The organism is Alkalihalobacillus phoenicis (genome assembly GCF_047302405.1).
In the GTDB taxonomy this organism is placed as follows: Bacteria; Bacillota; Bacilli; order Bacillales; family Bacillaceae_D; genus Alkalihalobacillus.
The window spans coordinates 2249186-2479871 of sequence record NZ_CP154853.1 but is presented as its reverse complement, the minus strand read 5'-3'; the positions used below and the strand labels follow the sequence as shown (position 1 = coordinate 2479871).

At 36.9% G+C, this 230686-nt stretch carries 238 protein-coding genes, 1 other RNA gene, 7 pseudogenes, 2 riboswitches and 2 other annotated features (1 of these 250 only partly in view); of the genes and pseudogenes, 199 read left to right on the top strand and 47 right to left on the bottom strand.

Translation table 11 applies throughout. The features are described 5' to 3' along the window. Together AA0017_RS11915 and AA0017_RS11910 are read right to left on the bottom strand one after the other, a co-directional pair. On the bottom strand, nucleotides 1-505 hold the 5' portion of the coding sequence (locus tag AA0017_RS11915; protein ID WP_413374590.1) for an HTH-type transcriptional regulator Hpr. 95 nt of this gene lie to the left of the window's left edge; only the first 505 of its 600 coding nucleotides appear in the window; it begins with the start codon at nucleotides 503-505; its stop codon lies beyond the left edge, outside the window. Nucleotides 506-693: 188 nt separating this feature from the next. After that, entirely contained in the window at nucleotides 694-1041 is a 348-nt protein-coding gene (locus AA0017_RS11910; protein ID WP_413374588.1) for a YtxH domain-containing protein, read from the bottom strand. Nucleotides 1042-1118: 77 nt separating this feature from the next. On the opposite strand from AA0017_RS11910, the gene AA0017_RS11905 reads away from it, so the two are divergent. Beyond that, nucleotides 1119-1316, top strand: a complete 198-nt coding sequence (locus tag AA0017_RS11905) for a hypothetical protein (RefSeq protein ID WP_413374586.1) — start codon at nucleotides 1119-1121, stop codon at nucleotides 1314-1316. Between the two features lie 11 nt (nucleotides 1317-1327). On the opposite strand, the gene serC is transcribed toward AA0017_RS11905, so the two are convergent. Next, nucleotides 1328-2413 carry a 3-phosphoserine/phosphohydroxythreonine transaminase gene (gene serC / locus AA0017_RS11900; RefSeq protein WP_413374584.1) on the bottom strand — a complete coding sequence of 362 codons (1086 nt, stop codon included), beginning with the start codon at nucleotides 2411-2413 and terminating at the stop codon, nucleotides 1328-1330. Between the two features lie 244 nt (nucleotides 2414-2657). Between serC and AA0017_RS11895 the strand changes: the two genes are divergently transcribed. Then, entirely contained in the window at nucleotides 2658-3119 is a 462-nt protein-coding gene (locus AA0017_RS11895) for a GNAT family N-acetyltransferase (protein WP_413374582.1), read from the top strand. 405 nt (nucleotides 3120-3524) lie between these two features. Here AA0017_RS11895 and AA0017_RS11890 read toward each other — a convergent pair whose 3' ends face one another. Further along, complete coding sequence (locus AA0017_RS11890; protein ID WP_413374580.1) at nucleotides 3525-3959, bottom strand: HIT family protein; 435 nt, start codon at nucleotides 3957-3959, stop codon at nucleotides 3525-3527. 478 nt (nucleotides 3960-4437) lie between these two features. Here AA0017_RS11890 and AA0017_RS11885 point away from each other — a divergent pair, with 478 nt between their 5' ends. From AA0017_RS11885 to AA0017_RS11875, 3 genes are read left to right on the top strand one after another with little or no spacing between them, the layout of a single operon-like run. After that, a complete protein-coding gene (locus AA0017_RS11885; protein ID WP_413374578.1) occupies nucleotides 4438-5181 on the top strand; it encodes an ABC transporter ATP-binding protein in 744 nt (247 codons plus the stop codon). After that, nucleotides 5178-6398 carry an ABC transporter permease gene (locus tag AA0017_RS11880; protein ID WP_413374576.1) on the top strand — a complete coding sequence of 407 codons (1221 nt, stop codon included), beginning with the start codon at nucleotides 5178-5180 and terminating at the stop codon, nucleotides 6396-6398. Before AA0017_RS11885 ends, AA0017_RS11880 begins: the two co-directional genes overlap by 4 nt. A 30-nt stretch (nucleotides 6399-6428) precedes the next feature. After that, entirely contained in the window at nucleotides 6429-7163 is a 735-nt protein-coding gene (locus tag AA0017_RS11875; RefSeq protein WP_413374575.1) for an EcsC family protein, read from the top strand. A 261-nt stretch (nucleotides 7164-7424) separates the two neighbouring features. Here AA0017_RS11875 and AA0017_RS11870 read toward each other — a convergent pair whose 3' ends face one another. Then, the gene (locus AA0017_RS11870) at nucleotides 7425-8138 is read right to left on the bottom strand and encodes a cytochrome c biogenesis CcdA family protein (protein ID WP_413374571.1); all 714 of its coding nucleotides are present in this window, start codon (nucleotides 8136-8138) and stop codon (nucleotides 7425-7427) included. A gap of 299 nt (nucleotides 8139-8437) precedes the next feature. Between AA0017_RS11870 and AA0017_RS11865 the strand changes: the two genes are divergently transcribed. From AA0017_RS11865 to tnpA, 15 genes are all read left to right on the top strand, one after another. Next, the gene (locus tag AA0017_RS11865) at nucleotides 8438-8839 is read left to right on the top strand and encodes a LiaF transmembrane domain-containing protein (RefSeq protein WP_413374569.1); all 402 of its coding nucleotides are present in this window, start codon (nucleotides 8438-8440) and stop codon (nucleotides 8837-8839) included. 19 nt (nucleotides 8840-8858) lie between these two features. After that, nucleotides 8859-9500, top strand: a complete 642-nt coding sequence (locus AA0017_RS11860) for a PspA/IM30 family protein (protein WP_413374567.1) — start codon at nucleotides 8859-8861, stop codon at nucleotides 9498-9500. A gap of 74 nt (nucleotides 9501-9574) precedes the next feature. Further along, nucleotides 9575-10432 carry a DUF4097 domain-containing protein gene (locus AA0017_RS11855; RefSeq protein ID WP_413374565.1) on the top strand — a complete coding sequence of 286 codons (858 nt, stop codon included), beginning with the start codon at nucleotides 9575-9577 and terminating at the stop codon, nucleotides 10430-10432. 35 nt (nucleotides 10433-10467) lie between these two features. Beyond that, on the top strand, nucleotides 10468-11430 hold the full coding sequence (gene liaF / locus AA0017_RS11850; protein WP_413374563.1) for a cell wall-active antibiotics response protein LiaF: 963 nt from the start codon (nucleotides 10468-10470) through the stop codon (nucleotides 11428-11430). Beyond that, nucleotides 11427-12482 (top strand): histidine kinase, encoded by a 1056-nt coding sequence (locus AA0017_RS11845; RefSeq protein WP_413374561.1) that lies wholly within the window; start codon nucleotides 11427-11429, stop codon nucleotides 12480-12482. The genes liaF and AA0017_RS11845 overlap by 4 nt, the downstream gene beginning before the upstream one ends. Further along, nucleotides 12479-13111, top strand: a complete 633-nt coding sequence (locus AA0017_RS11840; RefSeq protein WP_413374559.1) for a response regulator — start codon at nucleotides 12479-12481, stop codon at nucleotides 13109-13111. The genes AA0017_RS11845 and AA0017_RS11840 overlap by 4 nt, the downstream gene beginning before the upstream one ends. Before the next feature lie 328 nt (nucleotides 13112-13439). Continuing rightward, the gene (locus AA0017_RS11835) at nucleotides 13440-15587 is read left to right on the top strand and encodes a transglycosylase domain-containing protein (protein WP_413374558.1); all 2148 of its coding nucleotides are present in this window, start codon (nucleotides 13440-13442) and stop codon (nucleotides 15585-15587) included. A gap of 621 nt (nucleotides 15588-16208) precedes the next feature. Beyond that, nucleotides 16209-17243 (top strand): uroporphyrinogen decarboxylase, encoded by a 1035-nt coding sequence (hemE, locus tag AA0017_RS11830; protein WP_413374556.1) that lies wholly within the window; start codon nucleotides 16209-16211, stop codon nucleotides 17241-17243. Nucleotides 17244-17286: 43 nt separating this feature from the next. Then, nucleotides 17287-18216 (top strand): ferrochelatase, encoded by a 930-nt coding sequence (hemH, locus tag AA0017_RS11825; protein WP_413374554.1) that lies wholly within the window; start codon nucleotides 17287-17289, stop codon nucleotides 18214-18216. After that, nucleotides 18216-19640, top strand: coding sequence for a protoporphyrinogen oxidase (gene hemY, locus AA0017_RS11820; protein ID WP_413374552.1), 1425 nt, complete (start codon nucleotides 18216-18218; stop codon nucleotides 19638-19640). Before hemH ends, hemY begins: the two co-directional genes overlap by 1 nt. A gap of 207 nt (nucleotides 19641-19847) precedes the next feature. Then, nucleotides 19848-20390 carry a Spo0B domain-containing protein gene (locus AA0017_RS11815; protein WP_413374550.1) on the top strand — a complete coding sequence of 181 codons (543 nt, stop codon included), beginning with the start codon at nucleotides 19848-19850 and terminating at the stop codon, nucleotides 20388-20390. A gap of 10 nt (nucleotides 20391-20400) precedes the next feature. Beyond that, nucleotides 20401-21681: a GTPase ObgE gene (gene obgE, locus AA0017_RS11810; protein WP_413374549.1), complete on the top strand. Its 1281-nt coding sequence runs from the start codon at nucleotides 20401-20403 to the stop codon at nucleotides 21679-21681. 437 nt (nucleotides 21682-22118) lie between these two features. Next, nucleotides 22119-22568: an ACT domain-containing protein gene (locus AA0017_RS11805; protein ID WP_413374547.1), complete on the top strand. Its 450-nt coding sequence runs from the start codon at nucleotides 22119-22121 to the stop codon at nucleotides 22566-22568. Between the two features lie 17 nt (nucleotides 22569-22585). After that, a complete protein-coding gene (gene pheA / locus AA0017_RS11800) occupies nucleotides 22586-23476 on the top strand; it encodes a prephenate dehydratase (protein ID WP_413374545.1) in 891 nt (296 codons plus the stop codon). Between the two features lie 151 nt (nucleotides 23477-23627). Further along, on the top strand, nucleotides 23628-24119 hold the full coding sequence (tnpA, locus tag AA0017_RS11795; protein ID WP_413374543.1) for an IS200/IS605 family transposase: 492 nt from the start codon (nucleotides 23628-23630) through the stop codon (nucleotides 24117-24119). Between the two features lie 198 nt (nucleotides 24120-24317). On the opposite strand, the gene AA0017_RS11790 is transcribed toward tnpA, so the two are convergent. Next, entirely contained in the window at nucleotides 24318-24860 is a 543-nt protein-coding gene (locus AA0017_RS11790; RefSeq protein ID WP_413374541.1) for a transcription repressor NadR, read from the bottom strand. After that, nucleotides 24847-25989, bottom strand: a complete 1143-nt coding sequence (locus AA0017_RS11785; RefSeq protein ID WP_413374539.1) for an IscS subfamily cysteine desulfurase — start codon at nucleotides 25987-25989, stop codon at nucleotides 24847-24849. Before AA0017_RS11785 ends, AA0017_RS11790 begins: the two co-directional genes overlap by 14 nt. A 115-nt stretch (nucleotides 25990-26104) precedes the next feature. Here AA0017_RS11785 and nadB point away from each other — a divergent pair, with 115 nt between their 5' ends. The 12 genes and pseudogenes from nadB (at nucleotide 26105) to yajC (ending at nucleotide 38182) form a co-directional block, all read left to right on the top strand. Further along, a complete protein-coding gene (nadB, locus tag AA0017_RS11780) occupies nucleotides 26105-27658 on the top strand; it encodes an L-aspartate oxidase (protein ID WP_413374537.1) in 1554 nt (517 codons plus the stop codon). Nucleotides 27659-27670: 12 nt separating this feature from the next. After that, nucleotides 27671-28513, top strand: coding sequence for a carboxylating nicotinate-nucleotide diphosphorylase (nadC, locus tag AA0017_RS11775; protein WP_413374535.1), 843 nt, complete (start codon nucleotides 27671-27673; stop codon nucleotides 28511-28513). Next, nucleotides 28510-29619 (top strand): quinolinate synthase NadA, encoded by a 1110-nt coding sequence (gene nadA / locus AA0017_RS11770; RefSeq protein ID WP_413374533.1) that lies wholly within the window; start codon nucleotides 28510-28512, stop codon nucleotides 29617-29619. Before nadC ends, nadA begins: the two co-directional genes overlap by 4 nt. Nucleotides 29620-30094: 475 nt before the next feature. Continuing rightward, nucleotides 30095-31504, top strand: a complete 1410-nt coding sequence (gene safA / locus AA0017_RS11765) for a SafA/ExsA family spore coat assembly protein (RefSeq protein WP_413374531.1) — start codon at nucleotides 30095-30097, stop codon at nucleotides 31502-31504. A 245-nt stretch (nucleotides 31505-31749) separates the two neighbouring features. Next, entirely contained in the window at nucleotides 31750-32673 is a 924-nt protein-coding gene (locus AA0017_RS11760; protein ID WP_413374529.1) for a YhcN/YlaJ family sporulation lipoprotein, read from the top strand. Nucleotides 32674-32795: 122 nt separating this feature from the next. Further along, a complete protein-coding gene (locus AA0017_RS11755; protein WP_413374527.1) occupies nucleotides 32796-33353 on the top strand; it encodes a BofC C-terminal domain-containing protein in 558 nt (185 codons plus the stop codon). A 200-nt stretch (nucleotides 33354-33553) separates the two neighbouring features. Further along, nucleotides 33554-34169: pseudogene (gene ruvA, locus AA0017_RS11750) on the top strand (Holliday junction branch migration protein RuvA). A 16-nt stretch (nucleotides 34170-34185) separates the two neighbouring features. Beyond that, nucleotides 34186-35187 (top strand): Holliday junction branch migration DNA helicase RuvB, encoded by a 1002-nt coding sequence (gene ruvB, locus AA0017_RS11745; protein ID WP_413374525.1) that lies wholly within the window; start codon nucleotides 34186-34188, stop codon nucleotides 35185-35187. After that, the gene (locus AA0017_RS11740) at nucleotides 35184-35402 is read left to right on the top strand and encodes a DUF2905 domain-containing protein (RefSeq protein ID WP_413374523.1); all 219 of its coding nucleotides are present in this window, start codon (nucleotides 35184-35186) and stop codon (nucleotides 35400-35402) included. The genes ruvB and AA0017_RS11740 overlap by 4 nt, the downstream gene beginning before the upstream one ends. Before the next feature lie 80 nt (nucleotides 35403-35482). Further along, nucleotides 35483-36517: a tRNA preQ1(34) S-adenosylmethionine ribosyltransferase-isomerase QueA gene (gene queA / locus AA0017_RS11735; RefSeq protein WP_413382314.1), complete on the top strand. Its 1035-nt coding sequence runs from the start codon at nucleotides 35483-35485 to the stop codon at nucleotides 36515-36517. A 213-nt stretch (nucleotides 36518-36730) separates the two neighbouring features. Further along, nucleotides 36731-37870, top strand: a complete 1140-nt coding sequence (tgt, locus tag AA0017_RS11730) for a tRNA guanosine(34) transglycosylase Tgt (RefSeq protein ID WP_413382311.1) — start codon at nucleotides 36731-36733, stop codon at nucleotides 37868-37870. Between the two features lie 48 nt (nucleotides 37871-37918). Further along, nucleotides 37919-38182, top strand: a complete 264-nt coding sequence (gene yajC / locus AA0017_RS11725; RefSeq protein WP_413382308.1) for a preprotein translocase subunit YajC — start codon at nucleotides 37919-37921, stop codon at nucleotides 38180-38182. 93 nt (nucleotides 38183-38275) lie between these two features. Here the strand turns inward: yajC and AA0017_RS11720 are convergent, their stop codons facing one another. Beyond that, the gene (locus AA0017_RS11720; protein WP_413382305.1) at nucleotides 38276-38659 is read right to left on the bottom strand and encodes a TIGR04086 family membrane protein; all 384 of its coding nucleotides are present in this window, start codon (nucleotides 38657-38659) and stop codon (nucleotides 38276-38278) included. A 180-nt stretch (nucleotides 38660-38839) separates the two neighbouring features. Between AA0017_RS11720 and AA0017_RS11715 the strand changes: the two genes are divergently transcribed. After that, nucleotides 38840-39502, top strand: a complete 663-nt coding sequence (locus tag AA0017_RS11715) for a DUF421 domain-containing protein (protein WP_413382302.1) — start codon at nucleotides 38840-38842, stop codon at nucleotides 39500-39502. 120 nt (nucleotides 39503-39622) lie between these two features. Here AA0017_RS11715 and spoVB read toward each other — a convergent pair. Continuing rightward, nucleotides 39623-41187: pseudogene (gene spoVB, locus AA0017_RS11710) on the bottom strand (stage V sporulation protein B). A gap of 132 nt (nucleotides 41188-41319) precedes the next feature. Here spoVB and AA0017_RS11705 point away from each other — a divergent pair. The 14 genes from AA0017_RS11705 (at nucleotide 41320) to AA0017_RS11640 (ending at nucleotide 58757) form a co-directional block, all read left to right on the top strand. Next, the gene (locus AA0017_RS11705) at nucleotides 41320-41604 is read left to right on the top strand and encodes a post-transcriptional regulator (RefSeq protein ID WP_413382298.1); all 285 of its coding nucleotides are present in this window, start codon (nucleotides 41320-41322) and stop codon (nucleotides 41602-41604) included. Between the two features lie 259 nt (nucleotides 41605-41863). Further along, nucleotides 41864-43168, top strand: coding sequence for a protein translocase subunit SecD (secD, locus tag AA0017_RS11700; RefSeq protein ID WP_413382295.1), 1305 nt, complete (start codon nucleotides 41864-41866; stop codon nucleotides 43166-43168). Then, nucleotides 43158-44102 carry a protein translocase subunit SecF gene (secF, locus tag AA0017_RS11695; protein WP_413382292.1) on the top strand — a complete coding sequence of 315 codons (945 nt, stop codon included), beginning with the start codon at nucleotides 43158-43160 and terminating at the stop codon, nucleotides 44100-44102. The genes secD and secF overlap by 11 nt, the downstream gene beginning before the upstream one ends. A gap of 255 nt (nucleotides 44103-44357) precedes the next feature. After that, nucleotides 44358-44669 (top strand): LapA family protein, encoded by a 312-nt coding sequence (locus tag AA0017_RS11690; protein ID WP_413382290.1) that lies wholly within the window; start codon nucleotides 44358-44360, stop codon nucleotides 44667-44669. Nucleotides 44670-44737: 68 nt separating this feature from the next. Continuing rightward, nucleotides 44738-45028, top strand: coding sequence for a single-stranded DNA-binding protein (locus AA0017_RS11685; protein ID WP_413382287.1), 291 nt, complete (start codon nucleotides 44738-44740; stop codon nucleotides 45026-45028). Nucleotides 45029-45729: 701 nt separating this feature from the next. Beyond that, nucleotides 45730-47622, top strand: a complete 1893-nt coding sequence (gene ltrA / locus AA0017_RS11680; RefSeq protein WP_413382284.1) for a group II intron reverse transcriptase/maturase — start codon at nucleotides 45730-45732, stop codon at nucleotides 47620-47622. A 112-nt stretch (nucleotides 47623-47734) separates the two neighbouring features. Further along, the gene (recJ, locus tag AA0017_RS11675) at nucleotides 47735-49870 is read left to right on the top strand and encodes a single-stranded-DNA-specific exonuclease RecJ (RefSeq protein ID WP_413382282.1); all 2136 of its coding nucleotides are present in this window, start codon (nucleotides 47735-47737) and stop codon (nucleotides 49868-49870) included. 2 nt (nucleotides 49871-49872) lie between these two features. Continuing rightward, nucleotides 49873-50391, top strand: a complete 519-nt coding sequence (locus AA0017_RS11670; protein WP_413382279.1) for an adenine phosphoribosyltransferase — start codon at nucleotides 49873-49875, stop codon at nucleotides 50389-50391. Nucleotides 50392-50763: 372 nt separating this feature from the next. Then, the gene (locus AA0017_RS11665) at nucleotides 50764-52950 is read left to right on the top strand and encodes a RelA/SpoT family protein (protein WP_413382276.1); all 2187 of its coding nucleotides are present in this window, start codon (nucleotides 50764-50766) and stop codon (nucleotides 52948-52950) included. A gap of 23 nt (nucleotides 52951-52973) precedes the next feature. Next, a complete protein-coding gene (gene dtd / locus AA0017_RS11660) occupies nucleotides 52974-53420 on the top strand; it encodes a D-aminoacyl-tRNA deacylase (protein WP_413382273.1) in 447 nt (148 codons plus the stop codon). A gap of 236 nt (nucleotides 53421-53656) precedes the next feature. Further along, complete coding sequence (locus tag AA0017_RS11655) at nucleotides 53657-53833, top strand: hypothetical protein (protein WP_413382270.1); 177 nt, start codon at nucleotides 53657-53659, stop codon at nucleotides 53831-53833. 56 nt (nucleotides 53834-53889) lie between these two features. After that, nucleotides 53890-54124: a binding site (T-box leader), on the top strand. 77 nt (nucleotides 54125-54201) lie between these two features. Beyond that, nucleotides 54202-55482 (top strand): histidine--tRNA ligase, encoded by a 1281-nt coding sequence (hisS, locus tag AA0017_RS11650; protein WP_413382267.1) that lies wholly within the window; start codon nucleotides 54202-54204, stop codon nucleotides 55480-55482. A gap of 2 nt (nucleotides 55483-55484) precedes the next feature. Next, a complete protein-coding gene (gene aspS, locus AA0017_RS11645; protein WP_413382264.1) occupies nucleotides 55485-57266 on the top strand; it encodes an aspartate--tRNA ligase in 1782 nt (593 codons plus the stop codon). 67 nt (nucleotides 57267-57333) lie between these two features. Continuing rightward, nucleotides 57334-57449: riboswitch (SAM riboswitch) on the top strand. Nucleotides 57450-57527: 78 nt separating this feature from the next. Further along, nucleotides 57528-58757, top strand: coding sequence for a homoserine dehydrogenase (locus tag AA0017_RS11640; protein ID WP_413382261.1), 1230 nt, complete (start codon nucleotides 57528-57530; stop codon nucleotides 58755-58757). On the opposite strand, the gene AA0017_RS11635 is transcribed toward AA0017_RS11640, so the two are convergent. Continuing rightward, on the bottom strand, nucleotides 58728-59030 hold the full coding sequence (locus AA0017_RS11635; RefSeq protein WP_413382259.1) for a hypothetical protein: 303 nt from the start codon (nucleotides 59028-59030) through the stop codon (nucleotides 58728-58730). The genes AA0017_RS11640 and AA0017_RS11635 overlap by 30 nt on opposite strands. Before the next feature lie 165 nt (nucleotides 59031-59195). On the opposite strand from AA0017_RS11635, the gene ssrS reads away from it, so the two are divergent. Then, a non-coding RNA gene (gene ssrS / locus AA0017_RS11630) (6S RNA) lies at nucleotides 59196-59376 on the top strand. Between the two features lie 232 nt (nucleotides 59377-59608). Here ssrS and AA0017_RS11625 read toward each other — a convergent pair. Continuing rightward, nucleotides 59609-60568, bottom strand: coding sequence for an MBL fold metallo-hydrolase (locus AA0017_RS11625; protein ID WP_413382256.1), 960 nt, complete (start codon nucleotides 60566-60568; stop codon nucleotides 59609-59611). A 283-nt stretch (nucleotides 60569-60851) separates the two neighbouring features. On the opposite strand from AA0017_RS11625, the gene AA0017_RS11620 reads away from it, so the two are divergent. The 9 genes from AA0017_RS11620 (at nucleotide 60852) to AA0017_RS11580 (ending at nucleotide 70663) form a co-directional block, all read left to right on the top strand. Next, complete coding sequence (locus AA0017_RS11620) at nucleotides 60852-62087, top strand: ABC transporter substrate-binding protein (RefSeq protein WP_413382252.1); 1236 nt, start codon at nucleotides 60852-60854, stop codon at nucleotides 62085-62087. A gap of 84 nt (nucleotides 62088-62171) precedes the next feature. Beyond that, the gene (locus AA0017_RS11615) at nucleotides 62172-63038 is read left to right on the top strand and encodes a branched-chain amino acid ABC transporter permease (protein WP_413382249.1); all 867 of its coding nucleotides are present in this window, start codon (nucleotides 62172-62174) and stop codon (nucleotides 63036-63038) included. Then, on the top strand, nucleotides 63039-64010 hold the full coding sequence (locus tag AA0017_RS11610) for a branched-chain amino acid ABC transporter permease (protein ID WP_413382246.1): 972 nt from the start codon (nucleotides 63039-63041) through the stop codon (nucleotides 64008-64010). A gap of 60 nt (nucleotides 64011-64070) precedes the next feature. After that, on the top strand, nucleotides 64071-64841 hold the full coding sequence (locus AA0017_RS11605) for an ABC transporter ATP-binding protein (RefSeq protein WP_413382243.1): 771 nt from the start codon (nucleotides 64071-64073) through the stop codon (nucleotides 64839-64841). Then, nucleotides 64835-65527: an ABC transporter ATP-binding protein gene (locus tag AA0017_RS11600; RefSeq protein ID WP_413382240.1), complete on the top strand. Its 693-nt coding sequence runs from the start codon at nucleotides 64835-64837 to the stop codon at nucleotides 65525-65527. The genes AA0017_RS11605 and AA0017_RS11600 overlap by 7 nt, the downstream gene beginning before the upstream one ends. A 386-nt stretch (nucleotides 65528-65913) precedes the next feature. Continuing rightward, entirely contained in the window at nucleotides 65914-66675 is a 762-nt protein-coding gene (locus AA0017_RS11595) for a ThiF family adenylyltransferase (protein WP_413382237.1), read from the top strand. Between the two features lie 1106 nt (nucleotides 66676-67781). Then, nucleotides 67782-68498: a (Fe-S)-binding protein gene (locus AA0017_RS11590; RefSeq protein ID WP_413382234.1), complete on the top strand. Its 717-nt coding sequence runs from the start codon at nucleotides 67782-67784 to the stop codon at nucleotides 68496-68498. 18 nt (nucleotides 68499-68516) lie between these two features. After that, complete coding sequence (locus AA0017_RS11585) at nucleotides 68517-69947, top strand: LutB/LldF family L-lactate oxidation iron-sulfur protein (protein ID WP_413382231.1); 1431 nt, start codon at nucleotides 68517-68519, stop codon at nucleotides 69945-69947. Continuing rightward, nucleotides 69944-70663: a LutC/YkgG family protein gene (locus tag AA0017_RS11580; RefSeq protein ID WP_413382228.1), complete on the top strand. Its 720-nt coding sequence runs from the start codon at nucleotides 69944-69946 to the stop codon at nucleotides 70661-70663. The genes AA0017_RS11585 and AA0017_RS11580 overlap by 4 nt, the downstream gene beginning before the upstream one ends. A gap of 285 nt (nucleotides 70664-70948) precedes the next feature. On the opposite strand, the gene AA0017_RS11575 is transcribed toward AA0017_RS11580, so the two are convergent. Continuing rightward, nucleotides 70949-71584: an RsfA family transcriptional regulator gene (locus AA0017_RS11575; RefSeq protein ID WP_413382225.1), complete on the bottom strand. Its 636-nt coding sequence runs from the start codon at nucleotides 71582-71584 to the stop codon at nucleotides 70949-70951. 341 nt (nucleotides 71585-71925) lie between these two features. On the opposite strand from AA0017_RS11575, the gene AA0017_RS11570 reads away from it, so the two are divergent. Then, a complete protein-coding gene (locus tag AA0017_RS11570) occupies nucleotides 71926-74076 on the top strand; it encodes an ATP-binding protein (protein ID WP_413382222.1) in 2151 nt (716 codons plus the stop codon). A gap of 229 nt (nucleotides 74077-74305) precedes the next feature. Here AA0017_RS11570 and AA0017_RS11565 read toward each other — a convergent pair whose 3' ends face one another. Next, nucleotides 74306-75601: a replication-associated recombination protein A gene (locus AA0017_RS11565; RefSeq protein WP_413382219.1), complete on the bottom strand. Its 1296-nt coding sequence runs from the start codon at nucleotides 75599-75601 to the stop codon at nucleotides 74306-74308. A gap of 347 nt (nucleotides 75602-75948) precedes the next feature. On the opposite strand from AA0017_RS11565, the gene cymR reads away from it, so the two are divergent. The 23 genes from cymR (at nucleotide 75949) to AA0017_RS11450 (ending at nucleotide 99151) form a co-directional block, all read left to right on the top strand. Further along, nucleotides 75949-76368, top strand: coding sequence for a cysteine metabolism transcriptional regulator CymR (cymR, locus tag AA0017_RS11560; RefSeq protein ID WP_413382215.1), 420 nt, complete (start codon nucleotides 75949-75951; stop codon nucleotides 76366-76368). Between the two features lie 142 nt (nucleotides 76369-76510). Then, on the top strand, nucleotides 76511-77671 hold the full coding sequence (locus tag AA0017_RS11555) for a cysteine desulfurase family protein (RefSeq protein ID WP_413382212.1): 1161 nt from the start codon (nucleotides 76511-76513) through the stop codon (nucleotides 77669-77671). A 49-nt stretch (nucleotides 77672-77720) separates the two neighbouring features. After that, nucleotides 77721-78839, top strand: coding sequence for a tRNA 2-thiouridine(34) synthase MnmA (mnmA, locus tag AA0017_RS11550; RefSeq protein WP_413382570.1), 1119 nt, complete (start codon nucleotides 77721-77723; stop codon nucleotides 78837-78839). Nucleotides 78840-78929: 90 nt separating this feature from the next. Beyond that, nucleotides 78930-79592 (top strand): tetratricopeptide repeat protein, encoded by a 663-nt coding sequence (locus AA0017_RS11545; protein ID WP_413382209.1) that lies wholly within the window; start codon nucleotides 78930-78932, stop codon nucleotides 79590-79592. 7 nt (nucleotides 79593-79599) lie between these two features. Continuing rightward, complete coding sequence (locus AA0017_RS11540) at nucleotides 79600-81915, top strand: ATP-dependent RecD-like DNA helicase (RefSeq protein ID WP_413382206.1); 2316 nt, start codon at nucleotides 79600-79602, stop codon at nucleotides 81913-81915. 50 nt (nucleotides 81916-81965) lie between these two features. Next, complete coding sequence (locus tag AA0017_RS11535; protein ID WP_413382203.1) at nucleotides 81966-82439, top strand: PRC-barrel domain-containing protein; 474 nt, start codon at nucleotides 81966-81968, stop codon at nucleotides 82437-82439. Between the two features lie 15 nt (nucleotides 82440-82454). Further along, entirely contained in the window at nucleotides 82455-82643 is a 189-nt protein-coding gene (locus AA0017_RS11530; RefSeq protein WP_003321481.1) for a hypothetical protein, read from the top strand. A gap of 60 nt (nucleotides 82644-82703) precedes the next feature. Beyond that, on the top strand, nucleotides 82704-82892 hold the full coding sequence (locus tag AA0017_RS11525; RefSeq protein ID WP_413382200.1) for a DUF3918 family protein: 189 nt from the start codon (nucleotides 82704-82706) through the stop codon (nucleotides 82890-82892). A gap of 549 nt (nucleotides 82893-83441) precedes the next feature. Next, on the top strand, nucleotides 83442-84506 hold the full coding sequence (locus tag AA0017_RS11520) for an AI-2E family transporter (protein WP_413382197.1): 1065 nt from the start codon (nucleotides 83442-83444) through the stop codon (nucleotides 84504-84506). Between the two features lie 45 nt (nucleotides 84507-84551). Further along, nucleotides 84552-84759 (top strand) — a binding site (T-box leader). Nucleotides 84760-84858: 99 nt separating this feature from the next. Beyond that, the gene (gene alaS / locus AA0017_RS11515) at nucleotides 84859-87498 is read left to right on the top strand and encodes an alanine--tRNA ligase (RefSeq protein ID WP_413382194.1); all 2640 of its coding nucleotides are present in this window, start codon (nucleotides 84859-84861) and stop codon (nucleotides 87496-87498) included. 92 nt (nucleotides 87499-87590) lie between these two features. Continuing rightward, entirely contained in the window at nucleotides 87591-87863 is a 273-nt protein-coding gene (locus AA0017_RS11510; RefSeq protein ID WP_003321485.1) for an IreB family regulatory phosphoprotein, read from the top strand. Then, nucleotides 87860-88276, top strand: a complete 417-nt coding sequence (gene ruvX / locus AA0017_RS11505) for a Holliday junction resolvase RuvX (RefSeq protein ID WP_413382190.1) — start codon at nucleotides 87860-87862, stop codon at nucleotides 88274-88276. The genes AA0017_RS11510 and ruvX overlap by 4 nt, the downstream gene beginning before the upstream one ends. A gap of 15 nt (nucleotides 88277-88291) precedes the next feature. Next, nucleotides 88292-88579 (top strand): DUF1292 domain-containing protein, encoded by a 288-nt coding sequence (locus AA0017_RS11500; RefSeq protein WP_003321487.1) that lies wholly within the window; start codon nucleotides 88292-88294, stop codon nucleotides 88577-88579. Nucleotides 88580-89119: 540 nt separating this feature from the next. Next, nucleotides 89120-90289, top strand: a complete 1170-nt coding sequence (gene mltG, locus AA0017_RS11495; protein WP_413382186.1) for an endolytic transglycosylase MltG — start codon at nucleotides 89120-89122, stop codon at nucleotides 90287-90289. Nucleotides 90290-90376: 87 nt separating this feature from the next. Then, entirely contained in the window at nucleotides 90377-91015 is a 639-nt protein-coding gene (locus tag AA0017_RS11490; protein WP_413382183.1) for an O-methyltransferase, read from the top strand. Between the two features lie 74 nt (nucleotides 91016-91089). Further along, the gene (locus AA0017_RS11485) at nucleotides 91090-91968 is read left to right on the top strand and encodes a peptidase U32 family protein (RefSeq protein ID WP_413382567.1); all 879 of its coding nucleotides are present in this window, start codon (nucleotides 91090-91092) and stop codon (nucleotides 91966-91968) included. A gap of 12 nt (nucleotides 91969-91980) precedes the next feature. Beyond that, nucleotides 91981-93246 (top strand): peptidase U32 family protein, encoded by a 1266-nt coding sequence (locus AA0017_RS11480; protein WP_413382181.1) that lies wholly within the window; start codon nucleotides 91981-91983, stop codon nucleotides 93244-93246. Next, entirely contained in the window at nucleotides 93243-93878 is a 636-nt protein-coding gene (udk, locus tag AA0017_RS11475) for a uridine kinase (protein WP_413382178.1), read from the top strand. Before AA0017_RS11480 ends, udk begins: the two co-directional genes overlap by 4 nt. A 249-nt stretch (nucleotides 93879-94127) precedes the next feature. Continuing rightward, nucleotides 94128-94604: a transcription elongation factor GreA gene (gene greA, locus AA0017_RS11470; protein WP_003321494.1), complete on the top strand. Its 477-nt coding sequence runs from the start codon at nucleotides 94128-94130 to the stop codon at nucleotides 94602-94604. A 271-nt stretch (nucleotides 94605-94875) separates the two neighbouring features. Then, nucleotides 94876-95493, top strand: coding sequence for a YrrS family protein (locus AA0017_RS11465; protein ID WP_413382175.1), 618 nt, complete (start codon nucleotides 94876-94878; stop codon nucleotides 95491-95493). Nucleotides 95494-96350: 857 nt separating this feature from the next. Continuing rightward, nucleotides 96351-97040 carry a 5'-methylthioadenosine/S-adenosylhomocysteine nucleosidase gene (mtnN, locus tag AA0017_RS11460; protein WP_413382172.1) on the top strand — a complete coding sequence of 230 codons (690 nt, stop codon included), beginning with the start codon at nucleotides 96351-96353 and terminating at the stop codon, nucleotides 97038-97040. 93 nt (nucleotides 97041-97133) lie between these two features. Next, the gene (locus AA0017_RS11455; protein ID WP_413382169.1) at nucleotides 97134-97367 is read left to right on the top strand and encodes a YrhC family protein; all 234 of its coding nucleotides are present in this window, start codon (nucleotides 97134-97136) and stop codon (nucleotides 97365-97367) included. 284 nt (nucleotides 97368-97651) lie between these two features. After that, a complete protein-coding gene (locus AA0017_RS11450; RefSeq protein ID WP_413382166.1) occupies nucleotides 97652-99151 on the top strand; it encodes an MDR family MFS transporter in 1500 nt (499 codons plus the stop codon). A gap of 649 nt (nucleotides 99152-99800) precedes the next feature. Here AA0017_RS11450 and AA0017_RS11445 read toward each other — a convergent pair. Continuing rightward, a complete protein-coding gene (locus tag AA0017_RS11445; protein WP_413382164.1) occupies nucleotides 99801-100424 on the bottom strand; it encodes an NUDIX hydrolase in 624 nt (207 codons plus the stop codon). Nucleotides 100425-100744: 320 nt separating this feature from the next. Between AA0017_RS11445 and AA0017_RS11440 the strand changes: the two genes are divergently transcribed. From AA0017_RS11440 to nagE, 3 genes are all read left to right on the top strand, one after another. Beyond that, nucleotides 100745-101251, top strand: coding sequence for a PTS glucose transporter subunit IIA (locus AA0017_RS11440; RefSeq protein WP_413382161.1), 507 nt, complete (start codon nucleotides 100745-100747; stop codon nucleotides 101249-101251). Nucleotides 101252-101309: 58 nt separating this feature from the next. Further along, nucleotides 101310-102146, top strand: coding sequence for a PRD domain-containing protein (locus AA0017_RS11435; RefSeq protein ID WP_413382158.1), 837 nt, complete (start codon nucleotides 101310-101312; stop codon nucleotides 102144-102146). A 195-nt stretch (nucleotides 102147-102341) separates the two neighbouring features. Continuing rightward, a complete protein-coding gene (nagE, locus tag AA0017_RS11430) occupies nucleotides 102342-103802 on the top strand; it encodes an N-acetylglucosamine-specific PTS transporter subunit IIBC (RefSeq protein WP_413382155.1) in 1461 nt (486 codons plus the stop codon). Nucleotides 103803-104121: 319 nt separating this feature from the next. On the opposite strand, the gene AA0017_RS11425 is transcribed toward nagE, so the two are convergent. Further along, nucleotides 104122-105111, bottom strand: coding sequence for a lipoate--protein ligase (locus AA0017_RS11425; RefSeq protein WP_413382564.1), 990 nt, complete (start codon nucleotides 105109-105111; stop codon nucleotides 104122-104124). A 278-nt stretch (nucleotides 105112-105389) separates the two neighbouring features. On the opposite strand from AA0017_RS11425, the gene AA0017_RS11420 reads away from it, so the two are divergent. Next, a complete protein-coding gene (locus AA0017_RS11420; RefSeq protein ID WP_413382152.1) occupies nucleotides 105390-106562 on the top strand; it encodes a M20 family metallopeptidase in 1173 nt (390 codons plus the stop codon). Between the two features lie 236 nt (nucleotides 106563-106798). Here the strand turns inward: AA0017_RS11420 and AA0017_RS11415 are convergent, their stop codons facing one another. After that, nucleotides 106799-107218 carry a DUF2500 domain-containing protein gene (locus AA0017_RS11415; RefSeq protein ID WP_413382149.1) on the bottom strand — a complete coding sequence of 140 codons (420 nt, stop codon included), beginning with the start codon at nucleotides 107216-107218 and terminating at the stop codon, nucleotides 106799-106801. 284 nt (nucleotides 107219-107502) lie between these two features. On the opposite strand from AA0017_RS11415, the gene AA0017_RS11410 reads away from it, so the two are divergent. The 3 genes from AA0017_RS11410 to AA0017_RS11400 all read left to right on the top strand — a co-directional run bounded on the left by AA0017_RS11410 (nucleotide 107503) and on the right by AA0017_RS11400 (nucleotide 109208). Next, nucleotides 107503-108063: a TetR family transcriptional regulator gene (locus AA0017_RS11410; RefSeq protein ID WP_413382147.1), complete on the top strand. Its 561-nt coding sequence runs from the start codon at nucleotides 107503-107505 to the stop codon at nucleotides 108061-108063. A gap of 477 nt (nucleotides 108064-108540) precedes the next feature. Next, nucleotides 108541-108891 carry a DMT family transporter gene (locus tag AA0017_RS11405; protein ID WP_413382144.1) on the top strand — a complete coding sequence of 117 codons (351 nt, stop codon included), beginning with the start codon at nucleotides 108541-108543 and terminating at the stop codon, nucleotides 108889-108891. Nucleotides 108892-108893: 2 nt separating this feature from the next. Next, on the top strand, nucleotides 108894-109208 hold the full coding sequence (locus AA0017_RS11400; RefSeq protein ID WP_413382141.1) for a DMT family transporter: 315 nt from the start codon (nucleotides 108894-108896) through the stop codon (nucleotides 109206-109208). A 103-nt stretch (nucleotides 109209-109311) separates the two neighbouring features. On the opposite strand, the gene gdhA is transcribed toward AA0017_RS11400, so the two are convergent. Then, nucleotides 109312-110694: an NADP-specific glutamate dehydrogenase gene (gene gdhA, locus AA0017_RS11395; RefSeq protein ID WP_413382138.1), complete on the bottom strand. Its 1383-nt coding sequence runs from the start codon at nucleotides 110692-110694 to the stop codon at nucleotides 109312-109314. Nucleotides 110695-110877: 183 nt separating this feature from the next. Between gdhA and AA0017_RS11390 the strand changes: the two genes are divergently transcribed. The 6 genes from AA0017_RS11390 to AA0017_RS11365 all read left to right on the top strand — a co-directional run bounded on the left by AA0017_RS11390 (nucleotide 110878) and on the right by AA0017_RS11365 (nucleotide 116406). After that, nucleotides 110878-111774: a LysR family transcriptional regulator gene (locus AA0017_RS11390; RefSeq protein WP_413382135.1), complete on the top strand. Its 897-nt coding sequence runs from the start codon at nucleotides 110878-110880 to the stop codon at nucleotides 111772-111774. Between the two features lie 479 nt (nucleotides 111775-112253). Next, nucleotides 112254-112409, top strand: coding sequence for a hypothetical protein (locus tag AA0017_RS11385; RefSeq protein WP_413382132.1), 156 nt, complete (start codon nucleotides 112254-112256; stop codon nucleotides 112407-112409). A 122-nt stretch (nucleotides 112410-112531) separates the two neighbouring features. Further along, nucleotides 112532-113254, top strand: a complete 723-nt coding sequence (gene sigK / locus AA0017_RS11380; protein ID WP_413382129.1) for an RNA polymerase sporulation sigma factor SigK — start codon at nucleotides 112532-112534, stop codon at nucleotides 113252-113254. Between the two features lie 195 nt (nucleotides 113255-113449). Further along, nucleotides 113450-114388: an alpha/beta hydrolase family protein gene (locus AA0017_RS11375; protein WP_413382126.1), complete on the top strand. Its 939-nt coding sequence runs from the start codon at nucleotides 113450-113452 to the stop codon at nucleotides 114386-114388. Between the two features lie 197 nt (nucleotides 114389-114585). Then, nucleotides 114586-115185, top strand: coding sequence for a VanZ family protein (locus AA0017_RS11370; protein WP_413382123.1), 600 nt, complete (start codon nucleotides 114586-114588; stop codon nucleotides 115183-115185). A gap of 348 nt (nucleotides 115186-115533) precedes the next feature. Then, complete coding sequence (locus tag AA0017_RS11365) at nucleotides 115534-116406, top strand: cation diffusion facilitator family transporter (RefSeq protein WP_413382120.1); 873 nt, start codon at nucleotides 115534-115536, stop codon at nucleotides 116404-116406. Nucleotides 116407-116462: 56 nt separating this feature from the next. Here the strand turns inward: AA0017_RS11365 and AA0017_RS11360 are convergent, their stop codons facing one another. From AA0017_RS11360 to AA0017_RS11350, 3 genes are all read right to left on the bottom strand, one after another. Then, nucleotides 116463-117737 carry an ATP-binding protein gene (locus AA0017_RS11360; protein ID WP_413382117.1) on the bottom strand — a complete coding sequence of 425 codons (1275 nt, stop codon included), beginning with the start codon at nucleotides 117735-117737 and terminating at the stop codon, nucleotides 116463-116465. A gap of 102 nt (nucleotides 117738-117839) precedes the next feature. Then, on the bottom strand, nucleotides 117840-119174 hold the full coding sequence (locus tag AA0017_RS11355; RefSeq protein ID WP_413382114.1) for a hemolysin family protein: 1335 nt from the start codon (nucleotides 119172-119174) through the stop codon (nucleotides 117840-117842). Between the two features lie 100 nt (nucleotides 119175-119274). Then, nucleotides 119275-119619: a MerR family transcriptional regulator gene (locus AA0017_RS11350; protein WP_413382111.1), complete on the bottom strand. Its 345-nt coding sequence runs from the start codon at nucleotides 119617-119619 to the stop codon at nucleotides 119275-119277. A gap of 307 nt (nucleotides 119620-119926) precedes the next feature. Here AA0017_RS11350 and AA0017_RS11345 point away from each other — a divergent pair, with 307 nt between their 5' ends. The 3 genes from AA0017_RS11345 to AA0017_RS11335 are packed head-to-tail and all read left to right on the top strand — an operon-like array spanning nucleotide 119927 to nucleotide 122634. Continuing rightward, nucleotides 119927-120511, top strand: coding sequence for an RNA polymerase sigma factor (locus AA0017_RS11345; protein ID WP_413382108.1), 585 nt, complete (start codon nucleotides 119927-119929; stop codon nucleotides 120509-120511). Beyond that, on the top strand, nucleotides 120468-120794 hold the full coding sequence (locus AA0017_RS11340; RefSeq protein WP_413382105.1) for a hypothetical protein: 327 nt from the start codon (nucleotides 120468-120470) through the stop codon (nucleotides 120792-120794). Before AA0017_RS11345 ends, AA0017_RS11340 begins: the two co-directional genes overlap by 44 nt. After that, a complete protein-coding gene (locus AA0017_RS11335; RefSeq protein WP_413382102.1) occupies nucleotides 120784-122634 on the top strand; it encodes a hypothetical protein in 1851 nt (616 codons plus the stop codon). The genes AA0017_RS11340 and AA0017_RS11335 overlap by 11 nt, the downstream gene beginning before the upstream one ends. Nucleotides 122635-122782: 148 nt before the next feature. On the opposite strand, the gene AA0017_RS11330 is transcribed toward AA0017_RS11335, so the two are convergent. Next, nucleotides 122783-124174 (bottom strand): MATE family efflux transporter, encoded by a 1392-nt coding sequence (locus tag AA0017_RS11330; protein ID WP_413382099.1) that lies wholly within the window; start codon nucleotides 124172-124174, stop codon nucleotides 122783-122785. A gap of 16 nt (nucleotides 124175-124190) precedes the next feature. Further along, nucleotides 124191-124778, bottom strand: coding sequence for a TetR/AcrR family transcriptional regulator (locus tag AA0017_RS11325; RefSeq protein WP_413382096.1), 588 nt, complete (start codon nucleotides 124776-124778; stop codon nucleotides 124191-124193). 200 nt (nucleotides 124779-124978) lie between these two features. On the opposite strand from AA0017_RS11325, the gene AA0017_RS11320 reads away from it, so the two are divergent. The 3 genes from AA0017_RS11320 to AA0017_RS11310 all read left to right on the top strand — a co-directional run bounded on the left by AA0017_RS11320 (nucleotide 124979) and on the right by AA0017_RS11310 (nucleotide 129050). Next, a complete protein-coding gene (locus AA0017_RS11320) occupies nucleotides 124979-125371 on the top strand; it encodes an ArsR/SmtB family transcription factor (protein WP_413382092.1) in 393 nt (130 codons plus the stop codon). Beyond that, nucleotides 125372-127705: a heavy metal translocating P-type ATPase gene (locus AA0017_RS11315; RefSeq protein ID WP_413382089.1), complete on the top strand. Its 2334-nt coding sequence runs from the start codon at nucleotides 125372-125374 to the stop codon at nucleotides 127703-127705. It begins immediately after the preceding gene. 343 nt (nucleotides 127706-128048) lie between these two features. Beyond that, nucleotides 128049-129050, top strand: a complete 1002-nt coding sequence (locus tag AA0017_RS11310; RefSeq protein ID WP_413382086.1) for a phosphotransferase family protein — start codon at nucleotides 128049-128051, stop codon at nucleotides 129048-129050. A 301-nt stretch (nucleotides 129051-129351) separates the two neighbouring features. Here the strand turns inward: AA0017_RS11310 and yunB are convergent, their stop codons facing one another. Both yunB and AA0017_RS11300 read right to left on the bottom strand, forming a co-directional pair. Beyond that, nucleotides 129352-130167 carry a sporulation protein YunB gene (gene yunB, locus AA0017_RS11305; RefSeq protein ID WP_413382083.1) on the bottom strand — a complete coding sequence of 272 codons (816 nt, stop codon included), beginning with the start codon at nucleotides 130165-130167 and terminating at the stop codon, nucleotides 129352-129354. A gap of 180 nt (nucleotides 130168-130347) precedes the next feature. Further along, complete coding sequence (locus tag AA0017_RS11300; RefSeq protein WP_413382080.1) at nucleotides 130348-131325, bottom strand: Rieske 2Fe-2S domain-containing protein; 978 nt, start codon at nucleotides 131323-131325, stop codon at nucleotides 130348-130350. Nucleotides 131326-131539: 214 nt separating this feature from the next. On the opposite strand from AA0017_RS11300, the gene AA0017_RS11295 reads away from it, so the two are divergent. The 12 genes from AA0017_RS11295 to AA0017_RS11240 all read left to right on the top strand — a co-directional run bounded on the left by AA0017_RS11295 (nucleotide 131540) and on the right by AA0017_RS11240 (nucleotide 140380). Further along, a complete protein-coding gene (locus tag AA0017_RS11295; RefSeq protein ID WP_413382077.1) occupies nucleotides 131540-131869 on the top strand; it encodes a PadR family transcriptional regulator in 330 nt (109 codons plus the stop codon). Further along, nucleotides 131866-132504, top strand: coding sequence for a hypothetical protein (locus tag AA0017_RS11290; protein ID WP_413382074.1), 639 nt, complete (start codon nucleotides 131866-131868; stop codon nucleotides 132502-132504). The genes AA0017_RS11295 and AA0017_RS11290 overlap by 4 nt, the downstream gene beginning before the upstream one ends. Nucleotides 132505-132569: 65 nt before the next feature. After that, a complete protein-coding gene (locus AA0017_RS11285) occupies nucleotides 132570-133124 on the top strand; it encodes a hypothetical protein (protein WP_413382071.1) in 555 nt (184 codons plus the stop codon). 21 nt (nucleotides 133125-133145) lie between these two features. Then, the gene (locus AA0017_RS11280; RefSeq protein WP_413382068.1) at nucleotides 133146-133685 is read left to right on the top strand and encodes a hypothetical protein; all 540 of its coding nucleotides are present in this window, start codon (nucleotides 133146-133148) and stop codon (nucleotides 133683-133685) included. Nucleotides 133686-133778: 93 nt separating this feature from the next. Continuing rightward, nucleotides 133779-134699, top strand: a complete 921-nt coding sequence (locus AA0017_RS11275) for a ketopantoate reductase family protein (RefSeq protein ID WP_413382065.1) — start codon at nucleotides 133779-133781, stop codon at nucleotides 134697-134699. A gap of 2 nt (nucleotides 134700-134701) precedes the next feature. Then, entirely contained in the window at nucleotides 134702-135376 is a 675-nt protein-coding gene (locus AA0017_RS11270; RefSeq protein ID WP_413382062.1) for a hypothetical protein, read from the top strand. A gap of 84 nt (nucleotides 135377-135460) precedes the next feature. Continuing rightward, complete coding sequence (locus tag AA0017_RS11265; RefSeq protein ID WP_413382060.1) at nucleotides 135461-135688, top strand: hypothetical protein; 228 nt, start codon at nucleotides 135461-135463, stop codon at nucleotides 135686-135688. Nucleotides 135689-135929: 241 nt separating this feature from the next. Continuing rightward, complete coding sequence (locus tag AA0017_RS11260; protein WP_413382058.1) at nucleotides 135930-136763, top strand: STAS domain-containing protein; 834 nt, start codon at nucleotides 135930-135932, stop codon at nucleotides 136761-136763. 180 nt (nucleotides 136764-136943) lie between these two features. Next, the gene (locus AA0017_RS11255) at nucleotides 136944-137858 is read left to right on the top strand and encodes a phosphotransferase enzyme family protein (RefSeq protein ID WP_413382055.1); all 915 of its coding nucleotides are present in this window, start codon (nucleotides 136944-136946) and stop codon (nucleotides 137856-137858) included. A gap of 5 nt (nucleotides 137859-137863) precedes the next feature. Beyond that, a complete protein-coding gene (locus AA0017_RS11250) occupies nucleotides 137864-138283 on the top strand; it encodes a hypothetical protein (protein ID WP_413382052.1) in 420 nt (139 codons plus the stop codon). Nucleotides 138284-138489: 206 nt separating this feature from the next. Beyond that, complete coding sequence (locus AA0017_RS11245; RefSeq protein ID WP_413382561.1) at nucleotides 138490-139671, top strand: RtcB family protein; 1182 nt, start codon at nucleotides 138490-138492, stop codon at nucleotides 139669-139671. A 313-nt stretch (nucleotides 139672-139984) separates the two neighbouring features. After that, a complete protein-coding gene (locus AA0017_RS11240; protein WP_413382049.1) occupies nucleotides 139985-140380 on the top strand; it encodes an NUDIX hydrolase in 396 nt (131 codons plus the stop codon). Between the two features lie 157 nt (nucleotides 140381-140537). Here AA0017_RS11240 and AA0017_RS11235 read toward each other — a convergent pair whose 3' ends face one another. Beyond that, nucleotides 140538-141011 (bottom strand): effector binding domain-containing protein, encoded by a 474-nt coding sequence (locus AA0017_RS11235; RefSeq protein WP_413382046.1) that lies wholly within the window; start codon nucleotides 141009-141011, stop codon nucleotides 140538-140540. 175 nt (nucleotides 141012-141186) lie between these two features. Between AA0017_RS11235 and AA0017_RS11230 the strand changes: the two genes are divergently transcribed. From AA0017_RS11230 to AA0017_RS11220, 3 genes are read left to right on the top strand one after another with little or no spacing between them, the layout of a single operon-like run. Beyond that, nucleotides 141187-141939 (top strand): DUF2087 domain-containing protein, encoded by a 753-nt coding sequence (locus AA0017_RS11230; RefSeq protein ID WP_413382043.1) that lies wholly within the window; start codon nucleotides 141187-141189, stop codon nucleotides 141937-141939. 25 nt (nucleotides 141940-141964) lie between these two features. Then, nucleotides 141965-142288: a phosphoribosyl-ATP pyrophosphohydrolase gene (locus tag AA0017_RS11225; protein WP_413382040.1), complete on the top strand. Its 324-nt coding sequence runs from the start codon at nucleotides 141965-141967 to the stop codon at nucleotides 142286-142288. Nucleotides 142289-142311: 23 nt separating this feature from the next. Further along, complete coding sequence (locus AA0017_RS11220; protein ID WP_413382038.1) at nucleotides 142312-142473, top strand: hypothetical protein; 162 nt, start codon at nucleotides 142312-142314, stop codon at nucleotides 142471-142473. A gap of 131 nt (nucleotides 142474-142604) precedes the next feature. Here AA0017_RS11220 and AA0017_RS11215 read toward each other — a convergent pair whose 3' ends face one another. Next, the gene (locus AA0017_RS11215; RefSeq protein WP_413382035.1) at nucleotides 142605-143306 is read right to left on the bottom strand and encodes a lysophospholipid acyltransferase family protein; all 702 of its coding nucleotides are present in this window, start codon (nucleotides 143304-143306) and stop codon (nucleotides 142605-142607) included. A gap of 205 nt (nucleotides 143307-143511) precedes the next feature. Between AA0017_RS11215 and AA0017_RS11210 the strand changes: the two genes are divergently transcribed. From AA0017_RS11210 to AA0017_RS11165, 10 genes are all read left to right on the top strand, one after another. Continuing rightward, entirely contained in the window at nucleotides 143512-144036 is a 525-nt protein-coding gene (locus AA0017_RS11210) for a hypothetical protein (RefSeq protein WP_413382032.1), read from the top strand. A 33-nt stretch (nucleotides 144037-144069) separates the two neighbouring features. Next, nucleotides 144070-144570: a GNAT family N-acetyltransferase gene (locus AA0017_RS11205; RefSeq protein ID WP_413382029.1), complete on the top strand. Its 501-nt coding sequence runs from the start codon at nucleotides 144070-144072 to the stop codon at nucleotides 144568-144570. A 139-nt stretch (nucleotides 144571-144709) separates the two neighbouring features. Beyond that, on the top strand, nucleotides 144710-145237 hold the full coding sequence (locus AA0017_RS11200) for an NUDIX domain-containing protein (RefSeq protein ID WP_413382026.1): 528 nt from the start codon (nucleotides 144710-144712) through the stop codon (nucleotides 145235-145237). Nucleotides 145238-145397: 160 nt separating this feature from the next. Next, nucleotides 145398-145676 carry a GNAT family N-acetyltransferase gene (locus AA0017_RS11195; RefSeq protein ID WP_413382023.1) on the top strand — a complete coding sequence of 93 codons (279 nt, stop codon included), beginning with the start codon at nucleotides 145398-145400 and terminating at the stop codon, nucleotides 145674-145676. Between the two features lie 436 nt (nucleotides 145677-146112). Further along, the gene (locus tag AA0017_RS11190) at nucleotides 146113-146652 is read left to right on the top strand and encodes a GNAT family N-acetyltransferase (protein WP_413382018.1); all 540 of its coding nucleotides are present in this window, start codon (nucleotides 146113-146115) and stop codon (nucleotides 146650-146652) included. Between the two features lie 14 nt (nucleotides 146653-146666). Beyond that, nucleotides 146667-147338 carry a hypothetical protein gene (locus AA0017_RS11185; protein ID WP_413382015.1) on the top strand — a complete coding sequence of 224 codons (672 nt, stop codon included), beginning with the start codon at nucleotides 146667-146669 and terminating at the stop codon, nucleotides 147336-147338. A gap of 153 nt (nucleotides 147339-147491) precedes the next feature. Then, complete coding sequence (locus AA0017_RS11180; protein WP_413382012.1) at nucleotides 147492-148523, top strand: serine hydrolase domain-containing protein; 1032 nt, start codon at nucleotides 147492-147494, stop codon at nucleotides 148521-148523. A gap of 37 nt (nucleotides 148524-148560) precedes the next feature. Continuing rightward, nucleotides 148561-148779 carry a DUF6366 family protein gene (locus AA0017_RS11175; RefSeq protein WP_413382009.1) on the top strand — a complete coding sequence of 73 codons (219 nt, stop codon included), beginning with the start codon at nucleotides 148561-148563 and terminating at the stop codon, nucleotides 148777-148779. Nucleotide 148780: 1 nt separating this feature from the next. After that, nucleotides 148781-149752, top strand: a complete 972-nt coding sequence (locus AA0017_RS11170) for a phosphotransferase enzyme family protein (RefSeq protein WP_413382006.1) — start codon at nucleotides 148781-148783, stop codon at nucleotides 149750-149752. A gap of 60 nt (nucleotides 149753-149812) precedes the next feature. Then, nucleotides 149813-150001 carry a hypothetical protein gene (locus tag AA0017_RS11165; protein ID WP_413382003.1) on the top strand — a complete coding sequence of 63 codons (189 nt, stop codon included), beginning with the start codon at nucleotides 149813-149815 and terminating at the stop codon, nucleotides 149999-150001. A 24-nt stretch (nucleotides 150002-150025) separates the two neighbouring features. On the opposite strand, the gene AA0017_RS11160 is transcribed toward AA0017_RS11165, so the two are convergent. After that, nucleotides 150026-150553 (bottom strand): GNAT family N-acetyltransferase, encoded by a 528-nt coding sequence (locus AA0017_RS11160; protein WP_413382000.1) that lies wholly within the window; start codon nucleotides 150551-150553, stop codon nucleotides 150026-150028. Nucleotides 150554-151180: 627 nt separating this feature from the next. Between AA0017_RS11160 and AA0017_RS11155 the strand changes: the two genes are divergently transcribed. Next, complete coding sequence (locus AA0017_RS11155; RefSeq protein ID WP_413381998.1) at nucleotides 151181-152092, top strand: SDR family oxidoreductase; 912 nt, start codon at nucleotides 151181-151183, stop codon at nucleotides 152090-152092. Nucleotides 152093-152579: 487 nt separating this feature from the next. Here the strand turns inward: AA0017_RS11155 and AA0017_RS11150 are convergent, their stop codons facing one another. Beyond that, on the bottom strand, nucleotides 152580-153035 hold the full coding sequence (locus AA0017_RS11150; RefSeq protein ID WP_413381996.1) for an HIT family protein: 456 nt from the start codon (nucleotides 153033-153035) through the stop codon (nucleotides 152580-152582). A 171-nt stretch (nucleotides 153036-153206) separates the two neighbouring features. On the opposite strand from AA0017_RS11150, the gene AA0017_RS11145 reads away from it, so the two are divergent. After that, entirely contained in the window at nucleotides 153207-153752 is a 546-nt protein-coding gene (locus tag AA0017_RS11145; protein ID WP_413381994.1) for a DUF402 domain-containing protein, read from the top strand. A 73-nt stretch (nucleotides 153753-153825) separates the two neighbouring features. On the opposite strand, the gene AA0017_RS11140 is transcribed toward AA0017_RS11145, so the two are convergent. Next, nucleotides 153826-154332, bottom strand: a complete 507-nt coding sequence (locus tag AA0017_RS11140; RefSeq protein ID WP_413381991.1) for a hypothetical protein — start codon at nucleotides 154330-154332, stop codon at nucleotides 153826-153828. 840 nt (nucleotides 154333-155172) lie between these two features. On the opposite strand from AA0017_RS11140, the gene AA0017_RS11135 reads away from it, so the two are divergent. The 7 genes from AA0017_RS11135 to AA0017_RS11105 all read left to right on the top strand — a co-directional run bounded on the left by AA0017_RS11135 (nucleotide 155173) and on the right by AA0017_RS11105 (nucleotide 160820). Then, nucleotides 155173-155829 (top strand): hypothetical protein, encoded by a 657-nt coding sequence (locus tag AA0017_RS11135; protein WP_413381989.1) that lies wholly within the window; start codon nucleotides 155173-155175, stop codon nucleotides 155827-155829. 11 nt (nucleotides 155830-155840) lie between these two features. Next, on the top strand, nucleotides 155841-156488 hold the full coding sequence (locus AA0017_RS11130; RefSeq protein ID WP_413381986.1) for an OmpA family protein: 648 nt from the start codon (nucleotides 155841-155843) through the stop codon (nucleotides 156486-156488). Between the two features lie 437 nt (nucleotides 156489-156925). Beyond that, a complete protein-coding gene (locus AA0017_RS11125) occupies nucleotides 156926-157789 on the top strand; it encodes a GNAT family N-acetyltransferase (protein WP_413381983.1) in 864 nt (287 codons plus the stop codon). A gap of 58 nt (nucleotides 157790-157847) precedes the next feature. Continuing rightward, a complete protein-coding gene (locus AA0017_RS11120) occupies nucleotides 157848-158930 on the top strand; it encodes a hypothetical protein (protein ID WP_413381980.1) in 1083 nt (360 codons plus the stop codon). After that, nucleotides 158917-159651, top strand: a complete 735-nt coding sequence (locus AA0017_RS11115) for a class I SAM-dependent methyltransferase (protein ID WP_413381977.1) — start codon at nucleotides 158917-158919, stop codon at nucleotides 159649-159651. Before AA0017_RS11120 ends, AA0017_RS11115 begins: the two co-directional genes overlap by 14 nt. A gap of 54 nt (nucleotides 159652-159705) precedes the next feature. Then, nucleotides 159706-160263 carry a shikimate kinase gene (locus AA0017_RS11110; protein WP_413381974.1) on the top strand — a complete coding sequence of 186 codons (558 nt, stop codon included), beginning with the start codon at nucleotides 159706-159708 and terminating at the stop codon, nucleotides 160261-160263. Between the two features lie 29 nt (nucleotides 160264-160292). Continuing rightward, nucleotides 160293-160820 carry a GNAT family N-acetyltransferase gene (locus tag AA0017_RS11105; RefSeq protein ID WP_413381972.1) on the top strand — a complete coding sequence of 176 codons (528 nt, stop codon included), beginning with the start codon at nucleotides 160293-160295 and terminating at the stop codon, nucleotides 160818-160820. A gap of 55 nt (nucleotides 160821-160875) precedes the next feature. On the opposite strand, the gene AA0017_RS11100 is transcribed toward AA0017_RS11105, so the two are convergent. Next, the gene (locus AA0017_RS11100; RefSeq protein ID WP_413382558.1) at nucleotides 160876-161640 is read right to left on the bottom strand and encodes a class I SAM-dependent methyltransferase; all 765 of its coding nucleotides are present in this window, start codon (nucleotides 161638-161640) and stop codon (nucleotides 160876-160878) included. Between the two features lie 180 nt (nucleotides 161641-161820). Between AA0017_RS11100 and ddlA the strand changes: the two genes are divergently transcribed. The 7 genes and pseudogenes from ddlA (at nucleotide 161821) to mgtE (ending at nucleotide 167768) form a co-directional block, all read left to right on the top strand. Beyond that, nucleotides 161821-162933 carry a D-alanine--D-alanine ligase gene (ddlA, locus tag AA0017_RS11095; RefSeq protein ID WP_413381969.1) on the top strand — a complete coding sequence of 371 codons (1113 nt, stop codon included), beginning with the start codon at nucleotides 161821-161823 and terminating at the stop codon, nucleotides 162931-162933. Between the two features lie 62 nt (nucleotides 162934-162995). Beyond that, nucleotides 162996-163559, top strand: a complete 564-nt coding sequence (locus AA0017_RS11090; RefSeq protein WP_413381966.1) for a GNAT family N-acetyltransferase — start codon at nucleotides 162996-162998, stop codon at nucleotides 163557-163559. After that, the gene (locus AA0017_RS11085) at nucleotides 163556-164017 is read left to right on the top strand and encodes an N-acetyltransferase family protein (protein ID WP_413381963.1); all 462 of its coding nucleotides are present in this window, start codon (nucleotides 163556-163558) and stop codon (nucleotides 164015-164017) included. The genes AA0017_RS11090 and AA0017_RS11085 overlap by 4 nt, the downstream gene beginning before the upstream one ends. 165 nt (nucleotides 164018-164182) lie before the next feature. Then, nucleotides 164183-164344, top strand: a pseudogene (locus AA0017_RS11080) (NB-ARC domain-containing protein); the annotation flags it as partial. Between the two features lie 203 nt (nucleotides 164345-164547). After that, complete coding sequence (locus tag AA0017_RS11075) at nucleotides 164548-165384, top strand: AraC family transcriptional regulator (RefSeq protein WP_413381960.1); 837 nt, start codon at nucleotides 164548-164550, stop codon at nucleotides 165382-165384. Nucleotides 165385-165694: 310 nt separating this feature from the next. Next, nucleotides 165695-165898 carry a zinc ribbon domain-containing protein gene (locus AA0017_RS11070; RefSeq protein WP_413381957.1) on the top strand — a complete coding sequence of 68 codons (204 nt, stop codon included), beginning with the start codon at nucleotides 165695-165697 and terminating at the stop codon, nucleotides 165896-165898. 130 nt (nucleotides 165899-166028) lie between these two features. Next, nucleotides 166029-166198, top strand: a riboswitch (M-box (ykoK) riboswitch). A 214-nt stretch (nucleotides 166199-166412) separates the two neighbouring features. Further along, entirely contained in the window at nucleotides 166413-167768 is a 1356-nt protein-coding gene (mgtE, locus tag AA0017_RS11065; protein WP_413381954.1) for a magnesium transporter, read from the top strand. Between the two features lie 163 nt (nucleotides 167769-167931). On the opposite strand, the gene AA0017_RS11060 is transcribed toward mgtE, so the two are convergent. Further along, a complete protein-coding gene (locus tag AA0017_RS11060) occupies nucleotides 167932-168501 on the bottom strand; it encodes a GNAT family N-acetyltransferase (RefSeq protein ID WP_413381951.1) in 570 nt (189 codons plus the stop codon). A gap of 283 nt (nucleotides 168502-168784) precedes the next feature. On the opposite strand from AA0017_RS11060, the gene AA0017_RS11055 reads away from it, so the two are divergent. The 4 genes from AA0017_RS11055 to AA0017_RS11040 all read left to right on the top strand — a co-directional run bounded on the left by AA0017_RS11055 (nucleotide 168785) and on the right by AA0017_RS11040 (nucleotide 173668). Beyond that, the gene (locus tag AA0017_RS11055) at nucleotides 168785-169843 is read left to right on the top strand and encodes an ABC transporter ATP-binding protein (RefSeq protein WP_413381948.1); all 1059 of its coding nucleotides are present in this window, start codon (nucleotides 168785-168787) and stop codon (nucleotides 169841-169843) included. Nucleotides 169844-170031: 188 nt separating this feature from the next. Next, entirely contained in the window at nucleotides 170032-171132 is a 1101-nt protein-coding gene (locus AA0017_RS11050) for an extracellular solute-binding protein (RefSeq protein ID WP_413381945.1), read from the top strand. 31 nt (nucleotides 171133-171163) lie between these two features. Continuing rightward, nucleotides 171164-172843 carry an ABC transporter permease gene (locus AA0017_RS11045; protein WP_413381942.1) on the top strand — a complete coding sequence of 560 codons (1680 nt, stop codon included), beginning with the start codon at nucleotides 171164-171166 and terminating at the stop codon, nucleotides 172841-172843. Between the two features lie 63 nt (nucleotides 172844-172906). Then, a complete protein-coding gene (locus AA0017_RS11040) occupies nucleotides 172907-173668 on the top strand; it encodes an alpha/beta fold hydrolase (RefSeq protein WP_413381939.1) in 762 nt (253 codons plus the stop codon). On the opposite strand, the pseudogene AA0017_RS11035 reads toward AA0017_RS11040, so the two are convergent. Then, nucleotides 173651-173828: pseudogene (locus AA0017_RS11035) on the bottom strand (AsnC family transcriptional regulator); the annotation flags it as partial. The gene AA0017_RS11040 and the pseudogene AA0017_RS11035 sit on opposite strands and share 18 nt — an antisense overlap. A 456-nt stretch (nucleotides 173829-174284) precedes the next feature. Here AA0017_RS11035 and AA0017_RS11030 point away from each other — a divergent pair. The 3 genes from AA0017_RS11030 to AA0017_RS11020 all read left to right on the top strand — a co-directional run bounded on the left by AA0017_RS11030 (nucleotide 174285) and on the right by AA0017_RS11020 (nucleotide 176733). Continuing rightward, nucleotides 174285-175157 (top strand): SDR family oxidoreductase, encoded by an 873-nt coding sequence (locus AA0017_RS11030; RefSeq protein ID WP_413381936.1) that lies wholly within the window; start codon nucleotides 174285-174287, stop codon nucleotides 175155-175157. 369 nt (nucleotides 175158-175526) lie between these two features. Continuing rightward, nucleotides 175527-176156 (top strand): TetR/AcrR family transcriptional regulator, encoded by a 630-nt coding sequence (locus AA0017_RS11025; RefSeq protein ID WP_413381933.1) that lies wholly within the window; start codon nucleotides 175527-175529, stop codon nucleotides 176154-176156. Further along, nucleotides 176134-176733: a GNAT family N-acetyltransferase gene (locus tag AA0017_RS11020; protein ID WP_413381930.1), complete on the top strand. Its 600-nt coding sequence runs from the start codon at nucleotides 176134-176136 to the stop codon at nucleotides 176731-176733. The genes AA0017_RS11025 and AA0017_RS11020 overlap by 23 nt, the downstream gene beginning before the upstream one ends. Nucleotides 176734-176824: 91 nt before the next feature. On the opposite strand, the gene AA0017_RS11015 is transcribed toward AA0017_RS11020, so the two are convergent. Then, the gene (locus AA0017_RS11015; protein ID WP_413381927.1) at nucleotides 176825-177007 is read right to left on the bottom strand and encodes a DUF4083 family protein; all 183 of its coding nucleotides are present in this window, start codon (nucleotides 177005-177007) and stop codon (nucleotides 176825-176827) included. A 170-nt stretch (nucleotides 177008-177177) separates the two neighbouring features. Between AA0017_RS11015 and AA0017_RS11010 the strand changes: the two genes are divergently transcribed. Beyond that, nucleotides 177178-177654 carry a DUF2975 domain-containing protein gene (locus tag AA0017_RS11010; protein WP_413381924.1) on the top strand — a complete coding sequence of 159 codons (477 nt, stop codon included), beginning with the start codon at nucleotides 177178-177180 and terminating at the stop codon, nucleotides 177652-177654. A 10-nt stretch (nucleotides 177655-177664) separates the two neighbouring features. Continuing rightward, nucleotides 177665-177880, top strand: coding sequence for a helix-turn-helix domain-containing protein (locus tag AA0017_RS11005; RefSeq protein ID WP_413381921.1), 216 nt, complete (start codon nucleotides 177665-177667; stop codon nucleotides 177878-177880). A gap of 88 nt (nucleotides 177881-177968) precedes the next feature. Here AA0017_RS11005 and AA0017_RS11000 read toward each other — a convergent pair whose 3' ends face one another. Beyond that, nucleotides 177969-178499 carry a GrpB family protein gene (locus tag AA0017_RS11000; RefSeq protein ID WP_413381918.1) on the bottom strand — a complete coding sequence of 177 codons (531 nt, stop codon included), beginning with the start codon at nucleotides 178497-178499 and terminating at the stop codon, nucleotides 177969-177971. Nucleotides 178500-178786: 287 nt separating this feature from the next. Here AA0017_RS11000 and AA0017_RS10995 point away from each other — a divergent pair, with 287 nt between their 5' ends. Together AA0017_RS10995 and AA0017_RS10990 are read left to right on the top strand one after the other, a co-directional pair. Then, nucleotides 178787-179356 (top strand): hypothetical protein, encoded by a 570-nt coding sequence (locus AA0017_RS10995; RefSeq protein WP_413381916.1) that lies wholly within the window; start codon nucleotides 178787-178789, stop codon nucleotides 179354-179356. A gap of 196 nt (nucleotides 179357-179552) precedes the next feature. Next, entirely contained in the window at nucleotides 179553-180260 is a 708-nt protein-coding gene (locus tag AA0017_RS10990) for a DNA alkylation repair protein (RefSeq protein ID WP_413381913.1), read from the top strand. 21 nt (nucleotides 180261-180281) lie between these two features. Here AA0017_RS10990 and AA0017_RS10985 read toward each other — a convergent pair whose 3' ends face one another. Next, complete coding sequence (locus AA0017_RS10985) at nucleotides 180282-180878, bottom strand: class I SAM-dependent DNA methyltransferase (RefSeq protein WP_413381910.1); 597 nt, start codon at nucleotides 180876-180878, stop codon at nucleotides 180282-180284. Between the two features lie 270 nt (nucleotides 180879-181148). On the opposite strand from AA0017_RS10985, the gene AA0017_RS10980 reads away from it, so the two are divergent. From AA0017_RS10980 to AA0017_RS10955, 6 genes and pseudogenes are all read left to right on the top strand, one after another. Continuing rightward, on the top strand, nucleotides 181149-181544 hold the full coding sequence (locus AA0017_RS10980) for a sugar O-acetyltransferase (protein WP_413381907.1): 396 nt from the start codon (nucleotides 181149-181151) through the stop codon (nucleotides 181542-181544). Nucleotides 181545-181719: 175 nt separating this feature from the next. Then, on the top strand, nucleotides 181720-182829 hold the full coding sequence (locus AA0017_RS10975) for a hypothetical protein (RefSeq protein WP_413381904.1): 1110 nt from the start codon (nucleotides 181720-181722) through the stop codon (nucleotides 182827-182829). Nucleotides 182830-182926: 97 nt separating this feature from the next. Beyond that, a pseudogene (locus tag AA0017_RS10970) lies at nucleotides 182927-183088 on the top strand (lipid II flippase family protein); the annotation flags it as partial. Nucleotides 183089-183131: 43 nt separating this feature from the next. After that, nucleotides 183132-183941 (top strand): DUF368 domain-containing protein, encoded by an 810-nt coding sequence (locus AA0017_RS10965; RefSeq protein WP_413381901.1) that lies wholly within the window; start codon nucleotides 183132-183134, stop codon nucleotides 183939-183941. A gap of 281 nt (nucleotides 183942-184222) precedes the next feature. After that, on the top strand, nucleotides 184223-184570 hold the full coding sequence (locus tag AA0017_RS10960; RefSeq protein WP_413381898.1) for a DUF4440 domain-containing protein: 348 nt from the start codon (nucleotides 184223-184225) through the stop codon (nucleotides 184568-184570). Between the two features lie 48 nt (nucleotides 184571-184618). Beyond that, complete coding sequence (locus tag AA0017_RS10955) at nucleotides 184619-184807, top strand: hypothetical protein (RefSeq protein WP_413381896.1); 189 nt, start codon at nucleotides 184619-184621, stop codon at nucleotides 184805-184807. A 261-nt stretch (nucleotides 184808-185068) separates the two neighbouring features. On the opposite strand, the gene AA0017_RS10950 is transcribed toward AA0017_RS10955, so the two are convergent. Further along, nucleotides 185069-186451, bottom strand: a complete 1383-nt coding sequence (locus tag AA0017_RS10950) for a PLP-dependent aminotransferase family protein (RefSeq protein ID WP_413381893.1) — start codon at nucleotides 186449-186451, stop codon at nucleotides 185069-185071. A 115-nt stretch (nucleotides 186452-186566) separates the two neighbouring features. Between AA0017_RS10950 and AA0017_RS10945 the strand changes: the two genes are divergently transcribed. The 3 genes from AA0017_RS10945 to AA0017_RS10935 all read left to right on the top strand — a co-directional run bounded on the left by AA0017_RS10945 (nucleotide 186567) and on the right by AA0017_RS10935 (nucleotide 188515). After that, the gene (locus tag AA0017_RS10945) at nucleotides 186567-187190 is read left to right on the top strand and encodes a LysE/ArgO family amino acid transporter (RefSeq protein ID WP_413381890.1); all 624 of its coding nucleotides are present in this window, start codon (nucleotides 186567-186569) and stop codon (nucleotides 187188-187190) included. A gap of 233 nt (nucleotides 187191-187423) precedes the next feature. Next, on the top strand, nucleotides 187424-188041 hold the full coding sequence (locus AA0017_RS10940) for a GNAT family N-acetyltransferase (RefSeq protein ID WP_413381887.1): 618 nt from the start codon (nucleotides 187424-187426) through the stop codon (nucleotides 188039-188041). Nucleotides 188042-188071: 30 nt separating this feature from the next. Next, entirely contained in the window at nucleotides 188072-188515 is a 444-nt protein-coding gene (locus AA0017_RS10935) for an N-acetyltransferase family protein (protein ID WP_413381884.1), read from the top strand. Between the two features lie 327 nt (nucleotides 188516-188842). On the opposite strand, the gene AA0017_RS10930 is transcribed toward AA0017_RS10935, so the two are convergent. Next, complete coding sequence (locus tag AA0017_RS10930; protein WP_413381881.1) at nucleotides 188843-189439, bottom strand: hypothetical protein; 597 nt, start codon at nucleotides 189437-189439, stop codon at nucleotides 188843-188845. Between the two features lie 782 nt (nucleotides 189440-190221). On the opposite strand from AA0017_RS10930, the pseudogene AA0017_RS10925 reads away from it, so the two are divergent. Both AA0017_RS10925 and AA0017_RS10920 read left to right on the top strand, forming a co-directional pair. Beyond that, nucleotides 190222-190581, top strand: a pseudogene (locus AA0017_RS10925) (insertion element protein); the annotation flags it as partial. An 83-nt stretch (nucleotides 190582-190664) separates the two neighbouring features. Further along, nucleotides 190665-191195 carry a hypothetical protein gene (locus AA0017_RS10920; RefSeq protein WP_413381878.1) on the top strand — a complete coding sequence of 177 codons (531 nt, stop codon included), beginning with the start codon at nucleotides 190665-190667 and terminating at the stop codon, nucleotides 191193-191195. Nucleotides 191196-191570: 375 nt separating this feature from the next. Here the strand turns inward: AA0017_RS10920 and rsgA are convergent, their stop codons facing one another. Beyond that, complete coding sequence (gene rsgA / locus AA0017_RS10915) at nucleotides 191571-192623, bottom strand: ribosome small subunit-dependent GTPase A (RefSeq protein WP_413381875.1); 1053 nt, start codon at nucleotides 192621-192623, stop codon at nucleotides 191571-191573. A 387-nt stretch (nucleotides 192624-193010) separates the two neighbouring features. Here rsgA and AA0017_RS10910 point away from each other — a divergent pair, with 387 nt between their 5' ends. The 10 genes from AA0017_RS10910 to AA0017_RS10865 all read left to right on the top strand — a co-directional run bounded on the left by AA0017_RS10910 (nucleotide 193011) and on the right by AA0017_RS10865 (nucleotide 203090). Further along, nucleotides 193011-194012: a glycosyltransferase gene (locus tag AA0017_RS10910; protein WP_413381872.1), complete on the top strand. Its 1002-nt coding sequence runs from the start codon at nucleotides 193011-193013 to the stop codon at nucleotides 194010-194012. Between the two features lie 620 nt (nucleotides 194013-194632). After that, nucleotides 194633-195352: a metallophosphoesterase family protein gene (locus AA0017_RS10905; protein ID WP_413381869.1), complete on the top strand. Its 720-nt coding sequence runs from the start codon at nucleotides 194633-194635 to the stop codon at nucleotides 195350-195352. 32 nt (nucleotides 195353-195384) lie between these two features. Further along, nucleotides 195385-195951 carry a GNAT family N-acetyltransferase gene (locus tag AA0017_RS10900; protein WP_413381866.1) on the top strand — a complete coding sequence of 189 codons (567 nt, stop codon included), beginning with the start codon at nucleotides 195385-195387 and terminating at the stop codon, nucleotides 195949-195951. An 8-nt stretch (nucleotides 195952-195959) separates the two neighbouring features. After that, nucleotides 195960-196361 (top strand): VOC family protein, encoded by a 402-nt coding sequence (locus AA0017_RS10895; RefSeq protein ID WP_413381863.1) that lies wholly within the window; start codon nucleotides 195960-195962, stop codon nucleotides 196359-196361. Nucleotides 196362-196749: 388 nt separating this feature from the next. Continuing rightward, entirely contained in the window at nucleotides 196750-198186 is a 1437-nt protein-coding gene (locus AA0017_RS10890; RefSeq protein ID WP_413381860.1) for a serine hydrolase, read from the top strand. 275 nt (nucleotides 198187-198461) lie between these two features. Beyond that, nucleotides 198462-199013 carry a GNAT family N-acetyltransferase gene (locus tag AA0017_RS10885; RefSeq protein ID WP_413381857.1) on the top strand — a complete coding sequence of 184 codons (552 nt, stop codon included), beginning with the start codon at nucleotides 198462-198464 and terminating at the stop codon, nucleotides 199011-199013. A gap of 76 nt (nucleotides 199014-199089) precedes the next feature. Next, complete coding sequence (locus AA0017_RS10880; protein ID WP_413381854.1) at nucleotides 199090-199422, top strand: hypothetical protein; 333 nt, start codon at nucleotides 199090-199092, stop codon at nucleotides 199420-199422. Nucleotides 199423-199632: 210 nt separating this feature from the next. Further along, nucleotides 199633-200961, top strand: a complete 1329-nt coding sequence (locus AA0017_RS10875; protein WP_413381852.1) for a spore germination protein — start codon at nucleotides 199633-199635, stop codon at nucleotides 200959-200961. After that, nucleotides 200954-202033: a GerAB/ArcD/ProY family transporter gene (locus AA0017_RS10870; protein ID WP_413381849.1), complete on the top strand. Its 1080-nt coding sequence runs from the start codon at nucleotides 200954-200956 to the stop codon at nucleotides 202031-202033. The genes AA0017_RS10875 and AA0017_RS10870 overlap by 8 nt, the downstream gene beginning before the upstream one ends. Then, nucleotides 202026-203090, top strand: a complete 1065-nt coding sequence (locus AA0017_RS10865; protein ID WP_413381846.1) for a Ger(x)C family spore germination protein — start codon at nucleotides 202026-202028, stop codon at nucleotides 203088-203090. The genes AA0017_RS10870 and AA0017_RS10865 overlap by 8 nt, the downstream gene beginning before the upstream one ends. A 98-nt stretch (nucleotides 203091-203188) precedes the next feature. Here AA0017_RS10865 and AA0017_RS10860 read toward each other — a convergent pair whose 3' ends face one another. The 4 genes from AA0017_RS10860 to AA0017_RS10845 all read right to left on the bottom strand — a co-directional run bounded on the left by AA0017_RS10860 (nucleotide 203189) and on the right by AA0017_RS10845 (nucleotide 207169). Continuing rightward, a complete protein-coding gene (locus AA0017_RS10860; RefSeq protein ID WP_413381843.1) occupies nucleotides 203189-204532 on the bottom strand; it encodes a TrkH family potassium uptake protein in 1344 nt (447 codons plus the stop codon). After that, nucleotides 204516-205181: a potassium channel family protein gene (locus tag AA0017_RS10855; RefSeq protein WP_413381840.1), complete on the bottom strand. Its 666-nt coding sequence runs from the start codon at nucleotides 205179-205181 to the stop codon at nucleotides 204516-204518. The genes AA0017_RS10860 and AA0017_RS10855 overlap by 17 nt, the downstream gene beginning before the upstream one ends. A gap of 351 nt (nucleotides 205182-205532) precedes the next feature. Then, a complete protein-coding gene (locus tag AA0017_RS10850) occupies nucleotides 205533-206204 on the bottom strand; it encodes an aminoglycoside 6-adenylyltransferase (RefSeq protein ID WP_413381837.1) in 672 nt (223 codons plus the stop codon). A gap of 41 nt (nucleotides 206205-206245) precedes the next feature. Further along, entirely contained in the window at nucleotides 206246-207169 is a 924-nt protein-coding gene (locus AA0017_RS10845; protein WP_413381834.1) for a TPR end-of-group domain-containing protein, read from the bottom strand. Between the two features lie 142 nt (nucleotides 207170-207311). Here AA0017_RS10845 and AA0017_RS10840 point away from each other — a divergent pair, with 142 nt between their 5' ends. The 3 genes from AA0017_RS10840 to AA0017_RS10830 all read left to right on the top strand — a co-directional run bounded on the left by AA0017_RS10840 (nucleotide 207312) and on the right by AA0017_RS10830 (nucleotide 209781). Beyond that, a complete protein-coding gene (locus AA0017_RS10840) occupies nucleotides 207312-207788 on the top strand; it encodes a DinB family protein (protein ID WP_413381831.1) in 477 nt (158 codons plus the stop codon). A 115-nt stretch (nucleotides 207789-207903) separates the two neighbouring features. Next, nucleotides 207904-209481 (top strand): tetratricopeptide repeat protein, encoded by a 1578-nt coding sequence (locus AA0017_RS10835; RefSeq protein WP_413381828.1) that lies wholly within the window; start codon nucleotides 207904-207906, stop codon nucleotides 209479-209481. A gap of 6 nt (nucleotides 209482-209487) precedes the next feature. Continuing rightward, entirely contained in the window at nucleotides 209488-209781 is a 294-nt protein-coding gene (locus AA0017_RS10830) for a hypothetical protein (protein ID WP_413381825.1), read from the top strand. 73 nt (nucleotides 209782-209854) lie between these two features. Here the strand turns inward: AA0017_RS10830 and AA0017_RS10825 are convergent. Next, a pseudogene (locus AA0017_RS10825) lies at nucleotides 209855-210055 on the bottom strand (SdpI family protein); the annotation flags it as partial. Nucleotides 210056-210503: 448 nt separating this feature from the next. Here AA0017_RS10825 and gntK point away from each other — a divergent pair. The 3 genes from gntK (at nucleotide 210504) to AA0017_RS10810 (ending at nucleotide 213919) form a co-directional block, all read left to right on the top strand. Beyond that, on the top strand, nucleotides 210504-212039 hold the full coding sequence (gene gntK / locus AA0017_RS10820) for a gluconokinase (protein ID WP_413382555.1): 1536 nt from the start codon (nucleotides 210504-210506) through the stop codon (nucleotides 212037-212039). Between the two features lie 24 nt (nucleotides 212040-212063). Continuing rightward, the gene (locus AA0017_RS10815) at nucleotides 212064-213413 is read left to right on the top strand and encodes a gluconate:H+ symporter (protein ID WP_413381822.1); all 1350 of its coding nucleotides are present in this window, start codon (nucleotides 212064-212066) and stop codon (nucleotides 213411-213413) included. A 230-nt stretch (nucleotides 213414-213643) separates the two neighbouring features. Then, nucleotides 213644-213919, top strand: coding sequence for a hypothetical protein (locus AA0017_RS10810; protein WP_413381819.1), 276 nt, complete (start codon nucleotides 213644-213646; stop codon nucleotides 213917-213919). Between the two features lie 129 nt (nucleotides 213920-214048). Here the strand turns inward: AA0017_RS10810 and AA0017_RS10805 are convergent, their stop codons facing one another. Further along, nucleotides 214049-214789: a hypothetical protein gene (locus AA0017_RS10805; RefSeq protein WP_413381816.1), complete on the bottom strand. Its 741-nt coding sequence runs from the start codon at nucleotides 214787-214789 to the stop codon at nucleotides 214049-214051. 525 nt (nucleotides 214790-215314) lie between these two features. On the opposite strand from AA0017_RS10805, the gene AA0017_RS10800 reads away from it, so the two are divergent. The 7 genes from AA0017_RS10800 to AA0017_RS10770 all read left to right on the top strand — a co-directional run bounded on the left by AA0017_RS10800 (nucleotide 215315) and on the right by AA0017_RS10770 (nucleotide 219118). Continuing rightward, a complete protein-coding gene (locus AA0017_RS10800) occupies nucleotides 215315-215482 on the top strand; it encodes a PspC domain-containing protein (protein ID WP_413381813.1) in 168 nt (55 codons plus the stop codon). 43 nt (nucleotides 215483-215525) lie between these two features. Beyond that, nucleotides 215526-216563, top strand: a complete 1038-nt coding sequence (locus AA0017_RS10795; RefSeq protein WP_413381810.1) for an HD domain-containing protein — start codon at nucleotides 215526-215528, stop codon at nucleotides 216561-216563. Between the two features lie 104 nt (nucleotides 216564-216667). After that, nucleotides 216668-216955 (top strand): hypothetical protein, encoded by a 288-nt coding sequence (locus tag AA0017_RS10790; RefSeq protein ID WP_413381807.1) that lies wholly within the window; start codon nucleotides 216668-216670, stop codon nucleotides 216953-216955. 37 nt (nucleotides 216956-216992) lie between these two features. Continuing rightward, on the top strand, nucleotides 216993-217862 hold the full coding sequence (locus AA0017_RS10785; protein ID WP_413381804.1) for a serine/threonine protein kinase: 870 nt from the start codon (nucleotides 216993-216995) through the stop codon (nucleotides 217860-217862). Next, complete coding sequence (locus AA0017_RS10780) at nucleotides 217855-218310, top strand: GNAT family N-acetyltransferase (protein ID WP_413381802.1); 456 nt, start codon at nucleotides 217855-217857, stop codon at nucleotides 218308-218310. The genes AA0017_RS10785 and AA0017_RS10780 overlap by 8 nt, the downstream gene beginning before the upstream one ends. Nucleotides 218311-218320: 10 nt before the next feature. Next, complete coding sequence (locus AA0017_RS10775; RefSeq protein WP_413381799.1) at nucleotides 218321-218779, top strand: NUDIX domain-containing protein; 459 nt, start codon at nucleotides 218321-218323, stop codon at nucleotides 218777-218779. Further along, a complete protein-coding gene (locus tag AA0017_RS10770; RefSeq protein WP_413381796.1) occupies nucleotides 218780-219118 on the top strand; it encodes a VOC family protein in 339 nt (112 codons plus the stop codon). Between the two features lie 3 nt (nucleotides 219119-219121). Here AA0017_RS10770 and AA0017_RS10765 read toward each other — a convergent pair whose 3' ends face one another. Continuing rightward, the gene (locus AA0017_RS10765) at nucleotides 219122-219328 is read right to left on the bottom strand and encodes a DUF4017 family protein (RefSeq protein WP_413381793.1); all 207 of its coding nucleotides are present in this window, start codon (nucleotides 219326-219328) and stop codon (nucleotides 219122-219124) included. A gap of 173 nt (nucleotides 219329-219501) precedes the next feature. Between AA0017_RS10765 and AA0017_RS10760 the strand changes: the two genes are divergently transcribed. The 4 genes from AA0017_RS10760 (at nucleotide 219502) to AA0017_RS10745 (ending at nucleotide 222317) form a co-directional block, all read left to right on the top strand. Then, nucleotides 219502-220293 carry a MerR family transcriptional regulator gene (locus AA0017_RS10760; protein ID WP_413381790.1) on the top strand — a complete coding sequence of 264 codons (792 nt, stop codon included), beginning with the start codon at nucleotides 219502-219504 and terminating at the stop codon, nucleotides 220291-220293. A gap of 185 nt (nucleotides 220294-220478) precedes the next feature. Next, entirely contained in the window at nucleotides 220479-221021 is a 543-nt protein-coding gene (locus AA0017_RS10755; protein WP_413381787.1) for a histidine phosphatase family protein, read from the top strand. Between the two features lie 96 nt (nucleotides 221022-221117). After that, a complete protein-coding gene (locus tag AA0017_RS10750; RefSeq protein ID WP_413381784.1) occupies nucleotides 221118-221621 on the top strand; it encodes a hypothetical protein in 504 nt (167 codons plus the stop codon). A gap of 81 nt (nucleotides 221622-221702) precedes the next feature. Next, on the top strand, nucleotides 221703-222317 hold the full coding sequence (locus AA0017_RS10745; RefSeq protein WP_413381781.1) for an NUDIX hydrolase: 615 nt from the start codon (nucleotides 221703-221705) through the stop codon (nucleotides 222315-222317). A gap of 32 nt (nucleotides 222318-222349) precedes the next feature. Here the strand turns inward: AA0017_RS10745 and AA0017_RS10740 are convergent, their stop codons facing one another. Then, on the bottom strand, nucleotides 222350-223228 hold the full coding sequence (locus tag AA0017_RS10740) for a LysR family transcriptional regulator (protein WP_413381778.1): 879 nt from the start codon (nucleotides 223226-223228) through the stop codon (nucleotides 222350-222352). 122 nt (nucleotides 223229-223350) lie between these two features. Here AA0017_RS10740 and AA0017_RS10735 point away from each other — a divergent pair, with 122 nt between their 5' ends. The 5 genes from AA0017_RS10735 to AA0017_RS10715 all read left to right on the top strand — a co-directional run bounded on the left by AA0017_RS10735 (nucleotide 223351) and on the right by AA0017_RS10715 (nucleotide 226482). Beyond that, nucleotides 223351-224439 carry a citrate synthase/methylcitrate synthase gene (locus AA0017_RS10735; RefSeq protein WP_413381775.1) on the top strand — a complete coding sequence of 363 codons (1089 nt, stop codon included), beginning with the start codon at nucleotides 223351-223353 and terminating at the stop codon, nucleotides 224437-224439. Between the two features lie 212 nt (nucleotides 224440-224651). Next, nucleotides 224652-225116: an N-acetyltransferase family protein gene (locus tag AA0017_RS10730; RefSeq protein WP_413381772.1), complete on the top strand. Its 465-nt coding sequence runs from the start codon at nucleotides 224652-224654 to the stop codon at nucleotides 225114-225116. 243 nt (nucleotides 225117-225359) lie between these two features. After that, nucleotides 225360-225677, top strand: a complete 318-nt coding sequence (locus AA0017_RS10725; RefSeq protein WP_413381769.1) for a hypothetical protein — start codon at nucleotides 225360-225362, stop codon at nucleotides 225675-225677. Nucleotides 225678-225925: 248 nt separating this feature from the next. Continuing rightward, on the top strand, nucleotides 225926-226285 hold the full coding sequence (locus AA0017_RS10720; protein WP_413381766.1) for a hypothetical protein: 360 nt from the start codon (nucleotides 225926-225928) through the stop codon (nucleotides 226283-226285). Nucleotides 226286-226287: 2 nt separating this feature from the next. Further along, a complete protein-coding gene (locus tag AA0017_RS10715; RefSeq protein WP_413381763.1) occupies nucleotides 226288-226482 on the top strand; it encodes a YwbE family protein in 195 nt (64 codons plus the stop codon). A gap of 91 nt (nucleotides 226483-226573) precedes the next feature. On the opposite strand, the gene AA0017_RS10710 is transcribed toward AA0017_RS10715, so the two are convergent. Beyond that, nucleotides 226574-226876: a YobA family protein gene (locus AA0017_RS10710; RefSeq protein WP_413381760.1), complete on the bottom strand. Its 303-nt coding sequence runs from the start codon at nucleotides 226874-226876 to the stop codon at nucleotides 226574-226576. Between the two features lie 234 nt (nucleotides 226877-227110). Here AA0017_RS10710 and AA0017_RS10705 point away from each other — a divergent pair, with 234 nt between their 5' ends. From AA0017_RS10705 to AA0017_RS10690, 4 genes are all read left to right on the top strand, one after another. Continuing rightward, nucleotides 227111-229012, top strand: coding sequence for a DUF2339 domain-containing protein (locus tag AA0017_RS10705; protein WP_413381758.1), 1902 nt, complete (start codon nucleotides 227111-227113; stop codon nucleotides 229010-229012). A 183-nt stretch (nucleotides 229013-229195) separates the two neighbouring features. Continuing rightward, the gene (locus tag AA0017_RS10700; protein WP_413381755.1) at nucleotides 229196-229987 is read left to right on the top strand and encodes a DUF817 domain-containing protein; all 792 of its coding nucleotides are present in this window, start codon (nucleotides 229196-229198) and stop codon (nucleotides 229985-229987) included. Further along, a complete protein-coding gene (locus tag AA0017_RS10695; RefSeq protein ID WP_413381752.1) occupies nucleotides 229980-230117 on the top strand; it encodes a hypothetical protein in 138 nt (45 codons plus the stop codon). The genes AA0017_RS10700 and AA0017_RS10695 overlap by 8 nt, the downstream gene beginning before the upstream one ends. A gap of 227 nt (nucleotides 230118-230344) precedes the next feature. Beyond that, complete coding sequence (locus AA0017_RS10690; protein WP_413381749.1) at nucleotides 230345-230479, top strand: hypothetical protein; 135 nt, start codon at nucleotides 230345-230347, stop codon at nucleotides 230477-230479. Nucleotides 230480-230686: the final 207 nt, after the last annotated feature.

The window sequence follows — 230686 nt, the reverse complement described above, 5'->3', positions numbered from 1 at the left end:
TCATTAATGATTGTTCAAATGTATCAACAAAGTCAGAACCATAAATATGACGGACGATACTTATAATTTCTGAGAATTCAGGGAACTTACCGTATAGCTCTTTAATCGGTAGTGCCCCCTCCAAGATACTATACGTATTTAACTGATAGGATTCCATCGTTTTTAGAAATAAACTTCTTCCTTCATCCGTTAAACATACGTATGTATTACGCTTATCTGTATCCCTTTTTGAAAAGGTTAAGTAGCCTTTTGCTTCTAATTTTTTTGAAAAGTTAAAGGCAGTCGATACATGCATAACACCAAACTTGGCAATGTCAGAAATAGCAGCCCCATCTAATTGATAAGCAATCCATAAGATGTGATGCTCGTTAATATTTAAATCAAATGGTTTTATCCATTTTTGCCAATCTTTCTCAACTGATTTCCATAATGCTTTGCTTAATTGTGCTACTTTATGACTGAAAATAACAGACTGTAACAACGAATTGGATTCATGTTGCTCCATATTGCTCCTCCTATCCCAAAAAAGGTTCATTTTCTTTTTTCTCTCTACTAAAAAAATTATAGCTGAATATCTTCCTTCTTATTATGACAAGAAATGAAGAAAAAAGAAAGACCAAAACAAGCCTTTAAACAAACTTTTTTGAAAATTTAAATAGTTATTTTTTCTCAATTATATAAAAATATGTTATATTAAGAGCGATCCTTTAATTGATCAAGGTTGTTCTTAAAATTTTTTAGGTCTGATTTTAATTGTGAAACGTGAGGACTCACTTCATTTTTCCATTGCCAAGCAGATTCCATTAAGTCGCTACTGAGGTCTTTTACAGAATCTTGAGTGAGAGAAGTTGTTTCTTTTAACTGGTCAACGAGTTGTTTACTATCTTCTTTAAAATTAAGGACAACCTTTTTTGAATCATTCGCTTTGCCTTTAATCGACTGGCGAAGCTCTTTGCCAGAGGTTGGAGTGGACAGTAAGCTAAAGGCGGCAGCGATACTTACTCCGGTAAAAAAGCCAACAACATACCATTTTGCTTTCATAGATTATCACCTTTCCTTTTTTGTGTGGAATCATTATTTATCATTATCGATCATACACATGATCAAGGAGGGATTATATGGATGCACTTATTTTATTAACACTCTCGATTTTTTTACTTACTTTATATAGTAGTGTGTATATCGGTATTCAAATAAAGAAAAAAGGAGACAAGGTTGAGTGCTTAAAATGGACTCGTTCTATATATCTTATGTCCGGAATTACAATTATTGCGGCAATCTTAACCATCTGGCTGATTATTTTTACTTACTTCTAAATAGAAGCTAATTATGCGTTTTCTTTAAATTGAATCATCAAATCTCGTAAGGCGATACAGGCATCTAATGGTACAGCATTATAAATGGAAGCACGACAACCTCCAACTGAACGGTGCCCGTTAAGGCCGACAAAACCTTGTTCCTTTGCTTTGGCTAAGAATTGTTGACTTAATTCTTCATTTCGTAAGTTAAATGTAACGTTCATTAGTGAGCGACTTCCTTTTTCCGCGTGACCAACATAAAAGCCATTGCTTTCATCAATCGTATCGTAAATAATTTTGGCTTTTTCTTCATTTCGTTTTGCGATTGCTTCTGCACCACCTAAATCCTTTATCCAATCTAATACATTTCGAAGCATATAGATTGCAAAAGTAGGAGGGGTATTATAAAGGGAATCCGACTTTATATGGGTTGCGTATTGTAGCATAGTCGGAACTTGTTCCACTTTCGTTTTGAGTAAATCCTTTTGAATAATAACAACTGTAACACCTGAAGGTCCAAGGTTTTTTTGTGCCCCAGCATAAATCATTCCAAATTGGTTGACTTCAAGTGGGCGAGATAAGATATCACTTGACATATCAGCAATAAGTGGAGCGTGATGTATCTCTGGAAAATTCTGATATTGTGTACCGTAAATGGTGTTATTTGAAGTAACGTGAACATAGGCATCATTTTCGTTCAATTGGAGTTCAGAAAAGTCTGGGATGTTCTGATAATTATTTTCTTTTGTAGAGGCAGCTACGTTTGTTTCTCCAAAAAGCTTTGCCTCTTTTAAAGCTTTTTCTGACCAAGAACCGGTTAGCACATAGTTTCCAATTGTTCCTTTTGTTAAAAGATTCATTGGTAACATTGTGAATTGTAAGCTAGCCCCGCCTTGTAAGAATAATATTTGATAATCATTTGGGATTTGCAGGAGCTCACGTAATAAATTCTGAGCTTGTTCATGAACTTCCTCATAGGTTTGACTACGATGACTTAATTCCATCACAGACATTTGAGTATTGTTAAAATTAAGCAATTCTCTCTGGGCTCTTTCTAAGGCTGGTTTAGGTAATGCAGAAGGACCTGCATTAAAGTTAAAAATTTGTTTAGCCATACTCTCCACTCCTTTAATTCATAAAAATTGTTAGAATAGTCCGCTATACCTATCATTCTCTCTCTATTTTGGTAAAGCGTTATATTGCTAAATAACGAATAATACGAATATCGTAACATAATTAAGTAGAAAAGGATCAGCTTTTTTAGTATTTTCTGACTCCTTTTTTATTTCTTTCTTGTACATAAAGGAGGATGAAGTAAGAAAAAACTCGTAATACAAAGTTAAGAGAGGGGATACAGTGATGGAAATAATAAAGGTTCAAAAGGAGCATCCATTATTTAAACAAGCTGTTGAAGCTTTTTGGAATATTTGGGGAGAAGAAAAAAATTATCCTTTTTATTTCGACTGTATGGAGAATGCTTCAAATGCAAAAGATGATATTCCAAGTTTTTATATCGCCCTTGATACAGATAAAATTATCGGAACTTTTGCTGTAATTCGTAACGATTTAAATAGTAGACAAGATTTATTCCCTTGGCTTGCCTGTTTATATGTCGATGAAGCTTATCGAGGAAAACGACTTGGGTACACTATGTTAGAGCATGCTGTAAAAGTAGCTACTGAACTTGGCCATGAGGCACTATATTTAACTTCAGATTTAGTAGGTTATTATGAAAAGGACGGTTGGGAGGAAATTGGTTTAGCTTATGGAGTGAGCGGCGGCTCCATTAAAGTGTATCGAAAATGGACAAGTCTGAAGTAAGAGAGTGGCATTGTTAGTTAGGTTTAGACTTAAACATTTATAATCTTAAGAAGAACATTAGAAGTCAAAGCTAATGGTGAATGAAAAGGACCTTTGAGGGTTCAGCCCCTTTTGAATGTATGTTGTTCCCAGGGTGGGGGCACGCCACAGGACAAAGAGCATGATTTTCGGGAGCGGTGAACATTGCTCCATGTCCACCTAGCTAATCTCACTCAAAAATAATCAAAGCCGATGTATTTTACAGCGAGTAAAATACATCCACTTCTTCTATTTAAGTGCTTTTGGGACAGAGCCTTTTATTAAAACTACATTCAATAATGATTTCTACTTTCAAATAAGCTAATCGGATACTAGAACATACTGCAAATAGACTAGAATTTGAGTGTATGTTGTTATTAAGTATAATTATTCTTTCACATAAGCCGCAATTGCTTCAGCCATTTTCTTTAAATCGTCACCGCTATATTCGGAGCCATGCTCTTTCCAAACGGCCCCAAAGCCATCGCCTTTTCCGTACCTGGGGAGTAGGTGCATATGATAATGAAAGACCGTCTGTCCAGCTTCTTCACCATTATTATTGACTAAATTTAAGCCGGCAGGTTCAAATGTATCTTTTATTGCTTGAGCAATCTTTGGAACAACTGTAAATAAGCGACTCGCGACATCTGGGGTCAATTCATAAATATCTTTTTGATGGTTTTTTGGAATCACTAATGTGTGGCCTTTTGTCACTTGGCTAATGTCCATAAATGCCAGAACGTGCTCATCTTCATAAACGGTAGCAGAAGGAATATCCTTTTGAATGATTTTGCAAAAAATACAGTTAGGGTCGTGTGACATAATTTGAATCCTTCCTTTCATCTATTGGATATATTTTCTCCACTATAAACGAGTTCTTGAACCGTTTGCAAGCATCGTCCATATAATTGAGAATGGAGACTACTTAAAAATCTGAACGTTAGCATGTGGGCTTTCTCATTTAGCATACTCCACTCGCTGCAGGGTCTCCCGTTTTTTACTAGTCCCGCAGGAGTCTTCGGGCATTCGGCTCGCTCCGCTTTGGTCAAAGAAAAAAGAGCTTCAGCCATAATTGATCATCTAATGAATCACTTAATTGTTTAAGGTTCTTCCCTGTTAAAGGTATGAATGAGACTTTTTCAGTGACCTCCTCCATGTAGTTGGAGACTCTTTTTATTATGATAAGACGTAAATTAATTGGATAAAAAATGAAGAAATGCTAAACTGAGAATATTAAATCAATCAAGCAGTTAACGATTACTAAAAAATACATGAGCTCAAGAAAAGTAGGGGGTACATGATGACAGAAGTACTTAAAATCAATCAACTAACAGGAGGGTATCACCCTAAAAGACCAATCTTACATAATGTTGATTTTTCTGTGAATGCTGGTGAGATCGTAGCATTAATCGGATTAAACGGGGCTGGAAAAAGTACAACGATTAAACATATTTTAGGACTACTTGATGCAACGAGTGGTAGCATTACGATTAATGGTCAGACGTTCCAAAACGATCAAAATACATATCGTCAATCTTATGCCTATATTCCGGAAACACCAATTTTATATGATGAGTTAACCCTTTGGGAACATTTAGAGTTAACTTCACTTGCATATGGAATTGAGACAAGTGTTTTTAAAGAAAGAGCGGAGCAGTTATTAAAAGAATTTAAAATGGTCAAAATGAAAAAATGGTTCCCTAGTCATTTTTCTAAAGGGATGCGACAAAAGGTGATGATTATGAGTGCTTTTCTAACACAGCCGCCTGTTTATATTGTCGATGAGCCGATTGTTGGACTTGATCCTGTTGGGATTCAATCGTTTTTAGATTTAATTTCGGATGTAAAAAATCAAGGAGCCGCCGTTTTGATGTCTACCCATATTTTAGCGACAGCGGAGCGATATTGTGACCGTTTTGTCATTTTACATCATGGAAAAGTTGTGTTGTACGGAACGCTTGCTGAAATGAGGCAAACGTTAAAGATGCCAAATGCAACCTTAGATGAAATTTATCTTGAAATGACAAAGGATGAACTGGCATGAAAGATGGGATGAGCCTTTGGAAAGAGCGAGTCGGAAACTATTGGAATGAGGCCATGCGATATTTGCGTTTAATCGCAAATAGTGGCTTTCTTTTTACCATCTATATTCTGATCTTAATTGGGAGCTCTTATTATAGTCAATTATTAGAGCGGTTGCCTGAGAATTTCCCAACAGTATGGGTTTTTACAATTATTTTTGCTCTAATGTTAACACGAAATAAAGTAAGAACTTTTCTCAAACACCCAGATGTCGTTTTTTTATTGCCATATGAATCACAGTTAAATCGTTATTTTAAAGCGTCCATCATTTATTCTTTTGTGTGGCATGTTTTTTATTTATTTGTTGTAATGGTCATCTTAGCTCCGTTATTTCAACTAAGATTAGCGGATGAAGCTGGTTCGTTTTTCACTGTAATTCTCTTATTAATTATCGTAAAAGCATGGAATATTCGCGTGAGTTGGGCAGAACAAAGATTGCAGTCAGAAAGTGAACGCATAAGCCATATGATTTTACGCTTATTTATTAATTTAGTTTTTGCCTATCTCGTCTTTACGGGGGCGGAACTTTTATATCTAGGCGGATTATTTGTATTAATGCTCGTACTTTTATTCTTTTATTATGTGGGGCTAGAAAAGAAGCTCGTATTAAAATGGGAGCATCTAATTGATGTTGATGAACGAATGGTTATGACCTTTTACCGAATTGCCAATGCTTTTGCTGATGTCCCGCAACTAAGAGGTAAAGTTCGTGAAAGGAAGTATTTACGTTTTGCGGTCGATTTTTTAGTTGGACGTAAAAAAACAGTGTACACGTATTTATTTGCCCGTTCCTTTATTCGAGCAAATGATTATTTAGGAATTTATGTGCGGCTCGTGGTCATTGCGGCGATGTTCTTATATGGTTTTCAGATTAATTGGTTACAAGCTGTTCTATTATTGCTCTTTATGCATATGGTGATGATGCAGTTATCAACTTTATGGTTTCATTACGATACAAATATGTGGGTTGATTTATATCCAATCAATGAAGATGTAAAGAAAGAGGCCTTAACCCAAGTGAGTTTTCGGTTAATGTTATCGATGACTTTTATTCTCTTTCTTGTTTTATTGGTATCGTCGCCTTTTCAAGTATCGTTCCTGTTACTGTTGATTGGGAGTGTATTTAGTTATATGGCAAGCCACCATATTATTCATCGAAGAAAAAGAAGAAAGGCTTAAAATCTTCTTGTTAGAAAGGGGAATCGACTCATGGTATATGAACAAGTTGCATGGGAGGAGTTAACCCGTTGGAAAAGAAAGTTGAGAAAAAACCAATCAATGACAAGTCGTTTTACGAAAAAATGGCAAAATAAATTCAATGGAATGGTTCCAGAAAAGTTCCATACGGTCGTGACGACAAGTATTAAAAATATGGTTCAAGCGACGATTTATGGTACAGAAGTTACATCCAAACATAAACCACTACAAGCACTAACTTTAAAAGAACAAGAGGAGCAAGCTAGGGCTTTAATTGAAAAGTATAAAAAAACAGCGGCTTTAGAGGGGGCGGGAACTGGATTTGGTGGTATTTTGCTCGGTATGGCTGATTTCCCTCTATTATTAAGCATTAAAATGAAGTTTTTACATGATATGGCGTCCGTGTATGGTTTTGATGTTCGTGATTATCGAGAGCGACTGTTTCTGTTATTGATCTTTCAATTAACTTTTTCGAGTGATGATAAAAAGCAAATGATGTTAACTAGGTTAGAAAACTGGGAGATAGAGCGGCTGGAATTGCCTGCTGAAGATGAATATGTTTCCCACATTGATTGGAAGGAATTCCAGCTTTCTTATCGCGACTATATTGATATCCCTAAGATGCTTCAATTGATTCCAGGCTTTGGAGCGATTGTTGGAGCTACCGTTAATTATCATTTTCTTGACCTCTTAGGAGAAACCGCGATGAATGGTTACCGGATGCGTGTGTTGAAGGAATTGAACTGAAATTGTATGGGGAATAATGCAGATTAAGGCTCGGATACGATTGTATTCGAGCCTTGCTTTTTTATTGAGACATGTGCTATGTGGGAGGAACTAATGCGACATGAAATGTGGAAAAGGGGAGAGGATTGCGTCGTAAGTGGGCAGATGCGACATGAAATGTGAAAAAAGAGAGAGGAACGGGTCGTAAGTGGTCGGATGCGACATGAAATGTGAAAAAAAGCTATCGCTAATGTCTGTAAAGGACGTTAGCGATAGCTTTTTTTAGATATTAAAAGGAGTGAATTGTGCTAAAAAGGCAGAGATTTGAGCGAATTGTCCTGATACGAGTAAAAGGCCAAGGGCGACCATGATTCCTCCACTGATTTTTTGGATCCTTGGCAACCATTTATTAAATTTACGTAGCTTATCAATCGATTTTGAATAGATGAGACCAACGAGTAAAAATGGTAAGCCAAGTCCCATCGAATAAATGAATAAAAAGAACATTGCTTGACCGATTTCGGCCATGGATGCCATATACAAAATCGCGGATAAAATTAACCCAATACAAGGGGTCCAGGCAGCGGCAAATAAAAATCCTAACATCAAGGAGCCGGCAAAACTTGAGCTTTTTTTTGGCTTTTTTTGAATTCGTTTTTCACTTAACAGCATCTGTAAGGAAATAACACCAATCATCTGTAAACCAAAAATGATAATAATAATGCCACCGATTCGTTCAAATAACAGCCGATATTCTAAAAAGAGAGTTCCAATAAATGTTGAGGAAGCTCCTAATAGTAAAAAGATAATTGTAAAACCACCAATAAATCCAAGGCTTCGTATAAGAATAAGCTTTGTTGAAGCATTAATTTTATTGTCACTAATCGAAGCTCCTGTTAATTGAGCTAAATAAGCGGGGATTAGTGGAAAAATACAAGGTGAAAAGAATGAGGCAAGACCAGCTAAAAAGGCCAAACCAATCGTTACTTCAGCCATAAAAAGAACCTCCCTTAATGATTACATCGTTACAATTAGTAAAAACAACTAGATATTATATTCGTTAAATCAATATGTACGGACTTTAGGAAATAGACATGTTATCTCAAGCGCCTCCTACATTATAAAGGAAAACAAGACAAAACAAAAAAAGAAAAGACCAACATTCACGAAAAGGACACATAAGGCTGAGAAAAAGATCAGCCTTAAGGCGGAGAAGAAACCATTCTTCAGCTCGGCTTCAAAGTATAGAAAGTTGATTAGAATAAAAGTAAGTTAAAACAAAGGAGGGGAGACAGTTGAATAAAGTTGTAAAAATAATCGGTGGTGCATTTCTAATTTTTATTGGGATTACGATGATATTAAGTTTAATGGGTATTCACTTAGGAGGACTATTTGGTCTTATTGTTGGAGCAGGTCTTCTGTATTGGGGCTACTCTAGATGGCAAGAACGTGGTGAGTGGAGCTTCGGAACGATAATCATTATTGCTTTAGGTACACTTATTTTATTTGGTGGACTTGGTGGGATTATTAGTTTACTTATCGGAATTTTATTGCTATATGGAGGTTATCGTATGATTACTTCTAAAGGTAAAAATCGAAAAGTAATAGAAGAAGATGTTGATTTTGATGATTCTTATCGAGCGAAAAGAAAGTATGATTCGTTTGATGATGAGTTTGACCGACTAATGAATAAATAAAAAAACGGAGGGGTTTTAAATGGCATTTGCACGTATTCGTAGATTTCTTTCAGCTTCAATTCATGAGGGGTTAGATAAAGTGGAGGATCCAATTGTGATGGTGAAACAATTTATGCGTGAAATGAAAGAAGAAATAGTTAAAATGGAGCAAGCGATTGATAAACAAGAAAGATTACAGTTCACTTTAAATCGTGATAAGGAAACGGCGGAAGCGATTGTTCAAAAAAGGTCTCAACAAGCAAAAGCTGCTGTGGATGTTGGAGAAGAGGAGCTAGCCAAAAAAGCATTATTAAGCAAAAAAGAAGCGTATGAGCAAGCGATTCGTTATGAGCAATTGATTTCAAAAAGCGAAGAGCATATGATGGAATTGAAACAAAATATTGAACAACTGCAAAAGAAGTATATTCAATTACGCGATAAAAAAATGGAGCTTACTTTAAGAGTGCAAGCGGCTAAAGCCAATGAAGAGTTAAAACGTTCCATTCAGCGTCATTCCATTCGCCGTGTGGATGAAGGGTTTGAAAAGATAGAAGATCAGATGTTAGAAATGGAATGGAAGCATAAAACGCCGAGCACACGGTCGTTTGAAAATGAACAAATGATTTATGATGCTGAGATTGAACAAGAATTAAAGCAATTAAAAGAACAAAAGCAAGCTTAATTGATGATTATGAAGGAGGCGAGTTGAAAAAGCTCGCCACCTTTTTCTTCTAGAAAAATAGGAGGGGGAGAGTTGTGAAAAAAATAGTCGGATTTTTTATGATCTTAATTGGGATTTCTTTAATATTAGGAGTATTTGGTCAATCTATATTTACTCGTACGGCTGCGAATGACCGCGTCGATTTGTCCATTTCTAATTTTCAATCCATTAAAATTAAAACTACGGCGATTGATTGGGAAGTGAGAACTTCAACAAATGAGCAGTTGACAGTTGAACTCATTAACCCTAAAAAAAATCAACATCTTGAAGTGAATGAAGGGAGCAGTCAATTAGAAATCGTCTCAAAAGAAAGAGGGGGAATTAACTTTTTTAATTTTTCTGGCGGAGAAACAAAGTTAATTGTATATGTGCCTGAAAAAGTGAAAGCGAGCCTCGATTTTATTACGGTTTCTGGGGATATTTATATTGCTGATCATTTGACAATGGATTCGTTATACTTGAAAACTGTGTCAGGAGATATTGATGTCACTCAGACGATTGAAGCAACTGATGTAAAAGTTGAGACGGTCTCAGGTGAAATTGAATTAGCGTATGTGGAGAGTGAACAACTAGAATTTAAAACAACTTCAGGCGACGTAGAGCTCGATCAAGTGACAGGTGAGATTTTGGGTAAAACGGTTTCTGGAGATGTCTCTTTGAATTATAATGATGAAAATAAAGCGATCGATATACGTACGACTTCAGGAGATGTGGGGCTAATCGTTTCAAATCCGAATATGGATTTTCAATTACAAACAACATCAGGTACATTAGAAGTTCAACATGAGATGCGACAAGAAGGCTCAACGAGAAGAGAATTATCTGGTATGATTGGAAATGGAGATTATTCTGTTCAAATAGCGACAACATCCGGTGATATAAAAATTCATTAAAAGGGATTATTTCAACTTAGAAGGGAGGCGGAGGTATGTCAAAGAAATTTTTATTTGGTTTAGTCATTATTATTATAGGGGCCAACCTATTATTAAATGCCTTTTTTTCACAGGCAGGCTCTTTAATAGCTCCGCTGATCTTCATTGTGATTGGTTACTATTTTTATCAACGTGGTAGAAGGGTTCTTAGTACAATCTTTTTTATCATGAGTGCCATTATGATTTTTGATCAGTTTTTTGGTTTGAATTTTATTGCTTTACTATTTGCTGGTATTTTTCTATTTTATGGAATGAAGTTAATGAAGGGGAACTCATATGAAGAGCAATCTAATTCAAGAAAAAGAAGAAAAAAACGCCAGCTACAAGTAGAACAAAAACGAAAAAGGCGCGTAGCGGAAGAAGAGTTCACATCAAGTAAAATGGATGATGAGGATGATAAGTGGGATTATCGTCATGGCTACGACATAGAGGATGAGTTACAGGATAATAAGGACAATCAACAAATAGGTGACCGTGATGTTTATACATCTTCGAGTTACAATGACCCGCGAATGGCCGCTCGTTCATTTGATAGAAGTAATGGTTCATCTGAAAAGACTAGAACGACTTATTCAGCCGGGAACTATGCACCCATTATTAAACGAAATATTCTAGGGGACATTCATTATAACCGTGAGCAGTTTGAATTAAAGGATATGACGATTTGGAATGGCATTGGAGATATTCGTGTTGACCTTTCTAGAGCGATTATTCCTGAAGGAGAGCATATTATTATTATTCAAGCTGTGATTGGCCAAGTAGATTTATATGTCCCAGAAGACTTAAAAGTAACAATTCAAGCTTATTCTTTTATTGGCGATGTATCGATTTTTCACGAAAAACATAGTGGGCTTAATCAGCAAATTCATATTGCGCCATCGGACTATAAACAATCGCCCAGAAGAATTAAACTAATCTTAAATACCCTTGTCGGAGAAGTGAGGGTGAGATCGATATGAAAAAAAAGCTAGCGAGACTTAGATGGCAATTTATTCGTTATAGTGCTCTATTAAGCTTTTTGACGATGATTCTCACCCTTATTTTAATTACATATGAAGAACAACGTGGATTACTGGTCATTTTTGAACGCAAATTAGTAGAAGTCCCATTAATTATTTGGTTTGTTTTTTTATTTATTGCCATAGGTGGAATTGGTGGTTTTATTCAATCGGATTCAATGAAACGTCGCATTGATGTCTTATTAGACGGAGCTGTTCGATATGCGCGAGGTTCTTTTGGGCATCGAATGGATGTTAGTGGTGATGATGAAATATCGGAGTTAACCGATCAAATGAATGATATGGCCTCACATATTGAAGAACAAGTTGCTTCTTTACAGCGATTATCATCAGAAAGAGCAGCTTTACAAGAAACGATTAAAAAAACGGCTGTTACAGAAGAACGGCAGAGGTTAGCAAGAGATTTGCATGATGCAGTCAGTCAGCAATTATTTGCGATTTCCATGATGATGGCCGCTATAAAGCAAGGCACAAGTGAACAGCCTGATGCATTAAAAAAACAAGTTGAACTTGTAGAGTCAATGGCAAATGCCGCTCAAGCAGAAATGAGAGCGTTACTTCTTCATTTAAGACCCGCTCACCTAGAAGGCAAGGAGCTTAAAGATGCTGTCGAGCAACTTTTTATTGAATTAGAACAAAAGCAGAAAATTAAAGTGGAGAGCGAAATTCAAGTTGAAGGGAAAATTCCAAAAGGGATTGAAGAGCAGCTATTTCGCTTAACACAAGAAGCGTTATCGAATATTTTAAGGCATGCAAAAGCTTCTAAAATTGAGTTTCATTTGCGAAAAATACGCCAAGAGTTAAAAGTGAAAATTATAGATGATGGCATTGGCTTTAATTTTGCTGAAGTACAGCAGGGCTCCTATGGACTTCAAACGATGAAGGAAAGAATGAATGAAATTGGAGGTACGCTGCAAATTATTTCGATACCTAATAAAGGAACACAAATAGAAGCAAAAATACCGATCGCTTGGAAGGAGGAAAGAGAATGATACGCGTTTTGTTAGTAGATGATCATGAAATGGTAAGAATGGGTTTAAGTGCCTTTTTGTCGACCCAAGCGGATATGGAAATCGTCGGGGAAGGTAAAAATGGTGAAGAGGGAGTAGCGAAAGCAATCGAGTTTAAGCCGGATGTTATTTTAATGGATTTGGTCATGGATAAAATGGATGGAATAGAAGCAACGGCCGCTATTACAAAACAGTTGCCTGAAATAAAAATCATTGTATTAACAAGTTTTATTGATGATGAAAAGGTTTACCCTGTCATAGAAGCTGGTGCCTTCAGTTATTTATTAAAAACATCAAGTGCTCCAGAAATTGCAACTGCGATTCGAGCAGCGGCTAAAGGAGAGGCAATTGTCGAAGCGAAAGTGACGAATAAAATGATGCAACGAATGCGAGGGGCAAAGGAAGAAAAGCTTCATGAACAATTAACCCCAAGAGAACTTGAAGTGTTACTGCTAATTGGTGACGGAAAGTCGAATCAAGAAATTGGGGAGGCGTTATTTATCGGAATAAAAACCGTCAAAACCCATGTCAGTCATATTCTCGATAAACTTCAGCTGGACGATCGAACACAAATAGCCATTTACGCTCATCGCCAAGGATTAGCAAAGTGACTAGTATGCCCAATAAGTTCAATAAAAAACAGGAATAAAAGTTAGACTGAAATAAGGGAAGTAGAGAAAACGAAAATGAAATTAGAAAAAGCAGAATGGCTTTCTGTTGAAGGCTATTCTGCTTTTTGGCGTGAAATGAGCTAGCGCAATAGCGCCTTTAAGGAAGGGGAAGAAGGCAAATAAGATATAAGCAAGCGGAGGAAAGCCAGCGTGGTTCAGATTTAGTTAGTGAGGATTTTGTCGTTTTTTGCCAAAGAAAGCTGAAACTTTTTGATAGAATTAACGTATATACATATACTAGAAAGAGCTAGTAGTAGGAGGGATGTTGATGAAAAAGAAAATAATCCTGACCGGATCCTTATTAGTTACTATATTTCTTTTTGGCTTTTTGGGCTATTTAACGATTCTTTTATTTGGAGACTATACGATAGATGAGCAAAAATTAGTTTTTAATCAGGCGAGCTCGATTGTTGATCAATCAGGCGATACAGTTAGTAAGCTCTATGTTGAAAACCGAGAGAGTATCTCAATCAATGAAATTCCAGAACATGTCCAAAACGCATTTGTTGCGGTTGAGGATGTTCGTTTTTATGATCATCACGGCTTTGATATAAGGGCAATAGGACGAGCTCTTTATCGAGATATTTTAGCAGGTTCTAAAGCTGAGGGGGGCAGTACAATTACTCAGCAGCTTGTTAAAAATGTTTATTTAACAAATGAAAAGTCATGGCTTAGAAAAACAAAAGAAGTTTTAATTGCTATTAACCTTGAACGAAAATATAGCAAAAAAGAAATTTTAGCACTGTATTTAAATAGTATTTATTTTGGCCATGGTACTTATGGAATTCAAACAGCTGCCAATTACTATTTTAATAAAGATGTGACGGAATTGTCATTGGAAGAAGGGGCGTTGTTAGCCTCTATTCCAAAAGCACCTTATCATTATTCACCGATTATAGATCTCGAGAGAAGTGAACAAAGAAGGAATCTAGTTTTGAATTTGATGGAAAGACATGATTTTATTACGGCAGAGGATGCGGTTCGACATCAAGGGAAGTTAGTCGAATTAGATGTACAAGAGAACGAAGAACAACAAGCTTTTTATACGTATATGGATATGGTTTTAGAGGAAGCCAATGAATTATATGGGCTTTCGAATGAGGAGATTTTAACGGGTGGTTATACGATTGTGACTCCTATTGATAGTCAATTACAAAAGGATTCTTTATCAATCATTCAAGATTCAACAAATTATCCAGAGGGTAACGAAGATGCTGAAAGTGCGTTTGTTTTAATGGATAGCGAAACCGGTGGTGTACTTGCTGTTCATGGTGGAAAGGAATATGTTCGATTAGGACTAAACCGGGTTCATGTAAAAAGGCAGCCTGGCTCTGCCTTTAAACCACTCGCGGTTTATGCTCCGGCCCTTGAAAAAAATGATTATAATCCATATACCGTTTTAAATGATGTTGAACAACAATTTGAAGGCGGATATACCCCGCGTAATGCTGGCGGGGTATATCGAGGGGAAATTACGATGTATGAAGCTTTAACTCATTCAAGCAATGTCTCAGCCGTATGGCTATTGAATGAAATGGGTATTACTCATTCATTAGACTACTTACAAGCGTTTGGAATGAAAGTTGATGAACGTCAATTAGGTTTAGCTTTAGGAGGGTTAGATGAAGGAGTAACACCGTTGGAGTTAGCGAAGGCTTATCGTGCGTTCGCAGCAGATGGAAAAGTGATTGATCCTTATTTTATTCAAGAAATATACGATCCATATGGACAAAAAATAGCCGAGCATAAACCAAAGGAAAAGCAAGTTATTTCTTCACAAACCGCTTGGAATATGACGAGAATGCTTGAATCGGTTGTGGAAAAAGGGACAGGAACAGCCGGATATTCCAAACATACTTTAGCTGGAAAAACGGGAACGACCTCATTTGAGTCTGTTCCTGGAGCTGTAAGAGATGCTTGGTTTGTTGGTTATAATCAAGAAGTGGTTGGAGCGATCTGGATGGGATATGACCGAACGACCGAAGACCAGCATTTAACAGGGGGCAGTTCTTATCCAACGCAAATGTTTAAAGAAATTATGAATCAAGTTCCGACTCATTATCAGCAAGTTTCGTGGAGAGTTCCGAATGAAGTGGACGATTTATTGCCTCCTGTTCAACTTCCGGAGATTCATGATTTAGTGGCGGTACAATCTTTTGGTGGGGAAGGGTTAATTAGTGTAGCATTAAGTTGGAGTGCTTCAAGTGATAAACGAATTCATTATGACGTATATGAAGTCAATGGTGAGGAAAGAAAACATTTAGCGACAGTCGTTGGGGGAGATTATTTCCATCAGCCTAAGTTAAATATTTTCTCAACAAGTTATTTTGAAGTTGTACCATACAATTCACTTACACACCAAGAAGGGGAAGCATCGAATCTAGCGACCTCAAAGTTTCAGTTTGGTTTTCATTAAATGAAGAATGATTTATAGACTGAAGAAAAAGTTCACTCAACATAAATTTTGAGTGGACTTTTTTTAGACGAATCAAAAGTTTGGAGTAAAACCACATGTGCCTAGATTATAATAATATCGTTTTTATTAGTGATTTTTGGTTAAAATAGTAGAGGTTCTATTAACGGTAAAATAAAAAAATTTCTTCATCGAGAGGATAGAGAATGTTTGATCATTTCTAGCTGTTTTAATAAATCATTACAGTTGTGTTAAAAAGAATGAGAGCATTGAGAAAGTTCGTTTCGGTTCTTTCTAATATAAATTGATTAGGTTGTAAAGAAGCATTATGATGGAAGAGTTGTGATAAATTCTTATAGGAGGGCTTATTATCGTCGACTGTAAGGTTATTTGTTAAATCATTTCACATTCTATCAAAAGTTTGGTATTATATAATAATTATTATCAAATAAGAATGATTAAAAACGGAACAATTTATGACAGATTGTGAAAACACTATACAAGGGTGCTTGAGAACTTTATAGTTATACATGTTGATAAATTTACGTGGAAGTGCGGTTCGTAAACAGAGTGTTTATACAAAAATACATATTGATGTAATTGACTAAGGGAAGGTGTTTGGTTTTGGAAAAAAAGTTTAATGATTCATTTTTAAAAGCATGTTTAGGTGAAGAGCATGACCGTGTTCCAGTTTGGTATATGAGACAAGCAGGGCGTTCACAGCCTGAGTACCGAAAAATTAAAGAAACGCATTCATTATTTGAAATTACGCATGACCCGGAGCTTTGCGCATACGTGACAAAATTACCAGTTGATCAATACGATAATGATGCAGCTATTCTTTATAAGGACATTATGACTCCACTACCAGCGATTGGTGTCGATGTTGAAATTAAATCAGGTATCGGTCCAGTGATTGATAATCCGATTCAGTCAAAAGCGGATGTCGAGAAATTAGGAAAAATTACACCAGAGCAAGATGTTCCTTATGTGTTGGAGACGATTAAATTGCTTCGTCAGCAATTATCGGTCCCACTTATTAGTTTTGCAGGAGCACCGTTTACGCTCGCGAGTTATATGCTTGAAGGTGGTCCTTCTAAAAACTACAACAAGGTGAAAGCTTTTATGTATGGACAACCAGAAGCTTGGTTCTTATTAATGGATAAGTTAGCGGATACAACAATTACTTATGTGAAATCGCAAATTAAAGCAGGTGCCCAAGCGATTCAAATTTTTGATTCGTGGGTTGGAACATTGAATTTAACTGACTATAGAAAATATGTGAAACCCGTTATGAACCGTATTTTCTCTGAATTACGTGGAGAAGGGGTTCCACTTATCATGTTTGGTGTTGGCGCAAGTCATTTAGCGAATGAGTGGAATGAGCTTCCTCTGGATGTTGTTGGTCTTGATTGGAGACTATCAATCGATGAGGCTCGAGCGCGAGGAATTCAAAAGACGGTTCAAGGAAATCTTGATCCAGCGATTTTATTATCAGACTGGTCAGTGATTGAAGCGAAAACAAAAGAGATTTTAGATCAAGGGATGAAGTCTCCAAACTTCATTTTTAATCTTGGGCATGGAGTAACTCCTGATGTAAATCCAGATACATTAAGAAAGTTAACAGCATTTGTGCATGATTATTCTCAAAATAAATAGTCGATATTGAATGTATAGTTCGTTAAGGAGATGAATGGTCGTAATGAAGAAAAAAACAGGATTGCTTGTAATGGCTTATGGAACCCCTCGCACTAAGGAGGAAATTGAACCATATTATACGCATATTCGTCATGGTCGTAAACCTTCTGAAGAAGCACTTCAAGATTTAACGGAGCGTTATGAAGCGATTGGTGGAACAAGCCCGCTTGCGAAAATTACAGAGGAGCAAGCGTATAGTTTAGAAAGGCATTTAAATGAACTTTATGACGATAGAGAGTTTAAAGCGTATTTAGGTTTAAAGCATATTGCTCCTTTTATTGAGGATGCTGTTGCAAGCATGAAAGAGGATGGAGTTGAGGAAGCAGTTAGTATCGTTCTTGCCCCCCATTTCTCTACTTTTAGCGTCAAATCTTACAATGGTCGAGCAAAAGAAGAATCAGAAAAAATCGGTGGTCCAGTCATTCATAGTGTGGAAAGCTGGTATCAAGAGCCCAAATTCATTCAGTATTGGGCTCAGCAAGTAAAAGAAACAATGGAGAAGGTTTCTAACAAAGAGAATACTTGTGTAATTTTCTCTGCTCATAGTTTACCAGAAAAAATAAAAGAGCTTGGTGATCCGTACCCTGAGCAACTTGAAGAAACAGCAGATTTAATCGCAAAAGAAGCTGGAATTAAGACGTATGAAATTGGTTGGCAAAGTGAAGGGAATACACCCGATCCATGGCTTGGACCAGATGTTCAAGATTTAACGCGTGAGCTTTATGAAAAACATCGCTACACGTCCATGGTTTATTGTCCAGTCGGTTTTGTGGCGGACCATTTAGAAGTTCTTTATGACAATGACTACGAATGTAAAGTTGTCACTGATGAGTTAGGAATTGATTATTATCGTCCTGAAATGCCGAATGACAAACCTGAATTTATCGATTGTTTAGCGACCGTTATTCAAAAGAAGTTAGCGGAGACAAAATAATGGACAAAGCAAAGAAGAGAAAAGTCGCAATTGTTGGTGGCGGTCTAACAGGGCTTGCTGCAGCCCATAAGTTACAACTAGAAATAAATCACAATCAAGTACCTATTGAATATCAACTGTTTGAAGCTTCAAATCGATTCGGTGGTAAAATTAAAACGATGAACCAAAATGGTTTTGTCATTGAAGCAGGACCGGATTCTTATTTAGCAAGAAAAAAAAGCATGACACGTTTAGCTGAACAAGTTGGGTTATCCGAACAGTTAATAAACAATGAAACCGGTCAAGCATTTATTCTGAAAGGAAAAAGTCTTGAACCGATACCAAAAGGAGCTATTATGGGGATACCAACGCAGTTTTCCCCATTTGCTCAAACGAATTTATTAAGTCCGCTTGGGAAATTGAGAGTGTTAGCTGATTATTTTCTTCCCAAAACAACAGCAGAAGATGAAGATGTTTCGGCAGGTTACTTTTTTCGAAAACGCCTTGGAGATGAGGCGGTTGATTATTTAATCGAGCCTTTGTTATCAGGGATTTATGCAGGTGATATGAACAAGCTTAGTTTAAAAGCCACTTTCCCTCAATTTCAACAATTAGAGAAAAGTCATCGCAGTTTAATTAAAGGCACCGTAAATAATCAAAAAAAAGCACAACTAAATCAATCAGAGCAACCGCAAAAGCAAAAGGGCCAATTTTTAACGTTTCGTGATGGCCTTGAATCTTTTGTAACAGCGATTGTTGAGCAGTTCCCACAAGAAAATCTCCATTTAGAAAAAGCGATAAAAAAAATTATGAAGGTAGATAGTGGTTATGAATTGTGCTTTGTGAATGGAGAGGTCCAACATTTTGATGATGTTATTTTGACGACACCTCCACATGCTACAGGTGATCTGTTAACTTCTTATTCTGAGTTTCAATATTTACGGAAGATGGAGCTTTCCACAACGGCGACGATAGCGATAGCATATCGTGAAGATGATGTCCAAAATCCTTTTGATGGAACAGGTTTTGTTGTTTCAAGAAACAGTGATGTGACGATTACAGCGTGTACATGGACAGATAAAAAGTGGCCACATACAACCCCTGAAGGTTATACATTATTGCGTTGTTATGTTGGTCGTGCGGGTGATTCAGCGATTGTAGAAAAAACAGATGAAGAAATTCTACAAACCGTATTAGATGATTTGGATTTAGTCATGGATATATCCGCGGAACCACTCTTTTTTGTCGTCACACGATGGAGAGAAGCGATGCCGCAATATTTAGTTGGTCATCCTTACAAAATAGCCAAATTGAAAGAAGACTTAGAGAGCAAGTATCCAGGTCTTTATATTGTTGGTGCTGCTATTGATGGAGTTGGGCTACCTGATTGTATTGATCAAGGGGAAGCAGCCGTTGATTCTATTTTAGCAAAAGTGGCAAAATAAATAGAGTTTAGCATAGGGGTAGGTAAATCAAGCAAATGATTTCCTATCCTTGATTTGTCGTGAATAAAGAATTTGGCTCGATTTGCTTTTAAAACGATGAACTTGCTTCATGAATTGAATGAAGTTCCCCTTTCCTGCCTCTTTTTATGTTATGATTAGGGCTGGTGTGGTAGATTTAAGTTAAAAATTGGTGAGGGGTTCTTTTGGATGACGAATGATATGAATTTACTTGAAGCTCTTCGTCATAAACGTCATGATTGGCTAAATATCGTGCAATTAATTAAGATGAACTTAGCCTTAGGAAGGTATGAACGGATTGAAGAGTTGATTCATACAACTGTACAGCAATGTGTAAATGAGTCCAAGCTGTCTAATTTAGGAATCTCCAAATTAGCAGAGGATTTAATCACATATAATTGGAAAAATGAACATCATAATCGGATGCAACTTGAGATAAATGTAGCGGGTTCAGAACGTGATTTACATCCGTATGAACCAATACTAGATAAAGTGATTAAAAAGGTCATTTTTACTTTTGCCGAACAGAGTGAATGGGTTAGTGAAAATCAATTGTTACTAACGATTGTATTAAATGAAAATGAATGTGAACTACTTTTTCTATATGAGGGTACTCTAAATATAAAAAAAGCGGACCTTTTCGTATTGCTCGAATCAATCCAGCCTAAAATAGAAGTAGTGGAATGGCAGAAGGATACTTGTTTGTTAAAGGCAAGTGTGCGATTAAATTGAGGTGAAGTGAATGTTTGTAGATAAAGTAAAAGTTTTTGTAAAAGGCGGAGACGGCGGTAATGGAATGGTCGCTTATCGTCGGGAAAAATATGTTCCAGATGGCGGACCTGCTGGTGGCGACGGTGGTCGTGGAGCGAGCGTTGTGTTTGAAGTAGAAGAAGGTTTAAGAACGTTAATGGATTTCCGTTATAACCGTCATTTTAAAGCTCCAAGAGGGGAACACGGACGTTCAAAAAGTCAACATGGAAAAAATGCTCCAGATATGATTGTTAAAGTTCCACCAGGTACGACGGTGGTTGATGAACAAACAGGACAAGTTATCGCCGATTTAACCGAGCATGGTCAAAAAGCTGCGATTGCTAAAGGTGGACGAGGTGGACGTGGAAATACTCGTTTTGCGACTCCAGCTAATCCAGCTCCTGAAATTGCTGAAAATGGTGAGCCTGGCGTTGAACGAGAAGTCGTCTTAGAGTTAAAAGTATTAGCAGATGTCGGATTGGTTGGCTTCCCAAGTGTTGGAAAGTCCACTTTATTGTCTGTTGTTTCAGCAGCAAAGCCTAAAATTGCCGAGTATCACTTCACGACGATTACTCCGAATTTAGGGGTGGTAGAAACGGAAGATAGCCGTAGTTTTGTTATGGCTGATCTACCTGGATTAATTGAAGGAGCTCACCAAGGAATTGGACTGGGTCATCAATTTTTACGACATATTGAGCGGACACGAGTGATCGTTCATGTAATTGATATGTCTGGGTTAGAAGGACGCGACCCTTATGACGACTATATAAAAATTAACGATGAGTTAAAACAGTACAATATGCGCTTATTAGAGCGTCCGCAGCTCGTTGTCGCCAATAAAATGGATATGCCTGATTCAAAAGAGAACTTAGAGATTTTTAAGGAAAAGTTAACGGATGATGTTCCGATTTTCCCGATATCAGCTTTTACGAAACAAGGTGTCCGTGAGTTATTACTGGCTGTTGCTGATAAAATTGAACAAACACCAGAATTTCCATTACATGAGGAAACGGAAGAAGCTCGTGTCGTTTATAAACATGAGAAAAAAGAAGTTTCCTTTATTGTATCTAGAGGTGATGATGGAGTTTATGAATTGTCAGGGGCAGAGTTAGAACGACTTTTCAAGATGACCGATTTTACCCATGACGAATCAATTAAACGTTTTGCAAGACAATTACGTGGTATGGGTGTTGACCAAGAGTTAAGAGATCGTGGAGCAAAAGATGGCGATCTTGTTCGTATCATGAAATTTGAATTTGAATTTATTGAGTAGGAAAAGAAAATAAAACCACTGAAAGGACGGAACCCTTTTCAGTGGTTTTTGTCATGGAATTTTGGGATAAGGGTAGGAAAAAAAGGGGGATTGGTAATGAAAATGGAGAGTTATTGAAATTAGGGTACCAATAAGCAATTATAAGTAAAGAAACTACTGAGTTGACCAGATTAAGGTGTAAATCAAAAATCACCTTAAAAAGGCTACTGCAAGCTTTTCTGGAGAGTAATAAAAAATCATCTCAACTTAAATCTTTAGCTATTTTTGTTGTGAAACTCCATTATAAAAAGACAATTGTCTGCTCTAATTAGACATTTTTTGTTGAAATGGTTGTCAAAAGGTTTCGTCAATTTTATAATAGGGAGACCATACGATTTTGTAGCCGGTAAAATAGAAATGATATTAAGATAATTGGGGAGTAGAGTGAGGGGAAAAGCATGTCGCAACCACAAAAACAATTTTATCTTGTTCGTGAAGATATATTAACAGATGCTATGCAAAAAACACTTGAAGTGAAATCGTTATTAGAATCGGGTAAAATGAAAAAAATAAATGAAGCTGTTCATCGTGTAGGACTTAGTAGGAGTGCTTTTTATAAATACAAGGATGGAATATTTCCATTCCATACGATGATGAAGGAAAAAATTATTACGTTGTCCTTGAATTTAGTCGACCGCTCTGGTACACTTTCACAATTATTAACGTTAATTGCGAATTCAGGTGCCAATATTTTAACCATTAATCAGTCGATTCCATTACAAGGAAGAGCACATATTACGTTATCAATTAATACGTCCTCAATGAAGATTGATTTAAATGAATTAAAAGCAAAAATCGAGGATTTAGAAGCCGTAGAGAAAGTAGAGCTAGTTGGATCAGGCTCTTAAAAGGAGAGGGAGTACCATTGACTAAAGTAGCTTATTTAGGACCTAAAGGAACATTTACAGAAATAGCAGCTAGGGCTGTTTTCCCACAATCTTCTCATATACCATACCAAACGATACCTACGTGTATGGATGCTGTTTTTGAAGGGGAGGCCGACCTTGCTGTTGTCCCAATTGAAAACGCGATTGAAGGGTCGGTTAATTTAACATTGGATTATTTAATTCATAAAAAAAGGCTACCGATTATTGGCAGTATTACAGTACCTGTTGCTCAACATTTATTAAGAAGTAAGTGGCAAAAGGAAAATGGAAAGACAGAGCCTAAAAAAGTCATTTCACATCCCCATGCGATTGCTCAATGTCATGACTATTTGCAGCTACGCTATCCGCAAATTGAATTTGAGTACATGAATTCGACTGCTACAGCAGCTAAGTGGATTTCTGAGCACCCGGAGGAAAATGTTTTAGGCATTGCTAACGATTTAGCAGCTGCGGAATATAATTTAGACATCGTAGAACATAATATTCATGATTTTGATAACAATCGTACGCGTTTTTTAGTGCTTGCGAAAGAGAATCAAGTTTATCAAGTGCAAGGTCCATTTAAATTGGGAGATAAAACAACACTAATGGTTACGTTGCCTTCTGATTTTTCAGGGGCATTGCATCAAGTGCTATCTGCTTTTGCTTGGAGGCGACTCAATTTATCAAAAATAGAATCACGACCAACTAAAACAGGGCTCGGCAACTATTTCTTTATTATTGATGTTGATCAATTAGTTGATGATGTGTTAATTCCAGGAGTGGTTGCGGAGTTAGAAACGCTCGGTTGTGGAGTTGAGATATTAGGAAGTTACGAAAGTTTTTCTTTAACAGAAGTAAAGGAAGGGATATCCCACGAGGTCACATGATGACCTTGTGGTTTTTTTTGTGGAAATGAAAACCCTAGGCTCGGCCTAGGGTTCCAAAAAGCTTAGAGCGAGGTATTAAAAAAACTCCCCCGAGGTGCTAAAATATATTTTGGTTCGCCAACCAGAATATCAAGCATACGGAGGAGTTTTCATGTCAAAAGACACTAACAGTTTAGCACACACAAAGTGGAATTGTAAGTATCATATTGTGTTTGCACCCAAATATAGGAGGCAAGCTATTTATGGGAGACTAAAAAAAGATATAGGTGAAATTTTAAGAACCTTGTGTGAACGAAAGGGTGTAGAGATTATAGAGGCAACAGCCTGCGTAGACCATATACATATGTTGGTTAGTATTCCGCCTAAAATAAGTGTGTCTTCATTTGTGGGCTATTTGAAAGGGAAGAGCAGTTTAATGATTTTTGATCGACATGCCAACCTAAAATATCGATATGGAAATCGTAAATTTTGGTGTACCGGTTTCTATGTAGATACGGTAGGGAGAAATAAGAAAGTGATACAAGAATACATCAAAAATCAAATACAAGATGATATAGTGGCCGAACAATTGAGTCTTTTAGAATATGTCGACCCATTTACAGGTGAAGAACTAAAAAAGAAGAAGAAATCATACAAAAAGTAGGCCTTTGAGGTCTGGCCAGTAAAAGGAGTACACATGGCGAACCGTTCAGTAGCCCTTTAGGGTTTGGTCAGTAACAAAGGCTTTCAGCCGTAGAGCAAACCACCCGTTATCACGGGTGGTTTTGATTCGTTAGGGGAAGAGGCCGGGGACAAAGGCCATTTTCCGGCGCTCAACTACTAGCTGTCAATCTTTTCTTGTTTACAATTTTTCATTAAGTAAAAAGCCTTGTTGTTCAAGAGCTTGTACGGCTTTATCAATGGCTTCTACTGATGGGGCTTCAATTGTATGGAGGTGCACGCCATTCGTTAGTTTTGATAAGAGTGGAGCATTTGTGTCGGATACATGTTGGCAAAAGTCTTTGACATCTTGGCGATTTGAAAGCCTTAAGTAAGCGGTTATTTCGCCATAAATGGGATGTTCAATGATGACATCTTTTACACTGACCCCATGGTCGACAATGAGATTAAGCTCCTCCATAGTCTGTTCTGGTGTATGAAAGCAAGCGATTATTCGGCTATGAAGCTGTGGCATTAGGTTTTGGTGATAAACATACCCTTGAGCCGTCGCGATAATTGGATGATTTTTTGCTTTTAAAATCGAGATGTCTTGTACAATTACTTGCCGACTCACATTCGTTTTTTTTGATAAGTCCGTACCCGTTAATGGCCCATTTGCTGATTGTAACCATTGTAAAATCATTTTTCTTCTTGCTTCACCAAGCAGTTTTTTATGTGTTTCCATTAGATTCCTCCTTAAATTTGATTGAGATATTGAGTAGAACTTCTAGTAAATAATCGACATCTTCTTTTGATGTATATTTTCCAAAAGTAATTCGAACATATTCATGAGCATCGGAGGACGAACGACCGATCGCAAGCAGTGAGGCAGGTGGTTCGGTTAATCCAGCACGACAAGCAGAACCTGTTGAAATAGCTAGCCCTTTTCGTTTGCACTCAAGCATAAGAAGTTGTCCTTCGACGCCTTTTCTTCTTAAGCCAATATGAAAAGGAAGCCGCTCTGTTGGATGTCCTTCAAGGATAAAGGTAGGGTCCTCTTTTAATCCTTTTAGAAAATGCTGGCGTAACTGCTCTAATCTGTTCGCTTCACCTGTTTGACGAGTGAATGTTTCTTCTGCCGCTACAGAAAAGGCGACGATTGCTGGTACATCAACCGTCCCAGCTCGGAAACCAGCTTCATGTGTGGTTCCTTTTAAAAAGGGTTTCCACTGAATCTTAGGATGAATAATCGCAGCTCCTAATCCTTTTGGTCCATACACTTTATGAGCCGAAATAGAAAAAGCATCTATCACATCAATTGGTATATCCATTTTTCCGAACGTTTGTACACAGTCACTAAATAAAAGTATATCATGTTTTTTCAAGAGTTCATGGATCTTAACTAGATCTTGAACCGTTCCTAATTCTCCACTCGCATGGGCAAATGTAGCGAGGATAGTTTCTGGTTGAATCGCATTTATTAAATCTTCTACAATGATACGTCCTGTTGTATCGACCTCAACAAAGGTAATGGAAAATCCTTTGTTTTCTAAATAATGTAATGCTTGTTTAACGGAATGGTGTTCTGTTTGAATGGCTAAAATGTGTTTACCCTTATTTTGTTTCGCCTGTGCTAAACCAGTTATTGTTAAAAAGTTTGCCTCACTTCCTGAACCTGTATAGTAAAGAGAATGAGCTGGTACGGTTAGTAAGTCGGCCAGCGATTTTCTTGCAACGGTTAAAATATCAAGAGCTTCTTCCCCCCCTAAATGTAAGCTGTTGCTATTTCCGAAAAACTGTCGAGCCATTTCTCCGTAAGCTTCAATGGCTCTTTCAGACATTGGTGTTGTCGCACTATAATCCAAATAAATCATCTCATCACCTGCCAAATATCATTCTATGAAATAAATAAAAAAAATCTTGTCACTAAGTCTATTTTATGTAAAGATAGGTGACAAGACAACTGTAATGTTATTGGGAGGATAAAAAATGACTATGGCTAGAGCAGGTGTCATTATAATTGGAAGTGGGATAGCTGGATTAATGGCTGCACATTTATTAGCTGATGATTTTAATGTGATTGTTCTCACAAAGTCAAAACTAACAACTTCAAATTCAAAGTTAGCACAAGGTGGCATTGCAGCTGCCCTACATCCGAATGACAATTGGAAAAAGCATTTTGAAGATACATTACGAGCTGGTTACGGTCATCATCTTGAACACAATGTTGAACTGATGGTGAAAAGAGCTCCTGAGCTTATCGCATATATGGCGAATTTAGGTGTACCATTTGATCGAACAAAAACACAGGAGTTTAAGCTTGGAATGGAAGGGGCTCATCAAGAACGGAGAATTGTGCATGCGTATGGGGACCAAACGGGTAAAGCTTTTGTCATGACCCTTTTAGAAAAAATAAAAGGTCGTGTTGAGGTGATGGAAAAAACAGAAGCTCTTAGTCTTGTGAAAGAAAACGGTCAAGTCATTGGGGTACAAACGGATAAATGTTTATTAAAAGCCGATTTCACGATAATTGCGACAGGTGGTATTGGACAATTGTATACGTATACCTCAAATGCAAGGACAACAACTGGAGATGGTATGGCCCTCGCTTATCGGGCTGGTGCTATGTTAAGTGATTTAGAGTTTATTCAATTTCATCCTACTTTGCTGCTCCATGAAGAAGAGGTCGTTGGTTTGGCTAGTGAAGCTTTACGTGGAGAAGGAGCAACACTTGTAGACGAAAATGGGGTTGCGATCATGAGTGATCACCCTAATAAGGATTTGGCACCAAGAGATGTAGTAAGTCGGAAAATCTATGATTATCAAGCTGCCGGTAAGAAAGTCTTTTTAGATATCTCTTCTATTGAACAATTTTCCGAGCGTTTTCCACAAGTATTTCAAATTTGTCAAAGGGCTGGGATTAAGTTGGATACGTCATTATTGGAAGTGGCACCAGGGGCCCATTTTATTAGCGGTGGAATTAACACAAATGAGCATGGAGAAACTTCGCTGCCGGCGCTATATGCTCTTGGGGAAGTAGCTTGTACAGGTGTTCATGGAGCAAACCGTTTGGCAAGTAACTCATTATTAGAAGGCTTAGTTTTTGCTGAACGTGCGGTTTTAGATATTCGGAAAAAAGCGAAGTCGCTTCACTTTAAAGGATTACAATTTTTATTAGAAACAGATTTAGCTCAAAAGGAAGAGTCGGTGAAGTTGCCTAGTCTAGAGAACTTGAGAATGATGATGACTCAATTTGCTGGAATTAAAAGAACAGAAGCGGGTTTAAAAAAAGTGATTGATTGGCTACGACCTTATCAGCCGTGGTTAGAACAAAAGTCAGCTTTTGCCCCAAAACAAATGGAAGAAGCCAATCAACTATTGATCGCCTTATTGATTTGTCAGTCTGCTTTAGAAAGAACGGAATCTAGAGGTGGACATTATCGTTTAGATTATCCAAAAGAGCAAGAGGAATGGTTAAAGACGACATTAGAAGTAAAAATTAATCAACCTATCCAAAAAAAGAAGCAGTTTATTTCACTTTAAGGGGGAGCAGAGATGAATCTTGTGAAACTGAAACAATTATTAATTGAATTTTTGAATGAAGATTTAGGGGACGGAGATGTGACAAGTCAAGCATTGCCGCAGTCTTTAATTAAAACAGCATATATTACGGCTAAACAAGATGGTGTCTTTGCCGGAAGAGATATAGTAAAAGTCGGGTATCAACTTCTGAGTAATGAGATCGAAGTCAAATTATTCGTGCAAGATGGAGACCTTGTTAAAAAAGGAAAAGTGATTGCTGAAATGACTGGTCCTGTTGACCTTTTATTAGCAGGGGAACGAGTCTTTTTAAATTTAATGCAACGAATGTCTGGTATTGCTACGTTAGCAAATAAAGCAATTGAGCAACTTGATGATTCGACGATTCGCTTGTGTGATACTCGAAAAACGACACCAGGGCTGAGAATGTTAGAAAAATATGCCGTAAGATGTGGTGGGGCATTTAATCACCGTCGTGGATTAGATCATGCGGTCCTTTTAAAAGAAAATCACATTGCAGCTTATGGGGGAATTATAGCGGCCGTTCGTGAAGTGAAAGCAAAATTAGGTCATATGACCAAAATTGAAGTGGAGATCACGAATCAAAATGAATTATTCGAAGCGATTGAAGCGAAAGTCGATGTAATTATGTTTGATAATTATACTCCAGAGCAAATTGCCAAACAAAGGAAGTATGTACCAGAAGGCATTGTTACAGAAGCTTCTGGCGGGATTGATTTACAAACGTTACCAGCGTTCAGTGGTTGTGGTGTCGACTATATTTCATTAGGGTTTTTAACCCATTCAGTTCAAGCGATGGACTTAAGTATGTTATTAAAAGGAGATGTCAAAAAATGAGTGTTTTAGAACAAATCGCCCAAGTAAAACGAATACCTGAAAAGTACAACTTGATGACTGTAGCAGAAAAAGAAGCGAGAATTTGGACAATCAAGGAAAAGCTTGGGGAAAAGCTATTTATTCCTGGTCATCACTATCAACGAGACGAGGTCATTCAATTTGCGGATGTCACTGGGGATTCCCTTCAACTAGCTCAGCTAGCAGCTGAGAATAAAAAAGCAGAATTTATCGTTTTTTGTGGCGTTCATTTTATGGCTGAAACAGCTGATATGCTAACAGAAGATAACCAGCAAGTCCTTTTGCCGGATTTAAAAGCAGGGTGTTCGATGGCTGATATGGCTAATATTAACCAAACAGAAAAGGCGTGGAGCCAATTAAAACAACTGTTCGGAGAAACGATGCTCCCTCTCACATACGTTAACAGTACAGCTGCAATTAAAGCCTTTTGTGGGAAATATGGTGGTGCGACAGTGACGTCGTCGAATGCGAAAAAAATGGTGCAGTGGGCTTTTACGCAAAAGGAACGATTACTCTTTTTACCTGATCAACATCTCGGCCGAAATACTGCCTATGACTTAGGAATCCCCCTTGAGCAAATGGTCGTCTGGGACCCGATTCAAGAGCAATTAGTAAATGAGTTTAATACACCGCTTGAAGAAGTGAAGGTGATTTTATGGAAAGGTCATTGTTCTGTCCATGAAAAATTTACAACCACCCATATCGAGCAGTTAAGAAAAAATGAGCCAGAAACAAAAGTGATCGTTCACCCAGAATGTACACATGAAGTTGTTCGTCAAGCTGATTTAAATGGCTCGACTCATTATATTATTGAGACAATTAAAAACGCAGAAAAAGGTACTTCTTGGGCAATAGGGACGGAAATGAATTTAGTACAACGTTTAGCTAAAACCTATTCGGATTTATCGATTGTCTCCTTAAACCCAACAATGTGTGCCTGTTTAACAATGAATCGGATCGACTTAGACCATTTATTATGGTCACTAGAAGATTTAATGGAAGGAAAATTACGTCATCCAATTACGGTCGATAAAGAAATTACCAAAGATGCTTGTTTAGCGCTACAAAGAATGCTCGAACGCCCATAAAGTTTGGGCGTTTTTTGTTTTATAAAAGGGAAACTACATAAAGTATTGTGTGCAATTTGCTTATTGCTAAAGAACAGAGCTTCAAATGACTACTTGTATTTTTATAAACCTCCTATTTTCTTCAAGGACATTGAAAATTCTCATACTCAACCTTGATGAAAAAGAATCTTGGGCAATCCATAATATCAAACATTTTTTCATGAACCAAAACGGAGCCAGCGGAGTAGGCTAACTAATGTAACCATATTTAACGAGTAGAAAGTTTTTCAGTGGTCTCATATCCTCTCCCTGTGTTTTTTCTTTTTACTTCATCTTAAATTGATAACTTGTACATAGGTCTAAAACGATTTTAAAAAACATACATTTGGCAGTGAGTAGGGTCAAGACTCTAGACGAACGGTTATAAATTGGGCAAAAATACAGTGTCAAGTTGCCTAGCGTCTCATACAATGTAATGAATGTAAGAGGAGGGAGCATGATCGTGAAAATTCATATTGTCCAAAAAGGAGAGTCTCTTTGGAAAATCGCCCAAAAGCATGGAGTGAACTTTGAAGAATTAAAGGCGGTTAATACACAAATTAGTAATCCAGATGTATTAATGCCTGGGATGAAAATTAAAATACCTACAGGAAGTGTTCCTGTAAAAAAAGAATCACCGATTGTAGCACCACAGCAAGTAGTTAAAGAGCAACCAATTGCTAAAAAGGAACAACCAGTTGCACCAATACAGCCAATGCCACAGCCACAACCGCAGCCGATTTCAAAAGATATTACAAAAAATTATGAAACAAATATGAATGTTTTTTTATATAATCCACAGCCGAAAAAAGTCATCCATAAACCAAAGGAACAACCAGTTGTTCAGCCGAAAAAAGAGCTACCGATTAAAGAAAAACCAGTAAAAGAAATGCCGTTGCCTAAACCACCAATGCCGCAGCCAAAACCTATGCCAGAAGTAAAACCACAAGTAGAAATGCCTGTACAAGAGGTTGAGTATTGTGAGCCACCTGTCCAGCAACCTTGCCCACCTATGCATATGACACCAATCAGTCCAGTTATGCCAGGATGTGCAAACTGTGGATTCCCAATAAAACCAGCAATGTTTCCGCAAGGTCATCATGCACATCATGGCCACCAAGTCCAGCATCATCATGAATTTGGAATGGCTCCACAAACATTCCAACCGATGGAGACGGACTGTGTAGAGGGACAGATGCCAACACCGTATCAACCTGCCCAAACTTTACCTGCGTACGGTCACCATTATGTTCAACCAGACCATGGACCACAGCCAATGCCAGAGCAACATGGTGGGATGATGCCGATGCCAGGCCAACATGATGGGATGATGCCAATGCCAGGTCAACATGATGGGATGGGGCCGATGCCAGATCAACATGGTGGAATGATGCCAATGCCAGGTCAACATGGTGGAATGATGCCAATGCCAGGTCAACATGGTGGAATGATGCCAATGCCAGGTCAACATGGTGGGATGATGCCGATGCCAGAGCAACATGGTGGGATGATGCCAATGGCAGGCCAACATGGTGGGATGATGCCAATGGCAGGCCAACATGGTGGGATGATGCCGATGCCAGGCCAACATGGTGGGATGATGCCAATGGCAGGCCAACATGGTGGGATGATGCCAATGGCAGGCCAACATGGTGGGGTGATGCCGATGCCAGGTCAACATGGTGGAATGCCGATGTTAAGTCAAAATGGAGGGTTTCCATTCCCAGGCCAAGAAGGAGGATTTCAAGCTCCAGGACAAAGTGGGCAAATGTTCCATAGCGTTGAAGGACAATTTATGGGGCGAAACCATTCAGAACCTAAAAGACAAATGAATCATTATAACGAACAAGATGATTATGAAGATTAATAAAAAGGTAAAAAAAGACGCCTCAAAAAGTCACTGGACTTTTTGAGGCGTCTTTTTGCGGAAGTAAGGTGATTGGTAATGAAAATTGAAGATACGCGTAATTACGGTTCGAATCTGTTGGGAAAAGAACACTTTTGATTAAAATCTTTCTAATTCAAGGGAATAATCGGTATGTCGCTCAAGATGTAACAGACTAAAAACAATACGAAAAAGCCACCATAATAAGCGAAAGGGGGCTTTCAAATATGAAGAAAATTGCTTTAACCGTTGCATCTACATTAATGTTAGCAAGTAGCTTAGTGGCTTGTAATCAAACGGATCAAGCAGGGACAATGAGAAATCATTCTGTTACAGGGGTTGAAATGAGTGGTACGAGACACCAAGTTAATAACTATGGTGCTGAGGGACCCGTAACAGATATGTTTACGAATAATCGTCATAACCGTTCGGAGCGTAGTTACAATTTTCAAAATAACGGTTATTATGGGGCTTCAGAATTTGGTTCAAGTAAAGCACCAACGAATCGTGTCGGTACTTATGGACCAAGGTCATTTGGTGCTAGCCCATTTGGGATGGAAAATAATCAAATTGGTCACCATGATAGACGAAGTGGTTTTTGGAATCAAGGGGTAACAGGTAATGACCGTGCACGTATGGTTGATGAAAACGGTGTCTTAAAAAGACGCCTAACTGACCGTAATTTTGGAGTTCAATCTAGGTCTAGACATCATGGCGGCGTAAATGTGGAAAATTTCCGTGGGAATCAATCCATTGGACGTTCTCATACGATGAATCGTGCTGGATTCCAAGCGGCGAATTATCATAGTAATTACGATGGTCAAACAGCATCAAAAATTGCTAAACATGTTGAAGCGATTGATGGTGTTGATGATGCTCATGTCATTGTACATGAAAATAAAATTGTTGTCGCTGTAGATGCAGATGGTAATGCAGGTGGTCTTGAATCTAAAATCAAACAAACAGTTCAAGGTCTTTCAAATGATAAAGATGTCCACATTGTGTCTGATAAAGAAATGTATGGCAGAGTAGAAACTATGGATAATCAACTTCGTTCAGGGGCTGCCTTTGAAGAAATAGGAGCTACTTTTGAAGATATGATTCGTGATCTTGGACGAGCTGTCCAAAGACCTTTTGAACGCTCGCGTTAAGCTAACGACCTTCGCTTTAATTGAAATAAAATGAATGAAAGGAACCATTTATGGGAACGATGAACCCATAAGTGGTTCTTTTTATATTTATAATTTAGTGAAATCAGGTTAGGTGAAGCATAATGAAGGTAATGAAATATTTAACCACAAAAAAAGAATATCCGATCATCTTATTCCTGATCGTTATCATGGTGAGCACGATCTTTTATTTACAAGGAGAAGCAGAAGATCCTGTAAAAAAGTTAGAGACAGAAAATATTGGAGCGTTTGCACCACTTACAATGAATATCAAATTAGAACGTATTTATTTAGATGGTGGAAAAAGTGAAGAAACAATTGAGGAAACGATTTGGTCTGTAGAAGATTTTTGGGCACATTATGATGAATGGGAGCTTATTAATCAAAATCAAGAACAGATTATATTTCGGATGGAAATGGATGATATTTCACCTATTGTTAAAATTAATGGTTATTTTGGACTTTCAGAAAATGGTTTTTTACAAATGTTTGAAGGAAAACCAGAGGAGGAACAAATCATTCAATCCTTTTTTCAAATTGATACCGAAAAATTAGAAACGTATCAACAGCATGAACTAAAAGAGGGCATTCGTATTGAAAATAAAGAACAATATAGACAAATTTTAGATGTGTTTAAAAACCTCGAAAAAGCGGATGTATAACTGAATTTTATTCCATAACAGGGCCTCAGAAAGTCAATTATGATTTTTTGGGGTTGTTTGTTTTTGATGGAATCAAAATGAAGGCCATATTGATTTCTAAAAAAGATTCCACTTTCTCTCCTTGCTTAATTGCTATGACGTCACAGCCTGAGTGTGATAAAATAGAAATAAATGTTCGTACTTGAGGAGAGTTTATTTACGTGATTGAATATGTAACCGGAAAATTAGTGGCAGTAGAAACGCAATACTTAGTCGTCGATCATCATGGTTTAGGGTATCAATTATTTTGCCCAAATCCATATGTGTTTGAAAAGGAAATGGATAATGAAGTGAAGGTTTTTACGTATCAATATGTAAAAGAGGATTTAATTCGTTTATACGGATTTCAGTCGATACAAGAACGGAATTTATTTGAGAAACTTTTGAATGTCTCTGGGATTGGCCCAAAGGGGGCATTAGCGATTTTAGCGTCAGGGCAACCGGAACATGTTGTCGATGCGATTGAAGGGGAAGATGAAGCGTTTTTAGTTAAATTCCCAGGTGTTGGAAAAAAGACGGCGAGACAAATGATTCTTAGATTTGAAAGGCAAGCTTGAGGAGTTTACCGTTTCTTTACTACAACCGAGCACTTTGGGCGAAAATAAGCCCGTGAAAGTGAGAAAAGACAATGAGGCATTGGAGGAAGCATTTGAAGCATTAAGAGCTCTTGGATATGTTGAAAAGGAACTTAAGAAAGTGCGGCCATTGTTAGAGAAAGAACAATTAGCAACAGATGCTTACATAAGAAAAGCATTACAATTGATGTTGAAAGTGTAAACGGGAGGTGGATAGGATGGAAGAGCGTATGGTCTCAGCCGAACAGCAGCATGAGGAAATGTCCGTCGAGCAATCGATACGTCCACTTAGCTTATTAGATTATATTGGTCAGGAAGATGTTAAAAAGAACTTAGAGGTTTTTATTGAGGCAGCCAAAATGCGGGAAGAAAGCCTTGACCATGTTTTATTGTATGGACCACCAGGACTTGGAAAAACGACTTTGTCCGCTATTATTGCCAATGAAATGAATGTACAAATGAGAACAACCTCAGGTCCTGCAATTGAAAGGCCAGGAGATTTGGCTGCGATTTTGACTGCGCTTGAACCGGGGGATGTTCTTTTTATTGATGAGATTCACCGCTTGAATCGGATGGTTGAAGAAGTGCTTTATCCGGCGATGGAGGATTTTTGTTTAGATATAGTGATCGGCAAAGGTCCGACTGCTAGATCTGTTCGCCTTGATTTACCCCCTTTTACATTAGTTGGAGCAACGACTAGAGCAGGGATGCTCTCTGCTCCGCTCCGTGATCGTTTTGGAGTGATGGCGAGACTAGAATTTTATAACATTGATGAATTAGCCCTTATTGTCAAAAGAACGGCACAAGTCTTTCAGGTTGAGTTAGAGCATGAAGCGGCTTTGGAGATTGCCAGTCGTTCTCGTGGGACGCCTCGAATTGCTAACCGCCTTTTACGGCGAGTTCGTGACTTTGCTCAAGTAAAGGGTGATGGTTCAGTAACGTATGATATGGCGGTTCATGCTTTGGAGAAATTACAAGTGGATCAGTTAGGTCTTGATCATATTGATCATAAATTATTGTTTGGAATGATTGAAAAATTTAAAGGTGGGCCTGTAGGGTTAGAGACGATTGCTTCAACAATTGGAGAGGAAGCTGAGACGATTGAGGATGTGTATGAGCCATATTTATTACAAATTGGCTTTATTCAGAGGACACCAAGGGGAAGAGTGGTAACGCCAATGTGCTACCAACATTTCCAACTGGAGGCGCCCCAAAAATGAGTACTTTTCCAAAAATCATCATTACAATAGGTGTGATTTTAATAACGATAGGGATGCTTTGGCAGTTAATTGGTCGCTTTATTCCGATCGGTAAATTGCCCGGAGATATTTTTATAAAAGGGGAAAATACGACCTTTTATTTTCCGGTTGTCACTTGTTTAATCATAAGTGTTATTCTCTCGCTTATTTTCATGTTAATTGGTCGTTTTCGATAATACCTTGATTATTTCTTAAAGATTCGATAAAATTATCAAGATGTGCAATTTGGAACGGAATAGAAAAGGTGACAACAAAAATGGAAGTTGAAGAGTTTGATTTTGAATTACCTGAACAATTAATCGCACAGACGCCGCTAAAAGATAGAACGGCGTCTCGTTTGCTTGCCTTAAATAAATCAACAGGTGAGATAAAGGATGAGCATTTTCCTGATATTCTTAACTATCTAAAAGAGGGAGATTGTCTCGTTTTAAATGATACAAGGGTGTTGCCAGCTAGACTGTATGGAGTGAAAGCCGATACAGGGGCCAAGATTGAAGTGCTTTTATTAAAACAAATTAACGGAGATAAGTGGGAAACGCTTGTTAAACCTGCTAAAAGAGTTAAAGAAGGCACTGAAATCATTTTTGGTGAAGGGTTATTAAAAGCAAAGTGTACAAAAGAATTAGAGCATGGTGGACGTGAAATTGAGCTAGTGTATGATGGTATCCTTCATGAAGTATTAGATAGCTTAGGTGAAATGCCCTTACCTCCTTATATTAAAGAACAGCTTGATGATAAAGAACGTTATCAGACAGTTTTTGCGAAAAATCGTGGTTCCGCCGCTGCTCCGACAGCAGGACTTCATTTTACAGAGGAATTGCTGGAGAAGGTTAGAGAAAAAGGCGTTCATATTGCGATGGTGACACTTCATGTTGGTTTAGGAACGTTTCGGCCTGTAAGTGTCGACAAAATTGAAGAGCATGAGATGCACGCCGAATTTTATCAAATGAGTGGGGAAACAGCTCAACTTTTACAAAAAGTGAAAAAAAATGGCTCTCGTATTATCGCAGTAGGGACAACATCTGCTCGTACTTTAGAAACGATTATGAAAGAACACGGACAATTTTGTGAAACGTCAGGTTGGACATCGATTTTTATATATCCCGGTTTTGAATTTAAAGGGTTAGATGCCCTTTTGACGAATTTTCATTTACCTAAGTCAACACTCGTTATGCTTGTAAGTGCATTAGCAGGCAAAGAGCATGTCATGAACGCCTACCGTCATGCTGTAAGCGAACAATATCGCTTTTTTAGCTTTGGAGATGCGATGTTTATTAGTGATTGGAAATAATTTGTACGTTTTTGGAATTAACTAATAGAGCTACGCCCGTTAGACGCTCGAGAAAAATCGCCCATCTGAATGAAGACAAAAAGCGTCTTCATCATACCCACAGGATGTGGGTACAAGGCGTTGCGACAGGATGGCGCGAATTTAGCGTTGATCCTTAGTATTTCTCGCTTCTGAGCAAACGGACTTCGCTTTTTATTCAAGGAGGAACGATAGATGGCAGCTGTCACTTATGAACTTATAAAAACATGTAAACAATCAGGGGCTCGTCTTGGTAAAGTCCATACACCTCATGGTACAATAGAAACACCGATTTTTATGCCGGTTGGAACACTTGCAACCGTTAAAACGATGAGTCCAGAAGACTTATATGATATGAATGCTCAAATTATTTTAAGCAATACGTATCATCTTTGGTTAAGACCAGGGCATAAAATCATTGAAGAAGCGGGTGGTCTGCACCAGTTTATGAATTGGAAACGCCCTATTTTGACCGATTCAGGTGGATTCCAAGTATTTAGTTTAAGCGATTTGAGAAAGATTGAAGAAGAAGGTGTTCATTTCCGTAACCACCTAAGCGGCGAGAAGCTTTTCTTAAGCCCTGAAGAAGCGATGAATATTCAAAATTCTCTTGGATCTGATATTATGATGGCTTTTGATGAATGTCCGCCATATCCAGCTGATTATGATTATATGAAACAGTCGGTTGAGCGTACAAGCCGTTGGGCAGAGCGGTGTTTAACTGCTCATAAAAGACCTGAAGACCAAGGACTATTTGGTATTATACAAGGGGGCGAATATGAAGAGCTTCGTAGACAAAGTGCCGCTGATCTTATCTCTTTAGATTTTCCTGGTTATGCCATTGGGGGATTATCTGTTGGGGAACCAAAAGATGTCATGAATCGTGTACTTGAATTTACAACGCCTTTGATGCCAGCAAATAAGCCTAGATATTTAATGGGAGTAGGTTCTCCTGATTCCTTAATAGATGGTTCGATTCGTGGGATTGATATGTTTGATTGTGTTTTGCCAACTCGAATTGCTCGTAATGGTACATGTATGACAAGTGAAGGTCGCTTAGTCGTTCGTAATGCAAAATATGCTCGCGATTTTAGACCATTAGATGAAAATTGTGATTGTCATGTTTGTCAAAACTATTCAAGAGCATACATCCGTCACTTAGTAAAATGTGAGGAAACTTTTGGATTTAGATTGACGTCTTACCATAACTTATATTTCTTATTAAATCTAATGGAACAAGTAAAACAAGCTATTCGTGAGGATCGCTTACTGGACTTTAGAGAAGAATTTTTCGAACAATATGGTTTTAATAAACCGAATGCGAAAAATTTCTAATCATATATAAAAAAGATATGTTTACTAATGAAAGGGGGGAAATTAAAAATGGAAATGATTGTTTCTTTATTACCATTAATCTTAATGTTTGTGATTTTTTACTTCTTACTTATTCGTCCACAACAGAAAAAACAAAAGGCAATTCGCGAAATGCACACTGCTTTAAAGCGTGGCGATAAAATCATTACAATTGGTGGATTACACGGCACGATCGATGCAGTTGATGAGGAAGTAATGGTTATTCTTGTAAATGATAACCGCAAACTAACTTTTGATAAATCAGCCGTACGTGAAGTGGTAAACCCAGATTGATTAAAATAAGGAAGCTGACTTGGAGGTCTTTAATGACCATAAGTCAGCTTTTTTGTTGAATGTTTCGTTATGAATCGTAATCAATCTGAACGATTAGGAATTCCCGCCAAAGAGATTAACCCCGACCATCCCACCAAGAGCTCCAATTAATAAATAGCCACCATGATACATATATTGTTCGGTAGTAAACGCTTGATCATACCCTAAAAATTGCACAAGGAATGTGATAAGAGTAAATAAAATAGCGGTTACAGCCCCGATCATTAATCCTTTTGATTTCGATTTAGCTCCTGCAACTAGACCACCGATAAGGATCGTTAAAAAGGCAATAATTTTGATGAGCCAATCGAGAGAGTGTTCTGTTAAATTGGTTAAAGATAAAACGGTAGCTGCGATTAAACTAAAAACAACGGCAACGGAAAAAATCGTTAATAACCCCATGACAACTGCAGGAAAAAAATTTCGATAAGATTCCAATATCTTTCCTCCTCTCCAATAACTTGTCTTAATAAAGCTTATTCAGGCTTGTTTAAAAAAATGATGTAAATTAATTTTTATTTACCAAAAGCTACAAGGAACGAAAAGGTGGAAAGCGGACAACCTAATTAATAAAACGGAGTGGCGGTCTTGTAGCTAATGAAGGAAGGGGAAAACACAATGGATATTTCAGCGATAATTTTTAGAACGATTCTCGTTTATTTTATTATCTTGCTTGTTTTACGTTTTATGGGCAAGCGAGAAATTGGACAATTATCTGTTCTCGATTTTGTCGTCTCGATTATGATTGCTGAACTTGCCGTTATCTCAATAGATGATGAACAATCATCGATGCTACATTCCATTATCCCATTACTCGTATTAGTAATGATTCAAATCCTTTTTGCTTACTTGTCCTTAAAAAGTGAACGATTCCGAAAGCTAATTGATGGAAAGCCAACGGTCCTAATTAATGCTGGTAAAATAGATGAACATGAAATGAGAAAGCAACGATATAACTTTGATGACTTGCTCATTCAGTTAAGACAAAATAAAGTAAGTAAATTATCAGATGTTGAATTTGCTATACTCGAACCTTCCGGAAAGTTGTCGGTCATTGAAAAGGATAAAAAGAAATCGAAGTCACAGAAAAAACCACAATTGCCTCTACCGATTATTTTGGACGGTAAAATCCAAGAGGACCACTTAGAAGAGATTGGTAAAACTTCGTTATGGGTCAGACAGCAGATGCGAAAATTAGGTTACCGCGATATTAAAAAAATCTCTTACTGCTCCATTAAGGATGACCAAACCTTTTTTATTGATTTGAAGGATGAGAAATAGAAATAAATGAGAGGAAAGGCTATTTATTTGGCCTGGTGTGGTGTGTAAAAGGTGAAGAGGGAACGCCGTCTACATATAGATAAAATAAGTGGCACGGAATTCCCTTTATTTACAATGTTTTTACCGGATAAATTTACTCAATAAGGTTCCGAACACTGGCAGGCGGGCGATTTCATGTTTATGAACGAGCTTTAACATAAAGATGAGGATAAAATAAAATGCGGTCGTTAAACATATCGCTAACATCGTATCAATTAGCATGGATTCCGTAAATGTTATATATTTTGCACAAAAAACGCCAAATCCTGCTGTTGACCCGACTAATAAAATGACTTTAGCAACGAGTCGAACTTCAAGTGTAAATCCGATCGTTTTGACAACTGTAGCGAAGTGAAGCAATGTAACTAAAATAAAACCAATGACAACTGCTAATGTGGCTCCCATAATTCCTAGCTCTGGCCTAGAGGCGAGGGCAAATATAGCGGTCGTTTTTATAATGGCACCGAACAGACTATTCATCATGGCGGCTTTTGCTAGATCGAGGGCTTGTAGTGTCGCTTGAAGGGGGCCTTGCAAATATAAGAAAATACTAAAGGGAGCCATGAGTTTAATGTACATCGCCACATTTGGTGCATTATACATCAGTGTGACAACTTGTTCGGCAAAAATGTATAAAACGACACAAGATATTCCTCCCGACAATAGGGCGAGCCTTAAGGCTTGGGTAAGTCGATGATGTATTAATTGGTACTGTTTTTCGGCAGCGGCTTCACTAATAGCAGGTACAAGAGAAACGGATAAAGAAGCTGTAATAAAAGTGGGGAGCATTAAAAGCGGAATCGCAAAGCCCGCCAGTTCACCATATTGTTTTGTTGCCATGACCGTTGCTACACCTGCGAGTGCTAAACTTTGAGCAACGACAATCGGTTCAAAAAATAAGGAAACCGAACCTATCAAACGACTTCCTGTAGTTGGAAGGGCAATCCTCATTAAATCAGAAAATGTTTTCCTCCCCCCTTGGCATAGGTGAAAAACTGTTGCCTTACCTTGAATGATTTTCTACGTTTAAAAATAAATACCATATAAAGTAATGAAATGAATTCTCCTGCAACTACAGAAATCATTGCTCCTGCTGCTGCGTACTCAACTCCTAATGGTAAAAAAGCAGTGGTTGTAATCGCGACGAGCGTAATTCGAACGACTTGTTCAATGACTTGGGAAATCGCGGTTGGTTTCATATTTTGTTTGCCTTGAAAGTAGCCGCGAATGATCGCTGAAATGGCTACAATCGGTACAATTGGCGTAATAGCAATTAATGGGTAGTAGGCACGTTCATCGGTTAAAAGGTTTGCTGCAACAAATGGAGCTAGGACAATCATTAACGTTGTAAAAATGACTGTTAAACCTAAAGTGGTGCTTAATGAAACGACTAAAACACGTTTTACACGAACGTGGTCTTTTTTGGCTTCCGCCTCTGCTACTAACTTGGAAATCGCAACAGGGAGGCCGAGTTGGGTTAGGGTCATGACAAGCAATAACGTCGGGATCGCCATCATATATAATCCAACACCTTCAGAACCCATAATTCTCGCCACAACAATTCGATTGATGAAACCGAGAATTTTTGTAATGAAGCTCGCAATGATTAAAATAAATGCTCCTTTTAAGAAGGTTTGCTTGGACATAATAACCCTACTTTCTAAAAAAAGTGATGGAAATTTCACGTTATTATATATATGCTTAGTAGTGAGGCAAGCATGACAAGCTTTTGTCTAAAAGGAACTATCATTTAAAAAGAGTAGTGGGTAGGTGAGCATATGGAGGAGAAGCAGCAGTTTGAAGTTTGGCGTGATGCTGTAGAACCGGCTATACAAAGCAAGGTTGATGAATTTCATTTTTTAGGATATGAGCGAGCAACCAAAGAAGAAATTTGGGATTGTTTAATGTATCAGCTTAGAAAATCGAAGGAATATATTCATATGAACCAATTTGTTAATCATCTTCTTTTGTTAAAACCTCATGTTTATATGAATTGGCTGACAATCCATGCTTATAAAGAGCCTACTGATTGGTTTGTGGAATATGAGAAGGAAGAGATTTAATTTTTTAATGTTCATTCTGGTGATGGAGCATATGAACAGATGAAAACCAAGTTGTCATAACGCTTGGTTTTTTACACGATAGGTAGGGAGCAATTGGAAGTCCCAATTATAAGGGCAACTATGTCTCTGCCGTCGCCTTTTCAAGGCTCGTCAATCGACGAGTTTTCTTTATCTATGTTTTGTGTGGTATTATTGTAGAAAAGTGTATCAGAAGAATTTGGAAGTTTGTTTTTTTGATAAAGGGAGGTACAAGAGAGAGATGGTCAAAAAGGGTCGAATAGTCGCTTTTTTCCTTATACTTGCTGCGATAGCTGTGTTAATTAGTACAACAGTTATGGACATCACTAAGGATGTAAAGCTCGGACTAGACCTTCAAGGTGGTTTCGAGATTTTATATGAAGTGGAACCAGCTAATGAAGGAGATGTTATTAATCACGAAGCGTTAACGGCGACCGTTGCCGCACTAAATCAACGAATAAATGTTATTGGTGTATCAGAGCCTAATATTCAAATAGAAGGCGATAACCGTATTAGGGTGCAATTAGCAGGAGTTGAGAATCAGCAACAAGCAAGGGAAATGCTCTCAACGGAAGCGGTTTTAACAATCCGAGATGTGGACGATAATATTTTATTGGACGGAGCCGATTTAGCACAAAATGGAGCAAGTCCAGGGTTTCATCCAAATACCGGACGTCCTATTGTTTCGATTACATTAAGAGATGCTAATCAATTTGGGGATATTACTAATGAATTAAGAGCGAAAGGATATCCAAATAATTTATTAGTTATGTGGTTAGACTTTGAGGAAGGCGATTCGTACTATGAAGAAGCGATGAAAGAAGAGCCTAAATTTCTTTCTGCGGCAACTGTAACACAAGAATTACGAACAACCGATGTGATGATTGAAAGTTCCACTTTTACTCTAGACGAAGCGACCAATCTAGCGGAACTATTAAACGCGGGTTCTTTACCGGTTAGTTTAACAGAGATTTATTCGAACTCTGTTGGGGCTTCACTTGGGGAACAAGCGATGGAAAAAACGATTTACGCTGGATTTATTGGGGTAGCGTTAATTTTAATTTATATGATTGTGTATTATCGTTTTATGGGTGTGATTGCTGCCATTACTTTGACAGCTTACATTTATCTTGTTTTATTAGTATTTAATTTAATGAATGCAGTCCTGACGTTACCAGGGATTGCCGCGTTAATACTTGGTGTTGGTATGGCTGTTGATGCGAACATTCTTACATATGAGCGAATTAAAGAAGAAATCCGTTCTGGAAAATCGATTATGTCCGCTTACAAAGCAGGTAGTAAACGTGCTTTTATAACGATTTTAGATGCGAACTTAACGACTTTATTAGCAGCAGGTGTGATGTTTGTCTATGGGACAAGCTCGGTACAAGGTTTTGCGGTTATGTTAATTGTTGGTATTTTAGTCAGTTTTGTTACCGCTGTTTATGGGGCAAGGTTAATGTTAGGTTTATGGGTTAATAGTAAAGCCCTTAATAAGAAGTACTGGCTATTTGGAGTAAAGGAGGATCAGATCGATGAACTTTAATACACAGAATCTGAATATTGATTTTGTTAAGCATCGGAATAAGTTCTTCCTTTTCTCAGGAATTTTATCCTTATTAGGTGTAATTCTATTATTTACAGCTGGATTTAACTTAGGAATTGATTTTCAAAGTGGTTCGCGAGTGGAAGTCTTAAGTCAAGAGTCACTTACAGCGGAGGAAATTAGCGAAGAATTTGCTAGCATTGATGAAAGTTTAATCCCGGATGATATTGTTTTAGCTGGGGACAACAACGAGATTGCGAATGCAAGGTTTACCGTTGAATTGCCAAATGATCAGATTGCTCAAATTCAAAACCATTTTTCTGAATTGTACGGAGCGGAACCGAATGTTAGTACTGTTTCACCGATGGTTGGGCAAGAGTTAGCCCGAAATGCGGTGATTTCCGTTATTCTTGCAGCTGTTGGAATTACGATTTATGTAGCTATTCGTTTTGAATTCCTCTTTGGGGTTGCGGCCATTGTAGGGTTAATACATGATGCTTTATTTGTGTTAATGGTGTTTAGCTTGTTTCAAATTGAGATTAACATTCCGTTTATTGCCGCGATTTTGACTGTTGTCGGTTATTCGATTAATGATACGATTGTTACGTTTGATCGAATTCGAGAAAATGTGAAGTATGCGAAGCGGGTCAAAGGGTTTGATGATCTTTCAGATATCGTTAACAAAAGTATTCTTCAAACATTAGCCCGTTCGATTAACACGGCTTTAACGGTTGCATTTGCGGCTGTGGCGATTATGATTTTTGGTGGAGAAGCGATTCGTTCCTTCGCTTTTGCCCTTGTGATTGGGTTAATTGCTGGGACGTATTCTTCAATGTTCTTAGCGGCGCAGCTTTGGGTTGTTTGGAAAACCAAATCGTTAAAAAATAAGAAAAACAAACCGAAAAGAAAAGAAGAACTAGAGCCAACTCCATAATTAAATGAGAGAGACTATCTCAAAAGCCGATGATATTTTACTCGTAAAATGCATCGGTTTTTTCTGTTTTTGAATGAGAATAGCTTGGGGGATATGGGCGATGTTAACCGCTCCCGAAAATGATGCTCTGAGTCCTGTGGGTAAATAGGAACAAAGCTAAGAGTTTAATTCCCAGCTTTTCAGGGAAAGTGTAATAGGAAACAATCAAAATGGTTATAAGAAATATGTAAAACTAATGGTAAAGAAGGTGAACAAATGAAAGGTCAATGGGGAATTATTGTTGGGCTCGTAGTAGCACTTATTATTTCGATTTTTGCAGTTATTAATGTAGAGGCTGTTCGTGTTAATTATTTATTTGGAGAAGCATATTGGCCGTTAGTTCTTATCATTTTAGGCTCGGTTTTAATGGGAGCGGTAATTGTTGGAGCATTGGGCATGGTGAAAATCTATCGGCTCCAAGCAGAAATTAAACGATTGAAACAACAAAAATTAGCAAGTGAGTCCGAAGAAACAAAAAAGAGTGATTCGCAAATAAAACGAGAATTCGAAAGTATAGAAGACAAATAAGTTTTATATCTTCGTTGTCACCCTTTGACCTCTCCTGTATAATAGGTAGGTCGAGGGGTGTTTTTTATATGTTAAATCCAAAGGCAAGATGGAAAATAGAAGAGCAAAAAGAAGAGGTCGTTCGGCAATTAATCCAGGAGCTCGAAATCGCTCCTTTAGTTGCTAAACTTTTAATTAATCGTGGGTTAACGACCCCAGAGGTTGCCTCTACCTTTTTAAATAAAAATCAAATCAAATATCATGATCCGTTTTCTTTAGATGGGATGGATGTAGTAGTTGAAAGAATCCAACAAGCAATCGAAAAAAAAGAAAAGATTCTCATTTTTGGTGATTATGATGCGGGTGCGACACGTTTCTAACTGAAAAGGTTAGGCACTAGGGAGTCGCTTAATATCCCTAGGAGAACTGATTTCTTGATAGGTGGAATGATGGAGTAACGCCCTGAAACGCCTACTCTGATACTCCGACATGCTTTTTCTAAGGTTAAATAGAAAGGTATGAAGCTCGGTGAAGTCGGCAGAGAGATACCGTAAGTCAGAGAATAATTGACACGAAAGCTGTCCAGAGGTGGATGGTGTATCCCATATGCCGGGAGTCCAGAAAATATCTATGGTTAGAATGTATTGCGAAATACTGACGAATCTCCGAATGTACGGGACTAGACGTAGATGTTGTAGAAATGCAACAGGTGGCAATGCCATCGTATGTGTGGATGAGTAAGAATCTGCAGTTATGAAAATCCATAGCTTGTTACAGGCAAGCTCAAGCATACAGGACCATAGGAGAAACCTAAGGATATATGTAAGGATAGAGAAATTGGAACGTGGAAAACATGGGGTGTGGAGGTATTAACCTACCAAAGAAGCAGTTTGGTATATAAAGGGTTTGTGACCTACTAAAACCGATTTACTCATGTGAGAGTGGAGCCATTGTACCTGTGAAACCATAATAATAAGTGGTGGAGGAATAGGCTCTAGTCGGTAACTTCAAAGACTTATAAATGCATAACAGACACAGATTCGATTATGACTAAGAGAATCACCGCTTGAGAAAGGGGTTGATGTCTGTGGCAAATTCACAAATTGCAAAACATGTGAAAAGGTCTAAATTACGCAATGCAGAGTACTACAGTATGCAAAGTACTTTCGACATGCTGTACGAGCAAAGCAAATCAGAAAGTAAATTTACTAACCTGATAAGTATTATTAGCTCAGACGAGAACATTAAATTAGCCTATCGTAACATCAAGAAGAACACTGGTAGTAAAACTGCTGGAGTTGATGGACGAACCATTGAGCATGTAGCCAAACTTAGTGAGCAACAGTTTATCGAGTATGTTAAGAACAAATTAAGAGATTATCATCCAAAAGCTGTACGACGAGTAGAAATACCAAAACCCAATGGTAAAACTAGACCTTTAGGAATACCAGCTATTTGGGATAGAATAGTCCAACAATGTATATTACAAGTACTTGATCCCATTGTAGAAGCTAAATTTTCAAATAACAGTTACGGATTCAGACCTAATCGCTCAGTTGAGAATGCGATGGCACAAAGCTATAAATTAATGCAACAAGCAAAAATGAATTTCGTAATTGATATTGATATTAAAGGTTTCTTTGACAATGTGAGTCACGGAAAGTTACTAAAGCAAATGTGGACATTAGGTATCAGAGACAAAAATTTACTGTCAATTGTGTCAAAAATGTTGAAAGCCAAAATCAAGCTACCAAATGGACAAATCATTGAAAATAACAAGGGTACTCCTCAAGGAGGAATACTCTCTCCCTTACTGTCAAACATCGTGTTAAATGAATTAGATAAGTGGGTAGAGAGCCAATGGGAGAATAATCCTGTATACAATGATTTTATCTACGCAAGGAAGGATAGAAAGGGAAGCATCGAAAAAGGATACAAATACAGAAAACTGAGGAACAAAACAAAGTTAAAAGAATGCTACATCGTGAGATATGCAGATGATTTTAAGGTTTTCTGTAGCAATCCCAATCATGCTAAAAGACTATACCTTGCAGTTAAAAAGTGGCTGAAAGATCGGCTCGAACTTGACATAAGTGAAGAGAAATCTCAAGTAGTAAATTTAAAAATGGATTACTCTGAATTTCTCGGCATCAAAATGAAGTTAATCCCTAAAAGAAACAAGTGGATTGTCAAGAGTCATATATGCGATAAAGCATTACAAAGAACGAAAGACAACCTCAAAGCAATTATCAATGATATTCGATATGATAAGGGAATTAACGATCAGCAGAGAAAAGTCTCGCTCTACAACTCAACAGTTATTGGGCTTCATCAATATTTCCGTATTGCCACCTTAGTCGCAGAAGACATGGGGGATATTGCATATGAGATTAACGCTTGTATGAAAGATCACCGTATGAAAAGGCGAATTAAGAAAACTGGGCATATTAGTTCAGACTTTATTAGAAAGGAATACGGGAAAAGTAAACAAATGAGGTTTATATCAAGAGATCCACTATTACCTATTGGGTATATCAGACATAAAAACCCAATGATGAAACGAAAGATTGTCAATGCCTACACTAAGGAAGGGCGAAAAGAAATTCATCGTAACCTTTCAAAAATAAACATAGCGATATTGAGATATATTATGGAGCATCCTGTGAGAGATCGCAGTGTAGAGTACAATGATAATCGAGTTGCATTATATAGTGGACAAGGTGGAAAATGTAGCGTAACAGGTGAGTTACTTCAACCTTTATCGATACATTGCCATCACAAAGTTCCGAGGACTAAAGGCGGAACTGATGAATATAAAAATCTTTGTTTGGTGGATAAAGGCGTTCATATCCTTATCCATGCTAAGGATGAAAGCACAATCTCTAATTATAAACATCTCATAACAAACACTAGGGTTTTGGATAAACTCAATAAGCTAAGAAAAAAACTTGAGCTGGTAGACTTAGTGATGTAAAAGGACAAACATGTGATAAAATGTGAATTCTGTAAAGTTATGTAGATTAACAAAGTTTTGAAGTTAGTCGATGGAACGCCGTATGAGGTGAAAATCTCACGTACGGTGTGAAGTGGGGGAAAAACTGGAGATTATATCAAAGGTTTACCTATCACTATATGGTGTAAGCAGTACTGCTGTAATGGTTTATACGTTACAAATGCTGGGAGCCAAGTTTGACTATTATATTCCTAATCGTTTTACAGAAGGTTATGGACCGAATGAACCGGCTTTAAGACAAGCGAAAGAAGCCGGATTTCAGCTTGTCGTGACTGTTGATACGGGGATTTCAGCTGTTCATGAAGCAGAAGTGGCAAAAGAAATCGGTTTAGATTTTATTGTGACTGATCACCATGAAGCTCCACCACAATTGCCGGATGCCTATGCAATTATTAATCCGAAAAAGCCAGGATGTCCTTACCCTTTTAAAGGACTTGCTGGAGTAGGTGTCGCTTTTAAAGTGGCCCAGGCTTTATTAGGGAGAGTCCCAAAAGAGTTATTGGATATTGTTGTCATCGGGACGATCGCCGATTTAGTTCCTTTAGTAGACGAAAATCGACTACTAGCAATGGAAGGGTTAAGTGCCCTACAATCTAGTTCAAAACCAGGCTTGATTGCGATAAAAAAAGTGGCAGGAATTGAAAAAGAGACATTAGAAGCGGATCATGTCGGTTTTGCGATCGGACCAAGAATGAATGCAGCCGGTCGTTTAGGCTCAGCAAATCCAGCCGTTGATTTACTTATTACGGATAAAAGTGATGAAGCGAAAATGTTAGCAGAAGAAATTGATGGGCTAAATAAGGAACGACAACACATCGTTTCAACGATCGCAAAAGAAGCGATTGAAATGGTTGAAAATGACTTTCCACCAGAAGATAATGCGGTGCTAATTATCGCAAAAGAAGGCTGGAATCCTGGAGTTATTGGAATTGTCGCTTCAAGATTAGTTGAGAAGTTTTATCGACCGACGATAGTGCTGAGTATCGATGAGGAAAAAGGAATTGCTAAAGGTTCAGCCCGAAGTATTGAAGGTTTTGATATGTTTGCGGAATTATCAAAAAGTCGGGATATTTTACCTCATTTTGGCGGTCACCCAATGGCGGCTGGATTGACGATTTCTCTTGAACACTTACCTGAATTAAGGGACCGTTTACAAGTGCAAGCAAAAGAAAGTCTTGCAGAAGAAGATTTTATTCCCGTAAAACGAGTTGATTTAGTTGCTGGTGTCGATGAGATTTCTTTAGATATTATTAAACAAATGAAACAACTTGCACCATTTGGGGTGAGTAATCCAACCCCCAAAATTATGTTACAGCAAGCAAACATTGGGGAAATGAAAAAAATCGGTAGTGAAGCCAATCATTTAAAGATTCAGTTTAAACAAAACGGCTCATCATTAGATGGAATCGGTTTTCATTTTGGTTATGTATATGAGCAAATGTCTGTACAAGACCGTGTTTCAGCAGTTGGTACACTGTCCATTAATGAATGGAATGGACATATTAAACCTCAACTTATGATTGAAGACATCGCCGTGAATGATTGGCAATTATTTGATTGGCGCAGTGTACAGAAGATCCGTTTGAAAGACAAGCTCAAGCTGATTTCTTTACCGACTCAGTATATGATTGCACTCAATGATGAGACGAAGGTAAAATTAAAACTAGAGAATGAACAAATATGGACTCGTGAACAGCTTAGTCAAATCGATTCCTTTGAAAATGCAGCGGTTGTTTTATTAGATTTACCGGCCAGTGAACAAGAAATCAGGCAGCTTTTTGCAGATAAAGGAAGGCCAAGTCAAATCTTCTGTTTATTTTATCAGGAAGAGGACTCGTTTTTTTCCGCTAGTCCAAATCGTGAAACTTTTAAATGGTTCTATGCTTTTTTACGAAAACAAAAGAAGTTTAATTTAAATGAGCAAGGGATGAAGCTGGTTTCATATAAAGGTTGGTCAAAAGAATCAGTCAAATTTATGGTCGAAGTATTTGTTGAATTAAACTTTATTCGCCAAGAAAATGGTTGGTTAATCATCGAGGAGAATCCAGATAAAAAAAACTTAACCGATTCAGTCGCCTTCCAGAGAAAAGAACAACAACGAACGCTGGAAAATGACTTTGTCTATTCTTCATTTGAACATTTAAAGCAATGGTTTACGACAATTTTTGAACAAAATACGACTGAAAGTACAATCAAGGAGACGGTATAAAAATGGATTTTAAACAGCATTTAACAACTGTAGAAGATTACCCAAAAGAAGGAATTAGCTTTATCGATATTACGACACTTATGCAAAACGGTGAAGTATATCGTGCAGCAATCAATGAAATGGCAAACTATGCAAAGGATAAAGAAGCTGACATTATCATTGGCCCAGAAGCTCGTGGTTTCGTTGTCGGATGTCCAATCGCTTATTCTTTAGAAAAAGGATTTGTGCCCGTCCGTAAAAAAGGAAAGTTACCGCGAGAGGTTATTTCTGTAGATTATGGTCTTGAATATGGCAAAGACTCATTAACGATCCACCGCGATGCGATCCAAAAAGGACAACGTGTTTTAATCGCTGATGACTTATTAGCAACAGGTGGAACAATCGAAGCAACAATTAAAATGGTGGAAGAACTAGGCGGAATCGTTGTCGGCATTGCCTTTCTAGTGGAATTAGGATATTTAGACGGCCGCGAGCGTTTAAATGGCTACGATCTCTTCTCATTAACAACATACGATAAATAAAAACAAAACACCAAGTAAGAACAGTCGTTAGGGTTTCATTAACTCTTTACGGCTGTTTTTTTGATATGGGCGAAGAAACGATGACCGTTGTCATTTGGTAGGGTATGTTGTGAAAAAAACGAGGAAAGCCGTCAAAAATCGTTTGGTCGGTAATGATGTAAAAAAAGAGAAAGGAACACCACCAAACGCACCTCACCATAATCTTATTTCTATTTTCTTCCTAAAGATATCCTTGATTTTTCCACAATGTCCATATTTGTTCTACTTTTTATATCATTTTTGATTGAATCCGACAAAATTCTTTTCTTTCTCTTTACATAGCTGTTAAACTTAAAGATAATAGAAGAAATATTGAATCAAACAGGTGATTCCATGACAATAGATCAAGTGTTAGAAAAAGCGAGTCAATATCTCGGGGAGAAGGACGTCGCTTTTTTACAAAAGGCTTATCTCTATGCAGAAAAAGCCCATTCCGGACAATATCGAAAATCGGGTGAACCATATATTTTACACCCCATACAAGTTGCCGGTATTATTATTGAGTTACAGCTTGACCCGAACACGGTTGCCGCTGCCTTTCTTCATGATGTCGTTGAAGATACAGATGTCAAGATTGAGGATATTGAAGAAGCGTTTAATGGACAAGTTGCGATGCTTGTTGATGGTGTTACAAAGCTGAAAAAGTTTAAATATAAGTCAAAGGAAGAACAGCAGGCAGAAAATCATCGCAAAATGTTGATCGCGATGGCAAAAGATATTCGTGTCATTATGATTAAATTAGCCGACCGATTGCATAATATGAGAACGCTCAAGTATATGCCGCCTGAGAAGCAAAGAGTGACTTCCAATGAAACATTAGAAATCTTTGCCCCACTTGCTCATCGTCTCGGGATTTCGACGATTAAATGGGAGCTAGAGGATACGGCTTTACGTTATTTAGATCCGCAGCAATATTATCGAATCGTTAATTTGATGAAGAAAAAACGGGCTGAGCGCGAGGAATATTTATCGGATGTAATGGAACGAATCGGCGGGGATTTGAAAGATGTTTATATTGATGCAGAGATGTCTGGGCGTCCAAAGCATATTTATAGCATCTATCGTAAAATGATTTTACAAAATAAGCAGTTTAATGAAATTTATGATTTGCTTGCGGTTAGGATTATCGTCAAAAATATTAAGGATTGTTATGCAGTATTAGGAGTGATCCATACATTATGGAAGCCGATGCCTGGTCGTTTCAAAGACTATATCGCTATGCCAAAAGCGAATATGTACCAGTCTTTACACACAACGGTCGTTGGACCGCATGGTGATCCGTTAGAAGTACAAATCCGAACAGATGAAATGCACCGCGTGGCGGAATTTGGGGTTGCTGCTCACTGGGCTTATAAAGAGGGAAAAGCGGTTGATCCTAAGTCAGATACGTTTGAAGATAAGCTTAGTTGGTTCCGTGATGTGATTGAGTCTCAAAACGATACAAATGATGCACAAGAATTTATGGAATCCTTAAAAATGGACCTTTTTTCTGATATGGTCTTTGTTTTTACACCAAAAGGTGATGTGATTGAGCTACCGCGGGGATCAGTGCCTTTAGATTTTGCTTATCGAATTCATAGTGAAATAGGGAATCGATGTATCGGGGCCAAGGTGAATGGCAAAATGGTTACGTTGGATCATGAGTTGAAAACGGGTGATATTGTCGATGTGATGACATCCAAACATTCCTATGGGCCAAGCCAGGATTGGATTAAAATTGCCCAATCCTCTCATGCTAGAAATAAGATTAAACAATGGTTCAAAAAAGAACGTCGGGAAGATAATATTATTAAAGGAAAAGAGACGATTGAGCGAGAAATTAAAGCTCTTGAGTTTGAACCAAAAGAAGTATTAACTCATGATAATGTTTTAGAAGTGGCAAATAAATTCAGCTTTGCGGGAGAAGAAGATATGTTTGCGGCGGTTGGTTATGGTGGCATTAGTGCGAAACAAATCGTCAATCGATTAACCGAAAAATTACGTAAGCAGTTGGATCAAGAAAATGAAGAGCAATCATTAGCGGAAGCTCTATCTGAAGTGCCTTCATTTACTCCTAAAAAGAAAATGAATTCGGGTGTTCGTGTCAAAGGTGTCGATAATTTATTAATTCGTTTATCACGCTGCTGTAACCCGGTCCCTGGTGATGAAATTGTAGGATATATTACGAAGGGACGAGGGGTATCGATTCATAGAGCCGATTGTTCAAATATGCAAAGCGATGACCTTGAATCCAGACTCCTACCGGTTGAATGGGAAGGGAATGTCAGTCAATCAAAGTCGTATAATGTTGATATCGAAATTACAGGCTTTGACCGTAATGGCATGTTAAATGAAGTCCTTCACGCAGTTACAGAATCAAGAACTTCCATTCATGCGGTTTCAGGTCGCTCGGATCATAGAAATAAAGTGGCGACGATTCATATGACGATATTAATTCGTAATGTTGATCATTTACAGAAGGTCGTTGATAAAATAAAGCAGATTAAAGATATTTATTCAGTCCGTAGAATCATGCATTAATGGGTAGTAGGGGTGTTGGAAAAGTGAAAGTCGTCTTACAACGTGTGAAGGAATCATCTGTAACTGTCAATGGTGAAATTGTAGGTCAAATTGGGAAAGGTTATATGCTTTTAGTTGGTATAACTCATGAGGATACTGAAGCTGATTTAGACTATTTAGTAGAAAAGATTATCCATCTTCGTATTTTTGAAGATGAGGCCGGCAAAATGAATGAATCACTCCTCCAAGTCGGTGGCGATATCTTATCGATTTCACAATTTACGCTTTATGGCGATACGAGAAAAGGGAGAAGACCGAACTTTATGTCAGCTGCTAAACCAGATATCGCGGAAGAGTTGTATGATCAATTTAATGAAAAACTTCGTCAAAAAGGTTTGAAGGTTGAAACAGGGATTTTTGGAGAAATGATGGATGTTGCGCTTGTAAATGATGGGCCGGTCACATTAATATTAGAAAGTCCAACGACTTAAAAATAGAACGGAACGTCGCCTAATTATACGGTGACGCTCTTTTTTATCCATTGTTATAAAAGAGGAAGTACAATGATAAGTGACCAAGGAACCAATTTAGGGAATGAATAATGTGTGTCTTGACCTAATGCCATAATTTTTTATGACTAATCTGTAAGTTTTCTTTTTGAGAAATGTGTGAAAGTATGCATTTTTGGAGATGCTATGGAAAACGTTTAAAAAGGAGACGATTTCATATGCGTGCAAGTCAAAACCATCAAATGCATCTACAACAGGCACAACCGATTTTTCATGTCGATTATCATAACTTTATTGAGAAGGAAGCTTTACAGACGAATTTTGAATTAGCACATGAATTTGGGGTTTCCTTAAGGGAAATAAAAATTTTAAAACAGAAGCTAATGAGAAATTAAACTATTGACATCGTCCCGATTCATTCGTATGATAGAAATCAATATTATGAATATTAACCATTCCATTGAAGAGGAATAGTAATCAAGATCCCGAATTTAAAAGAGAGGAGAGGTCGTGGCTGAGAGCCCTCCAAATTTGCCTTGATGAATGAACACCTTGGAGGAGTTTTTCTGAAACGATTTTTTTTCTTAGTAGGGGAAGACGTAAGTAGGCGTTAACTACTTGAAAGAGGAAGCGAGTTTTAGCTTCAATTAGGGTGGCACCACGGGAATTCAACTCTCGTCCCTGATGATTTAAGATCATCAGGGACGGGAGTTTTTTATTTTTTTAAAACAAAAGAGAAGCAAGCAATGTAGGAGGAAATGAGATGAATATTCAAATTCCACGCGGAACACAGGACATTTTGCCAGGCGATATTGAAATTTGGCAACATATCGAGGAAACGGCAAAAAAAGTGTGTGAACGTTATAATTATCAAGAAATTAGAACACCAATCTTTGAACATACGGAATTATTCCAAAGAGGTGTAGGGGATACGACAGACATCGTCCAAAAAGAAATGTATACGTTCACGGATCGGGGAGAGCGTAATTTGACTCTACGACCTGAGGGAACTGCTGGAGTTGTTCGTTCATTTGTAGAAAATAAATTATACGGTCAAGCAAATCAACCAACAAAATTATATTATACAGGCCCCATGTTTCGTTATGAACGACCGCAAGCAGGTCGGATGCGTCAATTTGTTCAATTTGGGGTTGAGGCTTTAGGGAGTGCTGACCCAGCGATTGATGCAGAGGTTTTAAGCTTGGTGATGAGAATTTATAAAGAACTTGGTGTTTCGAATTTAAAGCTTGTGGTGAATAGTCTAGGGGATTCAGAGAGTCGTACAGCGCACCGTCAAGCATTAATCGATCATTTTAAACCGAGCATTTCTGAATTTTGCTCAGATTGCCAAGGTCGATTAGAGAAAAATCCATTGAGAATTTTAGATTGTAAAAAGGATGCGGCTAACCCGTTGATGGATTCAGCCCCGTCGATTTTAGATTATTTAAATGAAGAATCAAGTCAATATTTTGAACAAGTCAAAAGCTATTTAGATGCGATTGAACTTCCTTATGAAGTCGATCCAACGTTAGTACGTGGTCTTGATTACTATAACCATACGGCTTTTGAATTAATGGCTGAAGGTGAAGGATTTGGAGCGATTACGACCCTTTGTGGAGGTGGACGCTATAATGGGCTTGTAGAAAGCTTAGGTGGCCCGTCTACACCAGGAATTGGCTTTGCCTTTAGTATCGAGCGTTTAATTATGGCATTAAAAGGCCAAAACAAAGTACCAGAAGTAGCCCAAAAGCTTGATTGTTATCTTGTCACATTAGGTGATAAGGCAAAGCTAAAATCAGTTGAACTGTTAGAACAATTACGAGCTGCTGGTATTAAAGTGGATAAGGATTATTTAGATAAAAAGATGAAGGCACAATTTAAAGCGGCTGACCGTTTGCAAGCAGCTTTCACCGCTGTACTTGGGGATGATGAATTAGCTAATAACATCATTAATGTGAAAAATATGGAAACCGGCGCTCAAGAACAAGTAGAATTAGACAAACTAACTTTATATATAGAGAAACATATTCAGGGAGGAAAATAGAGATGACTGTACGCACACATAGTGGCACTATTGATGAAACAAAAGTAGGAGAGAAGGTTTTACTTAGAGGCTGGGTTCAAAAACGTCGTGACTTAGGGCAGGTAGTTTTCCTTGATATTCGCGATTGTTCTGGACTCGTTCAAGTTGTATTCAGTCAAGAAATTAACAGTGAGGCACTTGCGATTGCTGAACGTGCTCGTAATGAATATGTACTTGAAGTGGAAGGAACTGTTGTTGCGAGAAATGAAAATACGATTAATGAAAAGATTGCAACAGGCAAAATTGAAGTGCATGCACAAAGTGTTCAAATTTTAAATGCATCAAAATCACTACCATTTCAAATTGAAGCAAACACAGACGCTTCTGAGGACATCCGTTTAAAATATCGTTACCTTGACCTACGTCGTCCAGACATGCAAGAAACATTTAAACTACGTCACCAAACGACAAAATTGATTCGTAACTTTTTAGATGAACAAACATTTATGGAAATCGAAACACCGATGCTGACTAAAAGCACACCTGAAGGAGCTCGTGACTATTTAGTTCCTAGTCGTGTTCATCCTGGTGAGTTTTACGCATTGCCACAATCACCGCAAATTTTTAAACAGCTATTAATGGTGTCCGGTTTTGAGCGTTATTATCAAATTGTTCGCTGTTTCCGTGACGAGGATTTACGTGCAGACCGTCAGCCAGAATTTACACAAATTGATATTGAAACTTCATTTATGGATAAAGAAGAATTGCTAGCGATAACAGAAACAATGATGGCGAAAGTCATGAAAGAAGTGAAAGGTTTGGACGTGACGTTACCATTCCCTCGTTTAACGTATGACGATGCAATGAATCGTTATGGATTAGATAAACCAGACACGCGCTTTGGGATGGAGTTAATTGATTTAACAGAAGCATTAAAGGACACGGAATTTAAAGTGTTTAAATCTGCTTTAACAACTGGTGGAACGGTTAAAGGACTTAATCTTGAAGGTGGAGCGGATAAGTTTTCGCGTAAAGAAATTGATGCTTTAACGGACTTTGTTAAACAATATGGAGCAAAAGGTCTTGCTTGGTTAAAAGTAGAAGAAGAAGGATTAAAAGGACCAATTGCTAAATTCTTTACGGATGAACAGACTTCAGCATTAATGGAAACGATGAATGCGAAAGTCGGCGATTTATTATTTTTTGGGGCAGATAAAAAACAAGTTGTGTTCGATAGTTTAGGTGCACTTCGTTTAAAATTTGGTAAGCAGTTTAACTTAATTGATGAATCAAAATACAACTTCCTATGGGTAGTCGACTTCCCACTTGTTGAATTTGATGAAGATGCGAAACGTTTTGTTGCACTTCACCATCCGTTCACAAGCCCGAAAAAAGAAGACATGGAATTGCTTGCGACAGACCCAGCAAATGTCCGTGCCGATGCTTATGATTTAGTATTGAATGGTTATGAGTTAGGTGGAGGTTCACAACGTATTTATCAACGTGATGTCCAAGAAAAAATGTTTAATGCTCTTGGGTTTACACCAGAAGGGGCAAAAGAAGAGTTCGGATTCTTATTAGAAGCGTTTGAATATGGAACACCTCCACATGGTGGAATTGCTCTTGGGTTAGACCGATTTGTTATGCTGCTTGCAGGGCGTCATAATTTACGTGATACGATTGCCTTCCCGAAAACAGCTAGTGCAAGTGACTTATTAACAAATGCTCCAAGTCATGTAAGTCTTGAGCAGTTACTTGATCTAAATTTATCTGTGATTGCGAAAAAAACGGAAAAGGTACTTTAGGGAAAAATTGGATTGACAAACTAAATTCTTTTCCTTTATAATCGTAATAACTTTAAAACGACAATTAAACTTATCTAGAGTGGCGGAGGGGACTGACCCGAAGAAGCCCGGCAACCTATTTGCGTGCCAAGCAAATAAAGGTGCTACATTCAGCAGGATGCTAGTCATTCTGAAAGATAAGAAAAGGCCAAAAAAACCTTTCCTTATTGGAAAGGTTTTTTTACTTATTAAGCGAGTATTTGTGAGAGAGGGGCCAGGAAGATGAAAATAGGGTTAATTGGTTTTGGCACAGTAGGAAAAGGAGTTGCAGACCGAATTGAGGCGACAAGAGAACAACTACAAGCAAAATTTGGTCAGGAGATTACAATCGAAGGAATTTTGATTAAAAATAGAAATCAGTACGTAGAGAATGAACATGCCACAGTGATAACAAATGATTGGACTGAATTTTGCCAAAAATGTGATTATGACATTATTTTTGAAGCGATTGGTGGACTTGAACCGGCCTTCTCCTATACGGAATATTTTTTAGAAAAAGGGACACCTGTGATTACCGCGAATAAACAACTTGTAGCTGAATACGGGGAACTTTTAGAAGATATTGCGACACGAAATCAGACTTATTACGGTTATGAAGCCGCTGTTGCAGGAGGAATTCCAATTATTAATGTGATAAAAGGATTACTAACAACGACACTTGTCACAAAAGTGAGTGGAATCTTGAACGGGACAACGAATTATATTTTGACAGAAATGAAAGAAAAAGGCTTGTCCTTTGCAGAGGCACTAAAGGCGGCTCAAGAGCTTGGTTACGCTGAAAGTGACCCGACCGATGATATAGAAGGGTATGATGCTTCATATAAAATTCGAATTTTAGCAAAATGTTGTTTCGGGTTTTGGATCAACCGTGAGAATGTGACAAGAAGAGGAATGGATGAGATGAAAGATTGGCAAATAGAATTAGCGGAACGGCTTGGTTTAACATTAAAAATAGTCGGGGAAGCAACGTTGTTTTCGGGTGAAATAAAGGCCGAAGTAGCTCCTGTTTTTTTTACAGAAGAAGAGGCGTTTTCAAAAATTTCTGGGGTGACTAACGCAGTTAAAGTACAAGGGCCAACAATTGGGGAATTAACCTTTACTGGACCAGGTGCTGGAAAGGAAGCCACGGCAAATAGCATGATTGAGGATTTTCTTTTTCATACCGATTTTCGAGGACATAGAAGCGGCTGGAATGGCTCTCCTGTATTAGAGGTTAGAGAAGATAGTACATCACTTGTTTTTAATTCTAATCCGACTGACCTTCAAATCGAGGAGTTACTCCATCCAGAAGCTAAAATTATTTACAGAGAAAAAAGTCCAGATGGAGAGACAGTTATCGTGACAGGGCAACCTGAATTCAAACATGAGTCGGTTCAGGTGATCAAAATAGAAGGCTCACTTGATAATATTCATATGAATCGCTCACTCGAACTCAGCCGTCTCACTTCTTAATTTTTTAAATACATCAATAAATAAATGAGGTTCTGAACGAATATGGAAGGTCCGTACACCTTGTGTTGTGTGTAAATATAAATAACCGATCGCCTTCTCTTCTTTTAATCGGTAGGAAATATCTAAAATCGATTTAATCGGAAATCGTTCATTTTTTGCGATAATGGAGTCCTTATTTATCAGGAGATCAAAGGAGGTTTCAACGATTTTTTTTTCGATTAAACCAATCTCTTGTTTAATTTGAATACATCGTTGCTTGGCTAGTGGTTCCATCTCTTCATTCACTTCCTTAGAATTAAAATAGGTTGAATCTTCCTTGTTTTGCTAATAATACTGTACCATAGCAAAAGCAAGTGTTCCAAATAGGATAATAGTTTGAATATTAAAAAAATCATTGAATGAATGGAGCTTGCGCTGTATAATAAGCATTAAGAAACAGAAATCCTGTGATGTTCGTTATCTTTAAACGTTTTGAGCCAACGTTTTTTGATCGGGAGCATATATGTTGCTTTTTGGATTACAAGCCTAAACGATTAGGACTTAAGAAGAAAAGCACAGGGCACCCACCTGCTGGAGCAGGTTCAAAGCTTTAGTTGAATACGGCATACACGGGATTTCTGTCCTACATAATGATGATAGAGATATAAGCTATCTTTTTTGGGAGGAATAGTACCAAAATGGGATAGTTTTTTTGTTTGCGGATTGTTGGGCAAGTCTTGAAAGTCTCGAAATATGAACAAGCACAAGAAGTTACATAGCTTCATGTGCTTTTTTAATTGGTGAAAAATGGAGCTGGAATTATTCGCTGGCATTTTTATGTCTCTTTTGGACGAGCTATTAATTTTTGTGCCTTATCCATTTTGAATAAAATAGTTCCAAACACCATTTTGTTTCTTTTTAACGACTTGATCGTTATTCTCTAAATAATCTAAGTGCCCAATGATTTCAGACATTACGAGTGAAAACTGGGAGGAGTAGCGGTGCTCATACATCTCTAAGGCAAGGGCATTTCCGGTGTTCACTCCTACTTTTATATATTCTAATAATCTATTTGCTTTTTGGTCGATTCCAGTGATACGTTGCCTAATAAGGTCATGCGGGTTCGTAATTATTGAGCCATGACCAGAGTAAACCTTTTTTAAAGGCAACTGCAAACATTTTTCTAAAGAATGTTTATGCTCGACAAGCGTCAGTATCTTCTCTCCGTCTAAATTAGGCTCAACAATCGCATTACTCGATATATGCTCAATTAATAAATCTCCTCCAAATAATACTTCCTCATCCCTTTTATAAAAAGCGACTTGATCCGGAGAGTGTCCAGGAAAATCAATAACTTCAAACCCTTCATATTGATCTGGCATCCGAGTTAAATCTGCTTGAATGGCATTTGCTTGGTTTTTGACAAGGGACTCTTTTAAATAGCTCACTTGGTTTTCTCCAGCTAAACCACAACCCATTTCTTGATAAAGTTCTTTAAAGAATTGAATACGGCGTTGCAAAAAACGAGGCTCTCTTTTTAATCTTGGAAAAGCTTCAGGATGAACATAAATAGGAATGGCATTCGTTTTAGCAATATAATTAACCAACCCAACATGATCGATATGGTGATGGGTTAAAAGAATAGCTGTTAGATCGTTCAATGAAAAGCCATACTGATGTAAATTCTTTTCAAAATGTTCAACAAAACTGGGAGCATTAAAGCCTGCATCAATAAGTAAGAGTGAACGTTCTGTTTTCACAAGGTAGAAATTAATCGATTTTAAATTGGATGGATGTTTTATTTCAATTGGAAAAATTTGATATTTTTTCATTGTACCTCCTTTTTTTTAGCGGGTAATTCATTATGTAATAAACACGAAAATTTATTATTCGTAATGATTCAAAATAGGAAAAATACAGAAAATACTTATCTTTTATAGTAAAGGACAACTTAATAAAAATCAATTTAAGAAATAAATGTTTTATTTTTGCAACGAAAGTTTAAAAAAGCTATTGAAATTCAGAATGTTTAGATATATTATAAAATTCAGATACAGAACTTTAATCAAGACTTGATTTTTGAAAGCGTATTCATGAAAAGGGAGGATTTTAATAATGAAAAAGTCACCGATTTTATTTGTCACAATGTTTCTTTTGGTATTCTTTCTAATGGCCTGTGGTAATAGTGCAATTCAAAGTACTGGTTCTTCGAATGAACAGCCAAGTAATAATGGTTCAAATGAAGAAACGGATGAGCAAGAAGTTGTTAAGATTGGAAGTATTTTACCTTTCTCGGGTGTCTACGCTTCGCTTGGAAAGGATTTATCTGATGGAATGAAACTGTATTTTGATGAAGTAGATTGGGAAGCTGCGGGTGTGAAGATTGAAATGATTGAGGAGGACACGGAAGCAGATCCTCAAGTAGCTTTAAGAAGGCTACGAAAATTAATGGATCAAGATCAGATTGATATATTGACAGGTGCGGTTAGTACAGCAGTCGCTTATGCGGTCCGTGATGAAGTAGATTCAAATCAGTTACCATATTTGGCTTCTCATGCGGGGGGGAATGATTTAACAAGAGCTCAAAGAAGTGATTATATTTGGCGCTCTTCGTTTTCCTCATGGCAAATAGGTCATTCAATGGGGGCATGGGCTTACGAGAATATTGGTGAAAAGATTTATATGGCTGCTGCGGATTATGCATTTGGGCGCGAAGTATCGGCTGCATTTAAAGAGGCTTATGAAGCGGCCGGGGGTGAAATCGTTGGTGAAGTGTATCCGCCACTAGGGAATAATGATTATGCCTCTTATTTAACAACGATTGGTTCAGCGGAAGCAGATGGAGTTTATGGATTTTTTGCAGGAAGTGATGCGGTGCGATTTGTTCAACAATATGAACAATACGGTTTAAAGGAACGTTTTCCTTTAATTGGTTCAGGTTGGCTTGTTGCTGAAGATTTACGAGAGTCGATTGGAATGGCAGCTGAAGGGGCTTTTGTCTCTACTTTTTGGGACTACAATTTAGAAACAGCAGAAAACCAAGAGTTTGTGACAGCTTATGAAGAAGCTTATGACCGTCGACCAACCATTGAATCATTAGAAGGCTATGATGCAGCAAGGATCATTGTTGAAGCTATAACGGCTCTTGATGGTGATGTAAAAGATCCAGACAAAATCGTTGAGGCAATTTCAGAAGTTGAATTTGTTAGCCCACGAGGACCAATCAAGTTTGATCAGGACACTCATCACATTATTCAAAACCTTTATATTACGGAAACAGTAGTCGAGGGCGACAGAACAGAAAATAAAATATTGGAAACCGTGGAGTCTGTCCAAGATCCGGGGGAATAAGTGTTCAAAATGGTAGTATCGGTGGGGGCGAGTCTTGCCCCCAGCTAGTAAATGCTTGATCAATAGATAGAGAGGGGTATTGATGTGGATATTATCGGAGCACAGTTAGTGAATGGATTATCATACGGACTGTTGTTATTTATTATTACTTGTGGACTTTCCTTGGTTTTTGGAATATTAGGGGTTTTGAATTTAGCACATGGATCCTTGTATATGTTTGGTGCTTATATCGCTTATTCCTTAACCGCAACCTTTTCGCAAAGTTTTTGGTTGGCACTCATTATCGCCCCTCTAATTGTTGCTTTAATTGCATTGGTCGTGGAACGAGTTTTACTGCGCCCAACGTATCAACTCGGTCACCTGTCTCAAGTATTGCTTACGTTTGGTTTAGCGTATGTTTTCCATGATATCGCCTCTATTATATGGGGATCGAATGTCTTAACGATTGTTGTACCGGAAGTTTTTTCTGGTTCAATCTCGTTGTTTAATCAGGTTTTTCCAGTTTATCGTTTAGTCGTTATTCTTGTCGGAATATTAATCGCTGCTATTTTATGGTATATCCAGAGCCGAACAAGGTGGGGAGCGATTATCCGTGCTGGCTTAAGTGATAAGGATATGGTTGGGGCATTAGGTGTCAATATTAAGCTAGTATTTACGGTTGTCTTTGTGATTGGAGGACTGTTAGCAGGTTTTGGCGGTGTTGTAGCAGCCCCCATTTTAGGCATTTATCCTAGTATGGAGTTCCAAACACTTATTTTAGCTTTAGTTGTGTTAGTTATTGGTGGGCTTGGTTCAATTGCGGGTACACTTGTAGCAAGTATACTTGTCGGCATTGTTGAAACTTTTAGCCGGTTTTTATTCCCTGAACTTAGTATGTTTCTCATTTTTGGCTTAATGGCGGTTGTTTTAGTCGTCAAACCAAATGGATTATTAGGAAAGAAGGTGGCCTAAATGAAAACATTCGTTTCCTTTGTGGCTGTTCTTGTTTTATTAGGTTTAGCGCCGTTTGTTTTATCGTTGTTTCATATTAATCTTCTTTCAGAAATTTTAATTTTAGCCATTTTTGCTTTAAGTTTAAACATCCTCGTAGGTTATACGGGTCTCGTTTCTTTAGGTCATGCTGCTTTTTTTGGAGTTGGAGCATATACGGCAGCATTAACCGCACAAAACCTATCGAGTAATTTATTTGTAACCATTGGTTTAGCTATTATTTGTTCTCTTATTGTCGCAGCCGTTATCGGAATCTTTTGTATGAAAGTAAGTGGATTTTATTTTCTAATGCTGACGCTCGCTTTTTCGCAAATGATTTATTCGTTTGTTTATCAATCGACGACGTTAACAGGTGGTTCAAATGGATTAGCAGGCATTCCGAGGGCAAGTATTGGCGATTTTCAATTTGGGAATCCGGTTCTCATTTTCTATCTCATTCTCGCAGTCTTTATGCTCGCTTATTTTGGTTTACGCCTGTTTGTTCAATCGCCATTTGGCCAAGTGTTGATTGGTATACGTGAAAATGAAACTCGAGTCAAATCAATGGGCTATAATACTAGCTTATATAAATACTTTGCGTTTATTATTGCTGGTGCAATCGGTGGTTTAGCCGGCTCATTATATACATTTTTTAACGGATTTATAGCTCCGAGCGATGTGTATTGGACGATGTCAGGTGCTGTTCTCATTATGGTTTTAATAGGGGGATCAGGTACAATGCTTGGACCTGTTCTTGGTGCCGCTTTGATTGTGACGATGGAAACGGTTATTAGTTCATACACAAATTCATGGATGTTAATAATCGGGGCAACCTTTATCATTTTTGTTATTTTCTTTCCAAAAGGATTAGTAGGTATTGGTCAATCTATTTATCATTTGTTTATGAAAAATAAAGGGCAGAGTAAGTCAGATAATAAATCAGAAGCCGCTTAACATTTTTAAACGAAATTGGCGGATAGACAAATGCATGAGCGATAAGGAAGGGTGTTTCTGATGAAAAAAAGAGCGACATTAACAGTAGATGGTGTCGGAAAAAGCTTCGGTGGTCTTCATATTTTAAAGGATATTTCTTTAGAGGTTTATAAAGGAGAACGGATTGGGATTATTGGTCCGAATGGTGCAGGAAAAACAACTTTTTTTAATTTACTTACAGGTGATTTGCCACCGAGTAAGGGAGAAATCTATCATAATGAAAAAAAGATTACGAAGTTGCCTAACTATAAGCGAACACGTCAAGGCATGGTCCGAACTTTTCAAAAGAATAATCTCTTAAATGAACTCTCTGTTTTAGATAATTTATTATTAACATTACAGCGCAAATTAGGCTATGGTTATGTTTGGTATAAAATGAGAAATGAAAAAAAGTACAAAGCTATCTATGAAGAAGCCCATCAGTTATTAGAAAAGTGGGGACTTAAACACCGGACGAATGCAATTGTTAAAAATTTGTCTTACGGGGAACAAAGGCAAATCGAAATTTTGCTAGGGGTCGCCCTAGAGCCCCAAATCTTATTATTGGATGAACCGACGGCTGGGATGTCGCAATCAGAAACGGATTATATTGTTGACTTATTATATAAGTTACCAAAGGATTTAACTTTATTAATTATTGAACATGATTTGGACGTTGTTTTTGGGATTGCTGATCGGATGGTCGTTTTATATGATGGGGGTGTTTTAGTTGAAGGAAGCCCGGAAATGGTTCGAAATGACCCGAAAGTGAATCAAATCTATATTGGGAGTGAGGAGGAGCAAATATGTTAGAAGTGAAAGACTTGCATACGTATTACGGGGAAAGTCATATTTTGCACGGAGTATCCTTACAAGTGAAAGAGAGTTCTGTTTCGATTCTTTTGGGGAGAAATGGAATGGGAAAAACGACAACGATTCACTCCATTATCGGATTAGTTCCACCTAAATACGGGCAGGTCACTTTAAATGGTGAGGAGTTGCAAGCAAAACCGAGCTATCAAATTTCTAAAACGGGAGTTGGACTCGTTCCCCAAGGCAGAAGAATTTTTCCGAATTTAACTGTAAAGGAAAACTTGTTGACGACCCACAGGCCAGTTAAAGATGGGTGGACAATCAATAAAATATTTGAGCTGTTTCCAAGGTTAAAAGAACGGGAAACGTCAATGGGCGGCAACTTGAGCGGTGGCGAACAACAGATGCTTTCGATTGGGAGAGCTCTGTTAACTAATCCAAAAGTACTGTTGCTCGATGAACCATCTGAAGGCCTTTCACCGATTATGGTGAAGGAAGTTGTAAATATTATTAAACAATTGAAAATGAGAGGGTTATCGATGCTTTTAGTCGAACAAAATGTCTCGATGGCGTTAGAACTCGCAGATCATGTCTATGTTTTAAATAAAGGGAAAGTCGTCTTCGATGGTACAGCCGAAGAATTTAGCCCAACAATCAGACATGAGCTCTTGTCATTGAGCTCATAGTAAGAGAGGGACACGTTATATCGGCTTCCGCCCACGAAATCGCCAATGCTTTCCACGCGTGAGCTTGAGCCTCGCAGCATTCTGTATCTATTGTCTGCTAGTCAAACTGAATATGAAAACGGAGAATGGTAAAGAGATATGAGGATGTGCCTGATTACGGTGCGGATAACCGGTGATAGGTAATGAAATCTGAGAATTGCTATAATTACGGTGCGAATAACCGACGATTAGTCATTAAACTTAAATGCCGGTTTCACTTTTATTCTAAGTCCCCTATCCAAATCCTACAGCCTTGATTTGCCAGTAGCTTTAGACTTTTTTAAAGGGCTGTGATATAGTCAAAAACGTAATCATTTTTTGTTGATTTGGAAGGGGTAAATATTGAAATGCTACATCAATTTTCACGTAATGAATTAGCGATTGGTCATGATGGCCTTGATAAATTGAAAAATAGTACCGTTGCCGTTTTAGGAATTGGTGGGGTTGGTTCGTTTTCTGCAGAGGCGCTTGCTCGTTCTGGTGTCGGTCGCCTTGTTTTAGTTGATAAGGATGATGTTGATATTACAAACGTGAACCGTCAAATTCATGCGTTGCTTTCAACAGTAGGTCGCCAAAAGGTTGAACTTATGAAAGAAAGAATTGCGGACATTAATCCAGATTGTGAAGTGATTGCCCTTAAAATGTTTTATACAGAAGAAACATATGAGCAATTCTTTTCTTATGGAATCGATTATGTCATCGATGCAAGTGATACGATCTCCTATAAAATTCACTTAATTAAAGAATGTTTGTCTCGTAAAATTCCGATTATCTCTAGTATGGGAGCCGCTAACAAAATGGACCCAACTCGCTTGCGTGTAACGGATATTTCGAAAACAAGCTATGATCCAATTGCGAAAGTAATTCGGACAAAGTTAAGAAAAGAAGGAATCCATAAAGGGGTCGATGTTGTCTTTTCTGATGAACAGCCGATTAAAATTCGCGAGGACATTCGTAAGGAAATCGTACCTGAAGCAGCCGAACAAGGCAAAATTCGCAAAGCAAAAATGCCGCCATCTTCCAATGCCTTCGTACCATCTGTGGCAGGGTTAATTATGGCTGGACATGTAATTACGAACTTATTAGAAGGAATTGAAATTTCGAGATAAAGCTCTCACGTTAGGGTTTTTACCTCGCTTGGAGAAATGGTTTAAAAGGCAACCTAATAAATTCGGGAAGAAACTCGATTTTATTAGGTTGTCTTTTTTGCTCATTTTGTTCAATTATTAAGAGCTCAACTTTCGCAGCGTATAATTGACCCTTAACCGTTGATAGAGATTAACTTTAGGGCGATACAAGACTCAAATTGACTTTACATGAACGGTTCAATCGTTGACAGTCTGAACACCTCTCTTCGTAGGCTGTTGAAGGAAACTGTTCACTAAAATTAAGTGCTTCGGCTGTCGCTACCAAAACCATACTCCGCGTCCTGCAGGAACCTGGCGAGCCTCCTCGGTACACCTGTGGGGTCTCGCTCCACGGTTTATTCCTGCGGGAGTCTCCGTATGGTTTTGTCCGCTAAGTGTAGTGAAGATGCTTGATGATAGGGCTCTTTCCAAATCAGCTATTTCTAACGCAGAAGAACCTTCTTCTTAACTTTGTTGGTTATCGAAACAAGCTCGATCATCTAGCTAACGTACAGAGCATCAACACTGATTTGTTTACAACTGTAACGGAATGAGTCATGGAAGGAGAAAAATCATTCTCAAGCTAATGTCCTTTGAAGTCATGACTGTTTTTTTATTCAATGAGAAAACCGAACCTAGATTCGATTCCATTATCTAGCGGACAAACAGACACGGAGACTCCCGCAGGAATAAACCGTCCAATGAGACCCCGCAAGCGTGAAACGCTGAGGAGGCTCATGAGGTTCCTGCAGGACGCGGAGTGTCTGTTTGGGAGCGATCGCCGGAGGGCATATTATTTTTTTTTTCTTACTGCACAGTTTATCCGTTTGGTGTGATAGTACGTTCTCGCTTTTTAAACGTGTCAAGGGCATTTGTTTAAGAGCTTCCCTTCTGCCAACTCGTTGAACGGATTTTCTCGATGCGAAAGTGGAGTTATTAAGAATAAATAAATAGTAAGGTTAATGAAAAAAACGCGTATCTTTTCCATGTAAACGGTTGAAAGATTGTGTATTCTCTATTATACTGATAGCACTTACATTAAGTGATCAGATCACCTTATCAATGAGGAGAAGAAAGAAGGAATCGTAATGAAAGTTTCATTATTTGTTACCTGTTTAAGTGATATTTTTTATACAGAAGTTGGCAAGGATGTTGTCGAAGTACTGGAGCGTCTCGGCTGTGAGATTGACTTTCCAAAACAACAAACTTGCTGTGGACAACCAGCCTATAATAGTGGCTATCATAAAGAGACAAGGGAAGTAGCGAAAAATATGATTAAAGCATTTGAGCATGCCGAATACGTTGTTTCGCCATCTGGATCATGTGCCGCGATGCTTCATGAGTACCCACATCTATTTAAAAATGACCTTGACTGGAAAGAGAAAGCTGAAAAACTAGCGAATAAAACATTTGAATTTACTCAATTTATTGTTGATGTGTTAAAAGTGGAAGACGTTGGGGCGAAATTGCCTGTCAAAGCTACATACCATACATCCTGTCATATGACTCGTCTTCTTGGTGTCAAAGATGCTCCGATGACGTTATTACAAAATGTGGATGGATTAGAATTTACGAGTTTACCAAATAAAGAGAACTGCTGTGGTTTTGGAGGAACATTCTCTGTTAAAATGGTGCCGATTTCAGAACAAATGGTGAATGAGAAAGTCGCTCATGTTGAATCGACAAAGGCAGAAGTTTTAATTGGAGCGGATTGTGGTTGCTTAATGAATATAGGTGGACGTATTGACCGTCAAGGTAAGCCAATCAAAACGATGCACATTGCACAAGTACTGAACTCAAGATAAGTAGGGAGAGAAACAATCATGACCATGAAAATTGGGGATCAAGCATTTAATAGTCGTGTCGATAAAGGGGTAAAAGATACCTTTATGCGTAATGCAGTAGTTTCTGCTCAAGAGCGTTTAAAAAACGGCCGAATTCATGCAGCAGAGGAGTTAGGGAATTGGGAAGACTGGCGTGATTTATCCGAAGAAATTCGTCAGCATACGTTAGAAAACTTAGATTTTTATTTGGAGCAGCTTACGGACAATGTGACAAAGCAAGGTGGACATGTCTTTTTTGCACAAACGGCAGAAGAGGCGAATGAATATATTCGTCAAGTAGCCAAAGAGAAGAAGGCGAAAAAAGTCATTAAATCTAAATCAATGGTTACAGAAGAGATAAGTATGAATGAAGCGTTAGAAGATCTTGGCTGTGAAGTGATTGAAACGGATTTAGGGGAATATATTCTGCAAATTGACGATCATGATCCTCCTTCACATATCGTTGCTCCGGCTCTTCATAAAAATAAAGAGCAAATTCGAGAGACGTTTGAAGTAAAAAAAGGGTATACAAAATCTTCTAAACCAGAAGAGCTTGCTTTATTTGCTCGTGAGCAATTACGTGGGGAATTTTTAACCGCCGATTTAGGGATTACCGGTTGTAACTTTGCGGTTGCAGAGACGGGTAGTATTTCACTTGTAACAAATGAAGGTAATGCTCGTCTAGCTTCCACATTACCTAAAACACAAATTACCGTTATGGGAATGGAACGTATTGTCCCTACTTGGCAGGAACTTGATATTTTAGTAAGTATGCTTTGTCGTAGTGCGGTTGGACAAAAGCTTACGAGCTATGTAACAGGTTTAACAGGACCAAAGGGAGAAACAGATATTGATGGGCCAGAAGAATTTCATTTAGTCATTGTCGATAACGGACGTTCCAACATTTTAGGAACTGAATTTCAATCGGCCCTACAATGTATTCGTTGTGCCGCCTGTATTAATGTTTGCCCAATTTATCGCCATATCGGTGGCCATGCTTACGGGTCGATTTATCCTGGTCCGATCGGAGCTGTTTTATCACCATTATTAGGTGGCTACGATGAATATAAAGAACTTCCATATGCGTCAAGTTTATGTGCGGCTTGTACGGATGCTTGTCCAGTTAAAATCCCCTTACATGAATTATTAATTAAACACCGTCAAAATATTGTCGAGGAGCAAGGGAAAGCTCCTATCGGTGAAAAGCTGGCGATGAAAGGGTTTGGAATGGCCGCAAGTTCTCCGAAATTCTTTAGCAGTGCGAGCAAATTTGCTCCAACGATTGCGAGTCCTTTTGTGAGTGGTGGAAAAATTACAAAAGGTCCTGGCCCAGTAAAACCATGGACAGACATTCGTGATTTTCCTGAGCCAGCAAAAGAATCATTCCGTAATTGGTTTGAAAAACGTGGAAAAAAGGGTGACAAGTCATGAGTCAAGGGACGGTTCAAAACCAAGATAAATTTTTAGATAAAATTGCGTCAAGTTTAGGCAGGGAACGAAAACGGGAAGGGGTTGTACGTCCACAGTGGAAAAAAGAACCCCAGCGTTCCGTTTTTGCTGATGAAACACCCGATCAACTTGTGGAGCGTCTAAAAGAGCAATGTACAAGAATTCATACGACGTTTGAACGTGTGATGTTAGACGGGTTGTCTAATAAGTTAGCAGAAGTGATGGAGCGATATGATGGGAAAGAAATCATTTATTGGAAGGACGAACGTTTTGAAAAGTTTGGTGTAAAAAAAGCGTTTGAAGACTATCCAGTCGATGGGGCTGAATTCTATGAATGGGATAAGGATAAAGGCTATGAAAACATTACGCTGGCCGAACGTGCAGATATTGGCATTACATTTTCTGATATGACTTTAGCGGAATCCGGAACCGTTGTGTTATTAAGCAATGATGGCAAAGGTCGATCTGTCAGTTTATTGCCAACAAGCTATATCGCGATTATCCCAAAAAGTACGATCGTTCCAAGGATGACACAAGCAACTGACATGTTACATGAGCTTGCCCAAAAAGAAGGTCAATTCCCAACATGTGTAAATTTCATTTCAGGTCCAAGTAATAGTGCTGATATTGAAATGAACCTCGTTGTTGGAGTACACGGACCGATACGAGCTACTTATATTATTGTCGATGATATGTAAACAGCAGGAGGCTTCTGATTTGGAGGCCTCTTTTTATTATAGAAGTTCAAAAAGAAAAATTGGGGACGAAGAGAATGAAGATTAGGTTTTTAAGTTGAAAGTAAGAAGCAAGGAGAATGAATGACTAACTAGGTTCAGACTTTTAGACTATTAGCACGCAGAATATTATATCAAAAATAAAAACCGTACTTTTAGATTGAGGTTCAATCTTATAAGTACAGTTTTTTTGCATTTTTTAAGTCTAGTTCATTGCTGTGAACGAATCATATGTTGAGTGAATATACCTTATTTAGCAACTCTTTCTAGGTTTCCATTCTTGTCCATCTTAAATGTTGGGTTGTGAAGGGATTCTTCGTCATCAAGTACGGCCATTCTCCGGGCACGATTCATGATTTGAATAAGAGACTGATAATCTTCTTCAATGATACTAGTATCTTGTTTTAATTTATTTAGCTCTGTTTGTAAGTGTTTTATTTCATCACGTAGACTCTCGTTTTCTTTTTCTAATACTTCAGCTTTGACTTGCCACATGGAGGACGATTGGTTTGATTGGGCCAACGATTGTAAATATTGAATGACCCCATGAATATCCATTTCCTCAGATGTCTCGGTATCGAATTTGGGTGAGAGTTTTGGCGTTGACCAAGCTGGGTTAGCTGGTGGAGCTGCATAATAATAATTGTAACTCGCTGCTCGTTTCCGTTCTTTTCTCTCTTTTTTTGCTTTCTCAATCTGATTTATATATCTAGCACGTACTACCGCATTCCAGCGGAAACCACAAGCGGCAGATGTACGGTTTAGTTCATCTCCCACTTCATCAAAAGCTCGTAATTGTGTACTTCCTTCCTCAATATGTTTTAAAACGGTTTCTGCTAATAGTACATCATCTTCATGTGACCAGGCATCTTGTCTTATTTTCATCTTATTCAGCTCCTTAATTCCTTTGTTTACTGTTCAAGTTTTCTCTCTATATATAGAGTTGTTACAAGTTCACTATTTTTGTTTCTAATAGTTTTTAATATATCCAAATTTAAATAGAAATATACGACACTGTCGAAAATTAGGGGATTCCTTAATCTTTAAATTTTGAATATGTGTTAGAATGTAAGTTTTTGAAAGAAAGAATAAAATTATGGCAGAGAAAAGGAGGAATTTTGCCGGATTTTGAAAAGCTTCTTTTTTTATTGACAAGGAACGTGTAGAATAAAATTGGTAAGGATATCATTAGATTCCTTTCGACAGAAATCGAGGGGCAGATGCAGATGTTCAAATCATTAAGAATGAAATTATTTATGTTTTTCTTTTTTGTGACTTTTTTGCCATTAATTTTTATTGCATATATTACATTTCAATCACAAAAAGAAGATATTGAAAACCAACACGAACAGTTGCTATATGCTTTAGGCGAAAGTGCAGCTGTTAGTTTAGATGACTTTATTCAAGAACGTTTTAATGACGTGAGAATGTTAACTAATAATCCAATTATTTCAAATCGAGAGTCAAATATAGATGAAATACAAGAGGAATTAATAAGATTCGTTAGTTTAAATGATTTATATTTTGGAGCTATTCTTATCGATGAAAGTGGAACAGTAGCGGTTGATGTAGATAATACAGTTGTCGGTTCAGACATGTCCGAGAGAGTGTGGGTTCAAGAAACATTTGAGGGTGGTGTCTATTTATCTGATATTTATATGTCTGATGTCATTAATAGACCGATACTTATTTTAGCTGGTTCCGTTGAAGATGAAAATGGCGATATTTTTGCGGTAGTTTCTCCATCCTTTAACTTAACTGAATTATGGGATCGGGTCGACATGTTTACGCGCCAGCAACAAAGTATTGGTCTGGAGGGACATGCCTTTTTAGTCAATGGTAATGGTGACATTATCGCTCACCCCCAAAATGATATTATTTTACGTTTAAATTACTTCGAAAACAATCAATTGACAGCAGAACGTTTTGAACATATGGTTCGAAATCGTCTCGTCTATCATAATGAACCAGCAGAACAGTTACAATATTTTGTGCAGCTTGATAAAACGAGTAACTTCGATAATGATTGGTATGTCGGGATTTCCGTTCCTTATAGCAATATAGAAGAGCCACTTAGTCAGTTGATTAATAAATACTTATTTTTATTTAGCTGTGTCTTAATTTTAGTGGTGATCGCTGTTTTTAAACTTTCCAATTATATTGTCAAGCCATTACAAAAGTTAGTTTTTGCGACTTCTGACTTTGCATTTGGAAAGATGGTTTACCCTTTGTCGACAAATTCTTATCATGAGGTTGATACACTCACGAGAACATTTAATATGATGACTAGGCGTTTAGTAGAAAGGGAAAAAAGCCATCAAAAATCATCACTTATTTTAGAGACAACCAATAACGGTATTTTAGCGTTTCAAAAAGATAGTCGTTTAATTACGACATTTAATCGTACATGCGAAGAATTGTTTGGAGTGAAAAAAGAAGCGGTCATTGGGTTGAGAATAGATGACTTAATCAAACATAATGATGCTTTTTCTAAGTTTGTTCAATGTGCTAAATTAAATGATGTCGTTGAAAAGAAAAAATTTAGTAGTCGTTATGAGTTCCTCTGTCATTATAAAGAGGAATCACGTTATTTCTTTATGAGTGTTCAGCCACTTCCAAGTTTGAATAATCAGGATGAGTTTGAAGGAGTATTGCTTGTTTTTAATGATGTTACAGACAAGCGTGAAATGGAAAATGAGTTGAATCGTTCCGAAAAATTACAAATGGTCGGTCAGCTAGCGGCTGGTTTTGCTCATGAAATTAGAAACCCATTAACAACGATTCGAGGCTTCATTCAACTATTTGGTCGCTCAAATAAAGTTTCAGATGAACATCGTGATCACTATGGTGTGATTTTAAAGGAAATTGACCGTGTAAATGAAATTATAAGTGAATTGTTAAATATGGCTAATCCAAATTCTGTCATGATTAAGGAAGAAGCGGATGTTAACGAAGTGATAAAGGAAATTCACTTCCTTTATCAAACGGAAGTGGAACGGCGGAGAGGTCAGTTTACGCTTGAACTGGAAAAGGTACCTCTTGTAACAATTGAACGGAATAAACTCCATCAAGTTTTGATGAATTTAGTGAAAAACGCATTAGAGGCCATTTCACTTGAAGGCCATTTGAAAATTATCACTTATTCGCTTCCTGAAGAGAAAAAAATCGTCATAAAAGTCATCGATAATGGTGAAGGAATGGACGAAAGAACACTTGAGAAATTAGGTACACCATTCTTTACAACAAAAGAATCAGGTACTGGGTTAGGTATCATTACTTGCTTCCGCTTAATTGAGGAATTAAACGGAACATTAGAAGTCGAAAGTGAAAAAAATGAAGGAACAACTTTTACGATTCAATTGCCAGTTGATGAATAAGGTTTGAGACATTTCTAGATAACCTTGGTCAAGACAATTAGTTTTTTAACTGATTGTCTTGGCTTTTTTTGAGGAAATCATGTTAGATGGCGTAGGTAGGGGGATGAGCTTGGTGGGAGTTGTTTGTCCGTTTTTACACAGCACCCCGCCCAAAAGGGGTTTAAAACAACAAAAAAGGTCAAGGTAGATTTATATAAAATCTCCTTGACCTTACTTGAGTCCAGTTTACCTAATCAGAATCCTTTAAAGATTCTAAGCGATGAAATACTTTGGATAATATTTTTTCGTGGCCACTTTCTTTTGGTTCATAGTATTTTTTCTTTTTAAGGAGGTCTGGTAAATATTGTTGGTTGACCCATGAGTTTGGATAATCATGAGGGTATTTATAGCCAATCCCTTTGCCTAATGTCCCGGCTCCTTTGTAGTGGTTGTCTTGTAAATGGGCTGGTATTTCACCAATTTGACCTTCGCGGACATCCGCGATAGCGGCATCCAATGCAGTGTAAGCACTATTTGACTTTGGCGATAAACATTGTTCTACGACGACATTAGCAAGAGGGATTCTTGCCTCTGGCAAACCAAGTCGTTCAACCGCAACAACCGCATTAACGGTGTGAACAGCTACTTCTGGAGCTGCTAAAGAAATATCTTCATAAGCAATGACAATTAAGCGACGACATATCGCTTTTAAATCTCCACCTTCAATTAAACGAGCTAAATAATGAAGAGCGGCTGAAACGTCACTACCACGTATCGATTTTTGTAAGCTCGATAATAAATTATAATAAATATCACTCTGTTTATCGTGAGTAAAGCCTTTGTTTTCAATACATTCTTTTACCGTTTGTTGTTCAATGGTTATCTTGCCGTTGTCATCTTTTTCAGAGGCTTTTATGACCTCTTCTAAAACCGTTAAGGCAGAACGGGCATCGCCATTAATTGATTTGGACAGTACGGTTAACGTGTCATCGGTTATTATGATTTCCCGTTTACCAAGCCCCCGTTCCTCATCTTTTAAAGCTCGGGTGATGAGAGCTCTTATATCTGATGCTGTTAATGGTTTCAGTTCTTTAATTTGACCACAACGACTTCTTATGGCCGGATTTACTTCATGAAAGGGATTTTCGGTCGTTGCTCCAATTAATGTAATTAAACCTCTTTCAACATGTGGCAATAAATAATCTTGTTGGGCCTTATTAAAACGGTGAACTTCGTCAATAAATAGAATTAAATTCCCTTCTGCTTTTGCATGTTGCACGGCCTCTTCAATGTCCTTTTTTCCAGCAGTTGTCGCATTAATGGCTTGAAATGGTTTTTGTACAGTCCCAGCAATTGCTTTAGCTATCGATGTTTTACCAACACCTGGGGGACCATATAGAAGCATTGAAGGCACATAACCATTTTTGATCATTTTATATAAGGCGGTCTTTTTTCCGATGACATGCTGTTGGCCAGCCACTTCATCAATATGGCGTGGGCGCATTCGGTAGGAGAGAGGTTCCTCGACTAATGAATCAAATAACATAAGAATACACCTCTTTATTTCAATATAAATCAAGCGTATGTTCGCTAAAATCAATTAGTTTTAGTGTAGCTTAAAACGGTGAAAATGCCAATCATTTGCAAACTTTTATGCAACTCATACCATTCCGGTTGCTTTTCATGCTATAATAATTAAGATATAATAATAACGTTTGCATGTCAGTAGAAGTGCTTGAAGGAACAATTGGACAGGTAACAATGTATGAAAGAGTTGTTTTGTGGAATAGTGGAATAGATTGGAAAATGTGGTTGGTTCATGAAGGTCTTTTTTGACTTATTTTAAATACATGATCATTCGAGAACGAAAAAAGTTAGAAAGAGGGATTCTAAATGAAAATTTCTACAAAGGGACGTTACGGGCTAACGATCATGATGGCACTTGCGAAAAAGTCTGGTGAGGGTCCGATTTCTTTAAAATCAATTGCAAAAGAAAATGACCTTTCAGAGCACTATTTGGAGCAACTTATTGCCCCATTACGTAACGCAATGCTCGTAAAAAGTGTTAGAGGGGCTTACGGTGGATATATGCTCTCAAAGGACGCAAAAGAGATCACAGCTGGAGATATTATTCGTGTATTAGAAGGTCCGATTAGCCCTGTGGAAGTGATGGAAAATGAAGAGCCAGCTAAACGAGATTTATGGATAAAAATTCGTGATGCGGTTAAAAGTGTTCTAGATGAAACAACGTTAGACGATTTGGCGAACTTTGAATCCGACGAAGAACAAGAATATTATATGTTCTACATTTAAACTAAATAGTACGATCCACAAGTGAGAGGGCATCCCCCTTTCACTTCTTTGTTGATTAACAGAAAAGTCGAAGTCCTACCGACAGTAGCTAGATCAGGAAAAGAAGAAGTTATTTGTGAGCTAAAAGAATGAGGTGTAAAAAATGGAATTAATATATTTGGATCATGCGGCTACATCGCCCCTTCATCCTCAAGTGATGAAAGCAATGTTTGAAGTATATGAACATAATTTTGGGAACCCTTCTAGTATTCATCAAGTAGGGAGGAAGGCAAGACAAGCAATAGATGATTCGCGTAGAAAGATTGCTTCCTTTTTGGGAGTGAAGGAGCATACATTAATTTTTACGAGCGGTGGTACGGAGGCAGATAATTTGGCGATTATTGGTTATGCTCTTGCCAATTCTACTAAAGGGAAACATATTATTACAACCTCAATTGAGCATCACGCCGTATTACATGCTTGTCAGGAGCTTGAAAAGCGTGGGTTTGAAGTGACCTATTTACCGGTGAACCAAGCGGGGCAAATTTCTGTTGATGAGTTAAAGTCGGCTTTAAGAGATGATACGATTCTTGTGACCGTGATGTTTGGGAATAATGAAGTTGGTACCGTTCAACCAGTTGCTGAAATTTCTCGAATTTTACAAGGACATCAAGCAGTCTTTCACACCGATGCGGTTCAAGCTTGTGGACTAGTTGAACTTAATATTCCAGAATTAGGTGTCGATCTACTTTCGATCACAGCTCATAAAATTAACGGACCAAAAGGGATTGGTTTGCTTTATGTAAAGGATGGCATCACTCTTTTACCCACTTTATTTGGAGGAGAACAAGAACGAAAAAGACGAGCGGGAACGGAAAATGTGGCTGGTGTCGTTGGTTTTGCGAAGGCGATAGAATTGAGTTACGAAAATATGGCAGAAAAAAATGAGCAATATAAGAGCTTTTCACAGCGCTTTTTTGATATTCTAGTGGAGTCTCGTTTAACATTCTATTACAATGGTCATCAGGAGCAACGTTTACCGCATATTTTTAATGTCAGTTTCCCAGGTGTTAATGTGGAATCGATGCTTGTGAACTTAGATATGGAAGGAATATCAGCCTCAAGTGGTTCGGCTTGCACAGCAGGTTCGATTGATCCTTCACATGTATTAGTCGCCATGCATCCAGAAGAACGTGAGCATTATGCATCGGCTTTGCGTTTTAGCTTTGGGCTCAACAATACGTTAGAACAGATTGAATATGCAGCAAATAAAACGGTGGAGATTGTCCGTAGACTTAAACAAGATAAACCGTTTATCGAATAAAAATAAAGAAATAATCGATTTGTTTGACCTTCATTCAGACAACTCGGAAATGGTGGTGAATCAATTGAATAAAAGTCCTGAAAATACACGTGTTGTTGTTGGGATGTCGGGAGGAGTTGATTCCTCTGTGACGGCTTTGCTTTTAAAAGAGCAAGGATATGATGTGATCGGCATTTTTATGAAAAACTGGGACGATACAGACGAAACTGGTTTTTGTACAGCGACCGAGGATTACGAAGACGTTATTCGTGTTTGTAACCAGATCGGTATTCCATATTATGCTGTCAATTTTGAAAAACAATATTGGGATAAGGTGTTTACGTATTTTCTGGAGGAATATAAATCTGGAAGAACACCTAATCCAGATGTGATGTGTAATAAAGAGATTAAATTTAAGGCTTTTTTAAACCATGCCTTAACACTTGGAGCCGATTATGTGGCAACCGGTCATTATGCTCAAGTAAAAGAAGTGGACGGAGAAGTTCAATTATTACGTGGGGCTGATGACAATAAGGATCAAACATATTTCCTTAACGCTTTATCACAACAACAATTGTCAAAAGTTATGTTTCCTTTAGGACATTTACCGAAAAAAGAAGTACGGGAAATTGCCAAGGAAGCAAATCTCGCGACGGCAACGAAAAAAGATAGTACAGGTATTTGTTTTATCGGAGAGCGAAACTTCAAAGAATTTTTATCAGAATTTTTACCAGCTCAACCAGGGGAAATGCAAACTTTTGCTGGGGAAGTAAAAGGGAAACATGATGGGTTGATGTATTATACACTCGGTCAACGTCAAGGATTAGGAATTGGTGGACCAGGTGAACCATGGTTTGTCATTGATAAAAATGTTGAAGAAAATATTTTATATGTGGGTCAAGGTTACCATCATGAAGGTTTGTATACGGAAGGTTTAGAAGCCATTGAGATGAATTATATTGCAACTGAACCGCGCTTGGAAACTTTTACATGTACAGCAAAATTCCGTTATCGTCAAACGGATGTGCCAGTAACGGTTTATCCGCAAGCTGACGGAACAGCCAAAGTTCAATTTGATGAACGACAAAGAGCGATTACGCCAGGACAAGCAGTGGTTCTTTACGAAGGAGAACGTTGTCTAGGTGGTGGAACAATTGATCGAGTGATAAAAAAATGGGAAAATGCCTAAACGGCGTTTTCCCTTTGCTTTTTTTCCTGTAAACTAAAGATAATCATAAGGTCCTCGTGAATGGACAAGTTTGAAAGGTGAGAACAAAAAATGAATTGGAATGAACAAGGCATTCAAGCGATGAATGAACAAAAGTATGAAGAAGCAGCTAAAGCTTTTACAAATGCGATTGAAGAAGATAAAACGAATCCAACTGGCTATATTAACTTTGGTAATTTACTCGGAGCAGTTGGAGAAACGGACAAGGCCCTCGTTTTTTTTGATAAGGCGATTGAATATGATGAAAAAGCAGCAACGGCTTATTACGGGGCAGGCACGATTTATTATAAACAAGACCAATTTGAAGAAGCGGTCAAAATGTTCAAACAAGCTTTAGCGAATGGACTAGAAGAAGGCGATGTCTTTTTTATGCTTGGGATGAGTTATTATCAGCTTGAAAGCTTGCCATATGCTCAAGCGAATTTACAAAGAGCTGTTGAATTAAACGAAGTGGATGTGGACGCGAGATTCCAATACGGTTTAACCTTAGCCCAATTAGAGTTAATCAATGAAGCGATTGAACAATTGGAGCAAGTTGTGCAGCTAGACCCTAAACATGCTGATGCATTTTTTAATTTAGGGGTCGCTTATGCATACGAAGAACAGTTAGAAAAAGCTCTTGAGAGTTTTAATAAGGCGTTAGACATACAACCTACTCACGGGTTAGCAGCAAATGGAAAGAAAACGATTGAACAAGCGTTAGAGCAAGGGTGATAACGTAATGAATGAACAGCCAAATGAGCAAGTTCCATCAAACGAGAAGAATCAAATGGAGCAACCTTATATAAAAGGTGAGGTTATCCATATTGTTTTTCAAAATGAGGAAAATTACTATACCGTCGCTCTCGTTCGGGTTCGTGCAACGAATGAGGACTACAAGGAAAAGAAAATTACTGTAGTAGGGCTCTTACCTCAGCTTGAGCCTGGGGAGGTTTATTTTTTTCACGGACAAATGAGCAATCATCCACGTTTCGGGCACCAGTATCAAATCGAAAGTTTCAGGAGAGCGCTTCCGCAAACAAAAAATGGTGTGATTCAATACTTATCTAGTAGTCGATTTCCTGGTGTTGGTCAAAAAAGAGCAGAGTTAATCGTCGAAACGTTAGGGGAAAAAGCGATTTCTAAAATTATTGAAGATCGCTCGGTTTTAAAGCTCGTGCCTAAATTTCCACAAGATAAAGCTGATCAGCTTTATCAGCAGTTAATGGATCAACAAGGCGTCGAACAAGTGCTTTTAACCTTATCTAAGTATGGTTTTGGGTTAGAACTTTCGATGAAGGTGTATCAAGTATATAAAAATCAAGCCTTAGATATTATTCGGACGAATCCTTATCAACTCATAGCGGATGTTGAGGGAATTGGTTTTCGTAAAGCGGATTTACTAGGAGCAGAAATTGGTGTCACAGGAAACCACCCTGATCGGATTAAAGCAGGCTGTCTTTATTTATTACAGGAGCTATGTATTCAGGATGGTCATATGTTTTTATTTGAAGAGGAGTTCATCAGGCAAGTGGCTCAACTACTTACTTCTCCAAAAGAGGCGATTACGACCGACGAGGTCAGTCAGCAGCTTCTCAAAATGAGTGAAGAGGATTTAGTTGTCATTGAAGAAGACCGTCTTTATTTGAATTCATTATTTTTTGCAGAAAAAGGGATTGTTTCAAATGTGCGGAGGTTGTTAAGTAGTGAAGTGGCTGCAGAGTTTCCAGAAGCGGAGTTTTTAAAAGAGTTAGGTCAAATTGAAGAGGAATTTAAAATTGAATATGCCCCCTCTCAAAAAGAGGCGATTCATACGGCTCTGTCGTCTCCAATGATGATCTTAACAGGAGGACCCGGTACAGGAAAAACGACGGTCATCAAAGGGATTGTAGAGATTTACGCGAGGTTACATGGCATTTCCCTCGATTCAAAAGCGTATACGCGAAGTAATCCGTTTCCTATTTTGCTTGTCGCACCTACAGGACGAGCGGCGAAACGAATGAGTGAGGCGACTGAATTACCGGCGACGACCATTCACCGTTTACTCGGTTGGAAAGGAAATCACGGTGGGTTTGAAAAAGATGAAAAAGAGCCCATTCAAGGTGAGTTATTAATTGTCGATGAAGTTTCGATGGTCGATAGCTGGATTGCGAATCAGCTTTTAAGGTCGATTCCCAAAACGATGCAAGTCATTTTTGTAGGCGATCAAGACCAATTACCTTCAGTTGGACCTGGACAAGTTTTGAAAGATTTACTTGATTCTGAAGTTATACCGACAGTTCCCTTAACTGTCATTTATCGTCAAGAGGAAGGTTCCTCGATTATTGAACTTGCTCACTCTATAAAAGAAGGAGTAATGCCACCAACTTTACCTGAACCGAAAACGGATCGACGTTTTTTCCCATGTGCAACGGATCAAGTAAAAGACGCCGTCTGGCAAATATGCGAAAATGCCAAAAAGAAAGGCTTTACGGCAAAAGAAATTCAAGTTTTGGCACCGATGTATAAAGGACCAGCAGGAATAACGGAATTAAATGTCATGCTCCAGGACTTGTTCAATCCGTTAACCGAGCAAAAACGGGAAATTAAATTTGGAGAAATTGCCTACCGTACAGGTGATGTTGTTTTGCAGCTTGTCAACAATTCTGAGGAAAACGTTTATAACGGTGACCGTGGCGAAGTTGTCGCGATCTTTTATGCGAAGGAAACAGAGGAAAAACAAGATCAGCTCGTCATTTCATTTGATGGAATTGAAGTCGTTTATTTGAAAAAAGATTTAAATCAAATTACACATGCTTATTGCTGTTCGATTCATAAATCACAAGGTAGTGAATTTCCGATCGTTGTTATGCCAATCGTTCGTAGCTATCACCGCATGCTGCGCCGAAATTTAATTTATACTGGGATTACACGGGCAAAGCAATATTTGCTGCTTTGCGGTGAACTGCCTGCGATCCATTCAGCGATTACTAAAAAAGATGAACAATTGAGAAATTCGAAACTAAAGGAAAAACTCCAAGACCTTATTTCGGAGACTGGAAAAGGTCAACTAACATAATTCAAAACCGACCGAGCACACTAAAAATGTTCGGAAAGGCGGAGATAACTTTGCGGACATTTTCGACACTTGAAGGTCTTCCGGTTATTGATGTCGGGTCTGGTAATGAGTTTGGGGCTGTGCTTGATCTGATTTGTGATGAAGGGCGCGTATCCAGCATTGTTATTGATAAAAGAGGATGGCTGAATAGACATTATCTGATTCCTATTGAAGAGATCCATTCGATTGGCAATGACGGCATTATGGTGACGGATTTACAAAAGCTTCACCATTATACGGATGCTGAGAAACACAGACTTCATTTAAAACATGGTAAGCATCAATTCCGTGGCAAGCTGTTGTTAAGTACAGAAGGGGAAAAGCTTGGATTGGTAGAAGATGTATATTTTAATGAGGAATTGGGCACGATTACAGGGTATGAAGTGACAGATGGATTATTATCCGATTTAATTGAAGGACGTAAAGTCATTCGAGGCGGCGGTAAGCTCGTAGTCGGTAAGGAAAAAGCCATCCTGTCTATTTAGAGGGAGGCCCTGTCAATGCGTTGTCCAAATTGCCAAACGAAAGATATCGGAAAAATAGGAACGAATCAATATTACTGCTGGAACTGCTTTGTGGAAATGAGCTTATCAGATGGTAAACTCTCCCTTCACCAAGTCGAAGAGGACGGAACACTAAGCTCATTAGATGACTTATTTGATGACTCAGATTTACAAGTGGGCTCATAGCTTTTTAGGTGGATGACACGTAAAGGCTAAAAAATCCTAAGGTAAAGGATGTGTGACCCAATGCGTACAACAGCGATCAGCTCTTTAGTTGCAATTGGCATCGGTGCCGCTGCTTACTCAATGACAAGCAGACGAAATAAAAAGAAGGTACAATCTTTTATGAAACCGATAACCACCTTTGATATGGATAACCTCGTTGACAACAAAACTTGGAAAAAAACCAAGAAAAAAGTCGCGAAGATGTTTTAGTTTATAGCTATGCCAGACCGATCGGAGTTTATGCCGATCGGTTTTTTTACTTGGATGGTGTTAACGGAGTGGATGATGATTTGTCTCGTAGGGGTTACGGGGGATGATGCGGCGTGAAAAGAAGGGAAAGAAGAAATTGTTGCGTCGGCGTCGTAAAGGAGTAGGTACGACAGGAAAGATGAGAAAGAGGAACGGTAATGCGTCGTAAAGGAGTAGATACGACAGGAAAGATGAGAAAGAGGAACGATAATGCGTCGTAAAGGGTTTGATGCGACAGGAAAGATGGGAAAGAGGAACGGCAATGCGTCGTAAAGGAGTAGATACGACAGGAAAGGTGGGAAAGAGTAACGGCAATGCGTCGTAAAGGAGTAGATACGACAGGAAAGATGAGAAAGAGGAACGGTATTGTGTCGTAAAGGAGTAAATACGACGCGAAAAAAGAGGCACTGCCACTTGTCAGATAACCATGAAGCAGACATCATCACTTAAACTTAAATCCTATGATAATTTCCTAATAACTGTGACACACTAACATTTGAGGTGAATCAGTTGGAAAAGGAAAGGGTATCGAGTTTCTTACAAAATGCGATTTTAACACTTGTTTTACTTGCCATCATTTATATATTTATCGCTCTCGCACCAGCGTTAGAGCCGATTTTTGCTGTTGTTAAAGCTCTGTTATTACCTTTTTTACTTGCGGCCCTTATTACTTATTTGCTTCATCCGCTTGTAGAAGGTTTACATAAATATGGACTATCGCGAACGCTTTCGGTGCTTCTCGTTTTTTTAGTGCTTATGGCGATCATTGCTTTTGCTGGTTTTTTAGGTGTTCCTTTTATTATTGAACAAGTTCAAGAAGCACTTGAGTTGCTCCCTGCTCAAATGCAGGAGATTCAAAGTTATCTGGCTCAGCTAGGGAGTCAATTAGAGAAGTTACCAGCACCGTTATCTAGCCATGTCGATGAATGGGTCGAACAACTTCAAGCGTTAGGAGTAAAAGCACTTGATCAAATAGAAGCAACGGCGATTTCGATTTTAAAATCTGCTTTATCCCTTGTGGTAATCCCGTTTTTAGTTTTTTATTTTCTCAAGGATTATGATTTAATTCAGAAAACGGTTTGGTATTTAACGCCGAAAAAATATCGTAAATCGTTAAATCGTTATGCCAAAGATGTTGATCATTCCATTGGGAGTTACATACGTGGGCAAATTCTTGTTTCCATATGTGTGTTTATTTTAGCGACGATTGGTTTATGGATTTTAGGTGTTCCTTATGCGATTTTGTTAGGGTTATTTATCGGAGCGTGTGATATAATTCCGTATTTTGGGCCCATTATAGGAGCGGCACCTGCTATCATTGTTGCTTTAATGGATTCTATGCAAACCGGGATTCTTGCCATTGTTGTTTTATTTATTATTCAGCAAATTGAAGGCAATATTTTGTCGCCGGTTATTGTTGGGCGTACTTTGCATATGCATCCGCTTTTAATTATTTTAGCGTTATTAGTCGGTGTTGAGGTCGGGGGTGTGATTGGGTTATTATTAGCGGTCCCAATTTTAGCGGTAATAAAAGTAACATTGCTTCATTTAAGACTTTATGCGATGAAACATTGACATTTTAAAAAACGCTTTCTATAATTGAAGGGCAACTACATAATGAAGAAGACGTTGAAGGAATGAGTATGCAATTATTTCATAAAAAGAGAGGGATTCTCTTAGGCTGAAAAGAATCCTATGAACCATGTTTGCAGAAAGCTAATCCTGAGTGTAGAAAAAATCTACCGTTAGCCGCGTTAAGGCACTTAAGATATGGACGTTTTTTGTTCATAATTAGGGTGGTACCGCGTGAGATAATCTCGCCCCTTTATTTTAGAGGGGCGAGTTTTTTTATTTCTATCATGAAGTAGTTTAGATTACGGTGGTATCGTTAAAGATGATAAATGAAGGGAAAAGGAGAGTTTGAACTATGAGAACATTAACCTCTGCGCAAGTAAGACAAATGTTTTTAGATTTTTTTAAGGAAAAAGGACATGATATTGAACCGAGTGCATCACTTGTCCCACATGAGGATCCGTCCTTACTTTGGATTAATAGTGGCGTTGCGACTTTAAAAAAGTATTTTGATGGACGTGTGATTCCAGCTAATCCCCGGATTACGAATGCTCAGAAATCGATTCGAACAAACGATATTGAGAATGTTGGAAAAACAGCTCGTCACCACACTTTTTTTGAAATGCTTGGTAACTTTTCAATCGGTGATTATTTTAAAGAAGAAGCGATTGAGTGGGCATGGGAGTTTTTAACGGATAAAAATTGGATTGGGTTTGATCCAGAGAAATTATCGGTTACGGTTCATCCTGAAGATCATGAGGCGTACGAATATTGGGAGAAGAAAATCAAGATTCCAGTAGAACGAATTATTCGTTTAGAGGGGAACTTCTGGGATATTGGGGAAGGTCCAAGTGGTCCGAATACGGAAATTTTCTATGACCGTGGCCCATCTTATGGAGATGACCCGTCAGATCCAGAGCTTTATCCTGGTGGAGAAAATGACCGATATCTTGAAGTATGGAACTTAGTATTTTCTCAGTTTAACCATAATCCAGATGGAACTTATACACCACTTCCAAAGAAAAATATTGATACCGGAATGGGACTTGAACGAATGGTTTCAGTCATCCAAGATGTTCCAACCAACTTTGAAACAGATTTATTTATGCCGATTATTCAAGCAACTAATGAGTTAACGAAGGTGAATTATGGAGATTCAGTTGAGTCAGATGTTTCTTTTAAAGTGATTGCGGACCATGTTCGTACTGTTGCATTTGCGGTCACAGATGGGGCTCTGCCTTCTAATGAAGGTCGTGGCTATGTATTAAGAAGACTTCTCCGTCGTGCGGTTCGTTATGCAAAATTAATTGGGATTGAGCGTCCGTTTATGTATCAACTCGTTCCTGTAGTTGGCGAAGTGATGAAGGATTTTTATCCAGAAGTTTTGGAAAAGAGAGACTTTGTTGAAAAAGTCATTAAAACGGAGGAAGAACGTTTTCATGATACGTTAAATGAAGGGTTATCGATCCTTGAAAAAATTATAAATGATGCCGAAAAGAACGAGAAACAACAAATCGCAGGACGTGATGTTTTCCGTCTTTATGATACTTATGGCTTCCCGGTCGATTTAACCGAGGAGTATGTTCAAGATAAAGGCTTGGAAATCGACCGTATTGGTTTTGAAGAAGAGATGGAAAAGCAAAGAACACGTGCTCGTTCAGCTCGTCAGGAATCGGGTTCGATGCAAGTTCAAGATGAAATACTAGGTGAGTTAAAAACGGAAAGTACATTTGTTGGATATGAGCAGTTAAAATTAGAATCCAGAGTAGAAGTCGTGCTCGTTAATAAATCTAAAGTTGATTTAGCGAAAACAGGAGAAGAAGCACAAGTTATTTTAGAGCAAACACCATTTTATGCTGAAAGTGGTGGGCAAGTTTCTGATAAAGGGATTTTCCGTGCAAATGGGTTACTCGTTTCTGTACTGGATGTAAAAAAAGCTCCAAATGGACAACATCTTCATACTGTAAAAGTAGAAGAAGGGGAATTATCACAAGGACAAATTGTAGAAGCTATTGTTGAGGAAACGGAACGGAACGGGATTGTGAAAAACCATACGGCAACCCATTTATTACACCAAGCACTTAAAGACGTATTAGGAGCACATGTTAATCAAGCGGGTTCCCTCGTTTCAGAAGAAAGATTACGTTTTGACTTCTCGCATTTTGGTCAAGTCAAACAAGAGGAACTTCAAAAGGTTGAAGCGATTGTTAATGAAAAAATTTGGGATGCGATCCAAGTAAACATTTCAAATAAAAAAATTGATGATGCAAAAGCAATGGGAGCGATGGCTTTATTTGGTGAGAAATATGGTGATATCGTACGCGTTGTACAAATTGGTGATTATAGCCTTGAATTATGTGGTGGTTGTCATGTGAGCAACTCAGCAGAAATTGGCTTATTTAAAATTGTTTCTGAGTCAGGAATCGGAGCAGGGATAAGACGAATTGAAGCTGTGACAGGTAAAGGTGCTTATCAATTTATGAAAGAACAGCTTGATTTACTTCACGAAGCGGCCGAGTTAATAAAAGCGAAAAATGTGAAGGATGTTCCGGCTCGTGTGGAAGCTCTTCAACAACAAATTCGTCAAACTCAACGTGAAAATGAATCACTTGCAGCTAAATTGGGTAACATGGAAGCTGGGAACCTTGTGAATGAAACAGTTGACGTTGACGGTGTTCGTGTCTTAGCGAAAAAAGTAGACGCTAGTGATATGGACGGTTTACGCTCTATTGTCGATCAATTGAAACAAGACTTACAATCAGGTATTATTGTTCTTGCTGCTGTAAATGGAGATAAAGTAAATATCGTTGCTGGGGTGACAAAAGATTTAATGGCAAAAGGATTCCATGCTGGAAAGATTGTAAAAGAAGTAGCAACACGCTGCGGCGGTGGCGGTGGTGGTCGTCCAGACATGGCACAAGCAGGTGGAAAAAACCCTGAACAAGTTGATGCAGCGATTGCATATGTAGTAGATTACGTAAAATCAATTTCCTAATTTAATGGAGATGGTGTACAATGGATATAAACAAGCTATTTGTATACAATGTTTAATTATACAAATGGATATTGAAGAAAGAGGTGTTTGTGATGAGCTCTATGGACAAAACGATGCAATTTAATTTTCCTGATGATTCCGTTGATGTTGATGTCCAAGAGGTTTTGCTTTCAGTGTATGAGGCCTTAGAGGAAAAGGGATATAATCCAATTAATCAAATTGTTGGTTATTTGTTATCTGGTGACCCTGCTTACATTCCACGTCATAAAGAAGCACGTACACTTATCCGCAAGCTTGAAAGAGATGAATTGATTGAACAGCTGGTAAAATCATATTTATCACAACATCGTAAGGAGATTGGATGAGAACGTTAGGACTAGATGTAGGAACAAAAACGATCGGTGTCGCATTAAGTGATGAATTAGGCTGGACTGCTCAAGGACTTGTCACTTTGAAACGCTCAGAAGATGATTTACAATCTGATATCAAGAGCGTTTCAGAGCTTGTACAAAAGCATGAAGTCACGGCGATTGTAGTTGGTTTGCCAAAGAACATGAATGGAACGATTGGCCCAAGTGGTGAAATGTGCCAAGCATTTGCTCAACAACTTGAAAACGAGATTGAAGGAATTCAAGTCAAACTTTGGGACGAGCGACTTACAACAGTTGCAGCAGAACGTATGTTAATCTCAGCTGATGTCAGCCGTAAAAAAAGAAAACAAGTAATTGATAAAATGGCCGCTGTCCTTATTTTACAGGGCTATCTTGATCATAAATAATAAAGAGGTGTTAGCATGACAGAAGAAAAAGATCGCATTGTCATTCCAGACGAGAATGGTGACGAACATTTATTTGATGAGTTATTTAAATTTACAGTAGACGAAACGAACCAATCATATATTCTTGTGACTCCAGTTGGAGAAGAAGCAGAAGATGAAGAAGTGGAAGTTTTTGCATTCCGTTACGAAGACCGTGACGATGAAGAAAACGACATCGCCCTCTTCCCAGTCGAAACAGATGAAGAGTGGGAAATCATCGAAGAAATGCTTAACACTTTTTCTGAAGAAGCAGAAGAAGAATAAACATATAGAAAAAACTCCTCACAACGCCGAATGGTGTTGGGGGAGTTTTTTTGACTTATATTGACTACGTAGTTGTGTAATTTAGGATGAGAAAAGCCGTCCACCCGCATTTGGCCAAGGCCACTGAAAAAGTCGTGTTAGTTCGAATAGGATTGGATGATTTGGTTTACTCCGCCAGCGGAATCTCCCGTAGTTCACTTCTCCCGCAGGAGTCTCTGAGTATTCCGCTGGCTCCGTTTTGGTTAAAGAAAATACAGCTGAAGCCTTAATGAAGCATTTAATTGTTTGAGTTTCTTTCCAGTTAAAGGAGTGAATGAAACTTTTTCAGTGGTCCCCATTTGGTCGGGGGTGATATGCAAATCTCCCAGATTAACCTCGCCAAGTTAAAAAAAATGTGTGACAGGCAACACATCAACATATCCTAATATTAAAATTAGCCATCTTTAATCCATTAAAAGGAATAAATCGACAAAATCACTGAAATTACTACTGATTTCTTTTTCGTTTATAGTATAATGGAACGGTGTAAGGAGGAGAACAATGTCTGAATCCAATAAAAAGCCAAAAAATGAACTATTTGAAGAACGTGTGTCACAAGCAAAAATCGTGAGAAGAGTCGTACTTGTGACGATTTTTGTCATATTAATTGCTGGGGCCATTGTGGCCATTAGTGGCTTTAATTACATAAAGTCAGCTTTAGAACCAATGGATGAAGAAAATCCTGAGACGATTGAAGTGACGATACCGATCGGGTCAGGACCATCAACGATCGGGACCATTTTAGAAGAAGAAGGTTTAATACAAAATGGAACAATCTTTCGTTATTATGTTCGTTATAAGAATGAATCAGGGTTTCAAGCAGGAACTTATGAATTATCCACGGGTATGACAATGGATGATTTAATTGCTGAATTAAAAGAAGGTACCGTGATGGTAGATTACGCTTTGAGTTTTACGATTCCTGAAGGTAGATGGTTAGTAGATACAGTTGAAATTATCGCTAATAATACGGATCATTCTACGGATGAAATATTAGAAGTTGTCGAAAACGAAGAGTATTTAAATGATTTAATTGACCGTTATGATATGCTTACAGATGAAATTTTACAGGAAGATATTAAACAGCCATTAGAAGGCTACTTATTCCCGGCACGTTATGACTTTACCGATGAAAATCCAGAAATCGAGACAATTATTGAAGAGATGCTGAATCGTACCCAAGCCATTTATGATAATTATATCGATGAAGTGAATGCAAGTGAGTACACTTTCCATGAATTATTAGCCTTAGCTTCAATTATTGAACGAGAAGCTCAGCAATCGGAGGACCGTTATAAAATATCAGGAGTGCTTTATAACCGTCTTGAAACGAATATGCGCCTCCAAGTCGACCCAACGGTTGCTTATGCGATTGGAGAACATTTGTACATTACAACATTTGCAGATTTAGAGTATGATTCACCATATAATACGTATCGGTATGAAGGTATCCCAATTGGTCCAATTGCCAATCCGGGGCAAGATTCGATTGTTGCTTCGATGAGACCTGATGACATTGAAGCCCTTTATTTCTTTGCTCGTGTCAATGGACAGGTGCTCTATACGAATACGTTCCAAGAACATACTGAAGTGGCTAATGAATATCGTCAAGAATGGTATGATTTCCAAAATAGTCAAAATGAAGAAGAGTCAGAAGACGATTCTGAATAAAAGCGGGGGGATGTGGATGAAATCATTCACATTCCTTCTGTTTGAATACACTAAGAGAAGGCATAATGGAGAATAAGAGGTGAACGTATGATTGATGAAAAAATAGAAGCTTATTTAAAAAAACTTGCTCCCACACGTGGTGAGAAAATAGAAGCAATCGAAGCTTATGCTCTCGAACATGATGTGCCGATTATGGATTTAGTCGGGATGGAATGTTTGTTGCAGCAACTTAAATTAGTGCAACCGAAACGAATTCTCGAAATTGGAACGGCTATCGGTTATTCAGCGATTCGGATGGCGACCAGTTTACCTGAAGTAACGGTTGTGACGATTGAACGTGATGAGCCGAGATTTTTAGAAGCGAAAAAAAATGTCTCAGATTTAGGATTGATTGATCGCATTCAGATTCATTTTGGAGATGCGTTAGACATTTTTGAATCACTTGAATCAGAAGCTGACTTTGATGTATTATTTATTGATGCTGCGAAAGGCCAATATCAGCGTTTTTTTGATTTGTATAGCCAAAAAGTAAGATCAGGTGGTATTATTTTTTCTGATAATGTTTTATTTAGAGGGCTCGTAACAGAGGAAGAGGTTGAGAGTAAACGTTTAAGAGGGATGGTTAAGAAGCTACAGCGATACAATGAATCGCTTATGTTGCATCCTGATTATGATACGAGAATCCTTCCAGTTGGAGATGGACTAGCGATTAGTATTAAAAAATAAAGAAGGTGTCTGTTTTGAATGAACAAAAAAAACCAGAGTTACTTGTGACGCCTAAAGATCTAGAAGCGATTTCTATGTTAAGTGAAGTCGGGGCTGATGCATTTATAATAGGCGAACAACGTTATGGTTTACGGCTAGCTGGTGAATTTACTCGTGAACAAGTAAAAGAAGCAACTAGATTAGCCCACTCACTAGGAAAAAAAATCTATGTGGCGATGAATGCTCTTTTTCATAATGATAAAATCGATGAATTAGCCGATTATGTTCAGTTTTTAGCTGAAACAAAAGTCGATGCGATTGTCTTTGGTGATCCAGCTGTTTTAATGACAGTCCGCTCTGAAGCGCCACAGATGAAGCTCCATTGGAATCCTGAAACGACAGCGACCAATTGGTTTACCGCCAATTATTGGGGGCGTAAAGGGGCTAAAAGAGCTGTTTTAGCAAGAGAACTTAGTATGGATGAGATTATTGAAATGAAAGAAGAGGCGGAAGTAGAGTTGGAGGTGCAAGTACACGGAGCTACTTGTATGTTTCAATCAAAACGGACACTCATCGGTAATTATATGAGCTTTCAAGGAAATAATCTTGCAGTTGAAAGAACGGATCAAGATAGGGGAATGATGCTTGCTGATCCTGAGCGCGGCGTCAAGTATCCCATTTTTGAAGATGAAAATGGGACCCACATTTTAAGTCCACACGATATTTGTATTATCGATGAATTAGAGGAAATGATTGAGGCAAAGGTTGATTGCTTTAAAATAGATGGAATTTTAAAGTCGACCGATTATTTAGTCAAAATAACACAGCTGTATCGTGAAGCGATTGATTTATGCGTTAGTGAGCGAAGTGAATATATGAAGAAAAAAGAAGAATGGCTTCAATTAATAGAACAAATCCAACCAGAAAATCGGACAATCGATACAGGGTTTTTCTTTAAGGAAACGGTTTACTAGTAGGAGGACTATATGGAAATGATTGCAGAGCGTACAAAAGAAGGCAAAAGAGTAATCGTTAAAAAGCCTGAACTTTTAGCACCTGCTGGTAGTTTAGAAAAGCTAAAAGTGGCGATACATTACGGGGCTGATGCCGTATACATCGGCGGGCAAGAATTTGGGTTACGTTCTAATGCCGATAACTTTACGAAGGAAGAAATGCGTGAAGGTGTTGAATTTGCGAAAAAATACGGAGCAAAAGTTTATGTAACAACGAATATTTATGCCCATAATGAAAACATGTCCGGGTTAGAAGAGTACCTAATTGGTTTACAAGAGGTTGGTATTTCTGGTATTATCGTTGCCGACCCTTTAATTATTGAGACTTGTAAAAGAGTCGCACCAAAAGTCGAGGTTCATTTAAGTACACAACAATCTTTAAGTAATCACCTTGCTGTGAAGTTCTGGAAGGAAGAAGGTTTACATCGAGTTGTTTTAGCTCGTGAGGTAAGCTTGGATGAAATGCTTGAAATGAAACGAAAAGTTGATATTGAAATTGAAACATTCGTTCATGGGGCCATGTGTATTGCATATTCGGGGCGTTGTGTGTTAAGTAATCATATGACGGCAAGAGATTCGAATCGTGGTGGCTGCTGTCAATCCTGTCGTTGGGAATATGATTTAGTGGAAACGAATGAAAACGGTGAAAAAGCACTTTATTCAAATGATGATATTCGCTATACAATGAGTCCAAAAGATTTAAACTTAATTCAGTCCATACCCAAACTGATCGAAGCAGGAATTGATAGCTTAAAGGTCGAAGGAAGAATGAAGTCAATCCATTATGTTGCAACGGTTACGAGTGTTTACCGTAAAGTGATTGACGCTTATTGTGCCGACCCCGAGCATTTTTCGATCGAGAAGTCATGGCTAGATGAACTCGAAAAATGTGCGAATCGTGACTTTGCCCCACAATTTTTTGAAGGGGTTCCCTCTTACAAGGAACAAATGTATGGGAATCATCCGAAAAGGACAAACTATGATTTTAGTGGACTTGTCCTAGATTATGATGAACACACGAAAATCGTTACCTTACAGCAACGGAATTATTTTAAACAAGGGGACGAAGTAGAATTTTTCGGACCGGAAATCGAGCATTTTGTTCAAAAAGTGGAGACGATATGGGATGAAAAAGGAAGAGAATTAGATGCGGCAAAACATCCATTACAAATTGTTAAATTTAAAGTGGACAAACCTATTTACCCGCAAAACATGATGAGAAGAGAGGTTCGTTCATGAAGTCAAAACCAATCATCATTGGTGTAGCTGGTGGGACAGGCTCCGGCAAAACAACAGTAGCTAAAGAAATTTCTTGCCAATTTAATGAAAAATCAATTGTATTAATTGAGCAAGATGCATATTATAAAGATCAAAGTCATCTCGATTTTAATGACCGTTTGCAAACGAACTATGATCATCCACTTGCTTTTGATAATGATTTATTACTTGAACATTTATTAAAACTAGTGAATCGTGAAAGTGTTGATAAACCAGTTTATGATTATGCCAAGCATACTCGTTCAAATGAAACCATTAAAATTGAACCAAAAGATGTTATTATACTTGAAGGTATTTTAATTTTGGAAGATGACCGATTACGTGATATCATGGATATTAAATTATTCGTTGATACAGATGCTGATTTACGAATTATGAGAAGGCTCGTCCGTGACATCAATGAACGTGGGCGTACGATTGAATCGGTTATTGAGCAATATACGACGGTTGTTAGACCGATGCATTTACAATTTATCGAGCCAACAAAACGTTACGCTGATATCATCGTTCCAGAAGGTGGTCAAAATCGAGTCGCCATTGATTTAATGACAACAAAAATAAGAGCAATTATTGAAGAAAAAGTCATTTTGTAATAGGATAAGAAAAGCGAGGTGGGATATATTCCAACCTTGCTTCTTTACAAGATGAAAGACGTAAAGAAAGAGTAAAGCGGATTCATAGTTATAACGACTGGAAAGAAACATTCGAAAAAAAGGTTCTAATTAAGAACAGCCTAACTTCGTAATCAATGACGCAGCTCTTCTTTACAACTAAGTAGGAGAAGAAAATAAAACCTAGTAAGAAAAATAACAACAGTATTTATTTTATGAGGAGTGACACTAATGGCTGAAGAAAAAAAGCATTATATGACAATGGATGGAAAGCGTAAGTTAGAAGAGGAATTAGAATATTTAAAAACAGAGAGACGTAAAGAGGTGGTTGAACGAATCAAAATCGCGCGTAGCTTTGGGGATTTATCTGAGAACTCTGAGTACGATTCCGCAAAAGAAGAGCAAGCTTTTGTTGAAGGACGTATTGCTCAAATTGAAAAAATGATCCGTAATGCCGTTATGATTGAAGATGAAGAGGGCGGAAGTAATGTCGTTTCTTTAGGTAAAACCGTTAAATTTATCGAGCTTCCTGATGGTGAAGAAGAAGTATATACGATCGTTGGTAGTGCAGAGTCAGATCCAGCTGAAGGCAAAATTTCAAACGACTCACCAATGGCAAAAAGTTTATTGGGACGTTCTGTGAATGATAAAGTAATTGTGAACACTCCTGCTGGTGATATGGAGTTAGAAATTTTAGAAATTAGCTAATTGGAACCGTTCCTTTAGAAATAACTTTAAGAACAGGCTAGTAGAATTTTCTATTGGTCTGTTTTGTTTTGATAATTTTATGCAATATCGTAATAATATTCGACTGCCTTTTTTACTCAAAGTTCGTTATAATATAAAGAAAGCTTGTTAAGAAGCAGGCCATTAGCGAGGGCTAGGCCATAGTGGTATTTATACTTTATATCGATAATATCAGCTGTGCCTTAATGTTCTTACTAGTGAATATAGATATAGTTTTAGGAGGAGACGTTGAATGCAAAGATCGAGATCGGACAGCCGGAAGAAACAGCGCTTAAATCAGCTTTTAAATATATCGATAGTTGTAGTGATCGCTTTAATTGGAGTGTTTGCATGGCAAATCTTTAAACCATCTTCAACAGAGGTTGGTCAAGAAGAGACAGAGCAGCAAAATGAGTCAGAGTTAGAAGAGTATGAAGAGGGTACAGACCCAAATGAAGAGACTACGTCTGGTTCAAATGAGGAAAGCGGAACAAATGACGATGAGGATGCAACTGAGGAAGAAGAAGAGGCAAGAGAAGAGGACGATGAGGACGGCGAACTTGAACCAGTAGAAGACGGTGAGTGGGAGCCAGTAGGAACGAATCAATCGGGTGCTTACGTTCATGATTTTAATAAAGGGAGCTTAAATTGGCAGGAAAAAGAAAGAGCTCTTCGTTATGCAACAGGTTTAAGTGAAGATAACATGACGGTTTGGTTTATTGGGAATGGTGGTAGCTCACACCGTGTTAAAGGTGTTGTATCTGACCGTGAGAATGTCGACCGACCATATGAAATCCTAATGGAATTTGTCGAAGGAGAAGGCTGGCAGCCACTCGAGAAAAAACAATTAGACAGTAATCCATATCGATAACATTATATGAAAAAAGGGGCTGGTTCATCAGCCCTTAAATTGAAAAAGCCGATGTCTTTTACATGCTGTAAAAGATATCGGCTTTTAGTTCGACAAGAGTTGTGCACTGACACTTGTCGAAAAGGCCTTCTATGAAGCCCGAAGCAGTAGAATAAGAGCCGCAAAGGAATCAAAGAGCAGCTATGAAGCCCGAAGCAGTAGAAAAAAAGCCGTAAAGGGAATCAAAGAGCAGCAATGAAGCCGGAAGCAGTAGAAAAAGAGCTGTAAAGGGAATCAAAGAGTTGTAATGAAGTCAGCAGCTATTGAAAAAGAGCTGTAAAGGGAATCAAAGAGCAGCAATGATGCCAAAAGCCATCGAAAAAGAGCCGCAAAGGAATCAAAGAGCAGCAATGAAGTCGGAAGCAGTAGAATAAGAGCCGCGAAGGGAATCATAGGCCGGCAATGATGCCAAAAGCCATCGAAAAAGAGCCGCAAAGGAATCAAAGAGCAGCTATGATGCCAAAAGCCATCGAAAAAGAGCCGCAAAGGGAATCATAGGCCCGCAATGATGCCAAAAGCCATCGAAAAAGAGCCGCAAAGGAATCAAAGAGCAGCAATGAAGTCGGAAGCAGTAGAATAAGAGCCGCGAAGGGAATCATAGGCCGGCAATGATGCCAAAAGCCATCGAAAAAGAGCAGAGCCGGATACGACGAATCATAAGGATTCTAAGTTAAAACAGTGGCGATAATCTTCTTTCAGACATGATTTTTACTGAAAAAATGTGTATACTTGTAAAGAATTAGTCTAATATGGGCTCAATGAAAATTTGTAAATGATAAATACAAATAATGAGAAGATAAATAAAGGTGGTAAAGCAAGTGACTATTGGAATTATTGGAGCAATGGAAGAAGAAGTAGAATTATTAAAAAGCAAAATTGACAATCGAGTTGATACAACAATTGCTGGCTGTGAATTTCATCAAGGGAAAATGAATGGAAAAGAAGTCGTGCTTTTAAAATCAGGGATAGGAAAAGTGAATGCGGCAGTGGGAACAACTTTACTGATTCAGCTGTTTAAACCTAAAGCAATAATTAACACTGGTTCAGCCGGTGGGTTTAACGAATCCTTAGAGGTTGGTGATATCGTCATTTCAACAGAAGTTCGTTACAATGATGTGGATGCAACGGTTTTTGGTTATGAATTTGGTCAAGTTCCTCAGATGCCAGCTTATTATGAACCAGCACAGGAATTGGTAGCTGTTGCAACTGAAGCGGCTAAGAAGGTAGGTGTGCCTTCTGTACCGGGATTAATTTTATCGGGCGATTCTTTTATGAGCGATCATAACCGTGTCCTTGAATTAAAGGAGATTTTTAACGAACCGGCTTGTGCAGAAATGGAAGCGGGAGCGATTGCTCAAGTTTGTCATCAATTCGGAACGCCTTTTGTTATTATTCGCTCATTATCTGATATCGCCGGTCAAGAGGCGAAACTTTCTTATGAGCAGTTTTTAGAAAAAGCGTCCGTTCATTCGGCGAAACAAGTTTTATTAATGATTGAAAGCATCTGATTTTTTGGTAAAACTCTCCTCCCCTCCCGTCTGTTCCCGCTATTTATATGATTCTTTCATGTTAAAATGGGAATTAGATAGGAGGGGAGCCTAATGAATGAAAAAGAATTACAAGAGTTAGAAGGAAAAATAGATGACTATAATCGATTTCGGTTTATTTTACTTTCGCTAAGTACGATTTTATTTTTAGGCATCATTGTTCCAGTTGAAGGAAAAGCACTTTGGGTGGCTCCTCTGTTAATTATTGGAGTTTTTCTCATGCTCTCTTTTGCTTGCCTTTGTCATTATCTAACTAAAAAAGCAGAATCAGAGCTTTATGATAATTGACATGAAGTGGCTGCATGAAATGATTCAAACTTCTGCTTCTAAACATTAAATAAATTGCATACACTTAATTAAATTCAGCCAAGCCAAATTTCTTATCCAAAAGGAAAGGAGTTTGGTTTTTGTTTTGTGATTTAAGATAGGTAATAACTCAATATTTAAATAGATGCTATCAGTTAGATACATAGATAAACCAAGCTAGCTGTATAAATTTTTGTCAAAACCGTTTATGATAGAAAGAGATAATCGTTTAAAAAATATAGGCGTATTTTGTTATGGGAGAGAGAATGTTGGACAAACAATCAAAGAGACCGTTAATACTATTTGCCATTATGCTGGCGATGTTTGTGTCAGCAGTTGAAGCAACGATCGTCGCAACCGTTATGCCAGGGATTGTTGTGGATTTGGGGGGGTTCTCCTTATTTAGTTGGGTATTTTCTGCGTATTTGCTTATGCAAGTAATGACGATACCGATTTATGGCAAACTTGCCGACATGTATGGAAGGAAGAGAATATTTGCTATTGGAATGTTTTTCTTTTTATTAGGTTCGTTATTATGTGGATTTTCAACATCAATGGAAATGTTAATTATTAGTCGCTTAATTCAGGGAATCGGGGCAGGTGCTGTTCAGCCAATGGCGACTACGATTGTTGGTGATATTTATACAAAAGAAGAACGTGCTAACATTCAAGGTTATTTATCAAGCGTTTGGGGAATTTCGGCGGTAGCTGGACCGATTATTGGAGCGACAATCGTTACATATTTACACTGGTCTTGGGTATTTTGGGTAAACATTCCACTTGGTATTTTAGCGGTTGTAATTATCCTGATTTATTTAAAAGAACCCGTTAGTCAATCGAAAAAACAGATTGATTATGGAGGAGCCATTTTGTTATTATTAGCGATTGCTCCAGCAATGATCCTATTTATTCAAACAGGAACAAGCTGGTATTGGACAGATGCTATCTTTTGGTTGCTCTTGCTTTTATCTTGTAGTAGCTTTTATTTGTTTTTGAAGCAGGAAAAAAGAGCGGCAGAACCAATTATGACGCTGTCGTTATGGAAAGAAAAAGGGGTGCGAATCGCTAATATTGCTTCATTTACAGCGGGAGCCATTTTACTGGCAATTTCAAGCTTTTTACCGACTTTTGTACAAGGATCATTGTTTGTGTCTCCATTAGTGGCTGGGCTAACGTTAACGGTGATATCGATTGGGTGGCCACTTTCGGCAATGATTGCTGGAAGAATGATGCTAAAGACAGGATTTCGTACGACTGCTGTGATTGGAGGAATTAGTCTAGTCGTTGGGTCCGTTTGTTATGTTCTATTAAATGTTCTTCCATTTGCACTTATCGCGGCTTTCGGTTCGTTTTTTATTGGAGTTGGGATGGGATTTATGACCACAACGTTTATTGTTTCCATTCAATCAACGGTACCATGGAATATTAGAGGAGAAGCGACGTCGCTTAATTTGTTTATGCGTCAATTAGGAGGAAGTGTAGGAGTTGCTTTTCTTGGTGGCATTCTTAATTATCGTATTAAACAATCACTAGTAGAACACCAGGAGCAATTAAGCTTTGAACCGTCACTTGATGCAGTTAGTGCCTTGTTAGAAGGGGAACAGTTGGCAGCACTATCTTCATTAGAGCAGTCTATTTTACAAAATGGTTTATCATCTGGATATCAGTGGCTATTTATGATGTTAGTCATATTAGCGATTGTGAGTTTAGTTTTTGTTCTTGCCTTACCAAAAGGGAAACCTAATCAACAAAAAGCAGTGAAATGATTCAAGTGATTTCAAGTTAGTAGAGCATTTTTCAATCTCGTATCAAAGAGGTAAAAGTTAATTGTTGCTACGGAAGTAACATGAAGGACTATCCCAAAGGTAAATACTTTGTGTGATAGTTTTTTTTGCTGAGGAGAGTGTTTCGGTTATGAGGAGTAGGTGATAGGTAATGGAATCAGTGTGATGCTGGGATTAGGGTACGAAAAAGTGGTGAAAGTAATAAAAACCGTAGCCTGAAGTATAAAATGAACTCTTTCAATTAGGAAAGAGGAAAACCGATCGCTCCCGGGATGGGGGCACGCTTTCCGCAGGCGGGCGTGGAACTAACCGGCTGAGCCGGTGGATTTCCACCTGCCCTTTCCTCCTGCAGGAGTCGACCCCCATCCCGTCCGCTAGAGATCCCATTCTGGCATGATGCCCCTTTTTCATGTCTCTTCTTAAGGGATCACAAATAACCATTCATCGTGATCTTTTTTCAGATGGATGGTTATTTTGGTTTAGATTTACAAGTTGTTTGGAGCTGGATCGTCCAAGGCATATAGGCGTTCAATTGTTCTGGGTTTTGATAGATATCGAGATTGGGCACGTCTGTCAGTACCTTCACGAAGCACTGATAAAATGAAATTTAATGCATAGTGTATGGATTGGCCTAGCGTGTTAACTCTAAAAAATGCTTTAAGATTTTAGCTGTTAAGCCCCAGATAACGTAATCTTTGTAAAAATAAAAGTATTCCTTATGTGTTTGAGTTCGATTTACATAAGCGTCTTTGTTGGCAATCTTTTCGAACGGAAACCGATTATCTGGAACCATTTTCATTGTGAGCTCATATGATTGAGCTTGATAGGAGTAGAGGTAATCTAAAGGAATGGTAAAAATGTGGTCCACTTCTTCTTTGTTTAAATGAAGAGTAGTTAAAGAATTTAATTGGGCAACAAATGGGTAAATGATACCACGGTTTGGACTAACAATATAATCCAGTGAAGAAATCATTTTAATTTCAGAAGGAGGGATGCCAATCTCTTCTTGAAGTTCTCTAAGGGCCGCTTCTTCATTGGTTTGATCAGTGGGATCGATTCTCCCACCTGGAAAACAAATCTCTCCTGGTTGGCTATTTAACGTTAGTGCTCTTACTTCGAAAAGGACTGAAATCCCTTCCTTTGTTTGAACCAAGGGTAGAAGAACCGCTGAATGTTTGCTCGTATCTTGACCGAGTATAGTAGCTTTTCGCGAATGTAATTTTTCTATAATCGTATTTATGTTTGTTTTTGACAATCCGAAAACCCCTTTTAAAATCTTTTCATTTTTTAGCGTTAAAATGGTATTCCATGATTATTGTCTTTATATCACTTATTGTAAAGGAAAAGAATCAATCAATCATCATCAAATAAAGAAAGTAGTAAAAAATAATTTAGGTACTATTGTTATTTTAAAATATAAATGGTATAGTTGACTAAACAAATAATTAATTATTTATCGCATGTGACTGATTCGATCAGGCAGGGTGGTACTGAGAAAAGGGTGTTTTTAAGCATTCTTTTTACAGGACTCCCCTGCCTTTTTATATGGTCATATAAGTAAAGGAGAAATCAAGAATGTTTTTAAAAGGTTTATTTAAAAAAGAAAAGCAATTAAAAGTATACGCTTTATATGCCCCAATGAATGGAGAGATTTTACCACTAGAGCAAGTACCTGATCCTGTTTTTAGTCAAAAAATGATGGGTGAAGGGTTTTCGATTATTCCAAGCGATGGAGAAGTAGTAGCTCCAGTTACAGGAAAAGTGATCCAAGTCGCTCCGACAAAACATGCGATTGGTCTTATTACTGATGAAGGAATAGAAGTTTTGATTCACGTTGGTTTAGAAACGGTCGCATTAAAGGGAGAAGGGTTTACGGTTCATGTGTCAGAAGGAGAAGAAGTGACAGTGGGTCAATCATTGCTAACAGTTAATCTTTCTTATATTAAAGAACATGCTAAGAGTGAACAAACGATTGTTGTTATAACTAATACAGACGAAAGTAAATATGTTTATGAGAGCGTAGAGGAAAATCGTGCAATACTAGGGAAAACAGTCGTGATGAATATTCAAGAAAAACAATAATCTTTTGGCTTAGGAGAGGGATTTGGTCTGCTATGTCAAAAGTAAGGAGCATAGACAGATGAAATTAAAAAAGATTTTAAATAATAATGCCGTCATCGTTCAAGATGGAGAAATCGAAAAAATTGCGATGGGTAGTGGAATTGCCTTTAATAAGCAAAAAAATGATGCCGTTAACAAAGCAGAAGTTGAAAAACTTTTTGTTGTAGAAGAAACGGACAAATTGCAGCAGTTGATTGCAAGGATACCTGAAGCTCACTTTGAAATTTGCGAAAAAATCATTTCGTATGCAGAGGAAGCACTTGGAATTAAATTAAATGATCATATTCATATTTCCTTAACCGATCATGTTTCCTTTGCGATTGAAAGGCTACAAGAAGGCGTTTATTTGCAGAATAAGTTGTTACAAGAAATAAAGGTCCTTTATAAAGAAGAATTTCAAATTGGCATGTGGGCGATTCGTTACATCGAGGAACAGTTGGAAGTTGAAATGCCAATGGATGAAGCTGGATATATTGCCCTTTATATTCATACAGCTAAACCGCAAAGTAGGGACATGAAAGAAACGGTCAGGCTGACGACGATTGTGAATGATTTAATTCAAACGATTGCCGATTATTTAAATTTGACGATTGATGATGATATTTCTTATCAAAGATTAATGACTCATTTGCGTTATTCCATTACAAGGGTCGAACATTATGAGATGCACACAATGGATGATGAAATGCTTGAGATGATTAAAGCCAAGTATGCTCTTGCTTTTGCTTGTTCACAAAAAGTCGCCCATGTCTTGTTGCATACTTACGGAATAGGGCTTCCCGAAAACGAGCTTGGATTTATTGCTCTTCACGTAGAACGGCTTCGTAAAAGAAGCACGATCATTCGAAAAGATTGAGAAGAATGAGGAGGGATGCGAGTTAAGGGGAAAGGAAAGAATTTATGAAAGAAGGAACATAGACATCGTTTATTAATTATTGATCTCGTATGAGTGTTTGAATTCTTATTTATTTTAATGAAGAATGGTGTCGAATGTCTATGGAACAAGACCTGATTAAGTTATTTTAATAACGAATGAACGGAGGAAAAAATTATGATGAAATATTTACAACAAATTGGTCGCTCCTTAATGTTGCCAGTCGCGGTTTTACCAGCAGCAGCCATTTTAATGGGGATTGGTTATTGGGTTGACCCGAATGGATGGGGGGAAGGGAATCCGATAGCGGCATTTCTGATTACGGCAGGTGCTTCCATTATTGATCATATCCCAATTTTATTTGCAGTGGGGGTCGCACTAGGGATGTCGAAAAATAAAGATGGCTCGGCAGCCTTAAGTGGTCTTGTTGCTTATCTAGTCACGACTACGTTACTTTCGGTTGATTCAGTTGCGATGTTGCAAGGTATTGACGCTGAAACAGTCAATCCAGCTTTTGACAATATTGAAAACGCCTTTATCGGAATTTTCTCAGGTCTTATTTCCGCTACTATGTATAATCGCTTTAGTCATGTACAGCTACCGGCTGCACTTGCCTTCTTTAGTGGGAAACGATTAGTGCCAATTATGTCGGCTGTATCAATGTTAATTGCTTCTGTTGGTTTATTTTTTGCTTGGCCGGTTATTTATAGTGGGTTAGTCTCATTTGGAACAATGATAAGTAGTTTAGAATATATTGGGGCAGGACTATACGGATTTTTTAACCGTTTATTAATTCCAATTGGTTTGCATCATGCCTTAAACTCAGTCTTTTGGTTTGATGTAGCTGGTATTAATGACATCGGAAATTTCTGGGCTGGAACAGGTGAAAAAGGGGTAACAGGTATGTACCAAGCAGGATTTTTCCCTGTTATGATGTTTGGCTTACCAGCTGCCGCCTTAGCAATGTATCATACAGCCAAAACAAAACGTAAAAAGCAAGCCGCTTCTTTAATGTTAGCCGCTGGTTTTGCTTCATTCTTTACAGGGGTAACGGAGCCGCTTGAATTTTCATTTATGTTCTTAGCACCATTACTTTATGTGGTCCATGCTGCTCTTACAGGTATCTCTTTAGCAATTGCTGCTTACTTCCAATGGACAGCAGGATTTGGATTTAGTGCTGGATTTGTTGACTTTTTCTTAAGCTCACGGTTACCGCTCGCGAATCAGCCGTATATGTTAATTGTTCAAGGTTTAGTATTCAGTGTGATTTATTATTTCTTGTTCCGCTTTTTAATCGTCAAGTTGAATTTAGCAACACCTGGTCGTGAAGCAGATACAGAAGAAGTAGGAACAGAAGCTACATCAGAAAATGAGAAAACAAACAGTGCTCAAAATTTTGCGAGTTTAGCTACCAAGATTTATGAAGGTTTAGGTGGAGATCATAATGTCACATCCGTGGATAATTGCGTGACAAGACTGCGGATTGAAGTGAAGGATATGAATGTGGTTGATCAAGATAAGATTAAAGCTACAGGAGTTCCTGGAATTAACATTGTCGGAGCAAATAGCATTCAAGTTATCGTCGGTACTCAAGTTCAATTTGTAGCCGATGAAATAGAAAAGATTCGTAAAGTATAAGGAAATAAAGGGAAGTTTTCCTTTTAAGCTAGTTCCTGCTCTTTACAATATAAACTCAAGTGGAGTGAGAATTTAATTCTCACTCCACTTTTTATACACTCTAACAAGGAAAATAAAAAACTTAACGATTGGTTAAACATTCTCTGTTAGAAGATATTACAAACAAGCTGTTTCTTTCCTATTAATAATGTACATTATTAATAGGAAAGGTCAACGACCTAGCTTCCAAAATGTTCTCTCTACTCTCCCCCATTGGAGCGATTCGAATCGTCGAATCGCTCACTTTTTTTTGTTAAGTTATGTACAAGTGTTATTAAAATTAATATAACAAACTTAACAATTCTTCTTCTGTCAACGCACCAAAATAATGAGTGATATCCACTTTATGAAGGGCTTCTTTTAATGCTGCTGTCTCGTGGTTTACACCGATTAATATTTGTTCTAACTCTTTAATTTCCCCAACACCGAAGAAGTCACCGTAAATTTTGCAATCCACGATTTTTCCCTTTTTTACATTCAAGCGGATATCAATTGTTCCAACTGAAAAACGCTTAGAACGCTGCAAATCAAATGCAGGAGATTTTCCGTAATTCCAATCCCAGTTTCGATAACGTTCTGCCGAAACTTGATCAATGCCTTTCCAATCTTCTTCGGTCAAATCAACTTTAGGGATTTCATCGGAGCCTGCAAAAATGGATTTTAATAAAACGCTTTTTAATTCATCGACTGTCAAAGGCTTGTCGAGAAATTCTACAATGTTAGCGACACGGCTACGAATCGATTTAATTCCCTTCGAACGGATTTTTTCATCCTTTACTTTTAACGCGGAAACGACATTTTCGATTTCAGAAGATAACATTAAAGTCCCATGACTGAACATACGTCCCTTTGTTGAAAATTGAGCATTTCCAGAGATTTTTCTTTCTCCAACTTGTATATCATTACGGCCACTTAATTCTGCGTGAACACCTAAATTATTTAAGGCTTTAACGACCGGTTCAGTGAATTTTTTGAAGTTATGAAAAGACTCCCCATCATCCTTTGTAATAAAGCTAAAATTTAAGTTTCCTAAGTCATGGTAAACGGCACCACCACCTGATAAACGGCGAACAACATGTAGGTTATGATCTTTCACATAATCCAAATTAATTTCTTCAATCGTATTTTGATTTTTTCCGATAATAATTGAAGGTTCATTGACATAAAAAAGTAAATAAGAATGCTCAGGATCTAAATTTTTTAATGCGTATTCTTCAATCGCAAGGTTAATTCTTGGATCGGTTATGTTTTGATTATCAATAAATTTCATCATTGTGTTGACCTCCTAGTTTTTCTTATTTTAGTATAATCATAATTATGGGACGAGTCGAGTTATTGGTTTGTGCAAGTGAAATTTATCTTTAAAAAAGCGAGGTAGTTAGTTGAGCATAAAGATGCTGTTCTTACATAACGTATTATAAAGGATAGTAACCGTATGAATTATCAGTTAATTCCGCTTGTAAATTATCTAAACTTCGCTACAATTAGTAAGAAGATAGCATAATATATAATAGGATAGAATTATGAAAGTGAATGAGGGGAATCGTTATGGATGGACATGTTCGAAGGATAGAGTTAGAGATGCTAGAGCTTTTAGAAAAGCTTGTTAATACAGATAGTGGTTCTTATTATAAAAAAGGCATTGACCAAGTGGGAGAAATTCTTTGTCGTTATTTTCAAGAACTTGGTTATAAAATTAAAACGGTCCCACAAGAGAAGTATGGGAATCATTATGTTATTCAACATCCAGAAGTGAAAGAGCCAGAAATCTTATTAGTTGCTCATATGGATACCGTATTTGAAACTGGGACCGCCGCTTTGAGACCTTTTCAAATAAAAGGGACAAGAGCCTATGGTCCAGGCGTTATCGATATGAAGGCGAGCCTCGTGACCGTTATATATGCATTACAGCAATTAAAAAAATCAAATGACCAGGCGTACAAGCATGTGAAGATTATTTTAAATAGTGATGAAGAAATAGGTTCTCCAAGCTCACGAGCATTGATTGAGCGTGAAGCTGCTAAAGGGATTCAATATGCGCTTATAATGGAACCAGCCCGTAAAGATGGCTCACTCGTAACAGAGAGAAAAGGGAATGGTCATTATATCATGGAGATCAAAGGTAAAGCAGCACACTCGGGGATTGAGCCAGAGAAAGGGCGAAGTGCGATTCAGGAGTTAGCTCTTAAAATTGTCAAACTCCATGCGTTAAATGATCATGAACACGGAATTTCGGTAAATGTGGGGATGATTGAAGGTGGGGACGCGATTAATACGATTTCAGCAAGAGCTGTTGGTCATATAGATGTACGAGTGGCAACAGTGGAGCAAATTAAAGAAGTAGCCCATAAAATTGAAGAAGTTTGTTCCATTTCGGATGTAGATGGAACGAAAATTGATTTAACTGGTGACATTAGCCGACCACCAATGATTAAAAATAAACAAATTACCGAGCTTTTTGAAATTGTAAAAGAGGTAGGAAAAGAATTAAACATGGAAATAAAAGATACAAAAACAGGTGGTGGTTCGGATGCCTCGTTTACTGCTGCCATGGGAATTCCAACAATTGATGGACTGGGACCAATAGGTGGAAATGCCCATAGCGAAAAAGAGTATCTAGAGATTCCATCGCTAATGGAAAGAACCAAGCTTCTGGTTAAGTTAATTCATCGTCTTGTTGATGAAAATTTGAATAAAAGGAATGATTCCTTTATTGCATAGAGTAGCTAGTCTACTCTTTTTTTTGTTGAATAGGAGGAGTGACGAGAATGATTGAACAGTAGAGTAGTAGAAGTTATGGGCAAGAAGGGGGCCGAAGCTCGGCGTATAATTGAATGACAAAGCGGTAAAATACGCCGAACGATCAGAAGTACGGCGTATTTTATATACTGATAGTAAGCATATAAGCAAAGGATTAATTTAACCAAGGTCATAAAAAGTTGAAACAATGGCCATCTCTATCTTGAGTCATTGGCTGGTTGTTTTAATAATATAAACCCCTGATATCGAGTACCTTGGAAGGTTAAGTGGCCGATATCTCCTTCTGCAAGTTGACCGTATTCTTGTCCTGTCACCATAAATTCGATCCGATCCCGACTCTCGACCTCGAAAGTGACATAATAAGTTGTAGAGGAACTACTTGACCTGAAACCATTATCGTGGTGGTGAAGGTTACTTGAAGAGCGTGTATCGGCCCTTTTGGTTACAAGTTTTGCTGAAACGGTTAATACGGGTTGCTTATTGTTGGAAGACCATTGGTAAATCCCACTAATAATGAAAAAAATAAAAAATCCAATTACAAGAAAGAAGATAAGGAAGAAAATAACATCAAATAAAGCAAATGAGTCGTTTGGAAAAAATGAGTCTTCGATAAACATAAAAACAGCTCCTTTTGATTTGTCGTCTATAAAGAATACGAAATGTCTAACTGATTCGTTTCATAAAAAAGCCTGACTTGTCCATAATAGATCAAAATCTAGGGAAGGGGAGAAGAGGCTATTTGTATAAAAAAATGTCGGACATCAATTTTGTCATCTTATAAACGATCTACAAACTAGTTAAGATTTGTCGTAATTTGATTGTGTATTTGACAAAAAAAGAAAATGACGTTAGAATATAAATAAATGAATGACATTCATTCATAAAAGGGCGGTGAGTTCAATTGGAGAAGCGAGACTTAATTATCGAGGCTTCTATACAAGTGTTTACACAAAAGGGTATTGAAAAAACGAAAATAGCGGATATTGCCAAAGCGGCGGGGATTGGTCAAGGAACTTTTTACCTTTACTTTCCTTCCAAATTAGCCGTTATGCCAGCGATTGCTGAAGTGATGGTAGCTAAAATTGAAGCTGGTTTAAAAACGATACAGCTTCAAGGAAGTCTATCTCAGCAGTTAACTCAAATTGTCGATGTCTTTTTTGAGATTACGAAACAGCATAAAGAAACTTTTACACTCATTTATGCAGGATTGACTCAGACACAACATGTAGAAGAGTGGGAGGATATGTATGAGCCTATTTATAGTTGGTTTCACAATTTCTTAGAAAAAGAAATCGAAACAAAAACAATAAAAATCGACCATTTATCAAAAATGCTTGTTGGACTAATTGAATCAACAGCGGAGCAAGTCTTTTTATATGATAAAGAAGAGCGAGAAAATGAAAGAGAAAGAAAAAAATCACTCGTTTTATTTTTAGAGGCAGGCATAACCAAGCATTCCTAACTAGTAGGGATGTTTTTAATTGGCATATAACTGAATGATATTCATTCAGTTATGGTGGCGAGAAGTGAAAAGAGATCCTATAACTACAACGTAGCCAAAGATTAGGGCACTGATAAACTCTCATGCTCATGCTTGACGAGAAAGGAGCCAAGTCGATTAGGTTATTCATTAGAACGTCAATTCTAGCTTAAAACTTTGTTTCATTAACCAAAGCGGAGCCAGCGGAATGCCCGGAGACTCCTGCGGGACTAGTGAAATACGGGAGACCCCACAGCGACTTTGTCGTGAGGAGGCTCCCGATTCACCCGCGGAACGCGTAGGGCATGCAGCTGGCGGAGCAAGACAAATTAAGCTCATATCCGATGTTTTTCAGTGGCCTCGCCAAAGATTAGGATGATCAAGAAAGAAAAGTGACCAATCAATACGATTTTTTATGAGTGAAGTTCAGTCATATTGGAAAAAAAGGAGAAAATAAAAATGAATAAAGCTTGGATGTATGTCATTTTAACATGTTTATTTGAACTATTTTGGGTGTACGGTTTTAATGTTGCAAGCACTTGGTGGCATTGGGGTTTAATTGTAACGATTATATTAATAGATTTTCACTTTTTAGCGAAAGCATGTGAGAGTTTGCCAACAGGGACGGTCTATGCCATCTTTGCTGCAGCAGGTACAGTCGGAACTGCTTTGATGGATGTTTATCTATTTAATGGAGCACTCAATCTTGCTAAAGTCTTTTTTATCGGGTTACTAGTACTTGGTGTTATCACTTTAAAACTAGCGGACAATCAACCAGCAGAAAAAAATGAAGAGAAAGGAGTTGCGTAATTATGGGTTGGATTCTTGTATTATTTGCCGCATTTTTTGAGGTCATTGGGGTTATTGGTTTAAAGAGATACAGTCAGAAGAAAAACTTGTTGAACATTTTCTTATTTTTAGGAGGTTTTGGTTTCTCATTCGTTCTTCTATATATGTCTTTTAATTATTTGCAAATTAGTGTTGCTTATGCTGTATGGATTGGCTTAGGAACAGCTGCTGCCGTCCTGATTAACATGATTTTCTTTAACGAATCAAAAAGTGTTGCACGGATTGTCAGTTTGATCATTATTGTTATAGGTGTGACAGGGTTAAAGGCGGTCTCATAAATAATTGATCGATTCGTACTGCATTTACGTATAATGTCAATATTTTATAAAAAATACCTCAGAGGTGGTGAAACCCTCTGGGGTATTTTGTCTTACGAGAAAGTTAAATTACGCCTTGGGCAATCATCGCGTCTGCTACCTTTTTAAAGCCGGCAATATTGGCTCCAACAACAAGGTTTCCGGGAGCATTATACTCTCGTGCCGCTTCGATACTACTTCGATATATGTTTTTCATGATTTTTTGTAGTTTCGTATCGACTTCTTCAAAACTCCAAGAAAGCCTCATACTATTTTGAGCCATTTCTAACGCAGAGACAGCCACCCCTCCAGCATTAACGGCTTTAGCAGGACCAAAGAGTATTTTGTTTTCATGGAATATGTCGATTGCTTTTAAAGTTGAAGGCATATTCGCCCCTTCACCAATAGCCACGACACCATTGGATACTAAAATATTGGCAGCCATTTCATCGATTTCATTTTGAGTGGCACATGGTAGGGCAATATCACAAGGAATCGACCAAATACCTGAGCATCCAGGATAATATTGAGCGTGGGGATGTTCGGTCACATACTCACTAATTCTCTTTCCTTCAACCTCTTTTAATCTCTTAACCGTAGCAAGATTAATCCCTTGCTCATCAAAAATGTAACCACTTGAATCGCTACATGCGACAACATTAGCTCCAAGCTGTTGAGCTTTTTCGATCGCATAAATCGAGACATTACCTGAGCCTGATACGACTACTGTCCTATTAATAAAGCTTAGTCCGATGTCTTGTAACATTTCTTCTACGAAATAAACAGTACCATAACCAGTTGCTTCGGTTCTCCCTAGGCTGCCACCATAAGTTAAGCCTTTACCTGTTAGAACTCCTGCTTCATAACGACCACGGATTTTTTTATATTGTCCAAACATATAGCCAATTTCCCTAGCACCCACTCCAATATCTCCAGCAGGAATGTCAACATCAGGGCCAATATACTTAGAAAGTTCACTCATAAAGCTTTGAGTAAAACGCATAATTTCTTTGTCAGATTTTCCTTTTGGATCAAAATCTGAACCACCTTTGCCACCTCCGATTGGCAGCCCGGTTAAGGAATTTTTAAACATTTGTTCAAACCCAAGAAATTTAATAATACTTGCATTTACGGATGGGTGGAACCGGATCCCACCTTTGTATGGACCGATGGCACTATTGAACTGGACACGGAAGCCACGGTTCACTTGAATGGTACCATGATCATCGATCCAAGGAACTTGAAAACTGATTAATCGTTCAGGTTCAACCATTCTTTCAAGAATTCCGTGTTCCATGTACTTTGGATTCTTGGCAAGGACAGGAACTAAAGAATCACACACTTCTTTAACTGCCTGATGAAATTCACTTTCATTTGGATTTCGTTTTTTTACTAACTCATAAACGTCCGCGACGTAACTTTTAGCGATTTCTGTTTTCGGATGCTGCTGCTCTATTAAAATTGACATGATTACCCCCAAGCTCAAAAATGATATTAGATAGTCCTAGTTCAAATAACTGACTTTTCTTATTATTTGTTAGATTTTCTATTATGGTATATCTTATTATTTATAACCAATCTGAACAATATAGAAAATAGATAAATATCATGCCAAAATGAGATGGATAATAAGAGTGGAGTGGTGTAAAGAATGGAATTTAGACAAATTAAATATTTTATGGAAGTGGCAAAACGGGAGCATGTAACAGAGGCAGCAGATGCTTTGCACGTTGCTCAATCAGCGGTTAGCCGACAACTAGCTAATTTAGAAGCCGAATTAGGTGTCGATTTATTTATAAGAAAAGGAAGAAGAGTCAAACTAACACCAATTGGAAAAATGTTCTTTGACCGTATGAAACAAGCGATTAATGTCATTGATAACGCTCGTCTTGAAGTACAAGAGTATTTAGATCCGGAGCAAGGAACGATACGAATTGCTTTTCCGATCAGTATGGCAGCCTATACACTTCCAAGTGTGATAGTGGCTTTTCGAAAACGCTATCCTAATGTTAAGTTCCAGCTTAAGCAAGCTGTTTACCACGAGCTGATTCAAGGCGTCATTGATGGCGATTTTAATATGGCCTTAATTGGCCCTGTCCCAACAGAGCATAAAAAAGTAAAAAGTCAAATCCTATTTACCGAAAATGTCGTTGCATTATTACCTGTCAATCATCCGTTAGCTAATAGGAACACATTAACATTAAATGAACTTCAAGAAGAGTCGTTTATTTTATTACCAAAAGGCTTTATTTTGAGAGATCTTGTTGTGCAAGCTTGTCATGATTCTGGCTTTAATCCGCAAGTATCATTTGAGGGTGATGATATTGATGCGTTAAAAGGGTTAGTATCAGCAGGTCTAGGGCTTACGTTAATACCAGAAATTACTTTAGTTGATAATTTACCTCATGCCACAATCAAAATACCGATAAGTAAGCCAGTTATTACTCGAACCGTCGGGATTCTTGTATCTAATGAACGTCAATTACTTCCAGCTGAAAAATTGTTTTATGAATTTCTAACAGACTTTTTTCAAGAAAAAAATATATAAAGTCGTAGCGTCTATTTAACAGAAAGAAGATAAATGAGTTCAGCTTCTTTTTCTATCAAGTGAAGAAAGAGAAGTGTTGGACTTTTATCTGCCCATTTTCCAGAAGATTTTTGTTTCAGAAACTCTTGACAACAAGATTTCATTCCTAGGGCTTTTCGGACAGGTTTTAATTGTAAGCTTCCCCTTTTAATTTGAACTATATGTTAAAACTCCCTTAATATCAACCCTTTTTTTAAAGCGTTTTCAAAAAAAGAGGGTTGATTCTAATGCTCTCTCAATACATATCAAAACGATATTGATTCCATCTTTTATTCATATTGATAAGATTGATTTTCGAATTTACAATACAACATAATAACAATATTTTAAAAGGGGTAAGTTGGAGAATAAAAAGCGACTAGATAGAATAAGTCTTTAATAGTTTTGTTGTGTCAATAATAATTAGAATATTCAGAAAAAATGAGGTAGAGGTGCTTAGAATGAATAGAAAATGGACAGAATGGCAAAAACAGATCATTCATGAGGAGTATGTAGAACCTGCGCTAGACGAAGAAAGGTTAAAGAAAAAAATAGAAGAAATCAACAAAAAATATGATACCTATCGTGTTTCCGGTAAAATTAAAATGACCAATTAGTTTATGCTCTAGAGATATTCCGCTTTTTCCTTAGTTCATCATTTTAAAAAAATTACTTGTACAGACACGACCAAGCCCATATCGACATACACTTATAGTATTGAGATAATGGAGGTGAGTCTGTGTCAGGAATATTAGCAGCTGTTTCTTATTTTATCAAGGAAGTTATCGTTTTTGTTTCTTACGTCAAAAATAATGCCTTTCCACAGCCATTAAAAAAGGAAGAGGAAAGGAAATACCTTGCTTTAATGCAGCAAGGAGATGAGGAAGCTAGGAATAAATTGATTGAGCATAATTTACGACTGGTGGCACATATTGTTAAAAAGTTTGAAAATACGCGTGAAGATACCGAAGATCTAATCTCGATTGGGACGATCGGTTTAATAAAGGCGATTGAAAGTTTTTCAGAAGGCAAAGGGACAAAGCTAGCTACTTATGCGGCGCGCTGTATAGAAAATGAGATTTTAATGCATTTAAGAGCCTTAAAAAAAGTCAAAAAAGATGTTTCTCTTCATGACCCAATTGGAACCGATAAAGAAGGCAATGAAATTAGTTTGATCGATGTTCTGCAAGAAGATGCCGATGATATTGTCGATGTCATTCAAACAAAAATGGAGAAAAAGCAAATTTATGAATACATCCATGTTTTAGATGCCCGTGAAAAAGAAGTGATCGTCGGTCGCTTTGGCCTTGATTTGGAAGAAGAACGAACCCAAAGAGAAATTGCCAAAGACTTAGGAATTTCCAGAAGCTATGTCTCACGTATCGAAAAAAGAGCATTAATGAAGCTATTCCATGAATTTTACAAACAGAGTCAAGGAAAAGGAAATAGTGGAACCTCATAAGAGAAAAGCAGTCGCCTAAATCGGCTGCTTTTTTGTTGTTAGAAAAATATTAGCAACGTTAAAATGGTCGATAAGTAGGCGAATTAATTGTCTAAAGGATAACTATGTAATAGTCATTTGCATAATACCATTCATGATTTGGTTTATCGAAACATAGTATTTAACGGCAGATTTTTTTCACTTGGGAGGAAACTGATGAAAAGAGAAAGGGAATTTCATATCCAAGGTTTGGCTGCATTGTTGACGATACCAGAAATCAAAAGAAGGAAACATCCATTAATTATTATGATTCATGGGAGTGGACCATTAGACCGGAATGGAAATGCAACATGGCAGAAGCTGAATGTTTTTAATCATTTGAGTGATGAGCTAGTACTAAACGGATATGCAACGTTGAGGTATGATAAACGTGGTGTTGGTAAAAGTGATGGTGACTACTATCAAACAGGTTTGTATGATTTGATTGAAGATGCAACAACGATCGTACAATTTGCGAAAAAGCAAAAAGAAATAGACTTAGCTAAAATTATTTTACTCGGACATAGTGAAGGATGTATGATTGCCCCTGCTGTATACACACGAGAACGGGTGTCGGGGTTAATTTTATTAGCGGGATTAACGGAATCTTTAGAAGAGGCGATGGCTTGGCAAAGAGAACAAATGACAAAAGAGCTTGAACAAATGAAAGGAATTCAAGGGAAGGTCGTTCGCTTCCTAAAAGTAGCGAAAAAGCTAGAGTCTAATAATGAGCATTTAGCAAAGAAGATAAAAAAATCTGAAGAAGATGTTATTCGATTTAAAGGGAGAAAAATACAGGCAAAATGGTTAAGGGAGCATCTTGATTTTGATGTCAAAAAAGCATTGCAGCAAGTTCAATGCCCTGTTTTGGCGATTACAGGCACAAAGGATGTTCAAGTAAAACCAGAGCAAATAAAAGAGGTGGCAGCACTTGTACGAGGTGAATGTGAGACCCATCTCATCAATCACTTAACACACATGTTAAGAAAGACATCAAAAGAACATAAGATGAACGTCATATTAAAAGACTATAAAAAGCAAGTAAAAAAGCCAATAGACCCTGAATTAGTTGATAAGGTGAATGATTGGCTAAAGCGTTATTTTTCACAACGATAGACAGTGTGAACAACTCACCTTAAGTTAGGTGGGTTGTTTTAGTTTGGAGACTTTTAGCCAGTCATTCTTTGTTTAGACGATAAGCCTGAAGTGAAAGAATGGTTTGAAAATCAAAATCAAACGTAATTAGATAAAACGACAATAAGAACTCCTTCGTCCAATGTTTAGCACAATACCATTGGAAGTGAGGCAAAGTTATGTATTTAATTACGGATCTTATTGTCGTTTTTATTTATTTCGTTTTACCAATGCTCTTATTATTTTCTTTTTTTTATTGGTTTTGGTTTAAAAAATATCGCTCAAAGTCGAAATCAATTTCTCTTATAAAAGAGGCCAGTAAATACTTACTCGTTGTTTACTTTGTCTATATCGCCTATTTTTGTTGGTTTAGTTACGGGATTCCGAGTGAATCGTTAAAATATAATTTGATTCCATTTCATACGATTTGGTCTTATATAAAAGAAATTCAAATTGGCATGATTCGTGGTGTTGCCCTCTGGAATTTACTTGGAAACATCCTCTTATCGGTCCCGTTTGGTTTATTAGTGAAGTTGATATTTAGAAAAGCGACATTTAAAAAAGTTTTTTTTAGCAGTGTCATCTTTTCTATTGTTATCGAATTCGGCCAATTTGTATTATTTTTTACGCATATCTCGAATCGTACCGTTGACATTGACGATGTCATTTTGAACACATTAGGTGGTATGTTGGGATATTATTTAGGCAATGTATTCTGGTCATATGCAGACGGAATAAAAAGTAGAATAACACAGGTGCAGAGTCAAGAATGTAAATGAGGATGAAAGTCAGTAGGAAAAGGTGGAATCGTCGTTGTAGATTCAGACTTTTGCTTAAAAATCCATGCATCACTTCTAAACTCTCCGCTCTAAATTCTCTATCTATAAGCAACCTAAAAATATCTTTTAAATTCATTTTTTACGTTTTTTTCACTCAAAAAACGGACATGATAATGGAATGGTTTGCTTAAAAAAGCTTTATATGACGATACAATATGTAACTTTTTCCTAATGGAAACTTTTTTTCTTATGTAAAATAAGTTTTCAAGCACAAAAAAAGGTTGCTGTAGACCCACATGGATACCGCTTGCTATGATATTTGATAGTAAGTGAGGAGGTTTATTTTGGATGGAAGAGGAACGTTATAAAGATTTAAAAAAGGGCGAGCGTGGAGCTATTATTAGTATCATTGCTTATCTCATTTTGGCGATATTAAAATTAAGTGTCGGCTTATATGCTGGTTCAGCTGCGTTAAAAGCAGATGGTTTAAATAATGCGACAGATATTGTCGTTTCCATTGCCGTTCTAGTCGGTTTAAGAATGTCACAAAAGCCGCCTGATCATGACCATCCGTACGGTCATTGGAAGGCTGAGACTGTGGCATCATTAGTGGCCTCTTTTATTATTATGGTTGTCGGGATTCAAGTGTTGATCGGAGCTATTCCGGCTTTATTTGCACCGAATCAAGAAGCTCCTGATCTAATTGCAGCATGGGTCGGTGGTTTTAGTTTCGTCGTAATGCTTTTTGTTTACCGTTATAACCGGAACCTTGGGAAGAAGATAAAATCACAAGCCGTTACTGCCGCTTCTAAAGATAATCTATCCGATGCGCTTGTTAGTATTGGGGCAACAATAGGGATTATAGGGGCTCAATTTGGGTTCCTTTGGTTAGATCCGTTGATTGCTGTTATGGTTGGTTTTGTTATTTGCAAAACCGCATGGGATATTTTTAAGGATGCAACCCATTATTTAACCGATGGATTCGAAAAAAGCGAACTTGATGAGTGCCGAAGAACAGCTTTAATGATTGATGATGTCGAGGCAGTAAAAGAAGTAAAAGCGAGGTATTATGGCAATAGTTCTGTTGTTGATATTGTCATTGAAGTGAATGGTAATTTAGATGTGCGTGATGCCCATGAAATATCGGATAAAGTGGAAGAGATTATTAAAGAAAAGCATCGGGCGATTGATGTGAATGTCCATGTAGAACCTGATAAATAATTGAAAAAAGTCCCCAAAAGGTTTTAAATTTAAACTAAAATGAGGACTTTTTTTGTTTAACGGAAACCTACTTGTTCGTCTTGTTCATCCCACCATTCCCCTTGTTTGCTTTTTTTATGTTCTTTTTTCATGCCTTGAATGATTTCATCGAGATGGAGTGTTTTCTTCTGATGCCATTCTAAAGCTGAACTGACGAAAAGCTCTTTAATTTGGGCAAAGGAAAACCCCTTTGTTTTCGCTGATAATTGAGAAATTTCGGCTTCTCCTAAGAAGTGGTGGAAGCCGAGTTGATGAATATATTGATTTCTCATTTTTCCATTTGGCAAACTAATTTCGTAGGACCTGTCAAAACGACCAGCTCGGTTCATCAGACCAGGATCGATTTTTTCTGGATAATTCGTTGTGCCGATTAAGAAAATCCCTTCTTTGGAAGTAGCTCCATCTAATGTATTTAGAAAAAAGGAACGGACTCCAACAGGCATGGAGTCAATATCTTCAATGACAAGAATCATTGGTGATAATCGACTAGCCGAACTAAAAACAGTGGAAATGGAATCACTATTTGTATATTCAGTAATTTGCCAATAAGCGACAGGGGCTTTAATCGTATTCGCAATCGCTTTTACTAGTGATGTTTTTCCATTACCAGGTGGTCCATAGAGGAGAATCCCTCTTTTATAAGGGATGTTATACATTTTAAAAAAGCTCCGATCTTCATCAAAAAACTGATCAAGAGCTGCATAAATATCTTCTTTTATTTTCGGTTCTAGGACAACATCATCTCGTGATATTTCATGACTAATTGGTTGGTGCTCTTGATTAAAACCATGCATCGTATCGGTGAAAACTAACACCTCATTTTGGCTTTTTAACCAAAGTCGTTCATTAATCGAACGTAAGAAATTCATTAACGCCTCATCGTTTTTAGCGAGGACACAATTATAGCTCATAATATTTGCATTCTCATCAAACGCAGGGATTCTGGCAAAAGCAACCCCGGCTTCTACATAGGCGTAAACATGGTTATGAACAGAATGAATGACTTTAAATTGCGGGGTCTCTCCTTCACGGTCATATTCATAGGTTTTCGCTTCGAGCTTTTCAAATATTTGGGCAACATGATCAATTTCATCACTATTTTCTTTCACATCTTCTTCTAATATCGTCCAAAGTTCATAATAGGAATTGTCTGTACTATAAATATTAAAGGCGTAACCATACTTTTCAAACAAAACGTCTTGAACTCTTGATACGATGCGAGCAAAGGCTGGGTATCCAGTTATATCATTTTTTTCATTTGATTTGGCTTGATAAATATAAGGCAATGACAAGCGATTTCCCACTTTCTTTTTTAGATGATTTTACCACAATATCCAGAATTTGTAATGTATTAAAGAAGGTTGCCCGATTAAGAGCAACCCTATTTACATATCTTATTTACAATCATCCTCGTCCTCTTTTAGAGGCTCTGTTTGAGGAGTGACTGATTTAATTTCAATGTACTGAATTTGTCTACCGTTGCTTTCATGTACAATAAACGAATATCCAGCAAATTCAATCGTTGAGCCAACGGTTGGATCTAACTTATTTGTTAAGAACCAACCGCCAATTGTATCAACTTCTTCATGTTCAATCGTTGTATCTAAAAGGGTGTTAATATCTGCTAATAAAAGCTTACCGTTTACTATAAAGTGACCATTACTGATTTGACGAACATCAGATACTTCATCTTCATCAAATTCATCGCGAATTTCACCAACAATTTCTTCGAGAATATCTTCAACCGTCACAAGACCTGAGGTTCCCCCATATTCGTCAAAAAGAATGGCCATATGAATTCGCTCTTTTTGCATCTTTACTAATAAATCATGAATATGAATGGTTTCAATTACGTGAATAATTGGATTCACGAAAGCATTTATATCAATGGCGTCATCTTGAATATCCATACGATTTGTTAAAAATTCCTTTACGTTTAAAAAACCAATGATGTGGTCTTTATCTTCATTTGTAACAGGGTATCGTGTATAACGACCGTTTTTAATGATGTTTAATACTTTATCGATAGAATCATGAATAGAAATGCTTGTAATTTCTGTCCGTGGTACCATAATTTCTTTGGCGACTCTCTCGTCAAATTCAAAAATATTATTCACATATTTGAATTCATTTTTGTTAATTTCACCACTATTAAAACTCTCTGTCATGAGTTGACGAAGTTCTTCCTCAGAATGGGCCATTTCATGTTCTGATGCTGGTTTTAAACCGAATAAACCAACAAGGATACGAGCAGCCCCATTTAATACCCAAATAAAAGGATATAATAAACGGTAGAACCAAATAATTGGTTTGGCACACCATAATGCAACAGCTTCGGCTTTTTGGATCGCAACTGTTTTAGGAGCAAGCTCACCGACAACAACGTGAATGAACGTAACAATTAAGAAGGCAACTGCAACTATTAAAATATGACGAGAAGCTTCCGGAACCCCAATCCAATCAAATAGTGGAGATAAAATGACTTCAAAAGTCGGCTCCCCGATCCAACCTAAACCTAGAGCCGTTACCGTAATTCCGAGTTGACATGCAGATAAGTATTCATCTAAATGCGATGTGACATGCTTAGCGGCAATGGCTTTTTTATTACCTTCAGCAACGAGCTGATCGATTTTGGTTGAGCGTACTTTCACGATCGAGAACTCAGTTGCTACGAAAAATGCAGTTAAAACAATTAAAATGACAAAAAGAATTAAATTCAGACTGGTCAATATGTGGTCCTACGTAAAAGGTAAGACCTACACCTCCTTAAGGTTCTCCATAGTGATTATTTTTTTCTACAACCATCGTTTTATACGATGATTCCTTACTTTATTTCACGAGCGTTATTAACGATTGAATTAAGGAAAAGCTTTCTTTAGAAATGTTCTGTTTGATTTCTTGTTGATTCAAGGAATCCAATTTCCCCAAAACCTCAGAAACATCGTGTTCAAGATTTTGGATCTTTAGTCTGAGTTCATGAATGTCGACTTCCTCAGAGAATTTTTCGAAAATGTCTTTTTTAATCGACTCTAAAGACATGCCTTTTGCTTTACAGTCTTCAATATAATGCAGTCGTTCTAATTGTGACTGGTCATAATAACGATAATTAGAAGAAGAACGTTCTACTTTTAATAGACCTAAATTTGTATAATAATCAATCGTACGTTTTGTCACACCTGACTTATCCGCTAACTCACCGATTTTGAATTTCGTATCCCCAACAAGAAAACCCCCTAACTGTAACGTGATGGTTTGATAAGACTATTATACTTCTTTTGGGCTGAAATGCAATTGATATTTTAGAAGAAACATAATGGCATTATCGTCCGTTGTTTCCAATGAATGATTATAGTTTTACAATAGATGAGGGAGAGATTCAAATGATTTGATTGTAAAGAAAATCTTTTTTTGAAAAAAATGCAACTTTTTTTAAGAAAAATGCTTCTATAAAGTAGAGCTCAAAAAAGGAGGGGAGAACGATTTGAAGCTAATCAATCGATTGAGAGATAAAGAAGAGGCTGCATTAAAAGAGCTCATGATTGAATATGGCGATTATTTATTACGAACCGCCTATTTGTTTGTTAAAGATAGGCAAGTAGCTGAAGAAGTGGTTCAAGACACTTTTGTTAGCGCCTATGAAAAAATTGATCAGTTACAAGATTCAACTAAATTAAAAAGCTGGCTCGTCTCAATTGTCTATAATAACTGTCGCTCCCATTTCCGAAAGTCAAGATTTAATAATGTGGCTTATTTCTTTGAACAAATCAAACAAATGAAATCGACACATATATCAGAGTATCCGGAAGAAAGTTTATTACAGGATGCTCAAAATCAACAACTAACAGCCGAAATCGGAAAGCTTGGCATCAAATATCGAGAAGTTATTGTTCTATATTATTTTAATGAATTAAAAATAGCTCAGATTGCCGAGCTAATTCAAACGAATGAAAATACGATAAAAGCTAGACTCAAAAGAGGAAGAGCCCTTTTAAAAGAGATGTTATTAAAGGAGGAATTTTGGGATGATGGACGAGAAAAAGCAATTAAGAAAACAAATGGATCATGAAATGGACACAATCCGCTTTACGAGTTATCAAGCTGTAACAGCCCGAACACATCCGAAGTCATGGGAAAATAGATTGGCCTCCTTTATGAATAAGGAGATTGAGATCTCTTTAGTTATGGTAATGGCTGTGGCGCTTGTATTTGTAGGGGCTGTATTTGCACAAGACCTTTTCTATAAGCAGGAAAGTTTTGAAAATATAGAGGGAAGTACATTTCAAAAAATAGGTGAAAATTATTATACAAAGGAACAATTAGAAAGGATAGGCTCACTAAATGAAAATTAAAGTGAAAATAAAACATGTAGCCTTTTCTTTATTTGTACTTGCATTAATTCCAATTGTTGCTTTCGTTATAATTCCTCAGGTGAAATTATTCCAATTTGAGCGAGCTGTATCAACTGGAGCTGAAGTTGGTTCAGAACAATTAGTTGAGCTGCTTGAAAGCTCCATTACTAAAACCCAGAAAAGGAGCCTCATTGATGACTATATTTTAGCACGTTTTTTTGAAAATAATTATGATGTGATGATTGGCCCGAGCTTTAGTTATTCAAATGACTCTCCTTTTTATTTTAGTCAAAGCGAAATGGAAAGGATTTTAGAACAATATGTGAAGAAAGGAAACATCGGGTCTGAATGGGTGCAGGCAACAAAAGAGCTTGCTTCATATTACGCGGACGAAGAGGAGTTCGATAAAGCGGAAGGAGCAACAACGGTATCTGGGCGCCTTATTCGTTCAGACGGTCAAGCACTAGAAAACATAGAAGTGTATCTAAGGGAACAATCAATGGTAAATCAGAGTGTTAGTCATTCTGAAAAACCAATGAGAACAAATGAAAAGGGTGAATTTGTATTTAAGGGAGTAGAGGAAGGAAATTATCAATTATTTATTGGGTTTCGATTTGAACATTTAGATGGTTGGACTTGGGCAGTTGATGCTGATGATTGGATTACCGTAACAGATAGTCATTCGGTTGAGTATGATGTCGTTTTAACTCCTTTAATTGATTTGCAACATCCAATAAATGATGTCGTCATAACCGATCAAGAAGTTTTGTTTGAATGGGAAGAGGTGGAAGGAGCAGCCTATTATCAATTATCATTCGGTTATCAAACGGATAATGGCTCATTGTTGTCAGGTCGGATGGAGCGCTTTGTCGATAACAAAGCCTTAATTCCAGTTGAAGAATTATATTCTTATCAGTTGGGCATTGTATTTAATCCGATTGAAGAACGAGAAATCGTCCGTTATCATGATCTACCTTTTGAAGTGGATAAGGACATTGAAACTCAATCGTTGCTTGGTTTAGCGAATCCGAATCAGCGCCTGCTTTGGTCAGTTGATGCCTACGATCAGCATAATCGAAGGATTTCAACGAGTGGTGGACTCGGAGTCAATACAAACACGGCCGGTTTCTTTTATTTACAGGAGCGTGAATTAACGGAAGCTGATCGATTATTACTTGAAGGTGAAATCGCTCAAGCATATCGCCTTTATGAGCAGCAATACGAGCAGACCGAAGATTTTTATAGTTTGAACATGCTGATTAAAACTCTTGTGGCATTTGATGAAATGGATCGTTCCTATTTTTATATGGAGGAGTTAACTAGAAAATTCTCAGATGATGAATATTTACCTTTGTTATTAGGGCATTATTATTCTGAACAGAACTGGGAGTTGTATGAAGAAATAAATGAGAGGTTTAAAGTGCATAATGGAGGCGAGTTGGATTCATATATGCTGACAGAACATGCACAGTATTTATTAGTTAATGGAAAATATGATGAAGCACTTGCGGTGATGTATGAAGTGATGGATGGAGACCGCACCCATGTTGATGTCGGTTTATTATTAGCATTAGAGCTCTATCTTGGAGCAAATATCGATGAAGTTGTCGAGTTAGCTAACCGATACCTTGTTAGAGCTAGTGGCTATCAACCAGTGAACTGGGGTGTGATGATTAACGATTTATCTGAAAATCAAATCGAGTTAAATACGATCGTTGAGAAACTGGAATTCTTATTTGCAGGTGAAAAAAATGAACTAGAGAATTGGATGGAAACAATAGAAGAGCCGGCTTTACAAACATTTATTCAACATTTGCAGCAGGAGTATGTTTTTGAGTGAAATTGTGAGGGGGATTTAAGAAGCTATATAAGGAAATCAATTCAAATTGGAGCAAATCGTTTTTGTGGAAACAGTGAAAGAAGGGAGCCCCCGCAGTAACACATTGTCGTGAGGAGGCTCCCAATTCACTGGAGTCGTCAAAATTCATCTAAGCTCCTATTTGTCCTTTGGCTTTAGCTTCTGTTTCAAATTGTTCAATCGTTCGTCGCTGGACAAAGACTAAACGGGTGAAGAAGCCAATAGCCGCACATGTTAAACCGATCGTTATCCCAACCCAGAAGCCTTTTGGTCCGAGTGCGGTAAACGCAGCAAGGGAATACCCGACTGGAATTCCGATAATCCAGTAGGAAGTAAAGGCGATCATAAACGGAACTTTTACATCTTTATAACCACGTAATACTCCTTGTAGACCTGATTGAAGAGCATCAGATAGTTGATAAAAAATCGCGATAATAAAAAATTGAGCTGCGAGAACAATGACTTCTCTTTCGGTTGAATAAATGCCAGCAATTTGTTCCCTAAAGAAGAACAAGAAAACCGAAGCAACGGCTAAAATTCCAACCCCGCCAATCACACCTAAATACGTATACTGTTTCGCTGCTTTCATTTGTTTACCACCGACCGAATATCCAACGACAATCGTTAAGGCCATGGAAATGCTTAATGGAATCATAAAAATAAGCGAAGTAAAGTTTAGGGCAATTTGGTTCGCGGCAATTGTGATCGTTGAGAACATCATCCCAATTAATAACGTCATAATTGCAAAGATACTTGCTTCGAAAAAAATCGATAATCCAATCGGTACCCCAATTGAAAGTTGTTCCTTCCATGCTTTTAATGACGGTCTAAACCAATTGACAAAAATCTTATATGGACGCATTGGACTAATTTTAAATGTCATGACGACACTTAAAATGAAGATGATCCAAAAGGTTAATCCAGTTGCATAACCCGCTCCAATTCCACCTAAAGCAGGTAAGCCGAAATTCCCAAAAATAAAACCATAATTTAATAGCGCATTAAAAGGTACTGCAATAACGATAATAAACATCGTTATTCGCGTAAACCCTTGAGCATCAAAAAAGTTCCGCACGACATTAAACATAAATAATGGAATGATTCCGGTCCCGAGTCCAATCAAATAATGAAAAGCAATATGATGAACTTCCGGATCTAATGCCATCATCGTAAGAAGCGGGTCCAAAAAAAGAGCCCCAACGATAAGGACGAGGATGGCGAGAATGAGCGATAAATACATAAATTGTGTAACTGTAAAGCTGATTTTATTTTTCTCGCCACTTCCCATGTATTGGGCTACAATCGGTGTAACGGCGAGTAAAATCCCATTTATTCCTGTGAAAACAGGCAACCAAATACTTGAGCCGATAGCAACACCGGCTAAATCATTTGTTCCAACACGGCCACTCATCATCGTATCGATTAAAGTCATTGCATGCAAACTTAACTGAGTAACCATGATTGGCCAAAGAATCGTTAAGAAAAGCATAAACTTTTCTTCATACGTTTCTGCATGATACATCGTACATCCCTCACTTCTAGCTGTTATTTTTGGAAGCTGTTACTCCATTCCAAAAAACAATCCAAGCTGCTTGTAATTTCTTTTCTGTTCGTTTCGTTCCCCCGTAAACAAGCTCCACACAAATCGAATCAATTAAAGCGGAAAAAGCCATTGTCGCTATTTCGGCTTGCTCGTTCATTTCTTTTAATTCAATCGCATGTTTAAAGCGTTCTAAATAAAGGGCATCTACTTGGTCAATATATTCATAAAGAGCATCCATTACTTGAGCGTATATATGGGCAGGTGGAAAAAAAGAAATTCGTAAAAAAAATTTCATCCGACTGTCATTGTTATAGCGTTCGATATAGCTTTGTAACGATTTAAATAAACAATCATGCAATGGCTTTTCAAAATGCTCCTGTAAATAATTGGTGACACGTATTAATTCAATCTCAAATGTTTCATTTAATAATTGAAGAAACAAATCATCCTTGCTTTTAAAATGCGAATAAATCGATTGTTTTTTGATCCCGACCGATTCAGCGATTTGGGCAAGTGATGTTCCTTCATAACCATGTTCGGCAAATAGAGCTAAGGCAGACTCTTTGATGGCATCGTAGCTCATGATAAGCTCCTTTCAATCTAAAAAACTAATAAACTGACGATCGTTCGTCAAGCCATTCTAGCAAATTAAATCTCCAAATGCAACGTCCTTTCCAAATAAAATTTTTATTAAAAAACAATCAAATGGGTGTTTGATTATTGACAAATGGAAAATAGATACATAGAATAATAATCAAATGAATGTTTGAATGAGGTGAAGAGATGGCAGTGACAAAAGGCCAAAATAGATTAAATGAAGATATGTGTGAGGTGTTTTGTTTTGATGAAGAGAAGGTAGAAACCGTCTCAAATAAAATGAAACAAGTCGAACTAAGTCCAGTAGCGGCCATTTTTAAAGCGTTATCTGACCCGACTAGATTAAAAATAACGTACGCTCTTACACAGGAAGATGAATTATGTGTCTGTGATGTCGCTAATATTATTGGAGCAACAACCGCCACAACGTCCCATCATTTACGATTGTTAAAAAATTTAGGAATTACAAAAAGTCGTAAAGAAGGTAAATTGGTCTTTTATGCGATTGATGATAATCATATAAAAGAATTAGTCGTGACCGCATTGATTCACTCTGAGGAAGGTAAAGGGCGTGATTAAATGGGAGCGATAGAAAAAGAAGTCTTTCGAGTAACAGGGTTATCATGTTCCAATTGTGCCGCTACTTTTGAGCAAAATATAAAGGAAATTGATGGAGTAACAAACGTCCAAGTGAATTTTATCGCTTCAAAAGTGACGGTTGAAGGGAAGGCTACCATTGCTGACATTGAAAAGGCAGGGGCATTTGATAAAATTAAAGTCGTGACAGATAAAGAAGTCTACCGTGTAACAGGATTATCATGTGCTAGTTGTGCCGCCACTTTTGAGCAAAATGTAAAAGAGATTCCAGGAGTACAAGAGGCGAAAGTGAACTTCGGTGCATCTAAAATAACCGTTTTTGGAAGTGCAACTGTTCCAGAAATTGAAAAAGCAGGAGCGTTCGATCACATTAAAGTGGTAAATGAAAAAGAAGGTCAAGCGGAAGTGGAAGTGGAAAAAAAGCCAATCTGGCAAGGGAATTTACATGTGATTTTTTCTGCTTTGTTCGTTTTGCTCGGATTAGCGTTACAGTTTGCCCTAGGTGAGAAAAGTTTGATCACAGTCCTTGTATTTATTTCGGCAATTGTTATTGGTGGATACTCCCTTTTTATCACAGGTTTTAAGAATTTAATTCGGCTTCGTTTTGATATGAAAACGTTAATGACGATTGCGGTAATCGGTGCTGCGATTATCGGAGAATGGGTTGAGGGATCAATAGTGGTCATTTTATTTGCGATAAGTGAAGCATTAGAACGTTTTTCAATGGATAAAGCAAGGCAGTCGATACGTTCATTAATGAACATAGCCCCTAAGGAAGCTTTGATTCGTCGAGACGGCATTGAACAGCTTGTCAATGTCAAAGATATCGAAATTGGCGATATTATGATTGTGAAACCAGGACAAAAGTTAGCGATGGATGGTATGGTCGTTTTAGGGCAATCATCGATTAACGAAGCAACGATTACAGGGGAATCAATCCCAGTAGAAAAATCAGTAAAAGATGAAGTGTTTGCGGGAACGTTAAATGAAGAAGGTTTTCTTGAAGTCGAAGTTACTAAACATGTAAATGACACAACGATTGCTAAAATTATTCACCTTGTTGAAGAGGCTCAAGCAGAAAGAGCCCCATCACAAGCCTTTGTTGATAAATTCGCCAAATATTATACACCAGCGATTATCGTTCTAGCCGCATTAGTAGCGACCATCCCGCCAACCTTTTTTGGGCAAGGTTGGGAAGATTGGATTTATCTTGGGTTAGCTGTTTTAGTAGTCGGTTGCCCGTGTGCTTTAGTTATCTCGACTCCAGTTGCGATTGTGACGGCAATTGGCAATTTGGCTAAGCATGGAGTGTTAGTGAAAGGCGGTGTCTATTTAGAAGCAGCAGGAGCGCTTAAAGCGATCGCCTTTGATAAAACGGGAACTTTAACAAAAGGGAAACCAAAAGTAACCGATTATATCGTCTATGATCGGGCAGTTGAGCAAAAGCAATTATTTGCAAAAATAGCTGTATTAGAAAGTAAATCATTACACCCGCTCGCGTCAGCTATTTTAGAGAGAGCAGAGCGTGAAAAGATTTTCTTTGAGGAAATAGACATAACTAACTTTAGTTCAATCACGGGTAAAGGATTAAAAGGGACGATTGATTCTACGGAGTATTTAATCGGAAACCTCTCACTATTAGAGGAAACAGTAAGTTCTACGATAAATAACCAAGTCATAAACGATATTGAAAAGATGCAAGTAGAAGGAAAAACAGCTATTTTAATTGGTACAAGGGAACGAGTGTTAGCGGTCGTCGGCATTGCTGATGAAGTTCGGTCGATTAGTCAAAACGCACTCAAACAGTTAGAGAAATTGGGAATCAGTGAGACGGTTATGCTGACAGGTGACAATCAACGAACGGCCGAAGCAGTTGCGAAACAAGTAGGTGTTAAAGCGGTTCGTGCTGAACTTTTACCAGAAGATAAGCTAAATGTCATCAAAGACTTACGTCATAAATATGAACATGTTGCGATGGTGGGAGACGGGGTAAATGATGCACCCGCTCTTGCTGCATCAAGTGTCGGCATTGCGATGGGTGGAGCTGGTACCGATACAGCCTTGGAAACCGCTGATTTAGCTCTTATGAGTGATGATTTGAAGAAGCTTCCCTTTACGATAAAAGTGAGCAGAAGAGCTTTGACGATTATTAAACAAAATATTATTTTTGCTCTGAGCATTAAGGCGATTGCTTTATTATTAGTCATTCCAGAGTGGTTAACGTTATGGATGGCGATATTAGCTGATGTTGGGGCGACTTTACTCGTTACGTTAAACGGCATGAGATTAATGAAAATGAAAGATGACGACGAATAAGCAGCCCGCATCGTTGATAGATAGCAGGAGGCATAGTGAGGGTTATTTCAAATGTATGAGAATAGCTTTTCAACAGATTTATCGTATGGCACACTAGAAGGATCAAAAGAGTATTAACATAACAGAAACGTTTACAATCGAGTAATGATAAGAAGTCGTCCTGATGGTTGGAATACCTGATGGATGGCTTTTTTGTTAGGTGTACGATCAAAAATAAGTCCTCAAATAAAATGTTTGAAAATTCATTTAAATGATTTGAGTAAATGATAAAATAAGATATGAAGGCTTTGTTCTCAAGAGCATTTTGTATGAACAAATTTTTTGACAAGAGAAGGAGGTCGCTATGACAACTAAAATCATCTTTGGTTCCAATAAATTAGGTGAATTAAATGAGGCCATTATCGAACAAATGCTTTACCGATTTCACTTAGGAAAGTTGGTCTCAGCTAAAAGAACGAGCAATGGAGCGATGGGGCAAACGATGTTTATCCAATCTACAAAAGGTGAGTTCGTACTAAAAGGTAACCCATTATTTCCCGGTCAGTTTGAGGAAGAGCGTTTTTATATTGAGAATCTAGCCAAGAAAACAATGTTGGCTTTGCCGACCCCATACATAATTGATTTTGAAGAAGATTTAACAGGCTGGTCATACGTGTTGATGCCAAGAAAAAAAGGCACTCATTTAAATGATAATCAAAAACATTTATCAGAAGCCGAAGAGAGCCAAATAGTCAGAGAAATCGCCAAAGTTTTAGCTGAAATGCATCAATGGAAAACCCCCATTTTTGGTGAGTATAAACCATTAGCTGGAGAAGTACATCCATTTGAATCCTCTTATTTTCAATGGCTGAAAGAACGAATCCTTTATTGGTTAGGTGATGCCAAAAAATATTCAACGATTACAGAGCTGGATGAACAATTCGCTTTGGACTTAATCGAACAAGCGAAGCCAGTCTTTGACTCCTTAAAAGTAGCTGAATTTGTAATGGGAGATTTTAAAGTTGGGAACTTTGTTATGGATAAAATAAGCGGCCAGTGGAAGGTTAGTGGGATTTTTGATTTTACGAATGCTTATTTTGCTGATGGCTCTAATGATTTAGTGAAAATGTTCTTATACTATATTGAAAAAGGAAAACAATCTTTAGTGCATGAATTGTTTAATAGTTATGTACAACTCATTCAGAAGGATACGGAGCAAATGAAAAAAAGGCTTACGGTTCACATGCTCCATCAACGTGTATTAGATTGGGGTTGCTTCAAAGCAATTGGTGCGGTGACATGGGATGATAGTCTATCCTTTTCTGAATGGGTCCAACCGTATGTTATGTTCGTGGAGGATTTATGAGTACACAAGAATAGGTGTTATCTAAGGTGGTAAAAACGATTTCAATTAACCCAAGAACCGAGAGTTATAGGACAAAAAGGGAGGGGAGGCAATGAATTTGTCCAAGAACCGAGAGTTATAGGACAAAAAGGGAAAAGAGGCAAAGATTTTGTCCCAAAACAAAGAGTTATATGACAAAATGACACGAGGAGCTAATGAGTTTGTCCAATTTGCCAACGAAACAGTGCCGCCCAAATTATTACAGAGCAAAACACGCTAACTAGCCACAGCAAAAAGCAGCCTAAATCGGCCGCTTTCCCCATTAATTATTGCTATTTGAAGGAGGTGATGTTTCTGCTTCTTCTAAGTCTTCTTCAATTGGTAATGGCAATGATGGCATAAGCCCGTCAGAATTGCCACTGTAGAATTGAGGAACGTCACCTGGGATAAAGGCTGCTACTAATGGAATTGTTGTTTTTACAGGATCTTTTATTGTTGAAAATGGAATAATAATTTGAGCATTCACTTCAAAGTCTATCGCTAATTGGAGATAAGTATTGTTAATCCCTGTATGAGTCACTTCACGATTTAGTTGAACATCGATATCAGAGATAGCTGTTAACTGAATTGGGACTTTAGGTCCGAGGTTTGCTAACAAACTATTCCCTGTTGCTTGACCTAATGGAATCGAATAAAGGAGCCCAATTTCTGGGACGGAATCATGTGTATCTCTAGGAATCGTTTCGACACCTGGTAGAGACCCACTTTCTAATAAATGGATATAAGTTTGTGAATTAGCAATTAAGGAGGTAAGCATTTCTCTATAAATAGGTGTATCAAAATAATAATAAGCAAGATTTCCGTTTTCATCCATTTCATATTTAAAGCTGTCTTGTATAGATACTTCATTATTAGCTTGACGTACGGCATATTCAATCACACTAGTACCAATTTTCTGTGTCTCCATTCTAGCAATATCAATAATGGTCGGCCTAATTTGAGCCTCAACGATATAAAAGCCTAAAAAAGTTAAGCCAATAAAAAGAATAAAAGAAATAAAAATCCGTTGACGGAATGTTAATTCAGTCTGGTTTTTATTGTTATTTAAATAATACTTTTTTTTAGGAAGTTTAAACATAAGCTCCTCCTCATAGGAAAGTTCGTTGTTGTAACTGTCTTTATTTATGCTTATGCAAAAACAAGCGATGACTTGCCCATAAATAGTTGGAGTTGTTGTGTGAAAAAAGGAGAAATCTATAAAAAGCAACCATCCAGCTTTTGGGTTTGGATGGCTGTTGAATCTTTATTTTCTTTAAAATCAAGCGGTTCCAAGCACGACGCCTTTTTTCTTTAAATATTGACGATAGGCGATGCTAACTCGGTCACAAACTAAAGAAAGTTCTGTTTGTAAATCGAGGGGGAGATCTTCTGGTTTTTGATTTTCAACAATGGGTTTATCTTGTGTGAAGATTAAATTCTGGAACTCAACCATTTCTTCTTCAGTCTGACCAGTGTCATAATTAACGGACATCATACCAAAAGCGATCGATTTTTGCTCTGCCACGGGCTGGACGGTTAAAACCATTGAGAAAATATGCCCTAAATCCGGGTCTCTTTTGGTGAATTTTACGGTAAGTGGGTTTAGAATTTCATACGTATAATAAACATGTTTCGCCACTCCAGATCCATCAGGGTCAGGTTGGTAAATGGCAATTTCGTCAGAGTAAATTCGCCCATCTTCTTCATGCATTTTATAATCACCGATAGTTGGGAAGGCAGAATCTCCAAGAAAGCCTTCATGTACAAAGGCAAGATGACCAACATCTAAAAAGTTTTCGACGATTCGTGGTGGGTTCGCTAATGTGAGCATCGGACCCCAAATCACGTTTTGGAATTGATGATCCTCTATTTCTGGAAAAGGAAAAAAGTGTGGAGTAGTTCCTTCTAAGTTAATCCAAACAAAACCATATTGCTCTGTACAGGAATATTTGGTGATTTTTGCTTTTTTAGGAATCGCTCTTCCTTCAGGGAGCTGAGGGATTTTGACACAATCACCGTTTGAAGCGTACTCCCAGCCATGGTATGGGCAAACTAAATTTCCATCGCGTACACAGCCCAAAGAGAGGGCAGCTCCACGATGAACACATAAGTCTTTAAATGCTTGAACGCCTTCTCCATTGCGGAAAATGACTATTCTTTCCCCCATAACCGTCACTTGAACTGGTTCATCTTTTAAATCAATCGCCCGATAAACGGCAATCCATTCATTTCTTAATACTCGATCTTGTACCGGCATCTGAAATTTCCTCCTAGTTGTTCATTCGACAATTTTCAATATCTATGCCCATTTTAGGAGTGTAACAGCAAAAAGTCAATCTTGAAAGCGAATGAAATGTTATTTTTTTATAAAAACGTTCGTATATTTCAGGTTCTTAAAATTTTATCCCTTGCACTAATAAGCATAAATTGGTAATCTAAATATACCTCATAATTCTAGGTAGGTGATGAGTTTGTTTGATCGTGAGTTAGTAAAAGGGAGCACATCATTACTCGTTTTACAGTTGCTTTCAACAGGTGATATGTATGGTTATCAAATCGTTAAAGAAATGAAGAAGCGTAGTGAAAATGCTCTAGAAGTTAAAGAAGGAACCTTGTATCCAGGGTTGCATAAGCTTGAAGACAAGGGCTTTATCGAATCTTATTGGAAAGAGCAAGAAAAAGGACCGGCCAGAAAATATTATCGCATAACAGCGGAGGGACAAGAGTTACTTGAATCGAAAACAAAGGAATGGAACTTGTTTGTGAAAATGATCAATCAGGTTTTAGGAACTTCAAAATGAACAAGTTGCTGCAAGAATACTTAAGTGATCTTGAAAAAGAATTAACTTCTGTTTGTAATACACGAGAGATCATAAAAGAATATCAATCGATTTTAAATGAGAAAAGTCGTGAATTCATGTATCAAGGCATAGATGAGGATGAGGCCGTTAAACGTTCCATCGAGGAACTTGGTCAAGTGAAGGACATTGCAGCCTGCTATCAAAAAGGGTCTATGAATCTAAACACACTCAAAAGAAAAATAATATGGGGGAATTATCTTCTATTATTTTCGGGCTTTGTATTGAGTATTCTTTATCATTATCAACCGTTCACTCCAATTGAATCTATTTGGTATGCTCTTGTTCATATGAAGTGGTTTCTTTTAGTTTCTTATGGTTCCTTATGGCTAATTGTTAGTTTTTGGATTGGGAAACTAAGTGGTATAAAAGGGAAAAAGCAAATCGAACAGGTCATTCAACTGGCGATAGTACCTAATCTCATTCTAATGTTTTGTGTGCTATTTGCAGAAGCGATTCAAAGTTGGTTTCATGCACTTATTACTCCACCATTTATAATAAGTTGTGTGATTGTTACCTTATTATTTTATCCATTAAGTAAAGTTAGTTTTAAAATAGGTTACTTAAAGGGGATTTAGATCTCCTTCTATTTTTACAAATATACATAGAATAACTAGGTATAATAAACGGGAGGTTTTTTACGATGATGGTTGTTCTACTCACATTTATGATTTTGATTCCAGTTAGTGGATTCATTGTTTACAAACAAGCAAAATTTTTGGGAATTACGTTGCTGTCAATCCCGCTCTTTCTTCTTTTGATTTTTGCAGGGTGGTGGTTTTATTCGATAAATCATCATTTTGTATCCTCGACTCCATTGTCTGAAGAGGCGATAGCTGGACTTCGATTAGGGAAACCCTTAATGGAGAAAGATTTTGAACGCTTAGGTTCATATGTAAAAAGGGAACAGACAGGTGGAATCGCTTATGATTTCCATTCGTTATATGTTAGCGTTGATGCAGAAAATCTCATTTCCTCGATATCATCCAGTCGTACTCAATTGGAGACAATATTTGGTCTTATGATTGGAGATACAGTTGAAAAAGCAAAATCTCTCTACGGCGATCGGTACTATACATATCGTGAAATGGGATTAGGCCAGGCGATTGTCTATGTAGACAGGGAAAATAACTATCAACTGACGCTTTGGACAATAGATGAGGAGACAATATATATGATTTGGTTTTCGGTTTATTAAGATGAAGGGAGAGGCACTAAAATGAGAGTTAAAATTATTTTGATTAGGTTAATGCTATTTATGTTGATAAGTATGACAGCATGTTCGTATGAAGAGTCAAAACGTAACAGAGAAAATGTTGAATCAACTCCATTAGAGCATGAAAAAATCGATGAACTTACAGTGGGGGAGGATTTTCAAGATTTGAATAAGGATATAGAAAGCCCATACAAAGTACACCCAGACAATACCTATTTTTCGGAATATAGAAACTATGATCAATACTGGAATGAAGATTTAATGTTAGCTGTTGAAAGAGAATCAGGGGAAGTCTTATCCATTTTAATGTTAGAGAATAATAGAGTCTCGAAAGTACTATCAGGTTTAAAGATTGGAGATTCAATCGACGAGATAACCAATTTCTATGGAAAGAGTTATTATGATTTTAAGGATCGTGAACAGGCTATTTATATATATGGATATGTTGATCACGATAATGGGTTGGAGTTAGCCTTTATTCATAATCAAAAGTGGATAACAGGAATTAGTCTTAGTCTTTATGATAAATTAGAATGGAAATAGGTTTTTTTAGCTAATGTCGTCCAATTGCCATCATCTTAACCTTCCGATAAAATAGTAATAGATTAGAAGAGATTGTTGGAGGAGGCCGTTTAAATGAATATCGTCATAATCGGTGCCGGTGCACTTGGTGTTTATTTTGGAAGTCGATTAGAAGAGATTGGGGAAAGCGTTACATATTTAGTGAGAGAGAAACGGGCGGCCCAAATAAAAGAATATGGTCTAAAAGTAAGCAGTCCAACAGGAGACTATCAAAGCTTGGAGCCACAAGTTATTCATAATCCAGCGGAAGTTGCTCATGTTGATTTAGTCATATTAGCTGTTAAGGGTCAGCACTTACAAGGGGCACTTGAGCCATTAAAAACGTTTGTGGAAAAAGGAGCGAAAGTGCTCCCTCTGTTAAATGGGATTGAGCATATTTCTATTTTACAAAAAGAGCTAGGTGAAGAGGTTGTTTTAGGAGGATTATCCTTTATAATAGCTACTTTGAATGGTGAGGGTCATGTTGTTCATTCAAGTGAATTCCATGATTTGATATTTGGACCACTTCACCCTTCACAAAATGAATTTTGCCAGCAACTTCATGTCATTATGGAAGCAGCAAACTTTCATAATGTGTTAAGTGATGATATTTCCTTTAAAATGTGGGAAAAGTATATGTTTATTTCTTCTTTTTCAGGAATAACTACAGCAACAAATCTACCGATTGGTCCAATTCGCGAACAAGTAGAAACATTTAATATCGCTAAAAGTCTTTTAAAAGAATTAAAACAATTAGCAAATGAATACGGCGTCTATCTAAGTGATGTTCATGTTGAGGAAGCAGTTGAGAAGTTTCGTCTTTTAAATGAAGAAACGACTTCATCCATGCATCAAGATAGGCGAAAAGGTTTGGCACTAGAAGTCGATCATTTACACGGTGGAGCCCTTCGGTTAGCAAAAGACAAGGGGTTACAGCTTCCATATACAGAGACAATTTTAGCCATGATTAAACCGTTCGAGAAAACTAAGGGATAGATATGAATATCTTTCGAGAACTTCATATGGATGAGCAAACCTTAACGAGGTGGGATAGACTTTTTGTACCAGCATTTGATTTGTTTTATTTTATAAATGAAACCGAAGCCATGCAGTATTTAGTAAAAGATACTTTAATTATGACAAGAAAAGAATTTGCAAATGATGCTAGACTTAATACGATGAATGTAATAAATAGTTTATTTCTTTGGCAGGTGAAAAAGGAATCGAGCGTTGTCGCTATTGTGCCAAATGAGCTATTTTTAACTTGGCCAGTTAAACAGCAGGTGAAGGTTTTATTGGAGCAGCATCGTTTAGGGAGAGGGTTAGTTTGGGATGAGCAGCTTATTGACTATTATTTTAATAAGCTTGACGGAGAAATAAAAAGTCGGCTCTTACAAATAATTGAAGAGTTTTTCTTATTTAGTTATGAAGGCAAGAGGGTTGCGGCAATTAATCATCATAATTGGAATCAATTATCTTGGGAGCAGAAAGCCTTCTTTTTAAAAGGATATGCAACGTTGTTTGTGAACTATGAAGATATATGGACGAGTTTACAGGTAGAGAAAAAAGAATTCGTCAAAAAAGAGTATCCTCACTTACTCAAATTTATCAATCGATACCCTGAACAGAATGGAGCAAATTGTTTTGCAACTGTTTTTAGCAGCAGCAACTGAAAACAGCACGATGCTAATTGGATTATTAAGCAATGGCTGCAGCCAGATTTGTTCCTGCTAGGGTTAAAACAACGGGATTACGTATTGGCTTTTGAAATGGAGGAACTTGAGGAGAGGTTGTTAAAAACTGAAGATGTGATTATTTGGAAAAACGATGAAAATGAGTTAATCCATACGAATTTTTATTTAGGTGTCGGTTTAGTTTTTAATAAAGATGGACAGCTGATGTTTAATCCTGGGCAAATCATAACAATTGATCAGTTAAGCAGCACTTGGAAAGGAAAAATAGAAATTTATCGAAAAAAAGATTAGAAGTAGGTTTTATCGTGACAAAACAAGGGTATAGGTGTACGTTTGTGTTAAACGGATCATTGTTTTGAAAGGGAAAGGTTCGCTAAATCTTTCTTAAATGGGATAGAGATGCCGATGGAATAAGTATGACCGAATCGTTGCCAAACCGATTGGACAAGTTATTCGTTAATATTGTTAAAGGCTTAACAATACTAGTCATTTCGTACAATAAATTTAGATAATAAAGAGGGGTAGCGAAATTATGAAAACGGTCTATGAATTTTTTAAGGAACAAACATGGGGGCTTACAGAAGCCTGGTACGAGGCACTGGATAAAACTCAGGATGGAATTTATAGTACGACAGATCCTAATCAAATTAAGAAACTAAAAGATCAGAACTATCAATTTCATTTGCATTTTGCCGAGTTATTTAATGAAGAAACAACGAAATTAAACGGTGAATTCGATAAATGGGTTGATAATATTGCTCAAGACCAAGGACATCTAAATACACCATTAGATCAAATTATCGGTGAATTTTTTAATGTTCAAGGACAGTATATTGAATTAATTCAGAATTATATTGAGAGTTTAGAAGAGAAACCGTCACATAAAGAAGTAATTAAGTGGACCAAACTAATAACAAATGCCTTTAATAAGATCGTTCAAGAATTTAGTAAACGTAATATCGTGGAGTCTGAGAAGTTGTTACGTTCTCAACAAGAGATGATTTTAGAACTAAGCTCTCCGGTGATATCGATCAGAAAAGACGTAGCGATCCTTCCTTTAGTTGGGGATATTGATACACATCGAGCTCAAGTCATTTTTGATAAGACGTTAGCACAATGTAATGAATTACAAGTGCAGAACCTAGTCATTGATCTATCAGGTGTTGCGATTGTCGATACGATGGTTGCGAGCAAGATTTTTCAAGTAATTGAAGGCTTACAATTAATCGGAACGAAGGCAAGTCTTTCTGGCATCCGTCCTGAAATCGCTCAAACAGCGATCCAATTAGGTATTAACTTTAAATCCGTTGAAACTCATTCGTCACTAGCACAGGCTTTTTCAGCTAAGAATGTATTTGACGCCTAAATAGTAAATAAGAAAACGATGGCAGTCGCGATCGTTTTTTCTTATTTTCTCTAAAAAACCAATAATAAATGATTCGACGAAATTCACAATTAAATAAAAGAATGGTAAGATAAAATAAATATTTTGAATATTTAAAATATAATTCTTTGAAAATTCGTATTTCATTCCAAGGGAGGTAACATGGAGATTAAAAAGGTAATAGCGATTCTTGATAGTTGGGATCTTGAATTAAAAACGGCGATCAAGTTATCTGAAAAAGCAGCAAAAATTACCACAATTAATGACATACATTTTGTCTTAAAAAGAAAAAAAGATAAAGAATCCATTGTAAGAGAGGCGAAGTTGCTTTCGTTTATTCAAGAGCAAGGCATCAATGTGCAAGTTCTCGTTCATACAAAAGACGCGGAATTTTATGCTGTTTTTACAGGAGATGTTTATTGTCTTTATCATTTTATTGAAGGGGAAACTTTTTTCGCTGACGAATGTATCCGTAATCCGATAGTGCCTGCTGTGCTTGGAGAAACGATAGCCTCTTTACATAAAGCAATGGCAAGTGAACAAATGACACTTCTGTATCCAACAAAAAACTTGTATAATATGGTAAAGGAGTTTGCTCATGTAGAAATCAATGCGGTTGATAATACTGCTTCTCTTGCACCGATTTGGGCTGTCTTTAACAAAGAATTAGAAGTGAAAATGAATAAGTTGCCAAAGCAAGTCATTCATCGTGATATGCATTTATTTAATATGATCTATAAAAGTGGTGAACTGGCAGAGGTAATTGACTTTGACCAAGCGGAGGTTAATTTACGTTTATTTGATTTAGCATACTGCTCCACGAGTATTTTAAATGAACTTTTTGATTTTGAATCGAAAAGACACGACTGGTTTCTGTTTGTTCAGGAACTCTGCTTAAGTTATAACGAAACGAACCCGTTATCAAAGGAGGAACAAGAGCTCATTTGGCACGTGATGCTTGCGATTCAATTAATCTTTATGGCCTTTTTCCTTCAGGATGAACATTTGTATAGTCGAAATAAAGAAATGCTTTTATGGCTTTTTGAAAATCAATCTAAACTAAAACAGGTATGGTGAAAGTCTTGAATGATTATGCGTTTCATATGAAAAAAGTTTGGAAAGATATTGATTTTTTTCAAGTTAGGCTTTTATTAAAAAACAGTGATATCCAGTTGAACTTAAAGCTCTACACTGATAATGAGGAACTTTATGAACTCCAGAGAGGCATAAAACTATTTATTGAAAAATTAGGAAAAAATGATTATTATTGGTCTGCTGGAAGTTTGGAAGCAACTCACTATTTGTCCTTGCGTTTTTATTTGAAGGATGTTCTAGGGAGAATCGCGATTGAGGTGAATGTGAATAACACCCTTGAAATACCAGAACAAATCAAAGCCCAATTTTATTTAACTACTGAATTTAACCAATTAGATAATATGATCTTGGAACTTGAGCGTTTTATTAGAGAAGAACAAGATGAATGGAAAGGTTTAATTTTATAAATGATTGTTTGAAGTCTGGTATTTGTTGAAAAAGAGAAATTGAAATTTAATAAAGGATTTGTGGATTGAAGGGTATGTGTAAATGAAATAAAATGAGAGTGTATTCAAACTGAGTGTATGGCTTTTACATAATGAAACAGTTGATTTTGAGAGGGAGTATTAGTGTGTATAAAGAAATTGAAGGGGTTCGTGTTTGGGGAACTCCTATGGAAAATGCAGTTAATCAAGCGGTCGCTTGCTCAAAGTACGGGCAAGTCGAACAAGTACTGTTAATGGCCGATCATCATTATGGTTATAGCCAGCCTGTAGGTGGTGTCGTCGTTTATGATGGTCAAATTTCGCCATCAGGAGTCGGTTATGATATTGCCTGTGGAAATAAAGCGGTTCGTACGAATTTAAAATATGAAGATATTAAAGAGGATATAAGTTCAATTATGGACCAAGTAGCCGCTCAAATTTCTTTTGGAGTTGGTCGTAAAAATCAAGAAAAGGTTGATCATGAGCTTTTTGATGATCCAGATTGGTCCGTTTATCAACAAATTGGTACACACGAGCATAATTCCTTGAAAAAATTAGCAAGAAGTCAATTAGGAACAGTTGGTTCAGGCAATCATTTTGTCGATATTTTTGTTGAGGCAGAAACAGATGATATTTGGGTTGCCAATCATTTTGGTAGCCGTGGTTTCGGTCATAAAACAGCGAGTGGATTTTTGAACTTAGCTAAAGGGAAAGCGTTTAGCGAAAATGTACAAGGTGAAAAGATGGAAGCTGAACCAACTTTATTAGATTTAAATACAGAAGTTGGTGATATGTACTATCGAGCGATGAATTTAGCTGGTAAATATGCCTATGCGGGAAGAGATTATGTGATTGAGAAAGTGTTGCGTATTTTACAAGCAGAAGCGACTTTTACTGTTCATAATCACCATAATTTTGCTTGGAAAGAGAATCATAATGGGAAAAACTTAATCGTCGTTCGAAAAGGAGCAACGCCATCAGCGCCAGGACAATTAGGGTTTATCGGGGGCAGCATGGGTGATTATTCGGTTATTGTAGAAGGAAAAGATTCAGCTGAGAATGTCGATGCTTTTTATAGTACTGTACACGGAGCTGGTCGGGTGATGAGCCGCACAAAAGCGGCTGGTAGAATGAATTGGAAAACAAAAAAACGAAGTGGTGGCGAAATTTCGCCAGAGCAAATGTATACGGCGGTCAAAGATTTTGGCGTTGAACTACGAGGTGCAGGCACTGATGAAAGTCCATTTGTATACAAAAAACTAGCAGAAGTTCTTGCTGCTCATGATGAAACTCTTCATGTGAAGCACCGTCTGAAACCAATTGGTGTCTGTATGGCCGGAGCAGGAGAAATGGACCCTTATAAGGATTAATAGCTGGTGATTGGATAAAAGGTAAATTAAATGAGTGGACAAAGCGGGTGACGGGAGCCTTGTTTTGTCCTCTATTTGTGTTTTATTGGACAAATAGAGGAGGGACAGAAGAGAGTTTGTCCAATAACTGGGGTTTATAGGACAAAAAAGAGAGATGGAGGAGTGCTTTGTCCAATAACTAGGGGTTATAGGACAAAAAAGAGAAAGAGCAAAGGGGTTTGTCCAATAACGGGAGTTTATAGGACAAAAAAGAGATTGAGGGCAAGTTAAGTGTCTCTTAACGAGAGTAAATAGAAAAGGAAAGGAAAATACAATGAGAGCTCGCAGTGGTGTTGTAATTATAGAGAGTAATGCGGTTGTCTTGATTAAACGAATGAGAGAGGGGCAGGTGTATTATGTTTTTCCTGGTGGTGGGATTGAAAACGGAGAAACGCCAGAAGAAGCAGCTAAGCGAGAAGCTTATGAAGAATTAGGGATAGAGGTAGAAATTGGTGAACTAATAAAGACAATTGAATTTAATGGCCAACAATTTTTCTTTCAAGCAAAAATTCTTGCGGGTACACTCGGTACAGGTGTTGGGGAGGAGTATAGTGACGAGAGAAATCGTGGCACCTATGAACCTGTATGGCTGCGATTATCTCAACTTTCCTCCATTGATGTAAGACCAGAGGAATTAGGGGAGGAATTAAGGAAAAGAATAACAGATTAGAAAAGGCTATGAATGTAATAAAACTTGGAGAACTATTATAGCCTTTTCCTAAAGATAGAAGAGTTCTGATTCACTGTCATACAGTATTAGAGCTCTTTTTTTATTAAGGGTTAATACAATTTTACTGATTGTAATGTAAGGCGACCGATAGTCTCACTTAAACCGGGATTAACAATTCTACTTTGACTTCCTCTTCGCCTTCTTCTAAATAAAAAATCTCTAGTTGGGTTGCACCTATCAATTTTTGTTGAAGTCTAACTTTGTGCATCCACTGAAAGAGGCGTTCATACCCTTCACTGATTGTTTTATTGGTACAAGTAATCATGGCATATTTTGTTTTCTTTAAAGGAATTTCTAACATATCTTCTGGTTGCGGAACGGACTCTCTCACTTCAAAACAAGCAAAATAGGTGGCCAAAACCTCATTACATAAAAAAGGAGAAATAAGAGTGGTGTTATCTTTAACGGCTTGCACATCGTCTTTTCTTTTCAAAAACTGATGTTGTATTTTTTTGGCTTCAGTTGGAAAGCCATTTGGAAAAAGAGTGGTTGTACTAATACCAACTAATAAATATTCTCTTTCGACAAGCTGGCATTGTAAAAAAGGTGTCAATTTAAATTTGGCATCCATTCAAAAACCTCCTCAATCATCCTTTATTTTTAGTTCGAGCTCAACAGGAAAATCCCCTTTAATGAAATATAGAGAAATAAATGATTTGATTAAAATATAGATGATATGATATGTTGTTTGTAAATTAATAAACAAAATTAAGTTTTGTTTACTTTATGTGTGAGGTGTATAGATTTTGATAAATGAAAATGATTTTTGGGATTCAACGGTTGATGAGATGGCACAAGGCTTTCGTTATGAACCTGCTAGTGGACTTTATCAATGCCTTTTATGTGATTATATGTGCGAGGATGGAATTATTTACAAACAAGGAGAGTTTTTATTAGAGGCCAAAAAAGCGATAGTTTATCATATTAAAGACAAGCACCACTCAAGTTTAGATTCTTTACTAGGTTTTGATAAAAAATATACCGGCTTAACAGAGCAACAGCGTGAGCTTATTCGAGCATTTTATGATGGACTTTCAGATAAAGAAGTGGCCGAAAAGCTTGGAATTGGAAGTGTTTCAACAGTCCGAAATCACCGTTTTAAGTTAAAGGAGAAGGAAAAACAAGCAAAAGTCTTTTTAGCGATTATGAAAAGTTTACTGGAGAAGGATGAAGATAAATTAGTGAGTGTACATAAGGGGGCGAAAATGGTGGATGAACGTTATATAACGACTGAGCAGGAAAAAGAAAAGATATTGAGCACGTACTTTAAAGAGGGGGTAGCTGGACCATTGGCGGTTTTCCCTAGTAAAGAAAAGCGGAAAATAATTGTTTTACAGCAAATCACAAATCGGTTTGAGCGGAAAAAGGTGTATACAGAGAAGGAAGTAAGTGAGATTTTAAAACGAATTTATCCTGACTTTGCAACCATTCGACGTTATTTAATTGAATATGGATTTATGGAAAGAAATAAGGATGGTTTGGAGTATTGGCTGAAGTAAACGATTAATAAAGGGGAGTGTAGCGATGCCAATTTATAATAAACTGGTCCGTGACCAGATACCAGAAATAATCGGAAAAACAGGTGCAAAATATTCTATTGAAAAGTTAGATGAAGAGTTATATCAAAAAGAGTTACGAAGAAAACTTCAAGAAGAGATCGATGAGTATATGGCCGCTCCAACAGACAATGAAGCCGTTGAAGAGCTAGCTGATGTATTAGAAGTGATATTTGCACTCGCCAAGACCCATCAATCGAATGAGTTAATACTTGAAACGATTCGAGAAGACAAACGTATAAAAAGGGGAGCCTTTGATAAACGGATCTATTTAGTCGAGGTAGAAGATTAAATATTTTGATTGGAGGAATGAAAATGAATGAAAGCTTTTTTGTCGGCTGGGGAACGTTAGCTTTAATTAACGCAGGTCTTGCCCAAGGAAAGAATCGAACGGGACTTAATTGGTTTTTGTTATCGTTAGTACTTGGACCTGTCGCGACATTCATTCTCTTATTTGTGGAAAAGAGAAACAGTTGATGATGAAACTAACGGCTTACCTCATTTTGGCCGGGGATGTTGTGTAAAAAAGAGAGAGGAAGCCCGTTCACCCCTAAGTAGCAATTAAAAAAGTAGATTAGGAGCCAGTGCTTCTGATCTACTTTTTATAGTTAGTTTTTCGGTAAGGCAGATTGAATCGTTTCTTCTACTGCTTTATTTAGTTCCGACAATGAGCTGAATTCGGCAGGAGCAATAGGTTCATGGACAACTAGAGTTACATTGGCTGGTTGGAATTTCCCGTTCAACTCTTCCATGATTCGATAAGAGCCGTTAATGGTAATCGGCAGAATTTTAACGCCTGCTTTTTTGGCAATTCTTGAGCCCGAATTCCCGAAATCACCCATTGAATCACCTTTGCTGCGGTGTCCTTCAGGAAAAATAGAAACCGGCTTACCATCCTTTACCATTTCACCAGCCTTGGCTAATTGTCGGACTGCATCCCGTGGGTTTTCGCGGTCGATAAAAATACACATTTTATTCGTCATCCATTGGCCGAATAAAGGGACCTTTTCGAGGGACTTTTTAGCAATAAACGATAAATCTTCATTTACATGGGCAAGCAATAAAGGAATGTCAAAATTCCCTTGATGGTTGGAAATGTACAAGTAGTGTTCATCATCCTTAATGTGTTCAAGGCCTTTAACGTTCACTTTTGTTCCGGTAAGTTTTAATGTATTTGTTGCTATTTTTTTGGCGAGCTGATTTGTTTTTCTATAACGAACTTCTTCATTTTGTGTTTTTAACCAAAGCATGCTAGGAATAATGCTAATAAAAAATAAAATCGCATGTCCATAAACCAGAATATTACGCATGTTGACACTCCTCTAATTGAAGCTATTTTCAAATAAAGACTAAAAATGATAGTCAAAGGTGAATACCAAAAACTATCATACTGTTTTTTTACGATAAAATCAAAATAAGCTTCTTGATTCATTGACAGTTTTATTGAAGGAGGAGTTCTTATATCGTTTGAAGAATTTTAGATTAATAAATCTTATTTAGGTGGGAGAACTATATTTGAAAAATCAATTATTTCAAGTCACTCTTTCTTTAATTTTATTTACTTTTATGTTCCATTCGACTGGATATGCTAATTCTTCTTGGCAATGGCTCACTTCAAGTCCGAAAGAAATATTACCATTGGCGATTATCTTGACACTTTGTTTTGAAATAATAGGTATTTTGTTTTTAGGGAAATTAGTTAAAAACTATCTTATAAAAGTAATTGCAGCATTGATAATTATGGTTGCAAATATTGTCTCTTTTCTCTTTCCTTACATATTTCGAGCGATTGAATTTCAAGCCATTTCTGGAGGGTGGTCCTATGCTTGGTATGATGCCTTTGCCGCAGGACCCTATTATATTGTCTTAACTGGTTACTTATTTTTAACTTTATCTATAGAAGTACCGCTCATTTATTTACTCTTGAAAAAATATAGCAAAGACAAACGAGTTCTTTTAGGCGTGGTCATTTCGGTCAATGTGATGACCACCTTAATTGTGGCTATTATGGAGCGAATGATGTTTTATGGTCATTGGTAATAGATTTTATTTTTTCACAAAGAGGGGATGCAGATGAATTTACGGTTTTTAAATGAGACGGATGCAAAGTTGTATCAAGAACTACGATTGAAGGCTTTATTAATCAATCCGGAAGCATTTGGTTCAACGTATGAGCGGGAAAAAGCATTCACCTTAGAGATGATAGAAAAACGGTTAAAGCCAACTGAGGATAAATTTGTTATGGGATTTTTTGACAATCATGTATTAGTTAGTATGTTGACTTTTATACGCGAAAGTAACTTTAAAACGGTCCACAAAGGAAATGTCTTTGGAATGTTTGTTTTACCAGAAAAACGAGGTCAGGGAATAGGCAAGGCGATTTTGCTTGAGTTAATAAAAGTGGCAAAAAACATGACTGGTTTGGAACAAATTAAATTGACCGTCGTGTCAGAAAATAAGGCAGCCAAGAGTTTATATCAGTCCATAGGGTTCGAAGTCTATGGTGTGGAGCGGAACGCCCTAAAATTTAACGAACAGTATTTTGATGAGGAATTAATGGTCTTGTATATTTAAAATTAAAAATAAAAGGCGAACCTGAATCTAGTAGGTTTGCTTTTTATTTTGTGCACTGATCCAAATTTCATTATATGGTAAAATATTAGAAAATATCCAATCTTAAGAAAATGTTGAAATGCTCCATGGAGGTGGTTAAATGAGGTTACGACAAATGGCTGTCGCTTTTTTAATGAATGAAGATGAGCAAATCTTGTTTTTACAAAAAAAAGAGAAGTCAGCCTTTTTACCAGGTATGTTGGTTCCGATCGGTGGTCATATGGAAACAGCAGAAATGAATGAACCGAAAGTGGCTTGTTTACGTGAGGTAAAGGAAGAAACGGGTTTAAGAGCAGAGGATATTCATCATCTAACATTAAAATATATTGTTTTACGAATGAAGGGAATAGAGGAAATTCGAATGCAGTATGTCTTTTTTGGTCACGTAACAAAAGCTCGTCTATTATTGGAAAGTGATGAAGGGAAATTAAGTTGGCAACACCAGAAAGTGATTAGGAATACGAGTGTGACGGCTACGACAAAAGAAATCATCCATCATTATAGGAACGAACAAAAAAATGAACAAGTTTATGTAGGGACAATGAAAGCAAATGGAGAAAACCCAGCGATCACTTGGGCGTTGTTAGAGGATTGGGAAACATTTCATAAGAATTTGAAGCCAAGTTAAAAAGGGAAAAGTAAGTGAATAAATGTTGTTATCTTTAGAAAAAATGACGGAGGAACAATTTTTGTACGAGTAAAAATAAATATGGATAATAAATGAGGGAATGTCGATACTAACCAATGCGATTCATTGAAATTAAAATCTATTTTAAGGGTGATTTGTAGTGGAAATTCAAAAAGAAGCGAATCGACATTTTATTAATAATGAAAATGGGGAAATGATTGGCGAGGTAACCTATAGGGCTACAGATGAAGGAAAAGTGATCCTCGACCACACATTTGTGGATGAATCTAGGCGTGGGGAAAACATAGCCTCAGAGCTTGTCGCTTCCGTCGTTACTGAGATGAAAAAGCAAAACAAAAAAATTGTCCCACTTTGTCCATTCGCAAAAGCAGAGTTTAAAAAGAAAAAAGAATATCAAGAGATCGAGGCAAGTGAATGAAGTCAAATAGTTACATCAACTTGAAAAAGCTAAGAAGAAATCACGAAAGACTAACATGCTTATTTAGAGCTGGAATGAAAATAAGTGATCAGCTACGATTATTTGGAAAACTCTATACTTAGCGAACGGAATACACGGAGACTCCAGTGGGAATAGCATCAGCGGAAGACCCCGAAGGCTAAAGTATAAAACCGAGGAGGCAGAAGCGATGCCCACGGACGCGGAGTGTATTCCGGGAGCGGTTGCCGAAGATGTCTCCATTATTTTTCAGTACGAGTGAAAAGTGCTGATGAAGACAATGGATGGCTCTATCATTATCGCTGGTTAAATTTAAAGGATAATAAAAATGTAGAGCTTGGTGGGTATTTAGGGGGAAAATTAAAGGTACTTAAACTATGAATCTGTGAAAAAAACTTCAAATAGCGAGGCTATCATAATGAGTAAACTAACATATATAAAATTAGAGGATGAATTAGAAGAATTAATCAAGTTATACACGCAGTCCACTTGGTCCTACCATTCTGACCCTAGTCCAACAGAAGCGGAAATAAAAAAGCTTTATCGAAATGGATGGTTCTCAGATGATAAGGAAACATTTTGGGTTTTAGAGAACACTCAAAAAGTTGGACTCTTAATCATTGCCGATATATCTGATACAATGCCTTTATTCTATGATTTAAGACTAAGTGAAACTGCTAGGGGAAAAGGATTTGGACTGGAATGCATCAACTGGGCCACTAATTATGTTTTTTTTAGTTCAAAGGATAAGTTAAGAATGGAAGCTTATACCCGCGCTGATAATATTGCGATGCGTAAGGTTTTCTCAAAAAGTTTATTTCAAAAAGAAGGCTATTTACGCTCGTCATGGGAGCATGAGAATGGGAAAGTTTCTGACTCTCTTCTTTATGCCGTTATTAGAACGGACTGGGAAAAAGGGCAGAAGGCTCCGATTGATTTAAACAAACAATCATTTTAAGAAGGAGGATAGAAATGACTTTTATCTTGCCGGATTGGGCTATCGTTATCTTTTACATTATAAAGGTTAGTTTAATTGTCTTATTTTGGGTCACTACACTTAAGGCCATAGAGAAAAAACTCATATGGAAAATTCCAATGTTTTTGAGTAGTGTTTTTTTCATTTGCTTAATCTTTACGAGTCAATATTTTATTCAATCCTTCTATGATGTAGTCAATTTAGATGAATTTGATGTGGTGATTGATGGGGACGGTCGATATGTTGAATCTAATGCCGGAAAAGGTGTATGGACAACAGATAAAAACCTGTTTATTTATTCCAACACAGACATGACCGATTCGTATAAATGGAGGTTTAAAACATCAGATAGTGAATGGATTGAACTTGTCATTTCAATCACTTTTTACCCAGCTGACAAAGAAACGATGAGTGACTATTACGCAGAATTTCGTCAAACACAGAGTAATTTAAAGTTAGCTTCTTTTCATATGAACGAATATTTTGATGAATTGCTACGAAAAAAATGGCGAGATGGATTACGTGATGAAATTAGGTTAATTACGATTGAAGAGTTTACAGAAGAAAAAGCAACAGAAATTATCGAGGCTGTCAGGAGTGCCGTATTAGACGAACAAGAACAAGTGTTGTTTGAGGTTCATTACGAGACTTTGAAAGTGAAGAGGTAAGGATTTATAGCTAATTTAATTAATATGATTCTTTCTGATTTCCCTATAAAAGGAGAAGTTGAAATATAATCAAAATATTTAGATAAATAAACCATTTTTATAGGAACGTACATTCGCCTTTGTGGTAAACTAAACATATAAGGGGTGTGTTCGATGAATCAAATGGTCCTTGAGAAGAAAATGCAAAAGTACGGTGTAGTCGGGCTTAGTTTAGCGACTATTGATGGAGAAAAAAGCGAAGTGATTTGCTGTGGAAAGAAAAGAGAAGAAGTGGCTGAATTAATTAAGGAAGAGACTTTGTTTAATGCTTGCTCAATAAGCAAGTTTGTAACCGCCTTTTTAACCGTAAAACTTGCTCATGAGAAAAAAGTAGATTTAGATAAGGATTTAAAAGATGAGTTATTTCAAACTGGATTTATCAACTCTGGTCATCCAGTTCAACATAACATGACCTTAAGACAATTACTCAGGCATCAAGCAGGAGTTCATGATCCAGAACATAGTTTTTCACCTTTAAGCACAGCTCATTTCCCAACAATGGAGGAAGTCCTAATTGGTCAAACAAGTTATATGAAGGAAAATCTTTTGATTCAATCAAAAGCAAATCAGTTCGCTTATACGGATGCAGGATATTGTCTCATTCAATATGTACTAGAAAAAACAACTGGTCAAACATTTGAACGGCTAATGGACGAGCATATTTTTCAACCTTTAAATATGACAAACAGTACATTTAATTGGCAGGAAATCTTGACTGTACCGAAACTTGCAACGTACGGACATCATAAAAGCGGAAAGGTTTATTTGAAGGAAGAAACGATTTATCCATTCCATGCTGCGTCTGGACTGTGGTCGACGTCGACCGATTTGGCTAAATTAATGATGGAATGGAATCAAACGTTACAAGGTAGGAGTCGCTTAGGAATTAGTGTTCACACGCTCAATGAATTGCTTCAAACAACAGAAGAGCATCCATATGCGGGGTTAGGGCTATTTTTAGATAGAGAAAATGAGCAACTTGAAATATCCTCTTTAGGTTGGGGAGTTGGTTTTCAATCGATGCTCATTTATTATCCTTCTTTAGAAAAAGGCTTTGTTATTATGACAAACACAGACTTAGGTGTTCATCAAACAAAAGGGTTAATAGGTGATATATATCAATCATTTAAACATAATATAGGGTAAGGAATCTAAACTCAACTAGAGGTTAGGAGTGATTAAAGTGACAAAAGATCAGAAAACACCTGCAGAAAGAAGAGAGCGCTTAAGGCAAGAAGAACTAAAAAGAAATCCGACCGGAAATTTAGGGGATTCTTTTAATCGTGCTAATAGTGGTAGTTTAGCCGATCTTACTGGTAGTTTTGGTTGGAAAGGATTTTTAGTTCTTATAGTCTTAATTTTGATTGGATTAATTGTTGCTTATGTAATGAAGGGGAGTTAAGGTGAACGGACTATTAAAGGAAGAAGCGATATTAGAAGGTATTTTGATAAAATGTAAGGAAGAATTTTTGTGGGAAGTAGTAGGGGTAAAGCCAATCAAACGAGGGTATTTAAACTTAAAGTGGAAAGTGGATACAACGAACGGCACTTTTCTCGTGAAACAGTATCATCAAAAGCGGTTAGCGAAATATGATTGGCATGAATTACATGATGCTTTAAAACGACAAATCCGACTATCTGAAGAAGGTTTTCCAACGCCTAAATTATTAGATGTTGGAGAAGAAGTCATGCTGAAGTCTAACGATGGCGAGCTTTTTGTAATAATGGATTATGTGGAGGGAGATATCATTTCCGCTGGTCATGTGAGTGCAGGACAAATGTATGATTTAGGCTTGCAAACTGGGAAAATGCATAAATGGTTAAATGGGGAAAAATCATCAGTTTTAGTTCCTGCATTCAACATACCACCAAAGGATGTGAGAATTCATTTTTGGCAACAAAAAAAGGAAAAAGCGTTTGATAAAACATTGTTTGATTTAATTGAAATGCAAATAACTTTAACGAAAAAGATCGCTCTCACTGAAATAAGTGAAATCGACGCTGGCTGGGCCCATCGTGACTTATGGCTTGATAATGTACTATTTAATGAGAGTAAGGTAGCAGCGATTCTTGATCTTGATCGGCTAAAATATGATTATCCATTACTTGATGTCGCCAGAATGATTATCTCGGCAACATTATTTGAAGGGGAATCACAGACAGAGTTAATCGATTCATTTATTAACGGCTATAACAAATATCATCAACTTAGCAAGAGACAATTACTCAATTCACTTAGACTTCTCTGGTATATGGAAAGTACATGGTGGATTACAGAGAAAAAAGAGCAAACTTCTAAACCAGCACAGAGGTTTTACGAAGAAATGATTTGGCTTACTTATCACTATGAGCAATTAGAACAGCTACTCGAATAAAAGGGGGTTCTATCATGAGTTATGAAAAAGAAATCTGAGATTGTTAAGGAGGGCTCTGAAATGAAAAACTTTATTTTTATTTGGCGTAGTTTTATATTACTTTCTCTATTTACATTGTTCTTAGCAAATATTCTTGAACCTATGTTTTTTTACTCGATGATTTCTGCTATTTTCTTTTTTCATACAATCCCATGGCTTTTAAAAAAATGGACCCTTTCACACGAACGAGCGAAAAGTAATTCCCCATAAACTTGAAGAAAAGAAGATGTCTCCTCATAAAATGATCTCCTTCCCAATAAAGTGAACGATGATGGACTCTTTTTCAAACGGTTTGACCATAGTCATAAATTCAATTTGATGGTGGTGAAACTGTTTATCTTTTATAAATCCTAACTTTTTATACAAACGGATCGCTCTTTGGTTAAAAGTAGCAACGGTTAATCGTAAGCTAGTTTGAGAAGTTTTTTGTTTCTGGATATATGAAAAGATGAACGAGCAAAAATCGTAGCCATTTCCTCTTCCTGTTAAATGAGGTTTTATTCCTAAACCTACATCGGTACAGTCATTTTCATATGCTTTTACTAGCACACCTGATGGGACTTGTGAAGAGCGACCTGTGCAGAAGAAGCCAACCAATCCATTGTTTTGATTTACTACTGCAAAATAATTTTCCTCTAGTAGCTCTGATAAGGCGTGGTTCGAATAATAAATATTGTAAAAATCATATGGCTTTGGATAACGCCATTGAAGAATTTCAAACGCGTATTTTTGATTCATTGGTAATATTGTTAAATCCCCCATTTACATCACCTCTCTTTTATCTAACATTATTATATTCGGAAAAGTCGAAATAATATAAAGGGATTTGAATCTTTTTTGTTCTTTTTTCCTTAAAATCAAATCAAAAACAAGGCATTAATAGGAAAAGGGGAAAATCAATGTGAGATCAAAATAATTTAATCATTAAAAATGGTCAAATGATGAAATCGAATCGAGAGTCCTATGTTTCGGTGAAACAGTTAAAGCAAGTAAAGGAACATTATCAGACCATTCCACCAAAGCGTTTGAATGAAATGGAGCTATTATTCAGAGACTTATTAAAATAGTTACAAAATGAAATGAAACATGAGACTCCTCCAACTGACAAGGACGTTCAACGTTTAGCTATTATGTGGAAGAAATCGCATATTCATTCTCAAATGGGAATAAAAAGTTTGAGCAACAAGCCGAGAGATTTTACCAAGAAAATCCGAATAATCCGATTCAGTTTGGTTTAGATGCAGAATTGTTCCAGTATATTCAGTCTGCCTTAAGGGCTTAGTTAAATTTTTTAATAAAAGAGTTAAAAGTCTTCCTAAAAAAATTCGTAGGAAGGCTGTTTTTGTGATGGTTTCAAGGGTAAAATAAGGGGACTTAGGAGGGGAAAGAATGGCAAATTTAAAAGGGAAAGTCGCTTTAGTAGCAGGTGGTACAAGAGGTGCTGGTCGTGGGATTGCGATGGAACTTGGGGCTGCCGGAGCGACTGTATATATAACGGGGCGGACAACGAGAGAAAGTCAATCGGAATACGGTAGACCAGAAACGATTGAAGAAACGGCTGATTTAGTCAACGAATTTGGAGGAGTAGGGATTCCAGTACAAGTTGATCACTTGCAAACGGATCAAGTCGAAAAACTCGTCCAACGGATTGAATCTGAACAAGGTCAGCTCGATATTTTGGTGAACGATATTTGGGGTAGTGAATACTTGGTAGAATGGGATAAAAAGGTCTGGGAACATTCTGTTGAAAAAGGGTTACGAATGTTGCGCTTAGCGGTTGATACGCATCTAATTACAAGCCACTTCGCTCTGCCACTTTTAATCAAAAAGGAAGGTGGGTTAGTTATCGAAATGACAGATGGAACGGAAGAGTTTAACAATCAAAATTATAGACAACCGATTTATTATGACCTTGTAAAAAGCTCAGTGATTCGAATGGCGAAAGCACTGTCACATGAGTTGAAACCTTATGGTGGAACGGCGATTTCTTTAACACCAGGTTGGATGCGTTCTGAGATTATGCTTGAGGTTTTTGGCGTAACGGAAGCAAATTGGCATGATGCGATTAAAAAAGAACCACATTTTGCGATTTCAGAGTCACCTCGCTTTACTGGGAAGGCTGTGGTTGCTTTAGCCGTAGATGAAAAAAAGCAAGAATTAACCGGAAAATCATTATCAAGCGGAGCCCTAGCGAAAAAGTATCAATTTAATGACATCGATGGCACAAGACCAGATTGCTGGCGCTATATGGAGGAAGTCCAATTTGCAGGAAAAGAAGCCAGTGTAGAAGGATATCGATAATGATTTTGGTGGCGACTACTTTATTGGAGTAGTCGTTTTTTTATATTTCTATATGTGAAGAATGGAGGTTACAAGATAAACGGGAGAGGGGAATTGTGAAATTGTCCATGAAAAAGGGTTATAGGGCAGCCGAGAGAAAAGGAGCGTGAAATTGTCCGAGAAAAGAGAGTTATAGGACAAGCATGTGAGGAGAATCATGAAGTTGTCCAAGTAAAGAGGGTTATAGGACAGCCGTGAGAGGAGAATCGAAAAATTGTCCATGAAAGTAGGTTTAAAGGACAAAAAGCAGAAGTGATAACAGAAACTGTCCAGAAAAAGAGAGCAAAAGGGGCTACAACACTTTTTCTGAAAACAAATTAAAACATTCACAGCCCACTCCCGATCTCCAGCATATGATACACCACCAAATCTAGCAAGATTTAAATGTCCGACTTTTTTTAGATGAGGAGTATCAATAAATGTATTCTCACTTCCAACCCAGCTGAATTTATACATTTGTCGTCTCAGTTTCTAAATAGAACTTAATACGCTGGCATAATTTTTTGACGGCATCGGTATCACCAAAAGGGGCTTTTTCCCAATCGTATACAGCCATTGGTCCCCAAAATTGTTGAGGCGTATTTGGATAACGAGGTACAAGATGTAAATGTAAGTGTGGCAATGCATTTCCGGCTACATAGGAATAAATATGTTCTGCATTTTCCGATTCCAATAAAGCCTTACTGACTCTAGCTATTGCCACTCCAAAAGCTTTGGCTTCTTCGGATGTCATATGTCCAAGTGTTGGAGCATGTCTTTTTAAATCGATCATAAGATGACCTAAATAGTGTGGTTGCTCTTTTTGGTCAATATGGCCAACAAAAACAAACTCATCCTCGTAAATCGTGATTCCTGAAGTTTCGATTATTCCCTTATGTTTTGAACAAATAAAACAGTCATCCATTGTTCCCTCTCCTTATTTAGGTAAATTTTACAAAGTATACTACAAAAAAAGATAAGAGTGGTGGAATTTTTGAAAAAGTTAATAATTATCGTATTAGAACACTGTTACTTATGAATTCAAGCAAAAAAAACATGATATAATTAGGAAAAAAGTAAGGGTGAGGATGGTTGTATGCTCAAACGAAAATATGGGGATCGCTTAAAATGGAAAAGAATAAAAAAAAGAAAATATGCCCAATCCTTTATGAACAGTCAACCATTTACTGGTCATATTACCCTTTTAAAGATGGTGAAAGTGAGTCATCCGCTTATCGTAAGTTATGAGGAGCATTCCCTTTGTATTGCTAATGACGGATATACGTGGTTACAGCATTTTCCTCAAAATCAACATCATGCTGTTACGACGATGTTTAATCAGGATGGAGACTGGATTCAGTCTTATATTGATATTTGTGTACAAAATGGCGTTGATCAAAAAGGAGTTCCTTGGCTTGAAGATTTGTTTCTTGATCTAATCGTTCTCTCAACGGGTGAAGTGATTGTAAAAGACGAGGATGAATTAAAAGAAGGCCTTCAGAAAGAAATGATTGAACAAGAATTATATGATCTAGCCTGGCAAGAAGGTAACCGAATCATAAATGATATTAAAGACGGAAAATTTGAAATTTTAAATTTGGCAAAAAAACACCGTGATGATTTATTAAAAAATTTAAAATGAATTGGTTTGCAAAAGTTCTAGTTAATTTATAAAGTGACAAAAGGTATAGCCAAAATCGGCTATACCTTAATTTTTAATATTTATTAACAGGATCAGGTCCGTCGATTTTTTTAATATCGGCATCTGTAAGTTTTTCATTGTTTCGTAGAATGAAAATGAGAATCGGAAAAAGAATTCCGAAAGTGATGACGGTGAAAATGGTAAATGGTATAGCCTGACTACTATATCTTTCATAAAGTAAGAACATCACATAAATACTAAAGGCCAATGATGCAATCGAAAGCAAAAATCCGATAACAGGAATAAAATCTAATATGATTGAGCCTACGATAAGTCCGGGATAAGCAAGTGGTATGTGCTGCTTCCATGATTGGTTTGATTGTTTCTCAGCAATTAACCCGATTAAATAAAGGTTTAAGAATGGAACAAAGGCCATCCAAGAGTTATCAAGCCCTTCCCTTTCTGAAAGTCGTTTTAGACCAAATCCGAGTAATAAATAAAGTGTAATGGCAATGGCGATAAATAATAGAATAACAATGATAAATGCACCTGCAAGCATAACAGCTACTTCACCGATCATAATAATTCCTCCTTGTTTATAGAATTGGTAAAAGATTAGTATAATTTGGATTAAATTGTATGTCAAAACAAATTCTCCATTTTTGTAAAAATTGTGACAGTTATCGTGATTTAAATGATCTTAATAGGTCTAATTACGTAGGATGATGTAAAATCCGCTTAGGTGAATATCCTTAATAGCAACTATCGCTTTGGAGAGTTTGATTTTTAGGTCCATATGTTTTTAATATATTCATCGTTGGATGCAAATAAAACATCATATGAAAATAATAAAAGAAAAAATAAGTAGTAAAATGGGCCCGCTTTTTGGTTTTGAACAACATGGATTTGGGAATAAAACATTAAGCGCGATTTTTAAAATGGAGGTTATGTTATGTTGCACCCAGATGAGGTTAAGCTTTTTCGACGAGACATCATATTTCTGGAAAAAGTAAAAGCGAAAGCAACGGCCAACGACCCTTCCTGTCCATATATCACAATGATTAATGACCAAATCTATTTGCTAAAAGAAGCCATTAGAAAACTACATGAATCACAATATAGATATTTAAAAAATATATGAGCAGGTAAATGAATTGGACGTGAAAAGGAGCATCAACTGATCAAAAGGTTGATGCTTTTTAAGTTGAGTATAGTTATTTTTTCCTTGTCATAAAAAGGGTATTTTCGTGACTAATGACTCAATCGCTTGAAAAATGCTCTATATATTATCCTGTTTTTTCTAATTTTGGTTGTTTAATATAGTTGCTGACGGTATTATAAAATGGTTTGTAGCACTTTTCGACAAAAGTCATCTTTGTAATACTATTCATTTAAATTACGAAAAAAATGGGGGGTACATATGAGCAAGGTTATAGGTTTGTTTAGTATGATGTTTATAAGCATGGTGCTGGTGGCATGTCAAAGTCCGAATGCAAGTGAACTGACAACTAATGAACTGGATGAAGAAGCAAATGATGAACAATTGGAAACAAATGATAATGAAGCGACTGAAACAGAAGGTACCGAATTAACAGAAGAGGCAGATAGTGAATCGGCAACTGAAGAAAATAGTGATGAAGATACAGTAAGTGATAATGAATCGAGCAAGGAATCATCATTACCTGATAGTATGGAAGTCGGTTTGCAACAGAGTCATCCAAACGGAGTCAATCTAACGGTAGAAACGATTCATTTTGATGAGGAGTTTATTACGATTGATGTGACTTCTATTAATGGACATAACTATGCATCGGATTTATCTAACCTAAATAGAAAAGGAATCACTTTGACTGACGATACAGGCTTTCACTATCACTTTTTGCCTCCGGAAGATAATGAGAAACTCACAATTGAACCTGATGAAAGATTATCTGGTTCCCTTATCTTTATTGGCAAATTACAAGAAGACGCTCAGTCATTAACATTAACGTTTAATGAATTGGCAAAAGGCTTTGAAGATAGCACAGGTTTTCCACATCCATATTTCCACTTTGAAGAGATTGAAATTATTCGTTAGGAGCTGGAGATATGAGAATAAATCGTCGAATAGAATGGTATCAAATCTTCTTAGTTTTGCTTTTATTTTTTATTATTGGCGTTATGAGTTCTGATATAGTATCGGCAAATACTGAAGAACAAGAGAATATAAGTATGGTGCCGCTTGAACAATTACGAGAACGATACCCTTCTTCAGAGGTCTATATTACAAGAGTTCCGAAGAGTCGAGTCATTTTAACAAAAGTATCCCTTTCACAAACGGAAGTGGATGTATTGAAGACGTTAAATGAATTTAATGCAATTTCGATTGAGGAAGAAACGACACTAACCTTACCGGACAATGTTTTGTTTGATTTTGATTCAGATGAATTATTGCCAGGAAGTGACGAGGTGATGGATAAATTAGTCCAAGTAATTGAAACATCAGATGGTCAAGTTCAAGTGGTAGGACATACCGATAATGTCGGGAATAGTAGCTACAATCAAGACTTATCTGAACGTCGGGCACAGGCAGTTGTGGGTGCTTTGATTGAAAGAGGAATCAATGAATCTAATTTAATAGCGATTGGAAAAGGGGATTCAGAGCCGATTGCCAGAAATACAAGACCAGACGGACTTGATGATGAAGAAGGCAGGCAGAAGAATCGGCGTGTTGAATTAATTATTGAAGGGTTATAACTACCTATGTTCGAGAGACTATCTCAAAAGTTATTTTTGGGAGGTCTTTTTTGTGTAGGAAGAAAATGAAAGGCAATGGCGATTTGGGTTTAAGAGCTGAGGATAGGTAATGAAAACCGTGAGTTGTGTGGGTTAGGGTGCGAAATAAGGGCGGATAGGTAATGAAAAGCGTCAGTTGCCGGGATTAGGGTACGAATAAGAGCAGATAGGTAATGAAAAAGTCATGCAGCTAAAATTACGGTGCGAATAGTGGAGGATAAGTAATGAAAATCACGAGTTGGAGAATTTACGGTGCGAATAACGAAGAATAAGTAATGAAAATCGTGAGTTGCTAGGATTATGGTACGAATCCTTCATAAAATCAGTCATCTCTTTTTATTTGTATGAAAATTTTGTAAAATGAATTGTACATAGACGATTGGCAGGTGGCAAGACCAATGAAAGAAGTTGAATCGAATTTAACATTAACGAAATGTAATATGACGGATATTCCCGCTTTAATCCAGTTATCAACATCTGTTGGATGGGATTATGATCAACCGACGTTGCAAACGGTTCTTAAGGATGGCGACGTATTTGGTTTTAAAGACCAAGTGGGCAACATTATTGCGAGTGCAGCTATTATTATTTTTGAAGAGAAAGTAGCATCTATTGGTTTAGTGATTGTGAAAGAGACTTATCGTGGAAAGGGTTTAGCGAAAAAGTTAATGCAAGCTTGCCTGAATTGTGTGTCGGAAAGTGAGAGAGTTATGCTCATTGCAACAGAAGAAGGAAAACCTTTATATAAACATTTAGGATTTGTTGAGGCAGCTTCCATTCAAAAATATCTTTGTCCCTCGTTCAGGCGACCTATTTTTGCGGAAGAACCGAATAATATAATCAAATATAATCCTTCGATGTTACGTGAGTTGATTGAACTGGATCGAAAATCATTTGGGAGTAGGAGAGCTTTATTTTTGCAAAAAAGACTTCAACAAGCCAGTTGTTGTTTAGTGGCTAAAGGGGGTAACGGTCAAGTAGTCGGTTTTGGTTTGCTCATTCCCGGTCAATCGAACACGATAATTGGACCACTTGTGGCTCCTGACAACAAGACCGCACTCTCTCTTATAAGCTCACTTTGTACATATGGTGAAGGAGAATTTAGAATCGATGTCCCTACAGAAAAAACAATATTTGCTCAAACATTAGTATATTTAGGATTTGAAGAAGTCAGTCAGCCTCCAATTATGATCAAAAATGCAACAGAGTTACCAAACAGAAACGGACATTTATATGGTATCGCCGCTCAAATCTTTGGCTAAAAAGGAGGAGTAAATAAATGGGGAAAGTACGTGTTGATATTTCCATGTCAATGAATCGATGAGAACTCTTTATCAAGAAGTTGAGAAAAGAATAAAAAAAGTCCCGCTTGAAAGGTTATGGGATGGATTTCAATGTTTTCCATTTGCTTTATATAATAGCAACACTGTCTTTTTTCAAGATCGTGAAATAACAACAGATGAGCGTTTTATCGCCAATACTTGTATTGAGTTCGAAGGTCAATATATCGCTATTTGGAATGTTGAAATGGATGCCATTGACGACCCAGACATATTAGCAGCTAATATTATTCACGAAATGTTTCATGCTTTTCAACGAGAACAGGGTGAAAAACGCTATGTGAATGATTTAATTATGCTTTCGTATCCAAACGACGTGTTAAATTATCAATATAAACATGCTGAAAATCAATTTTTAATTAAGGCTCTTAAAGCTTCGAGTGTTGCTGAAAAAAAAGAGATGCTTCAACAAATGGTTTCGATTCGACTAAAAAGGGCAAAACAAATCGGTACAATGATCCAAAATGAATTTTTAGTTGAAACGATTGAAGGTGCTGCGGAGTTTGTTGGAACGCTGTCTTTAAAGTATATAAATTCAAATAAATATGAGGAAAGAATTCACAATTATATTGAAATGATAAGGGAGCCAAGGGAAGATTTATTTAATATAAGGAAGTTATCTTATTTTACAGGGACTCTTTACTTAATTGCATTAACTGAAACGAATATCTTATTTGAGCAAAATTTGAAAACCGAGTCATCTATTTATGAAACGACTCTTACCTACTTTTCAGAATGTGATGTTGAAGTCGATATTGAACAATCAAAATCAATTCAAGCCGAGTATGAAGCTTATGTTATAAAGAAAAAGAATGAATGGAAATCTTTCTTTCAATTACCGGTTCAAAAAGTCGAAATGAACTCACGGATTGTTGGTTATGACCCGATGAATATGGTCAAGGTTGAAAATCAAATCTTATGTAAACATTTTGTGATTTTAAAAAATGAAGAGGAAGAAGTCTTTTTCAAAGGTCCATTAGTTATTGAATTAAAGGAAAGCACTTACAATGAAGTAATCGCTTATTATTTACCAGAGGAAGTGAACAAAAGTGAAACAAAATAAATATGATGATGAGGCTTTTTTTCAAGCGTATGAGCAAATGGCTCGTTCTACAGAAGGGTTAAAAGGGGCAGGGGAATGGCATGTGTTACAGCCTTTAATTCCTGATTTACAAGGAAAGTCTGTTCTCGATTTAGGATGTGGCTTTGGTTGGCACTGCAAGTATGCATTGGAGCAAGGAGCGAGTAAGGTCGTTGGAGTTGATATTTCTACTAAAATGTTAGAGAAAGCGAGAACGCTTATTAAAGATGAGCGTGTTGAATTTATCGAACAGCCAATCGAGGATATAGAATTCCCTGCTTACTCATTTGATGTAGTGATTAGTTCACTCGCTTTTCATTATTTGCGATCGTTTTCAGAGGTCGTGAAAAAGATATCCAACTTATTGAAGCCTGGTGGCACTTTGATTTTTACAGTGGAGCATCCAATATTCACAGCTCGTGCTGAGCAAGATTGGCATTATGATCAAAAAGGAAAACGACTGCATTGGCCAATCGACGATTATCAAGATGAGAGTCTAAGGGAAACAAGTTTTTTAACTGAAAACGTTGTGAAATACCATCGTACGGTTTCTACATACTTAAATAATGTCATAGACGCTGGATTACAAATCAAGGCTATACGAGAACCGAAGCCAAGTGAACAAGCAATGACTACTTCTGATGAAATGCGTGATGAAAATCGCCGTCCAATGTTTTTAATTATAAAAGCGGAAAAGAATTAGAAGGTTAGAGCGTGTATAGAAAACTAAATTATTTATAAGGTGGGCGAGCTGAAAATGAAACTTGTTATGTTGTTTGGGCCTCAAGCAGTAGGGAAGATGACCGTTGGACAGGAGCTTTCCAAAATAACGAAATTGAAATTATTTCATAATCATATGACGATCGAGCTATTGGCTCCTTTCTTCAATTTCACTTCTGAAATGTGGGAAATATCAGATTCGATTCGCTCCCAAGTGTTTCAGGCTTTTGCAAAAACGAAGCAAGAAGGACTCATTTTTACTTTAATGTGGGCATTTAATTTAGAAGCAGATTGGGATTTTGTTAGAAGGACAGTCAAAATATTTAAAGACTCAGGGGCTGAGGTGTATTTTGTTGAATTAGAAGCGGACTTAGAAGAACGTTTAAAGAGGAATGTGACCCCGAATCGTTTAGAAGAAAAGCCAACGAAAAGGAATACTGAGTTTTCAAGGAAAGAATTGCTAAGCTCAATGGAAAAGTATCGATTGAACTCCAATGAAGGGGAAATGACAGAAAAAAACTATTTGCGTATTAATAATACTGAAATGACAGCACAAGAGGTAGCGGAGAAAATAAAAGAGGAATTTCGATTATAGTGCTAGTGTCTCAAAAGTGAGGGTAATGGATGCGAATTCAGATGGTGACAGAACGATTAATAATTAGAAATTTTGCAGAAGCTGATTGGTCAGACGTTTTTTTATATACATCTGATCCGGCAGTTATGAAATATCTTCCAGAGGGTGTAATGACACAAGAAGATACACAAAAGTTAGTTAATGAGAATTTAAGAGATGATGCTACCAAGTTCTCTATTTTGCTACGTGAAGATAATCAACTAATCGGTCATATCGCTTTTTTTCCATACTTTGGTGACCATACGTATGAAATTGGTTGGGTTCTTAATCCGAAGTATTACAATTGTGGGTACGCTACGGAGGCAGCTAAAGCCTTTTTGAATTATGGGTTTCAACAATTAAATCTTCATCGTATTGTTGCTACCTGTCAGCCAGAAAATGTCCCATCATTTAAGTTAATGGAGAAAATAGGGATGCGGCGAGAAGGTTATTTTAAAAAATGTATCCCTCATGGTGATGTGTGGTGGGATGAATACGCTTATGCGATTTTAAAAGAAGAGCATCTGAGTGGGGGTTAATTGTAATCAATGCAACACAAGTGCCTTCCCACAAATTACTTTGTGAGAAGGTTAGTTATCCGTTTTTCCTACAAATATAAATCATTTGTGGGCTTTCTTTTGTGAGAGGAGTTTTGTTCCAATTTCCGTATGCTTGTAGGATTGTAAAACCAAAGGAACGTAGGAGACGTTTCATTTCTAATGGAAAGACGTAGCGTAACGATATGTTATCTTTTTCATTACGAATGAAGACCCCATCCTTATAAAGTTTTCTTTTTGTTTCACAATGTAAAATTTGGGTGGCATCATCATAGGTTTCGATGTGATGTTCTTTTACGTCAAAACCGCGATGGTCAGTAAAGCTAGTATCATAAATATCTGGTTGAGCTAATTCAGATAATAGAGGGTTCCGTGTATCAAAAATAAATAACCCTTCAGTCTCTAAATGTTTTGCAATGGATTGGAGCAGCTTATCCTGTGCTTCATTTGTTAAAAAATGTTGAAATGAATTCCCTGTCATAAAGGTGAATTGGTTCATTTCCGGTAAGGACAACATCGTGCAATCTTGTTGATAAAAAGGAATCGATAAACCCTTTGCTTCTGCTTTCGTTTTCGCTTTTTCGAGCATTCCCTCATGTAAATCAATACCTGTAATTGCAAAGCCTTTTTCGGCAAATGGAATGGTTAATCTTCCCGTACCACAGGCTAATTCAAGTAGCTTGTCACCAGGTTTTATCCATTCTAAAAGTACGTCAAAATCTTTTTTATTTCCTTCGTTTAGAAAATCATACATTTCCGTATCTGCGTATTTTTCAAAGTTGTCAGTAAAAATATTTTTCATCAATTAGTCAGTTCCTCGCTTTTAAAAGAAAATTTTGAATTAAATTAATTATAATGATACAGATTATTTAGTTGTTGTACAATAAGAGAAAAGAGTTACTGAACCAAAATTTGTACTTAGATGATTTATTTAAAAGTTACACAATCATCGTGTAAATCAAACTTAAAGGAGCTTTTATCGATGAAAAATAACAAGATTAGAGTCGGGATCGTTTTTGGTGGTAAATCAGCTGAACATGAGGTGTCCTTACAATCGGCGAAAAACATTGTGGATGCCATTGATAAGTCTAAATATGAAGTTGTTTTAATGGGGATTGATAAAAGTGGGAAGTGGCATTTAAGTGATGATTCACGTTACCTTCTTCATGCAGAGGATCCGAAGTTAATTGCTTTGAATAAAACAAATCAAGGTATTTCTATTATTCCAGGTGAAGAAAAAAATCAGCTCGTTAGCTTAAATCAAGAAGAAGCTCTCCAACAGTTGGATGTCATTTTCCCGATCATTCATGGAACACTTGGAGAGGATGGGAGTCTTCAAGGAATGTTACGAATGGCCAATATTCCATTTGTTGGATCTAATGTGTTAGGGTCGGCGATTAGTATGGATAAAGATATTGCGAAGCGTTTATTACGTGATGCTGGATTGGGTGTCGCTGGTGCCTTAACTTTTACGATTGCAACAAGGGAACAAATTAATTATAAGACGGTAACTGATAAGCTTGGTTTACCACTCTTTATTAAACCAGCTAATCAAGGTTCATCCGTTGGGGTAAGCAAGGCGACAAACGAGGAAGAATTTTATGCAGGCGTGGCGGAAGCTTTTAAGTTTGATACAAAAATCTTAATAGAAGAAGCAATTGTTGGACGTGAAATTGAATGTTCGGTCTTAGGAAATTATGAGCCGATTGCCTCTGTTCCAGGTGAAATCATCTCAACAGGTGATTTTTATTCATATGAAGCGAAATATATTGATGAAACGGGAGCCATTTTAGAAATTCCGGCTAAACTCAGTTCAGAAATCGCAGAGCAAATTCAAGAAGTATCATTGACTGCTTATAAAGCTCTTAATTGTGAAGGATTAGCACGAGTGGATGTCTTTTTAACAAAAGAAAATGAAATTATTGTGAATGAAATTAATACATTGCCAGGTTTCACTAAAATTAGTATGTATCCGAAATTATGGGAACTGAGTGGCATTAGCTACAGTCAGCTGATTGAAAAATTGATAGATTTAGCGATTGAAAGACATGAGCGTGATCAGAAGCTTCAAAGCTCGATTAATGATAACGAATAAGAACAGAGCCTCCTGGACGAACATTTAACTCTAGGAGGTTTTTTAATAAATGGGGGGTTCTTATGAATTTTATTCAATTGGACACTAGTCGATTATCATTGGTTCAAATAAACAAAGACCATGTTGAGAGTTATTACAATATCATGTCTAAGGATGAGGTTACTAAATATTATGGGATGGAAAGCTTACAGAGTCGAGAAGAAGCCGAAAAAATGACTGACTCGTTTCAAACTAATTTCGAAAATAAAAGAGGAATTAGATGGGGAATCATTGATAAAGCTTCGAGTGAATTTATTGGAACTGTCGGTTTAAACAACCTCAATCTTCCGAATAAAAAAGCGGAAATAGGCTATGAGTTACATCCGTTTTATTGGAAAAAAGGAATCACAACAGAAGCTGTCAAAGAAGTATTAAATTATTCTTTTGGTACGTTAGTTTTACATAGAATTGGAGCGATAACTTTTCCTGAAAATGAACGCTCTACCCAGTTATTAGTAAGGCTTGGTTTTTCAAGGGAAGGATTAATAAGAGCGAATCTCTATCAAAATGGCGAGTTCCACGACACTTATATCTTTTCATTACTACGTCCAGAGTGGGAGAAAATGCTTAAGGAGGATAACAAATGAAAGAAGAAATTAACTTTAGACTAGCGACGGGGCAAGATTTAAGCCGAATTGTCGAAATGTTGGCAGATGATCCTTTAGGGGCTATACGAGAATGTTATGAAGAGCCACTTCCAGAAAGTTATTTAAAAGCATTTCAAGCCATTGAAGCAGACCCTAATAATGAATTAGTAGTGGCATGTCTTGGAGATGAAATTATTGGGGTTCAACAAATCACTTTTACCCCATATATCACACATCAAGGTGGATGGAGAGCAACGATTGAAGGAGTGAGAACGTCTTCATCAGTTCGTGGCAAAGGAGTAGGAACCAAAATGATTGAGTGGGCGATACAACGAGCCAAAGAACGAGGTTGCCACTTAATTCAACTCACAACCGATAAAGAACGAGAAGCAGCCCAGCAATTTTATAAACGTTTAGGTTTTCAAGCGACACATGAAGGGTTAAAAATGAAGCTTTGAGAATAATGGTTGTATGAGGTTTATAAATAATGTTAGTTAATTTCTATAGGTATTTTACAAATCAAGTTCAATATATAGGTAACATTACCTTTAAATAGTCATTATTTAAGGTAATCTTATTATTAAGTGGTGATATTAGTGAATCTAAAACATACTAGAAGTGAGATGACGGATATTAAACAGTTGATTCGTTTAATTGAGACGATGTCAGAAAAACAATCTACTTTGTTAATGGGTATAGACGGTTGTGGGGGTTCTGGTAAAAGTACTTTAGCAGAAAAACTGAAGGTAAAATGTTCTAATGTCACTATTGTCCATATGGATGATTGCCGAGGACATTTATGTAGACGCACATAAACCCTTTGAAAAAGCTGACCTTATTATTAATGGAAATATATAATTTACCTTGTTGAACTAAAGGAGGGATTATGAGTCCTCTTTTTAGTTCTCACAACGTCAAACCGGAACAATAAAAGTCGGGTTTGAAATATACTGTTTTGTTACTCTTATGAAGAAGGGAGGTTAAGCAATTGGAAACATTACAAAATTTAAATCAGGCCATTCATTATATTGAAGAACATTTGGATGAGGACATTGATTATCAAAAGGTCGCGCAAATCTCATGTTATTCGGAGCATCATTTTAAACGAATGTTTTCATTTATTGCTGGTGTTAGTTTATCTGAGTATGTAAAAAGAAGAAGATTAACAAAAGCAGCTTTTGAATTGAGAGAACATAACGTAAAAGTGATTGATGTGGCGGTGAAATATGGCTATCAATCAGCCGATTCCTTTTCGAGAGCTTTTCAAAAAATGCATGGCATTACACCACAAAAAGCAAAAGATGGCGACTATTTTTTAAAAGCATTTCCAAAGTTAACCTTCCAAATAAACATAAGAGGAGCTGTAGAAATGAATTATAAAATTGTTGAAAGAGAAACATTTCAGGTTATTGGTTATAAAGAGGAGAAGGTGGCAAGTGATAATTTTTATCCAAAACTTTGGGATACATTAAAGGAAGATGAATACGAAAAATTAGAGGCCCTCGCAATGAGTGATTTTCCAGGTCTGCTTCATATTATGAAAGACACTGAAGAAGACGAGGGGATGACTAAATCATACTTAATCGGAGTGGCTTCAAAATTAGAAAAAGAGCATTTAGCAACAAGCCAAATCCCAAAACAGACTTGGTCTGTGTTTTCGGTAGAAGATGATACAACAGAAGCTTTATTGTCTACATGGGAAAGAGTGTATACAGAATGGTTTCCAGCTTCTGATTATGAATTGGCGGATGCACCTGAATTTGTACGAAGTGCTCCGAATGCTCAAGGAAAACAAGAAATTTGGATTCCTGTTAAAAAGAAATAAGGGAGTAGAAGCACCTCATCCTAGAAGAAAGGATGAGGTGCTTCTTTAGAATATCCGTTCCCAAAAAGAGATAAATGATTCCGAAAAAGCTCGTGACAATGTAGCAAATGCTTCCCGATGTTTGCTAAAAAAATGTTAACTTTAATCTTGTTGTCGTTGATTGTAAAACTTCCCTTAAAATTAAGTGCCACAATTCTAATTCAGGTTGCAGATTTGACTATATTAGGAATGAAACCTATTGAAGAGTCGAATCGTATGATTAGAAACAAAAAAAATGAAAAATAGAAAAAAAGCAGGAGGTATTCATTAGATGGAGAAAAAAGGATGTATCAAATGTGGTGGAACAGATGTTGGGAGCAAGGATGTGGCGATGACAGGGACAGGATTATCAAGAATGATGGACATCCAGCACAATACATTTACCGTAGTATTTTGTCAGAATTGTGGATACTCAGAGTTTTATAACAAACAAACTTCAAAATCTGCGAATATTATTGATTTGTTTTTTGGCTAATAAAGGAAGGGGAGAAAATCGGTTTGTATTTTGGCAAGTATATACCGAATTGGCTTTAGAGGTAGGAACTAAAAACGCCCCATAATATATTGACAATTTAAATGATTTCAATTAACATAATTTATCGACAACATACCATCGTTAGGTGAGGCTCCTGTACGGAGATAAGCTACTGCCCAGAAACGTCCAAAGACGCCAATGGGTCAACAGAAACCATCGAATTAAGGTGTTTTTTAATGTAGCTGGATATTTATTTATCCTATGCCGTACAGTGCTAAAGCTCTACGAATGAAGGTTTTATTTGTGCTTTATTTGATTAAGCACCTTCATTCGATGGAGGTGTTTTTTATCTATTGTAAGGAGTGGTTGATTTGGATAGTGACCTGGTTACTTATTCTGTTTATAGATGGTGTCGAAAAATTCATAAGGTGCACTGCCCATGTCAACTTAAGTAGTGAATTAACCTTCTTAATTTGGTGTGTTTGTGCCTTATGTAAAAAAGAAGGTGGAATTGATGAAACAAAAATTAACTCAAGAAGAATTGATCCACGAAGTAACGTTGTTATTAAAAGAGAATAATAAAAATAAATTATTGTTATTGCTTAATGATTTGCACCCTTATGATCTTGCTCATGTTTATCAAGGTCTTATGATTACGGAACAGGAGCAATTTATTTCGGAGCTGCCTCTGCCACAGTTAGCTAGTATTCTTGATGAATTAAAACTAGAAGCGCAAAAGAGTTTAGTTGAGATATTGGGAGTTACAAAAACAGCAGAAGTAATGGAGCAGATGAATAGTGATGATTTACCAGATCTATTAGAAGATTTACCAGAAGTGACCCAAAAAGGGATACTCTCTGAAATGGATACAGTGTCGTCTGAAGCTGTTCAAAAGCTAATGGATTATAAGGAGGAAACAGCAGGTAGGCTTATGTCCAATCGGTTTGTTTGGATCCCTCATTATTATACCGTTGAAGATGCCGTCAAAAAATTAAAAGATTTTGCGGAGATAGCAAAGACGATTAACTATTTATATGTAATAGATGCAAAGAAGAACCTAGTAGGTGTCCTATCATACAGGGAATTAATTTTAGCTGAAACAAATGAAAAAATACAAGACATCATGTTTGAACGTGTGGTTTCCGTCTCTGTAGATACTGATCAAGAGCAAGTAGCTCAAATCATACAAAGATACGATTTAGTTGCAGTGCCTGTTGTTCATAATCAAGTGTTAGTTGGCATAGTAACGGTTGACACTATGCTTGATGTAGTCGTGAAGGAAGCAACTGAAGATATCGAAAAACTATCTGCGGCAGGGGCAAATATTGACTTTGATACGAAACCTCAAGTTGCCGCATTTAGAAGACTTCCATGGCTTATTTTATTATTATTTATTGGTTTAGTAGCAGGTGGTATTGTCAGTAGTTTTCAAGATTCACTTGGAAAAGTAGTAGCATTAGCTTTTTTTATGCCAATGATTTCTGGAATGACAGGTAATACAGGAACACAATCGTTAGCGGTTGTTGTAAGAGGGCTTACTACAAGAGATATTAATAGAAAAGTTGTTTCAAAGCTGATATGGAGAGAATTAGTAGTTGGAAGCATGATAGGTGTTATTTGCGGAATTCTTATATCTTTCATTGCTTTTGTTTGGCTAGGAGAGTTAATCCTTGGTGCCGTTGTCGGAAGTACGTTAATTATCACATTAATCATTGGGACTTTAACAGGTACAATTATTCCGTTAGTATTGCATAAATTAAAAGTTGATCCAGCAATTGCCTCTGGTCCACTTATTACGACCATTAATGATATTCTCTCTCTCCTTATTTACTTTGGCATCGCAACGATGTTCATTATAAGATTAATGTAAATGGATAAATAGAGTGTATGATAGATTAAAGAGATGGTGGAAAGTAAATATTTTTATGAGATTTATTTTTTGTGAATTGAGTCAACTAGATTAAGACTGTGAAAATAGAACCATAACCCCATTTTTAGTTTATGGTTCTATCTTTGTCGAAGGAACTAACAAATTAATCCTGCAATAAATTCTCTTCAAAATGACGTTTAATCTCTACCCATTCTTCTATAATGATACTGTACATTACAGTATGGCGGATTTTCCCTTCTTTTCGGATCATATGATTTCTAAGAATTCCTTCTTTCGTTGCTCCAATTCGTTCAATCGCTTTTTGGGAGCGGATATTCTCGTGACCTGTTTTAATTTGTACACGATTTAATTTTAGTTCTTCAAAACAATACTTTAATAATAAGTATTTGCAATTTGTATTAATGGTTGAGCGCCAATACGTTGGGTTTAACCAGGTAGAGCCAATCTCGACACTTTTATTGGCAGCGGAGTAATCGAGGAACCAAGTTACACCAATGATTTCTTTACTTGAATTATTCACAATTACAAAGGCAAAATCTTTTCCTTTTCTTTGTAAGGCATCGTTTACATATTGGATAACATTCTCTTTTTCCATTAAATCAACAGACATATGTTTCCAAATTCTTGAGTCATGTGCGGCTTTATAAATGCCATCAATATGTTCTGTACGAACCGGGACTAGTTGCACGGCTACATTTTGTAATTCTCTCATTTTCTAATGGCTCCTTTGATGGATTAATAGATTGCTAGAATAGAATGTAATAATGTGATTTTAATGTAAAACGAACAGAAAGGCGAGTGGTTTTATGCAGGTTCATAAAAATCTAATGCAAGAAAGAAGATTATGCATCGAGGAGAACTAAGGGAAAGTAGAAAGTTATTCAACAGTTCAAAAGGTATATGTATGTTATTGACCACTTTTTTAGATACATGTTACAATTGTGATTCAGAATGATATTCATTGTCATTTAAAAAGAATGAGGGGGAACGACAACATGAGCTTTATCCACCTTCAAAATATAAGTAAGCAATTTCATAATGGAAATCAGCCGGCTGTTCATGAAGTCAACCTTGCTATTGAAAAGGGTGAAATTATTACTTTATTAGGTCCAAGTGGTTGTGGGAAAACGACGATGTTAAGAATGATTGCCGGGTTTGAAATTCCTTCACATGGAACTATTTCAATTAATGAGCAATCTGTTTATAACAGAAAAGAAAATATTCCACCAGAAAAGCGTGGAATTGGAATGGTCTTTCAAGATTATGCATTATTTCCGCACTTGACGATTGAAAAAAATGTAGCTTTTGGTTTAAATAAATGGAAAATTTTTGAGAAAAAACAAAGAGTAAAAGAAGTCTTAGAATTAGTTGGCTTATTAGAATATGCGAAACGTTATCCGAGTGAATTATCGGGTGGGCAACAACAGCGAGTCGCATTAGCGAGGGCACTTGCTCCAAAGCCATATGTAGTCTTAATGGATGAGCCTTTTAGTAATTTAGATGCTGGGCTTCGCGAAAAAATGCGATACGATGTTACGGCCATTTTAAGAAAAGCGAACACGACAGCTATTATCGTTACTCATGATCAAAAAGATGCATTTGCTGTATCCGATCGAGTAGTTGTCATGAATCAAGGAATCATTCAACAAATTGCTTCACCCCGGGAAATGTACCGCTGTCCTAAAAATTGTTTTGTGGCTCAATTTTTAGGGAAAACCAATTTGTTGCAAGGAAAAATTTGTCCAGATATGAAACATGTAGATACATATATTGGGCGTATTTCATTATCTAATCAATTGTCAGAAGTTATTGATAATGTGCAGATTTCGATTCGTCCAGAAGGATGTTTATTAGTAGAGGATGGCTATTATTCTGGTAGAGTCAGTAAAGTGACTTATAGCGGCGAATATCAGGAGCTAGAAGTGGTGTTAGGCAATGAGAACGCTTTAAATGAAACAATGATTTTATATGCACCAGTAGAACAAGAAATTGAGCTTGATGCCAATATTTCTTTTAATATTAAGCCTGAATCGGTCGCATTAGTGGAGGCATAAGTAAGAGAAGTCCCTTAATTGAAGGGGCTTTCTTCAAGCCCTCTATAAAAGAATATATTTTTAGTATAGGATGTAAACTTTTTTTGAAATGCTGTTGACATACTACGAAAAGCTAGGTATATTAGAGAAGTTGTTGATAATGATAATCGTTATCAGTTAGATTCGAAACTTTTCGGAGGTGCCATTTAGTGTTTAAGAAAAACAAGTTAGTATTGCTATCTATTATCGTATTATTTATTTTTGCTTTAGTTGCGTGCGGAAACGAAGACAGCAGTGACAGCAATGATAACGCTTCATCAGAAGGAACAGAATCTGATTCAAATGAAGAGGTTGTTGCAGAGGATACAGGAGAATTAGTCGTTTATTCTTCTAGAAATGAGAATTTTGTTAATTCATTGTTAGAGAAATTTACAGAAGAAACGGGAATTGAAGTACAAGCTCTTCATGCCGGCGATAATGCTGTAAATCGTATTAAAGGAGAAGCGAGCAATGTTCAAGCGGATATCTTTATCTCTAATGATATTGGGGCATTAGAAAATTTAAGATTAGAAGGATTGCTTGAAGGTTCTAACCCAGAAAACATTGAATCAATTGATGAAATTTACCGTGCCGAGGATAACTCATGGTTTGCATTATCAGCTCGTACACGTGTATTAATGTATAATAAAGACTTGATTACGGAAGAAGAAATGCCAAAAACAATTGAAGAATTAACTAACCCTGAATGGTCGGGAGATTTTGCGATTACACGTGGTGGAAATGGTGCGATGATTGGACATGTTTCTGCTCTACGTAATGAGTGGGGCGATGAGAAAACAAAAGAATGGATCAGTGCCGTTCAAGAAAATGCTGGTGCGATTTTACAAGGTCATGGAGATATCCGTCGTGCCGTTGGAGCTGGAGAGTTTAAGTTTGGTTTAGTAAATAACTATTACTTCCACCAACAACTACAAGAGCCAACTGATAATAATGTTGGTGTTATTTATCCAGACCAAGGCGAAGGAGAAATGGGTGCGGTATTAAATGCAGCAGGAGTAGGTTTAGTTCAAGGAGCTCCAAATGCAAAGAGTGCTGAAGTATTTCTAGATTGGATTCTTGAAGAAGAGAATCAACGTGAATTCTCTTATGAATCTTTAGAAGTACCAATTAACCCTAATGTTGAGGCGATTGAAGGTGCAGCAACGATTTCGGATTATAAAACCCATGATATGCCTTTACGTGACTTAGGGGAAGTATGGGAAGATACACGTAATTTAATCGAGGAATCTGGTCTGGATTTAGATCTATAATAATGATAAGGCGAGTGGGAGTTGTATCAAGATGAGTCATCATGAAACCAACGATAAACAACATAAGCAAGAAACTAAGGATGGGGATATTTTATCTCCATCCTCTCGCCGTTTTTCAATTAAAGAGTTTGCATTAGGTGAAAAAGGGAGCAAACCTGGAGGCGTTCTATTCATATTTGCTGTTATAACGGGTATTATGATGGCGATTCCGATTCTTTATGTGATTGGGATGTCATTATTCGCAGGAGCCGATCGTTGGATAAGTTTATTAGATTCGAGGATTCCACGATTAATCTGGAATACACTGAGTTTGACGGTAAGTGTAACATTTGCAGCTGTCGTTATTGGAGTGTCGTTAGCATGGCTCGTTAATCGAACTTCTTTACCAGGAAGGAAAATGTGGCAATGGCTCTTAGCTTTACCTCTTGTCATTCCTCCTTATGTTGGAGCCGTTACGTATATTATTGTCTTTGGACCTAGAGGTTGGGTGGCACGGGAATGGGAGTCACATGATTGGTTAGTAAATCTTATTGGTGAATATTCTTTTAATATTTATTCATTTACGGGCATCTTTTTAGTGTTAACTCTATTTACATACCCTTACGTTTTTCTTATTGCAAGTGCTTCTATAAGAAAGATGAACCGTAACTTTGAAGAGGTTGCGAGGTCGCAAGGATTATCAACATGGCAAGTTTTTTGGAAAGTTAATTTGCCCTTTTTAAGACCGGCTATAGGAGCGGGAGCTATTCTGATCGCCTTATATGTTTTGTCTGATTTTGGGGCAATTGCGATGATGAGGTATACAACATTTACGGCTGCGATCTATTATCAAATGGGAAGTTACGATAATGTGTCAGCGACTGTTTTAAGTGTTGTTTTAATCGGTCTGACATTAATCATTCTCTGGATTGAAGCAAAGTCTAAAAAGAAACAATCTTATCATCAATCAAGTAATTCTTTTAAAGAGACTGATATTCTTTCACTTGGAAAATGGAAATGGTTCGCTACATTGTTTGTCTGGTTTATATTTATAATCTCAGTTGTTTTACCAATTGGTGTGCTTATATACTGGTCTGTCTTAGGAATTCAAGAAGGGGCATTAAATGCGAATTTTTGGATGTATGCTTGGAATAGCATCAAAGTTTCAGGACTAGCTGCAATTATTTGTATGATTATGGCTTTACCAGTCGTTTATTTACGATCCAGATATCCATCTAGAGTTTCTTATTTTATTGAAAAAATTAGTTATGCAGGTTATGCTCTTCCAGGAGTAATTGTGGCACTAGGGATTATTTTTATATTTAATAATCATATACCCGTTCTTTATAATACGTATTATTTGATTGCTTTTGCTTTTGTTATTCGTTTCTTACCACAAGCTATGCAATCAACGGATGCTTCTTTGAGTCTCTTATCACCACGAATAGATGAGGCGGCAAGAAGTTTAGGGCATCCTCCTTGGAAAGTTTTAATTAAAGTCATTATTCCATCGATCTTGCCAGGTATTTTAGCTGGTGGAGCATTAGTTTTTGTCAGTAGCATTAAAGAATTACCAGCAACATTATTATTAAGACCACCAGGTTTTGACACGTTAGCTGTTAGGATTTGGGTGGAAGCGAGTGAAGCGATTTATCATATGGCAGCACCAGCCGCTTTATTGATCGTCATCGTATCTATTATTCCGTTACGTTATTTATTAAAAAAATATTAACTTGATTGAGCCTGATTTTTTTATGTCAGGCTTTTTTGTCAAAGTTCTCATTGGAGGAATGAAATGCCTAAACACAACTATAAGTCGGTGAAAGAAATCATTGTCCCGGTAAACGACACTCATTTATTTGTTAAATTATATGAAAGTTATGTAAACAAGCCAATTATCATTATGGAAGCTGGTTATGGTGACGACTTGACAACATGGGATAGTATTGTCAAAGAATTATCTGAAGAAGCAACTGTTCTTGTTTATGATAGAGCTGGGGTAGGGAAAAGTGAGAAAAGTGGCCATCCTAGGACGAGTCTGCAGATGGTAGAGGAGTTGAATTCACTCCTAAACTACCTTGATATTGAACTTCCATATATATTAGTAGGCCATTCATTTGGTGGTGTAAATGCAAGATTATTTGCTTCTACTTATCCTCATAAAGTGGGAGGATTAGTTTTGATTGATTCAACACCAGAAGAATATAAAGAAAGATTTCTCTCAACGATGTCAACCGAGTTTCAATTCGCATACGATAAGCAGTTTACGATCGAAGGAAATTATGATGAGTTCATGGAGAGTTTACAGCAGCTAAAAGATCGAGTTGAAGGGAAAAGTAATATCCCTTTAAAAGTCATCAGTGCTGGCAAAAAAGCACATTACTCTAAAGAGTCTCAGCTTTTATGGAATCAAATGCAACAAGAGATTGTGAGCCGTTTTACAAACGCTGAATGGATAATGGCAAAGACTAGTGCTCATTATGTCCACCATGACGAGCCTGCTATCGTGATTGCGGCAATTAAAAAAATGATTCATGAATTAACTCCCATTAACTAGTAATAAGCTCACAGAAAAATTATGATGTAAGAAACTCACCCAAAATAGAGCAAGTGGATTGACATGATCAAAATTGTTCAACATCACCGATTTTTTCAAAATGCATTTTAAGCATAAAACAAGCATTTCCAGCTATTCGGTAACAAAATTCAACATTAGAAGTCGTTCAATATAAGTTTTAAATCGTTGAAATTCTCCATGTTATGGTTGACGCTTGTTGTCTAGTTTGTTAAAGTTTAGGTAACTTTAGTGAACGGAGGTTTTCCTTTTGATCGATCATTCTAACTTTGAACCGTTAATTTAATACGTTCAAAGGCTCTGCTTATGCCGAGATAATAGAATTGATCTATCTTTTAGAGGAAAACCATTTATATGTGGTGCAAAAAGAGGCTCAATGACCCTCTTTTTTGTTTACCTACATTAAGTCATTACAACTAATATTCGATCATTTTGTCAACCAATTTTTGAAGCGATTCAATGATTCGTTTTGAGGCAAGGGTTGTAAATATAATGGGTATTCTTTTAAAGTTTCATTTTATTTATGTTGAGCATAGGCCGTTGCCTGTGCTTTTTGTTTATTAATAAGTGTTTTTTATAAAAGGGAGGAAGATGCATAATGACATCTGCAAGTAAAAACAAATTAAGGGTATGGTTTATAACTGGAGCTAGTAGTGGGCTTGGATATGAATTTACGAAAAAGGCTTTAGAGGCTGGAGACAAAGTGGTAGCTGTCTCAAGAAATATCAAAAAATTAATCGATTTAGAAAAAGTATATGAGGGTAAATTGTTTCCGATGAAACTAGATGTTACTGATAGAGACTCTGTTTTCTCTACAGTCGAAACGGTCATGAATATTCATGGTTGTGTGGATATTGTCGTGAACAATGCAGGGAATATGATTATGGGAATGATTGAAGAATTTAATGAAGAAGAAGTAAGAAGCCAAATGGAGACGAACTTTTTTGGAGTTGTTTGGGTGTGCCAAGCTGTGATGCCTCACTTACGAAAACAGCGGTCAGGTCATATTATTCAGGTTTCTAGTATTGGTGGTTTACTTTCTAATCCGATGTCGGGAATTTACAGCGCTAGTAAGTTCGCCCTTGAAGGTATGAGTGAAGCTTTGGCCCAAGAAGCTAAACATTTTGGGGTGAAATTAACGATCGTAGAACCTGGAGGCTATTGGACAAATCTTTATTTGAAGATGAAACAGACCGAACCATTAAAAGCTTATGAATCTTTACGAGAAGAGTTAGCTAAACAGTATAGTAATAGTTCTATTGATAGCGACCCTCTCTTAGCTGCAGAAGCTCTTTTAAAAGTAGTAAATAGTGATTCACCACCACATCGTTTGATTCTCGGAAGTCAATTGTTGGATATTGCGATTGAGCAAACAGAAGAGCGAATAGCTGGCTGGAAACAGTGGGAAGATGTAAGCAGAGAGGCGGAACATGCCATACCTGTACCTAAAGGATATGGAGAAGTGGAGTAAAAGAGATAACGCTCTGTTTTTTTTGAAAGTTAAATGTCGCTGGTCCCGAAATAGGGTGGGTTTTGTATGAATTGGCTCGATCACTTAAGAATAATGAAAAAAAGACGCCCATAAGGACGTCTTTTTTGGCGTTTTGCGGCGAGAGACAGCACTCCACATTTGTGCCTGCCATTAAGGCATGTCAATCTCGTCTTATGCAAATTAGCTCATCGCTAGATCAGTATAGCACTATATTTTAAAAAAGGGAAGTGGCTAAGGACAAATAGTGGTACATACTAAAAAAAGCTTTATGAATGAGAAGACTATTTGACATTTGGATAAACGGTTTTATAATGAATATATATTCATTCATTAAAAGAGGTGGTTTTGATGCCTAGAACAAAGGAACAGTATGAGGCTATGAGAATGGCTACAAGAGAAAAAATTCAATCTGCTGCGATCAAATTATTTACCCAAAAAGGGTTTGTGGCAACGAGTGTTCAGGATATTGCAAACAAGGCTCAAGTTAGTACAGGTCTTATGTATCGTCATTATAAATCGAAGGATCATTTGTTTAATGAACTTGTTAACGTGGCCGCAACTGGGTTGAAAGAGAATGTTGAAATGTTTCAGAGTGATGCTTCCCCAACAGAAATTATTCAAGGGTTAACGTTGGAGATTTTAAATGATCTCAACAAAAATGAGCAATTTTCGGAGTTTCTTATGCTTATGAATCAGGCTAGTACAATGGAGAATCCACCACCAGAAGTGAAATTTTTAAATGAACAAAGTGAAGCGATGCTGAATCAATTGGCTATTTTGATTAAAAAGGGGCAAACGCTTGGACAATTTAAAGACGGGGATGCAATGGAGATGGCCTTCTTTTATTTGGCTACGTTGCAAGGCCTTACGAATATTAGGTTAACGATGAAGGAACGTTTTATCACTCCAAGTCCTAAAATCGTAACGGCATTTCTTATAAAGGAGGCAAATGATGATGGAAATCAAACGAGCGAGTGAATTAGGTGAAAAGGGAAGGGAAATGGTAAGTGAGGCTTTTGTTGCTGGGTTCGGTCATGACCTCAGGTTTTTTTCAAAAGATAAAAAGAAGCTCGCTAAGGCATTAGAGCATATGTTTAATCTTGATGTTTTTTATGTTGCTCTAATTGATGGCGAGGTTGCAGGTATCACAGTGCTATCAGATGGTCAAACACAATCTATTAACCATAACAAAAAAGAATTGAGAAAACATTTAGGTGTTTATAAAGGGACGATTGCTAATATCGTTTTCAAAAAAGAATTCCAGCAGCTATCTACTAAAACAGGAGAAAAGGTGGCCTCTGTTGGCTTTGTTGCAACAGCTGAAAAATATAGAAGAAGAGGCGTCGCATCCGCGATTATGAACCATCTCTTTGCTTTACCAGAATACAATGAATACATTCTCGACGGAGTAGCGGATACGAATATCGGTGCGATTCAACTATACGAAAAATTAGGGTTTAAAGAAGTCAAACGTGTTAAGCAAAAACATAGCAAGCTTAGCGGAATTAACTATTATTTATATATGAGGTATAAGCAAAACGAATCAACGCATTAAAAAAGGGCTAGGTGAACAATACCGACAGTTCACTTATCCTTTTTGGCATCTTTTTCACTCTAAATCAATACAAAACGAATACACTGGCTTTCTATTTCTTTTCTTTCTCCAGTATTCCTATTACTTTATCCAATTTTTTTTCGAGTTCTTTTTGTTGATTCTTCTTTTCTTTTGAATTCATAACTAGCTTTACAATTAAAAAAATGAATAAAAAAATGAGTCCAAAAGCAATCAGTTGATAAATAACTGATCCCCATGCAATGTCGAACGCCATATCTTACACCTCTTTTCATAATTTAAAATGGTATTATCTATCGATGATAACATTTTTTTACACTGAAGTTAAGGTATTAATGTCTAATCGTAAAAAAGTAAATATTTATTGTTATTCGATAAATTTTGTAATATATTAAAAATAACGATAAACAAGTGAGGTGCTTTTTTATGACACGAGGGAAAACAACGTTTTTAAAGGTAGTTGTTATTCTGATTGGAATTATCATATTTGCTCTATCTATATTTTGGTTACCTTGGATAGCTAATGAATCAGTAAAAGTGGCTCCAGAATATGCATATTTACATTATCCTGTCTTAATTGGGTTATATGTAACGACAATTCCATTTTTTTTTGCTTTATACCAAGCATTAAGGCTTTTAAAGTACATTGAGGAAAATATTGTCTTCTCAAATTCTTCTGTAATAGCGTTGAAAAATATTAAATGCTGTGCCATTTTGATTAGCATTCTATATGTTGTAGGGAGTATTTTTCTAGTAACGTTAAATGCATTACATCCTGGAATTGGTTTTATCGGAATCATCATTATTTTTGCTTCATTAGTTATTGCAGTCTTTTCTGCGGTTCTCCAAACGCTATTAGAAGGTGCTATCAATATAAAATTAGAAAATGATTTGACAGTTTGAGGTGATAACAATGTCGATTATAATCAACATTGATGTGATGTTAGCGAAAAGAAAGATGAGTGTAACAGAGCTATCAGGGAAAGTTGGAATCACGATGGCGAATCTTTCTGTTTTGAAAAATGGCAAGGCAAAAGCAATCCGCCTTTCGACTTTAGATGCGATTTGCAAAGCATTAGACTGTCAACCTGGTGATATTCTTGAATATAAAAAGGACAATCAAGAATAAGCTGTTTTAAAATTGTTTTACAAGAAAGGGGATGGACTTATATAATTAGTATTTTGTATGAGTCCATCCTGTTTATATTAATTTCAAATTATTTCTCCATATTATTTAAAACATCATCAACAAATGCTTTCTTTTCATCTGTATAAGCTCTTTCATTATTAGGGTACTTAAATGCTAAGGTCTTTTTTAAAGTTTCATATTCTTTGGCTACTTCAGGATGTCTATTTAAAAAATCTCTAAAGAAAATGTGTTGATTCCACCATTCATCCTGGTATTCGACAATATGAAGGATATGTGTTTTAGTAAGGGTTTCTAAGTTAGAGAATTTTGCAAACACCTCTTTTTTATCCAATTTAACTCGGTGTAAATGATAATATCCAATTGCTTTTAGTTTTTCTGTGTCAAATTGTTCAACGTCAGCCATTGTTTGAACACCTACAACAATATCGATTAAAGGCTTTGCAGCGATGCCATTTATGGCTGTACTACCGATATGCTGAATATCTTGGATATGTTCCCCAATTAATGAGTGTAATAACTTCTTCTCTTCATTAAATATTGTCGACCAATCAGTAGAATGAGCAACTAACTTCACTTCACCTTTATTTATACCTATCATATGACCACTCCTATATTGATCCTTGTTTAATTATTTTAATCTTTAGATAACTGAAATTATAGCCTGTTTTGAGGATCCAAATAGCCCACCTTGTTGGCATTATTTTTATATAATCTTAGCACGATTTTTACTCGAATGTAGAAGTTTATTTGTATTAGAGTATTATACGGATAGGATTGCTTGAGTTGCTAAGAGATTCGAATGGTAGTAAGGCACCGATTTGTTAAATGAGAATAAATGAAGTTCAATAGGAGAAAATATGCCTAAATAAAATTTAGGGTGATGGAATGAAAAAGTCAATTTTACTTATCATACTTATTTTTGGTCTTTTAACTAGTGTTGTAAATCAAGTAAAGGCCATAACTAATGAAGAAACACGACCTTTAGAGGAGGTTTATCCTGAAATTGGTTATAAAACGATTGAAGAGTCGGTTCAGGAATTTGAACAGTATTTCAATAAAGAATTAAAGTTACCTCTTAGAGTGCCACCTTTAAACTTTACACATCAATTTGGCAGGTTTACGAAAACAGTTGGTGATAAAAACGGTGCATTGAACATGGAATTTATTAATGAAGAGTCACCGGAACTTCATTACACAATTGATGTACGACCTGTTGTGCATAAAATTCGAATTAAAGATGAGCATATTATTAAATTGTATAATCTTAAGAATGGAAATAAAGCAACATATATGGACGTATCAGAATCGGTTAAAGTATTTGTCTTTGAAAGAGATAATTGGCAATATATGCTCTGGGTTGATCATAGGGTTTCTGATATTGTTACTCCAGAACTATTTGTAAAAATTGCTGACTCAATTGATTTCCCAAATGAAAAAGAAGATCCGTTAGAATAATTAATATGTTCATGAAAAGCATTTCTTCTGTTTGAAGAGATGCTTTTCTTAGTTTACAAGTGGGTAGTAAACTGTAAACGAAGCAGAATACTTGAATATAATTATGGTAAAATTGAGAAGTGGAGAAGACTTGATCAAGAACATAAACTCGTTGTTAGTAATAAAAAAATCATTTTATGGAAGGACGTATAAAACTATGGATTTCGAAACGGTTATGCATGAGCTTGAATCGCTCGGTAAGGAACGAACTAAAAAAATGACTATATCTAATGGTGCTCACGAGCCTGTTTTTGGTGTAGCTACAGGTGCTATGAAGCCAATCGCAAAGAAAATTAAAATAAATCAGCGTTTAGCTGAAGAGTTGTATGCTACAGGTAATTATGATGCCATGTATTTTGCAGGAATTATTGCAGACCCAAAAGCTATGACGGAGGAGGATTTTGATCGTTGGATAGATAAAGCGTATTTTTATATGCTGTCTGATTATGTAGTCGCAGTCACTTTATCAGAGTCAGATATTGCACAAGGCGTTGCGGATAAATGGATTGCAAGTGGTGACGAGCTGAGAATGTCAGCGGGGTGGAGTTGCTATTGCTGGCTTTTAGGAAATCGTAAAGACGATGAATTTGCCGAAAGTAAGATTTCTAAAATGCTTGATATGGTGAAAAACTCGATTCATGATTCGCCAGAAAGAACGAAATCGGCTATGAATAATTTCTTATACACCGTCGCGATTTCCTATTTGCCATTACATGAAAAGGCTGTTGTGACCGCAAAGGAAGTAGGGATAGTAGAAGTCAAAAGGGAAAAGAAAAAACCAAGTCTACTCAATGCTTATGAAAGTATTCAACAACAAATGAACAGAGGAAAGCTTGGTTTCAAACGCAAGTATGTTAGATGTTAAAATGAGCATGTAATTAAGTAATCACTTTATGCTGCTGGATATAAACATTGAAGCATCTTGATTTATAAAAATTTGATGGCCATGATAGAATGTCTTAATTTCAATGGATTTAAATCCAACTTCAATTAGGATGTTTTTCAGTTCATCATGCGAAAAACCGTTATGAACTTTCGGATGGTGTATTTTATCGTTTTTGTCAAAATCAATAATGATGAGCTTGCCATCTTCATTTAAAATGTCGAACAATTGTTGTAAGATTTCCTTAGTGTCCGGAATATGAAGAAGGACTAGTGACATTAAAACGATGTCTGCCTTAAGTTCATGGGTTTCTTGAGTAAAATCTGAATAAAGTACGGTTGAGTTGGTGATTCCTTTGTGGGAAATTTTAGCTTTCGCAACTTCTAACATTTGCTTTGATGAATCGACCAACAAAATAGAATCTACTAAATCTGATAATTCTAAACTGACTAGACCCGTACCACTCCCATAGTCTATTAAAGATTTTGATGTACTATTTTGTAGTTCTGGTCTTACTTCTTTAACAATCACTTTAGCTAATTCCATTCTTTCTTCTGTATCATATTTTTTGGCCATCTGTTCAAAAACGTTATTTTCCATATTGCACTCTCCGTTTATTAAAAATTAAAGCTGCATAGTGGTCATTATAGCAAAAATTTAAACTTATGGGTTATTCTCTGCTCAAACCTTCTTAAATAGCACTGATACTGTTTTAAGGTCTACATAAACAGCGTTGTATCCCATGTCAAAATTGGGGCAGTTTTCTTAAAGAAACAGTTGATCTCGAACTACTACTTAAGTAAGCATTTGAAGAACTGGAATAAAAGAAGCTATTTATTTGTCGGATTATTATGATTTCAAAACAGGGAGTTGTTTGGGGGTGTAGGGGTAGAGCCTAGCATTGAACATAATTTTCATTGTGATTTGGGGTATAACATTTACGTTGGCGATAACTTCTATACTGGATATAACTGTACGATTTTAGATATGGCAGAAGTTAGAATCGGTCACAATTGTATGATAGGTCCTAATGTCGGGATTTATACGGCTGGTCATTCGCTCGAACCAAAAGGGAGAAATAAGGGTGGATACGCTATACCGATAACAATTGGGAATGATGTTTGGATAGGTGGAAGTTGCGTAATCTTGGCAGGTGTCACTATTGGCGATAATTCAGTTATTGCAGCTGGTTCTGTTGTGACAAAAGATGTTCCTGCTAATACGATAGTTGCTGGTAACCCGGCAAAAGTTTTAAAAAAGATCTAATTGGTTTGCTGTTGTATGAACGGAGGCTTTTCTTCAATTAGAAGGAAGGCCTTTTTCTTATGAAAAAAATTTCAGGATAAATTGGTAAAACTTAGCTTATTTGTGATGAAATGTTTTATAATTTGAAGTAGAAACACTACAGCTTGTACGAGAGCATATGGAAAGAGGTAATGATGTGAAAAATAAAATGACAAAAGTACTTTACATTTTACTTGCTATGTTAATTGGTTTTATAGGTGGATACTTGGGATCTACATTTCTTACGGACACTAATCTATCTCTTATGAATATTTTATTAGCGATTATTACGCTGATTATTTCATTTGTTCTCCACCTCATTATTCATGAGTTTGGACATCTTATTTTTGGGAAGTTAACCGGATATAAGATGTTGTCATTCCGTATCTTCTCTTATATTTGGGTGAAAGAGGAGGGTAGGTTGGTTTTTAAACGTCTATCAGTTCCGGGTACACTAGGGCAATGTTTAATGGTTCCTCCTGCTCATACAAATGGGCAAATGCCATTTAAGTTCTACTTATTAGGTGGTGGTCTGTTAAACCTTATTTTTAGTGGACTTTTACTAGGTGGAGCTATACTCTTTGACTTTCGCTCGATTCACCTTCTCGCATTTGTAATGGCAGGAGTTATCACCGCACTTTTAAATTTGATCCCTATGGCATTTAATGATGGAATGACATTAAAAAAAGCTTGGAATGATCAAGAGGTGCAACGTTATATATATAAACAGCTCACGGTTAATGCTTTAACGACACATGGCACACGATATCAGGATTTAACAAATGATCTCATTGAGAAGCCTTCCAAAATCGACTATTATAATATGTTTCATGTGTGGACTTTTTTCGTACATTATAATCGTGCTGTTGAGCGCTTTCAATTTCACGCAGCGAAAGAAATTATTGATGAATTATGGGCAAATATTGATCCCAAAAGCTTTTATCGAGTTGAGATAGCAAAAGAGTGGATGTTTTGCCAAATGTATTTTGCAGTAAATGAGGCTGAAGTACAAACATTGTATAAAGAAAAAAGTGTTCAAGCTAGTTTATCCCCAAAAATGATGAATCATTTCCGAGTCAAAGCGATGTATGAATGGAAAATCGAGAATAATCAAGATTTAGCGACTCGTTTGTTTGAAGAAGGGTTAAGTAATATAAAAAAACATGCAAACAAAGCAGATTTGTTATTCGAAACTAATTTAATCAAGCATTGTCTTGCGGAGATGGAGCAGGAGAGGCAGGTGGAAAGGCCATTTTATTCTTTATAATATTTTATATTTTTGTCATTCCATTATGCGTACTATTACATGAAATAGGCCATGGAATGGGAGTAATCCTAACGTCAAAATCTCATGCCGATATTTACTTGTGGCCGACGATGTTATTAATAAAAGAGGAAGTTATTTAAACCTGAAAGCTATATCTTTAATGCTTGTGACATCACGTTTACTAGGAACGGTTTTAGCTCAAGTGTTGTTTATCCCTGGAGCAAAATATGTTGCCTGGTTTACTAAATTTATTGTGTGAAACTTGTAACAAAGCATAAAACTTTAGGGATAGGGAGGTAAAAATGAATTGGAGAAATGTATTTAAAGGGGCTGCAATGGGGTTTGTTGAAGCAGTACCTGGGGTTAGCAGCAGCACGATTGCGATGTTATTAGGAATCTATGAAAAATTGATTGAATCAATAAGTTTACTAACAAGTAAGGAATGGAAACGAGGATTAAGGTTTCTAGTTCCAGTTGGGGTTGGAGTAGGTGTAGGCTTAGTTATCTCACTTAAATTAGTTTCTTTCTTTTTAGAAAGATATCCGATGGAGATTCATTATTTATTTATCGGACTTATTATAGGTTTGATTCCATTTATTTGGAAAACAGGGCTGCAGCCAAGTGCCCAACATACATATGAGATAAAACAGTCTATAATTATGGTGCTAAGTTTGGTCATTGTCGCGAGCTTAAATTTATTACCTAGAGACCATTCTGTAATGGTTAATTTGACGATGGGAGATTATATTTTTTTATTTGGATCGGGGTGGCTGGCTAGTATTGCCTTAGTCCTCCCAGGAATTAGTGGTGCTTTAATCTTGATGATTGTTGGTGCTTATCAAACAGCAGTTAATGGTGCCGTCAACTTGGATCTACCGATTATTCTTGTAGTTGGTTTCGGAGTTGTTTGTGGGGTCTTAATGACTGGGCGACTCGTCCGATATTTGCTTCATAAATTCAAGCAAGAAACCTATTCAGCGATCATTGGTTTACTTATCGGTTCTCTTTTTGTCCTCTATCCTGGTGTCCCGATCAGTGTTTTTCAGATAATGATTTGTATTAGCTTGTTTTTCGTTGGTCTATTCGCTGCCTCTATTTTAGGAAAAAAGTAGAGAGAAGAAGGAGTATTGTCCAATAAAGTAAGTTTATAGGACAAAAGAGAGAAAGGAGTAAGAACGTTGTCCAATAACGAAGGTTTATGGGACAAAAAATAGAGTGAAGAAGGTGGAGTGTCCAATAAAGGGAGTTTCTAGGACAAAAGAGAGAAGGGAGCAAGAGAGTTGTCCAATACCGAGGGTTTATAGGACAAAAAAGAAAAGAGTAGATAAAGTAATGTCTTTTAAAGTGAATTTTTAATCATCAAAAACATGATAAAAGAGAGGGGGATTCAAAAGTGGATCTAGCCTTACTTGAAGAACATATTCTACAACTTGAGAAACGTGTCATGGGTTATCAAGTTCATGAAATGGCTGAGCTATTAGCTGATGACTTTGTGGAGCATGGCAGTTCTGGAAGGATCTTTGATAAGAAAGATCAGCTTAACACTTTAGATTATAAAAACACGATCACTTATACAGTAACCGATTTTAATATAAAAATATTGTCCCTTGATGTTTTATTAGCTACCTACAAAACGCTCAGACATCCTGATAATAAAACTTCTATACGAAGTTCTATCTGGAGGCGAAAAGAAGGCAAGTGGCAAATGGTTTTCCATCAAGGAACACCAACGACAGTTTAAGTGAAGTTTTAAAATAAAGTCTTAAAGAAGATATGTGGGGTGTATTAATTGAGAACTTATACGATTTTATTCATTATTATCGCTATAATGCATACAGCTAATTTGGTGAATGTTACTTTATTTAAGGGAGAATGGAACGGAATAGTGTTAATGCTTTCAAATATTTTATTTATAATTGCGATTTTTTATTTTTCGATTGAATTTAGAGTTAATCGAAAAGTAAAGAAGAGCTCCTGATTAACTTAAAAACGAAATGTTTTTAAGTACAGTCGTACTTTCATTAGAGTTTCTACGTCAATTAGTTCTACTAAATTTGATTATCATGATCCAAATGAAATACTTCAACAAAAAAATTATTCCAGCGAGAGTGGAAAGATATGCCGATCGAATTAATTGAAAAATAGTGAAATTCTTTATTGTTAAACTAACTAATTCAAGGTTTGATGTGTTATCTAACCAGCATAAGCCCCTTTAGTATATCTAAATGGCAATCATATTTTAAATAACCTTCATAATTTCATCATATAGCAGTGATAATCCATGTTCCATTTCTTCAAATGTGCAATAGGCAAATGACAGTCTTAAATGGTAAAAGTCTTTTGGGTAATAAAGATAACCTGGGTTGATTAAAATGTTTCTCTTAAGTAAATTTTGAAAAAGAGATTTGGTTACGACTGGATTTTTAAATTTTATCCAGATATAGAAGCCACCTTTTGGAGAGTTCCATGTTGCAATAGGAGAAAAAAGTTTTTCTAAGAGATTCTCCATAAAAGAGGCCCGCTCTTTTAATTGTTGTCGTAGGTGAGACATATGATCTTCATAGGCAGTTGTGTTTAATAAATTCGAAATCACTTGTTGGGACAATGTGCTACATCCATAATCAAGCTGCATTTTTAAGTCTGCTAGCCGGTTAATGACCAATGTTGGAGCGACAATCCAACCAATTCTTAGTCCTGGGCTTATGGTTTTTGAAATGCTCCCAATATAAATCACTTGGCCATCATGGTCGAGAGACTTCAGTGCATTGGGTGCTTCTTCAAAGGCCAATTCATGATAAACATCATCTTCAATAATTGGCAAGTTCATCGAAGAAATGATTTTTTTTCTTTCTTCCATGTTTAAAATGTCACCAGTAGGATTATTTAATGTTGGAATCGTATAGTAAAAACCATTGTGTTGATTGATATCTTTTAATTGTTCACAATATAATGAGTGCACAGAAGGAATTGATGGTAAATAAGACGGACGATCATAAAAAATGTATGACTTAGCGTCTAATAAACCTAAAGAAATTAGCTGTAATGCTTGCAAGGCTCCTGACACGATTAAGATGTTTTCAGGTGATGTGTGTAATCCTCTTTTTAAAAGGTGCTTGGACAAAGACTGGCGCAAATCTAGATTTCCTTGTGACTCGGAATACCCTAAGTTGGTTGAATCAAGCTGGATAATTGCTATCGCACTTTTAATTAATTTGTCGGGCATTAAATCTGGTGACATTTCTCCTGTCCCTAAACGAATAATTCCTGGTGAAAATTCATACTCATTCACTTTTTGAATCGTGTCGAGGTTTGATTTATACAAGCCTTGATTGAGCGTTCTAGACCAATTTAATTTTGGTTGGTTCTTAATAAATTGATTCCAACTTTTACTCTTCACATAAGTATATCCACCTTGTTTTGAAGCAAGAAGGCCTTCTGCTTTTAATTCCTCTAATACTTGAATAATCGTGCTCCTATTTACTTCCAACTGTTCAGCAAGCTTCCGCTGTGTCGGTAATTTTTCACCGATGACCCATTCGCCCTGATTAATTTTGGTCATCATCCATGATTTAATTTGTTCGTACAGGCTTTGAGAAGACGAACGGTTTGGTTTCCAACTCATCATTAAAACTCCTCATAAAATTGGTTGGTTTGATCTTTTGATAATTGGTTGTTTTCCTTCTTTTGTCTTTAGCATATCATCGTCGGTAGAGCAAAAGAAAGGGGAATATCCAACAATGATTATTGCTTTTATACACGGTTTTATTTTATCACTCGGTTTAATTCTACCACTAGGCCCACAAAATCTATTTATCTTTAATCAAGGGGCTACTCAGCCAAAGTGGGTACAAACACTGCCAGTCGTCATTACAGCTGCCCTTTGTGATACGGTATTAATTATACTGGCGGTGATGGGTGTCTCTGTATTTGTAATGACGTTTCCGACAGTGCAACTCATTTTATATTTAGGTGGTTTTTTCTTTTTAGTTTATATGGGGTTCACGATTTGGAAAACGTCTAATCACACTATGCAAGAAAAATCAAAAGCTCTTTCTACTCGAAAGCAGATTACCTTTGCGATCTCAGTTTCCTTATTAAATCCTCATGCTCTAATGGATACAATCGGTGTGATTGGTACAAGCTCACTCCCTTATCAATTAATAGAAGAAAAAATCGCCTTTACTATAGCTTGTATCTTAGTTTCATGGCTTGTGTTCTTATTACTCTCCTATCTTGGAAAAGTGTTAAAGAGACTAGACCAGTCAGGGAAGTGGTTAAATCTTATTAATAAAATATCAGCTCTTTTCATTTGGGGGGTGGCTTTGTTGATTGGTTATTATTTGTTGTCATTGGTATCGTAAATCTATAAAGGAATAAAATGAGGTAGTGGAGTATTATTAAGGTTGAGACATTCTAATAAGTTAAGGTTTTAAGTGATGATGAAGCTGTGAAATTGGAAATTCATGCTATAATGACTGAAATATATTCGTTTTGATTGAGTAGTTATTGAGTAAACTGATTAATTCGAATGGGGTGATATTATGGAGCATCACTTATTAAAACAGGTCGGTATGCACATTTGAAAGGAGTTTTTATGAATATTAGACAATTTAAAAAAGAGGATGAAACCGGATGGGTTCGATGTCGCGTTTTAGCTTTTTTAGATACGGCTTATTTTGACAATGTCTTGAAAGAAAAAGAGACGTATGAAAATCCAGCTATTGAGTTAGTCGCTCTTATTGATGACCAAATTGTTGGTTTATTAGATATTGAATATGAGCTCAAGGAAAAAACGATATGTTCAACAACTACGGGGCTTGGTGGGATGATCTGGCATATCGCTGTTCACCCTGATTTTCGCGGAAAAGGGATAGCTTACAAGCTTTTACATGAGGCTGAAAAAATAGCTCAAAGAAAAGGACTTACTTATTTTGAAGCGTGGACAAGAGATGACGACTGGGTAAATGATTGGTATAGCAAACAAGGCTTCACAAACGTTCATTCCTATTTACATGTTTATATGGAAACAGGTGATGAAATAAAAAAAGCGGTAGAAGGTAAGTTCCCTGACTTCCATCCAATACAGGCTTTTGCCCATTACGTTGGAGATAAAAAGGAGGTTATGAAAGAGCAGTTTAAAAGGGTACATGAATGCAATTGTTATCAAAAAGTGTTCACGAATAGTCGCTCCAAAACGACTCCCGAATTGTAACTATCAAAAAAGAAATGGAAGTGAAGGTCGTTGGAAATTTATCAAGCTACTATGGAAGATTTAGAAGGAGTATCCGTTTTATTTAATCAATATCGTCAATTTTATGAACAGGTATCTGATCTCAAGGGGGCTAAAGCTTATTTAACAGAAAGGCTGGAGAAAAAAGATTCAGTCATATTTATAGTGAAAGAAGGCGAACATTATTTAGGGTTCTCCCAACTTTACCCCACTTTCTCTTCTATATCTATGAAAAGAGCGTGGATTTTAAATGATTTGTATATTGATAGTGGAGCACGTAAACGCGGCCTTGGTGAACAATTATTAGAGAAAGCAAAGGGATTTGCGATCGAAACAGGTGCAGTCAGCATTAGTTTAAGTACGGCACTAGATAATCAAACTGCACAACGGCTTTATGAAAAGAATGGCTATCAAAAGGATACCGACTTTTATCATTATGAGCTCAGGTTGAAGTAAATCAGTTTTACCTCCGAGTTCCAAATGAGATAAGTACTTGGAACTCGGAACAATGCAAAAAAGACTAATATTAATTGTGATTCTCTAGTATTAAAAAGGATTTTCTCCTTTTATAAATACTTTCATAAGCAGCTCCTCTCTTAATCTTTTTAAATATCAAAAAACAGCCCGAGAAAACCTGCAATCATTAATACTAGCCAACCGATAGCAACAATAAGTAAGGCAATTTTTAAGGTTTTTTTCATTTTTCCCTCCGATCTGAACTAATTATATGTATTAATTATACATTAATGTTAATTAATAGATGGTTTAATTGAATGGGGGGACTTATGAGCAGCTTTTGTTAAAGTGATTATATAATTGGATAAATTCATGATCATTCCAGACTAAATCATAAAGAGTTTGTGATATTTTTAGGTATTGCCCTTCTTCTAAATCATATAAAATTTGTTGCTTTGGTTGGGCTAAGAATAGCAATAGAATAAATTCTCGTGTATTATTCGTGACCATTATGGAGTCTGTTTTAAGAGCTGATCCTAAAATTCGGGCATCTGAGGCTGATGGAAAGCGGAAATTCTTTTTGATTTCCTGTGTTAAAGGGGTGCGGTAGCGCGTTGTCACAATGGCAGCCATTCTACGTATCACTTTTTCTTCTTCGTAGTTAATATGATTTGGCACAACTTTTAGATGTGGCAAAAAGGCCTCAATATTTTCTATTTCTCGCTCATTATGAAACACTTCTCGAAATCCATACGTTTGGTTAATAAGCTCTTCCTTGACTTCCTCAGGGATGACTAAGTGAACTTCATTTGTTTCCTTTTCTTCCTCGACCATTTGAAAAAAACGTTTGGAAGCCTTTTTTAAGTATTTATTTTTGGTGACATTATAGCGAATACAATTCGTGTCTAGCATGTATTGTTTCATTTGAAGTCGGCTTCCTTTCAGGTCTTTATTCTATTATAGCAGTTATGGGATAGGGAGTTGAGAAAAGGAAAATTTTAAAAGGAACTTTCTTTAATTGTAATGGGTTCTCTTGAGGGGGGACAAATTAGTAAAATATCATATAAAATCGCAGACCTATTCGCAATAGCGATTAGGTCATTTTTAGTGTGCCCGGCATGGGTGATAGCTAGGCGGTGAAAGTCCGCTACAGACTTGGCAGTAGGAACTGTTAGCTTAAAGGCAAGGGTGTCTGAGGTGACTCAGAATCTGAAGGAAGCTGGAGGCAAAACCCTGAGCCGACGAATTGAAACTGCATATAAGGCTGAATAGAGACGGATGAGCTTGCTAAACAAAGCAAAGTCCAATACTGTCCAAATCTCTTACAGTAAATGCAACGGCTACGTGGGAGGAAAGGTATCATTCTTACCCGGGGAGATCTCATGAGGGTTCCTAAGAGAACAATGAACCTAGAGATAGGGAAATGAATCATGAGAAGTCAGCAGAAGCCATAGTAGTTTCTAAACAGAAACGAAGGGCTGAACAATCTTCAATCTTGGAAAACAAGGAGGTGTAGGCAGTTCCCGCCTAAACGCAGAAAACATCGTGGTAAAGACCGAATAGATCACTACCTATGGAGAGATAAGTTGGAAACGAAAGGGTACATAGGAGTGCGTAGGGATGCCGACATGGATAGGACAGAACAAGGTGGTATTCATCTTAGGATAAGGTCATTGCCCATAAGAATCTATGGACAGCATATGAGAAAGAACAAAGGAGTGCCAGGTGTGGATTGCAAAACAGATTTATCTTCACTGGAACCCGAAGAAGTAGCCAAGTTGATATTGAAAGTGAACGACCACTCCACCAACTTCTTCATCCAACACATTCGTAGGAAATTATCGGTTTTGGAACGCCCACTCACCACTGCAAGAGGTGATGGGAAAAGTTATATTTATTCCAATTTCAATCCGAAATACGCTCAAATGGCTACCACTATTCTCAGAACCTATTACAATTTCTGCCTCCCCTATAAATCATTTGATAAGCAAAAGTTGACTCCCGCACAGCGTTTAGGGTTAACGGACAAAAGGTTTAAAATAGAGGATATTTTGTATTTGAGGTAGTAAAAAAGAGCTTGCACGACTTATTAATTTATTTACAAGGCGAATGGAATATTATGTTAAAATATAATGCAGGGGGGTGGCAAATGAATAGAAAAAAAGGAAAGAACTATTTATCTTTTATAGTGTTAATACTATTATTCGCACTAACAGCTTGTACTCAAAGTCCTGATTTCGAGTTGTATGAAGGAAAAGCATTAAGTATAGCGGTAGTCGGTGAACCACCAGAAGTAGAAGAAGAACAAGTTAGGTTCAATGAAATTTCTTTTGATGAACTAACAAGCGAAGATTTAAACTCTTATGATGCAGTCTTTATTACGGAAGAAAATCTTCCTGAAGCTGCTGATAGCAAGTATGCAAATATTTATTTAGACTCAACTATTCCATTCTTTTTTATATCAGCAAATAATCATATCCCTTTTACCATAAAAGAAACGGGTTATGATGAGTCTTGGAAATGGAATGCTGGTCAAAGCTATGCTGTTGGGGTCCTTAAACAAGAAGATGAGTCATTAAAAAGTTGGGGGTTTGGTCTATTCAATAATAAAAAAACTGAGAAACACATAAGAGCTGTGTATTCAAGAATTTTTGAGGAAATTAATAAACTTAATCGTTAAATGTAAAAGGAGCATAATCAATATGCTCCTTTTTAGCGGTTCTATTTGATTTTTGTGTTAAATATTGAAGAAATTAATAAGTCATCGGTGCTAAAATTGATGCTTTTTTTGATGCTGTTAATGATGCGTTTTTTGTTGTTTTTTTAACTTTTGTCCCCCAAAAGAGAACCCGTTACTTTAATTGGTGGATCCTAAGTTCTTTAATCAAATAACCTCTGCAATTCAAAGTACTCCGTCAATGGTTTTTGTCTTCCTTCATGATGCCATTTATTGTACTCTCTGAAAACTTGTTTTATGTCATTATTAGCACGTTCTTCAATGTCTAAATCGTGATAATTAAAGAAAAAGCCCAAAAACGTGGGCTCTTTCTTAATCTTAATATTTATCCTTTTTCCTCTTTTGTGTGACGTTTTTCCACCGCTTCTTTTCTTCTGAAGCGAGTCGGGCATTTTGTTTCCGGTTGGCGTAGGCTAGTTCTCGTTGGAGTTTAAGGTAGCTTTGCCATCTGTTTTTCTCCAATGTCCCGTCCTCAAGGGCAGACAAAACAGCACATCCTGGCTCGGTTTTATGTGAACAATCCGCAAATCGGCATTGCTCAAATAAGGTAGAGATATCATTGAATGAGCCACTTAAGGATTGATCATCTTCCGCCCAAAGCTGCAGCTCTCTCATTCCAGGTGTATCAATAATGACTCCACCATTTGGCAGAAGGAGGAGCTCACGGTGTGTCGTTGTATGTCTTCCTTTTTTATCCTCAGCACGAACGGCGCCTGTTTTTTGAATGTCTGCTTCTAACAAAGCATTTATCAACGTTGATTTTCCAACGCCAGAGCTGCCAATTAGAACGATTGTATCGTCAGGATTAATATGTTCGAGAATCTCTTCTTTTCCGTCCGTTGTTTCTGCACTCCATAAGAACAGGGGAACCCCAAAGGCGATGAGTTCTGCCTCTTCTTTCAATTTCTCACCATCTTCAGCTAAATCCGCTTTAGAAAATACAATAAACGGGGAAGCTCCACTATCCCAAACGGCTGCTAAATAGCGTTCGAGTTTCCGTGCATTTAAAGGTTCCTCAGCACTAACGACGATAAAAACCTTTGTCACATTCGTTGCAACAATTTGTACATCTGTTTTTAAACCCGCGACTTTACGGGTGATTTTGCTATATCGAGGTAGAATCTCATCGATAATAACTTCATCTGTTGTGGCGACATCTCTAAGAATCACCCAATCTCCAACAGCGGGAAAATCCATTCTAGAGAATGCTTCATAATGCATTTTCCCTTTGACAAGAGCAGAGCGAGGCCCTGACATTGTCTCGACAATATATCTGCCTTTTTGTTCATTAATAACTCGAGCGAGATGCTCTTCATTTCCTGTGAAATTCATTTCCTCTTTATAAGCTAAACGTGTTTGTAATAAATTCAAATGTGTTCCTCCTAGTGTTTTTATGCATACAAAAAAAGCCCGAATAAGGTCACCCATCATCCGCACTTTTGCATACTTAACTAGTTGAAACGTTAAAAATTAACCGATCAATAATTGAGAAGGATGATGGATGAGCATTAAAATAGATGATTGTCTGTTTGTTAGTACGTATTTCATATGCCATCACCTTCTTTCCTTAATAGTAAGCTTATCATATATCAAATAATGGAGATTGTAAAGTTTGATTTTCAATAATTGAGATTAATTAGAATTGAGTGATTTGGTCACTTTTTCTGAAAGCGGGCTCTTTCCCATTACATAATTAAAGGTTAAGGAATAGGATAAAAAGATGGAGATATATAAGAATTTATATTAGGGAGTGAAGAAATGAAATATAAAAAGAAATTAAAGATACTCGTCCTCATAAGACCATTCTATGAGTATTTAAAACATAAGCCTAAATGGGACATGATTCAAGCGCTTGAAAAAATAGCAACTGTTCGCTATTGGCATGAAGACGGTGATATTAAAGAAATAATCAATTTTATGAAATTTGAGCCGGATTTTATCTTGCATTATGATATTGCTTGGTTGTATGGATTAGGGCCGAAAATCACTGGTTTAGAACAGGTTAATATTGCAAAAGGGGCTTATGTAATTGATCTGCATTGGGAGCCTTTAAAAAGAATCGAGTATATAACAAATAACAAAGTTGATCTTATTTTTTCCCCGACCAAAAACCCTTTTTTAAAAGTATTTCCTCAATTCAAAGAGAAGTTATGCTGGGTACCTTGGGCGATTAATCAAGATGTCATGAAGGATTGGCAACAACCAAAAGACATTCAATCATTACTATTAGGTCTCGTTCATACAACTCCAGAGGAATTAGAGGAGAAAAAGATTCCAGTGCCAAAAACGATACCAGCAAAAGGTAGATATGAGTTCCGTGATCAAGTATTGAAACGAATGTTAGGAGAGGAAGGGTTTGTTTTTCATCCACATCCAGGGCACCGAGTTAAGGAAGAAGAAGGGAACTTTGTCAATCAAGCATATGCGAAAGAAGTGAATCGTGCTAAAATTTTTTATACTTGTGGGAGTCGTAATTTAACAGGTGGCATTGCCGTTCTTAAATTTTTTGAGGCATTGGCCTGTAACACCTTGCTGTTAGCTGAAACGAATGAGGACATTGAAGAATTAGGGTTTATTGATGGGAAGAACTTTGTTGCATGTACAGTCGATGATTTTTATGAAAAAACGATGTATTATTTAAGAAATGAAAAAGATAGACAGATAATTACGTCGAATGGATATCAGTTTGTTCATCAAAATCATACGATTGAACATCGTGCTGCGGAAATGCTAGAGGCAATAAAAAGGGTCGTAAAATAAAATTCTACTTTGGAGAATATATTATAATTGGAAGAATGTTAGAAAAAATGTTCTACTGTTGTAAGGATTTAATATTATGGTGAAAATTAAAGTCATATTGGAGTTTTAGTATATATCACATAGTAAATAACAAAAAAAGTTCAGATTATTCTGGGCTTTTTGCTATTTAGCGAGGTTTTCATTACCAATAACGAGTGATACTCACTATAATCAAAGGTGGGCAGGGTTTTTATTACAATAGCAATAATAGTACCACACACTAAACAAACGGTTAGCTAGTTCTTCAACTAATTTTAAATGAAGTGTATCAATACAAAGGTCTTTGAAGAGAATTGTCGAATGTAAATGATAGTAATTTTTCGTAACTCTAAATAGCAATAAGGACGGAAAGAAGTAACTTTAAAACCGTGGAGTATGTTAATTGTAGAGTGTGTTCTAAATTGAAGTTTTTAATGTAGTAAAATTATTTGAACTTGAGAATCGTGATATCTGAAGTAAAAACAACCTACTGAAGTTTACGACCGTTTAATCTGTTGGATGTTTTTTGATAATGTTGTTTATAGTCTAACGAAACAACAGCGAATATAGGGTTAGTCATTCTTAAATATTGGAGGTACAACATGAAAATAGCAATCATCTCAGATATTCATGGAAATAAAACGGCATTAGAAGCTGTTTTATCAGATATAAAGAGTAGAGAAATCGAGCAAATTTTTTGTTTAGGGGATTTAATTGGAAAAGGTCCACAGGGTTCGGAATGTATTAAATTGGTGCAAGAGAATTGTCACAAAGTGATTCGTGGCAACTGGGATACTTTTATCCAAAATCCTTCAGATAGTGAATTTATCCAATGGTTTCAAGAAAGGTTGACGGACTCAGATTTTAAATATTTAAAGTCATTGCCTTTTTCTATTGATGTAGAACTAAAAGGTCAATTGATTCGTTGTTTTCATGCATCACCTAGAAGTGAGTTTGAACGGATTTTACCATTTCACTCATCAGAAAAATTACTCTCGATGTTTGAGTATAGTGAAACATTAAATGAAGCTGCTCCTGATAGAAGCCCGGATATGATTTTCTATGGCGATATCCATACTACTTTTATGCATACATACAAAAAAGGCATTATTTGTAATGTCGGAAGTGTAGGTAATTCTCTCGATTTAACTACAGCGTCATATGCAATCATTGATGGTACAAGTTCGTTTAATTCCATTCAATTTGTCAGGGTTGAGTACGATAGGGAGGCTGAATTAGCGATTGCCGAAAAGTTAGGGCTACCTGACTTAGAAAAATACCGTGATGAAATATTGTTAGGAAAATATCGCAATCCAAAATAGTAGAAAAATGACTTGAAAAATTAGGAGGAAAAATGATTAATCGCTTACCTGTTTTAGAAACAGAAAGATTGATACTTAGGGAAGTAGTAGAGAGTGATGCGAAGGACTTGCTTTCTTATTTATCAAGGGAAGAAGTTGTCAAACATATGGGATTAACTCCTTTTAAAACAATTGATGATGCGTTAGAGGAGATCGGTTGGTATCAGTCCATTCTAGAAAAAAAATCTGGAATGAGATGGGGCATTACGTTAAAAGAAGAAGGAAAAGTGATCGGAAGCTGTGGTTTTTTAAACCGGAGTCAGAAACATTTTCGAGCTGAGGTTGGTTTTGAATTAAGTAGTAACTATTGGAGAAAAGGTCTTGCTGGAGAAGCACTTGGACAAGTCGTTCAATATGGATTTGAACAATTAGAGCTTGAGCGCATCGAAGCCTTAATTGAACCTGCTAATCTAGCATCACAAAGGTTGGTTGAAAAGCACGGCTTTGTTCGTGAAGGTCTCCTAAGAAACTATGAATTTACAGCTGGGAAGTTTGATGATTTGTATATGTATTCGATGATTAAAGCTGATTTTATTCATATGTACAAAAGAGAGGAGTAAAGACAAAAGTGACAACGGGGGCAATTCATCATTTAGAAATCTATGTTTCAAACTTACAGAAAAGTACTCAGTTTTGGGGCTGGTTATTGGAGGAACTTGGCTATCACTCGTTCCAAAAATGGGACGGAGGACAGAGCTGGAAATTAGGAAATTCATACTTCGTATTTGTACAAGCAGAGGAACGCTTTTTAGATAGACCTTATCATCGTTGCCGTGTCGGATTAAATCATTTGGCTTTTTTTGCAAGTTCAAGAGAACATGTCGATGTACTGACTGAGCAGTTAAAAATAAAGGGGGTAAAGCTCCTCTATCAGGAGAAACATCCTTTTGCTGGTGGTACAGAACACTACGCGGTTTATTTTGAAGATCCAGATCGTATGAAGGTTGAGTTGGTCGCACCGAATGAATAGTACGATGTATTAGAGTCTCGATTTTAATGCAACTAATAATTAGATTTACAGGGGAGTTTTTAAAGCAGATTCAGCTGTATTTTCTTGCTTTTCAGATAAATGAGAAGTAAGATTAATTAGGAGATATTCGAGAGGAGAAAATACGACCAATGGTAACTTTATAATGGACTTTAATGAAATGTGTATATGACCTTGTTTTTTTCTGTTGATGGCAAACAAGGGATAAGTATGCCTTTTTTATCCATTATGAAGCCTCTTGTATCGTGTTTTTACAAATACTACAGAGCGCTCATTTTTTTGGGTTGCTCTGTTTTTTTTTTATGAATATCTCTTAGATACAGGGGCTTTATTTTTCTAATACAAAACGATTAATTGGAGGAATAAAGTGATGTCTATAAAACAAATAACGAATAAATTAGATGAAATCTTAACAGAATTAATGACCAATGAACCGATCCCAGGACTGGCAATTGCGGTAACTCAGGGAGAACAGAAGATATATATGAAGGGTTTTGGTGTGATGAATATGGAGATGTATGAAGCGGTGACGAAGGAAACTCTTTTCCATACAGCTTCTATCTCCAAAACATTTGTTGCTTTAGCTATCATGCAATTAGTTGAAAAAGGTGATTTAAATCTTGATGAACCGATTATTTCTTATTTGCCTTATTTTTGCCTAGCTGATGAACGATATTGCATTATTACAACACGCGATCTATTAAGTCACTGTTCTGGAATCCCGAATGAATATGAATTTAATTGGGGAAATCCTGAATATGACGAGCTGGCGATTGAACGGTATGTAAAGAGTAAAAAAAATGAAAAGTTAAACTTTACGCCTAGTGAAAAATTTGAATACAGCAATACGGCCTTTGAAATATTAGGGGATATCATTCAAAAGGTATCTGGTCGACCGTTTGAAAAATATGTTGAGGAGCGGATTTTAAAACCTTTAAGTATGAATGAGAGTAGTTTCTTAAATAAGGAGCTTAATAGAAGTAAGATCGCGACTCCACATATTTTATCAATGGACGGTACTTATGGACCGAAAGTTAGTCCAGTTTTTCCTTATAACCGTCGTCATGCCGCTAGCTCGACGTTATGCACAAGCTTAGAGGAAATGACAAATTATGCAATTATGATGCATAACAAAGGTTTATTTCAGGAACAATCGTTAATTGGTGGAGAATATTTTGCGGAAATGTTTGAACCAGTACAAAAGACAAATTGGGGAGAAGAGATGGATGAGGTAGGTTTGGCATGGTTTATTGGCCAATATAAAGGACGTAAGATGTATTCTCATTCAGGCTTGGATACTGGATTTCGTAGCAATTTAATCGTCTTACCAGAGAAAAAAATAAGTATCATCCTTTTCACAAATAATGATTACAGTGGAACGGCTGTTATCTGGAAAGCGGTTCTCGATGTTGTAATAGGTGAAAAGGTTGATGGTGTGAAAAGATCGCTTGCCCGTTTTTTAGCGAAGTCATTAATAGAGTCGGGGGAGAAGGTGACTTTGGAGGAATTTAAGCGGATTAAGGGTGGAAAGATAGATGTTGGCTTTAATGTATTAGAGGCAGAATTAAATTATGTCGCTTATGAGCTTTTTGAAGATGAGAAAGTAGACGAAGGAATTGCTCTGTTAAAGATGGCAGTAGAGCTTTTCCTAGAATCTACTAATTTACATGATAGCTTAGGTGAGATGTATCAAGCAAAAGGTGACCGAGTGGAAGCTACTCGCTATTTTAAAAAAGCGATCGAGCTAAATCCAACAAATGACGAGGCGATTGAGCATTTGCGAGCACTTGTTGAGGAAGAGTTGTAAGAAGCTAACTTTGGTGAAAGTGACTTGAGTGAATGGAAAACAAAAAAACTTTAACATTAGTCTTTTTGCTGTAATAAGTAGGGATTGTCGCGATTATGGTGCAAGGAATCTATTCAAAATAAAATAATAATGTTATGATATTTCTGACAACTAATGGAAGGTGGGGGATTTAGATGGAACAGATTTTAGCAACTAAGGTGATTGAAGAGTAGTTAGTGTAGGCTATCTTCTTTTCAATCTTGTCGGAATACTAATTAATTGAAAAGAGGATTTGAATGTATACAAATGATAACTTAACAATTCGTCCAATCATAGAAGCTGATTTACCACGACTGTGGGAGCTCATTTATAAGGAAGAACAACCTGAATGGAAAAAGTGGGACGCTCCTTATTTTCCTCATAAAGCAAAACCATATGAAGAGTTTTTGGAAGGTTGTGTGAATTGGGTAGGTGCAGATGATATTTGGACAATAGTAATTAATGGTAAGGTATGTGGAACCGTCTCTTATTATTATGAAGATGAACAAAAAAACTGGCTTGAAATGGGGATTATTTTTTATCAATCAGGAAACTGGGGTAAGGGACTTGGCACGCGTGCTCTCAAACTCTGGATGAATCATTTATTTCGGGCAATACCGTTAGTGCGAGTTGGTTTAACCACATGGTCTGGAAATGAGCGGATGATCCGCGTCGCCCAAAAGCTCGGAATGACAATGGAAGCACGTATTCGTAAAGTTCGCTTTTATAACAATCAATATTATGATTCTATTCGAATGGGGATTTTACGTGAGGAGTGGGAGAAAGCTCTTATTAAACTAAGCTGTTAACGAGTAGGAAAAAAGAGTTGCTAAGGTAGCTCTTTTTTCATTTGAATGTAGAGTGTGAACATATAGGGGGAATCAAATGAAAAAAGCGAAATGTTGGAATTGTGGCCATTTATTTAAATGGAGTCGGTTATTTATTTTTTATGATGGAAAATGTTGTACGGTGTGTAAAGAAAAGCAATTTTCTACTTCGGAGGCTAGCCAAAGAATGCTCGGATTGGCTCTTTTGACTTCGCCGTTAACGATCATTGCCCTCTTAATCTCAACGCAGTTAGAACTTGCTATTTCCTATTACGCATTAATTTATATTTTTATGTTATATGCGATTCGACCTTTCCTTTTGGAATTCACTAATGAGAAGCAGCATCCATATAAATATTTATTTAAACCAGAGAACAAAGGTGGTTCCTAAGTTAAACTATATTTTTAAAGAGTGGATATTACATTTGTAGAATCTATTCTTTTTTTTATAGTTCTAAAGTTACAAAGAATACTCTGTGTCCTCGTAGAGTCTGTTTATAAATAATCAGATATTAAGGTGAGAGCGGGATTAAAACATTGCTGCATATAATTTCGACTCTTTCGGAATACTAGATAGTATTAATTTGAAGGAGCTCAAGTAATGGCTGAAGTATTAACCGAGATTAAGTTAGCATTTCAAAACAATGATGATTTTCTATGTATTGAACAACAATATGATGATGTTCATCTTGTTTTTTTGGGACTGAATTCATTAATTGATTTTCCTTCAACAATGCAAGGGATCGAACATACGATTTTAACCGCAGCGTTACACGTTGAAACTCTATTATTAATTCAAAATCTTGGTAATAAAGTCGAGACAGTGGAGCGAGTTGAATCCGAAATACTAGAGTGTAACCTCGTTATTTACATTCCTTTAAATAGGTGTTTTGTTAGTGTTAAACCTACACCTCAAACTCTAGAACGTTCAATAGAACCACCTAGTGAAGAAAGTGCAATCAATGGACCTAAGAGTGCCTTTAATGAGAGTTTGTTAACGAATCAAGGATTAATGCGCAAACAGTTGATTTCAAAGCAACTTATAGTTAATACTTTCACTCTCGGTAAAGAAGAAAAAAATCATTTGTCCCTTTTATATTTAAAGGATAAAGCAAATGAGCAGCTGATTCATTCGATTATCAATCAAATAAAAAGAAAACAAAATAATAATGTCAATACGACACAAGATATGATGAAGCTATTTGAATTTTCTCCTTGGACTATTATTCCAAAATTTCATACGACTGAATTGCCACAAGAGGCTAGTCAAGCTCTTCTTAATGGAAAAGTTACTTTGATGATAAATAGAATACCATTTGCTTTTATTTTGCCAAGCTTATTTTCAGATATGGTTTTTTTAGAAAATGATAAAAATTTACTTTATCCATTTATGTTGCTCATTCGTTTTCTACGGGTATTAGGCATATTAATTGCTGTGATCGTACCTGGTTTGTATGTAGCTTTAGTTGCTGTAAATCCAGAAGTTCTTCGGATAGAGCTTGCTTTATCCGTTGCTCAAAGTAGGGAGGGGGTACCCTATCCTGCAATAGTGGAAGTCTTACTTATGTTATTGGTTTTAGAACTGATTCTTGAAGCGAGTGTACGTCTACCAAAGAGTATAGGTCCAACGATAACGATGGTTGGTGGTATTATACTGGGACAGGCAGTTGTAGATGCAAAATTGGTCAGTAATTTGTTAATTATTATTTTAGCCGCAACGCTGATTGCGAACTCTACGGTAATTGGTTATCAAAATGCAATCTCTATTCGTTTTTTAAAATATATTATAGTTATTCTTGCTTCCATTTATGGGATACTAGGAGTTTTAGCGGGAATCTTTATTATCTGCTCATATTTGGCCAGTTTAAAAGTGTTTAATATTCCTTATTTAAAATTACAACCAGAAAAGGATGGGTCTTTCAGTGAATAAAAACATACAAGTATCTGTATTATATATTCTCATTCACTTAGGACTTATCTTTTTTTTGTATCCATCAAACATTATTGGAAGTACGGATGGTAGTCATTGGTTGCCTATTTTTCTTGCAATACTACTCCATTTTTTGTTACTTGGTCTTTATATGAAAGGGTTGAGCTATTTTCCTAATCAGACGATTATTTCGATCTATTCAAAGGCAGGAAAAATGTATTCAATCTTCTTTTTAGTTCCGATCTGTTTGTATTTTTTTATGGCATTAATCATTTCAGTAAGAGCTTATGCTGAAATCATTCTCATTATTTTTTTATCGAATGCATCTTTGCAAGGAGTCACGATATTGTTGGTTCTTATTTCAACTTATCTAGCCATGTTAGGAATCAAGTCCATTTTTCGAGCCGCTCTATTATTAGCGATGCTATTTCTACCATGTATTTTTTTCGTTTTTGTGATGTCCTTTCAAAATGTGGATTGGCATTATTTCCTGCCTTTTTGGAGTAATGATTTTAGCTTCTTAACAAGTGAAGCATATTTTAAAAGCTTTTTTGCAGTAGGGGGAGGGTTCTTGTTTCTAGGATTGATTCAACCGTATTTTCCACTTCATAAACAAAGCATTTTGCTGGCTGCTTTGTTTATCGCTCCCTTCTTTTTTATATCCGTATATATTCCGATTCTTACTTTTGGTCAGCAGACGGCATCGACTATGATGTTTCCCTTCGTTGTGGCAACAGATGCAGTTAATATTAACTGGTTAGGCTTAGACCGGATCACGATGTTTTTTTTGTTAAGTTCAATTGCCTTTATTATGTTGTTTATTTCTTTTATTATTTTTAATACGGCCAAAATATTAAATCATTATTTGCCTAAGATAAATAATCAATTTTTGGTCTTGATCACAGCTCTTATCACATTGGTCGTTTGTTGGATGATTCCAAGTTGGAGTGAAATTGATCAATTATTTACATGGAATACGCCTTTAAGGTTTTATGTGATTTTTTTAACGCCCTTATCTTTATTGTTTCTAGGAAAACGATCTAGAAAAAAAGGAGGGGCTTATCATGCATAAAAGAATGTTAATGTGCTTAATCATGTTTATTTCAATCTGTTTCTTAAGTGGCTGTTGGGACTATAAAGATATTAATCACCGTGTCATGCCAGTTGTTTTAGGAATTGCAAAAGAAGAAATAGATGATGCGTATAAAGTATTTCTACAAATTCCGCTGCCATCTGAAAATCAAAACGAGACTAGAATTGTTATTGATAGTGGGAAAACGATTAATGAAATTATCAATAATATTAGTACAAATATGGAAAGCCAAGTGGATCTATTACATGTCAAAGTCATTGTTGTGGGACAGGAGATTGCAGAAGAAGGCTTTGATGATCTAATTTCTGCCTTTTTACGGTCAAGAGACATATCGTCAAAAGCATTATTTACTATATGTGAAGAAGACTTAAATACCTTTTTTTCAAAGATGGGAAATCATGGTAATGAAGGTACGGTTTTATTAGACTATTTTGAAAAGGATGCAGGTTGGAACCCACAAATTGCTCTGACTAGAGTTTGGCATATTTATAGAAGTATTCATTCTTTAACAAATGATGTGGCAGTGCCAATATTAAAATTAGGAGATACAACGATGGTTGAACAGACAGGTTCAGCCGTAATTAAAGAAGGTCGAATGGTTAGTCGAATTGATTCGAAAGAAACACTCTTATATAACGCCTTTAATGGTGAAAGTACTCAAGGAATTATTGAAGTGACAGATAATGCAGCAGTAAGAATAGTAGAAAATTCAATGAGGCATAAAGCTACTTTTGTGCAGGGAAAACCTAAACTGGCATCCACTGTTTTTTTAAAAGTGACTATAATGGAAACAAAACAAGGAACCACGGAAAAAGTGATAAAAGAACAATTAAATCAGCAACTAACCGAACGGTTTAATGAAATGTTCACTAAGATTCAACAAGTGGAGTCCGATATCTTAGGGATTGGTCAACTTTTTAGAAATAAGCTACCACGCTCAGAGCTTACGCAATGGCGTTCTAAATATTATCCTCATATAACAACTGATATTCATTTTGAGGTAGATATTCAAAACAGTGGAAATTTGAAAATGTAGGCAAGGCTTTTTTGACTAGATAAGAGGGAGCCGTTTCAAGTTGAAATAGCTCCTTTTTCATTCGATTAAGTAAAGTATATTGTTGATGATTTGAGTATTTAACCAATCAAAACATGGTCCTCTGGATACCCAATTTTTGAGGTGCGCTTTTTCTTAGCTAATGCATAGGCTAAAGTTAAGGGACCAAGCCGTCCAACGAACATAGTGAAGATAACGATAATTTTTCCTACTGGGGATAATTCGCTTGTTAGACCCATGGAAAGTCCAGTTGTGCTAAAGGCTGATGTTGCTTCAAATAAGACCTCTAAAAAGTGTTCTTCTAACATATCTTCAGTAATTGTTAATAACAAAGCAACAAACAACACGCATGCAAGTGAACTAGTGACAACGGCTAAGGCACGCATGACCGTTTCGTTAGCAATCTTGCGCTTAAATGCATGGATTTGTCCACCGCCACGAAATGTATTTAAAGTCGCTAACACAAGGACAACAAAGGTATTGGTTTTAATTCCTCCACCAGTTCCACCGGATGAGGCGCCAATAAACATTAAAATGATGATGAGGAGCTGTGAAGAAGATAGCATACTTCCAATGTCTATTGTATTAAAACCAGCACTTCTTGGTGTGGTACTTTGAAAAAGGGCAGCTGACACTCTTTCTCCCCATGACATATTACCAAACGTTGCCGGATTCCAACTTTCTAATAAAAAAAGTAATGAAAATCCGGATAGGATGAGAATTCCTGATGTTACGAGCACGACCTTTGTGTGTAATGAAAATTTTCGCCAAGACCGTTTTTGAAATAACTCGACGATGACGATATAACCTAAACCACCAAAAATAAAAAGCATGATAATCGTTAAGTTCACAATTGGGTCATTCAAGTATCCACTGAGGCTGTCTGACCATAATGCAAAGCCAGCATTATTAAATGCGGATACGGAGTGGAAAAGTGCGTAATAGATAGCTTGTTGAAATCCCATATCCCCCACCCAACGTAAAGTAAGTATCGTGACCGCAACTAATTCAAAGGCGAAAGCAATTAAAACGATATATAAACAGAGTCTAACTAGTCCGTGTCTTGAATTTGATTGGGTTGTTTGTTGGAGAACGAGTTGTTGTCTTAACCCGATTTTTTTACCTAATAAGATGGCAATTATAACTCCTAATGTCATAAAGCCAAGGCCACCAATTTGAATTAAAATCATAATAACCACTTGGCCAAAAGTCGAAAAAGAAGCTCCAGTATCAATGACGACTAATCCATTTACACAGACAGCGGATGTTGCTGTAAATAGTGCATCAAGCCACGGAATCGCTTCTCCTTTAGAAGAAATGGGTAAACTTAATAAGATAGATCCGACTAAAATAAGTAAGATAAAAATTAAAATAATAAGTTGTGGAGGACTTATACGCTTTTGGTAGTTAGCGTTTCTTTCCATACTTATCCTCCATATTGCGAATATCTTCATTACTTCCGATCATTAATAATATATCTCCTGCTTGGATAGTATCTTCTGCTTTTGGGGAGACGTTAATATCGATATTGTTTTTAATAGCCATAATTGTACAACCGTAATTTGTTGGAATGTTTAACTGGGCAAGAGTCCGTCCATCCATCGCAGAAGGTGCTTTCATTTCAACAAGGTTATAGTAGGGAGATAATTCTATATAGTCAATTAAATTATCAGAGCTTAATTGCTTTCCTAATCGTACCCCCATATCTCTTTCAGGATAAATGATTTGGTCGACTCCAATCTTGGTTAACACTTTCCCATGAACCGCATTTTTGGCTTTAGCTGTAACTTTTGGAATTCCCATTTCTTTTAACAGCAATGTTGTTAATATACTTGCTTGTAGATTTTCGCCAATGGCAACGACTGCATGATTAAAATGTCGCACGTCTAATTCTTGCAATACCGACTCATCTGTACAATCAGCTTGTAGAGCCTGGGTCGCTATATTGGCCATCTCTTCTACCAGGTTTAAATCTTTATCAATCGCAAGTACCTCGTGGCCGTTTTCTATTAAGGTCTTAGTAAGGCTAGAACCAAACCTACCTAGTCCGATCACAATAAATTGTTTCTTCATAATAAAATTCCTTTCAGCGGGTTTGCTATCTTTAATAAGCATTTGAGTAAGAGACTGAGCGTGTTCAGTATTACTAGTTGAATAGAAAAAAATATTTTTTTGTCCGTTCTTATAGTGTAAACAGTAGTAAGGGATATTAACCTATGTAATACACTCATTCCTTTGATTTGTCATTTTATGGGCTTGAGTCAAAAAGTATCATACATCCAGAAAAATTAGTTGTCAATAACATATCTTTTAGGAAAAAAAGGGAAGGTGGTTAGAGGGTCTTTGTATCCACACCAGAAGATGTCAATTAGTGCCATAGGAGCCCTCCACCATTCTTTTATCGAGTGTTTTGGTCAACAACTATTAGGCTGATTTAGGGAGGTACGTTTTAAAATACTTCCCCATTTTCCCACTGGAAACTTGAAAATTTTGCTCAATGCCAATCCACCAGCTAACAACTTTATCTAAAGATTTTTTTACTGTATATTCAAACATTAGCTTCGCATAAGGAAGCTCGTCACGCCAAATTCCTTTTGCTACGTTTTGTAAACACCACTCGAAATTATTCGTATAACAGTTGAAGTCATTTTCAAAAGGTCTTTGTACATGATAGTCAATATCGCTAGGTGGAGGAATTGCTGGTAAAGTATGATCTTTATCCAATAGAGGAAGAGTAAGCTTATCTTTTTTATAGTTTTCTAACAATGTTTCTTTCGTTTGGAGCCGGAGATCGATTCGGTTTCCATCAGTAAAAAGCACCAAAAAACCATAAGAACTTTCAAAATCTTCTTCGTCATTGGAAAAATTATTGTCGGGTTCTTGCATCATAATGAACTCTCCAAATGGCTGTAGCCACTCTCTATTTTGAATAAAGGATGCCGTTTCCGTTACGACATAGACAATATCATAATCTTGAAAAATATCTTTTGGAGCATTTGGATTTGTTCGAGAACCATTCAGGTAGACAGCACGAATTCGCTTAGCTTCCTGTGCTGTTCGAATTATTGAGTCCATTATTTCTTGTTCGGTTCTCATTGTTGTTGGTTATCCTCCTTTTTGCAGTCTAAAATCTTTTTCTAAGCCATTTGTTTTAAAGCAATAGACAACAAACTAGTAAAATCAGCAGGGAAAAAGTGACCAAGCCCTTGCTTCACAATAAATTGGCAATCGATTTGATAAGCTTCAAATAGGGTCATTAATTGTAAGGTGTTTTGGTAAAAAGGATCTTCGTCACCAGTAATGATGTAACCCTTAATATTTGTAGGAAGAGTTGATTTAATCAAGGTTTCAAAATAGTCGATATCTTTGATGGCTGGAATAACAGCAATGAATTTGTTTACCTTTGGAAAAGTTTGTTTGAGTACTAGTTCAATCGCTAATTGACCACCTTGAGATGCTCCGGCAAAAATTTGGTTTGGATGCTTGTATTCATGATCAAACTTTTCATAAAAATAGGTAATGTCATTTAGGGAAGTTACATGGTTATCCCATGAAAAAGAGTTGTAACTAAAGATTTGAGAGGATTGTAGAAAGCCAAAATGGTAGTGTTCCGTTTTTTCATCTAGCCAATAAGGGGCAAAGTCTTGATTGTTTGAACCACGCCAGTGAAGAGTATAGATACCAGTATTAGATTCGGGATTACCATAGGTGTTCCATTTTGCAGTAGATGCTAATTTTTCAGTCTCATAAATATCCTCACATTTAGTTAAAAGCTCTTGGAATTTTTTGTTATGTTGAAGATTATGTAAATCAGGATCATTAATTAGAAGGTTTGGATTCCACCAAATCCCTTTTTCTAGCCCTTGGTGTAAAGTTGAAATCGCTTCGTCTACTTTTTGTTGTAAGGAGTAGGCACAAGCTGTCCAAAAGAGGGTTTTGTCTAATCGTGTTGGAAAAAGAATTTGTACTTTATCGATATAGCGATGAATTTCCTCAAAGTTTTTAGTTGTAAAGAGAGTAAACATTTCTTTCTGTAGCTTGATAAATTCTACATTTGACATGCTATTGCACCTCTTCTCTTTTTTAAGATTATATCATATGGTTATGGGGGGAATTGTTGAAAAAGTTCGAAATTTCATATACGTGACGATGCCTTTGTAGTATATTTTTGGAAACTAACTAATTTTAATGGAGTGGATATAAATGATTCCGTTATTTGAATATAATTGGCAAATAAGAGATGAATGGTTTCGGTGGTGTCAGTCATTATCTGTTGAGCAATTAACGAAAAGAAGAGTGGGTGGAGTTGGGAGTATTTTAGCGACTCTCTTTCATGTCGCTGAAGTTGAGAATAGTTGGTTACGAGCTGTTCAAGGAAAAGAAGATATTATCTACGATGCTGCTGATTATCCTACTCTAGATGCGGTCAAAAGGCTTTCGGATCAATGGAGGGCTGAATTGGTACCGTTTATTTTAAATGAGATGGATAGTCGGTTGAAGGAGAATATCTATATTCCTTGGGAAATACGCTCCTACCAAGTAGCAGATATTATTCATCATATTCTAACACATGAAATTCACCATATAGGACAACTATCAATTTGGGCGAGAGAGTTGAAGATGGATCCAGTGCAAGCTCATTTTTTGGGCCGTAGATTGAACAGTTTGTCATCCTATTAATCTAACTACAAGAAAAAGAACTAGAAGTATTATATCTAGGTTAGGTAAAAAGAGGGATAAGATAGTCTTTGTCGAATGATAATGAAGTAAAGAGAATTTTAAAGGAGATTAGACGTTGCATCCATTTTTGAAAAGCACTGGTTGGTTTATTTTAGCGGTCATCTTAAGTATTGTGCTTTGGGGTATTTTAAGTTTTTTTATTCATTATGAAGTGCTGTTTTTCTTGGGTGAGTTGGGCAGTAGTTTAGCTTTATTTGTAGTTGTTTTTGCCATAATTGGTTTTATACGATTGCCTTTTCACCCGATAAAAAAGTGGTATAACAATTTATATCTATTATTATTTACGGCTATTTTTATCGGTTTGAGTATGCTGTTTATAGGACTTCAAGGGGCATTGAATGACCTATATAAACAGCAATATGGCCGAACAGAGGTAGCCGGACCAGTGGAGAGAATCACATTGGTCCAAGATTATTTTTATATGATAAGTGGTGATTGGCATGATGATGGATATTTAGATCTTCCGAAGATTAATAAAGATCCGTTCACTTATTATTATAATATGGATTTAGCTCGTGCGGAGGAAGCAATTGCTGATTTTGAAGCGATGGTTGACACTCGTAAAGTGGAGTGGGGAAACTATTTTGGTGAAGAGTTTCATTCTCCTGTATCCGTTGTATTTTATGAACACCCATATCAGTTACCATATGAGGATTCGAATGCTTATGGAGTCTATCAACCTTATTCCGAATCTATTCACGTGCCGATAAAAACAAATATTGACGAAGAGTTTTATGAACGGATTTTAGCCCACGAGTATATCCATCATCTCTACTTTTCATTTGATGGTGGAGTTTATGCACCTGATTGGTTAGTAGAAGGGGTAAGCGTTGCTTTAGAGAGGGAAGAAAAAAAGATTGAGTTTGATCCTCGATTTCAAGTGGTTGAGTTTGACGCTTTTAATTATGAGCAAGGGTGGGACGAGCATCTAGCCGTTCCTTATGACATTTATGGACAAAGTGGGGCCATATTAAATACATTGTTTGAAACGATAGGCGATGATTTTTTAGTCCTATTATATGAGGAAATGCCTGAAAGGGAGGTTGATGAAGCCTTTGAGATAGTTGTCGGTCAATCATTAAAAAGCTATGCAGATGAGTTTTTTGAGGCTTATAGTTTTGCGAATGAATGGCTTTTTGCCAATCAAGCGGACTTTACTGCGGAGGAAAAGATCGATAATTTAGAAAAAATCATTAAGACGATACCGAATGCAGTCCAAGCTTACCAGCAATTAGGAGCCATTTATTTAGAGCAAAGCCAACCTGATTTAGCGGTTATTGCATATAAAAAAGCACTAGAGTTAGATCCGAACAATATTCATCGTTATTATTATCTATCTACCGCTTACCTTGTAACGGATTTAGAGCAAGCGATTAATATAATGGCAGAAGGACTCGACTCTATTGGACATAATCAATATCAATCGTACCTTGAGTTAATAAGAAATATCGCCTCTGATTATGATGAGGGGAATCCGTATCAAGCCTACTATCGCTTTATTCAAAGTGGCTATTTTTCGAGTGAAAAAGATATGAAATGGCTCATTCAAGCACTTATTGATCAATATGGTGAGATTTATACAAATGACCGAGAACAATTAGAAATTTTGTTAGAGGAATTAAGTGGGGAGTAAAAAAGGATGTTTGAGACTTTTGATTTATTTCGGCCAGTTTATATTGTGATATCATTCATTGTTATTCTAAACTTTCTTTATTTAGTATTTGGTCAAAAAAAGTGGAAAGGCACTTATGTGATTTTAATAAATTCCGTATTGGCGGTTTTGATCGCTGCGATATTATTGTTTCAAGGAGGAGTCATTGTGGATGAATTTAACCTAGCAGGAGATCCGGTTATTTTTATAATTACAGCAGTGTTAGGTTTAATCGTACTCGTGAAAGTTTTTCTGACATTTAAAATAGAAGAGAGTGAGTAGGGAAAGACTGTAAATGAAAGAGGTAAAGATAATAGTTAACACTAAGAATCGAGTGGCAAAAAACCACTCGATTTTATGTTCCAATACTAGGTTTTATATTTTTGTAAATGATGTAAGAGGCTAGTGTGGCGATAAAGGCTGCTGTAAGAATTAAAATCAAGCTAATCATTGCAATCCCTTCTGGAGCAATAAATGATAGCGATACAATAAGTAATCCAACGATAAATAATAGTTTTCCACCGAATCGATTTGCTTTGAGCCAGACCCGTTCATCCTTTAATGTCCATAAAGAAGTATTGGTTTAAGAACCACCCTAATCCTGAAGTAAAACCATCTTTTATCTATTATATCTTTAGTTATTTTATACCTTATTATTGAAACAGCAGTTCAAAAAGCTATAAACACTTCTGAAATGACAAAAGTTCTTACGGAAATTCGTGACGAATTAAAAGAGAAGAACAAAAATTTATAAAAATAAAGAAATAAGGGAGAGACATGGATTAACACGTCCTCCTAATTTATCATTTAATTAAAAATAGTAGTATTTTTTGTCAGAAAGACGTATAATAATTCGCTATAGGAGTTAGGTGATCCGATCTCTTATACAGTAGGTGTTCGGATTGATTATATAAAAAAGTAAGCGCTTTTTTAACGTGTTAAAAAGCCTACATGGTGGAAAATATTAGAAGGTGAGGCGGGGAGTAGTGGACAAGCATAAATACATGATGGGCCTTGACATAGGTACGACAAGTACAAAAGCCGTTTTATTTCGAGAAACAGGTGAAATTATTGCCCAGGAAAACAATGGTTATGAGTTATATACTCCTAATATAGCGACAGCTGAGCAGGATCCAGAGGATATTTTGCAAGCGGTTATTTTGTCAATTAAGGGAGTAATGAAAAAGTCAAAAATTGCTCCTGCAGATTTATCGTTTATTTCCTTTAGTAGTGCGATGCACGGTGTCATTGCGATCGATGAACAAGATGAACCTTTAACAAAGTGTATAACTTGGGCTGATAATCGAAGTGAGGGCTGGACGAGGAAAATTAAAGAAGAATTAAATGGTCATGAAATTTATCTACGTACAGGGACACCGATTCATCCAATGTCACCTTTAAGTAAAATTACATGGCTAACGAATGACCGTCCAGATATCTCCTTAAAAGCGAAAAAGTATATAGGTATAAAAGAATATGTTTTTTTGAAGCTATTTAATCAATATGTGGTCGATTATTCTATTGCTTCAGCCATGGGTTTATTTAACTTAGAGAAGTTAGATTGGGATGAAGAGGCCCTTGAAGTTGCTGGAATCACAGCCGATCAATTATCGAAATTGGTTCCGACGACAGAGAGCTTAACTGGTTGTGATCAAAAGTTGGCACGTGAGATGGGCATTTTACATACAACACCTTTTATCATTGGGGCGAGTGATGGCGTTTTATCTAATATCGGTGTCAACGCAATTAAAGAAGGAGAAGTGGCGATTACAATTGGAACAAGCGGAGCGATTCGTACCGTCATTCCAAAGCCTAAAACGGATCCAAAAGGTCGAACGTTCTGTTATGCCTTAACCAATGAGCATTGGGTGATTGGGGGTCCAGTCAATAATGGTGGTATGGTTTTACGGTGGATTCGGGATGAGTTTGCGGCGAGTGAAGTGGAAACAGCGAAACGATTAGGAATTGACCCGTATGAGGTGCTGACAAGAATTGCCAGTCGGGTTCGACCAGGTTCAAACGGTTTACTTTTTCATCCATTTTTAGCAGGGGAACGTGCACCACTTTGGAATCCCGATGTACGTGGTTCCTTTTTCGGTTTGACACTCAGTCATAAAAAAGAAGATATGATTCGTGCTGCTCTTGAAGGCGTTATCTTTAATTTATACACGGTCTTTTTAGCTTTAATGGAAGCGATGGATTCAAAGGTGACAAGCATAAAAGCAACAGGAGGATTTGCCCGCTCTGAAATTTGGAGACAGATGATGGCGGATATTTTTGATCAGAAGGTTTTGGTTCCTGAAAGTTATGAGTCATCTTGTTTAGGTGCTTGTATATTAGGCTTATATGGCTTAGGTAAAGTTGATAGCCTTGACGTCGTAGAAAACCTAATTGGTCATTCGTTTGAGCATCAGCCAAAGCGAGAACATGTCGAGGAATATAGAGAATTAATTCCAATCTTTATCAATCTATCTCGCGCATTAGAATCTGAATATACACAAATTGCTCGTTATCAACGAAAGATTGAAGAAGATAAATAATCTTTTACTTGGGGAAGTGAGAAAATGCCTTTATTAATTGTCGCATTAGGTGTTGTGGTTTTGTTAATCTTAATTATGAAGTTTAAGATTAATACGTTTATTTCATTAATTGTTGTCGCGTTTTTTATTGCTTTAGCACTTGGAATGCCTTTAGCTGATATCGTTAAATCGATTGAATCAGGTATGGGTGGAACATTAGGAGGAATTGCCCTTGTATTTGGTTTAGGAGCTATCCTCGGTAAATTAATTGCAGATGCTGGTGGGGCCCAGCGAATTGCGATGACATTAATACATAAATTTGGTGAAAAAAATATCCAATGGGCAGTTGTGGTCGCTTCCTTTATTATTGGTATTGCGTTGTTTTTTGAAGTTGGATTGGTTTTATTAATTCCAATCATATATCAAATTGCGAAACAAGTTAAAATGCCGATTTTATATTTAGGGCTTCCAATGGTAGCAGCCTTATCGGTTACCCATGGCTTTTTACCACCACATCCTGGCCCGACTGTTATATCACAAGAATTTGGAGCAAATGTTGGGATGGTCTTATTGTATGGATTTATTATTGCGATTCCGACGACAATTATTGCAGGTCCACTCTTTACAAAGGTGGCCAAAAAATACATTCCATCAGCCTTTGAAAAAATGGGTGGGGGAAGTATGACTGAAATTGGCGATGCGAAGCAGTTTAAATTAGAAGATACACCTGGATTTGGAATTAGTGCATTTACCGCTTTATTCCCAGTTATTTTAATGGCGGCAGCTACCGTTGTATCCTTGTTAGAAGAAACGATTGCTGGGGCGAGTTGGTTTTTTGATGCAATTGCGATGATTGGTGCTCCAACAACTGTTATGTTATTATCCGTCTTACTTGCGATTTATACGATGGGAGTGGCAAGAAACATCCCAATGAAAGAGGTTATGAAGTCAGCTGAAAATTCCATTAAAACAATTGGAATGATGCTGTTGATTATCGGAGCCGGTGGTGCTTTAAAGCAAGTATTAATTGATGGTGGTGTCGGTGATTATGTCGCAGTTATTTTTGAAGGAAGCACGATTTCTCCTCTTATTTTAGCTTGGCTTATTGCCGCTGTTCTACGAGTTGCTCAAGGGTCGGCAACCGTCGCTGCCTTAACGACGGCGGGTCTCGTTATTCCAATGATGCAAGGATCTGATGTCAACCTTGCTTTAATGGTACTTGCAACAGGTGCAGGTAGTATTATCGCTTCACATGTGAACGATACCGGTTTCTGGATTATTAAAGAATCTTTTGGATTAACGATCAAAGAGACATTTGCGACATGGACAGTACTAGAAACGGTTATTTCGATTAGTGGTTTAGCGTTTGTTTTGCTTTTAAGTTTATTTGTGTAAAATTAATTATTGGAGGAGTAGTTCTTGTGAGCTGCTTCTTTTTTTGTTGGGAAAAACAGGAGAAAGCGTGATTTACAGCGAATAGTAAGGATGTGTTTGTGCAAAATTGGGACATTGTGGATTTTTTGCCGCATTTGGTGTGTGAAAAAGGAGAATGAGCGTTACCCAAACGATTCCCCTTGCAAACAGCAAACAAAAAAAGAGATAGAGCAAAGGAAAGGAGCAATAGGATGAATCAACCATTACCGAAAGTGTTCTGGTTAAGTTATGCGATTGTGTTTATCTTGGAAAATAGTTTAGTGCTGTTTTTTATTTCTTCAATCGTTGAAATACGTCCGGCTACGGTGGTGATTTCGATGGTCGCAATGACTTCTTTTCACCCCGTTTATATAATCGTGACAGCCTTTCTTTTAAAGCTGAAAGGGTATGAAGGGATGACGATATTAAAGGCGGTTATCATCATGATACTACCACTATGGATCGCATGGTTAATGATACTTGTTTAAATGAGAAGGAGGAGTTTGAGCGTATTTATGTCTCGAAATATTGATTGAGATGAACGTTCTTCATTAAAGCTATTAAGCTAGATAAGAGAACAAGCTACTAAAAGATTTAATTAGTAGCCTGTTTTACCATTATAATTGATCTTCTTCACCTATAATGTCATACGGTACTTCGATTTCAAAATCTTCATTAACTCGCTGGAATTCGATTTCCATAACGGCTTCTCTTGTGACCCCGTTTGCTTCTTCAATTAAGGTGAATTCAAGTTTTTGGAGAGCGAATGGCTTTTTCTGAAATTGCATGGTTAGATGCATCTCTTTAATGACATCTTCGTATAAGTCAAACCCTAAAATTTGGGCGAATTTTTCGAAGGCTTCGGCGTTATATTCCGTGTAGTTAAGTAAATAGTAGTCCCTTGTCTCTTCATAGTTCGCATTTATCGGAACCGTGATACTATTAATCGCGTCCACGACAAGATTGTAATCTGTAAGAAAATAGAAATGCATTTGCTCGGTCGTCCAACTCTCTGGATACCAACCATTTCCGAGCCAGTTCACAAAATGCTCATCACCATTAAAGTAAGCAAAGGTTTCATATTGCTCTGTAATATAATCCTCGTGCATCTCAATAAAGCCTTTGCTTTCCTTAAGGTCAATTTGTCCTTGGACGGTCAGTCCCCCGTAATCCTGAACATGTCCATTTGTCTCTGTCACTTGTACTGAAATCGTATTTTCTACCATATAGGTTTCAATTGTTTCGGCTGTTTCATTCATTTCATCCAATAGATTTTCTTTTGTTATGGAATTACATCCAGTTGTAAAGAAAAGCATGGTTGAAATAGTAATCGCTGTTTTGAACCATATATTCCTCAAGTAAATTCCTCCCTTAAAATAGGTGAAAGCCATTTGTAATGTAGCCTCATAAATTAACAAGCACGTTAAAGCATATTAAAAAAGAGAGAAAACGTGCTTGGACATAGGCTCTGTTTTCATAAAGTAGGAAAAGGTACTTAAGACTTTTTAATAAGAAGGACCAGAATTAAATGAGGCTTGGCATCAAGAGGTCGTCATTTATCACCGTAAACTTAGTACATATATTAATACGTTGATCGAAACAGGGTTTACGATTGATAAGGTAATTGATGATGTAGCTTTACCAAATGAACATACGCTGACACAACCTAATAAGTGGTATTCGATGGAAAAAGCACAGTTCATTCCCGCAACATTTATTATAAAAGCATCCAAAAAGTAGCTTTTTTTAGATATTATGAACGAGCATTCTGTAAGGTAGTGGTACCTCACGGGGTGTCTTGTTTTTTGTGAATGAATGAAAAAATGCAACCTTTCTAACATTGATTACGTAAATCAAAAGAGAAGTTTAAAAAGGGAAGGGGAATGGTTATGAGGTTAAGAAAATCATATGATGACAGAGTTATACTTGGCGTGTGTGGGGGAATTGCAGAATATTATAATGTATCATCTTTTCTCGTCAGAATTTTATTTATTGTACTTCCTATTTCACTTGTTGCTTATGTAATTATGGGTTTACTTTTACCGGATTAATAAAATAACCAATTCATCAAAAAGTGTTTCAGAAGAGACGAACTTGAAAGAGTCATATAGAAATAACGATAGACTATTTACACAAAATAAGATCCATTGTTATAATGAATATTCTTCCAATTCGGATAATGAAGGAGCCGATATGATAGCGATTAATGAACCCCTCTATCCTCATATACAACCACTAGATTGGGAAAACGAACTTTTTTCTTCAAGGTATGTCAGGCGTTTAAAGCATTTAGCTCACTATGGGGGAGGAGCTCTCGTTTCTTCCGTAACTCATTCACGTTTTGAGCATACAGTCGGGGTTTGGAAACTTGTTCTTCATTTCTTTCCTAATGATTTAGCACTGCGAGCAGCGGCGATTCTTCATGATATCGGACATTTACCTTTTTCACACGCCGTCGAACGAACTCTTAAGTTTAATCACCATCAACTAACGAATCAGTACATACAAAGCAACGAAATTGCCGAGATCTTAAACAAAATAAACCTTCAACCAGACGATATGATTCAACTACTTGATTCACAATCTCCATTAATGGGAAGTGAGAAAGTACTTGGGCTTGACCATTTAGATAGCTTTTTACGCGATAATTATATGAACGGTACTCTTCATCAATCTGTCTTTTCCCTTTTAGAAAAAATAAGCTGTTCAAATGAAGGAATCAGTACCGATGACGCAACAGTTAGTTATTTACTTGAACTGATTTACAAAGATCATCAACTGATGTTATCGCCACTGCTGTTAGCTGTCGACCGTTTATTAGCAGAAGCGGTTAAGCTCCATTGGCCTGAACCAGAAGTCGATTTTCCTTTTTATATTGATTCTGAGGTGACTGCAAAGCTTCTCGAATCGCCCAATCCAAAGGTAAAAAAAATTATCGATACGTTATTATTTGAACCGAACAAAATCAATATCTCTGAGACTGTTACAGGTGAAGGTATTTTGATTCAGTCCGGGAAAATTTACGGAAGATTGCCTTTAAAAAATGGACAATCGATTGAGCATACAAAAGAAGGGAGGGGGCATAAAGAGGGGTTAGCCTCTTTCCTTAAGACTTATGAGGTGAATATTTAAGATGAACATACAGGAAAGGAGGACATGATGTAGCCTATGTCATGGTGAGCTAACAAGGGAATTATCTAGTTAACTATTTTAGGCTATGTTTATGGGGACTGAAAATGAATCAAAAACTCAATACAGAAGAAGCTCTTAGGCTACTTAAAAAAACGTATAAACCAGGAGTTACTCTTCCAATTCTTATGACCTTTATTGGCATTGGTGTGTATGGTGGATTATGGATGGATATAATCGATGGCTATTATAATAGAATAGGTCTATTTTCTGCTATTATCGCCCCACTTATGATTGTCATTGGGGGTATTTGGACTGCGTTTATTTTTAGAATGTTTCAGTATAAAAAAGAATTGAGAGATTACAAGAAAGATCCAGCCAGTTATGAATGGTAAGCCGTACATAGTAATGAACAGATGAAGGGAGAAGAGCATGAATCACGTCTCTTTAGCAATTAATGGATTCGAATTTCAATTAAAGGAAGATCATGATTTTAGCTGGATTACAAATTATGGAGAAGTATTTAACGTATTTGAACAGCAGGATTCTGGAAATATTTGTTTTGGTGTAAAAAAAGCAGGGAAGAAATGTTTTATCAAATATGCAGGGGCAAACACACTGAGGTTTTCTGGTGATATGGGGGAAGCGATTCGGAAGTTAAAAGAATCCGTTCCTATTTATGAAACGTTAAAACATCCATTGTTAGTTCAATTAATTGATTATGGTGAAATCGGTCAAGGGTATATTCTTATATTTGAATGGTTTGAAGGTGAGGGTTTGTATCCTCAAGGTGAATTTTCTAAAACAGAAAAGTATACCAATCCGCAATCTCCTTTTTATCGGTTCAAACAACTCGCCGTATTTGAAAGAATTAAGGTGATGAGTCAAATCATTCAGTTTCATGTTCGTGTTGAGGAAAAGGGTTATGTTGCGATTGATTTTTATGATGGCAGCCTTATGTATGATTTTCAGCAAAAGCAGCTGAAAATTTGTGACATCGATTATTACCAGCAAAAACCTTTTATTAATCATCTTGGTCGCTTATGGGGTTCTTCAAGATTTATGTCTCCAGAGGAGTTTCAATTAGGGAGTGAAATTGATGGCAGAACGAATGTATTTAATATCGGCGCAATGGCTTTTTGTTTATTAGGCGGAGAACTGGATCGTTCATTTGCTAAGTGGGAAGCGAGTGAGCCTTTATTTGAAGTGATGAAAAAAGCAGTGGAGAAAGACCGCCAAAATCGTTTCGAATCACTCAGACAGCTAGCGGGTAAGTGGGAGGCAGCGTTGGACCATGATTAAATTAATCGATATTAAAGATAAACTTCAGGCGGAAGCTGCTTTGAAGTTACAAAAGGCGGCTTATCAGGTTGAAGCTGAGCTCACTAATTTTGAGCAAATACCTCCGCTCCAAGAAACGCTTGATCAATTGCAGCAATCAAAGGAAACCTATTATGGTTATTTTCAAGGTGACGAGCTTTGTGGATTTATTACATGCAAATGGACAAGGGGAGTGCTCGACATTCACAAGCTCGTTACACATCCAAGACATTTTAAAAAAGGCATTGCCCAAGCACTTCTTGTTTATGTTGAGAAAAAAATGGACGGACTTGAGATCATCACCGTTTCAACAGGAACAAGGAATGAGCCTGCTATACGTTTTTACAAGAAAAATGGATTTGAGGAAATCAGCAAGCAAGTCATAACTGAGCAATTTTCAATGACTCATTTTAGCAAAAAGGTACTCTGAGGAGGAACATATGACTCAAATTAGACAAGCAGTCGGAGCGATAGTCTATCACGGTGAACAGTTTTTACTCGTTCATAAAACCAAAATCAATACGCAAAACGGGAAAGAAGCGATTGTAGGTGAATGGGATTTTGTGAAAGGAAAGGTAGAGAAAGAGGATGGAAATCTAGAAGAGGCGATTTTACGTGAATTAAAAGAAGAAACCGGTTCTGAATGTTATAAAATCATGAAGTCATTTGATGAAAAAATTGAGTTTGTCTTTCCAAGTGAGATTCAGAGAAAAATAGACTTTCAAAAACAAGTAACAACGATGTTTTTAGTTGAGTTTAAAGGTGAAGAAGAAGCACTCGTACCCATTGATAGTGAAATTAGTTCTGTTCGTTTGGTCGATAAAAGTGAAGTAGTAGCCTTGTTAACGCATGAGGAAACCAAAAGATATTTTGAAAAGCATTTTGTTGGAGTGGTGTGAATGTTAGACCGGATTGATACGATTTGTGTGACGGTAAGTGACTTAGACAACTCGCTAAACTGGTATGCAGATAAACTGAAGCTTAACGTCATTAATCGCGAGGACGATTATGCGATTTTAAAGGTGGGTAACTCGCATGTTCCCTTTACAATCGAGGTTGGAGAAGTTAAAGCGAATGCTTCAGTCTATCCAATCTTTTTTTCTAGTGACTTAGAAAAAGTACATCGTCAATTAAGGAAACAAGATGTTATCGTTACTGATATTGTTCAAGTGGGGGCGAATACTTTTTTTGACTTGTTTGATTTAGATGGAAATAGGCTTCAAGTCTGTTTTTGTTAAGGTTTATTCATCTTCCTCGTCTGCAACGGATTTGTTGCTCTTAATGACAAAAACAGTAATGATGGTGACGATAATAAAAGCGGGAATCGCATATACTTGACCAACAATTAATTTCCAAAAGAAAGTGTTATATCCTTCTGGTGCTGGAAGTAAAACGGCAAAAATACAGACGACTACATACATAAATAAGGCTGGAAGTAAATTTCTCAAGAAAAAGCCCCCTCTCACATATTTTTGTAAACGGTTCATTAGCACTTGTGCCTTCCGTTACGTCACATGATAATCTAAAAGAAATGGTGGTCATCAATCTAGCTATGGCTGTTGAGAAACTCAAGAAATATATGAGCAACAGACTAAGCTATTGAACGAAGGAGTGATTTGGAATGAGTATGAGAAATCCAACTTATACGATTAGCGAATTTGGACGTAAAACAGGGATCACAGTAAGGACACTACGATTTTATGAGGAAATTGCCTTACTTATACCTACTGAGCAAAATCAAACAGGGCATCGTCTGTATGGACTTGTTGAACTGGCGAAACTGCAGCAAATCCAAGCCTTGAAGTTTATCGGGTACTCGCTTCAAGAAATTAAAGAGTTGCTAGGAAAAGATGAGGATGCTTTAGCCAAACTTGAAAATTCTCTTCCGATGCAGCATCAGCTCTTAACGGAAAAGCGAGATGAATTAAATCAAGCTATTGAAGCGGTAGAGCATGTACAAACTTTAATTAAAGAAGGAAAGCCCGTGACATGGACCGTTTTGAGTGCCTTGTTATATCAAATGGAACATGAACAAGAGCAAAAAGAGTGGATGAAGGAGAATCTGCCTAGAGAGTTAGTTGAACAGTTGTTTAATTTACCAAAAGAACAACAAAAAGCAGTCGATATGGAAATGCTTGATGTGTTAGCAACTATAAAAGAACTAATGAAAAAAGGTATAGCTCCAAATACTAATGAAGCATTTCAAGTGGTCATACGAATGACTGATATCATGACAAGAAACATTGAGGATAAAGAAGCACTGCTTGAGCAATTTGAAAAATTCGAAGCAGAATTTGATATATCTGAGGCTAATTTTCAAATACCGAATTTTTTTACGAAAGAGGAAGAAGTTTGGTTAGATGCGGTAGGTAAAGCGATGGAGGAACAGTTTAAACAATCAAAATTTGAGTAATTTACTTTTTATAGAGTGATAGATCGGATAGAATAGAAGGAATAGGTCTCATGTAGGAGATCTTATCTCTTTTCTTTTGGTGAGGTGGATAGGTACATTATAATAAGGTAGTGAATAAAAGTTACAAAAAGGGGAGCATTATTGTTGAGATTCATAGTTTTATGAAGAGAAAGGAGTGAGCCGAAATGAAAAAAATATATCTCGTGCGTCATTGCTCAGCTATTGGTCAAGAGCCTGAAGCTGAATTAACGGAAGCAGGTGTTGAACAAGCGAAGAAGTTAGTTAATTTTTTCTCTGATAAAAATATTGATCGAGTGGTTTCAAGTCCATTCAAGCGGGCGTTACAAACGATTGAACCTTTTTGTGAACAAGAGGGGAAAGTGATTCACGTCGAAAATGATTTAAGAGAACGGGTGTTAAGTACGCAGTATATGCCCGATTGGTTTGAAAGATTAAGAGATACATATGTTGATAGGGATTTGAAATTTGCAGGCGGAGAATCCAATAACGAAGCGGGGATAAGAGTAATGGCTGTTCTCGAACGTCTTATGAAGGACGAGGCTACTCATCATGCTGTTGTTGTTACACATGGAGGTGCTCTGTCATTAATTTTGAATCACTTTGACAAAAATTTTGGTTTTGCGCAATGGCAAAAGCTTAGTAATCCTGATGTTTTTGTATTAGAAATGCAGAAAGAAAGTTCTACTATAAAAAGAGTCTGGTCTTAATAAAAACTTTTATTGATCGAGAGGGTTTTAATTAAATAATTGTAGTATCAATTTGGGGTTTGAATTCAATCAACATCATATAAGGAGGAAGAGTGGTTGTTTAAAAGCAAGAACATTTTATTCATATTATTTGTCTTATTAATAGCTTCAGCAGGAGCCTTTTTTTACATGGCAAATCGCCCCCCATTAATTGCTACACCTAGTCTCCCTATCCATTTGGATGGAAAGCAGGTTCAAATCGTATCCGTAGGTAATCAAAGTAGAATCGGGAATATTCGGTTTGTAGAAGTATTAATTAATGATAATGAAATTCCTTTAGGAGTTAAAATCCAACAGAGTAATGTTAAGAGAGGTTTTTTGACAAACGATGTTTTAGTAGATAGCGATGAAGGTCACGTGTTTATTCCGGTTGCAGAGGCTAAGATTCCTCGTAATACGAATCCGAAAAAGCAACTCGAGGAGATGTATTCGGGACAAGTAGAAGAAAGTGAAGTAGATACATACGCAATACATATTGTACATAATGATAACATAAGAGAAGTAGTGATTAAATATCGACATTTTGCTTCTGAACTAGAAAAAAGAATTCGATTTTTTTAATAATGGAAAAGGAATGTCACTCGCTCCAATGAGCATTTTTTAGTGAAAAAGATTTACATAGCAAAAGGAGATTTTTGGGACATGGAATACTTACAAGTTTTTAACGATAAACGAGAGCCGGTGGGAATCAAGTCACGGGATGAAGTGCATCGTTTTGGTTATTGGCATGAAACCTTTCATTGTTGGTTTGTTGGTGAAGAAGCGGACAAATCGGTCATTTATTTTCAATTAAGAAGTAAGCTCAAACAAGATTACCCGGAGCTATTTGATATTACGGCCGCCGGTCATTTGCTGGCAGGAGAAACAATTAATGATGGAATTCGAGAAGTTCATGAAGAGCTTGGCATAGAAGTCCAAATGGAAGACCTCATTCCACTTGGGATTCTTGATTATTGTGCAACAAAGGAAAATTTTATTGATAAAGAAATGGCCCACGTTTTTCTCTATACGTTTGCTGGCTCATGGAGTGATTTTGATTTGCAGGAAGAAGAAGTGTCCGGTGTTTACCGAGCATATCTAGATGATTTTGAAAATCTTTGTTTAAAAAATAACAACTCTCTAAAAGTAGAAGGTTTTGAAAGAACAGCTGAAGGTAAGATGGAAAGGTTCGACCAGGAAGTGAGCCTTGAACAGTTTGTTCCACATGATCAAGGCTTTTATCAAAAGCTCCTTCAACTCATTCGTCAACATATTTAAAGAGAAATATTTAATGTAAAGGTTGCACCGAACTAAAAACGGTATTTCGAGACAAAGGATAAAAAATCCCTTTGCTGTTGGTGTTCATATTTCATCACAGCAAAGGTTTTTGCTGTTGGTAAAGGAAAGGAATAGGTTTCGACTTCAAGCAAACGACCTTCCATAAGCTCACGGCGAACAGTAGATTCAGGTAAATAAGAAACGCCTAAACCTTCCACAATAAATCGTTTGGCAATATGAATTTGTGAAACCTTCATTGTTTTGGTAGATGGGTAAAAGACTTTTATGTGATTCATAAGTTCATTCCAATAGCCGGGGTGATGATGGGTGAGGAGATAGTTATTTAATAAAAGTTCCTCTTCATCTAGTGGAAGAGCTGACTCAAAATCTTGCCCATCATGTGGTGCGACAAAAATAACTTTATCCTCATAAAGCAATTGATTGATTATTTGTGGGTGATAGCTTTCTAAACAAGAAAATCCAATATCAACCATTTCTTCTAGCACTGCTTTTTCAATTTCGACCGATTCAATAATTTTTACTGAAATTTCGACCTCTGGATAATGTTTTACATATTGTTTTAAAACGTAAGGAAGAATGGTATCAGCAATTAATGGTGAAATGGCGATGGTTAGCTTACGCGAGTAGCCTTGATTATATGATTGTAGGTCAGAGATACCCTCCTTATAAATAGTAAGGAGCTGTTTGGCATGGAGATAATATCTTCTTCCAGCTTCGGTGAGCTTTATCTTCTTTCCATTTCGTTCAAATAAGAGCGTCCCTAATTCTTTTTCCATTTGTTTAATATGGACCGTTACAGATGGTTGGGAAATAAAAAGTTGTTCGGCTGTTTTTCTGAAATTAAGGTTTTCTGCTGCAGTAATAAAGGTTTGTAGCCAAGTTAGCTCCATCTCATTCACCCTATGATTAATATTTTTAATTAAACTAATTAATTTTATTTAATTTTATTAATTGATTATACGATATAAAATGAGTTTATTGAAGGTTTATTCATGTGAGGAGGAAATCAATTATGTTCAATCAAGGCTTAAAAGGAGTTATTGCTACCCAAACCGAAATTAGCGATATTGATGGAGAAAAGGGAAAGTTAATATATCGTGGATATGATGCGAAAGAATTAGCGAACAATTATCGCTTTGAAGAGGTCGCTTATTTATTATGGTACGCCAAGTTACCAATAGACGATGAGATTGTACAATTAGAGCAAAAGTTGAAACAGTATCGTGTGCTCTCTCCAAAGTTAAAGGAGTGGGTTCGTTCCCTTCCTCGGAATATGGATATGATGAGTGTATTACGAACGAGTATCTCTTTATTAGGAACAAACGAGTTTCAGTGGAAACCAACATTAGAGCAGGCGATTCAAATAAGTGCACTTGTGCCATCTATTATTGCTTATCGTTATCATTTTATTAAGGGGACAAAGTACAATGAACCATTAGCACATTTGAATCACATTGAGAATTATTTGTATATGTTGACTGGAGAAATCCCGTCTGTTGCAATAGCCAAAGCACTTGAAGCTTATATGATTTTAACATTAGAACACGGTTTAAATGCTTCGGCTTTCTCCGCGAGAGTGACGGCATCGACAGAATCAGACCTCGTTTCAGCCATGACCTCAGCTATTGGGACAATGAAAGGACCACTTCATGGTGGAGCTCCATCAGGAGTCTTAGAACTTTTGGAAGAAATCTCGGTAAAAGAAAGAGCGGAGAAAGTCATTAGAGAAAAGTTAATAAATGGTGAAAAGTTAATGGGATTTGGTCATCGCGTTTATAAAACACATGACCCTCGTTCCGTTGCTTTAAAAGAAAAGTTACAGCAATCACAGGGGCAAGATGCTTCATTGGATTTAGCCATTTATGTGGAGCAAGTGGCTGTGAGATTATTAGAAGAATTTAAACCAGGTCGAGCGCTTTATACGAATGTAGAATTTTATGCAGCAGCGATTATGAAGTCAATCCAGTTAGACGTCGAGCTTTTTACGCCAACTTTTACCGCCAGTCGAATTGTCGGTTGGACGACACATGTGTTAGAGCAAGCTGATTTTAATACGATTTATAGGCCACAAGCAGAATATGTTGGTAAGTTGTACAGATAACGGGTTTTAGCTGTTTAAAGTTGTTTGGTGTGAAGAAGGCTCGCGAGAAAAGCCAATATGTCATAAGTTAGTTGCACACGGGATTGTTGAACTCTGTCATTTTTTGTCTATCATTATTTTTCTAGAATGATAACGAGCTTCCTTAAATAAGGTAAGATAGACAAGAGATATTCATTTGTTAAAAAATGACAATGGGAAGGTGGCTCACATGAATGAAAATCAGACCGTACCAAGAAACAGATCGAACGTTTATTTTAAAATTATCTAGCCGTTTTAGTGATTTTAAGCTTATGAGCTATCGAGATGAAGAACAGATGAAAAGGGTTCAGTTTGAAATTGCAAGACAGTCTTTGGAACCGAAGTCTACTCAAACAGAAATATTTGTAGCGGAAGAAAAAAATGGAGAATTGATGGGTTATATTGAACTAGGATCAAGCGAAGATTATTTTACTGGAAAAGTTCAAGGCTATGTCGCCTCTGTTGCTGTTTCTACTCAAGGAGAAGGAAAAGGTGTCGGAAAAAAGTTAATGAATAGCGCTGAAGAATGGGCAAAAGATAAAGGGTTTAAGCAAATTGTCTTGGATGTCTTTACAGGGAATGAAAGAGCGGTTCAATTTTATGAACATTTGCAGTATGAAGCTGAATTTGTCAAAATGGTGAAGCAATTGCCTGAATAAGTGTGATAACAAGCAGTCGAGTCTAATATTTTTTTAGATTCGGCTTTTTTTGAGGAAAAAAATTATACATTTCGTTTAATACATATTTCAGATTAGGATGAGGAAGAGAAACCAAGCATTTTTAAAGCTAATTTTTCATAAGCTTAATAGGGATTAGGAGCTTGTACAAATGATTTGGACGAGACTCTTAATTTTAAAAGTCATCAATTCCACTCAAGTTAATTATTTTAAGGAGGGTTCAAAATGTCGGCTGTTGATTTAGCTTATGTAGTTTTTGTTATTGGGTACTTGATATCCTTTTTGATCAGTTATCAATTAGGTGTGAAAAGAATGGAAAAAACGAAAAAATTGTTTCCTTATCTTTTTCATACGGCTTTATTTAACTTTGTTATAAATGTGTTAATTGTCATCATTTGGTTTCTTTATACATTTCAAAAGGATCATCTTTTGTTTTTTGGTGGGGCGACATTGGCGATTTTCCTAATCATTTTCAGTCTGCTATTATTAACGGTTTTTCTTTATAAAAAAAGTAAGGCTATGGCAGCAAATACACCGATTTGACGAGAGCAAGTTAGCTAGCTGTGAATAAAGGTAAGGACATTTGTTATAGATTCTGCTCATGTTATTATGGTGTCCTGATAATCCGCACCGTCACCATGTCAACGTAGCAATTTCATTACCAAACTAAACAAGCTGAACACTTTCTTCACTTCCACAACAAAAAAGACTTTTCAAAATCAATGACGTTTTACTTTTAATAAGATAAAATAGATAAAGTTGACTGACCCAAGGAAGGTGGTTCACCAATAATGAATATAGATTGTTTTTGTGGACTAAATCAATTAGAAGAGATAAAGATCGAGGCAGACATTGGGGCTGAGCCAATCTGGTGTCAAAAGTGTGGTGCCAATCTTGAATTAGCTGGTGTTCCACTTTCACCATCGTTAAAAAACAAATTGAATGAATGGGTTTTATCATATGGGAAATGGATTGACTGGGAACAGGACAAACTGAAACCAAATGGTATGAAGATGGAAGATGAGCATAATAAAATAGGGGAGAGTTTAACGGTAAAAGTGAAGGAAGAATTACAAGATGTGTTAAACGTTTCCTTTTCACCTACTAAAATTGCTGATATTTACATAAAAAAAGCTGAAGGAGCCAATTGAAAATGCCTGGTACAAAGAGAGAAAATATTAAACCTGGAATGAAGGTGAAGGTCGTGCAAAAGCAGGACCAGCGAACAGGAAATTTAACAGAAGGTGTGGTAAAAAGACTGCTTACGAATTCTGCTCAACATCCGCATGGAATTAAAGTGATGCTTGAAAATGGAATTGTTGGAAGAGTGAAGGAGATAGTGGAGTAGTTCTCCACTACTTAAATTGTAAGCGTCAAATGGCAACACAAAGCTACCAAGTACCCGATATGAATTCGGGATTTGGTAGCTTTTTCTTATATTAATCAAGAATTTCGATATGGCTGCCAATTCCAGATGCTGGTTTAGACAAGTTTAATGCTTCAAACCAAACTCTAATACTGTTTCCAACCATTAAATCATCAATGGAGTTGTTGTCTTCTAATAGGGTGAAGTAGGTGGCTTCATTTGAGTGTTCGATGATTTCTTGTTCTGAGAGTCCGTTTATCTCGTCACTTGTCACACCTTCTACGACTAGTATTTCGTTGTTACTAATTTTAGCAACAATTCCTTCCATTTGCATTAAGCCAGCTTCGTTAAATGTTTGATTAGAGCAGGAGAGCAAGCAGAACAGACTCCCAACAAATAATAATCTCAACCATACTTTTTTTCTGAGCATTTTGATTCTCCTTCAAATTTATCTCGTCGTTATAAATTCTCTAATATGATGAAAGAACCCTGCTTTTAAAGATAAAAAGTATTTGTGTTTTTTTAGAATTGGTAGAAATAGTTCTTATGAAGGTGTATGGTAAATAAGAATATATTGGATAATTCTAACAAAACGAAAGGGGGAGCCTAATTGGAACAGAAGAGAATGGAGCAATTAGAACAGAGAGTTCAACAACTAGAGCGAGAAATACGTTTGTTGAAAAACGAACATCTGAATCAGGAGGAAGGGGCAATAATATCCCAGGGAGTCTTAAAAAAGAAGGAGAATAAATCTCAGTTATTAGAAGATACTCAGTCTCCACAAAGAACTATTGAGTTAAATTCAGCAACTAAGCCACAGGAGTCTAGAGACTGGGAGTATGTAATTGGTCGAGTTTGGTTGCCACGTATTTTTATTTTTGTGCTTTTTATTGGAATTATATGGGGATTTAAAGTCGTTGTCGATTATGGCATATTAACGGAACCAGTTCGTGTCGTATTAGGATTTATCATGGCTATCCTGCTTTATTTCGTTGGTGAAAGACAAATGAAAGCAAAGCGTGAAGGGCTTGGTAAGACCTTATTAGTTGGAGCTGTTGGTGTCCTTATCTTAACGACATTTGCCATGCATATTCTCTATTTGATGATTCCAACATACCCAGCCTTTATTTTGAATCTCATTTGGATTTCAATCGGTCTCTTTTTAGCCCATCACTATAAATCAGAAGTGATGGCAACGTTAATAGCGATTATTGGTTATTTGATTCCGTTTCTTGTTTTTGGAACCTCAACGATTTTAGTGCCTGTTGTATATGTGATTCTTTTTTATGCGGCTCTCGTTTATTTTGCGATTAATAAAGGTTATAAAATATTATTTTATGTAACGACAAGTTTGCTTCATCTCGTTTATTTCGCTTTTGTGATTTCAGCGATTATGTTTGATGTTGATCGGATGCTTCAAGTGATGGCTGTAGGTGCCGTTATTCAGCAACTGCTTATTTTTTACGCGGTTTACCTACGTAAATTCCAAAAGATGTATCCGATTCCGTTATTGTTTACAAGTTTTGTAGTAACCATTTTTTGGGTGAAAGTGGGAACTTTACAAGCAGATTATTTCTATTTTATTTATTTAATTTTTATTTCTGTTGCTTTTGCTTTTATGTTTTATCTGCAACGTCATGCAACTGATTTGTCAAAAAGAGAATTTAGTTCCGTATCGATCGCGATAACATCATTTGCGCTTTTTTTGCTTATCCTTGAGGCCTTTCAATATGAAGGAAATACACTTACGATTATCTTTTTAATTCAAGGTTTAATCGCTCTCTATTTAGGGGCGCGTTACCAGTTTATTTTTCAGCAAGTAATGGGGGGATTTATATACTTTGTTGGAGTGATACTCGTTCTCCAAACCCCTATTTTCAAGATGGTAAGTTTTGAGGGGCTCATCTGGTTCTTTTTTATCGCTAGTTTATACGGGCTTGTGTATTTATCGAAAAAATTCTATCAGAAAAAAGTAGAGGTTCATATTACGATTCTTTTTGCTTCAATATTTGGTCATCTGTTGTTGATGTTTAGTCTGCCACCATATGAAGTCATTTGGAGTTTAGTATTTATTACTTTTGTCGCAGCAGCAGGCTCACTTCTAGGGTTATACTTTTGGACGAGAAGCACTTATCAACAAAATCAAGCAGTGTTAATTGTGATGGGGGCGATAAATGTTATCGTTCATTTGGTGATACTATCCGATTTTGTACGTATGTTGACGAGTGGATTAACAGATGGAAATATCTCGATGATGAGCATTTCTTTTGCTTGGGCCCTTTATGCGGCAGGAAGTATCATTATTGGGGTTGTCTATGATAAAAAAGCGTTTCGTTTGTTAGGGTTAGGTCTGTTATTTTTAACGTTATTAAAAGTGATTTTTACTGATCTGTATTATTTAACAATTATGATTCGAGCCATTTTATTTATTGGTTTGGGTATTATCGGTATTTTGCTGTCACGATTGTTTTATGTCAAAAAAGAAAAAGAGGAACACGAACATATAGGGTGAAGGCAAACGTTCGTATTTAAATAGCTTAGAAAAACATGGGGCTAAGCATCGGTCATTCTTATGAGGAGCTGGGCTGGTCCCTATTTTTGGAACAAAAGAATATCTTCAAAAATGTTGAATTATGGTAAAATAAAAAGGATGTTTTATTACCTTTTTTTAATAAATGTAGTGAGGCGGTTTGTCGTGAAGTTTTTTAGTCAGTTGTATCATTTTACTTATCAGCAAGCTTTATCCTGTCTGTTTCCTGTGGCGATTTTTTTAGCTTTAGCGTTATCAACCGTCATTGAGATTCCATTTTTATACCGTTACGATTTTATTTTACTTGTCTGTTTAGTGGTCCAAGTGCTCATGTACTACAGTGGGATGGAATCAAAGGATGAATTAAAAGTCATAGCGGTATTCCATGTGATCGGACTAGCTTTGGAAATATATAAGGTTCATATGGGCTCTTGGTCTTATCCCGAGGAGTCTTTAACGAAAATCTTTGGGGTCCCTTTATATAGTGGTTTTATGTATGCAAGTGTTGCCAGTTATATATGCCAGGCATGGAAAAGGCTTGACTTGAAACTCGTGGGTTGGCCAGCATCTTATTGGACGATTCCCCTCGGAGCAGCGATTTATTTGAATTTCTTTACTCATCATTTTTTGTATGATATTCGTTGGGTTTTAACGGTCCTATTATTTGTTTTATTTTTCCGTTCCTTCGTTCATTTCCGACTCAAAGATTCGGTTTACCGGATGCCACTGGTCTTATCGTTTATACTCATTGGCTTTTTTATTTGGATTGCGGAAAATATAACAACCTTTTTTGGAGCCTGGCAATATCCAAACCAGGAAGGAACATGGGAATTGGTTCATATTGGTAAGATTAGTTCCTGGTTTTTATTAATAATCGTTAGTTTTATAATCGTCGCACAGCTTAAACATGTTAAATACGATCTTAGAAAACCGAGACACTTTTCTGAGAATGAATGAGAGAAAAGGGAAGGAGCCGCGTCGTAAAGAAGGAGAAGCGACGTGGAATGTGGGAAAAGGGAAGGAGCCGCGTCGTAAAGAAGGAGAAGCGACGTGGAATGTGGGAAAGAGAGGGGCACCTGCGTCGTAAAGAAGGAGAAGCGACGTGGAATGTGGGAAAGAGGAGAGAAGCCGCGTCGTAAAGAAGGAGAAGCGACGTGGAATGTGGGGAAAAGGAGAGGAGCCGCGTCGTAAAGAAGGAGAAGTGACGCGGAATGTGGGAAAGAGGAGAGGAGCCGCGTCGTAAAGAAGGAGAAGCGACGTGGAATGTGGGAAAAGGGAAGGAGCCGCGTCGTAAAGAAGGAGAAGTGACGCGGAATGTGGGAAAGAGGAGAGGAGCCGCGTCGTAAAGAAGGAGAAGCGACGTGGAATGTGGGAAAAGGGAAGGAGCCGCGTCGTAAAGAAGGAGAAGCGACGTGGAATGTGGGAAAGAGAGGGGCATCTGCGTCGTAAAGAAGCTAATAGGACACAGCAATCGCTAGAAAACGAATAGTAATACCACCAACCCAAAACATTTGACTTCCGCCCATTTTTATACTGGATAAAGAAGCTTTAAACCCTTTTGTTTAAGGCTTTTTTTGACGTGGGCTAAGAAAGAGAAATATAGAAAATAATAAAAAATGGTTTACTTTTTGGTTGATTCGAAGTATAGTTGATTAC

Coding starts and splice junctions, on each gene's coding strand:
- AA0017_RS11910 (WP_413374588.1), bottom strand. CDS start 1,041: ATGAAAGCAAAATGGTATGTTGTTGGCTTTTTTACCGGAGTAAGTATC.
- AA0017_RS11905 (WP_413374586.1), top strand. CDS start 1,119: ATGGATGCACTTATTTTATTAACACTCTCGATTTTTTTACTTACTTTA.
- serC (WP_413374584.1), bottom strand. CDS start 2,413: ATGGCTAAACAAATTTTTAACTTTAATGCAGGTCCTTCTGCATTACCT.
- AA0017_RS11895 (WP_413374582.1), top strand. CDS start 2,658: ATGGAAATAATAAAGGTTCAAAAGGAGCATCCATTATTTAAACAAGCT.
- AA0017_RS11890 (WP_413374580.1), bottom strand. CDS start 3,959: ATGTCACACGACCCTAACTGTATTTTTTGCAAAATCATTCAAAAGGAT.
- AA0017_RS11885 (WP_413374578.1), top strand. CDS start 4,438: ATGACAGAAGTACTTAAAATCAATCAACTAACAGGAGGGTATCACCCT.
- AA0017_RS11880 (WP_413374576.1), top strand. CDS start 5,178: ATGAAAGATGGGATGAGCCTTTGGAAAGAGCGAGTCGGAAACTATTGG.
- AA0017_RS11875 (WP_413374575.1), top strand. CDS start 6,429: ATGGTATATGAACAAGTTGCATGGGAGGAGTTAACCCGTTGGAAAAGA.
- AA0017_RS11870 (WP_413374571.1), bottom strand. CDS start 8,138: ATGGCTGAAGTAACGATTGGTTTGGCCTTTTTAGCTGGTCTTGCCTCA.
- AA0017_RS11860 (WP_413374567.1), top strand. CDS start 8,859: ATGGCATTTGCACGTATTCGTAGATTTCTTTCAGCTTCAATTCATGAG.
- liaF (WP_413374563.1), top strand. CDS start 10,468: ATGTCAAAGAAATTTTTATTTGGTTTAGTCATTATTATTATAGGGGCC.
- AA0017_RS11845 (WP_413374561.1), top strand. CDS start 11,427: ATGAAAAAAAAGCTAGCGAGACTTAGATGGCAATTTATTCGTTATAGT.
- AA0017_RS11840 (WP_413374559.1), top strand. CDS start 12,479: ATGATACGCGTTTTGTTAGTAGATGATCATGAAATGGTAAGAATGGGT.
- AA0017_RS11835 (WP_413374558.1), top strand. CDS start 13,440: ATGAAAAAGAAAATAATCCTGACCGGATCCTTATTAGTTACTATATTT.
- hemH (WP_413374554.1), top strand. CDS start 17,287: ATGAAGAAAAAAACAGGATTGCTTGTAATGGCTTATGGAACCCCTCGC.
- hemY (WP_413374552.1), top strand. CDS start 18,216: ATGGACAAAGCAAAGAAGAGAAAAGTCGCAATTGTTGGTGGCGGTCTA.
- AA0017_RS11815 (WP_413374550.1), top strand. CDS start 19,848: ATGACGAATGATATGAATTTACTTGAAGCTCTTCGTCATAAACGTCAT.
- obgE (WP_413374549.1), top strand. CDS start 20,401: ATGTTTGTAGATAAAGTAAAAGTTTTTGTAAAAGGCGGAGACGGCGGT.
- AA0017_RS11805 (WP_413374547.1), top strand. CDS start 22,119: ATGTCGCAACCACAAAAACAATTTTATCTTGTTCGTGAAGATATATTA.
- tnpA (WP_413374543.1), top strand. CDS start 23,628: ATGTCAAAAGACACTAACAGTTTAGCACACACAAAGTGGAATTGTAAG.
- AA0017_RS11790 (WP_413374541.1), bottom strand. CDS start 24,860: ATGGAAACACATAAAAAACTGCTTGGTGAAGCAAGAAGAAAAATGATT.
- AA0017_RS11785 (WP_413374539.1), bottom strand. CDS start 25,989: ATGATTTATTTGGATTATAGTGCGACAACACCAATGTCTGAAAGAGCC.
- nadB (WP_413374537.1), top strand. CDS start 26,105: ATGACTATGGCTAGAGCAGGTGTCATTATAATTGGAAGTGGGATAGCT.
- nadC (WP_413374535.1), top strand. CDS start 27,671: ATGAATCTTGTGAAACTGAAACAATTATTAATTGAATTTTTGAATGAA.
- nadA (WP_413374533.1), top strand. CDS start 28,510: ATGAGTGTTTTAGAACAAATCGCCCAAGTAAAACGAATACCTGAAAAG.
- safA (WP_413374531.1), top strand. CDS start 30,095: ATGATCGTGAAAATTCATATTGTCCAAAAAGGAGAGTCTCTTTGGAAA.
- AA0017_RS11760 (WP_413374529.1), top strand. CDS start 31,750: ATGAAGAAAATTGCTTTAACCGTTGCATCTACATTAATGTTAGCAAGT.
- AA0017_RS11755 (WP_413374527.1), top strand. CDS start 32,796: ATGAAGGTAATGAAATATTTAACCACAAAAAAAGAATATCCGATCATC.
- ruvB (WP_413374525.1), top strand. CDS start 34,186: ATGGAAGAGCGTATGGTCTCAGCCGAACAGCAGCATGAGGAAATGTCC.
- AA0017_RS11740 (WP_413374523.1), top strand. CDS start 35,184: ATGAGTACTTTTCCAAAAATCATCATTACAATAGGTGTGATTTTAATA.
- queA (WP_413382314.1), top strand. CDS start 35,483: ATGGAAGTTGAAGAGTTTGATTTTGAATTACCTGAACAATTAATCGCA.
- tgt (WP_413382311.1), top strand. CDS start 36,731: ATGGCAGCTGTCACTTATGAACTTATAAAAACATGTAAACAATCAGGG.
- yajC (WP_413382308.1), top strand. CDS start 37,919: ATGGAAATGATTGTTTCTTTATTACCATTAATCTTAATGTTTGTGATT.
- AA0017_RS11715 (WP_413382302.1), top strand. CDS start 38,840: ATGGATATTTCAGCGATAATTTTTAGAACGATTCTCGTTTATTTTATT.
- AA0017_RS11705 (WP_413382298.1), top strand. CDS start 41,320: ATGGAGGAGAAGCAGCAGTTTGAAGTTTGGCGTGATGCTGTAGAACCG.
- secD (WP_413382295.1), top strand. CDS start 41,864: ATGGTCAAAAAGGGTCGAATAGTCGCTTTTTTCCTTATACTTGCTGCG.
- secF (WP_413382292.1), top strand. CDS start 43,158: ATGAACTTTAATACACAGAATCTGAATATTGATTTTGTTAAGCATCGG.
- AA0017_RS11690 (WP_413382290.1), top strand. CDS start 44,358: ATGAAAGGTCAATGGGGAATTATTGTTGGGCTCGTAGTAGCACTTATT.
- AA0017_RS11685 (WP_413382287.1), top strand. CDS start 44,738: ATGTTAAATCCAAAGGCAAGATGGAAAATAGAAGAGCAAAAAGAAGAG.
- ltrA (WP_413382284.1), top strand. CDS start 45,730: ATGTCTGTGGCAAATTCACAAATTGCAAAACATGTGAAAAGGTCTAAA.
- AA0017_RS11670 (WP_413382279.1), top strand. CDS start 49,873: ATGGATTTTAAACAGCATTTAACAACTGTAGAAGATTACCCAAAAGAA.
- AA0017_RS11665 (WP_413382276.1), top strand. CDS start 50,764: ATGACAATAGATCAAGTGTTAGAAAAAGCGAGTCAATATCTCGGGGAG.
- AA0017_RS11655 (WP_413382270.1), top strand. CDS start 53,657: ATGCGTGCAAGTCAAAACCATCAAATGCATCTACAACAGGCACAACCG.
- hisS (WP_413382267.1), top strand. CDS start 54,202: ATGAATATTCAAATTCCACGCGGAACACAGGACATTTTGCCAGGCGAT.
- aspS (WP_413382264.1), top strand. CDS start 55,485: ATGACTGTACGCACACATAGTGGCACTATTGATGAAACAAAAGTAGGA.
- AA0017_RS11640 (WP_413382261.1), top strand. CDS start 57,528: ATGAAAATAGGGTTAATTGGTTTTGGCACAGTAGGAAAAGGAGTTGCA.
- AA0017_RS11635 (WP_413382259.1), bottom strand. CDS start 59,030: ATGGAACCACTAGCCAAGCAACGATGTATTCAAATTAAACAAGAGATT.
- AA0017_RS11625 (WP_413382256.1), bottom strand. CDS start 60,568: ATGAAAAAATATCAAATTTTTCCAATTGAAATAAAACATCCATCCAAT.
- AA0017_RS11620 (WP_413382252.1), top strand. CDS start 60,852: ATGAAAAAGTCACCGATTTTATTTGTCACAATGTTTCTTTTGGTATTC.
- AA0017_RS11610 (WP_413382246.1), top strand. CDS start 63,039: ATGAAAACATTCGTTTCCTTTGTGGCTGTTCTTGTTTTATTAGGTTTA.
- AA0017_RS11605 (WP_413382243.1), top strand. CDS start 64,071: ATGAAAAAAAGAGCGACATTAACAGTAGATGGTGTCGGAAAAAGCTTC.
- AA0017_RS11600 (WP_413382240.1), top strand. CDS start 64,835: ATGTTAGAAGTGAAAGACTTGCATACGTATTACGGGGAAAGTCATATT.
- AA0017_RS11595 (WP_413382237.1), top strand. CDS start 65,914: ATGCTACATCAATTTTCACGTAATGAATTAGCGATTGGTCATGATGGC.
- AA0017_RS11590 (WP_413382234.1), top strand. CDS start 67,782: ATGAAAGTTTCATTATTTGTTACCTGTTTAAGTGATATTTTTTATACA.
- AA0017_RS11585 (WP_413382231.1), top strand. CDS start 68,517: ATGACCATGAAAATTGGGGATCAAGCATTTAATAGTCGTGTCGATAAA.
- AA0017_RS11580 (WP_413382228.1), top strand. CDS start 69,944: ATGAGTCAAGGGACGGTTCAAAACCAAGATAAATTTTTAGATAAAATT.
- AA0017_RS11575 (WP_413382225.1), bottom strand. CDS start 71,584: ATGAAAATAAGACAAGATGCCTGGTCACATGAAGATGATGTACTATTA.
- AA0017_RS11570 (WP_413382222.1), top strand. CDS start 71,926: ATGTTCAAATCATTAAGAATGAAATTATTTATGTTTTTCTTTTTTGTG.
- AA0017_RS11565 (WP_413382219.1), bottom strand. CDS start 75,601: ATGTTATTTGATTCATTAGTCGAGGAACCTCTCTCCTACCGAATGCGC.
- cymR (WP_413382215.1), top strand. CDS start 75,949: ATGAAAATTTCTACAAAGGGACGTTACGGGCTAACGATCATGATGGCA.
- AA0017_RS11555 (WP_413382212.1), top strand. CDS start 76,511: ATGGAATTAATATATTTGGATCATGCGGCTACATCGCCCCTTCATCCT.
- mnmA (WP_413382570.1), top strand. CDS start 77,721: ATGGTGGTGAATCAATTGAATAAAAGTCCTGAAAATACACGTGTTGTT.
- AA0017_RS11545 (WP_413382209.1), top strand. CDS start 78,930: ATGAATTGGAATGAACAAGGCATTCAAGCGATGAATGAACAAAAGTAT.
- AA0017_RS11540 (WP_413382206.1), top strand. CDS start 79,600: ATGAATGAACAGCCAAATGAGCAAGTTCCATCAAACGAGAAGAATCAA.
- AA0017_RS11530 (WP_003321481.1), top strand. CDS start 82,455: ATGCGTTGTCCAAATTGCCAAACGAAAGATATCGGAAAAATAGGAACG.
- AA0017_RS11525 (WP_413382200.1), top strand. CDS start 82,704: ATGCGTACAACAGCGATCAGCTCTTTAGTTGCAATTGGCATCGGTGCC.
- alaS (WP_413382194.1), top strand. CDS start 84,859: ATGAGAACATTAACCTCTGCGCAAGTAAGACAAATGTTTTTAGATTTT.
- AA0017_RS11510 (WP_003321485.1), top strand. CDS start 87,591: ATGAGCTCTATGGACAAAACGATGCAATTTAATTTTCCTGATGATTCC.
- ruvX (WP_413382190.1), top strand. CDS start 87,860: ATGAGAACGTTAGGACTAGATGTAGGAACAAAAACGATCGGTGTCGCA.
- AA0017_RS11500 (WP_003321487.1), top strand. CDS start 88,292: ATGACAGAAGAAAAAGATCGCATTGTCATTCCAGACGAGAATGGTGAC.
- mltG (WP_413382186.1), top strand. CDS start 89,120: ATGTCTGAATCCAATAAAAAGCCAAAAAATGAACTATTTGAAGAACGT.
- AA0017_RS11490 (WP_413382183.1), top strand. CDS start 90,377: ATGATTGATGAAAAAATAGAAGCTTATTTAAAAAAACTTGCTCCCACA.
- AA0017_RS11485 (WP_413382567.1), top strand. CDS start 91,090: ATGTTAAGTGAAGTCGGGGCTGATGCATTTATAATAGGCGAACAACGT.
- AA0017_RS11480 (WP_413382181.1), top strand. CDS start 91,981: ATGGAAATGATTGCAGAGCGTACAAAAGAAGGCAAAAGAGTAATCGTT.
- udk (WP_413382178.1), top strand. CDS start 93,243: ATGAAGTCAAAACCAATCATCATTGGTGTAGCTGGTGGGACAGGCTCC.
- greA (WP_003321494.1), top strand. CDS start 94,128: ATGGCTGAAGAAAAAAAGCATTATATGACAATGGATGGAAAGCGTAAG.
- AA0017_RS11465 (WP_413382175.1), top strand. CDS start 94,876: ATGCAAAGATCGAGATCGGACAGCCGGAAGAAACAGCGCTTAAATCAG.
- AA0017_RS11455 (WP_413382169.1), top strand. CDS start 97,134: ATGAATGAAAAAGAATTACAAGAGTTAGAAGGAAAAATAGATGACTAT.
- AA0017_RS11450 (WP_413382166.1), top strand. CDS start 97,652: ATGTTGGACAAACAATCAAAGAGACCGTTAATACTATTTGCCATTATG.
- AA0017_RS11440 (WP_413382161.1), top strand. CDS start 100,745: ATGTTTTTAAAAGGTTTATTTAAAAAAGAAAAGCAATTAAAAGTATAC.
- AA0017_RS11435 (WP_413382158.1), top strand. CDS start 101,310: ATGAAATTAAAAAAGATTTTAAATAATAATGCCGTCATCGTTCAAGAT.
- nagE (WP_413382155.1), top strand. CDS start 102,342: ATGATGAAATATTTACAACAAATTGGTCGCTCCTTAATGTTGCCAGTC.
- AA0017_RS11425 (WP_413382564.1), bottom strand. CDS start 105,111: ATGAAATTTATTGATAATCAAAACATAACCGATCCAAGAATTAACCTT.
- AA0017_RS11420 (WP_413382152.1), top strand. CDS start 105,390: ATGGATGGACATGTTCGAAGGATAGAGTTAGAGATGCTAGAGCTTTTA.
- AA0017_RS11415 (WP_413382149.1), bottom strand. CDS start 107,218: ATGTTTATCGAAGACTCATTTTTTCCAAACGACTCATTTGCTTTATTT.
- AA0017_RS11405 (WP_413382144.1), top strand. CDS start 108,541: ATGAATAAAGCTTGGATGTATGTCATTTTAACATGTTTATTTGAACTA.
- AA0017_RS11400 (WP_413382141.1), top strand. CDS start 108,894: ATGGGTTGGATTCTTGTATTATTTGCCGCATTTTTTGAGGTCATTGGG.
- gdhA (WP_413382138.1), bottom strand. CDS start 110,694: ATGTCAATTTTAATAGAGCAGCAGCATCCGAAAACAGAAATCGCTAAA.
- AA0017_RS11390 (WP_413382135.1), top strand. CDS start 110,878: ATGGAATTTAGACAAATTAAATATTTTATGGAAGTGGCAAAACGGGAG.
- AA0017_RS11385 (WP_413382132.1), top strand. CDS start 112,254: ATGAATAGAAAATGGACAGAATGGCAAAAACAGATCATTCATGAGGAG.
- AA0017_RS11375 (WP_413382126.1), top strand. CDS start 113,450: ATGAAAAGAGAAAGGGAATTTCATATCCAAGGTTTGGCTGCATTGTTG.
- AA0017_RS11370 (WP_413382123.1), top strand. CDS start 114,586: ATGTATTTAATTACGGATCTTATTGTCGTTTTTATTTATTTCGTTTTA.
- AA0017_RS11365 (WP_413382120.1), top strand. CDS start 115,534: ATGGAAGAGGAACGTTATAAAGATTTAAAAAAGGGCGAGCGTGGAGCT.
- AA0017_RS11340 (WP_413382105.1), top strand. CDS start 120,468: ATGATGGACGAGAAAAAGCAATTAAGAAAACAAATGGATCATGAAATG.
- AA0017_RS11335 (WP_413382102.1), top strand. CDS start 120,784: ATGAAAATTAAAGTGAAAATAAAACATGTAGCCTTTTCTTTATTTGTA.
- AA0017_RS11330 (WP_413382099.1), bottom strand. CDS start 124,174: ATGTATCATGCAGAAACGTATGAAGAAAAGTTTATGCTTTTCTTAACG.
- AA0017_RS11325 (WP_413382096.1), bottom strand. CDS start 124,778: ATGAGCTACGATGCCATCAAAGAGTCTGCCTTAGCTCTATTTGCCGAA.
- AA0017_RS11320 (WP_413382092.1), top strand. CDS start 124,979: ATGGCAGTGACAAAAGGCCAAAATAGATTAAATGAAGATATGTGTGAG.
- AA0017_RS11315 (WP_413382089.1), top strand. CDS start 125,372: ATGGGAGCGATAGAAAAAGAAGTCTTTCGAGTAACAGGGTTATCATGT.
- AA0017_RS11310 (WP_413382086.1), top strand. CDS start 128,049: ATGACAACTAAAATCATCTTTGGTTCCAATAAATTAGGTGAATTAAAT.
- yunB (WP_413382083.1), bottom strand. CDS start 130,167: ATGTTTAAACTTCCTAAAAAAAAGTATTATTTAAATAACAATAAAAAC.
- AA0017_RS11300 (WP_413382080.1), bottom strand. CDS start 131,325: ATGCCGGTACAAGATCGAGTATTAAGAAATGAATGGATTGCCGTTTAT.
- AA0017_RS11290 (WP_413382074.1), top strand. CDS start 131,866: ATGAACAAGTTGCTGCAAGAATACTTAAGTGATCTTGAAAAAGAATTA.
- AA0017_RS11285 (WP_413382071.1), top strand. CDS start 132,570: ATGATGGTTGTTCTACTCACATTTATGATTTTGATTCCAGTTAGTGGA.
- AA0017_RS11280 (WP_413382068.1), top strand. CDS start 133,146: ATGAGAGTTAAAATTATTTTGATTAGGTTAATGCTATTTATGTTGATA.
- AA0017_RS11275 (WP_413382065.1), top strand. CDS start 133,779: ATGAATATCGTCATAATCGGTGCCGGTGCACTTGGTGTTTATTTTGGA.
- AA0017_RS11270 (WP_413382062.1), top strand. CDS start 134,702: ATGAATATCTTTCGAGAACTTCATATGGATGAGCAAACCTTAACGAGG.
- AA0017_RS11260 (WP_413382058.1), top strand. CDS start 135,930: ATGAAAACGGTCTATGAATTTTTTAAGGAACAAACATGGGGGCTTACA.
- AA0017_RS11255 (WP_413382055.1), top strand. CDS start 136,944: ATGGAGATTAAAAAGGTAATAGCGATTCTTGATAGTTGGGATCTTGAA.
- AA0017_RS11245 (WP_413382561.1), top strand. CDS start 138,490: ATGGAAAATGCAGTTAATCAAGCGGTCGCTTGCTCAAAGTACGGGCAA.
- AA0017_RS11240 (WP_413382049.1), top strand. CDS start 139,985: ATGAGAGCTCGCAGTGGTGTTGTAATTATAGAGAGTAATGCGGTTGTC.
- AA0017_RS11235 (WP_413382046.1), bottom strand. CDS start 141,011: ATGGATGCCAAATTTAAATTGACACCTTTTTTACAATGCCAGCTTGTC.
- AA0017_RS11225 (WP_413382040.1), top strand. CDS start 141,965: ATGCCAATTTATAATAAACTGGTCCGTGACCAGATACCAGAAATAATC.
- AA0017_RS11220 (WP_413382038.1), top strand. CDS start 142,312: ATGAATGAAAGCTTTTTTGTCGGCTGGGGAACGTTAGCTTTAATTAAC.
- AA0017_RS11215 (WP_413382035.1), bottom strand. CDS start 143,306: ATGCGTAATATTCTGGTTTATGGACATGCGATTTTATTTTTTATTAGC.
- AA0017_RS11205 (WP_413382029.1), top strand. CDS start 144,070: ATGAATTTACGGTTTTTAAATGAGACGGATGCAAAGTTGTATCAAGAA.
- AA0017_RS11200 (WP_413382026.1), top strand. CDS start 144,710: ATGAGGTTACGACAAATGGCTGTCGCTTTTTTAATGAATGAAGATGAG.
- AA0017_RS11190 (WP_413382018.1), top strand. CDS start 146,113: ATGAGTAAACTAACATATATAAAATTAGAGGATGAATTAGAAGAATTA.
- AA0017_RS11185 (WP_413382015.1), top strand. CDS start 146,667: ATGACTTTTATCTTGCCGGATTGGGCTATCGTTATCTTTTACATTATA.
- AA0017_RS11180 (WP_413382012.1), top strand. CDS start 147,492: ATGAATCAAATGGTCCTTGAGAAGAAAATGCAAAAGTACGGTGTAGTC.
- AA0017_RS11165 (WP_413382003.1), top strand. CDS start 149,813: ATGAAAAACTTTATTTTTATTTGGCGTAGTTTTATATTACTTTCTCTA.
- AA0017_RS11160 (WP_413382000.1), bottom strand. CDS start 150,553: ATGGGGGATTTAACAATATTACCAATGAATCAAAAATACGCGTTTGAA.
- AA0017_RS11155 (WP_413381998.1), top strand. CDS start 151,181: ATGGCAAATTTAAAAGGGAAAGTCGCTTTAGTAGCAGGTGGTACAAGA.
- AA0017_RS11150 (WP_413381996.1), bottom strand. CDS start 153,035: ATGGATGACTGTTTTATTTGTTCAAAACATAAGGGAATAATCGAAACT.
- AA0017_RS11145 (WP_413381994.1), top strand. CDS start 153,207: ATGCTCAAACGAAAATATGGGGATCGCTTAAAATGGAAAAGAATAAAA.
- AA0017_RS11140 (WP_413381991.1), bottom strand. CDS start 154,332: ATGATCGGTGAAGTAGCTGTTATGCTTGCAGGTGCATTTATCATTGTT.
- AA0017_RS11135 (WP_413381989.1), top strand. CDS start 155,173: ATGAGCAAGGTTATAGGTTTGTTTAGTATGATGTTTATAAGCATGGTG.
- AA0017_RS11130 (WP_413381986.1), top strand. CDS start 155,841: ATGAGAATAAATCGTCGAATAGAATGGTATCAAATCTTCTTAGTTTTG.
- AA0017_RS11125 (WP_413381983.1), top strand. CDS start 156,926: ATGAAAGAAGTTGAATCGAATTTAACATTAACGAAATGTAATATGACG.
- AA0017_RS11120 (WP_413381980.1), top strand. CDS start 157,848: ATGAGAACTCTTTATCAAGAAGTTGAGAAAAGAATAAAAAAAGTCCCG.
- AA0017_RS11110 (WP_413381974.1), top strand. CDS start 159,706: ATGAAACTTGTTATGTTGTTTGGGCCTCAAGCAGTAGGGAAGATGACC.
- AA0017_RS11105 (WP_413381972.1), top strand. CDS start 160,293: ATGCGAATTCAGATGGTGACAGAACGATTAATAATTAGAAATTTTGCA.
- AA0017_RS11100 (WP_413382558.1), bottom strand. CDS start 161,640: ATGAAAAATATTTTTACTGACAACTTTGAAAAATACGCAGATACGGAA.
- ddlA (WP_413381969.1), top strand. CDS start 161,821: ATGAAAAATAACAAGATTAGAGTCGGGATCGTTTTTGGTGGTAAATCA.
- AA0017_RS11090 (WP_413381966.1), top strand. CDS start 162,996: ATGAATTTTATTCAATTGGACACTAGTCGATTATCATTGGTTCAAATA.
- AA0017_RS11085 (WP_413381963.1), top strand. CDS start 163,556: ATGAAAGAAGAAATTAACTTTAGACTAGCGACGGGGCAAGATTTAAGC.
- AA0017_RS11070 (WP_413381957.1), top strand. CDS start 165,695: ATGGAGAAAAAAGGATGTATCAAATGTGGTGGAACAGATGTTGGGAGC.
- mgtE (WP_413381954.1), top strand. CDS start 166,413: ATGAAACAAAAATTAACTCAAGAAGAATTGATCCACGAAGTAACGTTG.
- AA0017_RS11060 (WP_413381951.1), bottom strand. CDS start 168,501: ATGAGAGAATTACAAAATGTAGCCGTGCAACTAGTCCCGGTTCGTACA.
- AA0017_RS11055 (WP_413381948.1), top strand. CDS start 168,785: ATGAGCTTTATCCACCTTCAAAATATAAGTAAGCAATTTCATAATGGA.
- AA0017_RS11045 (WP_413381942.1), top strand. CDS start 171,164: ATGAGTCATCATGAAACCAACGATAAACAACATAAGCAAGAAACTAAG.
- AA0017_RS11040 (WP_413381939.1), top strand. CDS start 172,907: ATGCCTAAACACAACTATAAGTCGGTGAAAGAAATCATTGTCCCGGTA.
- AA0017_RS11030 (WP_413381936.1), top strand. CDS start 174,285: ATGACATCTGCAAGTAAAAACAAATTAAGGGTATGGTTTATAACTGGA.
- AA0017_RS11025 (WP_413381933.1), top strand. CDS start 175,527: ATGCCTAGAACAAAGGAACAGTATGAGGCTATGAGAATGGCTACAAGA.
- AA0017_RS11020 (WP_413381930.1), top strand. CDS start 176,134: ATGGAAATCAAACGAGCGAGTGAATTAGGTGAAAAGGGAAGGGAAATG.
- AA0017_RS11015 (WP_413381927.1), bottom strand. CDS start 177,007: ATGGCGTTCGACATTGCATGGGGATCAGTTATTTATCAACTGATTGCT.
- AA0017_RS11010 (WP_413381924.1), top strand. CDS start 177,178: ATGACACGAGGGAAAACAACGTTTTTAAAGGTAGTTGTTATTCTGATT.
- AA0017_RS11005 (WP_413381921.1), top strand. CDS start 177,665: ATGTCGATTATAATCAACATTGATGTGATGTTAGCGAAAAGAAAGATG.
- AA0017_RS11000 (WP_413381918.1), bottom strand. CDS start 178,499: ATGATAGGTATAAATAAAGGTGAAGTGAAGTTAGTTGCTCATTCTACT.
- AA0017_RS10995 (WP_413381916.1), top strand. CDS start 178,787: ATGAAAAAGTCAATTTTACTTATCATACTTATTTTTGGTCTTTTAACT.
- AA0017_RS10990 (WP_413381913.1), top strand. CDS start 179,553: ATGGATTTCGAAACGGTTATGCATGAGCTTGAATCGCTCGGTAAGGAA.
- AA0017_RS10985 (WP_413381910.1), bottom strand. CDS start 180,878: ATGGAAAATAACGTTTTTGAACAGATGGCCAAAAAATATGATACAGAA.
- AA0017_RS10965 (WP_413381901.1), top strand. CDS start 183,132: ATGAATTGGAGAAATGTATTTAAAGGGGCTGCAATGGGGTTTGTTGAA.
- AA0017_RS10950 (WP_413381893.1), bottom strand. CDS start 186,451: ATGAGTTGGAAACCAAACCGTTCGTCTTCTCAAAGCCTGTACGAACAA.
- AA0017_RS10945 (WP_413381890.1), top strand. CDS start 186,567: ATGATTATTGCTTTTATACACGGTTTTATTTTATCACTCGGTTTAATT.
- AA0017_RS10940 (WP_413381887.1), top strand. CDS start 187,424: ATGAATATTAGACAATTTAAAAAAGAGGATGAAACCGGATGGGTTCGA.
- AA0017_RS10930 (WP_413381881.1), bottom strand. CDS start 189,439: ATGAAACAATACATGCTAGACACGAATTGTATTCGCTATAATGTCACC.
- AA0017_RS10920 (WP_413381878.1), top strand. CDS start 190,665: ATGAATAGAAAAAAAGGAAAGAACTATTTATCTTTTATAGTGTTAATA.
- AA0017_RS10910 (WP_413381872.1), top strand. CDS start 193,011: ATGAAATATAAAAAGAAATTAAAGATACTCGTCCTCATAAGACCATTC.
- AA0017_RS10905 (WP_413381869.1), top strand. CDS start 194,633: ATGAAAATAGCAATCATCTCAGATATTCATGGAAATAAAACGGCATTA.
- AA0017_RS10900 (WP_413381866.1), top strand. CDS start 195,385: ATGATTAATCGCTTACCTGTTTTAGAAACAGAAAGATTGATACTTAGG.
- AA0017_RS10890 (WP_413381860.1), top strand. CDS start 196,750: ATGTCTATAAAACAAATAACGAATAAATTAGATGAAATCTTAACAGAA.
- AA0017_RS10885 (WP_413381857.1), top strand. CDS start 198,462: ATGTATACAAATGATAACTTAACAATTCGTCCAATCATAGAAGCTGAT.
- AA0017_RS10880 (WP_413381854.1), top strand. CDS start 199,090: ATGAAAAAAGCGAAATGTTGGAATTGTGGCCATTTATTTAAATGGAGT.
- AA0017_RS10875 (WP_413381852.1), top strand. CDS start 199,633: ATGGCTGAAGTATTAACCGAGATTAAGTTAGCATTTCAAAACAATGAT.
- AA0017_RS10865 (WP_413381846.1), top strand. CDS start 202,026: ATGCATAAAAGAATGTTAATGTGCTTAATCATGTTTATTTCAATCTGT.
- AA0017_RS10860 (WP_413381843.1), bottom strand. CDS start 204,532: ATGGAAAGAAACGCTAACTACCAAAAGCGTATAAGTCCTCCACAACTT.
- AA0017_RS10855 (WP_413381840.1), bottom strand. CDS start 205,181: ATGAAGAAACAATTTATTGTGATCGGACTAGGTAGGTTTGGTTCTAGC.
- AA0017_RS10850 (WP_413381837.1), bottom strand. CDS start 206,204: ATGAGAACCGAACAAGAAATAATGGACTCAATAATTCGAACAGCACAG.
- AA0017_RS10845 (WP_413381834.1), bottom strand. CDS start 207,169: ATGTCAAATGTAGAATTTATCAAGCTACAGAAAGAAATGTTTACTCTC.
- AA0017_RS10840 (WP_413381831.1), top strand. CDS start 207,312: ATGATTCCGTTATTTGAATATAATTGGCAAATAAGAGATGAATGGTTT.
- AA0017_RS10830 (WP_413381825.1), top strand. CDS start 209,488: ATGTTTGAGACTTTTGATTTATTTCGGCCAGTTTATATTGTGATATCA.
- gntK (WP_413382555.1), top strand. CDS start 210,504: ATGATGGGCCTTGACATAGGTACGACAAGTACAAAAGCCGTTTTATTT.
- AA0017_RS10815 (WP_413381822.1), top strand. CDS start 212,064: ATGCCTTTATTAATTGTCGCATTAGGTGTTGTGGTTTTGTTAATCTTA.
- AA0017_RS10810 (WP_413381819.1), top strand. CDS start 213,644: ATGAATCAACCATTACCGAAAGTGTTCTGGTTAAGTTATGCGATTGTG.
- AA0017_RS10800 (WP_413381813.1), top strand. CDS start 215,315: ATGGTTATGAGGTTAAGAAAATCATATGATGACAGAGTTATACTTGGC.
- AA0017_RS10790 (WP_413381807.1), top strand. CDS start 216,668: ATGAATCAAAAACTCAATACAGAAGAAGCTCTTAGGCTACTTAAAAAA.
- AA0017_RS10785 (WP_413381804.1), top strand. CDS start 216,993: ATGAATCACGTCTCTTTAGCAATTAATGGATTCGAATTTCAATTAAAG.
- AA0017_RS10780 (WP_413381802.1), top strand. CDS start 217,855: ATGATTAAATTAATCGATATTAAAGATAAACTTCAGGCGGAAGCTGCT.
- AA0017_RS10775 (WP_413381799.1), top strand. CDS start 218,321: ATGACTCAAATTAGACAAGCAGTCGGAGCGATAGTCTATCACGGTGAA.
- AA0017_RS10770 (WP_413381796.1), top strand. CDS start 218,780: ATGTTAGACCGGATTGATACGATTTGTGTGACGGTAAGTGACTTAGAC.
- AA0017_RS10760 (WP_413381790.1), top strand. CDS start 219,502: ATGAGTATGAGAAATCCAACTTATACGATTAGCGAATTTGGACGTAAA.
- AA0017_RS10755 (WP_413381787.1), top strand. CDS start 220,479: ATGAAAAAAATATATCTCGTGCGTCATTGCTCAGCTATTGGTCAAGAG.
- AA0017_RS10745 (WP_413381781.1), top strand. CDS start 221,703: ATGGAATACTTACAAGTTTTTAACGATAAACGAGAGCCGGTGGGAATC.
- AA0017_RS10740 (WP_413381778.1), bottom strand. CDS start 223,228: ATGGAGCTAACTTGGCTACAAACCTTTATTACTGCAGCAGAAAACCTT.
- AA0017_RS10735 (WP_413381775.1), top strand. CDS start 223,351: ATGTTCAATCAAGGCTTAAAAGGAGTTATTGCTACCCAAACCGAAATT.
- AA0017_RS10730 (WP_413381772.1), top strand. CDS start 224,652: ATGAAAATCAGACCGTACCAAGAAACAGATCGAACGTTTATTTTAAAA.
- AA0017_RS10725 (WP_413381769.1), top strand. CDS start 225,360: ATGTCGGCTGTTGATTTAGCTTATGTAGTTTTTGTTATTGGGTACTTG.
- AA0017_RS10720 (WP_413381766.1), top strand. CDS start 225,926: ATGAATATAGATTGTTTTTGTGGACTAAATCAATTAGAAGAGATAAAG.
- AA0017_RS10715 (WP_413381763.1), top strand. CDS start 226,288: ATGCCTGGTACAAAGAGAGAAAATATTAAACCTGGAATGAAGGTGAAG.
- AA0017_RS10695 (WP_413381752.1), top strand. CDS start 229,980: ATGAATGAGAGAAAAGGGAAGGAGCCGCGTCGTAAAGAAGGAGAAGCG.
- AA0017_RS10690 (WP_413381749.1), top strand. CDS start 230,345: ATGTGGGAAAGAGGAGAGGAGCCGCGTCGTAAAGAAGGAGAAGCGACG.